This is a genomic window from Proteus sp. G2626, assembly GCF_009915985.1.
In the GTDB taxonomy this organism is placed as follows: domain Bacteria; phylum Pseudomonadota; class Gammaproteobacteria; order Enterobacterales; family Enterobacteriaceae; genus Proteus; species Proteus vulgaris.
In genome coordinates, this window is the sequence record NZ_JAABNH010000029.1 from 57,672 (window position 1) to 288,357 (window position 230,686).

193 protein-coding genes, 9 tRNA genes, 1 pseudogene, 1 riboswitch and 1 other annotated feature (1 of these 205 running past the window's edge) are annotated in these 230,686 nt (G+C 38.3%); of the genes and pseudogenes, 106 read left to right on the plus strand and 97 right to left on the minus strand.

All coding sequences use genetic code 11. From position 1 onward, the window contains the following. Both GWJ05_RS16545 and miaB read right to left on the minus strand, forming a co-directional pair. A protein-coding gene (locus tag GWJ05_RS16545; protein WP_036938520.1) for a PhoH family protein crosses the window boundary here: on the minus strand, positions 1 to 259 show its beginning. 803 nt of this gene lie to the left of the window's left edge; the window shows 259 of its 1,062 coding nt (coding positions 1-259); it begins with the start codon at positions 257 to 259; the stop codon falls past the left edge of the window. A gap of 28 nt (positions 260 to 287) precedes the next feature. Further along, positions 288 to 1,718 (minus strand): tRNA (N6-isopentenyl adenosine(37)-C2)-methylthiotransferase MiaB, encoded by a 1,431-nt coding sequence (gene miaB / locus GWJ05_RS16550; RefSeq protein WP_036938517.1) that lies wholly within the window; start codon positions 1,716 to 1,718, stop codon positions 288 to 290. A gap of 205 nt (positions 1,719 to 1,923) precedes the next feature. Between miaB and ubiF the strand changes: the two genes are divergently transcribed. Continuing rightward, positions 1,924 to 3,111, plus strand: a complete 1,188-nt coding sequence (gene ubiF / locus GWJ05_RS16555; RefSeq protein ID WP_087802707.1) for a 3-demethoxyubiquinol 3-hydroxylase — start codon at positions 1,924 to 1,926, stop codon at positions 3,109 to 3,111. A 43-nt stretch (positions 3,112 to 3,154) separates the two neighbouring features. On the opposite strand, the gene fghA is transcribed toward ubiF, so the two are convergent. The 13 genes from fghA to nagB form a co-directional block, all read right to left on the minus strand. Next, the gene (gene fghA, locus GWJ05_RS16560) at positions 3,155 to 3,985 is read right to left on the minus strand and encodes an S-formylglutathione hydrolase (protein WP_036938513.1); all 831 of its coding nucleotides are present in this window, start codon (positions 3,983 to 3,985) and stop codon (positions 3,155 to 3,157) included. Between the two features lie 53 nt (positions 3,986 to 4,038). Beyond that, positions 4,039 to 5,151 (minus strand): S-(hydroxymethyl)glutathione dehydrogenase/class III alcohol dehydrogenase, encoded by a 1,113-nt coding sequence (locus GWJ05_RS16565; protein WP_036938510.1) that lies wholly within the window; start codon positions 5,149 to 5,151, stop codon positions 4,039 to 4,041. A 19-nt stretch (positions 5,152 to 5,170) separates the two neighbouring features. Then, complete coding sequence (locus GWJ05_RS16570) at positions 5,171 to 5,446, minus strand: metal-sensing transcriptional repressor (RefSeq protein ID WP_036938507.1); 276 nt, start codon at positions 5,444 to 5,446, stop codon at positions 5,171 to 5,173. A gap of 261 nt (positions 5,447 to 5,707) precedes the next feature. Beyond that, positions 5,708 to 5,792 (minus strand) — tRNA-Leu (locus tag GWJ05_RS16575). A gap of 51 nt (positions 5,793 to 5,843) precedes the next feature. Then, a tRNA-Gln gene (locus tag GWJ05_RS16580) sits at positions 5,844 to 5,918 on the minus strand. A 5-nt stretch (positions 5,919 to 5,923) separates the two neighbouring features. Next, positions 5,924 to 6,000: transfer RNA gene (locus GWJ05_RS16585), tRNA-Met, on the minus strand. Between the two features lie 20 nt (positions 6,001 to 6,020). After that, positions 6,021 to 6,095 (minus strand) — tRNA-Gln (locus tag GWJ05_RS16590). A 41-nt stretch (positions 6,096 to 6,136) separates the two neighbouring features. Then, positions 6,137 to 6,211, minus strand: a tRNA-Gln gene (locus GWJ05_RS16595). Between the two features lie 27 nt (positions 6,212 to 6,238). After that, a tRNA-Leu gene (locus GWJ05_RS16600) sits at positions 6,239 to 6,323 on the minus strand. An 8-nt stretch (positions 6,324 to 6,331) separates the two neighbouring features. Continuing rightward, a tRNA-Met gene (locus tag GWJ05_RS16605) sits at positions 6,332 to 6,408 on the minus strand. A 413-nt stretch (positions 6,409 to 6,821) separates the two neighbouring features. Then, positions 6,822 to 8,054: a DNA-binding transcriptional regulator NagC gene (nagC, locus tag GWJ05_RS16610; RefSeq protein ID WP_082239481.1), complete on the minus strand. Its 1,233-nt coding sequence runs from the start codon at positions 8,052 to 8,054 to the stop codon at positions 6,822 to 6,824. A gap of 9 nt (positions 8,055 to 8,063) precedes the next feature. After that, entirely contained in the window at positions 8,064 to 9,227 is a 1,164-nt protein-coding gene (nagA, locus tag GWJ05_RS16615; RefSeq protein ID WP_036938505.1) for an N-acetylglucosamine-6-phosphate deacetylase, read from the minus strand. A 124-nt stretch (positions 9,228 to 9,351) separates the two neighbouring features. Then, positions 9,352 to 10,158 (minus strand): glucosamine-6-phosphate deaminase, encoded by an 807-nt coding sequence (nagB, locus tag GWJ05_RS16620; protein WP_087803674.1) that lies wholly within the window; start codon positions 10,156 to 10,158, stop codon positions 9,352 to 9,354. 354 nt (positions 10,159 to 10,512) lie between these two features. Here nagB and nagE point away from each other — a divergent pair, with 354 nt between their 5' ends. From nagE to GWJ05_RS16640, 4 genes are all read left to right on the plus strand, one after another. After that, positions 10,513 to 12,555: an N-acetylglucosamine-specific PTS transporter subunit IIBC gene (gene nagE / locus GWJ05_RS16625; protein WP_161681512.1), complete on the plus strand. Its 2,043-nt coding sequence runs from the start codon at positions 10,513 to 10,515 to the stop codon at positions 12,553 to 12,555. A gap of 197 nt (positions 12,556 to 12,752) precedes the next feature. Then, on the plus strand, positions 12,753 to 14,420 hold the full coding sequence (gene glnS / locus GWJ05_RS16630; protein ID WP_036938496.1) for a glutamine--tRNA ligase: 1,668 nt from the start codon (positions 12,753 to 12,755) through the stop codon (positions 14,418 to 14,420). A gap of 647 nt (positions 14,421 to 15,067) precedes the next feature. Next, positions 15,068 to 16,462, plus strand: a complete 1,395-nt coding sequence (gene chiP / locus GWJ05_RS16635; RefSeq protein ID WP_103004560.1) for a chitoporin ChiP — start codon at positions 15,068 to 15,070, stop codon at positions 16,460 to 16,462. 541 nt (positions 16,463 to 17,003) lie between these two features. Then, positions 17,004 to 17,843: a DUF817 domain-containing protein gene (locus GWJ05_RS16640; RefSeq protein ID WP_161681513.1), complete on the plus strand. Its 840-nt coding sequence runs from the start codon at positions 17,004 to 17,006 to the stop codon at positions 17,841 to 17,843. 84 nt (positions 17,844 to 17,927) lie between these two features. Here GWJ05_RS16640 and fur read toward each other — a convergent pair whose 3' ends face one another. From fur to ybfF, 4 genes are all read right to left on the minus strand, one after another. Beyond that, positions 17,928 to 18,374 carry a ferric iron uptake transcriptional regulator gene (gene fur / locus GWJ05_RS16645; RefSeq protein WP_006537692.1) on the minus strand — a complete coding sequence of 149 codons (447 nt, stop codon included), beginning with the start codon at positions 18,372 to 18,374 and terminating at the stop codon, positions 17,928 to 17,930. A gap of 190 nt (positions 18,375 to 18,564) precedes the next feature. After that, positions 18,565 to 19,092, minus strand: coding sequence for a flavodoxin FldA (gene fldA, locus GWJ05_RS16650; protein ID WP_036938486.1), 528 nt, complete (start codon positions 19,090 to 19,092; stop codon positions 18,565 to 18,567). A gap of 272 nt (positions 19,093 to 19,364) precedes the next feature. Then, positions 19,365 to 19,673: a LexA regulated protein gene (gene ybfE, locus GWJ05_RS16655; RefSeq protein ID WP_036939089.1), complete on the minus strand. Its 309-nt coding sequence runs from the start codon at positions 19,671 to 19,673 to the stop codon at positions 19,365 to 19,367. A gap of 203 nt (positions 19,674 to 19,876) precedes the next feature. Then, complete coding sequence (gene ybfF / locus GWJ05_RS16660) at positions 19,877 to 20,659, minus strand: esterase (protein ID WP_036938484.1); 783 nt, start codon at positions 20,657 to 20,659, stop codon at positions 19,877 to 19,879. A 458-nt stretch (positions 20,660 to 21,117) separates the two neighbouring features. Here ybfF and seqA point away from each other — a divergent pair, with 458 nt between their 5' ends. From seqA to GWJ05_RS16685, 5 genes are all read left to right on the plus strand, one after another. After that, positions 21,118 to 21,669: a replication initiation negative regulator SeqA gene (seqA, locus tag GWJ05_RS16665; protein ID WP_036938481.1), complete on the plus strand. Its 552-nt coding sequence runs from the start codon at positions 21,118 to 21,120 to the stop codon at positions 21,667 to 21,669. A gap of 74 nt (positions 21,670 to 21,743) precedes the next feature. Continuing rightward, positions 21,744 to 23,384 carry a phosphoglucomutase (alpha-D-glucose-1,6-bisphosphate-dependent) gene (pgm, locus tag GWJ05_RS16670; RefSeq protein ID WP_036938478.1) on the plus strand — a complete coding sequence of 547 codons (1,641 nt, stop codon included), beginning with the start codon at positions 21,744 to 21,746 and terminating at the stop codon, positions 23,382 to 23,384. Between the two features lie 141 nt (positions 23,385 to 23,525). After that, positions 23,526 to 24,008 (plus strand): DUF1456 family protein, encoded by a 483-nt coding sequence (locus GWJ05_RS16675; RefSeq protein ID WP_036938475.1) that lies wholly within the window; start codon positions 23,526 to 23,528, stop codon positions 24,006 to 24,008. 477 nt (positions 24,009 to 24,485) lie between these two features. Beyond that, positions 24,486 to 24,692, plus strand: coding sequence for a YbfA family protein (locus tag GWJ05_RS16680; RefSeq protein WP_036938471.1), 207 nt, complete (start codon positions 24,486 to 24,488; stop codon positions 24,690 to 24,692). Between the two features lie 223 nt (positions 24,693 to 24,915). After that, positions 24,916 to 25,659 carry a type 2 GTP cyclohydrolase I gene (locus GWJ05_RS16685; protein WP_036938467.1) on the plus strand — a complete coding sequence of 248 codons (744 nt, stop codon included), beginning with the start codon at positions 24,916 to 24,918 and terminating at the stop codon, positions 25,657 to 25,659. A gap of 68 nt (positions 25,660 to 25,727) precedes the next feature. Here the strand turns inward: GWJ05_RS16685 and GWJ05_RS16690 are convergent, their stop codons facing one another. The 6 genes from GWJ05_RS16690 to GWJ05_RS16715 all read right to left on the minus strand — a co-directional run bounded on the left by GWJ05_RS16690 (position 25,728) and on the right by GWJ05_RS16715 (position 38,057). Further along, positions 25,728 to 27,800, minus strand: coding sequence for an SWIM zinc finger family protein (locus GWJ05_RS16690; protein ID WP_161681514.1), 2,073 nt, complete (start codon positions 27,798 to 27,800; stop codon positions 25,728 to 25,730). Beyond that, positions 27,797 to 28,951, minus strand: coding sequence for a VWA domain-containing protein (locus GWJ05_RS16695; protein ID WP_036938461.1), 1,155 nt, complete (start codon positions 28,949 to 28,951; stop codon positions 27,797 to 27,799). The genes GWJ05_RS16690 and GWJ05_RS16695 overlap by 4 nt, the downstream gene beginning before the upstream one ends. Continuing rightward, complete coding sequence (locus GWJ05_RS16700) at positions 28,938 to 31,520, minus strand: DUF5682 family protein (RefSeq protein WP_161681515.1); 2,583 nt, start codon at positions 31,518 to 31,520, stop codon at positions 28,938 to 28,940. The genes GWJ05_RS16695 and GWJ05_RS16700 overlap by 14 nt, the downstream gene beginning before the upstream one ends. A 99-nt stretch (positions 31,521 to 31,619) precedes the next feature. Then, the gene (locus GWJ05_RS16705; protein ID WP_036938456.1) at positions 31,620 to 32,729 is read right to left on the minus strand and encodes an ATP-binding protein; all 1,110 of its coding nucleotides are present in this window, start codon (positions 32,727 to 32,729) and stop codon (positions 31,620 to 31,622) included. Positions 32,730 to 32,754: 25 nt separating this feature from the next. Continuing rightward, positions 32,755 to 36,483, minus strand: coding sequence for a DUF4132 domain-containing protein (locus GWJ05_RS16710; protein ID WP_036938453.1), 3,729 nt, complete (start codon positions 36,481 to 36,483; stop codon positions 32,755 to 32,757). A 443-nt stretch (positions 36,484 to 36,926) separates the two neighbouring features. After that, positions 36,927 to 38,057, minus strand: a complete 1,131-nt coding sequence (locus GWJ05_RS16715; RefSeq protein WP_036938450.1) for a multidrug effflux MFS transporter — start codon at positions 38,055 to 38,057, stop codon at positions 36,927 to 36,929. A 101-nt stretch (positions 38,058 to 38,158) separates the two neighbouring features. On the opposite strand from GWJ05_RS16715, the gene GWJ05_RS16720 reads away from it, so the two are divergent. Beyond that, entirely contained in the window at positions 38,159 to 38,920 is a 762-nt protein-coding gene (locus tag GWJ05_RS16720) for an AraC family transcriptional regulator (protein WP_036938447.1), read from the plus strand. Between the two features lie 80 nt (positions 38,921 to 39,000). Here the strand turns inward: GWJ05_RS16720 and GWJ05_RS16725 are convergent, their stop codons facing one another. After that, a complete protein-coding gene (locus GWJ05_RS16725; RefSeq protein ID WP_036938444.1) occupies positions 39,001 to 40,284 on the minus strand; it encodes a citrate synthase in 1,284 nt (427 codons plus the stop codon). A gap of 622 nt (positions 40,285 to 40,906) precedes the next feature. On the opposite strand from GWJ05_RS16725, the gene sdhC reads away from it, so the two are divergent. From sdhC to ybgE, 12 genes are all read left to right on the plus strand, one after another. Continuing rightward, a complete protein-coding gene (gene sdhC / locus GWJ05_RS16730; protein ID WP_123220776.1) occupies positions 40,907 to 41,287 on the plus strand; it encodes a succinate dehydrogenase cytochrome b556 subunit in 381 nt (126 codons plus the stop codon). Then, a complete protein-coding gene (gene sdhD / locus GWJ05_RS16735) occupies positions 41,281 to 41,625 on the plus strand; it encodes a succinate dehydrogenase membrane anchor subunit (protein WP_006537664.1) in 345 nt (114 codons plus the stop codon). The genes sdhC and sdhD overlap by 7 nt, the downstream gene beginning before the upstream one ends. Continuing rightward, positions 41,625 to 43,391: a succinate dehydrogenase flavoprotein subunit gene (gene sdhA, locus GWJ05_RS16740; protein WP_036938438.1), complete on the plus strand. Its 1,767-nt coding sequence runs from the start codon at positions 41,625 to 41,627 to the stop codon at positions 43,389 to 43,391. Before sdhD ends, sdhA begins: the two co-directional genes overlap by 1 nt. Before the next feature lie 34 nt (positions 43,392 to 43,425). Next, on the plus strand, positions 43,426 to 44,142 hold the full coding sequence (locus GWJ05_RS16745) for a succinate dehydrogenase iron-sulfur subunit (RefSeq protein ID WP_006537662.1): 717 nt from the start codon (positions 43,426 to 43,428) through the stop codon (positions 44,140 to 44,142). A 245-nt stretch (positions 44,143 to 44,387) separates the two neighbouring features. Continuing rightward, positions 44,388 to 47,192: a 2-oxoglutarate dehydrogenase E1 component gene (gene sucA, locus GWJ05_RS16750; RefSeq protein WP_036938435.1), complete on the plus strand. Its 2,805-nt coding sequence runs from the start codon at positions 44,388 to 44,390 to the stop codon at positions 47,190 to 47,192. 13 nt (positions 47,193 to 47,205) lie between these two features. Further along, complete coding sequence (gene odhB, locus GWJ05_RS16755; protein ID WP_036938431.1) at positions 47,206 to 48,411, plus strand: 2-oxoglutarate dehydrogenase complex dihydrolipoyllysine-residue succinyltransferase; 1,206 nt, start codon at positions 47,206 to 47,208, stop codon at positions 48,409 to 48,411. A 161-nt stretch (positions 48,412 to 48,572) separates the two neighbouring features. After that, positions 48,573 to 49,739: an ADP-forming succinate--CoA ligase subunit beta gene (gene sucC, locus GWJ05_RS16760; protein WP_036938428.1), complete on the plus strand. Its 1,167-nt coding sequence runs from the start codon at positions 48,573 to 48,575 to the stop codon at positions 49,737 to 49,739. Next, entirely contained in the window at positions 49,739 to 50,608 is an 870-nt protein-coding gene (sucD, locus tag GWJ05_RS16765; RefSeq protein WP_036938427.1) for a succinate--CoA ligase subunit alpha, read from the plus strand. Before sucC ends, sucD begins: the two co-directional genes overlap by 1 nt. A gap of 1,484 nt (positions 50,609 to 52,092) precedes the next feature. Then, the gene (gene cydA, locus GWJ05_RS16770) at positions 52,093 to 53,661 is read left to right on the plus strand and encodes a cytochrome ubiquinol oxidase subunit I (protein WP_087803660.1); all 1,569 of its coding nucleotides are present in this window, start codon (positions 52,093 to 52,095) and stop codon (positions 53,659 to 53,661) included. Positions 53,662 to 53,675: 14 nt separating this feature from the next. Continuing rightward, positions 53,676 to 54,833 (plus strand): cytochrome d ubiquinol oxidase subunit II, encoded by a 1,158-nt coding sequence (gene cydB / locus GWJ05_RS16775; RefSeq protein ID WP_036938422.1) that lies wholly within the window; start codon positions 53,676 to 53,678, stop codon positions 54,831 to 54,833. A gap of 12 nt (positions 54,834 to 54,845) precedes the next feature. Continuing rightward, on the plus strand, positions 54,846 to 54,959 hold the full coding sequence (gene cydX, locus GWJ05_RS16780; RefSeq protein WP_004244425.1) for a cytochrome bd-I oxidase subunit CydX: 114 nt from the start codon (positions 54,846 to 54,848) through the stop codon (positions 54,957 to 54,959). After that, positions 54,959 to 55,243: a cyd operon protein YbgE gene (ybgE, locus tag GWJ05_RS16785; protein WP_036938419.1), complete on the plus strand. Its 285-nt coding sequence runs from the start codon at positions 54,959 to 54,961 to the stop codon at positions 55,241 to 55,243. The genes cydX and ybgE overlap by 1 nt, the downstream gene beginning before the upstream one ends. A gap of 90 nt (positions 55,244 to 55,333) precedes the next feature. Here ybgE and GWJ05_RS16790 read toward each other — a convergent pair whose 3' ends face one another. Then, complete coding sequence (locus tag GWJ05_RS16790) at positions 55,334 to 56,221, minus strand: LysR family transcriptional regulator (protein ID WP_036938416.1); 888 nt, start codon at positions 56,219 to 56,221, stop codon at positions 55,334 to 55,336. A gap of 89 nt (positions 56,222 to 56,310) precedes the next feature. Here GWJ05_RS16790 and GWJ05_RS16795 point away from each other — a divergent pair, with 89 nt between their 5' ends. From GWJ05_RS16795 to GWJ05_RS16845, 11 genes are all read left to right on the plus strand, one after another. Next, on the plus strand, positions 56,311 to 57,681 hold the full coding sequence (locus GWJ05_RS16795; RefSeq protein ID WP_161681516.1) for an MFS transporter: 1,371 nt from the start codon (positions 56,311 to 56,313) through the stop codon (positions 57,679 to 57,681). Beyond that, positions 57,671 to 58,078: a hypothetical protein gene (locus GWJ05_RS16800; protein ID WP_036938411.1), complete on the plus strand. Its 408-nt coding sequence runs from the start codon at positions 57,671 to 57,673 to the stop codon at positions 58,076 to 58,078. Before GWJ05_RS16795 ends, GWJ05_RS16800 begins: the two co-directional genes overlap by 11 nt. Positions 58,079 to 58,387: 309 nt before the next feature. Next, entirely contained in the window at positions 58,388 to 58,783 is a 396-nt protein-coding gene (gene ybgC / locus GWJ05_RS16805) for a tol-pal system-associated acyl-CoA thioesterase (protein ID WP_036938408.1), read from the plus strand. Continuing rightward, positions 58,783 to 59,469, plus strand: a complete 687-nt coding sequence (gene tolQ / locus GWJ05_RS16810; RefSeq protein WP_036938406.1) for a Tol-Pal system protein TolQ — start codon at positions 58,783 to 58,785, stop codon at positions 59,467 to 59,469. The genes ybgC and tolQ overlap by 1 nt, the downstream gene beginning before the upstream one ends. A 22-nt stretch (positions 59,470 to 59,491) precedes the next feature. Beyond that, positions 59,492 to 59,917: a colicin uptake protein TolR gene (tolR, locus tag GWJ05_RS16815; RefSeq protein WP_036938404.1), complete on the plus strand. Its 426-nt coding sequence runs from the start codon at positions 59,492 to 59,494 to the stop codon at positions 59,915 to 59,917. A 27-nt stretch (positions 59,918 to 59,944) separates the two neighbouring features. After that, positions 59,945 to 61,012 carry a cell envelope integrity protein TolA gene (gene tolA / locus GWJ05_RS16820; protein ID WP_036938401.1) on the plus strand — a complete coding sequence of 356 codons (1,068 nt, stop codon included), beginning with the start codon at positions 59,945 to 59,947 and terminating at the stop codon, positions 61,010 to 61,012. 142 nt (positions 61,013 to 61,154) lie between these two features. Further along, positions 61,155 to 62,450 (plus strand): Tol-Pal system beta propeller repeat protein TolB, encoded by a 1,296-nt coding sequence (tolB, locus tag GWJ05_RS16825; RefSeq protein WP_036938398.1) that lies wholly within the window; start codon positions 61,155 to 61,157, stop codon positions 62,448 to 62,450. A gap of 46 nt (positions 62,451 to 62,496) precedes the next feature. Further along, positions 62,497 to 62,991 carry a peptidoglycan-associated lipoprotein Pal gene (pal, locus tag GWJ05_RS16830; RefSeq protein ID WP_036938395.1) on the plus strand — a complete coding sequence of 165 codons (495 nt, stop codon included), beginning with the start codon at positions 62,497 to 62,499 and terminating at the stop codon, positions 62,989 to 62,991. Between the two features lie 9 nt (positions 62,992 to 63,000). Continuing rightward, positions 63,001 to 63,768: a cell division protein CpoB gene (gene cpoB, locus GWJ05_RS16835; RefSeq protein ID WP_036938392.1), complete on the plus strand. Its 768-nt coding sequence runs from the start codon at positions 63,001 to 63,003 to the stop codon at positions 63,766 to 63,768. A gap of 154 nt (positions 63,769 to 63,922) precedes the next feature. Then, positions 63,923 to 63,998: transfer RNA gene (locus tag GWJ05_RS16840), tRNA-Lys, on the plus strand. A 31-nt stretch (positions 63,999 to 64,029) separates the two neighbouring features. Further along, positions 64,030 to 64,105, plus strand: a tRNA-Lys gene (locus tag GWJ05_RS16845). A 172-nt stretch (positions 64,106 to 64,277) separates the two neighbouring features. On the opposite strand, the gene GWJ05_RS16850 is transcribed toward GWJ05_RS16845, so the two are convergent. Beyond that, positions 64,278 to 65,165 carry an aminoglycoside 6-adenylyltransferase gene (locus GWJ05_RS16850; protein ID WP_087803657.1) on the minus strand — a complete coding sequence of 296 codons (888 nt, stop codon included), beginning with the start codon at positions 65,163 to 65,165 and terminating at the stop codon, positions 64,278 to 64,280. Positions 65,166 to 65,416: 251 nt separating this feature from the next. Here GWJ05_RS16850 and pnuC point away from each other — a divergent pair, with 251 nt between their 5' ends. Continuing rightward, positions 65,417 to 66,145, plus strand: a complete 729-nt coding sequence (pnuC, locus tag GWJ05_RS16855) for a nicotinamide riboside transporter PnuC (RefSeq protein WP_087803655.1) — start codon at positions 65,417 to 65,419, stop codon at positions 66,143 to 66,145. Between the two features lie 245 nt (positions 66,146 to 66,390). Next, positions 66,391 to 67,443: a 3-deoxy-7-phosphoheptulonate synthase AroG gene (gene aroG, locus GWJ05_RS16860; RefSeq protein ID WP_036938387.1), complete on the plus strand. Its 1,053-nt coding sequence runs from the start codon at positions 66,391 to 66,393 to the stop codon at positions 67,441 to 67,443. 74 nt (positions 67,444 to 67,517) lie between these two features. On the opposite strand, the gene GWJ05_RS16865 is transcribed toward aroG, so the two are convergent. Next, complete coding sequence (locus tag GWJ05_RS16865; RefSeq protein ID WP_115370397.1) at positions 67,518 to 68,264, minus strand: tetratricopeptide repeat protein; 747 nt, start codon at positions 68,262 to 68,264, stop codon at positions 67,518 to 67,520. Positions 68,265 to 68,408: 144 nt separating this feature from the next. On the opposite strand from GWJ05_RS16865, the pseudogene GWJ05_RS16870 reads away from it, so the two are divergent. Further along, a pseudogene (locus GWJ05_RS16870) lies at positions 68,409 to 68,876 on the plus strand (Hcp family type VI secretion system effector). 189 nt (positions 68,877 to 69,065) lie between these two features. Here the strand turns inward: GWJ05_RS16870 and GWJ05_RS16875 are convergent. From GWJ05_RS16875 to modF, 3 genes are all read right to left on the minus strand, one after another. Then, positions 69,066 to 69,629 carry a hypothetical protein gene (locus GWJ05_RS16875; RefSeq protein ID WP_115370396.1) on the minus strand — a complete coding sequence of 188 codons (564 nt, stop codon included), beginning with the start codon at positions 69,627 to 69,629 and terminating at the stop codon, positions 69,066 to 69,068. 430 nt (positions 69,630 to 70,059) lie between these two features. Then, positions 70,060 to 70,812 (minus strand): 2,3-diphosphoglycerate-dependent phosphoglycerate mutase, encoded by a 753-nt coding sequence (gpmA, locus tag GWJ05_RS16880; RefSeq protein WP_036938379.1) that lies wholly within the window; start codon positions 70,810 to 70,812, stop codon positions 70,060 to 70,062. A 388-nt stretch (positions 70,813 to 71,200) separates the two neighbouring features. Beyond that, complete coding sequence (gene modF / locus GWJ05_RS16885) at positions 71,201 to 72,667, minus strand: molybdate ABC transporter ATP-binding protein ModF (RefSeq protein ID WP_161681517.1); 1,467 nt, start codon at positions 72,665 to 72,667, stop codon at positions 71,201 to 71,203. A gap of 193 nt (positions 72,668 to 72,860) precedes the next feature. Between modF and GWJ05_RS16890 the strand changes: the two genes are divergently transcribed. The 5 genes from GWJ05_RS16890 (at position 72,861) to GWJ05_RS18700 (ending at position 81,356) form a co-directional block, all read left to right on the plus strand. After that, the gene (locus GWJ05_RS16890) at positions 72,861 to 74,402 is read left to right on the plus strand and encodes a ShlB/FhaC/HecB family hemolysin secretion/activation protein (RefSeq protein ID WP_161681518.1); all 1,542 of its coding nucleotides are present in this window, start codon (positions 72,861 to 72,863) and stop codon (positions 74,400 to 74,402) included. 15 nt (positions 74,403 to 74,417) lie between these two features. Then, positions 74,418 to 79,751: a DUF637 domain-containing protein gene (locus GWJ05_RS16895; RefSeq protein ID WP_087803645.1), complete on the plus strand. Its 5,334-nt coding sequence runs from the start codon at positions 74,418 to 74,420 to the stop codon at positions 79,749 to 79,751. After that, positions 79,751 to 80,257 (plus strand): contact-dependent growth inhibition system immunity protein, encoded by a 507-nt coding sequence (locus GWJ05_RS16900; protein ID WP_036938372.1) that lies wholly within the window; start codon positions 79,751 to 79,753, stop codon positions 80,255 to 80,257. The genes GWJ05_RS16895 and GWJ05_RS16900 overlap by 1 nt, the downstream gene beginning before the upstream one ends. 591 nt (positions 80,258 to 80,848) lie before the next feature. Continuing rightward, entirely contained in the window at positions 80,849 to 81,157 is a 309-nt protein-coding gene (locus GWJ05_RS18695) for a contact-dependent growth inhibition system immunity protein (protein ID WP_115370391.1), read from the plus strand. A gap of 4 nt (positions 81,158 to 81,161) precedes the next feature. Next, positions 81,162 to 81,356, plus strand: coding sequence for a contact-dependent growth inhibition system immunity protein (locus GWJ05_RS18700; protein ID WP_231039442.1), 195 nt, complete (start codon positions 81,162 to 81,164; stop codon positions 81,354 to 81,356). A 145-nt stretch (positions 81,357 to 81,501) separates the two neighbouring features. On the opposite strand, the gene modE is transcribed toward GWJ05_RS18700, so the two are convergent. Next, complete coding sequence (modE, locus tag GWJ05_RS16910) at positions 81,502 to 82,293, minus strand: molybdenum-dependent transcriptional regulator (protein WP_087803643.1); 792 nt, start codon at positions 82,291 to 82,293, stop codon at positions 81,502 to 81,504. Between the two features lie 159 nt (positions 82,294 to 82,452). Here modE and GWJ05_RS16915 point away from each other — a divergent pair, with 159 nt between their 5' ends. Then, positions 82,453 to 82,596: an AcrZ family multidrug efflux pump-associated protein gene (locus GWJ05_RS16915; protein WP_071788544.1), complete on the plus strand. Its 144-nt coding sequence runs from the start codon at positions 82,453 to 82,455 to the stop codon at positions 82,594 to 82,596. A gap of 98 nt (positions 82,597 to 82,694) precedes the next feature. Here GWJ05_RS16915 and GWJ05_RS16920 read toward each other — a convergent pair whose 3' ends face one another. Further along, the gene (locus GWJ05_RS16920; protein WP_161681519.1) at positions 82,695 to 82,835 is read right to left on the minus strand and encodes a hypothetical protein; all 141 of its coding nucleotides are present in this window, start codon (positions 82,833 to 82,835) and stop codon (positions 82,695 to 82,697) included. A 246-nt stretch (positions 82,836 to 83,081) separates the two neighbouring features. Here GWJ05_RS16920 and modA point away from each other — a divergent pair, with 246 nt between their 5' ends. Genes modA through modC form a run of 3 tightly spaced genes read left to right on the plus strand, consistent with a single transcriptional unit; the run spans position 83,082 to position 85,620 of the window. After that, positions 83,082 to 83,852 carry a molybdate ABC transporter substrate-binding protein gene (modA, locus tag GWJ05_RS16925; protein ID WP_087803638.1) on the plus strand — a complete coding sequence of 257 codons (771 nt, stop codon included), beginning with the start codon at positions 83,082 to 83,084 and terminating at the stop codon, positions 83,850 to 83,852. Positions 83,853 to 83,869: 17 nt separating this feature from the next. Continuing rightward, positions 83,870 to 84,562, plus strand: coding sequence for a molybdate ABC transporter permease subunit (modB, locus tag GWJ05_RS16930; protein ID WP_036938363.1), 693 nt, complete (start codon positions 83,870 to 83,872; stop codon positions 84,560 to 84,562). Continuing rightward, positions 84,556 to 85,620 carry a molybdenum ABC transporter ATP-binding protein ModC gene (modC, locus tag GWJ05_RS16935; protein ID WP_036938362.1) on the plus strand — a complete coding sequence of 355 codons (1,065 nt, stop codon included), beginning with the start codon at positions 84,556 to 84,558 and terminating at the stop codon, positions 85,618 to 85,620. The genes modB and modC overlap by 7 nt, the downstream gene beginning before the upstream one ends. Positions 85,621 to 85,697: 77 nt before the next feature. On the opposite strand, the gene GWJ05_RS16940 is transcribed toward modC, so the two are convergent. Beyond that, a complete protein-coding gene (locus tag GWJ05_RS16940; protein ID WP_115370389.1) occupies positions 85,698 to 86,519 on the minus strand; it encodes a pyridoxal phosphatase in 822 nt (273 codons plus the stop codon). Positions 86,520 to 86,668: 149 nt separating this feature from the next. Between GWJ05_RS16940 and pgl the strand changes: the two genes are divergently transcribed. After that, positions 86,669 to 87,658 carry a 6-phosphogluconolactonase gene (gene pgl, locus GWJ05_RS16945; protein WP_036938357.1) on the plus strand — a complete coding sequence of 330 codons (990 nt, stop codon included), beginning with the start codon at positions 86,669 to 86,671 and terminating at the stop codon, positions 87,656 to 87,658. Between the two features lie 60 nt (positions 87,659 to 87,718). On the opposite strand, the gene bioA is transcribed toward pgl, so the two are convergent. Continuing rightward, positions 87,719 to 88,993 (minus strand): adenosylmethionine--8-amino-7-oxononanoate transaminase, encoded by a 1,275-nt coding sequence (gene bioA, locus GWJ05_RS16950; RefSeq protein ID WP_036938354.1) that lies wholly within the window; start codon positions 88,991 to 88,993, stop codon positions 87,719 to 87,721. 103 nt (positions 88,994 to 89,096) lie between these two features. On the opposite strand from bioA, the gene bioB reads away from it, so the two are divergent. The 6 genes from bioB to GWJ05_RS16980 all read left to right on the plus strand — a co-directional run bounded on the left by bioB (position 89,097) and on the right by GWJ05_RS16980 (position 96,338). Next, positions 89,097 to 90,134 carry a biotin synthase BioB gene (gene bioB, locus GWJ05_RS16955; protein WP_036938351.1) on the plus strand — a complete coding sequence of 346 codons (1,038 nt, stop codon included), beginning with the start codon at positions 89,097 to 89,099 and terminating at the stop codon, positions 90,132 to 90,134. After that, positions 90,134 to 91,297, plus strand: a complete 1,164-nt coding sequence (gene bioF, locus GWJ05_RS16960) for an 8-amino-7-oxononanoate synthase (RefSeq protein WP_036938348.1) — start codon at positions 90,134 to 90,136, stop codon at positions 91,295 to 91,297. The genes bioB and bioF overlap by 1 nt, the downstream gene beginning before the upstream one ends. Continuing rightward, positions 91,272 to 92,036, plus strand: a complete 765-nt coding sequence (bioC, locus tag GWJ05_RS16965) for a malonyl-ACP O-methyltransferase BioC (protein WP_036938346.1) — start codon at positions 91,272 to 91,274, stop codon at positions 92,034 to 92,036. Before bioF ends, bioC begins: the two co-directional genes overlap by 26 nt. Beyond that, positions 92,029 to 92,712, plus strand: coding sequence for a dethiobiotin synthase (bioD, locus tag GWJ05_RS16970; protein ID WP_036938343.1), 684 nt, complete (start codon positions 92,029 to 92,031; stop codon positions 92,710 to 92,712). Before bioC ends, bioD begins: the two co-directional genes overlap by 8 nt. A 470-nt stretch (positions 92,713 to 93,182) precedes the next feature. After that, the gene (uvrB, locus tag GWJ05_RS16975) at positions 93,183 to 95,198 is read left to right on the plus strand and encodes an excinuclease ABC subunit UvrB (RefSeq protein ID WP_036938339.1); all 2,016 of its coding nucleotides are present in this window, start codon (positions 93,183 to 93,185) and stop codon (positions 95,196 to 95,198) included. Positions 95,199 to 95,384: 186 nt separating this feature from the next. Then, complete coding sequence (locus GWJ05_RS16980) at positions 95,385 to 96,338, plus strand: DUF1266 domain-containing protein (protein ID WP_036938338.1); 954 nt, start codon at positions 95,385 to 95,387, stop codon at positions 96,336 to 96,338. A gap of 103 nt (positions 96,339 to 96,441) precedes the next feature. Here the strand turns inward: GWJ05_RS16980 and yvcK are convergent, their stop codons facing one another. Continuing rightward, on the minus strand, positions 96,442 to 97,380 hold the full coding sequence (gene yvcK / locus GWJ05_RS16985; protein WP_036938336.1) for a uridine diphosphate-N-acetylglucosamine-binding protein YvcK: 939 nt from the start codon (positions 97,378 to 97,380) through the stop codon (positions 96,442 to 96,444). Positions 97,381 to 97,659: 279 nt separating this feature from the next. Then, positions 97,660 to 97,800: riboswitch (molybdenum cofactor riboswitch) on the plus strand. Here yvcK and moaA point away from each other — a divergent pair. The 5 genes from moaA (at position 97,790) to GWJ05_RS17010 (ending at position 100,899) form a co-directional block, all read left to right on the plus strand. Then, the gene (moaA, locus tag GWJ05_RS16990; RefSeq protein WP_036938334.1) at positions 97,790 to 98,770 is read left to right on the plus strand and encodes a GTP 3',8-cyclase MoaA; all 981 of its coding nucleotides are present in this window, start codon (positions 97,790 to 97,792) and stop codon (positions 98,768 to 98,770) included. It overlaps the preceding riboswitch by 11 nt. 39 nt (positions 98,771 to 98,809) lie before the next feature. Beyond that, positions 98,810 to 99,289 (plus strand): cyclic pyranopterin monophosphate synthase MoaC, encoded by a 480-nt coding sequence (moaC, locus tag GWJ05_RS16995; protein ID WP_036938332.1) that lies wholly within the window; start codon positions 98,810 to 98,812, stop codon positions 99,287 to 99,289. Then, positions 99,286 to 99,531, plus strand: coding sequence for a molybdopterin synthase sulfur carrier subunit (moaD, locus tag GWJ05_RS17000; RefSeq protein WP_036938329.1), 246 nt, complete (start codon positions 99,286 to 99,288; stop codon positions 99,529 to 99,531). The genes moaC and moaD overlap by 4 nt, the downstream gene beginning before the upstream one ends. Position 99,532: 1 nt before the next feature. After that, a complete protein-coding gene (gene moaE, locus GWJ05_RS17005) occupies positions 99,533 to 99,994 on the plus strand; it encodes a molybdopterin synthase catalytic subunit MoaE (protein ID WP_036938328.1) in 462 nt (153 codons plus the stop codon). Positions 99,995 to 100,188: 194 nt separating this feature from the next. Then, positions 100,189 to 100,899, plus strand: coding sequence for a Bax inhibitor-1/YccA family protein (locus GWJ05_RS17010; protein WP_036938325.1), 711 nt, complete (start codon positions 100,189 to 100,191; stop codon positions 100,897 to 100,899). A gap of 109 nt (positions 100,900 to 101,008) precedes the next feature. Here the strand turns inward: GWJ05_RS17010 and GWJ05_RS17015 are convergent, their stop codons facing one another. Genes GWJ05_RS17015 through cecR form a run of 5 tightly spaced genes read right to left on the minus strand, consistent with a single transcriptional unit; the run spans position 101,009 to position 106,754 of the window. Further along, positions 101,009 to 102,118, minus strand: a complete 1,110-nt coding sequence (locus GWJ05_RS17015; protein WP_036938324.1) for an ABC transporter permease — start codon at positions 102,116 to 102,118, stop codon at positions 101,009 to 101,011. Between the two features lie 13 nt (positions 102,119 to 102,131). Then, positions 102,132 to 103,283, minus strand: a complete 1,152-nt coding sequence (locus tag GWJ05_RS17020) for an ABC transporter permease (protein WP_036938322.1) — start codon at positions 103,281 to 103,283, stop codon at positions 102,132 to 102,134. Then, positions 103,276 to 105,045 carry an ATP-binding cassette domain-containing protein gene (locus GWJ05_RS17025; protein WP_036938320.1) on the minus strand — a complete coding sequence of 590 codons (1,770 nt, stop codon included), beginning with the start codon at positions 105,043 to 105,045 and terminating at the stop codon, positions 103,276 to 103,278. The genes GWJ05_RS17020 and GWJ05_RS17025 overlap by 8 nt, the downstream gene beginning before the upstream one ends. A 12-nt stretch (positions 105,046 to 105,057) precedes the next feature. After that, the gene (hlyD, locus tag GWJ05_RS17030; protein ID WP_036938318.1) at positions 105,058 to 106,044 is read right to left on the minus strand and encodes a secretion protein HlyD; all 987 of its coding nucleotides are present in this window, start codon (positions 106,042 to 106,044) and stop codon (positions 105,058 to 105,060) included. 11 nt (positions 106,045 to 106,055) lie between these two features. Next, positions 106,056 to 106,754, minus strand: coding sequence for a transcriptional regulator CecR (gene cecR / locus GWJ05_RS17035; protein ID WP_036938316.1), 699 nt, complete (start codon positions 106,752 to 106,754; stop codon positions 106,056 to 106,058). A 377-nt stretch (positions 106,755 to 107,131) separates the two neighbouring features. On the opposite strand from cecR, the gene rhlE reads away from it, so the two are divergent. From rhlE to GWJ05_RS17050, 3 genes are all read left to right on the plus strand, one after another. Then, complete coding sequence (rhlE, locus tag GWJ05_RS17040; RefSeq protein WP_087803634.1) at positions 107,132 to 108,559, plus strand: ATP-dependent RNA helicase RhlE; 1,428 nt, start codon at positions 107,132 to 107,134, stop codon at positions 108,557 to 108,559. Positions 108,560 to 108,568: 9 nt separating this feature from the next. Then, positions 108,569 to 109,501 carry a tRNA dihydrouridine(16) synthase DusC gene (dusC, locus tag GWJ05_RS17045; RefSeq protein WP_036938312.1) on the plus strand — a complete coding sequence of 311 codons (933 nt, stop codon included), beginning with the start codon at positions 108,569 to 108,571 and terminating at the stop codon, positions 109,499 to 109,501. Between the two features lie 202 nt (positions 109,502 to 109,703). Beyond that, on the plus strand, positions 109,704 to 109,952 hold the full coding sequence (locus GWJ05_RS17050; protein ID WP_036938310.1) for a GlsB/YeaQ/YmgE family stress response membrane protein: 249 nt from the start codon (positions 109,704 to 109,706) through the stop codon (positions 109,950 to 109,952). Between the two features lie 74 nt (positions 109,953 to 110,026). On the opposite strand, the gene sseA is transcribed toward GWJ05_RS17050, so the two are convergent. From sseA to metC, 4 genes are all read right to left on the minus strand, one after another. Further along, a complete protein-coding gene (gene sseA, locus GWJ05_RS17055) occupies positions 110,027 to 110,869 on the minus strand; it encodes a 3-mercaptopyruvate sulfurtransferase (protein ID WP_036938306.1) in 843 nt (280 codons plus the stop codon). Between the two features lie 13 nt (positions 110,870 to 110,882). Next, positions 110,883 to 111,068 carry a hypothetical protein gene (locus GWJ05_RS17060; protein WP_036938304.1) on the minus strand — a complete coding sequence of 62 codons (186 nt, stop codon included), beginning with the start codon at positions 111,066 to 111,068 and terminating at the stop codon, positions 110,883 to 110,885. A 284-nt stretch (positions 111,069 to 111,352) separates the two neighbouring features. After that, entirely contained in the window at positions 111,353 to 112,720 is a 1,368-nt protein-coding gene (gene dcuC / locus GWJ05_RS17065; protein ID WP_036938302.1) for a C4-dicarboxylate transporter DcuC, read from the minus strand. Between the two features lie 34 nt (positions 112,721 to 112,754). Further along, positions 112,755 to 113,930 (minus strand): cystathionine beta-lyase, encoded by a 1,176-nt coding sequence (gene metC, locus GWJ05_RS17070; protein ID WP_036938300.1) that lies wholly within the window; start codon positions 113,928 to 113,930, stop codon positions 112,755 to 112,757. A 404-nt stretch (positions 113,931 to 114,334) separates the two neighbouring features. Between metC and purB the strand changes: the two genes are divergently transcribed. Further along, the gene (gene purB / locus GWJ05_RS17075; protein WP_036938298.1) at positions 114,335 to 115,702 is read left to right on the plus strand and encodes an adenylosuccinate lyase; all 1,368 of its coding nucleotides are present in this window, start codon (positions 114,335 to 114,337) and stop codon (positions 115,700 to 115,702) included. Between the two features lie 81 nt (positions 115,703 to 115,783). Next, a complete protein-coding gene (locus tag GWJ05_RS17080) occupies positions 115,784 to 117,172 on the plus strand; it encodes an MmgE/PrpD family protein (protein ID WP_036938296.1) in 1,389 nt (462 codons plus the stop codon). A 63-nt stretch (positions 117,173 to 117,235) separates the two neighbouring features. Here the strand turns inward: GWJ05_RS17080 and GWJ05_RS17085 are convergent, their stop codons facing one another. The 3 genes from GWJ05_RS17085 to GWJ05_RS17095 form a co-directional block, all read right to left on the minus strand. After that, a complete protein-coding gene (locus GWJ05_RS17085; protein ID WP_036938294.1) occupies positions 117,236 to 117,661 on the minus strand; it encodes a hypothetical protein in 426 nt (141 codons plus the stop codon). A 176-nt stretch (positions 117,662 to 117,837) separates the two neighbouring features. After that, entirely contained in the window at positions 117,838 to 118,719 is an 882-nt protein-coding gene (locus GWJ05_RS17090; protein WP_036938292.1) for a dihydrodipicolinate synthase family protein, read from the minus strand. A gap of 73 nt (positions 118,720 to 118,792) precedes the next feature. Beyond that, positions 118,793 to 119,701: a LysR family transcriptional regulator gene (locus GWJ05_RS17095; protein ID WP_036938290.1), complete on the minus strand. Its 909-nt coding sequence runs from the start codon at positions 119,699 to 119,701 to the stop codon at positions 118,793 to 118,795. Between the two features lie 252 nt (positions 119,702 to 119,953). Here GWJ05_RS17095 and dinG point away from each other — a divergent pair, with 252 nt between their 5' ends. Then, on the plus strand, positions 119,954 to 122,086 hold the full coding sequence (gene dinG, locus GWJ05_RS17100) for an ATP-dependent DNA helicase DinG (RefSeq protein WP_087803626.1): 2,133 nt from the start codon (positions 119,954 to 119,956) through the stop codon (positions 122,084 to 122,086). A gap of 38 nt (positions 122,087 to 122,124) precedes the next feature. On the opposite strand, the gene dps is transcribed toward dinG, so the two are convergent. Both dps and rhtA read right to left on the minus strand, forming a co-directional pair. Further along, positions 122,125 to 122,631: a DNA starvation/stationary phase protection protein Dps gene (dps, locus tag GWJ05_RS17105; protein WP_036938285.1), complete on the minus strand. Its 507-nt coding sequence runs from the start codon at positions 122,629 to 122,631 to the stop codon at positions 122,125 to 122,127. Positions 122,632 to 122,906: 275 nt separating this feature from the next. Further along, on the minus strand, positions 122,907 to 123,797 hold the full coding sequence (gene rhtA / locus GWJ05_RS17110; protein WP_036938283.1) for a threonine/homoserine exporter RhtA: 891 nt from the start codon (positions 123,795 to 123,797) through the stop codon (positions 122,907 to 122,909). Between the two features lie 329 nt (positions 123,798 to 124,126). Between rhtA and GWJ05_RS17115 the strand changes: the two genes are divergently transcribed. Both GWJ05_RS17115 and GWJ05_RS17120 read left to right on the plus strand, forming a co-directional pair. After that, positions 124,127 to 124,705: a TIGR00730 family Rossman fold protein gene (locus tag GWJ05_RS17115; RefSeq protein ID WP_036938281.1), complete on the plus strand. Its 579-nt coding sequence runs from the start codon at positions 124,127 to 124,129 to the stop codon at positions 124,703 to 124,705. Positions 124,706 to 124,714: 9 nt separating this feature from the next. Further along, complete coding sequence (locus GWJ05_RS17120) at positions 124,715 to 125,179, plus strand: GNAT family N-acetyltransferase (protein WP_087803624.1); 465 nt, start codon at positions 124,715 to 124,717, stop codon at positions 125,177 to 125,179. A gap of 89 nt (positions 125,180 to 125,268) precedes the next feature. Here GWJ05_RS17120 and GWJ05_RS17125 read toward each other — a convergent pair whose 3' ends face one another. The 3 genes from GWJ05_RS17125 to moeA form a co-directional block, all read right to left on the minus strand. Beyond that, a complete protein-coding gene (locus GWJ05_RS17125; protein ID WP_036938276.1) occupies positions 125,269 to 126,969 on the minus strand; it encodes an amidohydrolase in 1,701 nt (566 codons plus the stop codon). A 270-nt stretch (positions 126,970 to 127,239) separates the two neighbouring features. After that, positions 127,240 to 128,007 (minus strand): molybdopterin-synthase adenylyltransferase MoeB, encoded by a 768-nt coding sequence (moeB, locus tag GWJ05_RS17130; protein WP_036938273.1) that lies wholly within the window; start codon positions 128,005 to 128,007, stop codon positions 127,240 to 127,242. A 5-nt stretch (positions 128,008 to 128,012) separates the two neighbouring features. Beyond that, positions 128,013 to 129,254, minus strand: a complete 1,242-nt coding sequence (gene moeA / locus GWJ05_RS17135; protein WP_123821977.1) for a molybdopterin molybdotransferase MoeA — start codon at positions 129,252 to 129,254, stop codon at positions 128,013 to 128,015. Positions 129,255 to 129,474: 220 nt separating this feature from the next. On the opposite strand from moeA, the gene GWJ05_RS17140 reads away from it, so the two are divergent. From GWJ05_RS17140 to yeiB, 3 genes are all read left to right on the plus strand, one after another. After that, entirely contained in the window at positions 129,475 to 130,638 is a 1,164-nt protein-coding gene (locus GWJ05_RS17140) for a YbfB/YjiJ family MFS transporter (RefSeq protein WP_036938267.1), read from the plus strand. Positions 130,639 to 130,792: 154 nt separating this feature from the next. Next, positions 130,793 to 131,452, plus strand: coding sequence for a GTP cyclohydrolase I FolE (folE, locus tag GWJ05_RS17145; protein WP_036938265.1), 660 nt, complete (start codon positions 130,793 to 130,795; stop codon positions 131,450 to 131,452). Positions 131,453 to 131,466: 14 nt separating this feature from the next. Continuing rightward, positions 131,467 to 132,618 (plus strand): DUF418 domain-containing protein YeiB, encoded by a 1,152-nt coding sequence (gene yeiB / locus GWJ05_RS17150; RefSeq protein WP_036938263.1) that lies wholly within the window; start codon positions 131,467 to 131,469, stop codon positions 132,616 to 132,618. Here yeiB and sanA read toward each other — a convergent pair. The 6 genes from sanA to metG form a co-directional block, all read right to left on the minus strand. Continuing rightward, positions 132,615 to 133,346, minus strand: coding sequence for an outer membrane permeability protein SanA (gene sanA / locus GWJ05_RS17155; protein ID WP_036938261.1), 732 nt, complete (start codon positions 133,344 to 133,346; stop codon positions 132,615 to 132,617). The two genes, yeiB and sanA, sit on opposite strands and share 4 nt — an antisense overlap. Positions 133,347 to 133,479: 133 nt before the next feature. Next, positions 133,480 to 135,177 carry an NAD-dependent malic enzyme gene (locus GWJ05_RS17160; RefSeq protein ID WP_036938258.1) on the minus strand — a complete coding sequence of 566 codons (1,698 nt, stop codon included), beginning with the start codon at positions 135,175 to 135,177 and terminating at the stop codon, positions 133,480 to 133,482. Positions 135,178 to 135,390: 213 nt separating this feature from the next. Continuing rightward, positions 135,391 to 136,275, minus strand: coding sequence for a cytidine deaminase (gene cdd, locus GWJ05_RS17165; RefSeq protein WP_036938255.1), 885 nt, complete (start codon positions 136,273 to 136,275; stop codon positions 135,391 to 135,393). A 200-nt stretch (positions 136,276 to 136,475) separates the two neighbouring features. After that, a complete protein-coding gene (locus tag GWJ05_RS17170; protein ID WP_179951907.1) occupies positions 136,476 to 137,177 on the minus strand; it encodes a CidB/LrgB family autolysis modulator in 702 nt (233 codons plus the stop codon). After that, positions 137,171 to 137,644 (minus strand): CidA/LrgA family protein, encoded by a 474-nt coding sequence (locus GWJ05_RS17175; RefSeq protein ID WP_036938252.1) that lies wholly within the window; start codon positions 137,642 to 137,644, stop codon positions 137,171 to 137,173. Before GWJ05_RS17175 ends, GWJ05_RS17170 begins: the two co-directional genes overlap by 7 nt. A 134-nt stretch (positions 137,645 to 137,778) precedes the next feature. Then, positions 137,779 to 139,806: a methionine--tRNA ligase gene (gene metG, locus GWJ05_RS17180; protein WP_036938249.1), complete on the minus strand. Its 2,028-nt coding sequence runs from the start codon at positions 139,804 to 139,806 to the stop codon at positions 137,779 to 137,781. Between the two features lie 203 nt (positions 139,807 to 140,009). Here metG and apbC point away from each other — a divergent pair, with 203 nt between their 5' ends. The 5 genes from apbC (at position 140,010) to dcuC (GWJ05_RS17205) (ending at position 146,250) form a co-directional block, all read left to right on the plus strand. Then, positions 140,010 to 141,122, plus strand: a complete 1,113-nt coding sequence (gene apbC / locus GWJ05_RS17185) for an iron-sulfur cluster carrier protein ApbC (RefSeq protein WP_036912151.1) — start codon at positions 140,010 to 140,012, stop codon at positions 141,120 to 141,122. A 220-nt stretch (positions 141,123 to 141,342) separates the two neighbouring features. Continuing rightward, complete coding sequence (gene udk, locus GWJ05_RS17190; protein WP_036938247.1) at positions 141,343 to 141,984, plus strand: uridine kinase; 642 nt, start codon at positions 141,343 to 141,345, stop codon at positions 141,982 to 141,984. 67 nt (positions 141,985 to 142,051) lie between these two features. Next, a complete protein-coding gene (gene dcd, locus GWJ05_RS17195; RefSeq protein ID WP_036938245.1) occupies positions 142,052 to 142,633 on the plus strand; it encodes a dCTP deaminase in 582 nt (193 codons plus the stop codon). 46 nt (positions 142,634 to 142,679) lie between these two features. Then, a complete protein-coding gene (asmA, locus tag GWJ05_RS17200; protein ID WP_115370384.1) occupies positions 142,680 to 144,614 on the plus strand; it encodes an outer membrane assembly protein AsmA in 1,935 nt (644 codons plus the stop codon). 274 nt (positions 144,615 to 144,888) lie between these two features. Next, the gene (gene dcuC, locus GWJ05_RS17205) at positions 144,889 to 146,250 is read left to right on the plus strand and encodes an anaerobic C4-dicarboxylate transporter DcuC (protein ID WP_161681520.1); all 1,362 of its coding nucleotides are present in this window, start codon (positions 144,889 to 144,891) and stop codon (positions 146,248 to 146,250) included. Positions 146,251 to 146,468: 218 nt separating this feature from the next. On the opposite strand, the gene GWJ05_RS17210 is transcribed toward dcuC (GWJ05_RS17205), so the two are convergent. After that, on the minus strand, positions 146,469 to 148,049 hold the full coding sequence (locus tag GWJ05_RS17210; RefSeq protein ID WP_036938236.1) for a TerC family protein: 1,581 nt from the start codon (positions 148,047 to 148,049) through the stop codon (positions 146,469 to 146,471). 244 nt (positions 148,050 to 148,293) lie between these two features. On the opposite strand from GWJ05_RS17210, the gene gndA reads away from it, so the two are divergent. After that, complete coding sequence (gndA, locus tag GWJ05_RS17215; RefSeq protein WP_036938234.1) at positions 148,294 to 149,700, plus strand: NADP-dependent phosphogluconate dehydrogenase; 1,407 nt, start codon at positions 148,294 to 148,296, stop codon at positions 149,698 to 149,700. 165 nt (positions 149,701 to 149,865) lie between these two features. On the opposite strand, the gene GWJ05_RS17220 is transcribed toward gndA, so the two are convergent. From GWJ05_RS17220 to GWJ05_RS17230, 3 genes are all read right to left on the minus strand, one after another. Continuing rightward, positions 149,866 to 150,099 (minus strand): alpha/beta fold hydrolase, encoded by a 234-nt coding sequence (locus GWJ05_RS17220; RefSeq protein ID WP_036938232.1) that lies wholly within the window; start codon positions 150,097 to 150,099, stop codon positions 149,866 to 149,868. Between the two features lie 213 nt (positions 150,100 to 150,312). Then, on the minus strand, positions 150,313 to 151,662 hold the full coding sequence (locus GWJ05_RS17225) for a dicarboxylate/amino acid:cation symporter (protein WP_087803614.1): 1,350 nt from the start codon (positions 151,660 to 151,662) through the stop codon (positions 150,313 to 150,315). 488 nt (positions 151,663 to 152,150) lie between these two features. Further along, entirely contained in the window at positions 152,151 to 152,651 is a 501-nt protein-coding gene (locus GWJ05_RS17230; protein WP_036938228.1) for a YbaK/prolyl-tRNA synthetase associated domain-containing protein, read from the minus strand. 314 nt (positions 152,652 to 152,965) lie between these two features. On the opposite strand from GWJ05_RS17230, the gene yiaY reads away from it, so the two are divergent. Then, positions 152,966 to 154,117, plus strand: a complete 1,152-nt coding sequence (yiaY, locus tag GWJ05_RS17235; RefSeq protein WP_036938226.1) for an L-threonine dehydrogenase — start codon at positions 152,966 to 152,968, stop codon at positions 154,115 to 154,117. Positions 154,118 to 154,222: 105 nt separating this feature from the next. On the opposite strand, the gene hisIE is transcribed toward yiaY, so the two are convergent. Genes hisIE through hisG form a run of 8 tightly spaced genes read right to left on the minus strand, consistent with a single transcriptional unit; the run spans position 154,223 to position 161,351 of the window. Next, a complete protein-coding gene (gene hisIE, locus GWJ05_RS17240; protein ID WP_052038526.1) occupies positions 154,223 to 154,840 on the minus strand; it encodes a bifunctional phosphoribosyl-AMP cyclohydrolase/phosphoribosyl-ATP diphosphatase HisIE in 618 nt (205 codons plus the stop codon). Beyond that, the gene (hisF, locus tag GWJ05_RS17245) at positions 154,840 to 155,613 is read right to left on the minus strand and encodes an imidazole glycerol phosphate synthase subunit HisF (RefSeq protein WP_036938220.1); all 774 of its coding nucleotides are present in this window, start codon (positions 155,611 to 155,613) and stop codon (positions 154,840 to 154,842) included. The genes hisIE and hisF overlap by 1 nt, the downstream gene beginning before the upstream one ends. Continuing rightward, a complete protein-coding gene (hisA, locus tag GWJ05_RS17250; protein WP_036938216.1) occupies positions 155,595 to 156,332 on the minus strand; it encodes a 1-(5-phosphoribosyl)-5-[(5-phosphoribosylamino)methylideneamino]imidazole-4-carboxamide isomerase in 738 nt (245 codons plus the stop codon). Before hisA ends, hisF begins: the two co-directional genes overlap by 19 nt. A gap of 6 nt (positions 156,333 to 156,338) precedes the next feature. Next, the gene (gene hisH, locus GWJ05_RS17255; RefSeq protein ID WP_036938214.1) at positions 156,339 to 156,929 is read right to left on the minus strand and encodes an imidazole glycerol phosphate synthase subunit HisH; all 591 of its coding nucleotides are present in this window, start codon (positions 156,927 to 156,929) and stop codon (positions 156,339 to 156,341) included. Continuing rightward, a complete protein-coding gene (gene hisB / locus GWJ05_RS17260; RefSeq protein ID WP_161681521.1) occupies positions 156,929 to 157,996 on the minus strand; it encodes a bifunctional histidinol-phosphatase/imidazoleglycerol-phosphate dehydratase HisB in 1,068 nt (355 codons plus the stop codon). Before hisB ends, hisH begins: the two co-directional genes overlap by 1 nt. A 47-nt stretch (positions 157,997 to 158,043) precedes the next feature. After that, on the minus strand, positions 158,044 to 159,126 hold the full coding sequence (gene hisC, locus GWJ05_RS17265) for a histidinol-phosphate transaminase (RefSeq protein WP_161681522.1): 1,083 nt from the start codon (positions 159,124 to 159,126) through the stop codon (positions 158,044 to 158,046). A 2-nt stretch (positions 159,127 to 159,128) separates the two neighbouring features. Beyond that, the gene (gene hisD / locus GWJ05_RS17270) at positions 159,129 to 160,445 is read right to left on the minus strand and encodes a histidinol dehydrogenase (protein ID WP_036938209.1); all 1,317 of its coding nucleotides are present in this window, start codon (positions 160,443 to 160,445) and stop codon (positions 159,129 to 159,131) included. A 6-nt stretch (positions 160,446 to 160,451) separates the two neighbouring features. Then, entirely contained in the window at positions 160,452 to 161,351 is a 900-nt protein-coding gene (gene hisG, locus GWJ05_RS17275; RefSeq protein WP_036938206.1) for an ATP phosphoribosyltransferase, read from the minus strand. Positions 161,352 to 161,394: 43 nt separating this feature from the next. After that, positions 161,395 to 161,525 (minus strand) — a sequence feature (His leader region). 357 nt (positions 161,526 to 161,882) lie between these two features. On the opposite strand from hisG, the gene GWJ05_RS17280 reads away from it, so the two are divergent. Beyond that, positions 161,883 to 162,704, plus strand: a complete 822-nt coding sequence (locus GWJ05_RS17280) for an SDR family oxidoreductase (protein WP_036938204.1) — start codon at positions 161,883 to 161,885, stop codon at positions 162,702 to 162,704. A 1-nt stretch (position 162,705) separates the two neighbouring features. On the opposite strand, the gene GWJ05_RS17285 is transcribed toward GWJ05_RS17280, so the two are convergent. Next, complete coding sequence (locus tag GWJ05_RS17285) at positions 162,706 to 163,326, minus strand: glutathione S-transferase family protein (RefSeq protein ID WP_087803608.1); 621 nt, start codon at positions 163,324 to 163,326, stop codon at positions 162,706 to 162,708. 157 nt (positions 163,327 to 163,483) lie between these two features. Between GWJ05_RS17285 and GWJ05_RS17290 the strand changes: the two genes are divergently transcribed. Next, entirely contained in the window at positions 163,484 to 164,686 is a 1,203-nt protein-coding gene (locus GWJ05_RS17290; RefSeq protein ID WP_161681523.1) for a serine hydrolase, read from the plus strand. A 151-nt stretch (positions 164,687 to 164,837) separates the two neighbouring features. On the opposite strand, the gene GWJ05_RS17295 is transcribed toward GWJ05_RS17290, so the two are convergent. From GWJ05_RS17295 to ybjG, 4 genes are all read right to left on the minus strand, one after another. Continuing rightward, complete coding sequence (locus tag GWJ05_RS17295; RefSeq protein WP_115370381.1) at positions 164,838 to 166,508, minus strand: formate--tetrahydrofolate ligase; 1,671 nt, start codon at positions 166,506 to 166,508, stop codon at positions 164,838 to 164,840. 380 nt (positions 166,509 to 166,888) lie between these two features. Next, positions 166,889 to 168,253, minus strand: a complete 1,365-nt coding sequence (locus GWJ05_RS17300; protein WP_036938196.1) for an L-serine ammonia-lyase — start codon at positions 168,251 to 168,253, stop codon at positions 166,889 to 166,891. A gap of 125 nt (positions 168,254 to 168,378) precedes the next feature. Continuing rightward, on the minus strand, positions 168,379 to 169,695 hold the full coding sequence (locus tag GWJ05_RS17305) for an HAAAP family serine/threonine permease (RefSeq protein WP_036938194.1): 1,317 nt from the start codon (positions 169,693 to 169,695) through the stop codon (positions 168,379 to 168,381). Positions 169,696 to 170,606: 911 nt separating this feature from the next. Beyond that, positions 170,607 to 171,218, minus strand: coding sequence for an undecaprenyl-diphosphate phosphatase (gene ybjG, locus GWJ05_RS17310; RefSeq protein ID WP_036938192.1), 612 nt, complete (start codon positions 171,216 to 171,218; stop codon positions 170,607 to 170,609). A 239-nt stretch (positions 171,219 to 171,457) separates the two neighbouring features. Here ybjG and GWJ05_RS17315 point away from each other — a divergent pair, with 239 nt between their 5' ends. Continuing rightward, positions 171,458 to 171,877 (plus strand): secondary thiamine-phosphate synthase enzyme YjbQ, encoded by a 420-nt coding sequence (locus GWJ05_RS17315; protein ID WP_036938190.1) that lies wholly within the window; start codon positions 171,458 to 171,460, stop codon positions 171,875 to 171,877. A 258-nt stretch (positions 171,878 to 172,135) separates the two neighbouring features. Here GWJ05_RS17315 and GWJ05_RS17320 read toward each other — a convergent pair whose 3' ends face one another. Further along, entirely contained in the window at positions 172,136 to 172,399 is a 264-nt protein-coding gene (locus GWJ05_RS17320; protein ID WP_036938187.1) for a GrxA family glutaredoxin, read from the minus strand. A gap of 171 nt (positions 172,400 to 172,570) precedes the next feature. Here GWJ05_RS17320 and GWJ05_RS17325 point away from each other — a divergent pair, with 171 nt between their 5' ends. From GWJ05_RS17325 to GWJ05_RS17340, 4 genes are all read left to right on the plus strand, one after another. Next, positions 172,571 to 172,873, plus strand: coding sequence for a YbjC family protein (locus GWJ05_RS17325; protein WP_036938185.1), 303 nt, complete (start codon positions 172,571 to 172,573; stop codon positions 172,871 to 172,873). A 168-nt stretch (positions 172,874 to 173,041) separates the two neighbouring features. Beyond that, positions 173,042 to 173,557: a YbjN domain-containing protein gene (locus GWJ05_RS17330; RefSeq protein ID WP_036938182.1), complete on the plus strand. Its 516-nt coding sequence runs from the start codon at positions 173,042 to 173,044 to the stop codon at positions 173,555 to 173,557. A 30-nt stretch (positions 173,558 to 173,587) separates the two neighbouring features. Further along, positions 173,588 to 174,721 (plus strand): 23S rRNA (uracil(747)-C(5))-methyltransferase RlmC, encoded by a 1,134-nt coding sequence (rlmC, locus tag GWJ05_RS17335; protein WP_036938179.1) that lies wholly within the window; start codon positions 173,588 to 173,590, stop codon positions 174,719 to 174,721. 102 nt (positions 174,722 to 174,823) lie between these two features. Continuing rightward, positions 174,824 to 176,023 (plus strand): multidrug effflux MFS transporter, encoded by a 1,200-nt coding sequence (locus GWJ05_RS17340; RefSeq protein WP_036938177.1) that lies wholly within the window; start codon positions 174,824 to 174,826, stop codon positions 176,021 to 176,023. A 97-nt stretch (positions 176,024 to 176,120) separates the two neighbouring features. Here the strand turns inward: GWJ05_RS17340 and artM are convergent, their stop codons facing one another. The 6 genes from artM to GWJ05_RS17370 form a co-directional block, all read right to left on the minus strand. After that, entirely contained in the window at positions 176,121 to 176,789 is a 669-nt protein-coding gene (gene artM / locus GWJ05_RS17345; RefSeq protein WP_036938175.1) for an arginine ABC transporter permease ArtM, read from the minus strand. Then, positions 176,789 to 177,493, minus strand: a complete 705-nt coding sequence (artQ, locus tag GWJ05_RS17350) for an arginine ABC transporter permease ArtQ (RefSeq protein WP_036938173.1) — start codon at positions 177,491 to 177,493, stop codon at positions 176,789 to 176,791. The genes artM and artQ overlap by 1 nt, the downstream gene beginning before the upstream one ends. Positions 177,494 to 177,510: 17 nt before the next feature. After that, complete coding sequence (gene artJ, locus GWJ05_RS17355) at positions 177,511 to 178,245, minus strand: arginine ABC transporter substrate-binding protein (protein ID WP_023581291.1); 735 nt, start codon at positions 178,243 to 178,245, stop codon at positions 177,511 to 177,513. A gap of 14 nt (positions 178,246 to 178,259) precedes the next feature. Next, positions 178,260 to 178,988, minus strand: coding sequence for an arginine ABC transporter ATP-binding protein ArtP (gene artP, locus GWJ05_RS17360; RefSeq protein WP_087803676.1), 729 nt, complete (start codon positions 178,986 to 178,988; stop codon positions 178,260 to 178,262). A 108-nt stretch (positions 178,989 to 179,096) separates the two neighbouring features. Continuing rightward, the gene (locus tag GWJ05_RS17365) at positions 179,097 to 180,557 is read right to left on the minus strand and encodes a DUF2867 domain-containing protein (RefSeq protein ID WP_161681524.1); all 1,461 of its coding nucleotides are present in this window, start codon (positions 180,555 to 180,557) and stop codon (positions 179,097 to 179,099) included. Between the two features lie 51 nt (positions 180,558 to 180,608). Then, positions 180,609 to 181,511 carry a lysine exporter LysO family protein gene (locus GWJ05_RS17370; RefSeq protein WP_103004872.1) on the minus strand — a complete coding sequence of 301 codons (903 nt, stop codon included), beginning with the start codon at positions 181,509 to 181,511 and terminating at the stop codon, positions 180,609 to 180,611. Between the two features lie 337 nt (positions 181,512 to 181,848). Here GWJ05_RS17370 and GWJ05_RS17375 point away from each other — a divergent pair, with 337 nt between their 5' ends. The 3 genes from GWJ05_RS17375 (at position 181,849) to macB (ending at position 186,704) form a co-directional block, all read left to right on the plus strand. Next, positions 181,849 to 183,525: an ATP-dependent nuclease gene (locus GWJ05_RS17375; protein ID WP_036938164.1), complete on the plus strand. Its 1,677-nt coding sequence runs from the start codon at positions 181,849 to 181,851 to the stop codon at positions 183,523 to 183,525. Between the two features lie 123 nt (positions 183,526 to 183,648). Continuing rightward, positions 183,649 to 184,758, plus strand: a complete 1,110-nt coding sequence (gene macA / locus GWJ05_RS17380; RefSeq protein WP_036938162.1) for a macrolide transporter subunit MacA — start codon at positions 183,649 to 183,651, stop codon at positions 184,756 to 184,758. Continuing rightward, positions 184,758 to 186,704, plus strand: coding sequence for a macrolide ABC transporter ATP-binding protein/permease MacB (macB, locus tag GWJ05_RS17385; RefSeq protein WP_036938159.1), 1,947 nt, complete (start codon positions 184,758 to 184,760; stop codon positions 186,702 to 186,704). The genes macA and macB overlap by 1 nt, the downstream gene beginning before the upstream one ends. Before the next feature lie 142 nt (positions 186,705 to 186,846). On the opposite strand, the gene cspD is transcribed toward macB, so the two are convergent. Beyond that, positions 186,847 to 187,056, minus strand: a complete 210-nt coding sequence (gene cspD, locus GWJ05_RS17390) for a cold shock domain-containing protein CspD (RefSeq protein ID WP_036938157.1) — start codon at positions 187,054 to 187,056, stop codon at positions 186,847 to 186,849. Positions 187,057 to 187,345: 289 nt separating this feature from the next. Here cspD and clpS point away from each other — a divergent pair, with 289 nt between their 5' ends. Together clpS and clpA are read left to right on the plus strand one after the other, a co-directional pair. Continuing rightward, complete coding sequence (clpS, locus tag GWJ05_RS17395) at positions 187,346 to 187,660, plus strand: ATP-dependent Clp protease adapter ClpS (RefSeq protein WP_036938154.1); 315 nt, start codon at positions 187,346 to 187,348, stop codon at positions 187,658 to 187,660. 30 nt (positions 187,661 to 187,690) lie between these two features. Next, positions 187,691 to 189,982 carry an ATP-dependent Clp protease ATP-binding subunit ClpA gene (clpA, locus tag GWJ05_RS17400; protein ID WP_103004870.1) on the plus strand — a complete coding sequence of 764 codons (2,292 nt, stop codon included), beginning with the start codon at positions 187,691 to 187,693 and terminating at the stop codon, positions 189,980 to 189,982. A gap of 121 nt (positions 189,983 to 190,103) precedes the next feature. Here the strand turns inward: clpA and infA are convergent, their stop codons facing one another. The 5 genes from infA to trxB form a co-directional block, all read right to left on the minus strand. Continuing rightward, on the minus strand, positions 190,104 to 190,322 hold the full coding sequence (gene infA, locus GWJ05_RS17405) for a translation initiation factor IF-1 (protein ID WP_004244560.1): 219 nt from the start codon (positions 190,320 to 190,322) through the stop codon (positions 190,104 to 190,106). A gap of 341 nt (positions 190,323 to 190,663) precedes the next feature. Further along, on the minus strand, positions 190,664 to 191,356 hold the full coding sequence (aat, locus tag GWJ05_RS17410; RefSeq protein WP_036938149.1) for a leucyl/phenylalanyl-tRNA--protein transferase: 693 nt from the start codon (positions 191,354 to 191,356) through the stop codon (positions 190,664 to 190,666). A gap of 1 nt (position 191,357) precedes the next feature. After that, positions 191,358 to 193,109: a heme ABC transporter ATP-binding protein/permease CydC gene (gene cydC, locus GWJ05_RS17415; protein ID WP_036938146.1), complete on the minus strand. Its 1,752-nt coding sequence runs from the start codon at positions 193,107 to 193,109 to the stop codon at positions 191,358 to 191,360. Positions 193,110 to 193,111: 2 nt separating this feature from the next. Continuing rightward, positions 193,112 to 194,881: a heme ABC transporter permease/ATP-binding protein CydD gene (gene cydD / locus GWJ05_RS17420; protein ID WP_036938144.1), complete on the minus strand. Its 1,770-nt coding sequence runs from the start codon at positions 194,879 to 194,881 to the stop codon at positions 193,112 to 193,114. A gap of 140 nt (positions 194,882 to 195,021) precedes the next feature. Next, a complete protein-coding gene (trxB, locus tag GWJ05_RS17425) occupies positions 195,022 to 195,981 on the minus strand; it encodes a thioredoxin-disulfide reductase (RefSeq protein ID WP_036938142.1) in 960 nt (319 codons plus the stop codon). A 544-nt stretch (positions 195,982 to 196,525) separates the two neighbouring features. On the opposite strand from trxB, the gene lrp reads away from it, so the two are divergent. The 5 genes from lrp (at position 196,526) to serS (ending at position 204,350) form a co-directional block, all read left to right on the plus strand. Continuing rightward, complete coding sequence (gene lrp / locus GWJ05_RS17430) at positions 196,526 to 197,020, plus strand: leucine-responsive transcriptional regulator Lrp (RefSeq protein WP_004244566.1); 495 nt, start codon at positions 196,526 to 196,528, stop codon at positions 197,018 to 197,020. A 133-nt stretch (positions 197,021 to 197,153) separates the two neighbouring features. Then, positions 197,154 to 200,864 (plus strand): DNA translocase FtsK 4TM domain-containing protein, encoded by a 3,711-nt coding sequence (locus GWJ05_RS17435; protein ID WP_161681525.1) that lies wholly within the window; start codon positions 197,154 to 197,156, stop codon positions 200,862 to 200,864. 112 nt (positions 200,865 to 200,976) lie between these two features. Next, a complete protein-coding gene (gene lolA / locus GWJ05_RS17440; RefSeq protein ID WP_036938135.1) occupies positions 200,977 to 201,585 on the plus strand; it encodes an outer membrane lipoprotein chaperone LolA in 609 nt (202 codons plus the stop codon). 7 nt (positions 201,586 to 201,592) lie between these two features. Further along, complete coding sequence (locus GWJ05_RS17445; protein WP_036939078.1) at positions 201,593 to 202,942, plus strand: replication-associated recombination protein A; 1,350 nt, start codon at positions 201,593 to 201,595, stop codon at positions 202,940 to 202,942. Positions 202,943 to 203,060: 118 nt separating this feature from the next. Then, positions 203,061 to 204,350 (plus strand): serine--tRNA ligase, encoded by a 1,290-nt coding sequence (gene serS / locus GWJ05_RS17450; RefSeq protein ID WP_161681526.1) that lies wholly within the window; start codon positions 203,061 to 203,063, stop codon positions 204,348 to 204,350. Positions 204,351 to 204,484: 134 nt separating this feature from the next. On the opposite strand, the gene GWJ05_RS17455 is transcribed toward serS, so the two are convergent. Continuing rightward, a complete protein-coding gene (locus tag GWJ05_RS17455; RefSeq protein ID WP_224215448.1) occupies positions 204,485 to 204,850 on the minus strand; it encodes a hypothetical protein in 366 nt (121 codons plus the stop codon). A 281-nt stretch (positions 204,851 to 205,131) separates the two neighbouring features. Between GWJ05_RS17455 and allD the strand changes: the two genes are divergently transcribed. Further along, positions 205,132 to 206,181 carry an ureidoglycolate dehydrogenase gene (allD, locus tag GWJ05_RS17460; protein WP_036938131.1) on the plus strand — a complete coding sequence of 350 codons (1,050 nt, stop codon included), beginning with the start codon at positions 205,132 to 205,134 and terminating at the stop codon, positions 206,179 to 206,181. A 406-nt stretch (positions 206,182 to 206,587) separates the two neighbouring features. Here the strand turns inward: allD and GWJ05_RS17465 are convergent, their stop codons facing one another. From GWJ05_RS17465 to ycaO, 5 genes are all read right to left on the minus strand, one after another. Continuing rightward, on the minus strand, positions 206,588 to 207,475 hold the full coding sequence (locus GWJ05_RS17465; RefSeq protein ID WP_036938129.1) for a BPSS1780 family membrane protein: 888 nt from the start codon (positions 207,473 to 207,475) through the stop codon (positions 206,588 to 206,590). A 372-nt stretch (positions 207,476 to 207,847) separates the two neighbouring features. Next, on the minus strand, positions 207,848 to 208,588 hold the full coding sequence (gene pflA / locus GWJ05_RS17470; RefSeq protein WP_036938126.1) for a pyruvate formate lyase 1-activating protein: 741 nt from the start codon (positions 208,586 to 208,588) through the stop codon (positions 207,848 to 207,850). Between the two features lie 109 nt (positions 208,589 to 208,697). Next, positions 208,698 to 210,980 carry a formate C-acetyltransferase gene (pflB, locus tag GWJ05_RS17475; RefSeq protein WP_036938125.1) on the minus strand — a complete coding sequence of 761 codons (2,283 nt, stop codon included), beginning with the start codon at positions 210,978 to 210,980 and terminating at the stop codon, positions 208,698 to 208,700. A 54-nt stretch (positions 210,981 to 211,034) separates the two neighbouring features. Then, entirely contained in the window at positions 211,035 to 211,889 is an 855-nt protein-coding gene (gene focA / locus GWJ05_RS17480; RefSeq protein ID WP_036938122.1) for a formate transporter FocA, read from the minus strand. Positions 211,890 to 212,561: 672 nt separating this feature from the next. After that, complete coding sequence (ycaO, locus tag GWJ05_RS17485) at positions 212,562 to 214,319, minus strand: 30S ribosomal protein S12 methylthiotransferase accessory factor YcaO (RefSeq protein ID WP_036938120.1); 1,758 nt, start codon at positions 214,317 to 214,319, stop codon at positions 212,562 to 212,564. Between the two features lie 228 nt (positions 214,320 to 214,547). On the opposite strand from ycaO, the gene ansB reads away from it, so the two are divergent. Continuing rightward, positions 214,548 to 215,585 carry an L-asparaginase 2 gene (gene ansB / locus GWJ05_RS17490; protein ID WP_082239477.1) on the plus strand — a complete coding sequence of 346 codons (1,038 nt, stop codon included), beginning with the start codon at positions 214,548 to 214,550 and terminating at the stop codon, positions 215,583 to 215,585. Between the two features lie 69 nt (positions 215,586 to 215,654). On the opposite strand, the gene GWJ05_RS17495 is transcribed toward ansB, so the two are convergent. Beyond that, positions 215,655 to 217,085: an MFS transporter gene (locus GWJ05_RS17495; RefSeq protein WP_036938118.1), complete on the minus strand. Its 1,431-nt coding sequence runs from the start codon at positions 217,083 to 217,085 to the stop codon at positions 215,655 to 215,657. Positions 217,086 to 217,221: 136 nt separating this feature from the next. On the opposite strand from GWJ05_RS17495, the gene serC reads away from it, so the two are divergent. The 11 genes from serC to kdsB all read left to right on the plus strand — a co-directional run bounded on the left by serC (position 217,222) and on the right by kdsB (position 230,615). After that, the gene (serC, locus tag GWJ05_RS17500) at positions 217,222 to 218,310 is read left to right on the plus strand and encodes a 3-phosphoserine/phosphohydroxythreonine transaminase (protein WP_036938115.1); all 1,089 of its coding nucleotides are present in this window, start codon (positions 217,222 to 217,224) and stop codon (positions 218,308 to 218,310) included. A 192-nt stretch (positions 218,311 to 218,502) separates the two neighbouring features. Next, a complete protein-coding gene (gene aroA, locus GWJ05_RS17505) occupies positions 218,503 to 219,789 on the plus strand; it encodes a 3-phosphoshikimate 1-carboxyvinyltransferase (RefSeq protein ID WP_036938112.1) in 1,287 nt (428 codons plus the stop codon). 313 nt (positions 219,790 to 220,102) lie between these two features. Further along, positions 220,103 to 220,789: a (d)CMP kinase gene (cmk, locus tag GWJ05_RS17510; RefSeq protein WP_036938110.1), complete on the plus strand. Its 687-nt coding sequence runs from the start codon at positions 220,103 to 220,105 to the stop codon at positions 220,787 to 220,789. A 173-nt stretch (positions 220,790 to 220,962) separates the two neighbouring features. Continuing rightward, positions 220,963 to 222,636: a 30S ribosomal protein S1 gene (gene rpsA / locus GWJ05_RS17515; protein ID WP_036938108.1), complete on the plus strand. Its 1,674-nt coding sequence runs from the start codon at positions 220,963 to 220,965 to the stop codon at positions 222,634 to 222,636. Positions 222,637 to 222,699: 63 nt separating this feature from the next. Then, positions 222,700 to 222,987 carry an integration host factor subunit beta gene (gene ihfB / locus GWJ05_RS17520; protein ID WP_006537420.1) on the plus strand — a complete coding sequence of 96 codons (288 nt, stop codon included), beginning with the start codon at positions 222,700 to 222,702 and terminating at the stop codon, positions 222,985 to 222,987. A 541-nt stretch (positions 222,988 to 223,528) separates the two neighbouring features. After that, complete coding sequence (locus GWJ05_RS17525) at positions 223,529 to 225,751, plus strand: DNA internalization-related competence protein ComEC/Rec2 (RefSeq protein ID WP_237585150.1); 2,223 nt, start codon at positions 223,529 to 223,531, stop codon at positions 225,749 to 225,751. Between the two features lie 36 nt (positions 225,752 to 225,787). After that, the gene (gene msbA, locus GWJ05_RS17530) at positions 225,788 to 227,533 is read left to right on the plus strand and encodes a lipid A ABC transporter ATP-binding protein/permease MsbA (protein WP_036938106.1); all 1,746 of its coding nucleotides are present in this window, start codon (positions 225,788 to 225,790) and stop codon (positions 227,531 to 227,533) included. Further along, the gene (lpxK, locus tag GWJ05_RS17535; RefSeq protein ID WP_123821985.1) at positions 227,530 to 228,519 is read left to right on the plus strand and encodes a tetraacyldisaccharide 4'-kinase; all 990 of its coding nucleotides are present in this window, start codon (positions 227,530 to 227,532) and stop codon (positions 228,517 to 228,519) included. The genes msbA and lpxK overlap by 4 nt, the downstream gene beginning before the upstream one ends. 519 nt (positions 228,520 to 229,038) lie before the next feature. After that, on the plus strand, positions 229,039 to 229,254 hold the full coding sequence (locus GWJ05_RS17540) for a cold-shock protein (RefSeq protein ID WP_036938100.1): 216 nt from the start codon (positions 229,039 to 229,041) through the stop codon (positions 229,252 to 229,254). A gap of 415 nt (positions 229,255 to 229,669) precedes the next feature. After that, the gene (locus GWJ05_RS17545; RefSeq protein ID WP_004244593.1) at positions 229,670 to 229,849 is read left to right on the plus strand and encodes a Trm112 family protein; all 180 of its coding nucleotides are present in this window, start codon (positions 229,670 to 229,672) and stop codon (positions 229,847 to 229,849) included. 4 nt (positions 229,850 to 229,853) lie between these two features. Then, positions 229,854 to 230,615, plus strand: a complete 762-nt coding sequence (kdsB, locus tag GWJ05_RS17550; protein WP_161681528.1) for a 3-deoxy-manno-octulosonate cytidylyltransferase — start codon at positions 229,854 to 229,856, stop codon at positions 230,613 to 230,615. The last annotated feature ends 71 nt before the right edge of the window (positions 230,616 to 230,686 follow it).

A 230,686-nucleotide genomic window follows, 5' to 3' on the forward strand; every position in this document is an offset into this window, starting at 1 on the left:
CGATATCGGGGATCACGCCTTTCATCGGCGAGGTTTCCACATACAGGCGACGTAGAATTCCTGCGGCCGCATTGACACATAATGATTTTCCCGTGAGTTTAAAACGGTTATCACGATGATTAATCTCAATACCTAAACGGCGCTCAAGTTGCTTAATATTATCGTCAAATGGGCCACATAGACTCATCAAACGGGCATTGTCAGCTGGCTCTAAGAAAATTTCTTGGGTCGCTACTTGTGCATGTGCTATTACTGTCACTGATTATCCTTTTGTTAAATCTGATCAATTAAGGTTGGTAAACACCGACCCCTAATTCATCTTCTTTACGAGTACGTGCAATGACGGATTCTGGTGATTCATGGGTACGTAAATCCATTTGATCTTCCGTTCTAACCACTTTACCACGTAGTGAGTTGGCATAAACGTCAACAATTTCAACATCAACGAATTTACCAATCATATCGGGTGTACCTTCAAAGTTAACCACACGGTTATTTTCAGTACGACCAGAAAGCTCCATTACATTTTTACGTGAAGGGCCTTCAACAAGAATACGTTGCACACTGTTTAGCATCGCTCGGCTAAAATTCATCGCTTGCTGATTGATGCGCTGTTGTAGCAGATATAAACGCTGTTTCTTTTCATCTTCGCTAACGTCATCAGGTAAGTCGGCTGCTGGAGTACCCGGACGTGCTGAATAGATGAAACTAAAGCTCATATCGAAATTAACATCAGCAATTAATTGCATGGTTTTTTCAAAATCGTCTTGTGTTTCACCGGGGAAACCGATGATAAAGTCTGAACTTATCAGAATATCAGGACGTGCTTTGCGTAATTTGCGAATGATGCTTTTATATTCAAGTGCCGTATGGTTACGCTTCATTAATGTTAGAATACGGTCAGAACCACTTTGCACAGGTAAGTGTAAATAGCTGACTAATTCTGGCGTATCTTCATATACAGCAACAATATCGTCAGTAAATTCGATAGGGTGGCTAGTGGTAAAGCGAATACGGTCAATACCATCAATTGCCGCGACTAAGCGAATTAACTCAGCAAAGCTACAAATTTGGCCATCAAAAGTGGCACCACGATAGGCGTTTACGTTCTGACCTAATAGGTTAACTTCGCGTACACCTTGAGCGGCTAGTTGTGCTATTTCAAATAATACATCATCACAAGGGCGGCTGACTTCTTCACCTCGAGTGTAAGGAACAACGCAGAAAGAACAGTATTTGTTACAGCCTTCCATGATAGAAACGAAAGCAGAAGGGCCTTCTGCACGAGGCTCAGGTAAACGGTCAAATTTTTCGATTTCAGGGAAACTGATATCGACAACCGGGCTTTTGGTGCCTTTAACCTGATTAATCATTTCAGGTAAACGGTGTAAGGTTTGTGGTCCGAAGATAATATCGACACACTGCGCACGTTGACGGATGTATTCACCTTCTTGAGAGGCAACACAGCCACCGACGCCAATGATAATATCGGGTTTATTATCTTTAAAATATTTCCAACGTCCTAACTGATGAAAGACTTTTTCTTGTGCTTTCTCACGGATAGAACAGGTATTTAACAGTAGAATGTCCGCATCTTCGGCGACATCGGTTAACTGATAACCGTGGGTGCTTTCGAGTAGGTCTGCCATTTTGGATGAATCGTACTCATTCATCTGACAGCCCCAAGTTTTAATGTACAGTTTTTTTATCGTCGACATTGTGTAAATCCGGTATTTTCAGTGAGACAATAGCTAATCACTGGAAAACGTTGCGTGTAATAAGCCAATAAGGCGGTTATTGTAGTCATTTGTGTGGTCAGTGACTAGAGTAAGTCGGTGCTAATTCTTTATGGCGTTTAGTTTAATCAAAATAAACTGAAACAGCGCTTACCTAATTATTAAAGTAATGAGTTATGGCATAACAATGATGAGTAATGTAAAAAACGATTTTGATGCAATCATCGCGGGTGGCGGAATGATTGGCGCTGCTGTTGCAATTGGACTGGCGCAAGAAGGATTGCGTGTCGCCATGATTGAGCGACAGTCTCCAGCACCTTTTGATGCGTCATCTCATCCTGATATCCGTATTTCTGCGATTAGTTGTGCGTCCGTTAGTCTATTAAAACAACTAGGTGCATGGCAACATGTTTTGGCTATGCGTTCTGCACCTTATCTGACTCTTGAAACATGGGAAGAAGAAAACGCCCATGTGATTTTTGATGCAAAAAGCTTAGGGCTACCCGAATTAGGATATATGGTTGAAAACCGTATTTTGCAATTAGCGCTTTGGCAAGAGGCTGAACGTTATAGCAATATCACTTTATTATGTCCAAATAGTCTAAGTAAAATGACTTATTTAGATGATAAATGGACAGTAACGCTTTCTGATGGTAAGGAGGTGACCACAAATTTAGTGATAGGTGCTGATGGTGCAAACTCTCAAGTGCGCAAATTTGCAGGTATTGGTAGCAATGGTTGGCAATATCGCCAATCGTGTATGTTGATTACAGTAAAAACAGAATTACCTCCAGAAAAGGGAACGTGGCAACGATTTTATCCTTCAGGGCCACGCGCCTATTTACCGCTTTTTGATAACTGGGCTTGTTTAGTTTGGTATGACTCGCCTGACAGAATTAGAAAACTACAAAACATGTCAATGGCGCAGTTAGAAAAAGAAATTCAACATGCTTTTCCTGAACGTTTAGGAAAAGCGACACCTATTGCTACGGGTTCATTTCCCTTAACGCGTCAACATGCAAGTCGTTATGTTGATAAAGGCATTATTTTGTTGGGAGATGCGGCTCACACCATTAATCCATTAGCAGGACAGGGCGTTAACTTAGGTTATCGTGATGTGGATTGTTTCTTGAACTTAGTGGCTGAGGCTAAAAAACATTTCGAGCCTTGGGATTCAATGGCGTTATTGAAAAAATATCAGCGTCGTCGTATGCCTGATAATTTAGTTATGCAAGCGGGTATGGATGTCTTTTATCACGCCTTTAGTCACCAACTACCGGGTTTAAAAGTCGTTAGAAATATCGGCCTTTTAGCAGCTCAACATGCAGGAAAAGCGAAAGAGGCAGCGTTGCGTTATGCGTTAGGTATTAAATAATTAGAAATGCGATGATCTCTTTGGAGAGATCATCGCATTATGGCTAAGCGTTTAAGTGCTTAGCATGAAAAGCAATATGCTCACCAATAAAACTCATGACAAAATAATAACTGTGATCATACCCTTGATGTAAATTCAATTGATAAGGGAACTGTTTTTTGTCACAAGCTTGCGCGAATAATTCAGGTTTAAGTTGCTCTTGATAGAACGGATCATCGAGCCCGACATCAACACGCATAGGTAATACACTTTCTGTTTGGCTAACTAATTCAACCGCATCATATTGTTGCCATTGTGTCGTATCATCGCCTAAATAAGCGCTAAACGCCTTTTGGCCCCAAGGAACAATAGAAGGTGCCACTATGGGAGAAAATGCGGACACACTGCTGTAGCGGTCCAAATTTCGTAAGGCAATTGTTAAGGCGCCATGTCCTCCCATTGAATGCCCGCTAATCGCGCGTTTTTCTGTGGCAGGAAAATGTGTTTCAATCAGTGCCGGAAGCTCATCAACAATATAGTCATACATCTTGTAATGATCATTCCAAGGGGATTGGGTGGCATTAAGATAAAAACCCGCACCTTGCCCTAGATCATAGGCACTATCATCAGTGATATTTTCACCACGAGGGCTGGTATCTGGTACAACCAAAATAATGCCATGCTGTGATGCAAATTGTTGAGCGCCTGCTTTAGTAATAAAGTTTTGCTCATTGCAGGTTAAGCCTGATAACCAATATAAAACAGGGGATTTTTGCCCTTTTTCCATAGGCGGAAGATAGATGGCAAATTTCATCTCACAATTTAACGCCTTTGATGTATGTTGATAAACTTCTTGCCAGCCACCAAAACAGGCGTGACGTTCAATCCTTTCCATTTTGACTCCTTTAAAAACAAAGATAAGCCTATGAGGTATAGGCTTGAGGATGATTAATCGAAATGAATAACAGTTCGGATTGATTTACCTTCGTGCATTAAATCAAAAGCTTCATTAATTTTTTCTAATGGAAGTTTATGAGTAACAAAAGGTTTAAGTTCAATATTACCTTTCATTGCATCTTCAACCATGCCAGGTAATTGACTACGGCCTTTTACACCACCAAAAGCAGTACCTTTCCATGAGCGACCCGTCACTAATTGGAAAGGACGGGTTGAGATTTCTTGTCCAGCGCCTGCCACACCAATGATGACAGACTGACCCCAACCACGATGTGCACTTTCTAATGCAGCTCTCATTACATTGACATTGCCGATACATTCAAAAGTATGATCAACACCCCATTGGGTTATTTCGACAAGAACTTGCTGGATAGGCTTATCGTAATCATTAGGATTTAAGCAATCTGTTGCACCAAACTGACGTGCTAATGCAAATTTCTCAGGATTCGTATCAATGGCAAAAATACGACCGGCTTTGGCTTGTCTTGCGCCTTGAAGAACAGCAAGACCAATGCCACCTAAACCGAAGACAGCAACTGAATCACCTTCTTGTACTTTTGCCGTGTTGTGAACAGCTCCAATTCCCGTTGTCACTCCACAGCCTAATAAGCAAACTTCTTCGTGGTTAGCTTCAGGATTGATTTTTGCAAGAGAAACTTCAGCGACGACGGTGTATTCGCTAAAAGTAGAACATCCCATATAGTGATAAATAGGCTGCCCGTTATAAGAAAAACGTGTTGTACCATCTGGCATCACACCTTTACCTTGTGTCGCTCTGACTGCTACACACAGGTTAGTTTTACCTGATTTACAAAATAGGCATTCACCGCATTCAGCAGTATAGAGTGGAATAACATGATCACCGGGTTTAACACTTGTGACACCCTCACCGACTTCGATCACAATACCTGCACCTTCATGGCCAAGAATAGCGGGGAATACGCCTTCAGGATCATCACCAGAGAGCGTAAAGGCATCGGTATGGCAAACGCCAGTGTGGCTAATTTTAATTAGCACTTCACCAGCTTTTGGTGGCATCACATCAACTTCAACAATTTTTAAAGGTTCTCCTGGCCCAAATGCGACCGCAGCACGAGATTTCATGGTGTATCCTTTTTTGTTATTAACGCAGGTAAGTGCGGATAAGTGAAATAGCGTCATCAACAGAATTTTTTTGATCTTCAGGAGACGCGACAGCATCCATAAGACCTTCACGTAAATGACTTTCGAGTACACCTGCCATTAGGCCATTGATAGCGCCTCGAATGGCGGCAATTTGTTGTAACACCTGGCCGCATTCATTTTCATTTTCAAGTGCAGTTTCTAATGCAAGAAGTTGCCCCTTGATTTTTCTTACACGAGTTAATGCGGCTTTTTTTTCTGCTGGTGAGTGTGGCATATATAATCCTTAAGTATACTATAGGGGAGTATAGTATTTACATGAATATATGTACAGAACGATCAATAAAATGAGAAATGATGAAAAATAAATAAAAAATGAAGATATGTAGCGTGATGGCCTTTGAGAACAGAGGCATAAGGAAAGAAGGGGAGAATAGTGCTTAGAAAACTGATAGGAAAAAGTCAGTGACAAAAACAAAAAAGACCCGCTATTGCGAGTCTTTTTTGTTGATTTCGTGATAAACACGTTAGTAATCAATGGTGCGGGAGGCGAGACTTGAACTCGCACACCTTGCGGCGCCAGAACCTAAATCTGGTGCGTCTACCAATTTCGCCACTCCCGCATACAACGTTCAGAAAAAAAGACTCGCTCAGCGAGTCTCTCTTTCGAAATATGGCTGGGATACCAGGATTCGAACCTGGGAATGCCAGGATCAAAACCTGGTGCCTTACCGCTTGGCGATATCCCAAAAAATGGTGGCTATGACGGGATTCGAACCTGTGACCCCAACATTATGAGTGTTGTGCTCTAACCAGCTGAGCTACATAGCCATATTGAATCTAGCGAAAGATGGCTGGGGTACCAGGATTCGAACCTGGGAATGCCAGGATCAAAACCTGGTGCCTTACCGCTTGGCGATACCCCATCCGCTAATTCAATTGTCAACACACTTATTTATCAGAAGTATGGCTGGGATACCAGGATTCGAACCTGGGAATGCCAGGATCAAAACCTGGTGCCTTACCGCTTGGCGATATCCCAACTGATAAATTCTTGACGAGGTTAAAATGGTGCGGGAGGCGAGACTTGAACTCGCACACCTTGCGGCGCCAGAACCTAAATCTGGTGCGTCTACCAATTTCGCCACTCCCGCAAAAAAGATGGTGGCTATGACGGGATTCGAACCTGTGACCCCAACATTATGAGTGTTGTGCTCTAACCAGCTGAGCTACATAGCCATCTTTTTTTTGCATAACCTTCGTCGGCGTTGCGGGGCGCATTATGCGTATTACAGACAAATCCGTCAACTGCTTTTTGCATTAATTTTCGAGAAACGTGTCCGTTTGCTCGATGGTTAATCATTTTGTCGAAAAAAGATCCAAAAAACAACCTTCTTGATCAAAAATATCCTCGAAAATAAGAGGGTGTAAAGTGTGAATAAAAAGAAAAAACAAAGCAGTAAGCGGAGAAGATAGGTGTAAATACGATTAAGACGTAGCGATAAAAAGAGATAAAAAAAAGAAATGCAGTAAAAAAATCACGTAACATTTCTTTTTTTAATCGTTTACTGTTTGAATTTTAGACTTATTTTTTCATTAAAATAAGAAAAAGTATTTGTTTAACTCAAAAAGTATAATTTATCATCAATAACTTACTTTTCTAATAGCTGTTGAAGCAATTCTCCATTGAGCATTGCACGTTTAGTTAATGCAAAAGCCCCTATTGCAGAACGATGATCAAGCTCTGATGTGACAACAGGAAGTGCTTCTCTAAATTCTTTTAATACTTGCGTATTAATACAACTTTGAATAGAAGGAAGCAAAATTTCAGCGGCTTCGGTTAACTCACCTGCTAAAACAACCTTTTGTGGGTTAAATAAGTTAATCGCAATTGCAATCGCTTTACCTAAATGTAGACCAACTTGTTTAATGGTTTCGACCGCTAATGGATCATTTTTAACCGCAGCATGACAGATATCTTGGATTTGACACTGTGTCGGTGATAAATATTGGCTTGGGTAGCCTTGCTCTAATTGATAACGTACTTTGGCTTCAATTGCCGTGTTTGATGCAATTGTTTCTAAACAGCCAAAATTACCACAATGACAACGTTCGCCCAGAGGATCTATTTGAATATGGCCAATTTCTCCCAGGTTACCGCGCTGATTGAGGAGAATTTTATTGTTAATAATAACACCAGCACCTGCCCCACGATGAATTCGCACTAACAGTGAATCTTCACAATCTCTTGTGGCGCCGAAATAGTTTTCAGCTAATGCAAGGCTTCGAATATCATGGCCAGCATAACACGGGAGGTTAAAGCGCTTTTCTAGACTATTGACTAAAGCCCAGTTATCCACTTTCATATGAGGCATATAGCGGACAATGCCTTTATTAGGATCAACAAGGCCGGGCAAAATCACTGAAATTGAAATAAGTTCACGAATACGACGTTGATTTTGTTTAATAAAGTCATTAATTGCGTTAATAAGTAGCGCTTCAACTTCATTTTGCGTGCTTTGCTCTATGGGATAGTGTTGCTCAATAATGACCTTACCACTCAGATCATAGAGTGCGACAGTCGCATCATTGCGTCCTAGTCGCACACTGACGGTATTAAAATTGCGATGTTCAACAATAATGGAAATTGCACGGCGCCCACCTGTTGAAGCTTGCTGGTCAACTTCTTTAATTAGTCCACGCTCAAGCAACTGACGAGTAATTTTAGTCACACTGGCTGGTGCTAATTGGCTTTGTTCGGCTATTTGGATACGGGAAATTGGTCCGTGTTGATCAATAAGTCGATATACAATCGCACTGTTAAGTTGTTTAACAAGATCGATATTGCCAATTTGCGTTTCAGTGTTGTTGTGACTCATCAGCATATACATCCATTAGTTATCAGTTATTTCTATACCATTGACAAACGTTGTGCAAAGGTTGAAGTCCTTGTCAAAAGAAGCAAGGTTAGCAATTTTACCTGATTCAATTGTACCGAGTTCTTTTTCTATTCCAATCGCACGAGCAGGATAAAGTGTAGCCATTCGTAATGTTTCATCTAATGGAATACCCACATGAATAACACTATTTTTAATAGCATCAATCATAGTCAGTGATGACCCACTTAATGTGCCATCGGCATCAACACAAAGGCCATTACGATAATATATGGTTTTTCCTGCAAAAACGAAGCTATCCATCTCATTTTTATTAGGGTCTAGTCCCGCTGGGGCAGTTGCATCTGTGACTAAAAGTAATTTTTCGCCTTTTAAACGTTTACTATTACGAATATTTGCCCATGAAACATGTAAACCATCTGCAATGATACCAGCATAAACCTCGGGTGTATCATAAATGGCGCCTACAAGGCCAGGGCCTCTGCCTGTGATATAGGGCATCGCGTTGTAAAGATGAGTTGATAATGAAATACCATTACGGAATCCTTTACGCGCTTCTTCATAAGTTGAATTTGAATGGCCTGCAGAAACAATGATACCTGCTTTGATTAATTGACGAACATACTTTTCATCAACCATTTCAGGTGCAAGAGTGATTTTTGCGATGACATCAGCATTATCGCACAGATAGTTAATCATCTGAGCACTAGGTTGACGAATAAATTGTGGATCATGTGTCCCTTTTTTAATCACGTTGATATAAGGACCTTCTAAATGTAATCCCAGCACTTTGTTTGCATGTTTTTTCATATAGGCACGAGTTGCTTCAATGCCTATTTTCATCAATTCATCAGAACAGGTAATTAGTGTCGGTAAATAACTGGTACAGCCTAAACGCTCATTTGCTTTTTGCATGATTTCTAGCGTTTCAACGGTAACATTTTCTGGAGTATCATTAAATTGTACGCCACCACAGCCATTAACTTGTAAATCGATAAAACCGGGAGAGACAATTGCACCTTTCATATCACGAACAGTGATATCTTTTGGCAGCTGATCCTGTGGGCAAACCTGCTCAATACGGGAGCCGTTAATGATAATGGCGTGGTTTTCTAAACGGTCGTAACCTGTATAAATAACAGCATTTGTTAAGGCAAACATACCTTTGTCTCCTGATAAGGGAAGTCAATCTAAAAAGCCGATATCAGCCAGCAAATTCTGGCTGATAAGTAAGAGAGCTTAGCCTTTTCCACTACTTAATCAGTAGGTACTTATTTTACTAAACTTAGTCTTGGTATTTCTGACACTCTTGCGCTTCAATCTGTTGGAAATAACGCAATGTTTTAACACGTAATTCCATTGTGGCAGGATCATCACACACTATAATTGCTTTCGGATGAAGCTGAACACACGAAATGGTCCATAAATGGTTAACTGCGCCTTCAGTGGCGGCATGTACAGCTTGTGCTTTATTAAAACCTGTTGCCAAAATCATTAATTCTTCAGAATCTAATAATGTGCCAACACCCACAGTCAGTGCGTATTTAGGAACATGATTAACATTATTATCGAAGAAACGTGAATTCGCTAAACGCGTGTCTTCGGTGAGTGTCTTCATGCGAGTGCGTGAAGATAGTGATGATGCCGGTTCATTAAAAGCGATGTGACCGTCATTACCAACACCACCCATAAACAGATTGATTTTGCCATAAGACTTTATTTTAGCCTCATAACGGGCACATTCTGCTTCTGGATCTTCTGCGTTGCCGTTTAATAAATTGATATTTTCATCTTTAATATCAATATGATTAAAAAAGTTTTCATACATAAAAGTACGATAACTTTGTGAATGATTTGATGGAATACCAACATATTCATCCATATTGAATGTCACCACGTGTTGAAAACTGACTTTTCCAGCACGGTGTAATTCAATCAGTTCTTTATATGTTGCCAATGGCGTGCCACCAGTCGGTAAACCAAGTACAAAAGGGCGATCTGCGGTTGGGTTAAATGCGTTGATCTTCTCAACGATATAATTTGCAGACCATTTACCAACTTGTTTTGCCGTAGATAGGGGGATTAACCTCATAGTAACCTCATAGAAAAAAGACAAATCTGATAATTCATGAAGGTGTTATTTCATTGTGTGATTATCAGTGGCTCATCTATAACACGAATTTCTTTTCATTTTTAGTCGATGATCTAATTTGTCCCGCCAAAAGATATTTTTAATCATAAAATAAGCTTTCTGACTTAGCCAGCATTTCAGCTAAAAAATATACTATATTGGTGACTTAAATCACAAATTATGACTAATTAATTTGCGATACGAAATAAATTTTTTAGACTGAAAATGGAATTAAATAATTAGCTCATCAATTTTTTATAAAATATGAATGAGTATGAATAAGATCCCGTATAGGGGCTATCCAAGGGGGAGTTTGTGAATATTTTAAGTTATCTGCAGAAGATAGGACGGGCACTGATGGTGCCAGTTGCTACATTACCTGCAGCAGCAATTCTGATGGGGATTGGCTACTGGATTGATCCAGTAGGCTGGGGTAGTGATAACGCGCTTGCTGCCTTACTCATCAAATCTGGTGCTGCTATTATCGACAATATGTCAGTTTTGTTCGCCATCGGTGTTGCTTATGGTATGTCAAAAGACAAAGATGGTGCTGCCGCTTTAACGGGGTTTGTGAGTTTCTTGGTTGTCACAACGCTCTGTTCACCGGCGGCGGTTTCCATGATCAAAGGTATTCCATTAGAAGAAGTACCTGCTGCATTTGGTAAAATAGAGAACCAATTCGTGGGGATTTTAGTGGGTGTGCTTTCAGCGGAACTTTATAACCGCTTTAGCCAAGTTGAATTGCCTCTCGCGCTCTCTTTCTTTAGTGGTCGACGTTTAGTTCCTATTTTAGCGTCATTCCTCATGATCATCGTCGCCTTTATCTTAATGTATGTCTGGCCTGTTATTTATGGCGGATTAGTCAGCTTTGGTGAAAGTATTAAAGATATGGGGGCATTGGGTGCCGGTATTTACGCATTCTTTAACCGCTTATTAATTCCTGTTGGTCTACATCACGCGTTGAACTCTGTATTCTGGTTTGACGTTGCGGGTATTAATGATATTCCTAATTTCCTTGCGGGTCAGAAATCTATCGATGCGGGCTTAGCGACTGTGGGGGTAACAGGTCGTTATCAAGCAGGTTTCTTCCCTGTAATGATGTTTGGTTTGCCAGGTGCTGCGCTTGCAATTTATCACTGTGCACGTAAAGAAAATAAAGCAAAAGTGGCTGGTATTATGATGGCGGGTGCATTTGCTGCATTCTTCACCGGTATCACTGAACCGCTCGAATTCTCATTTATGTTTGTTGCGCCAGTGCTTTATGTTATTCACGCATTCTTAATGGCAATCTCTGTTTATATTGCTGCAAGTATGGAGTGGATATCAGGATTTGGCTTTAGTGCGGGCTTAGTGGATATGTTCTTATCCTCTCGTAACCCACTTGCTGTGCACTGGTACATGCTGATTGTCCAAGGTATTGTGTTCTTCTTCATTTACTACGGTATTTTCCGTTTCACTATCACGAAATTCAACTTAAAAACACCGGGTCGTGAAGATGACGTGTCTGGTGATGAAACCGCAGATGGTTATAATGAAGATATCACAACAGCGCCTGCAAATAGCAAAGAAGGTATCCAGCAGGAAGCTCGTCAATATATCGCGGCTATCGGTGGTTCTGATAACTTAACTGGTATTGATGCTTGCATTACACGTTTACGCTTAAATGTAAAAGATGCCACGCTTGTTAATGATGCCTATGCAAAACGCTTAGGTGCATCAGGTGTTATTCGCTTAAACAAACAAAGTGTTCAAGTGATTGTGGGTACGCGCGCAGAGCTTGTGGCTAACGCAATGCGTGATGTATTAACGCAAGGTCCCGTTGCCGCTTATGAAGGTGCATCTGCTTCAACCGTGTCTACTGAAAAAACACCTGTAAAACAAGCTAATGCTAATGCAAAAGTATTACTTGAAATGATTGCACCTTTTGATGGTGAAATTGTGGCATTAAACGATGTGCCTGATGAAGCTTTCTCAAGTGGTGTTGTAGGGGATGGCCTTGCGATTAAACCAACCTCTAATATTGTGATGGCACCTGCAACGGGCTCAGTCGTTAAGATTTTTGAGACTAACCATGCATTTTGTATTGAAACTGATAATGGTGTTGAAATCATCGTTCATATGGGGATTGATACTGTTGCATTAGGTGGTAAAGGCTTTAAGCGTTTAGTTGAGGAAGGCGCAGACGTTAAAGTCGGCCAACCTATCTTAGAATTAGATCTAGAATATCTGAACGCTAATGCTAAATCGATGATAAGCCCTGTCATTGTCAGCAATATTGATGATTTTGATAAAATTGCTGAACAAGTTACTGGTGATGTGGTTGGAAATAAAACCATTATCTACAAAGTATTAAAATAAATTCTATACAGATATTTAATCCTCTATAAAGAGATGGTTAAATAAGACGATAAAACGGGGAGTCTTTCAAACTTCCCGTTTTTTTATCTCTATTTTGATAAATATCTCAGGGGTGTATTTCGCTAAGGTATTTATGAAACCTGCTTATTGGATTATAGTGGGTTAATTATGCGTTTTGCTTTGAGGAAAAAATGACCATGAATGAGGCAGATGCCCGCCCAACTAACTTTATTCGTCAAATAATCGACGAAGATCTGGCAACAGGGAAACATGATAGCGTGCATACGCGTTTCCCACCTGAACCTAATGGCTATCTTCATATCGGCCATGCGAAATCAATTTGTCTGAATTTTGGTATTGCTAAAGATTATCAGGGTAAATGTAATTTACGTTTTGATGATACCAATCCAGTAAAAGAAGATATTGAGTATATCAACTCAATTCAAAAAGATGTTCAGTGGTTAGGTTTCCAATGGGAAGGTAGCGTTCATTACTCCTCAGATTATTTTGATCAACTTTACCAATATGCGATTGAGTTGATTAATAAAGGCTTAGCTTATGTTGATGAGTTGAGCGCTGAAGAAATTCGTGAATACCGCGGTACATTAAAAGAGCCCGGCAAAAATAGCCCTTATCGCTCACGTAGCGTAGAAGAAAACTTGGCACTATTTGAAAAAATGCGTGCAGGGGGTTTTGAAGAAGGAAAAGCGTGTCTACGTGCGAAAATTGATATGGCATCACCCTTTATCGTTATGCGTGATCCAGTACTTTATCGTATTAAATTCGCTGAACACCATCAAACTGGGAATAAATGGTGCATTTACCCAATGTATGATTTTACCCACTGTATTTCTGATGCACTGGAAAATATCACACATTCTTTATGTACGTTAGAATTCCAAGATAACCGTCGTTTATATGATTGGGTGTTGGATAACATCACTATCCCTTGCCATCCTCGTCAATATGAATTCTCACGTCTTAACCTTGAATACACTGTGATGTCAAAGCGTAAGTTGAATCAACTTGTGACAGAAAACATTGTTGATGGTTGGGATGACCCTCGTATGCCAACGATTTCAGGCTTACGTCGTCGTGGATATACCGCTGATTCTATTCGTGAATTCTGTTTACGTATTGGTGTAACGAAACAAGAAAATAATGTTGAAATGGCGGCTTTAGAATCTTGTATTCGTGATGATTTAAATGAAAACGCACCACGTGCAATGGCTGTTATCGATCCCGTTCGTTTAGTTATTGAGAATATGCCAGAAGGTGAAGAGATTTTAACTGCACCGAATCATCCGAATAAACCTGAAATGGGGACTCGTAAAGTACCTTTTAGTCGTGAAATTTATATTGATCGTGCTGACTTTAAAGAAGAAGCAAATCGCCAATATAAACGTCTAGTTTTAGGAAAAGAAGTACGTTTACGTAATGCTTATGTGATTAAAGCAGAACGTGTTGAAAAAGACGAACAAGGTGAAATCACAACCATTTACTGTACTTACGACCCAGAGACCTTAAATAAAGATCCTGCGGATGGACGTAAAGTAAAAGGTGTTATTCATTGGGTTAGCATTCCACATGCCATTCCTGCTGAGATTCGTCTTTATGATCGACTGTTTAGCGTACCTAATCCTGCTGCAGAAGAAGATTTCTTATCAACAATTAACCCTGAATCTTTAGTTATTCGTGAAGGTTTTGTTGAGCGTAGCTTAAAAGATGCGGCTATCGAAAAAGCGTATCAGTTTGAGCGTGAAGGCTATTTCTGTGCTGATAAACTATCAACAGCAGATAAGTTAGTGTTTAACCGTACCGTGGGTTTACGTGACACTTGGGCGAAGATTTCTCAGCAAGGTTAATTTGAACTTTTTTAAGTTACATTGAGTATAATTAAAGCTTAAATTAATAGAATGCTCGGTAATTATTTATCGAGCATTTTTTTATCTGTTTTACCGCTTATCTTGACTGATTTTTCATCTATTGATATTAAATATTTACTATTCTTAATTTAATTAGTCTCTCGTTTTCTCTTTTTTAGGTGATAAATTTCTATTTGTTTCGTTTGAAATAGTTTATTCACTATCGCTTTATTCTTTTGTTTTTTCAGATCATCACGCTAAATAAAGCTGTAATAAGAAAAATGTGATTCATACCTCATATTTTATATTGTTAAAAAAGATTATTTATAAATACTACTTATTATTCCTTTCTATAAAAACGAAATCTAATATCAATTAAAGATTGATTTAAAAAATTATTTTAAATCAATGCATTATATTTTTTTTAAATAGAGTATTATAAACGTAAGAAAGTGAAACGATCATTTAGTTATGTGCCCTTGGTCATATTTTGATAAAAATTCTTTTTTTGGGGTTGATAATTCGCGTCGCGAAAAATATGCTGTTTCTAACCTAATTTAGGTTTTTTCCCCAATTGGGGTTTTATATTTGGAAATAGGCATCGTGCTTATTTCTTTTTTAGTCAAAGTCGAAGAGGAAACAATGCTATGGTTATGCAACATGCTAAACCAGGCAGGGTGGCACTTGCTGTTATAGGCGCATTGCTTGTAACTGCACTACCTGCAAAAATGTCTCATGCTGAAGGGTTTATTGATGACTCAACTTTAACGGGTGGCCTTTTTTATTGGCAACGTGATCGTGACAGAAAAGAGTTAACACCAAATAGTCCTGATTACGGCAAATACAAAGCTAACCTACATCATTCTACATTCAACGCTAATTTAGATTTTTCTTCCGGTTATCTAGGCGATTTTATTGGTTTTGATTTAGCGGCTTTTGGCGCAGCTGAGCTGAATAATAGTGGCCCAGCGGCACCTAATGAAATCGGCTTTAGCGATGCTAAAAGTCGTTGGGATGAAAAATGGACAGGCGATCGCAGTGGTATGAGCGTGTATAAAGCCGCTGCAAAATTCAAATTAGGTAACTTTTGGGCCCAAGGTGGCTATATTCAACCTAAAGGTCAAAGCTTATTGCGTCCGCACTGGAGTTTCTTACCGGGAACTTATCGCGGCGCGGAAGCAGGTGCCGTTTTTGATTTCGATAAAAGTGGTGAATTATCTTTCTCCTATATGTGGACTGATGAATATAAAGCACCGTGGTATCGGAATATGTATAACTTCCGTAAAGCTGATCTAGAAACGAATATCAGCTATCTTCACTCTTTTGGCGCTAAATATGATTTTAAAAATAGCTTAGTGTTAGAAGCGGCATTCGGTCAGGCTGATGGCTATATCGACCAGTATTTTGGTAAAGTCTCTTATGATTTCCCAATTGCTGATAATGCATTAAGAACATCTTATCAATTCTATGGTGCTAAAGATAAAGTGACGGGAGGAGGGGTTAATGACGTCTATGATGGGCTGGCATGGCTACAAGCGCTGACTTTCGGTTATACCTACAATGTCTTTGATTTCAAAGTAGAAGGTACATGGGTTAAAGCAGAAGGTAATCAAGGTTATTTTTTACAACGTATGACGCCAGGTTGGGCGACATCAAATGGTCGTCTTGATATTTGGTGGGATGGTCGTTCTGACTTTAACGCGAATGGTGAAAAAGCCCTTTATGCTGGCGTGATGTATGATCTGAAAAACTGGGATCTATCAGGCTGGGCAGTAGGAACTTCTTATATTTACGCATGGGATGCTAAGCCAAGTGGTAAAGCCATTTATGACCAAGGACAACGCATCAGAGAAAGTGCATGGAATGCGGATATTATGTATACGGTTCAAGAAGGTCGCGCTAAAGGAACACTCTTTAAGCTTCATTATACCCGTTATGATAATCATTCCGATATTCCAAGCTATGAAGGTGGTTTTGGTAATATTTTCCAAGACGAAAAAGACGTTAAATTTAACGTAATTATGCCATTTACTATTTTCTAATATTAGTGTGAGGGTAAGGTGTATTATTGCACTTTATCCTTTATAAAAATAAAAAGTTAAATACGATTACGATAAGTAAAAATAAGTAATAGAAAGAGTTGAGATGAGAGAATTAAAAAGCATAGATATTATTCTTAAAAATTAACTTCGTTAATAAAGTGAAGTTGTCAGTCGTAGTCATCTGTAAAAGTAAAAGAGTTGTATTAAAAAGCAGTAATGTGTTGTTTAAAAATCGCAGTATGTCGTAAAACGTAATGAAGTAAAGTCGTCATGTCATGTCGTCTGAGATAAATGTGAGTAGGTTATTTTTATCTCTTGTGCTTCAGTTATTTCGCAGAATTTGCGTAAGGTATTTACCCTAAAAGGCAGTCAGAGTGGGTATTGTAGTGGGAGGGTAAATACCTTTATTTTTAAATCCTTTCTTTTTCATCCTTGTGCGTTTTTTCATTCTATGGCAAATTTCTTCTCATTCATTTTATCACTCCTTATTTATTATTCTGCATTTAATGTTATTTAATAATGCACGTTTTCAGGAAGAAGCATGTTAAAACGATTGGATGATTTTTTATTAGAACCTCCATTAAGGCCTTTTAAAGGTATAAAACGATTTATTGTTGAGTTTCTTTTTTTTGGTGTAAAAGAAGCGCGTTCTTGCTTATTTGCCGGTTTTTTCTTTTTTATTTTATTTACGACACCCAGTAAAGGAATATTAGGTATACCTCGTTATGATGTTTTACTTATTCTTGCTATTGCTTTCCAACTGTGGATGGTATGGGGAAAACTCGAAACATGGGATGAATTAAAAGCGATCTGTTTTTTCCATATTGTGGGTTTTGTTATGGAGTTATTTAAAACTTCGGCTGCGATAGGATCGTGGAAATACCCTGATTTTGCTTACACAAAGTTGTGGGAAGTGCCTTTATTTACAGGGTTTATGTATTCAGCTGTGGGGAGTTATTTAATTCAAGCATGGCGCTTTTTAAAAGTACGAATTGAACATTATCCACCTTATTGGATGGCAACGTTGGTCGCACTTGCTATCTATATTAATTTCTTTTCTCATCACTTTATTGGTGACTATCGTTGGTATTTAACCGCCTTTATTTTAGGTCTTTATGCGCGTAGTGTCGTTTATTTTACGCCTTATGACACAGAGCGAAAAATGCCACTATTATTGGCTTTTGTTCTGATTGGTTTTTTTATTTGGCTTGCTGAGAATTTCGGTACATTTTTTGGTGTTTGGCAATATCCCAACCAAATTGGTGCTTGGTCTGCTGTACATGCAGGCAAATGGGGCTCTTGGTCATTATTGGTCATTGTTACATTTACTATTGTGGTTCATTTAAAACATATTAAACAGAGTATCAGTGTGGCTAAATAGAGTTATTTTATCTTCAAATTTAGGGCAATAAAAAAGGAACTGTGAACAGTTCCTTTTTTCTACTGAGAGATTATCCAGAATGAATTATTTCTCATCATGTGCGTGGCTATCTTCTTTACAATTGCCTTCAGCACAGTGGCCATATAAATAAAGGCTATGATTGGAAAGTTTGATACCATGACGTTCAGCGATGTTTCTTTGGCGCACTTCAATCGCATCATCTGTAAACTCGATAACTTTACCACAATCAAGACAAATTAAATGATCGTGATGGTGTTGTTGAGTTAATTCAAATACTGATTTACCCCCTTCAAAATTATGTCGGGTAACAATACCAGCATCGTCAAATTGGTTTAAGACGCGATACACGGTTGCCAGACCAATCTCTTCACCGATATCGATGAGTTTTTTATAGAGATCTTCAGCACTGACATGATGGCACTCAGGATCCTGGAGCACTTCCAAGATCTTTAAGCGAGGAAGTGTAACTTTTAACCCAGCATTTTTTAACGCTTTATTATTGTCGGTCATGCGGATTTAATCCTGTTGCTAATGGTGAATTTAATTTTTGTGCTCACTAATAGGGTTTATTCATTAACGCTCGGGTGAATAAATAACCTTATTGATTATAGGCATGATATTTAAAAATAAACACCCCTACCTATCACACTATCTTAGCACACCATTGAATAATTATCATTCTCAATATTGAGTATTTATTTTATCCCAGAATTTCGTCTAGGCTCATTTCTTCTTTAATTTGAGCAACCCAAGCGTCAACACGCTCTTCGGTTAGTTCTGGTTGGCGATCTTCATCAATTGCAAGGCCGATAAAGTGATTATCATCTGCAAGCCCCTTAGAGGCTTCAAAATGATAACCTTCAGTTGGCCAGTGACCCACAATGACTGCACCACGAGGCTCGATAATATCGCGGATTGTACCCATTGCATCACAGAAGTATTCAGCATAGTCTTCTTGGTCACCACAACCGAACAATGCAACTAACTTACCCTCAAAATTAATATCTTCTAATGTCGGGAAAAAGTCATCCCAATCGCATTGTGCTTCACCATAATACCAAGTAGGAATACCAAGTAACAGAATATCAAATGCTTCGATATCTTCCTGACTAGATTTTGCAATATCATGAACTTCGGCATTATCCGCGCCCAATCGTTCTTGAAGCATTTTGGCAATATTTTCCGTGTTGCCGGTATCACTGCCGAAGAATATACCTATGATTGCCATAAAGTGAGATAACCTCTTTTATTCTATATTCGTTATACATCAAGATGTTGCATTATTGGCTACATTTATTCTCACTAATCACATACTTTGTATACTACTAGTGATTCATTTAACGCTTGCCTAGCTATACCTCGAAATATTTAGATTATATTTGTCTGTGTTTGAACAATTACTAGTGAAAAATAAGCTTCATGTTTTCATGATAGAAAACTAAAAAATGTATTTTGACGAAAATAGCAGGGTAATTCTGTCGAATTTGTGTGGTTTAGTTGCTAGCTATTCTCATTTTGATGCATTTTTAAGGCGTAATTTTGTGCTAATTGCTCTAGTAATATTTCTTCAATAAGTTCGCTACGACTGACATTTCTTGCTGTCGCCAACTCATTAAGTGCATTCACAGCGTCTTCATTTAATTTCAACTCAACTCGACGTAAACCATTGACTCTGTCTCGTCTTAATTGATTGCGTTTATTAATTCTAAGCTGTTCATCCCGAGAAAGCGGGTTTGTTTTAGGTCGCCCAGGTCTGCGTTCATCTGCGAACAAATCCAGTGTGGTGCGATCAGTTTGTTCTTTTGCCATAAATTTTGCTGTGAAAGGGCGTATACCAATGACTAAATTGCGAAACGCCCAATAATACCCCACATAGTGGCGTCCTGCCACTGCTTCCTGAGTTTAACCTATTGTCATTTGGTCTTTTTATCGACACATGGTGTGATTAAGTACAATAATTATACATTCAGGTAAGTTATTACTTTCTTAATGAGGTCATTTTAGGTAATTAATTAAACTTTGGATAAAAAACGACGAATAGCGTTAATAACCGTGTCAGGTTTTTCTGAATGTACCCAGTGCCCAGTATTGGCTACGACAAAAGCGCTAGCAAGCGGAAATTGATGTGCAATATCATGACGATATTCATCTAAGATGTAAGGTGATAAGCCACCACGAATAAATAACACAGGATAATGCCAAGCAGGAACGTTTTGCCAACCAATAATATCTGAATAGGCTTTTTTGATTGCAGGTAAATTAAATAACCATTCACCGTTTTTGAAGGATTTAAGTAAAAATTGAATAACCCCTTCTTCCTTAATAAAAGGGCGCATAATTTCTGCGGCATCTTGGCGTCGTGTGACTTTAGCTTCAGTGACGGCTTCTAGCGCTGCAAAAATCTTATCGTGGCGACGAACATTGTAAGCTACTGGCGACATATCAATGACTACAATGCGAGCAATTCGCTCAGGTGCTAATGCGGTCATTGCCATTGCAATTTTTCCACCCATGGAGTGGCCGATAATAATAGCTTTTGAGATCTGTAAACTATCAAGCAATGTAAGTACATCTTGTGCCATATCTTGATAATTCATACTTTCACTATGAGGTGAATGCCCATGATTACGTACATCAATCTGTATCACGGTGTTGTCTTGACGCAGATTACGTCCTATTGCGCCTAAGTTATTTAAGTCGCCAAAAAGACCATGGATCAAAACAATAGGTAAATCAGATGCAGGAACTGTTTCTGGTTGATGTAATTGATAATTTAATAATGTGTTGAGTTTCATGTAAATGACCAAAATAAGTGCGATTTTTTCTATGATGACATGCACTAGGTGCTAAGCCAACTTATCGTCATAATATACATCAGTAATTAAGAGTGGAAATAATTAACACAAGTAATTTATAAAAAACTATATAAATGTATTTTTATGGCTTTTTATTCCAAAGTAATATAAAAAGTTGAAATATTGACATTACTCAAAAATAAATACTTAGAATTTTATATCATTTAATGGTTGGTGTATGTGAGAAGGCGGTATTTGACACAGGGTTTGTTTGAATAAGTTCAAAGAATAGAAGATGATACCGAGATAAACAATAGGATAAATACCAAGCTTAGCCATTGAAATGGCTGGATCTTGTATAGATCTTCTTTAAGTTATTGAAATTTTACCTATTTTGTTTTTAAAGATTATATCTTATAATCCTAACTACTTTTTTTTGAAAACAGTACTGGGTAGCAATGAAAAAGATAGAAATTGATGACGAACTTTACCGCTATATTGCTAGCGAAACTAGACATATCGGTGAAAGCGCTTCAGATATTTTAAGGCGTCTACTGAAGCTTGATGCCAAACAGCCCGTACAGCCAGTCGTTGTCACTGAGTCAGTACAAGCACCTGTTATTAAACAGGACGCTGAACCTAAATCGATTACACCAGCAAAAAATCCGGTCCGTGAAATGCGAGAACTATTGTTATCTGACAGTTATGCTGAAAAAACAAAATCAGTTGATCGCTTTTTACAGATCCTTTCTACGTTATATAGCTTAGATAGCGCTACTTTTACTCAATCAGCTGAAACAGTACATGGACGAACACGCATCTATTTTGCTGGTGATGAACAAACATTACTCGATAGCGGACGTCATACAAAACCGCGCCATATTCCAGGTACGCCATTTTGGGTTATTACTAACTCGAATACAGAGCGTAAAAGAACAATGGTACAAAGCATCATGCAGGATATGCAATTTCCTGCGAATGAGATTGATAAGGTGTGTGGAACTATCTAACCACTATTGTTAATTGATGCATTGCAAAGGCTTTTGTTTAAAGCGTGATTGTGATGTCAAATAGGAGAAGATTTGTGGCAATTCATCCAAGAGCAGGGCAGCATACTCGTCAAAGTGATCTGATTAATGTGGCACAATTAACGTCGCAATATTATTCACTTAAACCACAAGCTAGCATTAATGCTCATCGTGTGAAGTTCGGTACATCTGGCCATCGCGGAAGTGCAAATCGCCATAGTTTCAATGAAGCCCATATTTTGGCAATTGCACAGGCTATTGCTGAAGTCCGTGCAAAAAATGGAGTAACAGGGCCATGTTATGTGGGTAAAGATACCCATGGACTATCAGAGCCTGCATTTATTTCTGTTTTAGAAGTACTTGCTGCCAATAAAGTGAAAGTGATTATTCAAGAAAATAATGGCTATACACCAACACCGGCAGTCTCTTTTTCTATTTTGACATACAACGACGCACATCAAGATATTGCTGATGGTATCGTGATCACTCCATCCCATAATCCACCAGAAGATGGTGGTATTAAATATAATCCATCAAATGGCGGACCGGCTGACACCGATTTAACTTCTGTTATTGAAAAACGTGCGAATGAACTGCTCGAAAATAACTTAATAGGGATCAAACGTCTTTCTTATGATGAAGCGCTGGCAAGTGGTTATATTGAAGCTCAAGACTTAATTATGCCTTATGTCAAAGCGTTAGGTGACGTTGTTGATATGGAAGCAATTAAGAAAGCAGGCCTAAAATTAGGTGTTGATCCATTAGGTGGTTCCGGTATCGAATATTGGAAGCGCATTGGTGAGTATTACGATCTTGATCTTGAATTGGTCAACGATCAAGTCGATCAAACATTCCGTTTTATGACACTCGATCATGATGGTGTTATTCGTATGGACTGTTCATCACCATGGGCAATGGAAGGTTTATTACAACTGCGTGATAAATTTGATTTAGCCTTTGCTAATGATCCTGATTATGACCGCCATGGTATTGTGACACCGTCTGGTTTAATGAATCCTAACCACTATTTAGCAGCTGCAATTAACTATCTTTTCCGTCATCGCCCACAATGGGTTAATGATGTAAAAGTAGGTAAAACTCTGGTTTCAAGTGCGATGATTGACCGAGTTGTGGCTGACTTAGGACGCGAGCTGGTTGAAGTTCCTGTTGGTTTTAAATGGTTTGTACAAGGTTTATTTAGCGGTGAATTTGGCTTTGGTGGTGAAGAAAGCGCAGGTGCTTCTTTCTTGCGTTTTAACGGTAAACCATGGTCAACTGATAAAGACGGTATCATCTTATGTTTGTTAGCTGCTGAAATGAAAGCAGTGACAGGCAAAGATCCACAAGAGCATTACAATGAACTAGCACAGCGTTTTGGCTCCCCAAGCTATAACCGTATTCAAGCATCAGCAACCCATGAACAAAAAGCACTGTTGTCACGTTTATCGCCAGAAATGGTAACTGCAAGCACGTTAGCGGGCGACCCAATTACTGCTCGTTTAACACATGCTTCAGGTAATGGTGCTTCTATTGGTGGTTTAAAAGTGATGACAGATTACGGCTGGTTTGCAGCTCGTCCATCAGGCACAGAGGAAGCGTATAAAATTTACTGCGAAAGCTTCCGTGGCCCTGAGCATCGTGAGTTAATTGAAAAAGAAGCCATTGAAATAGTAAATAATGTCTTTGCTAACAAATAAGTTAGTGTAATAAGCTATTTATATAGAATACACTCTACCAAAAGGTAGAGTGTATTTTTTTAATCATTACATATTTTTAGATCACAGCATTGATATCCATCATTGAGGTTGATTTAGAATTAAAAATAGAGTGGATAATCAATGCAAAATAATTTTGTTTTACGCAGTGTACGTTACATGTTGGATCTAAGTGATGCACATGTTGTTGAAATCATGAAACTAGCTGATTACACCGTCACGAAAGAATTAGTCAATAGTTGGCTGAAAAAAGACGATGAACCTGAATTTGTCGAGTGTGACGATAATGCGATGGGACATTTTTTAAATGGCTTAATTTTTTATCGTCGTGGAAAAGATGAAAACTTCCCAGCACCTGAAGTTGAAAAGCGTATAACTAATAATATTATCTTAAAAAAATTACGTGTCGCTTTTGAGCTAAAAGATGTGGATATTCTAAAGATTTATGAGCTTGCGGATTTCCGTGTTTCTAAGCCAGAGTTAAGTGCTGTATTTCGTAAACCAGGACATAAAAACTACCGTAATTGTGGCGATCAACTTGTAAGATACTTCCTGAAAGGATTAACCGAAACCCTGCGTGGTAAAGGTAAAGCAGTGAAGAAATAAGTTCAGGGTACTTTAAGTTATAAAATTATCTATTTACTGATGACACCCCAAAAATTGGTTTTCAATATTGGGGTGTTTTTTTATGGTATTATCTTGATTTCCCTGCATAAATATTTCATTAATCACTGCTAAATATATTATTCAGTCGTAGATAATTTAGCAGTAGCTCTATGTTATTAATACTACAGTCCGCATTCTTGAATATCCAACCTCTCTTTCTTTATTTGATTTTTTTCTTTTTTGATAATTTATTCTCAAAATTATTTACTACAACTTTTATCAAGTAAAAATACCGATCTCATTTTGTTAATAGTTGTGTAATTTATGTTTCAACTTTGTTTCCATAATGAAATTTAATTACATATCAAGAAAAATAAAGGTGATTTTTCGCACGAATTGAGTGGTCTGATCAGTAGTAAAATTTCATCAAATGAGGTAAAATTTCAACATCAATTAATTGCTATGCAGGAGAACACTATGCCAGCTTATAACGAATATACAAAAACACATGTATTGGCCCGTCGTACTGGTGCTATTGCGCTAGGTGTTGTGGCATTTCCTGTTATGATTTTCCATCCTAAACGTGCACAATTTTATAGCTATATACACCGTGTATGGTCTAAAACAAGTGATAAACCTGTTTGGTTGGCAAAATCAGAAGTGGCGTTAAATAGCCACAAATAACAGAACATCAAGGTAACGCCTAGTAAGTAGGCGTTATTTTTATCACTTCTTTAAAGCATTTTTCCAATGCAATCTGCTTGTTTTTCCTCACTTTCAAATAACCTTCAAGTTTTACGTTACAATAAAGAATAATGATTTATTTAAACGGATACCTTTAACCTATTGCTATTTATTCGATTGTTATATAAATAGTGGCATTCGTGATAACAGGGAAAAGAATGAGATGAAAAATACCGCTCTAGAATTAATCATCAATGAAAAGCTCAGTATTGAGAATTTCCAGGACTACGCACCTAATGGCCTTCAAGTAGAAGGGCGTCCACATATTCAAAAAATAGTTACGGGTGTGACTGCCAGCCAAGCATTACTTGATGAAGCAGTCGCATTAAATGCGGATGCAATTTTAGTTCATCATGGTTATTTTTGGAAAAATGAGCCTGTTGTCATTCGCTCAATGAAACGCAATCGTTTGAAGACATTACTTTGTCATGACATTAATCTTTTTGGTTATCACTTACCGTTAGATGCGCACCCAATTTTAGGTAACAATGCTCAATTGGCATTAAAAATGGGCGTTAAAGTTGAAGGTGAAATATTACCTTTAGTGCCGAAAGGTGTGTTTGATTTGCCTTTAGCGCCTCTTGAATTAAAAGCACGTTTAGAAAAAGCATTGCAACGTAATGTATTGCATTGTGGTGATAATGCACCTGAAGCGATCCGCAGTATTGCTTGGTGTACTGGAGGGGGACAAGGCTTTATTCAAGATGCAGCAGATGCTGGAGTGGATGCTTTTGTGACGGGGGAGGTCTCAGAACAGACTATTCATATTGCAAGAGAAATGGGCGTTCATTTTTTTGCTGCAGGACACCATGCAACGGAGCGTTATGGTATTAAAGCATTAGGTGAATGGCTAGCTCAAACACATAACTTGGATGTAACGTTTATTGATATTGATAATCCAGCATAAGCCCACTTATTTCTATCTTAAAAGCTACCTCTCTTTAATTAGAGAGGTAGCTTTTTCGCTAATACCAATTACTCGTTAAGTTGAATAGGTAACGGACTTTGCAATTGTTGCAGATTATCGCATAGCCAAATTAACTGTAATAATGCCCGTGGATCACGGGAAGTTAATGCCAAATAATAAGCTAATTGCTCAGCAATTAATGTCATTCCTAAATCATCTGCGGTGTGTTTGCTTATTTCTAATTGCTCTTTTTGCATTTCAGAGAGTAATTCCCGTCCAGTACAGGCTTGAGCTTCTAATACGGACAAAATAGGACGACAGAATTTTTGTGTTAACGTCGGTTCACTGTGATGCATTACTGTTTGTTGCTTACGTTTAGCCATATATTCTTGGATACGGCTAATAAAGCCTGATTGTTTTTTCTTACGTGGAAATTGGTCAAAATCGAGATAAAACAGTTCGATGCCTCTCTCTGTTCTGATCCAAATAGTCGTTGGCAACAAGTCTATATTGAGATCACGTCGAACGGGTTGCACAGTGACTGCGACAATTTCTAACTCTTTTTTGGTAAGAAAGCGCAATTCTTCTAGATTATTTTGTGTTGTTCCTTCCCAATAAAGGCGCAAGAAAGCTGAATTTTTATGATTATCTGATACTTCCCAAATCACACATTGCTCTACTTCATACCAAATTAACGGTTTGTAGTGTTTGATATGCAGAACCAGAGGGGAAAGAAATCCTTCTGTTTGATGGGCAAAATAATCGGGTAAATCTTGCCAGTTATTGATGCCTAGCTCAGTTTGCAAATTGTTGTAGTCCGTAATATCAAGAAAATCCGCGTGATTTTGAGCAAAGCTCTCGCCAATAGTGGCTAGTTTTCCTTCATCAGAAATACGGGGTTCTTGTAATAAAAAAGGACGACGCATTAATTTATCCGCAGTTTGTTTCCATAATGACAAACTGTTCCAAACACCATAACGATTAAATAAGGTATCAAGCTGATTAGGACGTGCTTGTGTCGCTTGTAATAGCTGTTTTTCTTCGCTATCCCAAAAGGTAAAGGTTGCACCTAATGCGCCACTTTGTGCTGTCCACCAATTTGCCCCAACCGGAATAAGAGAAAGGCTAGTTTTTTTATTATCATATTGACGGCGAAGTTGCCCTCGTAACGTTTTTAACTGCTCTGGTGTCGCATGAGATAATTGGAATAGATAGGCAGAAACATGGGCTAATAAACGCAAGACATGGCTTTCATCCATGGTGAAATGTCTTTCTGCCAACAGTTTGACTTGAGTGCTTAATGTTCGTAAATAAGACGCTAAACGAGGTAAACCTTCCGCTCGAGCGGACATATTTAATAAGTGTAACTGTGTGGCACTGCTTAAGCTGATATGTGATAGCCCTTGGCGTAATAAATCATCAATAAATTGTTCAATGGTATTAATTAGAGCTATTTCTTCATCATTCAGGGGATGTTTAGAAGATTGCACCGTAATTAAATCTTCAGGCCACGTCCAAGGTTTCGTGTGTTGCTCAAATAATTTAGCCACGATAGCGAGATGAAAGGCTTTTTTCTGTGAGTCAGAAAAAGGCGATAACATGCCATCATATCCGCCACCTTGTAAGAAAATAACAGGCTCATCAACATCAGGAAGTTGGATTTTTAATTGAGTCCCTGTGTCTTCTAGGCTGAATGTTGAGTTTTCCCACTGTCCGATTAATTTAATCGCTGTTCGACAGGCAGGTTTACCCGCTTTTTTGATTAATGCTTCTGGATCAAGAGCAAATAATGTGGGTAACAGAGGAACGATTGCAACAGGCTCAGTAATGGCTTCTGATGATATTTCACTACTATTATCATTATTTGAATTATCAGTATTATTATTAGCTTGGAGCCATAAAATAGCAGCTAAAATATGTTTACAGCAACCTGATGCAGAACAATCGCAACTGGCTTGTTGAATACCCGCTTCGTGTAAAACAACATTTTGCCCATCACTACTGAACTGCCCTGTATTGCTATCAGTGAGAGATACTTTTTCGTTATCAAGGTCTTTTTTGGCGCGTCTTAATAATCCTGCATTTGCAAAAACTGTGAGCGCATCTTCATCGTAATGAAAGTAAACCGTTTGCCAACTCATTGCATTACCTCAGCTAGCCATTGCGCGAAATGTTCTGGTGTTAAGGCGGCAACTTGCATACCTCTGTCTGCGAGTTTTTGTGCAATCGCAGAGTCATAAACAGGTTGAGCTTCATCATCAAGTGCCGCGAGACCTAATAATTTAACTTGTTGGCTATTAAGACGTTGTGTGCAATCTAATAAGCGGTTTAATGAGCCACCTTCTTCAAAGTCACTGATAAGAGAAATAACGGTGCGTTTGGGATTTTTGACTAAACTTTCACAGTATTGAATTGCACCTGCGATATCAGTACCGCCTCCCAATTGTACCGTCATTAAAACTTCAACGGGATCGTCTGCCAAATGCGATAAATCGACAACTTGAGTATCAAAAACGACTAAAGAGACATTAACGGCAGGTAATGAGGCTAAAATACTGGCACAAACAGCTGCATACATAATGGAGCTAGACATTGACGCGCTTTGGTCAACGCAGAGAATAACATCCCATGGAAAATGCTGTTGCATCCGTGAGTTAAAGTAAGGTGTTTCAATCACTAAACGGCGGTTTTGAGTATCGTAATGTTTTAAGTTTGCAGCAATGGTCGCACGCCAATCAAAGTTGCGACTATTAGGCACTAAAGAGCGTCTAAAACGATTACGGCGACCTGTTAATGATTGGCGAAAGTTATTGCGAATTTGACGTAAAATATCTTCAACTACTTTGCGAATAATGGTTTTAACGGCATCTCGCGTTTCTTCACTCATGCGCCCACGTAAGCTTAATAATGTTTTGGCTAACGCTTTCGTGGGCTCCATTGCTTTTAACGTATTGGGATCTTTAAGAAAACTACTGATTTGATAACGTTCAATAGCTTGTGATTGCATACGTTCAAAGGTGCTATTAGGGAATAGCTTACGTGCTTGATTGAGCCAGTTTACCGCGGTAAGTTGTGATGCATCGAGTGAACCATGGCGTCCTCGCTCTTGGCGCAAGCCTCGCCGCTGGTATTCTCGGCGATAAAGAAAATCGAGCGTACGTTCAACTTTAAGATCTTCGGCATTAAATGTGGCTTGCCCAAGAGCGTCATCAGCATATTGGCCCAAAATCAGGCGCCAGCGTTTTGCTTGTCGTATTTTATCTTCAGGCATATCGTCATTATGCTGACTCATGGGCATTGTCTCCGTTCTCTGCTTTCTTAGTATCAAACCAAGAAATGATGCCTTGTTCCATTATACGTTGTTGTAGTTTTTGATTAAGCTTAGTCGCTTCAATCATTTGTTTAGCACTAAATTCTGACTGCCATAATGATAATGCTTGCGTATCTAAACCAATATCGCTGGCGATATATTGTGCAAGCTCTGTGTTTTGCTTGGGATTAAGTTGGCTAAATGCAAAACGCAGATCAGGCAAGATCTGAATAAAACGCTCTTCATCCCATTGCTGTAACAAGGTATTTAAGTGATCAACCAATAAAGGTAAGCGGATCACAAGCTCTGGTGCTGTTCGCATAATTCCCACAAAATAACCAATGGCTTGTTCAGGAGAACTTCCCGTACTAAAAGTGGCATTCAATGCGCTTGTCAGTGTGGTTTCGTCAATATATGAGCCTAAATAACGTAATGCATCAACAGCACCTTTTAATAAAGGAACAGTATCTAGTTGTCCATCAAGGCGATTGAGTTGCTGATAAAGGTCGCTTTTATAATCATGTTGATTATTGAGAGATGGCATAAATTCAATTAATTCACGTAAAGAGAGTAGGGCTTGTAAATTACTTTCTTGTTGTTGCTCATCACTTTGAGCGAGTTGTTCTAAACAAAAGAATGCTTGAGGGATAACTTGATGCAGGCGATTTTCAAGCGTCAGCTCATCGGTAATATCAAGGTATTGGCGACCTCGCCATAAATGAATTAATTTGTGGCCACATTGGGTTAATGACCCAAGGCGAAAATCTTGTTGGATATAGTTATCTAACAACTTAAATAATGATGGAATACGCTGGTGGAGCCCAATTAATGCTGCTTGTGTTAATAAAGTGACAGCACTTTGGCTTGAACGACTTTGGCCTTGTTCTTCAAGCTGTTTTTCCATAGATAACAACTTAGTTAAGGCGATGGCTTCAAGTTGAGAGCCTTTCTCTGATAATGAAATCAATTCACCTTCGACATTGGGTGTCCAAGCGTATTGCCACTCTTCAAACAACAAATCCAATTGATGGCCAGAAAGAAAGTCAGGGCCATTGATTCGATGTGCAAAGTGAATTTCTAAGAAAGCCAATAAATGTAAAAAACGACTTCTTAAGCGATGTTGAGGGTTGCGGTAAACATCACATTTCGTGGTTTTTACTAATGTATCATCAAGTTTAAAACGAAAACTTTTGGCACGTTCATAGGTTTCATTTACCAACGGTGGTGTTGCCGTACCTAATGGAATTTTGCCTAATAGATAGCCTGAAAAACAGGTTTTAATTTCTGTCCATAACTCGCTTTGGCTATCATCTAAACTGCCCTTAATAAAGGCACTTTGTAAACCATCAAGCAAATCATAGCGACCCATACCAGCGTGATCTCTAAGTAAAGCAAGGCGTAAACTTTGCTCGGCAGCCAGTTTTACGGCTAAATAGCTAGGTGGATTATCAAATTGTTTTTCTCTAATAGATTGAGCCACTGAGCTTAAAAATGCGATCCCCATTTTATTGCGATAAATTTGGGTTGGCTGTTTAGCAAGACCATTATTTTCTAATTTATCATGATGTTGTTGCATTAAACTTTGCCAAACTTGTTGATAAAAAGCTGGAGATGGCATACCAGAAGCATAGCCATTAAGTGCATCTAATCTGTCAAAACTGTAGCGAATAAGCCAAGCTTGTTCTTTTTCGGCCATTCTTTGCATTTTAGTGAATTGCTTTTGCTCTGTGCTAGAAATAGCGAAAGATTGAGATTGTGAATTGGTTAGACCTTCAATTAATGCAAGGGTATGAAATCCGCCTGTTACAATTAAAATCTTGGCATTGGGCTCTTGTTGTTTGATGGTTTGAATATGAGTGAGCATATGTGCTTCACGTTGCGAAGAACCTTCTGATCCAAGTACTTCTGGCTCATAATCAAGACGCGCAAGTGCACACCAAATAAAGGTATCATTAAAGAGGGATTGCCAATCAGCTAAAGCTTCAATGTTGCGTAGCTCAAAAAGATGCTCCCAAACATCATCATGGTCACGGCAATGACATTTTTTGGCTAATTGTGCAATAAACTGACTATGGGCTAAATAACGTTCTTTTTGTAAGCTACGACTTTGTGAATCACTATACTCTTCGTTATTAACTTGAGCCGCCCATGGCAAATCGATAAAGCGTGTTTTTGCATTGATGCGTAAACCACCTCGCAATGCTTGCCATTCAGGTGAATATTCACAAAATGGGAAATAAGCAGAATGCAGTGATTTTTCTCGCTCTTCTTGGTTACCATCATTATGCAAATATTCTGCTTGCCCCATAATAGCCACTGGAGGCAGGGTATCTTTATCAGTCAGACTTGGAATAAGAGAATTAAAGGTATCAGGGCCTTCAATTAATATATAGTCAGGCTTTACCGAATCAATTAGTGATAAAACAGCATAAGCACAAGCAGGGCTGTGATGGCGTACAGGGGCAAAATAGAGATGTTGTTGCTGTAACGACGTCCATTTCAGTCGTGCTTGGTCAATTCTTTCTGGCAAAGGTATTGAAGGTAGCGTCACCGTGTCGATCCCTTTTCTGGGTGAAAAGGCAGAGTCAGTGAACTCTGCCTTTAATTGATAAATAACGTATTTTATTGTGTAGCAATGAGTTTCAGCGTGTTATTGCCAAAACTCTTTTGATGCATCAAAGAACGCTTTCCACTCTTTGCTGTTTCTTGCGCGTTCTCTAGCGACATTGTCCATGTAATAACGAATACGTTTAATATCATCAGCATTGTCTTTTAATACAACACCGATTAATTGGCGCGCAATCGCACCTGCATTCATTACGCCATCACCTAAATAATGTGCTTCTAAGGCACAAGCATAAGCAATGTTCACCGCTTCTGCGGTTGACATAACCGCATCAGGGGTTTTGATATTACCGCCATCTTGTGTATTACCTGAACGTAGTTCTTGGAATGTGGTTACCAGTAATTCCACTACATCAACAGGTATCGTCACTTCATTAGCTAAAGAGCCTAATTCATTTTCTAGCTGTGATTGAATTAAGCTGATTTCAAATGCTGGATCACGAATGGGTTTTACCGTTTCGAAATTAAAACGACGTTTTAATGCGGCAGACATCTCGTGGACACCACGATCACGTAAGTTTGCTGTACCGATAAGGTTAAATCCAGGTTTTGCACTAATACGCGCACCATCCCCCATTTCGGGGATCATTAACTGTTTTTCTGACATCAAAGAAACCAGTACGTCCTGAATTTCAGGAGGACAACGGGTTATCTCTTCAAAGCGAACAATTTTACCTTGTAACATACCTTGATAAAGCGGCGATCCCACTAAAGCGCGCTCTGTTGGGCCTTCTGCTAATAACAACGCATAGTTCCATGAGTACTTGATGTGATCTTCTGTAGTGCCCGCAGTGCCTTGAATAGTTAGCCCTGAATCACCACTGATGGCAGCGGCAAAAAGCTCTGAGAGCATCGATTTTGCTGTACCTGGCTCACCAACTAGCATTAAACCTTGCTTGCCTAATAATGTGACAATTGCGCGATCAACCAAGGCATCGTCGCCGAAAAACTTAGGTGTGACGCCTAATGCATCATCACCTAAAATAAATTGTCGTACAGCACGAGGAGAGCGAAGCCATCCTTGTGGTTTAGGATTATTAACATCTGCTTTTGTTAAGCGCGCTAACTCTTGAGCAAATCGAACCTCAGCACTTTCCCTGATTGCTTGTTGATCTGCGGGTGCTTTTTTAGCCATATTCTTTCCTAGTTATCCCTAATTATTACCAAGGTGTTTTCTTTTCCCATTCAGGATCGAATCCTGCACAAGCTTCAGCGATTTTTAGATAATCAGCATAGCTTTCTGCTAATAAAATTGGCGGAACTTCTTTTAGCTCAATATTATTGCGATCCCAGTAATCTTGCTGATTTTTCTCAAAACTTAAATCAAATAAGACCGCAGGAATGTTTTCTTCTGGCACATAGCTACCACTGAAACCGATATTGACGTAGTAGTTTAAACTAGAGAAGAATTTGTAATAGTGGGAGAACGAGCCACCATCTTCAGCAGGGCCACGTTGATATCCCATTTTGGTTAAAATACCGCGTAAAGTGAAGGTGTCTGTGAGCCAGCCTTTTCGGTCTTCAACCTCTGTTTGCGTTAGATCTAATTCAGGGATCTTATGTTCCATTTGTGAGAACAAAAACTTCACTTTGTAATCTTTAAAGTGAGCAATCCATGCTTTGCGTTCATCTTCATTAACTAATGCCGCGTGGGCTAATTGAATAAATGAATCGTTTTGTAAACTGACTTCGTCATCTTCAAGGTTAAGTAATGCACCATCATCAGAAGGGCGGAACGTATTGATCACTTCGCCATCCTTAACTTCCTGCCAAACTAATTGTTCAATTAATTTATGCATAATTGGGTGAGCTAAAATGTATTCTTGCCAATCTGTACTTAACCATTGACGTTGAGCACACATCGCTTCATATAAACGCACACTTTGTAGCTCAATAACTTGTTTAAGTTCTTTTTTACTCGAAGTGAAGAGCTTTTTCGCTTCTTTAATCAGCTCAGCATCATCATTTTTACGCGCAGCAGGTAACGCCTTAACTTCTTTGCCTTCTGGATTAAACAGAACAAGTTTTTGTTTTGCATCCATTTTTGCAGTGAAAATACGTTCACCATATTCCAGCACTAATGTTCCAGTATCATCAAAACCTGCGGTTGGAATAGTTCTATCAGCTAACTCATCTGCACTCCAGCCATTACGTTCCGCAATTTGCGTAACTAAATTACGGGCTTTTTCCTGAACAGATGCAGTGCGATAACGACGAGATAACGAAAGAAGAAGCTGGATGATAATCGGATCATTGCTTGAAGCAACGGCATCAATCATCGCTTCAATTTGAGCACGACGCTGATAATGATCGCGCATATAGTTGCGTAATACAGATACCGCAACATGGCCTTCAATGCCACAGATAAGCGCAAGCATACCTTTATCACTGATTGCTGAGCCTAAATAACGACGTAATACCTCGTTTTTAATCTCTTCAACCACTTGTTCTAATGTGAAGTTTTCATATTTAGCATAATATTCAGGATAACGTTTAGCCCAGTTTTGATAATTACTTAAACGCCCCGGCGCTTCACGTTGGGCTTCAATCATCGCTTCTTCTAGTGATGGCCCTTTAATATCCTGAGCAACAAAAGTATGCAGAATAAAGCTTGAAAGTTTATGTTGACTATCCGTAGAAAGCAGGCTGATATAACGTTGTAATAGTGCGTTACCTCCAGGCATTTTTAACTTTACTGCCAGAATAATCCACCAGCGAATAATTGCGGGATCAACCGCTTTCTTGTTTTCCCATGTTAATGCGGGAATTGCATCGAAATTAAACCAAGCAAGGCTTGCTGGTGCTTTGGCTTTAAGGCCTTTTTCAGCTTCTGCTAATAATGTTTTTGGTGATAAATAGCTTGAAATATCTTCACCTAGTTGCTCTAACGCAGTAAGTAAAGAGGCTCGTACTACTTCGCGTTTTTCTTTTTTCAATAAGGCATTAAGCGCAGGTAAGGAATCCGGATTATTTAAGCGAGCTAGCCATTCAATGGCTGTAACACGAATTTCTTGTTTACTAGAGGTTAATCCTTCTTGTGCACTTAAATGAATATTAGGCAGTGTTTCTAATAACTTTTGTGCAGAAACGCGGTGTGTTTTATTTTCACCTAATGCCAATTCCATGATGCGTGGAACAAATTGCGCAGGAATTGTTGGGAAACGACTTAATACTTCAATACCTTGTGATGTTTCAAATTGGCGATAGCGGTGTTCACTTTGATTTGGCATTAAGTTTAACGCTTCTGCAATGTAATCAGTATGTTGAGAGAAGAAAGGCCAAACTTGTTCTGGTTTACGAAAACGGCGTAAGCTATCTTCATAAGATTCTAAACATAATGCAGCAGTAAGGCGGGTTGCATTTTTAAAGTTGCAACGTTGTAGCACATCTTCAATATGACGTAATTCAATATTACTAAATAAGCGCTCAGGAATTTCACCATTAAAATAGTAAGAGGAAAAGTGATCGGCATGTTGGCGGTTATTGGTGATCACGCGTACTGCATGGAAAAACGTGTATTCAGGTAAATTAGGAATACGGTTTTTGTATTTGATTATTTGGATCTCATTTGATTGAATTGTGCCCTGTCCGCTATTGAGTTTATCCACTAATGCGCGACACTGTTTTTCATCAATTTTAGATAAATCTTTATAATGGCGTTGTGCCCAATTATAAGAGTGTTTAGCCGTTTTATTTTCTTCAATTTCACGTTCTGCATTTTCCTTTGCTTTAACTAACATTTCATTGAAGTTATTGACCATAATATCACGGGCACTATCGGGTAACGGCGTATCTTCTAATGGTGTAAAGTCAGGCACTTCGATGGCTTCAACAGTATTTGCATTATCAGCAACACTAAAACGTTGTAGGGCACTTTCAATGCTCTTGATGACCGTTTTTGAGGTTTCATGTTTTAAGGCTTCTTCAAGTACACCGCGATTTTCACCTTGGCGAGCAAATAAGTCAGCAGCTTGTGCACGTTGTTTCGGTGTACCCTTCATTAAAACATGAGTTAAATTTTCTTTTACGATCTCTGCTGGTAAAGTATTTAAAATAGGTTCCGCGGTTTTTTTTACTGTTTTTAAACTGCTGGTGGCCAGTAAAACAATAATATCTGCAAAAGTGTCACGTAATACTGTATTTTTATTTAAGTAATTAATTAGCTCGACTAAACCATTTGCTGATAGTTTTTCAATGAGTGCTGTTCTAATAAATTCTTGATGTGAAAGCAGATAATCTTTTAAATCACGAAGTTCATAAATACGCTTAAGATTAGAAGCATAGTATTCAGAGATATCTTTTCTATCAAATACGGCGAATAATGCATTTTCACCCGCAATATTGGCCTCAGCTTCGACCATATTGGCGATAAATTCCATACTCCAATGTTTACGATGTTCTAAATTAAGATTACGTGCATTATCATAAGTGGTGTAAAACGCATCAACTAACAGGTAAATAACCCAAGTCGGTACTTCAGTTGTTGTCACTTTGATATTGATATCTTGGCATGCAGCGGCAATGACTTTTGCATAACGAGCGACTTGTTCTAAGGAAAAGCTTTCGCCAACTTTAGAGTAAAGTTTATGGCGGGCATTAAGACCTTGGGTGATAACTTTATTATATTTTCCTGTATCAACATTACTGGCGTACCACCATTCTAATGTTCCTGCACGATGAAAATAAACGGCTGCTTTTGCTGCATCCAGTTTATTTAATTCAAAAAGAATTTCTGGGTTTTTGCCTGTAAGTACATAATCTAATGCACGTTTAGGTAAACTTTCATCAAATATAGCAAGCAGTACAAGAGATTCTTGAAGATATTTTTCAGTAATATCGACGTCTTTTTTCCCAAAAAGAGGGAGGAGGTCTAAGATTTTTTTTATCACGCCAGTTCCTTAAGCTATGTATGGATAAACAGTTTTTTTTACCATGAAATAGCAAAACGAACAATTTGATTATCACTATTGAAAATAAAACCTAGGCATCCCATTTGTTAAATTTATAGATATAAACACTGAAAAAGCCGATCTAACTTTATTAATATTCAATTCTTCATTATATAAAACGCTATATCAGGAAAAAGTGCTGAAAATGAAGAGGTGATAATAAAGGTGTTTTTTTGTGGGATTTAAAAAGATTAAGAATTGTCTGTTTAATAAAATAAGCGTTAACACTTAGCTAAATTGATTAAAAAAATAACAGTCAGAAATAAAGGTAAATAAGTGTTAACAATCCCGTATTTTTAAGGGATTTTGTTCCTTTTGATTTTATATGAATATCATAAAATAAAAAGAGCCACTTATATTGATAAGAGGCTCTTTTAAATTAATTATTTTTCTATTTGGCGAGATAAAGAGAGTAGCAATGAACCTAGACTACAAATTAGTAAGGTGATTGATAAACTTTGTCCCCATCCTGCAAGTGCAAGTCCACCACCAATTAATAAATAGTAGAACAAGCCTAATAATGCCCCCGCAGTGCCTAAACGATCTTTATATTGTGCTAGGGCAGTGGCCAAGATATTTGGAATAGCAATGCCATAAGCAACGACACTTGTCATCATTGGAATAATAAAACTAATGTGATTACGTAATAAATAAACACCGACTGCACTAATCAACGCAATAAAACTAGCAAGTAACACTAATTTCTCACATTGCCAATGGTGGTTTAATAGTGCTTTATTAATATAAGAGCCTATGCCTACTCCCATTGCTAATATAATGCCACTATAGCCAAAGGTACTTGTACTATATCCTTGTTTATCAAACATAAAAGGAGCTAATTGATAATAAGCAAATAGACTGATATTAAAAAAGGCAATTAATAATATTGTTTTGGCAATTTGCTTATCTTTCAGCATTTTTATTGCAGTTTTACCAATAGGCGTAGTTTTTATCGTTTCAGGGCGACTTTCTGGTAAGGCAAAAGTACTCCATAACAATAAAATAATAGCAAGAAAGGCAAGACCACTAAAAACGCCTTGATAGCCTGCATAACTGACTAATAATGAACCACTTAACATACCTATTGCTGGACTTAATGCGATAGCAGCGCCCATTACTGAGAAAACTTTCGCTAATTCATCACCACTATAGACATCACGCATAATAGTTTGTGTGCCCACTGAGCCTACCGCAGCACCAAAAGCAGAAAGCATACGTAATCCCAATAAGACTGAAAAATCTTTTGTCACAAATACGCCAAGACAAGCAATAGCATAAATAACCAATCCAGCTAACATTGTCGGACGACGCCCAATGACATCACATAATCGACCCCATATAATGACCCCTAATGCAAACGCAAAGAAATAGAGCGAAAGTGTTTGCCCTGCTTCATTTGCACTGACATGAAAGCCATTTGAGATGTCAGTCAGTGCTGGGCTATAAATGGTTTCTGCAATTTGCGGAAACATCATTAACGCAATTGCTAACCATAAAGAGAGTTTTCTGTTCATTTTTTTTATCCTACATCTTTAAATCTGAATGACAGAATACAGAGATAATGAGTGTCTTGTTATAAACATAAAGACATATTATATTTCAAATAGGACAAATAATGGCCTGGCTTAATCAATACGACCACTTTGTGCCAGAAGAGCATCTTGCATCAGTCGTCGGTATTGCAGCAGAAATGGGAAAGCACGACTCTGGGTTTCATTCTCACGATAGAGGGCAATTATTATTTACGCAGTCAGGGTGTATGCGAATCACTTTGGCCTCTCGCGTTTCTGTATTACCCCCCATGAGAATTGCGTGGATCCCTGCAAAATTAGAACATCGAGTCGAAATGTATGCCTCTGTGGGATATCGCTCTGTTTATATTTCCGATAAATATCATGATAAATTTCCAAGTGAGAGTGAGATATTTACGCTTTCTCCTCTTTTGCGGGAAATACTTGAGCGTATTTCTGTTGCTGATTTTGATACGCAATGGGAAGAAGGGCGTTATGCAAATCTATTAGCGGTTTTCTTTGATGAAATAGCATATGCACAACGGCAACCTAATCATTTATCTATGCCGAAAGATAGGCGATTAAAGCGTTTATCATTTGATGATTTGCCACCACCGTTACAAGAAATGGCGAAATGTGTCGGGGCGAGTGAAAAAACTATTACACGCTTATTTTACAAAGAAACGGGGTTGAGTTATCAACAATGGCGCCAACAATGGCGATTAATGAAAGCAATTGAATTATTAGCTACCCATCATCGCTATATTGATATTAGCCAGATATTAGGATTTGCCAGTGACAGCGCCTTTATTACTTTTTTCAAAAAAATGACAGGGCAAACACCGCAAGAATATTTGAAAAGCTGATTGGATTTTATCGATAACTTTAAAACATAAAGCCCCGATTTAAACGGGGCTTAGCAAGATAAATAATTAATAAACCTCAATTATTTCTTTTTAATTTCACTTTTAAATTTGCGTTCATCATAACCGGTATAAAGCTGACGAGGACGCGCAATTTTCAAACCATCTTCGTGCATTTCATTCCAGTGAGCAATCCAACCAATTGTACGTGCAATAGCAAAAATAACAGTAAACATATTCGATGGAATACCTAACGCTTTAAGGATAATACCAGAGTAAAAGTCAACGTTAGGGTACAGTTTTTTCTCAATAAAATACGGGTCGTTTAGGGCAATACGTTCTAATTCCATTGCCACTTCAAGTAAGCTGTCATTGAGGTTTAATTCTTTTAACACTTCATGACAGGTTTCACGCATAACTGTTGCACGAGGATCATAGTTCTTGTAAACACGGTGACCAAAGCCCATTAAACGGAAGGAGTCATTTTTATCTTTTGCACGTTTAATGAATTCAGGAATGTGTTCAACGGTTTTGATCTCTTCTAGCATACGTAGACACGCTTCGTTTGCACCACCGTGAGCTGGTCCCCAAAGTGACGCGATACCTGCTGCAATACAGGCAAATGGATTTGCACCAGAAGAGCCTGCGGTACGTACTGTAGATGTTGATGCATTTTGTTCGTGATCAGCATGAAGAATAAAAATTCTATCCATTGCACGTTCAAGTACTGGATTGACCACATACTCTTCACACGGTGTTGCAAACATCATGTGTAAGAAGTTACCAGCATAAGAAAGGTCATTTTTTGGATAAACGAACGGTTGACCAATAGAGTATTTGTAACACATTGCCGCGACTGTCGGCATTTTGGATAATAGACGATAAGCTGTGATATCGCGGTGGACTGGGTTACTGACATCCAGTGCGTCATGATAGAACGCAGCTAAAGCCCCTGTCACACCACACAATACAGCCATTGGATGTGAGTCACGACGGAACCCATTGAACAGCCGAGTAATTTGTTCATGGATCATGGTATGGCGAGTAACCGTCGTTTTAAATTTATCGTATTGCTCCTGCGTTGGTGCTTCACCATATAGAAGGATATAGCAAACTTCCAAGTATGTTGATTCTGTCGCTAATTGCCCGATAGGGAAACCACGGTGAAGTAAGATACCGTTTTCACCATCAATATAGGTGATTTTTGACTCACAAGATGCGGTTGAGGTAAAGCCGGGATCATAGGTGTAATAACCTTTGGAGCCGAGAGTACGAATATCAATAACTTTGGAACCGAGTGTAGGGGATAGAACGTCCAAGTCTACAGATGTTTCATCAATCGTTAGCTTAGCTTTGTTATCAGCCATTTATAATCTCCTTAGCGCTTATATGTCTCCTAACAAAGTCGAGGGTATCTTCATAAAGATGCACTTCGATAGTGAAACTATAGTTGATGTAAGGTACCCAGATGAGTTTTATTTAATGCCCGTCATGCCTAGGTCTATAGTGTGTCACTTATGTTAAGGAGCTTTTGATGTTATGTTTTTTAGGTGCTTTTTTATGCAATGCTCTTAGAATTAGTACTGCTAACACTTTTACACAAGTTTGAGGTTTCTGGAAGCGAGTTTGCGCACAAAAAAAACATAAACATTAAAATAATGCAGTAAATGTAATAAAAATGTTGTACATGTGTCAAAAGTGATAATCATTTTTGCATCAGATGTATTAAATAGTGATCCTTCTCACTGTTCGAGGCAAATGTCGGGCACACAAGTTGTGTGGTAATTGTAATAAGTTTGTGAAGCACTTATACTGCGCGCAGGTCTCCGGAACCGTTGTTGTATGGAGAACCAGCGTAACGAATCCACACTTTCTGTAAAATAGACGGATTTAACATTTTACTTAAAATGTGCCTTTGTACCCCATTCGCTGTTTGATTTCCATCCAGGTCCGGAGGAAGGAAAAATTATAAAAGCTGTGTGGGCATAAATTGTGAAAAAACAAAGACCTGTCAATCTGGATTTACAGACGATACAGTTTCCACTCCCTGCTATCGCATCGATCTTGCATCGTGTCTCTGGGGTTATCATGTTAGTCGCAGTGGGTATCTTACTGTGGTTACTTGGCACCTCTCTCTCCTCTCCTGAAGGTTTTCAGCAAGCAGCTGAAATCATGACTGGTTTCTTCGCAAAGTTTATTTTGTGGGGCATCCTAACGGCATTGGCCTACCATATTTGTGGTGGTATTCGCCATATGCTAATGGACTTCGGCTTTATTGATGAAACCTTGGTTGTAGGTCGCAATTCGGCGGCTGCATCCATGATTATTACGGTTATTTTATCAATATTGGCGGGGGTTTTAGTATGGTAAGTAATTCTTCTACTTTAGGCCGTACTGGCATACAGGATTGGTTATTTCTGCGTGCCTCAGCCATCATCATCGTTTTATATGTTCTTTACCTTGTGGGTTTTATTGCAACCACAGAAATTACCTATGAAGTATGGCGTGGGTTCTTTAGCTCATCCTTAACCAAAGTGTTCACCATTTTGACCCTGCTTTCTATTCTTATTCATGCGTGGATCGGAATGTGGCAGGTGTTAACGGACTATATTAAACCTCTGGCATTACGCCTGACTTTACAACTGATTATTGTTGTTGCGCTGTTGGTTTATCTTATTTATGGAACAATTGTGGTGTGGGGTGTGTAATGAATCTGCCAGTAAGAGAGTTTGATGCAGTTGTTATTGGTGCAGGTGGTGCCGGTATGCGTGCCGCTTTACAGATTTCTCAAATGGGTCTGTCTTGTGCACTGATTTCTAAAGTTTTTCCTACTCGTTCTCATACTGTTTCCGCTCAAGGAGGTATCACTGTTGCACTTGGTAATACCCATGAGGATAACTGGGAATGGCACATGTACGATACCGTAAAAGGTTCCGACTATATCGGTGACCAAGATGCTATCGAATATATGTGTAAAACCGGTCCTGAAGCAATTTTAGAACTGGAACATATGGGGCTTCCATTTTCTCGCTTAGATGATGGCCGTATTTATCAACGTCCATTTGGTGGTCAATCTAAGAACTTTGGTGGCGAACAAGCGGCACGTACTGCGGCAGCGGCTGACCGTACTGGGCACGCATTATTGCATACCCTATATCAGCAAAATTTAAAAAATCACACAACTATCTTTTCTGAGTGGTACTCACTGGATCTCGTGAAAAACCAAGATGGTGATATTGTCGGGTGTACTGCAATTTGCATTGAAACCGGTGAAGTGGTTTATTTCAAAGCTAATGCCACTATTTTAGCTACGGGCGGTGCTGGTCGTATTTATCAATCCACCACGAATGCGCATATCAATACAGGTGATGGTGTCGGTATGGCCGTTCGTGCAGGTGTTCCACTACAAGATATGGAAATGTGGCAATTCCATCCAACAGGCATCGCAGGTGCAGGTGTATTAGTGACTGAAGGTTGCCGTGGTGAAGGCGGATATCTGTTGAATAAAGACGGTGAACGCTTTATGGAGCGTTATGCACCAAATGCCAAAGACCTTGCGGGTCGTGACGTAGTGGCTCGTTCAATCATGATTGAAATTCGTGAAGGTCGTGGTTGTGATGGCCCTTGGGGTCCTCATGCGAAATTGAAACTTGATCATCTGGGTAAAGAGGTCCTTGAATCACGTTTACCGGGTATTCTCGATCTTTCTCGTACATTCGCACATGTTGACCCAGTTAAAGAGCCAATTCCTGTTATTCCTACTTGTCACTATATGATGGGAGGGATCCCAACGAAGGTGACTGGTCAAGCCATTCGTGTGAATGAAAAGGGCGAAGATGTGGTTATTCCAGGATTGTTTGCTGTTGGTGAAATCGCTTGTGTTTCTGTTCATGGTGCAAACCGTTTAGGGGGGAACTCACTGTTAGACCTCGTTGTATTCGGTCGTTCAGCCGGTGTTCATTTAAAAGAATCACTGATGGAACAAGGCACAATGCGCGATGCCAGTGACTCCGATGTTGAAGCTGCATTAACTCGTTTACACCGCTGGGAAAACAACCGTTCTGGTGAAGATCCTGTTGAGATCCGTAAAGCACTGCAATCTTGTATGCAACATAACTTCTCGGTATTCCGTGAAGGTGATGCAATGGCAAAAGGCTTAGAAGAACTGAAAGTCATTCGTGAGCGCTTACAAAATGCACGACTCGATGATAATTCAAGTGAATTTAATACACAGCGTATTGAATGCTTAGAATTAGACAACTTGATGGAAACAGCTTATGCCACTGCGGTATCTGCGAATTTCCGTACTGAAAGTCGTGGTGCTCATAGCCGTTTCGATTTCCCAGAACGTGATGATGCGAACTGGTTATGCCATACATTATATCAACCGCAAACCGAAACAATGACACGCCGTGAAGTGAATATGCAGCCAAAACTGCGTGAAGCTTTCCCACCAAAAGTGCGTACATATTAATTAGCGGTGTTATTGAAGTTGCGGAGACTCAAATATGAAACTTGAATTTTCTATTTATCGTTACAATCCCGACGTTGACAATGCGCCGCATATGCAAGATTACACCCTCGAAGTTCCTGAAGGGCGTGACATGATGCTATTGGATGCATTAATTCAATTAAAGGAAAAAGATCCTACCTTATCGTTCCGTCGTTCTTGTCGTGAAGGTGTTTGTGGCTCAGATGGCGTAAACATGAATGGTAAAAATGGTTTGGCTTGTATCACACCTATTTCATCTTTACAGAAAGGAAGTAAGAAAATTGTGATCAGACCGTTACCTGGTTTACCAGTCATTCGTGATTTAATAGTGGATATGACTCAGTTCTATACACAGTATGAGAAAATTCGTCCGTATTTAATTAATAATGGCAAAAACCCTCCTGCTCGTGAGAACCTACAGTCACCAGAACAACGCGAAAAGCTTGATGGACTTTACGATTGTATCCTTTGTGCTTGTTGTTCAACCTCTTGCCCGTCATTTTGGTGGAATCCAGATAAGTTTATCGGGCCTGCTGGATTGTTAGCTGCTTATCGTTTCTTGATTGACAGTCGTGATACAGAAACAGAATCTCGTCTTGATGATCTTAACGATGCGTTCAGCGTATTCCGTTGTCATGGCATTATGAACTGTGTCAGCGTATGTCCAAAAGGACTCAATCCGACGAAAGCGATTGGTCATATTAAGTCGATGTTGTTAAAACGTAGTGCATAAAATAATAACCGCCCTAAAATAGTTAGGGCGGTTAATGGAAAAACTAAGTTGGGCGTTTGCGGTAAAAAGAATAAGGCGCCTTTAAACACTGTAAGACAGTGCTTAAAGGTTCCTTGAGAGCTAAAGCTCCATATTTAAAGAACCTGCGAGATAGCGGGTCATAAGAGAACCTTGCAATCGACACCGTTTAATCACGGTATTAGTTATCCACGGCGAACTAAAGCTGTATAGCTTAAGGGATCATAATGCAGAACGGCGCAATGAAGGACTGGCTAGAATCAACTTTTCTAGCAGGAGAGAATCAGTCTTACATAGAAGATATCTATGAAGATTACCTAACTGACCCAAACTCTGTTGACGAAAGTTGGAGAGAAATTTTTCAACAACTGCCCGCAAATCAAGGCGTAGAACAGTCGCATTCTCAAACCCGCGACTACTTCAGACGCCTCGCAAAAGAATCCACTCGATATCATACCTCGGTAAGCGATCCGGCAATGGACTCAAAACAAGTTAAAGTTTTGCAGCTCATTAATGCCTTTCGTTTTCGTGGTCACCAAAATGCTAATCTCGATCCGCTTGGTTTATGGAAACAAGAATCTGTTCCAGATTTAGATCCTGCTTTTCATAACCTCACTAAAGAAGACTTTGAAGAAACCTTCAACGTCGGTTCTTTTGCTATCGGCAAAGAAACGATGAAATTAGGTGATTTATATGAAGCACTGAAACGTATTTATTGCGGTTCAATCGGTGCAGAGTATATGCACATCACTAATACTGAAGAAAAACGCTGGATCCAACAACGTTTAGAATCAGTCAATGTTGCTGATCAGTTCACTAAAGAAGAAAAGTTACGCTTCCTAGCAGAGCTAACAGCCGCTGAAGGGTTAGAACGCTATTTAGGTGCAAAATTCCCTGGTGCAAAACGCTTCTCTTTAGAAGGTGGTGATGCATTAATTCCAATGTTAAAAGATTTAATTCGTCATGCAGGTAAACAAGACACTCGCGAAGTGGTTCTTGGTATGGCGCACCGCGGTCGCTTGAACGTTCTTGTTAATATCCTGGGTAAAAAACCCGCTGATTTATTTGATGAATTTGCGGGTATTCATAAAGAACATCTGGGAACAGGTGATGTTAAATACCACCAAGGTTTTTCATCTGATTTTGCGACAGAAGGGGCTCAAGTCCATCTTGCACTAGCCTTTAACCCATCTCACCTAGAGATTGTTAGCCCAGTTGTTATTGGTTCTGTGCGTGCTCGTCGCGATCGTTTAGATGAAGCACGGAGCAATATGGTGCTTCCTATCACTATTCATGGCGATGCGGCGGTGACAGGTCAAGGGGTTGTTCAAGAAACCTTGAATATGTCTCAAGCGCGTGGTTATGAAGTAGGTGGTACAGTTCGTATTGTTATCAATAACCAAGTTGGTTTCACAACATCAAATCCAAAAGATGCTCGTTCAACACAATATTGTACTGATATTGTGAAAATGGTTCAGGCACCAATTTTCCACGTTAATGCAGATGATCCTGAAGCCGTTGCTTTTGTGACTCGCCTTGCATTGGATTTCCGTAATACCTTTAAACGTGATGTGATGATTGATTTAGTTTGTTACCGTCGCCATGGTCACAACGAAGCGGATGAGCCAAATGCGACTCAGCCTCTGATGTATCAAAAAATCAAGAAACACCCAACACCACGTAAAATTTATGCAGATAAACTGGTTGAGCAATCATTGCTTGATGCTAATGATGTAACAGAGCTGGTTAATCTTTATCGTGATGCGTTAGATCGCGGTGATTGTGTTGTTGAAGAATATCGTCCAATGGGGTTACATTCTTACACATGGGAACCGTATTTGAATCACGAATGGAATGAAGAATACCCACATAAAGTAGAAAAAACGCGCTTACAAGATCTTGCTCGCAAAGTCAGTACTGTTCCGTCAGAAATTGTGATGCAATCCCGTGTTGAGAAAATTTACGCTGATCGTGCCGTTATGGCGGAAGGTGAGAAGCTTCTTGATTGGGGGGCCGCAGAAACATTAGCGTATGCCACTTTAGTTGATCAAGGTATTACTATTCGCCTTTCTGGTGAAGATGCGGGACGTGGTACGTTCTTCCATCGTCATGCCGTTATTCATAATCAAACTAATGGTTCTGTTTATGTGCCATTGGCGAATATTCACAATGCTCAAGGACAATTTAATGTCTGGGATTCTGTATTAACAGAAGAAGCAGTGCTTGCATTTGAATATGGCTATGCGACAACAGAACCTCGTGGGCTGACTATTTGGGAAGCACAGTTTGGTGATTTCGCTAACGTAGCTCAAGTTGTTATCGACCAATTTATTAGTTCTGGTGAGCAAAAATGGGGTCGTATGTGTGGTTTAGTGATGTTGTTACCACACGGTTATGAAGGTCAAGGACCAGAACACTCTTCTGCGCGTTTAGAACGTTATCTACAATTGTGTGCAGAACAAAATATGCAGGTTTGTGTGCCATCAACACCGGCACAGGTTTACCATATGTTGCGCCGTCAAGCGTTGCGTGGTATGCGTCGCCCACTTATCGTTATGTCACCAAAATCACTGTTACGCCATCCATTAGCTGTTTCTGAATTGGATGAATTAGCTAATGGTAAATTCTTACCAGTCATTGGTGAAATGGATGATTTAAAACCTGCTGAAGTGAAACGTGTTGTGATGTGTTCCGGTAAAGTTTACTACGATTTATTAGAACAACGTCGTGCTAATGAGCAAAATAACGTTGCCATTATTCGTATTGAACAGCTTTATCCATTCCCACACGAAGATATTGCGCAAATTCTTGCTCCTTACACTCATGTAAAAGATTTCGTTTGGTGTCAAGAAGAGCCTCTGAATCAAGGTGCTTGGTACTGTAGTCAGCATAATTTCCGTGATGCTATTCCTACAGGCGCAACATTACGTTATGCAGGACGTCCTGCATCAGCCTCTCCAGCAGTTGGTTATACCTCTGTTCATCAGGAGCAACAAAAAGCTCTGGTTGAAGACGCACTGAAAGTTGAATAAATAAGGATAGAAAATGAGTAGTGTAGATATTCTAGTACCGGATCTCCCTGAATCAGTTGCTGACGCATCGGTCGCAACTTGGCATAAAAAACCTGGTGATAGCATTCAACGCGATGAAGTGCTGGTTGAAATTGAAACAGATAAAGTCGTTTTAGAAGTACCTGCCAGTGAAGCAGGGGTTTTAGAAAGTATTCTTGAAGAAGAAGGCGCTACTGTTGGCTCTCGCCAACTATTGGGTCGAATTCGTTTAGGTGATAGCACTGGCATTCCAGCTGATGTAAAACCCGCTCAAGATAGCACACCAGCCCAGCGCCAAAGTGCTGATATCGCTGAAAAAGGCAATAATGATGCACTCAGCCCAACAGCGCGTCGTTTAGTCGCTGAACACGATATTAACCCTGCGGATGTAAAAGGCAGTGGTGTTGGTGGACGTTTAACTCGTCAAGATATCGAAGGTCATGTTGCTAATAAATCAACAGCACAACCTGTAGCAGAGGTTTCTCAAGCTCTGTTATCTCACCGTAGTGAAAAACGTGTACCAATGACACGTTTACGTAAACGTGTTGCAGAGCGTTTATTAGAAGCGAAAAACACTACTGCAATGTTGACAACGTTTAACGAAATCAACATGCAACCCATCAAAGATTTACGTGCTCAATACGGTGAGGCTTTCGAAAAACGTCATGGTGTTCGTTTAGGCTTTATGTCTTTCTATATTAAAGCGGTTGTTGAAGCACTGAAACGCTATCCAGAAGTGAATGCGTCTATTGATGGCACTGATGTGGTTTATCACAACTATTTCGATATCAGCATTGCGGTATCAACACCTCGTGGGCTAGTAACGCCAGTATTACGTGATGCAGATGCAATGAGCATGGCGGATATTGAGAAAAATATCAAAGCATTAGCAGTAAAAGGTCGTGACGGTAAGTTAACCGTTGAAGATTTAACGGGGGGTAACTTCACTATCACAAATGGGGGTGTTTTCGGTTCATTAATGTCAACACCTATTATCAACCCACCACAAAGTGCCATTTTAGGGATGCATGCTATTAAAGATCGCCCAATGGCTGTCGATGGTCAGGTTGTTATTCTTCCTATGATGTATCTAGCGTTGTCTTATGACCACCGTTTAATTGATGGTCGTGAGTCTGTCGGTTTCTTAGTCACCGTTAAAGAGATGCTAGAAGATCCAGCCCGTTTATTACTGGATGTATAGGTAATAAATATCGCTTTTAGGCAGGAGATGCTCCTCCTGCCTACTTAGCAACAGACACAAGCATCAAAGAAGTACAGTGTGTTCGTGAAGTCAGATTTCTCTGGCTTATAGTCAAAAAAATAAGAAAGCCCGACTTTCAACAAGATTATGGATAGAACATCATGAATTTACACGAGTATCAGGCAAAACAGCTTTTCACACGGTATGGATTACCAGCACCTGCTGGTTTCGCCTGCTCCACACCGCGCGAGGCAGAAGAAGCTGCATCAAAAATTGGTCAAGGCCCTTGGGTTGTGAAATGTCAGGTTCACGCGGGTGGACGTGGTAAAGCGGGCGGCGTAAAAGTCGTTAAATCTAAAGAAGAGATCCGCGCATTTGCTGAACAATGGTTAGGCAAACGTTTAGTGACTTATCAAACAGACGCTAACGGTCAGCCTGTCACACAGATTTTGGTTGAAGCTGCAACTGATATCGCTAAAGAGCTTTATCTTGGTGCGGTTATTGACCGTGGTACCCGTCGCGTTGTCTTTATGGCTTCAACTGAAGGTGGCGTAGAAATTGAAAAAGTGGCGGAAGAAACGCCAGAACTTATTCATCGCGCAATTATTGATCCACTGACAGGCCCTATGCCTTATCAGGGAAGAGAACTTGCCTTTAAACTGGGTTTAAAAGGTAAGCAAGTTAGTCAATTTGCTAAAATCTTTATGGGATTAGCCACTATTTTCTTAGAGCGTGATCTTGCGCTAATTGAAATTAATCCTCTGGTTATTACGAAAGAAGATGATCTGATTTGTCTTGATGGCAAATTAGGTGTAGATAGCAATGCATTATATCGCCAACCTGAAATGCGCGAACTGCATGATCCATCGCAAGAAGATCCGCGTGAAGCGCAAGCTGCACAGTGGGAATTGAACTACGTTTCATTAGACGGCAACATTGGTTGTATGGTCAATGGTGCAGGTTTAGCAATGGGGACGATGGATATTGTTAAACTTCACGGTGGCGAGCCCGCTAACTTCCTCGATGTAGGTGGTGGCGCAACAAAAGAGCGTGTAACAGAAGCATTTAAAATTATTTTGTCAGATGAAAATGTCAGTGCTGTATTAGTCAACATTTTTGGCGGTATTGTTCGTTGTGACTTAATCGCAGACGGTATTATTGGCGCAGTTGAAGAAGTTGGCGTTAATGTTCCTGTGGTTGTTCGTCTTGAAGGAAACAATGCAGAGTTAGGCACCCAGAAATTAGCGGATAGTGGATTAAATATTATCGCAGCGAAAAGTCTAACTGATGCCGCGAAACAAGTTGTTGCAGCAGCGGAGGCAAAATAATGTCTATTTTAATCGATAAAAATACTAAAGTAATTTGCCAAGGTTTTACTGGTAGCCAAGGAACATTCCACTCTGAGCAAGCAATTGCTTATGGTACACAAATGGTTGGTGGTGTTACACCGGGTAAAGGGGGGACAACTCACTTAGGTCTTCCTGTATTTAATACTGTACGCGAAGCGGTTGAGGCGACAGGTGCTACGGCGACAGTTATTTATGTACCTGCACCATTTTGTAAAGACTCAATCTTAGAAGCGATTGATGCTGGCATTAAACTCATCATTACTATTACAGAAGGTATTCCTACACTGGATATGCTAACGATAAAAGTAAAATTAGATGAAGCTGGCGTACGTATGATTGGCCCTAACTGCCCAGGTGTTATCACGCCAGGTGAATGTAAAATTGGTATCATGCCTGGTCATATTCATTTGCCTGGTAAAGTGGGAATTGTATCTCGCTCAGGGACATTAACTTATGAGGCTGTTAAGCAAACAACGGATGTTGGCTTAGGCCAATCAACGTGTGTTGGGATTGGTGGTGACCCAATTCCAGGCTCTAACTTTATTGATATTCTGAAGCTATTCCAAGACGATCCTCAAACAGAAGCCATTGTGATGATCGGTGAAATTGGTGGTACAGCGGAAGAAGAAGCGGCTGCTTATATCAAAGATCACGTAACTAAGCCAGTTGTCGGTTACATCGCTGGTGTGACAGCCCCTAAAGGTAAACGTATGGGACATGCGGGAGCTATTATTGCGGGCGGTAAAGGTACCGCTGATGAGAAATTTGCAGCACTTGAAGCTGCGGGTGTTAAAACAGTGCGTAGCTTAGCAGACATTGGTGAAGCAATTAAATCAATGATTAAGTAAGTAACAATACTGTTAATAATTTCAGGTTGATACTATCTTAAATGCCAGTTTCTTAAAAGGAGACTGGCATTTTTTATATCTAGTTTCATTTAAATACCTATACTTATTACGAGTCGGTAATTAATACATCAAGTATCTCTATCGTTTTATACTAACATATTGTTTTATATTGTCTTTTTTAATATGAATATCTATACAAAAGTTCTTTTTTTCTTTTCATAGTTTTTTTCATAAACTAAAAATAATGATAAATGTTATGAATATTCATTATGTATTATTAAAAATACTATTTTAAATGCATGTTTTTAGATGCAAAACATACTAACAAAAGAAAATAAATCGTTATTTTATGTTGATATTATCATGTGTTTTTCTATAAATATTGTAATAACAGTGTCTACATCTACGCTTAGATATCGCTGTAAGGCTCATTTTTACTAAGAAGATGTTTTTTTAAACATGTTAATGAGTTAGCGAAAAGGAGGAGTGGTAAGAGGGGTTATATGAGAAAAAATTCTTTTATTATGATTGGGCATCAAAAAGTGGATTAACGCCGAACAGGTGTCCATTTACACCTATAAAATGTAATGATGAAATGCTTATAATTGTTATGAAGAATATTCCACTTAAAGAATAAAATTCAATAAAGAAAAGTGAAAATTCTTTTTTATAGTATTGAATTGATTGTTTTTTGACTTCATCTATCTTGTTGATTTAAATGTTTATTTTTCTAGTCATTAAATTGTTATTTTGCGATTTAGATATATAATACAGATTTATTACAATTTACTAATCTAAAATATAAAACAAAGTAAATAGTAGTTAATATTAAAAATAGATAATCACTATTAGGTTTTATTTTTATTTTAATTTGATAAATTAATAAAAAATCATTTTCTGTATTTACATATTTGTAAATTTCAACTTATTAATTAATATATTATTTTTTTAAAATATTTATTTTTTACCTGAAAAAAAATGATTTTGATATTAAAATTAATAAAACACAACTAAATGTGTTTATTTTTAGGTCTTTTATGAAAATAAAAAGTTAATTTTATTATGGAAAATATAAGGAGATAAATTACACTTAAAAATAAAAACAACATGGCATTAACACAATGGTAACTATTGGGTAATTTATTCGCAACTAGTTAACATTAAAGTGTTTTTTTGATGTAGGTCAAGTTATTAATTGTGGCAAAAATTTCTGAATATGCTTAAATTGGCACACGATCAAATATGCTGTTACAAACCTAAAAGTCGTATTGTTGACCTAAGCTCAGAATTCAAATCTGGGTCACGCAAAATATATTTATTATATGTAAATATAAGCGTACTATTTGTAAGGTATTGTGTTTTTGGTCTTTAATATTCGTTGTTGTTTTTAGAGGCATTTATTGCTGGTAGTTATGAGGCTTTATAATTTAATAAAGTCGGGTTGCCGCAAGTCGGTGTCTTCCTGCTAGGAGCAAGGAGTCAAGATGTTTGATATTGTCGAACTGTCACGGTTACAGTTTGCCTTAACAGCGATGTATCACTTCCTGTTTGTCCCATTAACGCTCGGTATGGCGTTTATGCTGGCGATCATGGAAACGATATACGTCCTGTCTGGCAAACAAGTTTACAAAGATATGACAAAGTTCTGGGGTAAGTTATTCGGTATTAACTTTGCTCTGGGTGTCGCAACTGGTTTGACCATGGAGTTCCAATTCGGTACTAACTGGTCATATTTCTCTCATTACGTTGGTGATATCTTCGGTGCGCCTTTAGCAATCGAAGGTCTGATGGCATTCTTCTTAGAATCAACTTTCGTCGGATTATTCTTCTTCGGGTGGGATCGTTTAGGCAAGAAGCAGCACTTAATGGTAACTTGGTTAGTTGCTTTCGGTTCTAACTTCTCTGCACTGTGGATCCTCGTTGCGAATGGTTGGATGCAAAACCCTGTCGCTGCAGACTTCAACTTTGAAACCATGCGAATGGAAATGTTGAGTTTTGCTGATCTGGTTTTAAACCCTGTCGCTCAAGTTAAATTTGTTCACACCGTTGCTGCGGGTTACTGTACTGGTGCATTCTTTGTTTTGGGTATCAGCTCTTACTACCTACTCAAAGGTCGTGATATTGGTTTTGCAAAACGTTCTTTCGCAGTTGCTGCTACTTTTGGTATCGCTGCTGTATTATCTGTTATCGTACTGGGTGATGAATCTGGTTACGAAATGGGTGACGTACAGAAAACCAAACTGGCTGCGATTGAAGGTGAATGGCATACAGAAGCAGCGCCAGCTGCATTCAATTTGATTGCATTCCCTAATCAAGAAAAAATGGAAAACTCGTTCGCATTACAAATTCCTTATGTTATGGGGATTATTGCAACGCGTTCTTTTGATACGCCAGTGTTAGGTCTTAATGATCTGATGAGCCAGCATGAAGTTCGTATTCGTAATGGTATGAAAGCATACGAATTATTAAGCGAACTGCGCGCCGGTAATACCGATCCTGCTATTCGTGCCGCATTTAATGACGCGAAACAAGATTTAGGCTATGGCTTATTACTTAAGCGTTATACTGATAAAGTTGTTGATGCAACAGAAGAGCAAATCAAATCTGCTGCAAAAGACACCATCCCTAATGTCGCACCTCTGTTCTGGTCATTCCGTATCATGGTTGCCGCAGGCTTCCTGATGTTACTGGTTGTTGCGATTTCCTTCTGGACTGTTCTGTCTAACCGCATTGGTAACTACAAATGGTTACTGCGTGCTGCCCTGTTTAGTATTCCATTACCATGGATCGCAGTGGAAGCAGGTTGGTTTGTTGCAGAATATGGACGTCAACCATGGGCGATTGGTGAAATCTTGCCTACAGCAGTAGCAACTTCTTCATTGACACAGGCTGATATTCTAGTATCTATGGGACTTATCTGTGGTCTGTATACCTTGTTCCTAATTGCTGAAATGTTCCTGATGTTCAAATTTGGTCGCCTTGGCCCAAGTAGCCTGAAGACGGGTCGCTATCACTTTGAACAGAAGACAGCTTCTTCTGCACAAAGTAAGTAACACAGGAGTCCACTATGTTTGATTATGAAGTATTGCGGTTTGTTTGGTGGCTACTGATTGGTATCTTACTGATCGGCTTTGCAGTCACTGATGGTTTTGATATGGGTGTTGGTGTGTTATTACGCGTTATCGCGAAAGATGATACAGAACGCCGTATTTTGATTAACTCTGTTGCGCCTCACTGGGATGGTAACCAAGTTTGGTTAATCACAGCGGGTGGTGCGTTATTCGCTGCATGGCCAATGGTTTATGCTGCGGCATTCTCTGGTTTCTATTTCGGTATGATTTTCGTACTGGCAGCATTATTCTTCCGTCCAGTTGGCTTTGACTACCGTTCTAAACTAGAGTCTCCGAAATGGCGTGGTATGTGGGATTGGGGTATCTTTATTGGTAGCTTTGTTCCGCCGCTAGTTATCGGTGTCGCTTTTGGTAACCTGTTACAAGGTGTTCCATTAGAAGTCGATAGTATGCAACGTGTATCTTATAACGGTACGACTAATGCGCTGATTAACCTGTTAAGTCTATTAAACCCATACGGTTTACTCGCAGGTATTATTAGCTTAATGATGATCGTTGCACACGGTGCAAGCTATCTTCAAATGCGTACTACTGGTGAGTTACATGAGCGTACTCGTAAAGCAACTTACATTACCTCTTTAATTACTTTCATTGCTTTTGCGGTAGCGGGTGTGTGGTTAATCTATGGTATCGATGGCTTCATTGTGACTAGTGCTATTGATACAGCAGGCCCTTCATCTCCACTACTGAAAACTGTTTCTCACGAAGCAGGTGCTTGGATGACTAACTACAACAACTATCCAGTATTATGGGTATTGCCGGCCTTAGGTCTGTTATCTCCATTACTGGCAATTGTTGCCACTAAAGCAAATAAAGGTGGTTGGGCATTCCTGTTCACTTCACTGACAATTGCATGTGTTATCCTGACTTGTGGTGCAACTATGTTCCCATTTGTGATGCCGTCGAGCACATTCCCAGATGTGAGCTTAACAATGTGGGATGCAACTTCTAGCTTGTTTACTCTGCAAGTAATGACCGTTGTTGCGATTATCTTTGTACCTATCGTTCTCCTTTACACTATCTGGTGTTACTGGAAAATGCATGGTCGCCTCGATAAGAAATTTATCGAAGGTAATAATCATACTCTTTACTAAGGAGCATAGAGAATGTGGTATTTTGCATGGCTTCTAGGCACACTCTTCGCTTGTAGTATTGCGGTGATCGCAGGACTGGCTTACGAGCATGCTGAAGCAAAAAAAACTTCAGAAAGTGAAGAATAATGTTGGATAAAAGCTACCAACTATTAGACAAGGGCCCTATTAGGGCTCTTGTTTTAATCATGGCGTTGGTCATGGCATTTTGTGTTATGTGGGATCCTAGTCGATTTGCAGCGAACACAAGTTCATTGGCTATTTGGCAAGGTATATTACTAATTTGGTCTGTGTGTGCAGGTGCGACTTTTGGTTTAGCATTCCGGCCTAAACATAACATCGCAAAATGTTTATTACACCCAATCCCTGCAATTATTATTCTAGTTGTTGGGCTAATTTATTTCTTCTTATAAAAAAACACCTTATTTCTGATCATGTAATGAAAAAGAAATAAGGTGTTTTCTTTTCTAAATTCTCCTTTTAAGCACTTCTATATTCTCACGTTATAACTGGATATTCTCTTTCAGATAATCAATAAATAAACGCGTTTTTCTTGGAATATACTCACTATAAGGAAAAATAATATTAACGGATTGTTTTAAGAGTGGAATTTCAGGAAATAACACGACTAATTTTTTTTCTAATAATTCTTGATGAATATACCAATGTGGCAAAATAGCCATCCCAGAGTGGGCTAGCACCATTTTTTTTAATGCTGCAATAGTGTTTGTTTCAAAATAAGCATCTTGAGCTAACTGAGAGAGTAGGGTATTAAATTCTGAAGACGATGAAAGCTTACTTTGACGTAAATTACTATTTGCTAAATAAGGAACAGTGTTTAAATCGTTAATTGTTTTTATTGAAAAATTTTTCAACAAATCAGGTGTTATCACTAAATTTATCTCATAATTGGCCAATTTTGTAGAACGATAATTACTGTCTTTTAATAAACCAAGGCGAACAGCAAGATCAAGTTTATGATTGATTAAATCTTCGATAGAAGAATTAAATGCATATTGTACTTTTAGTTTTGGGTGTAATTGCATAAATCGATTAAGTAATGGCAAAATGTAATGTTCGCCAAATTCAGCCGTTGAGCTTAATCGCAACGATCCTTGCAAATCTTGCTGTCCTAATCGCGCTTTATCTAAGGTTTGTTCTAATTGACTTAATACAAGGCGAAAATCTTGATAAAGCATTTCACCTGTTTCAGTCAGTGAAAAGCGTCGAGTATTACGATTGAGGAGTGAGACGTCTAATTCTGTTTCTAATGTTTTGATATGAATACTTACCATCGATTTACTTAGGCGCAGATATTTTGCCGCCTGAGTAAATGATCCTGTATCAACAACAGCAATAAAAGAGCGAATGCGATCAATTTGGTTTTGCATGATTGTTTACTCTGATTAAACAATAAGTTCTATTTTGTCAGATAGACGAAATTCGTCAATCTTCCGTACTCTATGTACGGAGGATTTTTATGACTTATCGCTATCGAATTGCATCTATATTTCTACTAGGTTTCTTTATAGATTGTATTAATATTTTTATGTCAGCGATTGCATTACCTGCAATCGCTGACGATATGCAGATTTCAATCGTTTCTGTTACATGGGTTTCAAATAGTTATATTTTGGGATTAACATTAATTATTCCATTAAGTCACTGGCTATCTCAACGCTTTGGAATTAAAGCATTAATGGTAATATCAATGTTGATGTTTAGTTTGTCTGTAGCACTAGTGGGATATTCACACTCTTTTAGTGAGCTTATTTTTTGGCGCTTTATTCAAGGGGTAAGCGGGGGGCTATTAATTCCAATTGGGCAGGCATTAACTTTTCAATATTTTCAAGGGGATGAGAGAAGCAAGATCTCAACTTTTATTATGGGAATAGCCCTGATAGCCCCAGCAATATCACCCACTTTAGGTGGATTTATTGTTGATACAGTTTCATGGCGTTGGGTCTTTTATAGCAATATTCCGTTCTCATTATTAACTGCATTTCTAGCATTTATTTGGGTAAAAGAGCCATTATCTAAAGAAAATACGATACCTGATATCAAAGGTGTCATTCTTATTAGCTTGATCATTGTATCTGGGTTGTTCGCTTTATCTGCTTATGGTGAATATCACTCAACATTGCTTGCTTTACTTATAGCCATATTTTTAGTGAGCTTTGTCGTACTCTATTATTGCCATTATCGACATCATTTATCACCCGTTATTAATTTAGCATTATTGAAAAATAGAAATCTATCACTCTCTATTTTTATTTATTATTGTATTCCTGGTATTTTTACTGGAGTGAATATTCTCGCTATTTTTTATTTACAACAATATTTAAAATTCACAGGTCAAAGCACAGGAATTTTTATGTTGTTGTATGCAATTGGCGCTTTTATTTCAATAATCATAAGTGGTGCTATTTATAATAAATTAGGTATGAAGTGCTTATTTATTTTTGCTTTATTATTACACAGCATTGGTATTTTTTTATTAACGTTTGTGAATAGTAATACCGATATACCTTTATTGGTTATTGCTTATTTAATTATTGGTATAGGTGGGGGAATAGGTGCAAATACTGCACAAACAACGGCATTATACGACTTTAGTTCACAAAAATTAGTTCAAGCAAGTGTCATTTGGAATATTAATCGACAGGTGGTTTTTAGTGTTGGTGCAACGATGGTCGCTATGTTGTTTAATATTATCTCTCTTTTTTATTTACCACAAACTGCTTATAGCATGACGTTTTTAATATGCGCTTTAATTGGCCTATTACCTCTTACATTATTATTTACGTTAAAGAAAAAAAGCATTACACAGGAAATACAAGATGAAATTTAATACTAATTCAATTATAGAAAGCATTAAATCTTTACATGATGAGATTGAAGCTGTTTTTACGCAATCTCCACTTTCTGTTGATGCAATAGCTAAGATAGAAAATATTTTATCTAGTGAGTTTTCGATGGTGGGAATCAACGGAAAAACAGTGAATTATGATGATGTTATCGCGATGTTCAGACAAAATGTAGGGAAAAGACATGGTCTGAAAATAAAAACAGATAATTATAAAATAATTTATCAATCAGATTGTTTGGCTTTTGTCAGATATCAAGAAACACACAGTGAAAATGAGAAAATTCTTATGAGGGAGTCAGTGGCACTATTGAGACGCAATTCTCATGAGATGAGTTGGCAATGGCACTACCTACATGAAACACAAATCATGAATAATTAATTGATTTATATGAAAAACCAGTCTTGTTACTGGTTTTTTTTGTCATTAAAAATAATACTAATAAATAAGACAATCTATGAATTTCTAATTAGCAAGCATTTTTATGCTGTCTTAATAAAAATATTTTTTCTATTCGGAGCACAAAGCATATTGCGTGTTGCAAAGAAGAGTTTATGATTGGCGCCTGAAAACTGTGTTTTCTATTCTTTACGTTACTATGATTCCCTTAGAGCGACCTCTTAAGTATAGTTAAGTAACCTATAGCTTAATTATTTATGGACTTAACTCGGAAAATGTAAGGAAGATATTATGCAGTTTCTTTGGCCTGTTCGTGTTTATTATGAAGATACTGATGCTGGTGGTGTAGTCTATCACGCTAGCTATCTAAAATATTTTGAACGCGCCAGAACAGAACTACTCAGAGAAAAAGGTTTTCATCAGCATGATTTACGGGAGTATGATCATGTTGTATTTGTTGTACGTAAATTATCAATAGAATATATTGCGCCAGCTCGACTCGATGAGCTTTTACAAGTAGAAAGTGAAATTACCCTATTACGTGGTGCTTCAATGACATTTTCTCAAAAGCTTATTAATCAAGATGGTTGTGTTTTGTGTAGCGCAGATGTGCTCGTTGTCTGCGTAGATTCATTAAAAATGAAGCCTGTAGCGCTTCCTAAGTCCATTATCGCGGAGTTTAAGTAGTGGCTGACATGAATGTTATCGATCTCTTTCTGAAAGCAGGGCTTTTAGTTAAGTTGATCATGTTGATTTTAATCGGATTTTCTATTGCATCTTGGGCGATTATTATTCAGAGAACCAAAGTCCTGAATGCTGCCGATCGTGAAGTTGCTGATTTTGAAGATAAATTCTGGTCAGGTACTGATTTGGCTCGTTTATATAAAGATAGCCAAGCTCGTCGTGATGAGTTATCAGGCTCAGAGCAAATTTTTCATTCCGGTTTTAAAGAATTTGCACGTTTACATCAAGCAAACGTTCATGCCCCAGATGCAGTCGTAAATGGTGCATCAAGAGCAATGCGTGTTTCTTTCAATCGTGAATTAGAATCTCTAGAAACTCATATTCCTTTCCTTGGTACTGTTGGTTCTATCAGCCCATATATTGGTCTGTTCGGTACAGTATGGGGGATCATGCATGCATTTATTGCATTAGGTAGTGTTAAACAAGCAACATTACAAATGGTCGCACCCGGCATTGCTGAAGCGTTGATTGCAACAGCTATCGGTTTATTTGCGGCGATCCCCGCAGTTATGGCTTATAACCGGTTTACACAACGTGTAACTAAACTGGAACAAAGTTACGATAACTTTATGGAAGAGTTTTTGACGATTTTACATCGCCAAGCTTTTGCCTCAGCAGAAAAGAAATAGTTAACGCAGAAGGAGATAGCTGATGGCACGGGGTCGCAGTAGCCGCCGAGGCGTAAAATCAGAGATTAACATTGTTCCTTTGCTTGACGTATTGTTAGTGCTTTTGCTTATTTTTATGGCTACAGCACCCATTATTTCGCAAAGTGTTGAGGTTGATCTTCCTGAAGCAACAGAGACACAAACTGTTTCAAGTAGCGATAATCCCCCAGTGATAGTCGAAGTTGCAGGTGTTGGAAAATATAATATTCGTGTTGATCAGGAAATATTAGAATTATTGCCTGAAGAACAGATTATGGCTGAAGCGAAACGACAATTGGAAAAAAATCCGAAAGTTGTCTTTCTTATTGGCGGTGCTAAAGATGTTCCTTATGATGAGATAATTAAAGCGCTCAACATGTTACGTCAAGCAGGTGTCAAATCTGTAGGTTTAATGACTCAACCTATGTAATAGGTTGAAATAAGTTTGGATAATAGCGTGGGAAAGAAGACGAAGCCAATCCGAAGTAAATTGAGCGGTTCAGTTATCTTGTCTACCGCCTTGCATTTGCTTGTTATCGCATTGCTTATCTGGGGGTCATTAACTCAGAAATGGGATTTAGGTGGCGGCGGTGGTGAAGACGGGCAAGTTATTGATGCTATTATGGTTGATCCTAATGCTGTCGTGCAACAGTATAATCAGCAAAAAGCACAACAAGCTAACGTCCAAAAAGCAGAGCAAGAACGTAAAGCGCGTGCTGAGCAACAAGAAGAAGAGTTGCGTCAGCAGCAGATGAAAGAACAAGAACGATTGAAAACCTTAGAAGTTGAGCGTTTACAAGCAAAAGAGGCAGCAGAAGCTCAAAAACGTGAAGCAGCGTTAGCTGCCGCCAAAGCGAAAGAAGAGCAAAAAGTGGCAGAAGAAGCGGCTGCACAAGCGAAAGCAGAGCGTGATCGTATCTTAAAAGAACAAGCAGACGCAAAAGCACAAGCTGAAGCTGAAGCAAAAAAACAAGCAGAATTAGCCGCGAAGCAAAAAGCTGAAGAGGCCAAAGCAAAAGCTGAGGCTGATGCTAAAGCAAAAGCTGAAGCAGATGCAAAAGCGAAGGCTGAGGCGGATGCTAAAGCGAAAGCCGCTGCTGAAGCCAAAGCGAAAGCTGCCGCAGAGGCCAAAGCAAAAGCAGCAGCTCAACAACAGAGTAAAGCTGTTGATAGCTTGCTTGATGGCTTAATGGCTGATGGTAACAAACAAAGCGGTGCATCAGCAGCGGGACAAGGTGGTGGAAATCGTACTGGTGCCAATGGTGAAGGTGTTGATCGCTATAAAGGTCAACTGAAAATTGCAATAGAACAGAAGTTCATTGATCCAGAGTTATATAAAGGTAAAACGTGTGAACTAAGAATTAGTATTGCACCTGATGGGATGTTAATTAATGTGAAGATTGTAGGTGGTGATCCCGCATTATGCCAAGTGGCATTAAGAGCGGCAAATACCGCTAAATTACCGAAACCACCGAAAGATGTTTATGAAGAAGTAAAATCGTCAGTAATTGAGTTTAAACCATAAAACTATCTGATTGTAGGAAAACATACACTAATTTATAGCTATTTTAGAATGTTATTGATGCGTTGTATGGTGTTGTTGAAAAGCGTTTGTTACTATTCTGTGCGTTATTGCGTAATAATCGCAATAATAAAAGGGAGACATGATGAAGCAGGCATTAAATGTTATCTTCGGACTTTTAATTTTATGCGTAACCACTCTGGCTAACGCTGAAGTTCGAATTGAAATTACACAAGGGGTGAATACTGCACGCCCTATCGGTGTCGTTCCTTTTAAATGGGAAGGTACTGGTCAAATGCCAGAAGATATCGCTGGTGTGATTGCAGCTGATTTACGTAATAGCGGAAAGTTTAATCCTATTGATGTATCACGTATGCCTCAACAGCCTGTCACGGCTTCTGAAGTCCAACCTGCATTATGGACTGCATTAGGGATTGATTCTGTTGTTGTTGGACGCGTACAACCGTCAGCGGATGGCCAATATTTAGTAAGCTATCAGTTAGTTGACGTTGCTGGCTCTCCAGGCGCGGTTTTATCTCAAAGCGAGTTTAAAGTCCCATCTAAATGGCTACGTTATTCTGCTCACACGGCCAGTGATGAAGTGTTTGAAAAACTGACTGGTATTCGTGGCGCATTCCGTACACGTATTGCTTATGTTGTTGTGACTAATGGGGGCGCATATCCTTATGAATTGCGCGTTTCTGACTATGATGGCTTTAACCAAGATCGTGTTTATCGTTCATCACAGCCATTAATGTCACCAGCATGGTCACCAGATGGTGCTAAACTGGCTTATGTAACTTTTGAAAGCGGTCAATCTGCTTTAGTTGTACAAACATTAGCAACAGGTGAAATTCGCCAAATTGCATCATTCCCAAGACATAATGGTGCACCTTCGTTTTCACCAGATGGCTCTAAACTTGCTTTTGCTCTTTCTAAGAGTGGTAGCTTAAATCTGTATGTGATGGATTTAGCAAGTGGGAATATGACACAGGTAACCAATGGCAGAAGCAACAATACCGAGCCAAATTGGATGCCAGATGGACAAACCTTGGTCTATACTTCAGATCAAGGTGGACGTCCACAAATATACAAAGTTAATATTAACGGTGGAACGCCTGAACGTATTACGTGGGAAGGTAAACAAAACCAAAACCCAGCAGTAAGCCCAGATGGTAGTTTCTTAGTTATGGTGAGTTCTGAAAGCGGTAGGCAACATATCGCTAAGCAGGATCTAGAAACGAATTCCGTACAATATTTAACAGATACGTTTCTGGATGAAACGCCAAGCATCGCGCCTAACGGCACAATGGTTATTTATAGCTCTACACAAGGCTTAGGCACCATTTTGCAGCTAGTATCGACTGATGGACGTTTCAAAGCGCGTCTTCCGGCGACTGATGGTCAGGTTAAATCACCTGCCTGGTCACCGTTTATGTGATGCATAAGAATTATGTATGGCAAACAAAATAAAGGAACAAATAGAGATGCAATTAAACAAAGTGTTTAAAGGGTTGATGTTAGCATTACCACTCGTTGCTGTAGCAGCATGTAGCTCAAACAAAAACGAAGATCAAACTGACACAAACAATGTACCAGTTGTTGAACAAGGTCCTACTGCTGAAGAGTTAGCTCGTCAGCAATTAGAACAACTGAAACAACAAAACATCGTTTACTTCGGTTTTGACAAATATGACATTAGCTCAGATTACGCTAGCCTATTAGATGCACACGCTGACTTCCTGCGTGCTAATCCATCAGTACGTATCACTGTAGAAGGTCATGCTGACGAACGCGGTACTCCAGAATACAACATCGCTCTGGGCGAACGTCGTGCTAACGCTGTGAAAATGTACCTACAAGGTAAAGGCGTATCTGCTGATCAACTGTCAATCGTATCTTACGGTAAAGAAAAACCAGCTGTACTGGGTCATGACGAAGCCGCTTATGCGAAAAACCGTCGTGCAGTACTGGATTACTAAGAGAACGGCATGAACAACAGTAACTTCAGACCTTTCTTGATGAGTCTGTTGTTACTGGTTGGCGTAGCGGCTCCTGTAGCCGCTATTGCCCAAGCGCCAATCAGTAATATCGGTTCTGGTTCGACCGATGAACGACTCGCCCAACTTGAGCGTTTTTCAAATGCTCACAGCCAGCTTTTGACTCAATTACAGCAACAACTTGCTGATTCTCAGCGTGATATTGATATGTTACGTGGTCAAATTCAGGAAAACCAATACCAGCTAAATCAAGTTGTCGAACGCCAACGCAATATCTATCAACAATTGGATAGCCTAGGTGGCGGAGCTTCAACATCGACAGAAGCCACTCAACCTGATAATGCTACTTCTTCAACACCTTCTGCTACAACTAATTCTGGGCAAGGTGATGAGAAGGCCGATTATAATGCTGCAATTGATATCGTATTGAATTCAAAAGATTACGATAAGGCAATTGTTGAATTAAACAACTTTATCAAAAACTATCCGAAGTCTAGCTATCAATCAAATGCACATTTTTGGTTGGGTCAGATGTATTACTTAAAAGGTAATAAGGATCAGGCAGCAAGTACATTTGCTATCGTTGTTAAAAACTATCCGAAATCTCAAAAAGCAAGTGAAGCCTTTTATAAAATTGGTCTGATCATGCAAGAGAAAGGGCAAAAGGATAATGCTAAAGCTATTTATCAACAAGTGATTAAGCAATATCCAAATAGTGCGGGCGCTAAATTAGCGCAAAAGCAGTTAGCAGCACTCTAATTATTGACCCCGTAATGTAAAATCTTACATTTTCGGGGTTAAATGATTGTTTTTTAAACGCTCGATTGTTTTTTTGAAAAAAAACATTGCACAAAAACATTAAATCAGTATTATTACCCGCCGTTGCCACAGAGAATGTGGCAAATTCGAAAAAGGGTCGTTAGCTCAGTCGGTAGAGCAGTTGACTTTTAATCAATTGGTCGGGCGTTCGAATCGCCCACGACCCACCATTTTCGAATACCAATCCGTTTTTATTGAAATGGGTCGTTAGCTCAGTCGGTAGAGCAGTTGACTTTTAATCAATTGGTCGGGCGTTCGAATCGCCCACGACCCACCATTTCAAACCCTTCCTTGATTATTTACCATCGTTCTAATAATTAGCCACATTATCAATTAATGTCTCTCCAGTTTTTCTGATAATGCTATCTAATCTCTGGACTGAATAACTAAGATAGTTTTTTCAAAATTGAAAAAAAGACCTCACACTTTAATTAAAAATCACTTTGAAATCAGTAATGGCAAATAATTGATGACGTAATCTGGGTATATTCATTTTCAGTCAAAAGTTCATTGTCAATAAGCCAATTACTCACTTGCTCTTGGGTTTTTTTTGCGGTATCAAGGGAATAATCAAGCCGTTTTGATGCATCAATAAAAAAAGCCATCATAATCGAAAGGGCTGCGGCTGATTCATAAGGTGTACTCATTGCAAGTGTACTTTCTAATGATCGTAATGAATAAAATTTAGGTAGCCATTCTTTCAGATTTTTTCCTTGATACCACACATCTTGTGTTGGTGCGGTGTGTAACGCAACTTGTTCAAGTAACGCGATTAGCCATTCACGCATATCGTTCATGCGATAATTAGCAAACCAAAATTCATGGCGTAAAATGGCTATAGCGACCTGTGACGCTTCAAACCAGAATTCTTGAGCATTATTGTAAGCTTGCTCTTTAGTGAGCGTAGGTGGCGTTATGGTGCTAATTTCAGGAAGTCCGTCACATAAACCTGTTTTATCAAGTAAGATTTGGTATCCACGCTGGTAAACTGGGCTAAGTCCTTCTGTTTTCATGTTAAAAATACGCTCAGGCTCTGCCATCATAATATCCATTTTGCGACCTTGAGCTAAAACATGTAGGTAGATAGGCCAAAATTGACCTTTGGGATCTTCACAGTCCAATTGTAAGCTGACAAGGCTATTTCCAAATTGTGATAGCCAATGTTGGTTTTTTGCGAGCTCTGTCGCGCCATAACCGATAAGCTCTATATCAATATCAGAATAACTGTCTATCTTTTTATTACGCCCTAATGATCCTGTCAGTATTACAGCTTCAATTCTGGGATCAAGGAGAGCAAAAGATAGTGTGCGATCGATTAAGCGTGTTGTTGGCTCCATATTTCTCTCTAATAATTAAAATGTATAAAGTTATTTGTCGTTTTTATTGTTTAAAGCGTAAATTAGAATAATTTGTTTAGTATATAAAACACTTTTTTGTTATTTTTATAGCTCAATAATATAATGTTTAGTATTAAAAACTAAGTACCATTATAAATATGAATTTATAATATATCTTTACTACTTTGCAAAGATGTCGCAATAACCCATATTTTCTTTGTTTTTTTCTATGATTAAGTCGGGGTTGTAAAATGGATGTCATGAGTTGGTTTAGTATCAATAATATTTTAGTCAATATTCCACTTGGGCAAGGTGGATACCCACTTTCGTGGATTGAAGCTGTGGGCACTATAGCAGGTCTCTTATGTATATGGCTTGCAAGTCAGGAAAAAATAATTAATTACTTATTTGGACTGATTAACGTCACCTTATTTGCCATTATCTTTTTCCAAATTCAGTTATATGCGAGTTTATTGCTTCAAATTTTCTTCTTTGCAGCCAATATTTATGGATGGTACGCATGGAGCAGAGTAAATGATTTTGAGCAAGCTGAACTAAGAATTCGTTGGTTAAAACCAAGCCATCGTCTTTTTTTAATTATTGTTTCAATAGCTGCTATTGTCGCTTTGACCTTTAATATTGATACTGTATTTGGTTATTTAGCCATTATTGCTGTTGATATCTTAAATGTCTTTGGTGCAAATTTAGCTACGCCAGTGCTTGAACCTGATGCTTACCCATTCTGGGATTCTACAATGACGGTTCTTTCTATTGTGGCGATGATCTTAATGACGCGGAAATTAGTTGAAAACTGGTTAATTTGGTCCGTGATCAACGTGATTAGTATCGTTATATTTTACAAGCAAGGTGTTTATGCCATGTCTGTTGAATATATTATTTTATTGGCCATCGCGATTAATGGCTCTCGTTTGTGGATCAAAACAGCAAAACGTACTAGCAGAAATAATTATCTCTCCTAATAAAAAAGGCTGGTAGAGTTATCTTTCTCTCCAGCCTTACTATTCATTGTTTTTATTCTTATCTTTAACGCAATTTCAAATCATTATTTTGCTTAAGTGCGCTATTTCCATTTTTGGCGATTTTTTAGAAAGGTGACTATAGATACTTTAGGGTGAAAGGGTGTTTACAGATAGAAAACGAATGGTTAGATTGGGAAAGCAATAATAACATTGACTAGATAACATAAAAGAGTGGATACACGGGAATGAATTATCAAAATGATGACCTTAAAATAACACAAATTAATGAACTCTTACCGCCCGTCGCTTTATTGGAAAAGTTTCCAGCGACTGATAATGCGGCTTTTACAGTTCGTCATGCCCGTGAAGCTATTCATCAAATCCTAGCAGGAAAAGATGATCGTCTATTAGTAGTAATTGGACCTTGTTCTATTCATGATCCGAAAGCTGCGTTGGAGTATGCGCAACGGTTAAGCCTCATTAGAGAAGAGCTTAAAGATAAACTTGAAATTGTTATGCGTGTTTATTTTGAAAAACCACGTACAACCGTAGGCTGGAAAGGTTTAATTAATGATCCTCATATGGATCATACCTTTGATATTAATGAAGGTTTACGTATTGCTCGTAATCTTTTATTAACCATCAACGATAGTGGCTTGCCAACAGCTGGCGAGTTTTTAGATATGATAACGCCTCAATATGTTGCTGATTTAATGAGTTGGGGTGCCATTGGTGCTCGTACTACAGAATCTCAAGTACACCGTGAGCTTTCGTCTGGCTTGTCTTGTCCTGTTGGTTTTAAAAATGGTACAGATGGAACCATTAAAGTTGCTATTGATGCAATTAATGCCGCGGGATCGCCACACTGTTTTCTTTCTGTCACTAAATGGGGCCATTCAGCCATTGTGCGCACAGCAGGTAATGGTGATTGTCATATTATTTTACGTGGTGGTAAAGAGCCAAATTACAGCGCTGAACATGTTGCAGCAGTAAAAGAAGGGCTTAAAAAAGCAGGTTTACCACAAAATGTGATGGTTGACTTCAGCCACGCTAATAGTTGCAAGAAATTTGAGAAACAAATGGAAGTTGGTGCTGATATCTGTCAACAAATTAGTTCAGGTGAAAAAGCATTAATTGGTGTTATGGTTGAAAGCCATTTAGTGGAAGGTAGCCAGTCATTAGAGAGCGGTGAACCTTTGGTTTACGGTAAAAGTATCACTGATGCTTGTATTGGTTGGGATGATACTGAAACGCTGTTACGCCAATTAGCAGATGCAGTTGTCGCTCGTCGCGGTTAACTGATATTATTTCAGCACACAAACTGTAATACCGTTGATAATTAATCAACGGTATTTTTTTATGAAAAAATAAGTTAATCATGTATCTTCAGTAGATCAAGCCTAAATTTAGCGGGTTTAAATCCAAGCTCATATGACTTTTGATACCATTCACATGCTTTTTCTTTGTCAGCAATGACACCCAATCCTTTTTCATACAAATAACCGATATTATAAATAGCTGAGGGATCATTATCTTCAGCCGCCTTTAAATAGAAGGTCATTGCTTTCTGATAATCCTGCTCAACTCCTAAGCCATGTTGATATGAATAAGCAATATTATTGTTTGTTTTGATATGTCCATTACTAACTGCTTTTAAATACCACTCCATTGCTTTTTCGTAGTCTTGTTTAGTACCAAGACCATCTAAATATAAAAGACCTAGATTATTCTGTGCTCTACTAAAATTCTGCTCTGCAGACTTTAAATACCATTCAATTGCTGTATAGTAATTTTGTATAACACCTAAACCATCATCATACATATATCCTATATAAAACTGTGCAGTAGGATTATTTTTACTAGACGATTTTAATAGCCACTTCATGGCCAGTTCATAATCTTTAGGGAAATATAAATTTCCATTAATGTAGAAAGAACCTATTTTTGCTTGAGCTTCCGCATTCTCGTTATAAGCAGATAATAAATAAAACTTGCGGGCTTTGTTTTTATCATTCTTAGTAAAATAAATATCGCCTAAGTAAAGTTGATAATGTGAAAGACTTTGTTTAAATAGAGATGGAGAAGGATCATTTATTCTCCTTAAATGGAAATAAAACAAACATTATTATAATCATAATAATGATAAATAGAATGGTAGCTATTTTTAATTTCATATTAATGTCCCTATTCTTTATTTGATTTTTAATGTTTTATTATAGTAGTATATTTGAGATTATTATAATTAAAGGATTAAAAAAATAAAATGGGAAACTTAATTTATTTAACAATCGAAGGAAAACAACAAGGTTTGATTTCAAGAGGATGTGGAACAGTTGACTCTATTGGAAATAAATGCCAAGAAGGAAAGGAAGATGAAATTATTATTATTGAATATAGTAGCACGATAACAAGAAATCAAAATGTATCTCATCATCCAATAGAGTTTATTAAAAATATTGATAAATCATCACCTTTGTGATTAGTTGCTATTTCTAATAATGAAGTTCTTAAATTAACATTTGATTTTTATAGAACTTCACAGCACGGTAAAAATGAAAAATATTATACTATTGTATTAAATCAAGCTTCTATTGTCGATTATTCTACTCGTTATCCACATAGTATAAATAGTAATAGTTCCCAACCGGAAGAGTCTGTTCTTGTGCAATATAGAGACATAACTTGTAGCCACCATATTGCAGGAACATCAGGATATAGTATCGCAGATTAATTATTTTTTGAATTTAATAAAGCAACATAAGCTTGTAAAAGCTCGTATGTATCATGCGAGTTTTTATTCTCTATTATATTTAGAATAGGGCTAATATCTTCTTCAAAAAAAAGATAAGTTAAAGATAGTTGCTTATTATCTAATCTATAATATAACTCCGGACTAAGAGCTCGTAATCGTCTAGATGCTCTATCTAATTTTTCTATAAAACCATAAGAGCTCACTAAAACAATTGTAATATCTATCCATCCTTTTGATAATTTTTTTGTTTTTTAAACTTGCTTTTGATTTAAATATGTTTAATCTTAAAATTGCACTTCTGGTAATTAGGTAAATAATTATGGATAATAGTAATTTTCTTACTACGGTATTTTCTATAAAGGATGGTACTTCATTAAATCCATTATAGTATGCAAGTTCATTAACTTTATATTTGGTTGCATCTGTATCAATGGATAATTCTCTTGTATTTAGTATTTTATTCAATTCATTTTTTTGTTGTTCATCTAAATTTTCATAAATATACTCACCAATAATAGTTCCTGCAATATTTACAACTTCAGAAGGATTTTTAGCATAAACTAAAAGATGTATCGCTTCGACATCTCTATCAAAAACGGGATTTTTTGAGGGAGGTGCTCGTAATAAATGGTGATAAAGATAAACATCAGATAATCTATCTAGACCCAGTGCTGTTGTTTCAATGAGGCCGAGAGTACCTGATACGGCTTGATCTGAAATAGCCTCGGCCATTTCTTCTAATGATTTATTTTTTAGATTTTCATACCCTTTTCTGAGTGAGCGAGATAGTGCTTGTCTTTCTGTATAAAAAGGTTGTTCATGAAGTTCTAAAATTGACCCTTCTGGAGAACAATATCACCAAGATCCATAAGAGTTATAATTACACTCAGACATAAAATATCCCTATTTTAATATGCGTTTGTTATAAGCGTTTTATATTTATAAATAATTAAATTACTTAAAATCTAATATTAAATACTTAATAACTGCAAGTGATAATTTAATATTTTTTAATTAATACTATCGAGTTAAATATTATATTTTTAATGTAAAATAAACAACAATGTGAAAAAATTGAAATCTAGAAATTTAATATAAAAAAATACCGCTATTTCTAGCGGTATTTATAATATAAACCTAAATAAATAGATTTAAAGCAAAATTATTTCGCTTTACCTTGGTTAGCAACAGCGGCTGCTTTTGCTGCGATTTCGTCAGCATTACCTAAGTAGTAACGTTTGATTGGTTTCATGTTTTCATCAAATTCGTAAACTAAAGGTACAGCTGTTGGGATATTCAGCTCAAGAATTTCATCTTCGCTCATGTTGTCTAGGTATTTAACCAGAGCACGCAGTGAGTTACCGTGAGCTGCAATAATCACTTTCTCACCAGAAGCAACACGTGGTTTGATAACTTCTTCCCAGTATGGTGTTACACGGTCGATAGTTAATGCTAGGCTTTCTGTTAATGGCAGTTCTGCCGCAGTTAAAGATGCATAACGAGGATCTTTACCTGGGAAACGTTCATCGTCTTTAGTTAATTCTGGTGGAGTGATAGCAAAACCACGACGCCATTGTTTAACTTGCTCATCACCATATTTTTCAGCAGTTTCAGCTTTGTTTAAGCCTTGCAGAGCACCGTAATGACGTTCGTTTAATTTCCAGCATTTTTCAACTGGCAGCCATTGTTGATCAACTTGATCAAGAATGTTCCACAGGGTGTGAATTGCGCGTTTCAGAACAGAAGTATATGCATAGTCAAATACGAAACCTTCAGCTTTCAGCAGTTTACCTGCTTCTTGCGCTTCATTACGGCCTTTTTCGGACAGCTCAACGTCAGTCCAGCCTGTAAAACGGTTTTCTTTGTTCCATACACTTTCACCGTGTCGAACTAGCACAAGCTTAGTTACTGCCATAGTTTAGACTCCTATAATTACTTTCTTAATATAAGTTTAAAATTAGCACTTCAATCATTATATGGATCATCGACAAGAACGCCAAACATAAGTGACAAAACAAGGGGGATTAAGTCAAAAATGTCGTTTGTTCGATGAATTATTGCACAGTTGTCACACCTTTTGCTTAATCGTTCAAGCTATTAATCTAGCGGGATCGGCGTAAAAAAACAAAATATCCGTTTTGTATAAAAAATAGACGAAAATGACGTCCATAAAAACGACAGATCTTTTATTTATTATTGTTTAAATAACAAGCAAAAAATGTCGATTTAAATAAAAATTCAGACCTAAGTTTAGCGTTAATTTCTAAAATCATTGCCCTGATTATGACAGTAAAAATCATCATTTAACAAATTTCTTGCTGGTAGCGATAAATTTCGCCTTCTTTAATAAAAGTCAATCGATGAGTAATACACGATGGCGCATCTTCTTGATGGTGGCTTACAAACAAAAGTTGCGTATTACTGTGGCTTATCATGATATCGATAAAACGTTGTACTAAGAGTCGGTTCGTTGTGTCTAATCCTTGTAGTGGTTCATCAAGAATAAGCAAGGTAGGGTGTTTAACTAAGGCTCTAACAATTAACACTAAGCGTTGTTGACCCCACGATAAAGAATGGAATGGATGATTAGCATGTGAGGTTAAACCAATTAACGCTAACCATTCATCAGCAAGTTTAAGCTGCTTATCTGTAATGGCTTGATAAATGCCAATAGAGTCATGAAAGCCTGAAATAATGACATTTTTTACCGTTGAAGAAACACGATAACTTTGATGCAAGGCATTACTGACATAACCAATATGACGTTTAATTTCCCATACTGTTTCACCACTTCCTCTTTTACGACCAAATAGCGTCAAGTCATTGCTGTAGCCTTGAGGGTGATCGCCCGTAATTAAACTTAATAACGTCGATTTCCCTGCACCATTAGGGCCTAAAATCTGCCAATGTTGCTGAGGTTTTACTTCCCAGCTTAAATGGTGAAGAACAGGTTTATCGTTATAGCTCACTACGCCATCTTTTAACACGATAGGAGAAAGAGTCGGTGATAATTGAGGAATGGCATCAGGTAGATCTTGTTCAGGTAATGTGAGATTTTCCAGCGTTTCGCTGTGAGATAATTGCCCTATTACAGAGTCAGATAAAACCTGCTCTTTCTCACCGTTGGCGACTAATTCGCAATTAGTGAGTAGACCTGCATACTGAATAAAATCAGGAATATCATTAAAACGATTTAGAATGAGTACGATAGTCAGATTTTGTTGATGTAATAGTGTTAGCAATTCATTTAAAGCACGGCGAGAATCAACATCTAATCCATCAAAAGGCTCATCTAAAATAATTAAATCAGGTTTATTCATTAAAAGTTGAATAAGCAATATTTTTCGAGATTCACCAGTAGATAGATATTTAAAACGTCTTGATAAAAGGTATTCAACACCAAATTGCTTTGCTAGTAAAAAGCATCTGTCATCATCTTTAACCTGCATTTGAATAACTTGAGCAACGGTTAAGCCAGTATCTTCTTCACCTTCACTTAATAAATCTGTGTTATTACGACGCCACTCTTCTTCAATCATTTTTTGCTGTTTTTCAAAAGAGAGGCTAATTGGACGAGAAAATGTGCTGATAAATTCACCAGAGAGCAAAATACCTTCTTGGCATAATGCGTTTGCTAAGGCGGTTTTGCCACTTCCATTACTGCCTACAAATGCCCAACTTTCACCTTCATTTATGGCTAAATTGTCAATTTGTAAACAGAGTTTATCGCTTAAGCGAAATTGTGTTTTGTTGAGTTGTAAGTGTTTCATTATTATTAGCCTTATTTTTTTAATGTAAGCTAAGTGCAAGTTAAGTATCTAGCAATATAGGGTTAATAGAAACTTGTCAATATTTGCTGAAAGAACTTTTTCCAAAAGCCTTATACATCTACTATTTAATGATAACCTTTAAAATGCGTTTCCTATGTAAATATATAAACATCTCTTTAAGGATGACTTATATATGCATAAATTTAAAAAAATAAACTTATTCTTTTTTATATTTTTACTCATTAGCAAAAATAGTTTTTCTTCGAATAATAAAAATGTAAATAGTAATTGCTTTCTTATTGATAAAGTTGATCTTACAGAAAATACTCTATTAGATTATAGACAGAAATCTAAATTAATTTCACCGTATCTACAAAAATGTCTAACATTAAATGATATGCATGAGATCGCTAAATCAATTACTAATAATTATATTGAAAAAGGTTATGTAACCTCACAAGCTATTATTCCAGAGCAGGATCTTTCTAATCATAAGTTAGTAATAAAGATTATTGAAGGTAGAATAAAAGATATTTCTATCAATGGTGTTTCATCTAGATTAATTGATATTATTTTTCCTTCCTTCAAAGAGAAAATTTTAAACCTACGAGATTTAGAACATGGATTAGAACAGCTTAATCGATTAACAACAACGCAATATACATTGGATATTCAACCAAGCGATAGTGTGGGATATTCATCTGTAACCATTAATCGAAAAGCTAAAAAACTTCCTTTAAAGAATCGATTAACAATTGATAATTCGGGAACAGAAACAACAGGAAAGATCTTACTTACTAATACAACAACAATAGATTCTTTGTTTGGCTTGGGTGAGCAGTGGATTTTTTCACTAAAAACAAATACAGATTTCCTTCATACTCACTATTCTCGTGCTTATACTGCAAGTGTGAATATCCCTTATGGTTATTGGTTTTATCAATACCAGTTATCTCATAGTAGTTCATCTTATTCCTTCCATGATAATCAAAAATATATTTATAAAAACAAAAATAGAGATCAGCAATTTGATATTAATCGTCTAGTCTATCGAGATAATAAACAACGAATAACACTAAAGGGAATGTTAAAGCATAAGAAAGCAAAAACACAATTAGCACAACAAAAATTATTAATAAATAGCCCCACATTAACTTCTTTATCATTTAGCCCTGAATATACTTTAAGGTTACATAATGGATATTTAATTATTAATCCAACTGCTGAGTTTGGGATCTCTCTTTTTGGCGCGACACCTGATTATATTGCTGATAATTCACCTCGAAGTCATTATCGAAAATTGAGTTTAAATTTAAGCTATCAATATTTATTGACTGATCAGTTTTCCTATCTCACTTCATTTCATAGTCAATATACGCCTGATAACCTTTATGGTTCGGAAAAAATAGCAATAGATGGAATAAAGGCTGTTCGTGGATATAAAGAAACAAATTTTAATGCTAATAATGGGTTTTATTGGCGCAATGAAATAAATATATCACCAATAACTTCGTTTTTAAGTAAATGGAATTTTATTTTTGCACTTGATTATGGTGTCGCCCATTCAGATCAATATGAAACAGAAAAGAATAAAATAATTGGAAGTTCAATAGGTGCTTCTTTTTATCATTCCACTTTTTCTTCTCAAATTTTAATTAATAAACCTGTGTTTTATCCCAAATCATTAAAGCCAGATTGCTGGTCTTTTTATTGGTCCATTTCTCTTGCTATTTAAATGTTAGGAGTTTTTATGTGTGAAAAGGATATTTCTTGGAAACAACGTTTAATAAGTTATAGCATAGCTTATGTAATTGCTATTTATCCATTACATCCAGCTTGGAGTTTAGCAATTACGCCCTCCGATAAAACGATTAAAGTCAATCAGCACAATACTGTTCCTATTATTAATATTGTAGCACCTAATGATCTTGGTATTTCTCATAATAAGTTTCATTCGTTCAATGTTAGCAAGCAAGGTGTTGTAATTAATAATGCGACAACTTCTGTTAATACACAATTAGCCAAACAAGTAAATGCCAATACTAATTTAAAAGGAAGTGCTGCTCATTTAATTATTAATGAAGTGGTGGGAAATGGGCGCTCACAATTACAAGGAAAATTTGAAGTCGCGGGAGAACAAGCGAAAGTTGTTATTGCTAATCCAAATGGCATTACGTGTGATGGCTGTTCATTTATTAATACTCCTACAATTACGCTAACAACAGGAAAACCTCTTTTTAACCCTCAAGGTGCTTATTCGGCAATAGAAGTGAAAAAAGGTGGTGTTGTTATTGGCAAGCAAGGCATAGATCTCCGAACTCAGGATTATGCCGACATTATCAGCCGCAGTATTGAGTTAAATGGAAAAATTAACGCTAAAACCCTTTCTTTAATGCAAGGAAATAACCGTATCGATTTTGATAAAGGTACAGTAAATAGCATTAATGGTGAAGGCGTTAAACCTACGCTGTCTATTGATACGAAAGCGCTAGGTGGAATGTATGCCAATCAAATACGTCTAGTTAGTACAGAAAAAGGTGTCGGTGTTAATTTAAGTGATATTAAAACGAACCAAAACAGTGTGAATTTAACCGTTGATGGAAAAATTACCTTTAATGGCAATATTCAATCTGATCAAGATATTAATGTTAGTAGTAAAGAACTACAAATTAATAGTAATACAAAGTTAAAAGCAAAAAGAGATATTACTTTAGCAACTAATACGCTGATTAATCATAGTAAAGTTATCTCAGAGAAAGATATGCGTTTATTTGCAGATAAACTCACTAATAAAAATGAAAAGGCACTTATTCAAGCGAAAGATAATTTATGGATACAGAGAAATGCGCAGGGTGAACCAAGCACTTTAATTGAAAATCAATCAGCCACGATAAAAACAGAAAAGGGTGATTTGATTATTAGAACTAAGAAATTGGTTAATGAATCTATAACACCTTTATTTAAAGAGATAAAACAAGAGCCTAATTCTAAAGAATTTTACAGTGTTAGAAATCAATTTATTCCATCTTATCCAAGTAGTAGTTTTTCTCAGGGTAATTATGAAGCATATATTATTTCTTACATACCTGAATTAATCGATGAGAAAAATAAAAAATGGTTTGGTGTGGCAAATTTAAATGATGATTATGGTATAAATACTGAGAGAGAAAAAGTAGATTTAATTTCAAGTTATATCGGTTCTAAAATTATTTCTGGTAATAATTTATACATTCAATCCAATAGGATTTTAAATAGTCAATCATATATTTTAGCAAATAATAATTCTATTTTAACTGGAGAGAGTGCTTTTTTTTTAAATTACTCAATAGGTCAGTTAGATAAGTGGGTGATATATGAAAATAGAAGTCCTTTCCCAGAAATAAATTCACTATTTGAGATACCAAATAATTTAGTTGAAAAATCAAAGTATAAAAAAGTATATTTATATATACCATATATTTCCACTGATATTTATAGTTACCATTTTAAATTTGGAAAAAACAATGAACATATCAGAGCAGAAGAGAATTTAATTTTAGATTTTAAGAATAGCATTAATATAGAAACTAATCCCCCATCTAAGTATTCATCAATAAAAAAATCAATAAACAAGTTACACTCAGGTTATAATGTTTTAGCTAATAACATATTGATTAATTCTAATTCTATTAATATATCGTCAAATATAAATTCAAATAATGAATTATCTGTTATCTCTAGTGGAGATATTATTGTAAAAGATTCACACCTCTCATCTAAAAAATCATTAAGCTTAATTTCAAATAAAAATATAGAGCTTAACCAAGTAGATCTAACAGCAAAAGACGGTGTTGTTCTTGCTAAGAATGGAAACATTGATTATACATTAAATCCCATTTCTGCATTTAATGAAAATGATGTTTTAACTCCACCGGCTATTAATGTCTCTGATTCTATTTTATTTCAATCTGGAAAAGATATAACTTTTAATAATATTGAAATTAATAATGCTAACTTCTTAAGCTTAATTTCACAAGGTGATATAAAAATTCAGAGAAATGAATCGGAACTTTTTAAGATATTACCATATTTTCATTTGTATAATAAAGAGCCTGCATTATCAAAAACGGAAAGCTGGAAAACGCGAGGTGATATTATATTTACGGCTGGTAAAGATATTATTAGTCAAGGAATAAAATATCACAGCGATAAAGCTATAACCTTTAATGCAGGACAGGATATTTTCCTTGCCTCAAAATCAATAAAAGAAGCCGATCCTTTTTTTAGTGATATTCATTATCCTCAATTACAATCTAAGTTATTTTCAGACAATAACCTTATCTTAAATGCAGCGCGTGATATTGATTTAAGTTCAACAGTATTAAATTCAAAAGATAAAGTCATTGTATTAGCAGGTAGGAATATAAAGCTGGGTACAAATGCTTATTCTGCCATCAAAGATCCCCACGAAGATTCTCAAGATATCCAGTATAGCACAGCGGCCATTATAGGAAATAAAGGTATTTCGATTGCGTCATCAGGTGCGTTAATAACAGAAGGTAGTTCACTCAAATCAGACGATAACATTACGATATCCAGTGGTGGTAATATTCAATTAGGATCGGTAAAAACACATTTTCGTAAAGAGTCGGGTTCTAAGTTAGAAGAACTTCGCAAACAAGTCAGTACTGAAATTAATAGTGGTAATAATTTAACTCTATTATCTGAAGGCAGTATTTTATTTCAGGCATCAAAATTGATTGCCAATAAAGAGATAGATATTGCTGCTAAAGGTGGATTTCTTTACGCACAAGCGATGGAAGAATCGAGTTATTACGAAGAAGAGAAGAAAAAATGTAATCGATGGACTTTATGTACTACCAAAAAGAAATATACGAAAAAACGTCATAATACAAATAATAAAGTTACCGATTTCATCGCTAATGGCGATATTAATTTATTTGCTAAAGATGATATTACCTTAGAAGCGAGCAAACTAGAAACAGCGAAGAATGCAAAATTAACCAGTAAAACAGGAAAAGTTAATTTTAAAGCAGTTAAAAATACAGCATTTAAGCAAGTTATTACTAATTCAAAAGATATTTATATTACTCAGCGCGATCAGGGATATATAAAAGAGAGTTGGGCATTACCGACACTTTATATTGGTGGAAAACTGACTATTGATGCTCCTAAAGGAATATCTGCTGATATTAAAGCTCAAAAAGGACAATCACTAGAACAAGCATTAACAGTTTTAAGTAACACTCCAGAATATGCATGGCTTAAAGATCTTCAACATCATCAAAACGTCAATTGGAATTTAGTTAAGGATACCTATTCTGATTGGGATGATAAAACAAAACAATTAAATCCTGTTGTTGGTGCGGTTATCGCTATTGCAGTGGGAGTTGCCACTTACGGTACAGCAACCGCGGCAACTATTGGTGGAATGGCAAGTAAGGCAACCATTGCGGCGGGCGCTTCAGCAAGCGTGGCTTCAACGGCATCGGTTGCAGCACAAGCAGGTTTTGCCTCTTTAGTTTCGCAAGCGGCGGTCTCTTTAGCTGAAAACCAAGGCAACATCTCTAAAACACTTGAATCACTGGGGCGTAGCGACACGGTCAAGTCTGTGGTGACGAGTATGGTTGTTGCGGGGGCACTTCAGGGCCTTGACCAATTTATGGGGTGGGATCAAGCAATCCAAGGTGGAACATTACCTTCAACAGGTAAGTTACTTGCGACCGATAGCGCAACATGGAATCAAGTTGCACAACGCGTTGCCTCTCATTCAGTCGTCAGTTCAACATTGGGCACTACCATACAAGGTGGCAGTTTTATTGATAATTTTAAAACCGCGCTATTAAGCAATATCGGTAGTCAGCTTCATGCCGAAGGCGCCAATTTAATTGGTGATAATGGCGCGGTATTAGGGCATGCAGGAAAGGTTTTAAGTCATGCAACATTATCTGGTTTATCTGCCCAAATTAGTGGAGGAAATATTAATGGTGCAGTTATAGGTAGCTTAGCTGCTGAAATTGCTGCTATTTCATTGGGTGATAACACTATTAAGGCTGAGGAATGGCAGAGAAAATCAGAATCACAAGCGCAATTTGTTAGATTATTTGGTGGTATTGCCGGTGGTGTTTTTACTGGTGAGCCAGGTGGTGTATATAGTGGTGCTAGTTCAGCTGAGAATATATTCCGTTTCAACCATTTATTTCATGATATTTCGATGGATTTCGATCGAGAAATACATAAATGTGGGTCTAATGCTGAATGCCTATCAAAGATAATCGACAAATATACAGTTTTTAGCAATGAAAATAGTTTAAAACTAGATGTTGAATTAAATACTAATCCGTTAGCAGTTATAGAGATCAAGAAAAAAAGAATTGAAAATGCACTTGAATTAACTAAAAGACCATATTGGGCTAGCTATCTTGGTGCTGATACAATGCAAACTGAGATAGCTAAACAATATGTTCAATATTGGAATTCGCAAGATTTAGATAAAATAGATGTAAACACTCCTTCTTGGTTAAAGTTTTCATCGTGGATCTCAGAGCCAGATAACCAGTTTTTTCTTGTTAGTGCTGGTTTTTTAGTTAAAGAATTAAGCGATTTTGCTATTAGATATTTTGGTAGAAATTCAGCAAGTAAAACAATTTCTGCTTCTGAAATTGGTATGAAATGGTCTTCTGGGGGAGGAAATATAAATACACAAGGAATGTCATGGGAAAACTCTATTGCGAAAAGCTTACCTGTTCACACTAGATTGCCAAAAAATTTTAAAACATTTGATTTTTATATTGCTAAAGATAAAGTAGCAATAAGTGCAAAAAGCCTAGATACTCAAACGATGAGTAAACTTAATCGACCAAAACAAATTTATAATACAATTAAAGGTAATATAGATGATGCTGCAAAATTTGAAGGTTATAGATTGTCAGGAGTTAATTTACATTCAGAAATGATAGCAAAACGAGAAATTTGGCTTGCTGTACCACAATCGACAACAAAGGCCCAATGGATTGAAATTAATCGTGCGGTAGCTTATGGAGAAAGTATGAATATTGAAGTAAAAATAACGCAGGTAAAATGATGACGTTTATTAACGATAATGAGTATTGTGCTTTGATAGTAATGACAGATAAATTTTTTTGCTTAAATACGGAATCTGGCTATGGGCTAATGACACTCGATCCTAATTTTTCATCAATTATACTTTCTTTAACATGTTCAAATAAGGAGCTTGGCGAAAGTTTAATTAAAGTTTTAGAGAATAGTCGAACTCAGCTCAAAGATGAGGAATATGACAAACTCTTTAAAAAGGAAAATATAAAAAAAAACTGGGATTCATGGCTAGAATTATTACAGTATAAATATAACTATCGCTCAAAACGTCAACTTTTAGCTAATATGCTAAATTGTTCTGTTTATCTTTCTAATAACAAAATATTAATTTCACCTTCTCACCATTCAAGTCTTGAAGGATGGGAAGGAATAGGGGCATCCCATAAGGTTATTTTATCGCTAGATAGCTCATCTGATGAGATAGGTTTGGGTATTCGGCTTGCATTTAGTCGGTGTACTACGAAGAGATTTTAACTTAATGAAAGTGAGTATTTTTGTATAATTGAAATATAATATATATGTGAATTATTAGGCAATAAATAATTAAATGTTTTTAATTTGATTTTTAATTGAATTGATAGGGATTTTTCTTTTTTGAGTTTTTAATGAATTATATGAGTACCGCCCAGTAGGGTATGAAGGAGAAAATAAAATTGGTGATTATTTTCGTTTTATTGTCCCTAGTATTTATGCTTCGATTGAAGATATTCCTGAAGATTTAAGAAAATATGTTGTAGTCTCTGATAATATTGATTTTACTAAAGATAGATTACTCGATAATAATAAGATTAATGATTATTTTACTCGTATGTACTCAAAATAATTTTAGTTACTAAATTTTAATGAGAAAATTATTTAATCCAAAAACTATTGCTTAATATGACAATTAGGTGATGGTTTTTTATTTAACGATAATTATCTAAGTTGTTTATAAAAAGGGAAGTAAAGATGATTATAAACTACTGAATGACAGGAATTAATCAATGGAAAATAATTAGCTATTCAATTAAAAATGCATCTTCAAAGAATATTAGGTTTAATATTACTGTAATTGAGGAGTAGTTAATGATTATATCGAAGGGCTATAATTTATATGCGGATATTTACTTTAATTATGATTACTATATTATAGTAACTATCTCGGGATGCTATATCCACTTTATGGATTTAAAAAATGGATATAACGTTTTATCTAAGAATATCACTGATGATAAGTTAGGTCATTATTCAAAAATTTCTTTAAGTAATAGTAGAAAAATAGAAAGTAACTCACAAGAATTTAATGAGATGTATAATGATAAAAAATATTATTCAGAGTGGGTAAAAAAAATAATTAAAGAATATAGTTATAAAAATAAAATAGCTCATATTTGAAAATATGAACTTATGTGGTTTAAGCTTTATAGGTAATGAAATTATTATTAAGCCTCAAAACCATTTACGTATGGATCATTGGGTCGGCGAGGGAATACCTGATAGCGCAATTATTACGTTAAAAAGCAATTGTAGTGACGAGGTTTTAGGTGCCTCAATAAAAGAAGCATTTACGCGTTGTATTAGTCGAAAAGTTTAAATGGATATTAAAATTACCTTATATCAATCAAGTGTAAGGTAATTTTATATAATTTAATCAATTAAAAACCATCACTTAATATTATTGTTAAAATAATAACTAAGTGATGGTTTTATCTTTTATTTAAAAGTAATCATATTAATGATTAACACAGTGTTGCAACAATCACCTGATCAGCATTAAATAAAGCCGTTACGCTGTCATTAATATGTAGTTTTTGCTCTTTAACATGCTGATTAGAACATGTGGCACAAACTTCTTGTCCACCTTCTAATGTCACCACTAATTCGCTGTTTTCACTACCTGTCTCAATTTGAGTGAGTGTGCCTGAAAGCGCATTGTCATATTGCTGTGTTAAAGAAGTTCCTTTTTCAATATTGACCCAAGGTGCCTTAATTAAAATCAGTACTTCTTTACCTTTTTTAAGCCCTAGGCGATCAGCGCTTTTCTCTGTTAAAGCAGCACGAATGATCGTTTTTCTATCTGCAAGTTGCACATTAACATGTTGTTGAACTTGCAGGTTGTCACGCTCAATAATCGTACCAAAAAATTGGTTTCTAGCGCTGGTTTGTAATGAAAAACGAGAAATAGCCGCTAAAAGACTATCCAGAGGGAGTGAATCATCTTTCAATACATCAAAGGCTTTTTGCTGAATTTGACCGAGCAGATCGTAAAGTTGAAGTAAGCGCTCACAATAATGTGTGAGAGTTGCACCACCGCCACCTTTACCGCCTGTTGCTCTATCAACAAGAAGTTCGTCCGCGAGTTGATTCATTTCATTAATGGCATCCCAAGCACTTTTATAACTAATGCCCGCCATTTTTGCCCCTTGGCTAATTGAACCTGTCGCCTTGATCTGTTTTAACAATGCAACACGACGAGGATCGGCAAAGAGCTTATCTTGAAGTTTAAGAGTTAATAATATTTCTGCTTGCATAATGATAGGCTTCTTCTTTTTTTGTGTGTTTATCGCATTTTTTGTGCCGACACAAAGCGATAATTCTCTAGAATATATACATCTATAGCGTTATTATTCGTCATTCGTGAAGAAATGCCAACTCTGGCTTTCCGAATATACCATGATAAAGAGGTTATCATGCTTGAATTATTGAAAAGTTTAGGGTTTGCTCTCTTGATGGTACCTGTTGTAATGGTACTGATTATGGGCATCATTTATGGTTTAGGTGAAGTGTTTAACTTGATTTCACCAAGTCAGCCAAAAGCAGACAAAAAATCATAATTTCTCCCTTCCTGATTTAGAACAGCCCTTTATTTTGTAGAGGGCTGTTTTTTTATCTACGCGTACTTGTCATACTTCAAGCCACAGCGTCATTCGCACTAGCCACATAACTCATGATACTCGTCATACTTCAAGCCACAGCGTTGTTGGCTGTGTTCATTCGCATTAGCCACATACTCATGATACTCGTCATACTTCAAGCCACAGCGTTGTTGACTGCGTTCATTCGCACTAGTCACATACTTATGTATGCTCCTAGCGACTCATTCACTTGTCGCCTAGCTGTGACTTGAATTATTTAGAGTATCTATTCACACATTTTAAATTGTCGTGTTGTTGAGTACGCTTCTATTTCTATTTTTTACCTCTATTTTTATGGTTATATTTATTGATATATAACCAGTTTCTAACATCTAATTCTTTCATTTTACGCTGTATCTTGGTATATACAGCGTGTCATCCTTTAATTTAAGTGGAATTAGAACATGAAAAAATTATCAGGCAAGCTACTTGCTGGCGCAGTTATCTCTTTTGCTTTAGTAAGCCAAAGTTTTGCATCGGAAAAAGTAACGGTATTTGCTGCCGCTTCTCTGACCAATGCTCTTAATGAAATTTCGGCACAATATAAGCAAGAAAATAAAACTGAAGTTGTTGCATCTTATGCCTCTTCTTCAACACTGGCTCGTCAAATTGAGCAGGGTGCACCTGCAAATCTGTTTATTTCAGCAGATCAGCAGTGGATGGATTTCGTTATCGATAAAAATTTAATGGTTGCAGATTCACGTCATACACTATTAGGTAATGATTTAGTACTCATTGCCCCTAAAGATAGTAAATTAAATGACGTTGTTATTAATAAGGAAACTAAATGGAAATCCTTACTTAATGGCGGAAAACTAGCCGTTGGCGATCCTGACCATGTGCCTGTTGGTATCTATGCGAAAGAATCATTAGAATATTTAGGCGCATGGGATACAGTAAGCCCAGATATGGCTCGTACTAATAACGTGCGTAGCGGTATGGCGCTGGTTGAACGCGATGAAGCACCATTAGGTATCGTATACGGTTCTGACGCGGTTGCGAGTGATAAAGTGAAAGTGGTCGGCGTATTCCCAGCTGATAGCCACAAACCTGTTGAGTATCCAATGGCAGTTGTAAAAGGTCAGGACAATAAAGCAGCTCGTGATTTTTATGACTATCTGAAAACACCTCAAGCCGCAGAAATCTTTAAGAAATACGGCTTTAGCCCACTGTAGGAATTATACTTTTGGAGATGTTAAGTGAATACGAATGGCAAGCCATCATACTAAGCCTTAAGGTATCGACTGTTGCAGTTATTATTAGTCTACCTTTTGGTATTTTTATGGCTTGGCTTTTAGTTAGGGTACGTTTTCCCGGTAAATCATTGCTTGATAGCATTATCCATTTACCTTTAGTTCTACCTCCTGTTGTGGTTGGTTATCTTTTACTGATCAGTATGGGGAGACGTGGATTTATTGGTGAATGGCTGTATGACTGGTTTGGTTTTAGCTTTACCTTTAGTTGGCGAGGCGCAGCACTTGCATCCGCAGTCGTTGCATTTCCATTGATGGTAAGAGCGATCAGATTAGCATTAGAAGCTGTCGATCAACGTATGGAACAAGCAGCGAGAACCTTAGGGGCCTCACCGATACGCGTCTTTTTTACCATAACGTTACCTTTGTCTATGCCAGGGATCATCGCAGGAATTGTGTTGGCATTTGCGCGCTCATTGGGAGAATTTGGCGCAACAATCACTTTCGTCTCCAATATTCCGGGGGAAACAAGAACTATTCCTCTAGCAATGTATACCTTGATTGAAACACCGGGTGCGGAAATGGATGCGGCTCGTTTGTGTGTTATTGCAATTATTTTGGCGCTCGTCTCTTTAATGGCTTCAGAGTGGCTAACTCGTTGGGGTCGTAAAAGATTGGGGGGCGTATGCTAGAGATGAATTTTAAACAGACGCTAGGATCACTGCGTCTGGAAGTCAATACTGAACTACCAACAGAAAGTATTACCGCTGTTTTTGGTTTATCTGGAGCCGGTAAAACCTCATTGATTAATGTGATTGGCGGTTTAACCAAGCCAGATTCAGGACGGATTATATTAAATAATCACACACTGGTTGATACAGAAAAGAAAATTTATCTGCCACCTGAAAAACGTAAAGTGGGTTATGTATTCCAAGATGCCAGACTGTTTCCTCATTACACTGTAAAAGGAAATCTGCTTTACGGTATGTCGCCGACAATGAAAGTGCAGTTTGATCGCATTATTCATTTATTAGGGATTGGTCATTTACTCACTCGTTTTCCTATCACTTTATCAGGCGGTGAAAAACAGCGTGTTGCCATAGGACGAGCGTTATTAACAGCGCCTGATATTATGTTGATGGATGAGCCTTTGGCTTCACTTGATTTACCGCGTAAACGAGAGTTACTGCCATATTTAGAAAAGCTCTCACAAGATGTACAAATTCCTATTTTGTATGTGAGTCATAGCCTTGATGAAATTATTCGACTTGCAGATAACGTCATTGTGATGGATGCAGGAAAAATTAAGGCGACAGGTAAGCTGGAAGATGTATGGGCAAGCAGTGCATTACGTCCTTGGTTACAAAAAGAGACACTCAGCAGTATCGCGAATGTGATGGTAGTAGAACACCATAGCCATTACGATATGACAGCAACGGCTTTCGGTAATCAAGTGCTGTGGTTGCCTCAAATCGAGACTAAAATTGGTCGTGATGTTCGTGTTCGTATTGATGCTTCTGATGTGTCACTGACTACCACTCGCCCATCAAATAGTAGTATTCGTAATATTTTGCATATGAAAGTGGTTGAAACCATTAAAAATGATGGCCAAGTTGATGTGAAACTTGTCAATGATGGTAATTATTTATGGGCAAGGATCACGCCTTGGGCAAAAGATGAATTGAATATTCAAGAAGGGCAATGGCTTTATGCGCAAATTAAGAGTATTTCACTAAGCCGCCATCTTTGATTTATCCGTTATATGTGTCGATAAAAAGACCTCATTAAAAACGAGGTCTTTTTCTTTTAGCTGAGGTAAAAATAAGGCTAAGACAAAATATATTTATGAATAGTTTCAGCAATACCTGGTTGTGAATTCACTTTAGTGACCATTCTTGCGCGTGCTTTTACTTCATCTGAAGCATTACCCATTGCAACACCTAAGCCAACATGCTCTAGCATGCTAAGATCATTAAAATTATCACCAAAGGCAATAACGTCACTCATATTCATACCATTCGCTTCAACCCAGCGTTGTAAACGACGACCTTTACTGTTGCCTTTTTTGGCGATATCAACTTGATCAACCCAAGACCATTCACACTCTAAACCGACTTGTTGCTCAATTTTTTCAACTAAAGTGCGTAATTCATCGTGATCAGGCGTTGTTGTTGCAATTTTCCAAATGGCATTAACATCATGCATGGCTTGATAGAAATCATCGACTTTGATTAAATTTGGACGCTGTGCAGTAGGTAATGTTTCTGACCATTTTAAAGTGCGTTGCACTGGGGCTGATAGTTGGTCATACATCATTGCATCATCAGCATAAACTAAGTGATGTACATCTGTTTGTTTAACAAGATCTAATACTGCGCTGGTTTCTTGAGTCGTTAATGGATCGGATTCCAGTACCTTTTTACCAATATAATCATAAAGGTAAGTCCCATTACAGCAGATCGCAGGGGTATTAAGATCGAGTGCTTGATAGAATGGATGAATAGCAACATGATGACGACCTGTTACAATTAAAACTTTAACACCTGCTTTTCTTGCAAGATTGAGTGCTTCTAAAGATTCTGGCAGGATACGTTTTTGGTCATCAAGCAGTGTGCCATCAAGATCCAAAGCAATAACGCGATATGACATAAATAAGCCCCTTGATAGTATTAAGATGCAATGTTGCTGATGGTACACGTTAACCAATAAAAGATAAACTAGCTTAATCGTGACAAGTAAACGTTAGTTATTCTATTATTCTTTACAAATCAATGGGTAATCGGTTTTAAGGAGAAGGGATGAAACAGGTAGTCTACATAGCATGTCCAGAGAGTCAGCAAATCCATGTTTATGCATTAAATGCTGAAGGTGAAATGGATTTATTGCAGATTGTTGAGGTTGCAGGGCAAGTACAACCGATGATTGCAAGTGCGGATGGAAAATACCTTTATGTTGGGATCCGTCCTCATTTTAGTGTAGTGACATTTGCGATTACGGCCGATGGTCAGTTAGAACAAAAGGCGATGACTTCCATTCCAAGCACACCTGTCCACTTATGCCTAGATAAAACAGAGCGCTTCTTGTTTGTTCCTTCTTATCATCAAGGCAATTTGGCTGTTTTACCTATTAATGAGAAGGGGATCCCGCAATCACCTATTCAACTGATTGAAGGATTAGATAAACCTCACTCGTCGAATATTGATTGGAATAATAAACAACTGATTGTACCTTGCTTAGGTGAAGATCATATTCGTTTATTTAATTTATTAGAAGATGGGCATTTAACAGAAGTGGGTACTGAAGAGCTGACAACAGCACAAAATGCAGGGCCTCGCCATATGGCATTCCACCCTAATGGTAATGTATTTTATTGCCTTAATGAATTAGATGCGACAATCAATGTTTATTGTCGTATGGGGGATTTATATCGTTTAATGCAAACGGTTGATATTGTGCCTGAAACCTTTAACAGTACTCGTTGGGCATCAGATATTCATATCACACCTGATGGTCGTTTTCTTTATGCCAGCGAACGCTCTGAAAGCTTTATCTGTGCGATGGCAATCTCTGAGGCTGGTGATTATCTACAACCTGTAGGACATTACCCAACACAGGCACAGCCTCGTGGCTTTAATCTTGATAATACAGGCAATTACCTGATTTCTTGTGGTCAAAAATCAGATTTTGCTTCTGTTTCTCGTATTGATAAACACACGGGTGCATTAACTGAATTAGCGTGTTACCCAGTAGGTAAAGGTGCAATGTGGGTTACCGTTGTGACGAAATAAAAATCACTGAAAACCTCTAGCAAAACATTACCTTGCTAGAGGTTTATTTTGATGAAAGATTTATGAGATATTAACCACTTTCTCAATAGCTTGAGTGAGTTTAGTTAGGCTTGCTGGTGGTATAATAAATGGTGGCATAATATAAATAAGCTTGCCAAAAGGCCTGATCCAAACCCCTTCCTCTACAAAGATTTTTTGTAATTTTGCCATATTAACGGGCTCGTTCATTTCGACCACGCCAATCGCACCTAAAACCCGCACATCTTTGACACATTTAGCCTGTTTTAACGGTAATAGCTCGCGTTTTAGTTGTTTTTCAATTTCTGCAACTTGGTTTATCCAATCGCCATTTGCTAATAGAGATAAACTGACATCAGCAACAGCACAAGCCAAAGGATTTCCCATATAAGTAGGGCCATGCATAAAGCAACCCGCATCACCTTGACTGATGGTTTCGGCAATATGACGCGTGGTTAAAGTTGCTGATAAGGTCATGTAACCCCCCGTTAATGCTTTACCTACACACATAATATCAGGAGAAATTCCAGCGTGTTCACAGGCAAAAAGTTTACCTGTTCGGCCAAAACCCGTAGCTATTTCATCGGCAATGAGTAATACATCAAATTCGTCACACAGGGCTCTTGCGCATTTTAAATATTCAGGATGGTAAATCCGCATACCCCCCGCGCCTTGAACAATGGGTTCAAGCATAACGGCGGCAATTTCTTGATGATGTTGCTCTAGTGTTGAGCGTAATGAGTTGATATCAGCTGGATCCCACTCTTCATAAAAGCCTGTTTTGGGTGCATCTACAAAGAGATGATTAGGCAAGTAACCTTTGTAAAGACTGTGCATGGAGTTATCCGGATCACATACTGACATCGCGCCAAAGGTATCACCATGATATCCCTGTTTTAACGCCACAATACGTTGACGTTTTTCACCTTTAGCTTGCCAATATTGCAAGGCCATTTTCAGTGCGACTTCAACGGACACCGAACCTGAATCCGCTAAGAATATGCATTCAAGAGGCTCTGGTGTTATCGCCAATAATTTACGACAAAGTGATACTGCTGGGGGATGAGTAATGCCACCAAACATAACATGAGACATATTGTTTAGTTGCGTGGTAACCGCATGATTAAGCTCTGGATGATTATATCCATGAATTGTGGCCCACCATGAAGACATTCCATCTATCAATGTTCTGCCATTAGCTAAGACTAATTCAACGCCTTTAGCACTAACAATAGGATAAGCAGGTAACGGATGACTCATCGAGGTGTATGGGTGCCAAATGTGGCGTAAATCGAAAGCGATATCTTCAGGTGTCATTTTATTTTTCACTCAATCATGTAAACCAAGGGTGATCAATTTTAGTTGACATGATAACCCTATTATTTAAACTGGCAATCACTTTTAAACAGGAGATTGTATTGTGAGCACACTAAAACGCTGGACATTAAAAGAAGCCAGAGCATTGTTTGATATGCCATTTTTAGATTTGGTTTTTCAAGCACAACAAGTGCATCGTCAACATTTTGACCCTTCACAAATTCAAGTCAGTACGTTGCTTTCTATCAAAACAGGGGCTTGCCCTGAAGATTGTAAATACTGTGCTCAAAGTGCGCGCTATAAAACAGGATTAGAAAAAGAGCGCCTAATGGAAGTGCAACAAGTGATTGAATCGGCAAAAAAAGCAAAAGCGGCGGGTTCAACCCGTTTTTGTATGGGGGCCGCTTGGAAAAATCCGCATGAACGTGATATGCCTTACCTTGAGCAAATGGTAAAAGAAGTGAAAGCACTGGGTATGGAAACCTGCATGACTCTGGGTAAATTAGATGATTCACAAGCTAATCGATTAGCCGATGCGGGGCTGGATTTTTATAACCATAACCTTGATACCTCCCCTGAATTTTACGGCAGTATCGTGACAACGCGAACGTATCAAGATCGTTTAGATACACTTGATAAAGTTCGCAATGCAGGCATTAAGGTATGCTCTGGTGGAATTTTAGGGTTAGGTGAGGAAGTGAAAGATCGCGCGGCAATGTTGGTGCAATTAGCCAATTTGCCACAACCTCCAGAAAGTGTGCCGATTAATATGTTAGCCAAAATCAAAGGTACGCCATTAGCTGATAATGAAGATGTCGATCCTTTTGATTTTATTCGTACAATCGCCGTTGCTCGTATCATGATGCCACGCTCTTATGTACGCCTTTCTGCCGGTCGTGAGCAAATGAGTGAACAAACACAAGCATTCTGCTTTATGGCTGGGGCGAACTCTATTTTCTATGGTTGCAAATTATTAACAACAACCAATCCGACCGAAGATAAAGATCACCAATTATTCCGTAAATTAGGCTTAAATCCTGAACGATTAGCAGTATCTATGGGCGACAATCAGCAAGAAGATGCTTTGATGCAAGCTGTTGCCAATAAAGACACTGAACAATTTTATAACGCGGCACTGTAATGAGTTGGCAAACCTATTTAGATAAACAACTTAATGGGCGTAGAAATACGCCATTATGGCGAAAACGCAAAGTGATCAAACAGGCTACGGGGCGCTTTTTGATCACAATATCAGGTGAAAAGTACCTTAATTTTTCAGGCAATGATTATTTAGGTATCAGTCAACATACGGATGTCATTAAAGCATGGCAACAAGGTGCTGATAAGTACGGTGTAGGTAGCGGTGGATCAGGTCATATCACCGGATTTACACAAGCTCATGCGCAATTAGAGCAACATCTCGCAGGTTGGCTGGGTTACGATAATGCACTGCTATTTTCATCTGGTTATAGTGCTAACCAAGGCGTGATTTCGGCATTACTTGAAAAAGGCGATGCCATTATTGCAGATAAACTTTGCCATGCTTCGTTAATGGAAGCCGCCGTATTATCACCAGCCACATTATGGCGTTTTTTACACAATTCTCCTGACTCTTTATCTCAACGACTTAATAAAACGTTGGCTAGTAAAACCTTAGTGGTTACCGAAGGGGTATTTAGCATGGATGGAGATCAAGCGCCATTAACAGAAATGGCAACAATAAGCCGACAACATGATGCATGGCTAATGGTCGATGATGCGCACGGTATTGGTGTTTTAGGTAAAGAAGGTCGAGGTAGTTGTGATGAAGCGGGTATCAAACCTGAGCTATTAGTGGTGACTTTTGGTAAGGCTTTTGGTGTCAGTGGGGCGGCAGTGCTTTGTAACCAGTCGACAGCGGAATTTTTTGAACAATATGCTCGTCATCTTATTTACAGTACCTCAATGCCACCAGCACAAGCTATCGCTTTAAATACTACTCTAAATGTCATTAAGCGAGCGGATAATGAGCGAGAATATCTACAGCAATTAATTAATACCTTTCGCCAAGGTGTTGTTTCGCTTCCTATTAAATTATTACCTTCACAAACGGCTATTCAGCCAGTAATTATTGGTGATGAGCAATTATGCCAAACACTTTCAGATTATCTGCAATCTAAAGGGCTTTGGGTAAAAGCCATCTTTCCACCTACAGTTCCACCTCATAGTGCACGTTTACGAATAACGTTAACCACTCGCCATCACCTTTCAGATATTAAGCTGTTAATCGAGACGCTTCATGCATTCTTTAGTCAAAACAGATAAACAACGTATAGCTCAAACATTTGGTAAAGCGGCGATTCATTATGATAATCACGCTAATATTCAGCGCTACAGTGGCAATAAATTAATGGATTTAGCACGTTATGATAGTGGCAATATTGTCTTAGATGCAGGATGCGGAACCGGGTATTTTAGCCAAAAATGGAAACAACGCGGGCGCTTTGTTATTGCACTCGATTTATCACATACGATGCTACAAGTAGCAAAACAACAACGACGGGCAGATGGTTATCTACAAAGTGATATAGAACACTGTGCGATTGTGCCACAAAGTATGGATATCGTATTTAGTAATTTAGCGATGCAATGGTGTGATGATTTATCCGTTGCAATTAACTCACTCATGAAAGTGGTAAATAAAAAAGGCGCGCTTTATTTTTCAACACTCGCTACATTGACTTTGCAAGAAGTCAGAAATGCTTGGCAATCTCTTGATAACCATCCGCATGTTAATCCTTTTTTATCTCTTCAAGATATTGAGAAAGCGTGTTGTGGTTTTCATTGTCAATTTTCTACTGAAACAATCACCGAACACTATGATTCATTACATGCGTTGTTTGCTTCTTTAAAGGGCGTTGGTGCCAATTTTGTGCAAGGTGATAGACAAAAAGGGTTAATGACTCGACAAAAATTTCGTGCACTAGAAAAGGTGTGGAAAACAGATTCAGGTAAATATTTACTTACCTATCAAATTGTTATAGGAAAAATATCACATGGCTAAAATAGTGTTCTTAACAGGTACAGATACAGAAGTGGGTAAAACCGTTGTGAGTAGTGCACTATTGCAATGTGCTACAGAGCAAGGATATCAAACCGTAGGCTATAAACCTGTTGCTTCAGGAAGTGAGTGGCTAAAGGAAGGTTTGCGTAATTCGGATGCATTAACACTGCAAAAATTCAGTACAGTAAAATTGGATTATCACCGTGTTAATCCTTACTGTTTTGAAATACCTACATCGCCTCATATTGTCAGCGGCGAAATGAATCAGCCTATTGATTTTAATGTAATGTCAGAAGGTTTATCTTACTTAAAACAGCAAGCAGATTGGGTTTTAGTCGAAGGGGCTGGTGGATGGTTTACGCCATTGTCGGAAAACCAATTTTTCTCTGATTGGGTTATTAGTGAACAGCTTCCCGTTATTTTAACGGTAGGGATTAAATTGGGTTGTATTAATCATGCGTTATTAACGCAACAAGCAATTATTCAGTCTGGTTTAACATTTGCGGGTTGGATTGCTAATGAAGTTGAGCCAGCAGGGCGATATCAGAAGGAATATCTGGCAACATTAAAAAAACATATTAAAGCTCCGTTCTTAGGCAAGATACCCTATTTAAATGAAACAAAAGAGCATAATTTTAGGCCTTATCTTGATCTTTCTTGTTTAAAACTAGGTTGATAAGCTTCTCTCTGGTAAATAATAAAAGTCTATTTTTTAAGCCAATAAAAAAATAAAAAAAATAAATTTTGTCCTTTTTAAGGAATATTTTAAGGCAAAAAAAAAGACGTAACTTACCGAGAGATAACAATTTTGTGTAGTTATCCACTATTCCTGTGGATAACCTTGTGTATTACCATTATAAAAATACTCTGAATAGAGAGAATACAAGGCATTGCTAAAGATTGGTGTTATTCTCAACTTTTATTTTTAATTCTTACATATCAATTAATTAAATAAAATCAATAGAGCGAGTGATGTCTGCGCGTCTCTTTGAATAATTCACAAAATAGGGGGTTGCTTTTTAAATTTTTTCCAGTTTCAAAACTGGGGATAACTGATGCTAATTATTCATACAATTTTTAGTAGATAGAGATTGAAGCTGGATTTTTATCCAGTATCATAAGGAGTGTCAGCGAGGAGAAGAAAATATGAGCAAAGTTTTTAAACTGCATTCTGAATTTAAGCCTGGAGGCGATCAACCTACAGCTATTGCTTCACTTTGTGAAGGATTAGACGATGGGCTTGCGCATCAAACTCTTTTAGGGGTAACAGGTTCAGGTAAAACTTTTACTATTGCTAATGTAATTGCCAATTTAAATCGACCCACGATGGTGCTTGCTCCAAATAAAACCTTAGCAGCACAGCTTTACAGTGAAATGAAAGAATTTTTTCCTGAAAATGCAGTGGAATACTTTGTTTCTTATTACGATTATTATCAGCCTGAAGCGTATGTGCCAAGTTCTGATACTTTTATTGAGAAAGATGCTTCAGTTAACGAACATATCGAACAAATGCGTCTGTCTGCGACAAAAGCTTTATTAGAGCGTAAAGATGTCATTGTCGTGTCGTCTGTTTCTGCGATTTATGGTTTGGGTGATCCTGATAGCTATTTAAAAATGATGCTTCACCTAACAAATGGCATGATAATCGATCAACGTGCAATTTTGCGCCGTCTTGCTGATCTACAATATACCCGTAATGATCAAGCCTTTCAGCGCGGGACATTTCGTGTCCGTGGTGAGGTTATTGATATCTTCCCTGCTGAATCTGATGATTACGCTTTACGTGTTGAATTATTTGATGAAGAAGTCGAGCGCCTGTCTTTATTTGACCCTTTAACAGGGCAAATCCATTATAATGTGCCTCGTTTTACGGTTTATCCCAAAACACACTATGTCACACCACGTGAGCGCATTCTTGAAGCGATGGAAGAAATTAAAAAAGAACTTGCAGAGAGACGCAAAGTACTTTTAGCGAATGATAAACTCGTTGAAGAACAACGTGTGACACAGCGTACCCAGTTTGATCTCGAAATGATGAATGAGCTGGGATATTGCTCTGGTATCGAAAACTATTCGCGTTATCTATCAGGTAGAGGCCCGGGCGAGCCACCACCAACCCTGTTTGATTACCTCCCTGCTGACGGTTTGTTAGTAATTGATGAATCACACGTTACTATTCCACAAATTGGTGGAATGTACAAAGGTGACCGTTCTCGTAAAGAAACCTTGGTTGAATATGGTTTCCGTTTGCCTTCAGCGCTTGATAACCGTCCATTACGTTTTGAAGAATTTGAAGCATTAGCACCACAAACAATTTATGTTTCAGCAACACCGGGTAAATATGAGCTTGAAAAATCAGGTGATGAAATTGTTGAACAAGTTGTAAGACCAACAGGCTTACTTGATCCGATTGTTGAAGTGCGACCGGTTGCTACACAAGTTGATGATTTACTCTCTGAAATTCGTATTCGTGCTGCAAAAAATGAACGTGTATTGGTTACCACATTAACAAAACGGATGGCGGAAGATCTAACAGAATATCTAGAAGAGCATGGTGAGCGAGTTCGTTATTTACACTCTGATATTGATACTGTTGAACGTGTCGAAATTATTCGTGATTTACGCCTAGGTGAGTTTGATGTATTAGTGGGTATCAACTTACTTCGAGAAGGCTTGGATATGCCAGAGGTCTCTTTGGTGGCGATTTTAGATGCTGATAAAGAGGGCTTCTTACGTTCAGAACGTTCATTAATTCAGACTATCGGTCGTGCGGCTCGTAACCTTGAAGGTAAAGCGATTTTATATGGCGATAGAATTACGGACTCCATGGCGAAAGCAATTGGTGAAACCGAACGTCGTCGAGAGAAACAGCAACAATTTAACCTTGAACACGGTATTGTGCCTAAAGGATTAAATAAAAAAGTGGGCGATATTCTTAAGATTGGTCAGCCTACCCAAGGACGTAATAAAAATAAAAAAGGGCATAAAGCAACAGATATTCATGATAATTACCCGTTGTTATCGACTGCTGAACTAGAAAAAGAGATCCAACGTTTAGAAGCCGAAATGTATCAACATGCCAAAGATCTTGAATTTGAACAAGCAGCAAGCACTCGTGATAAGTTGCAAGCGTTGCGCGCTCAATTTATTGCGAACTCTTAATCACTAAATTTAAATCAGAACAATGAAGGGATAACTGCATATTTACCTCGGATTATCCCTTTTCCCTTTTTATCTTTCACTTTTTCCCTAGTTTTATATTCCCTTAATGGCGTTCAACTGTTTAAATATCACCACAAACAAAGCGTCAATTATTTACAAAGATAAAAAAGACATTAAGGACAGTGAATGAGTGGTTATGTTTATGCAGGGTTTCCTAGCTCTGCAGGGGTCATTATTGGTGTTATTCTTCTTATTTTGCTTTTTAAATGGTTACGCAAATTTGCTGTACAAGATAGTGAATTATCAAAACCATTAACAGCAGGGCAGGAGCCCATTTTATCTGAAGCAAAAAATACGCCATCAGATCAGTTATTGCCTCATGAATGGGGATTGTATGTAGCAGCGCCTTATGCCGTAATGAATGAGTGGGCATATAATGAATATAATCCAGGAAAAGATGATGGTGGGTTGTCAGCTGGTTGGGGAATTAATGACCGTTGGGATTTAGTGTATCAACTGTTTTGGTTGCTGACTCAGGGTCATACTAATGATTTTTATCAGTTACGCGACCAAATTTTAGAGAGCAAAGAAGAGGATATTCAGTCATTAAAAAATGATATTTTGCTTTCAGAGTTGACGGAACATGATAAAAACGAGCGTTTATGGCAAATCGATATGATGAGCACTAATCGTATGAATATCCAAAATGTGAAATACCTTATTTGGGATCTCTGTCGTTTTAACAAGCTTTGCTTAGAAGGTTGTCAGCAAGGTTATATAACCCAGCAAGAAGCACAAACATGGTCATTAATGAGTGCCTCAATGTTACGTCGAATTTACGATGGCTGGGAAGATATGTGGAAAAACTTTATTGCTGCGCGTTGGTTTTGGGCGAGTGGCGATCAAGATTGGGTATCTTCTCATCAAGCTTTTACGGATGTTATACAAACTATTCTTAATGCAGAAGATACGTTGGCAACAGAAGAAAATTGGATAATGGATTTACCGCCACTGGATTTAACATCGTTTTCTCGTACTGTGGCAGGTCTGGGTTTAATGAAAAATGATGTGCCAATGACATTATCTGAAATTGAAGAAACCATCAGTCAACGTATTACGTTAAAACACCTTAATAGTTAAAATGAGTTAAAAACCAATAGCGATATTGTGTTTTTATCGACAAAAACCGCACTTGCTGTTTATTGCAGATGCGGTTTTTTTAATGAAATTACGTGATTAAATTCTATTTAATGGCTTGAGATGAAGCGTTACGTTGTCCTAATTGTTGCAACGTTAACTCAATCGCTTTGCCTAATAGATGACGGTCGTGGCGATAAGGAATATCTTTGGCTTCCAATTGAGCCTGCACAATTAGCCGGCCTTTCATCGACTCATATTGTGTTTCAGGGCTAATAATGACAGCGTCTATCGTTTGTAGGCCAATATAGTTTTCCATCATGGCGATTTTATCAGACATCGTCATACTGGCAGCCGCAGGGCTTAGCTCTTTGCCTAAATTACCAATATAAATGGTTGTTGCACTACTACGGCGTAATGCTTGTGCAAGCTCTGGCAATAATAACAAAGGCATTAAACTGGTAAAAAAACTACCGGGGCCAATTAAGATAAGATCAGCTTGCTCAATGGCTTCAATGGCTTCTCTTGTCGTTGGTACTTTAGGATAAAGATCAAGTTTTTGTGGGATCTTAGGCAAATTATCAACATTGACCTCCCCATAAATCTCATTACCTTGGTCATCTATTGCCATCAGGTCAACGGCTTGTTCAGACATAGGAATAAGGTGCGCATTGACTCTTAATAATCCCCGAATAAGATTAATCGCTTCTAAGGGGCGAACACTTAGGTTATCCAATGCTTTTAGCATTAAATTCCCTAAATTATGACCAGCAAGTTCCCCTGTCCCTGAAAAACGGTATTCAAACATTGCAGAAGCCACTGAAGGCTCAGTAATTAACTGGTTAATACAATTGCGCATATCACCCCACGCAATGCCACCTTCTTCTTGACGAATACGGCCAGTAGAACCGCCATTGTCTGTTGTTGTAACAATACCAGTAAGGCGAGTGCCTAAGTAGGAGAGTGCTGAAAGCACACGTCCAAGGCCATGACCACCACCAAGGGCAACAACACGATCTAAATCACTTAGCGTGCGATTTCGCATATTTGTTCTACTCATCTTTAAAAATTTGTCGCTAATTTATCACAATTAAATTTTAAGCCTATGATCACGACGTGATTTCATCACATTCCTAGTTTAATTTTACTTTTGATAGCCAAATATTTAACCAATGAAAGTGTTTTTATTTATGTTATTAACGCAACTAAAGTGTTGTAAGTCGTTGTATTGTAAATTATATAGCGAAAACATTATTCGCTTTTTATATCATTAGCAGGTAGAATCCACAATAAATATATAGGTATTAGAAACCTGTGCAAAACAGGTAAAGATAAACTCCTAGCCTTAACGTCTAAGTCGAGTATTGACAAGATATGATGTTCTGGCCGTGACAATAAGTCACCAGGGTGCAAGGTAGAAATGTCTGCATCTCCCGATTTGGAAAGGTGTTATTATGCAACAACTCGTTGATGCGTTTTCCCGCAAGTTTTTCTATTTACGTCTTTCAATTACAGACGTGTGCAATTTCCGTTGTACTTATTGCCTACCCAATGGTTATAAGCCTAATGGCCACAAATCATTTCTTTCATTAGATGAAATCAGCAGACTTACACAATCTTTTGCCGCATTAGGGACAGAAAAAATCCGCTTAACAGGTGGTGAACCCACAATGCGTCGCGATTTTACTGATATTATCGCGACAATTAAAGATAATGCTGCGATTAAAAAAATCGCAGTGACAACAAATGGCTATCGTCTATCACGCGATGTTGCACAATGGCGTGATGCGGGATTAAGTGCGATTAATGTGAGTGTTGATAGTCTCGATCCCCGTCAATTCCACGCTATTACTGGACAAGATAAATTTAGCCAAGTGATGGAAGGTATTGATGCCGCATTTACCGCAGGGTTCGAAAAAGTCAAAGTTAACGTTGTGTTGATGCGCAATGTCAATGACAAAAATCTCCCTGATTTTCTTCATTGGATCAAAGACAGACCTATTCAATTGCGCTTTATTGAATTAATGGAAACCGGTGACGGTAGTGATATTTTCAACCGCTTTCATTTGTCTGGTGAAGTTATTCGCCAACGCTTATTTAATGAAGGTTGGTCGCAGATCCCTCGCGCCCGTAGTGACGGGCCAGCTCAAGTATTTACCCATCCTGATTATCAAGGCGAAATCGGTCTGATCATGCCTTATGAAAAAGATTTTTGCCTAACTTGTAACCGTTTACGTGTTTCAGCTATTGGTAATCTTCATCTTTGCCTATTTGGTGAACATGGCATTCCGTTACGTGATCTACTTGCTGACGATAGTCAACAAGAGGCATTACAACAACGTATTCAGGGTGGTCTTCTTCATAAACGAGAAACGCATTTTCTTCATCAAGGCGATAGCGGTATTACACCGAATTTATCTGTTATTGGTGGATAGTTTTTCGCTCTGTTATTTCGTTAATTTCAGGAGTTGTGCATGTCTCAACTAACTCATATTAATGCTGCCGGTGAAGCTCACATGGTGGATGTTAGCGCTAAAGCTGAAACAGTGCGAGAAGCGCGAGCTGAAGCCTTTGTTGAAATGTCAGCAGAAACATTAAATATGATCACGGAAGGTAAGCACCATAAAGGTGATGTATTTGCGACTGCAAGAATTGCAGGTATCCAAGCGGCAAAAAGAACATGGGAGTTAATCCCATTATGCCATCCGTTATTATTAACTAAAGTCGAAGTGCGTTTAGAAGCACTCACTGGATCTAATCGTGTACGCATTGAATCTGTTTGTCGTTTAACCGGTAAAACAGGCGTTGAGATGGAAGCATTAACTGCCGCATCGGTCGCAGCATTAACGATTTATGATATGTGTAAAGCGGTTCAAAAGGATATGGTGATAGGTCCTGTGCGTTTATTAGAAAAAACAGGCGGTAAATCAGGTCACTTTAAGGTGGAAGCATGATCAAAGTTCTCTTTTTCGCACAAGTGCGTGAGTTAGTTGGTGTAGACTCGCTTGAATTAGAATGTAAATATCACACGGTAGATGATTTACGTAATGCATTAATTACCAAAGGCGAACGTTGGTCATTGGCACTTGAAGATGGCAAATTACTTTCTGCGGTTAATCAATCTTTTGTTAAAGGCGCTCATATAATTAATGATGGAGATGAAATCGCCTTTTTCCCACCTGTTACAGGGGGTTAGAATGAACGCATCAACACGCATATCAGTACAAACCGACAATTTTAGCGTTGGTGATGAATACCAATGGCTTTCAGAGTGCGACAGTGATGGTGCTGTTGTGACCTTTACGGGGAAAGTTCGCAATCACAATTTAGGTGATGAAGTGAGTACGCTCACACTTGAACATTACCCTGGCATGACAGAAAAAGCGCTTAATGACATTGTCAATGAAGCTCGAGGACGTTGGCCTTTGCAACGTGTCAGTGTTATTCACAGAGTAGGAACATTGCATATCGGTGAAGAGATAGTGTTTGTCGGTGTGACCAGCTCTCATCGTAATAGTGCGTTTGAATCTGCGGAATTTATTATGGATTTCTTAAAAACACGTGCGCCATTTTGGAAGAAAGAAGGGCTCTCTGAAAATAAAAACAGATGGGTTGATGCGCGTCAAAGTGATTATGACTCAGCCGAGCGCTGGGAATAAATCACCACACTCAATTTAATGCTACAAAACTTTACCTCAATTTATTTTACGATGACATTTCATACAGTTTATTTCATGGAAATGTAAAATCAGTGTGATAAAATTAAATTCTAATGAGCCCATAATGGGCTCTTTACTGAAATAAACGTTATCGTTAAACCTAACGTTATCACTATGATTAAAGGGTAATCATCATGGATCGATTTTCACGTTCTAATGATTCAATCGTACAGCGCACAGGTTCTGGCCTACAAACCTTTATGGCTCAGGTTTATGGTTGGATGACTGTTGGTCTGTTATTAACTGCGTTTGTAGCACTCTACGTTGCATCAAGCGAAGCATTATTATCAATGATTTTTTCTAGCAAGGTCGTCTTCTTTGGTCTGATCATTGCTCAGTTAGGGTTAGTTTTCGTGTTATCAGGTATGGTTCATAAAATGAGTGGTGCAGTTGCAACCTCATTATTTATGCTATATTCCGCATTAACAGGGGTAACTATCTCTAGTGTATTAATTATTTACACTGCATCATCAGTTGCGAGTACATTCTTTATTTGTGCGGCAATGTTCGGTGCATTAAGTGTTTATGGTTACACCACTAAGCGTAGCTTAACGGGTATGGGTAGCTTCCTGTTTATGGGGCTTATCGGTATCATTATTGCTTCTATCGTTAATATCTTTATGCAAAGCTCAATGATGAGCATGGTTATCTCTTACGCGGGTGTGTTAATTTTCGCTGGCTTAACTGCTTACGACACACAAAAATTAAAAGACATGGGTAATGAGATTAATCAAGAAGATAAAGAAAATATGCGCCGTTACTCCATTATGGGTGCATTAACGCTTTATTTAGATTTCATCAACCTGTTCTTAATGTTATTGCGTATTTTAGGCGACCGTCGTTAATTTTAACGATATTTACGTGCAAACGTAGTTTAACAACAGCATAAACAATAAATCCCATAACTTAATAAGTTGTGGGATTTTTTTATTTAATAAATTAATGGCTATCGTTTTAAGCTATTTTTCTTTGGAAAAGATAATATGCAAAAGAGCCAGTACCTGCTGCAATCACCAATAAAGGCCATAAACTGTGCCATATTACGGTAATATCGGCATTTTTAAGGTAAATCTGTTTTGTGATATCGGTAAAATGACGAATAGGGTTTATCCATGTGGCATGTTGTAGCCAAACGGGCATGTTTTCTACGGGGGAAATATAACCTGATAGTAAAACGGCTGGCATCATAAATACAAACACACCAATAAAAGCCTGTTGTTGTGTTGAACTTAATGCTGATATTAATAAGCCAAAACCCACCAGCGATAAACCATAAATTAGCATGGTAAAGTAAAACAGCAATAGTGAACCTGAAAAAGGTATTTGGTAACCAAATATCCCTATAATCAATACAATAGTGCCTTGAATGGCCGCCACTACCATTGCTGGCACCGCTTTACCTACAAAGATTTGCCATGTTGATAATGGTGAAACTAATAATTGGTCTAATGTGCCTTGTTCACGCTCTCTCGCAACAGAAAGTGAAGTGACTATCATAACCCCAATAGTAATAATCAGTGCTACTAAAGAGGGGACAATAAACCATTTATAATTTAAATTCGGGTTATACCAATTGCGAACAACCAGTTCTGTTTTATTTAGTAAAGAAGGTGTATTACCTGCTAATTCAGTTTGATAATTTTGTACGATTTGTTGTACATAATTTGCAGCAATTTGTGCACTATTTGAATTTCGGCCATCTAAGATTAATTGCAATTTAACAGGAACATGGCTTTCTAGATCAGCACTAAAATTCTGCGGAAAACGAACTAATAAAAGCGCTTTACGATTATCAATAGTCTCTTTTATTTCATGTTCATTTTTAAGCAAAAGAGTTTGAGAGAATGCACTCGCTTTGGCGATACGTTGGGTTAACTCGATAGATTGTTTACCATTGTCCTCATCAAAAATGGCAATAGAGGCATTAGTAACATCTAACGTTGCTGCAAAAGGAAATAAAATCATCTGAAAGATAACTGGCATTATTAAAATAATACGCGTTTGAGGCTCTTGTAATAATGACTGTAACTCTTTCATTATCAGGGTGAGAAGGCGATAAAACATAAAAGCTCTCCCTTTAATCTAATCGACGACGTGTTGCTAACGCCGTTAATCCAATAAAAAATATCGCCGATACAATTAATAACCACATATCTAGCATTAATATCAACGGAATATCACCAGCCAAAAAGAGTGTTTGTAAACTACTGACAAAATAACGCGCGGGAATAAAATAAGTCACCACTTGAATAAATATGGGCATACTATCAATTTCAAAAACAAAGCCTGATAACATAATTGCGGGTAAAAATGCGGCATTTAGCGAAATCATCGCGGCATTAAATTGATTACGCGTTAGCGTGGAAATAAGCAATCCCATGCCTAAAGCGGTAGCTAAAAAGAGCGAGGTGATCCCGCCTAAAATCCACAACGATCCTCTATAAGGTACGCCAAGCACAAACACGGTGACTACCATACATAACACCATGACAAAACTGCCTAACACTTGGTAAGGAATAAGCTTTGAAAGTAAGAGTTCTGTGCGTGTTATTTGGGTAGAAAGTAGCGCTTCCATCGTACCTCGTTCCCATTCACGCGCAATCACTAGCGAGGTAAGGATAGCGCCTACGACGGTAATAATAATAGTAACGGCACCCGGAATAATATAGTGCTGACTTATTGCCGCAGGGTTAAACCAATAACGAGGTTCTATTTCGATTAAGGGGGGAGTATCAATACCTTTGCTGATAGCTTGTTGTTGTAACCAGATTTGCCAAACCCCTTTGGTATAAGCTTGTACAAAGTTTGCGGTATTGGGTTCGCTACCATCGGTGATCACTTGAATGGGCGCTTTCGTGCCCTGGCGAGCCAGTAATTCAGCAAAATTAACAGGGATAACCACAATACCTCTAATTTGCCCCGCCTGCATTTTATCGATTAATAATTGTCGATTATCGCTAATGGTTGCATTGATATAAGGTGAGTTTGTAAAGGTATAAACGAGCGCTTGCGAAGGTTGGCTTTGTTGATTGGTTAAAATACCGATATTTAATTTACTTGAGTCTAAATTAATGCCATAACCAAATATAAACAGCAAAGTAAGCGGAATAACAATGGCAATTAAGGCACTACTGGGATCGCGAGTAATTTGTTTTGTTTCTTTTAAACACAGTGCGTATAAACGTCGCCAAGAAAAGCGGGCATGAGAGGATTGAGCTGAATTAGGCATGTGTTTCGCTCCCTTTATCATTTTCACGTTCAAGTTTTTTATCGTAATCTAGCACCAAGCCAATAAAGGCATCTTCCATTGAAGGCGTTGGATTATCATCACTGGCAACCATTTTCTTGAGCGAATCAGGTTCGCCAGCAGCAATGATTTTTCCGCGATAAACCAAACCAATGCGATCACAATACTCGGCTTCATCCATAAAGTGGGTCGTCACCATCACAGTCACCCCTTTATCAACCATACCATTAATGTGTAGCCAAAACTCTCGCCGTGTTAAGGGATCAACACCCGATGTGGGTTCATCTAAAAAGAGAATATCGGGCTCGTGCATGAGTGAACATGCAAGAGCAAGGCGTTGTTTATAACCTAAAGGTAAAGTTTCCGTGATTTGATTCACCATTGGTTGTAAACCAAAAGCGGTTATCATATCGTTGATTTTATCGCGCTGTTGCTTACCATGTAAGCCATAAACACCAGAGAAGAATTTTAAGTTTTGTCCCACTTTAAGATTGCCATAAAGTGAGAATTTTTGTGCCATATAACCTAAATGTTGGCGTGCTTTACCTGAACTCTCTTTTAAGTCCATACCTAATACCAGTGCTTTACCGCTGGAGGGCACCAATAAGCCACACATCATTTTAAATGTTGTCGATTTACCCGCACCGTTAGGCCCCAATAAGCCAAAAATTTCACCACGTTTAACTTGAAAATCAACATGATCAGTTGCTGCAAATTGACCAAACATTTTGGTGAGTTGTTGTGCTTCAATGACGGTCTCATTGGGCGCAGGTGGGATTTGAGGCATGATTTCAGCTAATTCAGATTTATGAGAAGGGCCTCCCCCTAATAAATCAATAAAAGCATCTTCAAAGCGTGGAGTGGCTGGAATAAGTTTAGCGTCAGGTTTACCTAAGGCATTGAGTAATTCGGATTGATTGCTTTGTTTTTTCAAGATCAAACGGACAGATTGTCCTTGAATAACACCATCTGTTACTTGAGGTTGAATAATGGCTTGTTGTAATACTTTTCTTCGCTGATGCCCTTCAACATCAAGCAGAAAAGAGCGACCAGCCATTTTTGCTGTTAAATCTTGCGGAATACCACTATAAAGCAACTCCCCTTTGTTAAGTAAGAGAATATTTTTACATTGCTCTGCTTCATCAAGATAAGAAGTACTCCACAGTATCAACATACCATCACTGGCTAAGGCATGTACCATTTGCCAAAGCTCACGCCGTGCAATGGGATCAACGCCAACACCAGGCTCATCAAGTAACAAGACTTTAGGGCTACCTAATAAAGTACAAGCCAACCCCAATTTTTGTTTCATTCCTCCTGAAAGATTGCCCGCAAGGCGAGAGGTAAAGCGAGTGAGATCGGTAAAAGAGAGCAACTGCTGGTAAACTTTTTTGCGCTCTTCACCGATGACATTTTTTAAATCAGCATAAAGATTGAGATTTTCTAATACCGTTAAATCTTCATAGAGGCCAAATTTCTGAGGCATATAACCAAGAATGGCTCGGACATCCACGCTTTGGCGTTGTGGATCCATGCCCAAAATACGAATATCACCTGCATCAGGTTTTAATAGCCCTGCAAGCATACGAATGAGTGTCGTTTTACCCGCACCATCTGGGCCGACTAAACCCGTGACAGAGCCACCAGTAATGGTGGCGGTTAATGCAGAAACCGCTGGGCTTTCTAGTCCAGTAAAGCGTTTTTCAACACCTTGTAGTTCGATAGTGTAATCAGTGTGTTCCATTTTGCCTCCCACTTAATGAGTGGGTGCAAATTTTAAAGTCACGGGCATCCCTTGGCGTAATGCATCATCAGCATCCGTCACAACGACTCGAAGTCGATAAACTAAGTCAGTTCTTAATTCCGGTGTTTCGACACTTTTCGGCGTAAATTCTGCTGTCGGTGAAACAAAACCGATTGTGCCATGATAAGGTTTATCTTTACGTCCATCGGTGTAGAGATAAACGTCTCGATTAGGGATAGCTTCGCTTAAGTGGGTTTCACTAATATACGCTCTAACCCAAACCGGGTTGGTTAAAGACACTGTAAATACGGGATTACCTGCGGATAAAATAGTGCCAGGTTCAACGGCTCTTGTTAATATTGTACCTTGTGATGGTGAGATTAACTGCGTGTCTTGAAGGTTTAACTCAGCTTGAGCAACGGCGGCTTTTGCCTGCATAACTTGGCCTCTAGCTGCATCAATATCTTCTTTTCGGTAACCATTTTTATATTGATTTAATTTATCTTGGGCTGCCTTTAAGGCAGCTGCTGCTTGATTACGATTATTTCTTGCGCTGTCTAAGTCATTGGCCGAAATCACGTTACGATTAGCTAAATCTTGTTGGCGTTTATAAAAGTTGTCGGCATATTGCCAAGCGGCTTGTTTTAATGACACATCAGATTGAGCTTGTGCAATTTCCTCACTGCGATAACCCGCTTCCATTAAGGCTAACGCAGCAATAGCACTATCGCGCTCACCATAAGCTTTATCGAGTGCATTACGATAAGGGGCATCATCGAGATTTCCTAGCAGTTGCCCTTTTTCGACAGAAGCACCTTCATCAACAAGCAATGAATCTAATTTTCCTGCAACACGAAAACTTAGATTAACAGTACGTATATCGACATTGCCATAGAGTACTAATTCAGACTCTTTGTTTTCTTCGTAATAATAGATACCTGCAACAACACCGATAATAATCATTAAGATGATAAAGAAGCTGATTTTTTTAGTTTTCATAATAACTCTATTTATGCATGATGTGGGTGAGTGTAAATCTCTCTTAATCCATTGAGTAATAACGTAATATGTGTTTTTAAAGTATTGGAGATAATTTGATATTCATTCTTACCAATTCTATCCCATCCTGTTTGTCTTAGAATGGTTTCTCTCACTAAACGAAATGATAGCACTTCTCCTAAAATAGCGTGAGTGTGTAACATTGTCGTCGGAAGTGTGGGATCTAAACCAATATAGAGAGCTAATAATTTATTTACGCGTGTTAAAAGTGGCGATAACGCTTGTTGATGAATAAGCGAATATGCTTCTGTGGGGACAAGCTGTTCTCTCGCCATAATACGACTAAGATGAATATTGGCTTTATCAAGTACCAGTTGAGCATATTGTAAAAAGCTATCCGTGATCAGTGTTTGTAGCAATGGCAGATGTTCGGTTGGGTTTGGCCGCTCAAGAAATTCGTCGAGGATGGCAACAGTAGGTTCAAAATCAAGACGGATAAGATCAGCGATATGTTGTGCAACGGCGAGATACAACCCGTCTTTGGAGCCAAAATAATAAGCGATAGCGGCAATATTTTGTTGAGCGGCTTGTGCAATCTGGCGTGTTGTGGCTGCATCGGGGCCATTCTTACCAAAGATCTCACATGCTGCTTCCAATAGTTGTCGTTTTGCTAGTTCACCACGTGTCGTCTTCTGATGGGTTTCTGACATAATAGAAGATACCTTACTTAAGTAAAATGTAACAAAACCAATGATATTAAAAACAGAGATAACAAGGAGTATTATATTAGATGATATTGAACAATAGGGAAATTTTGTAATAAATAATCAAATAAAGGTGATTTGTAATAATAAAAACAACGCTATCTATTATTGAAAATTATTTTTGTATTCTGAACATAGCAAAAACTGTTAAAATAAGGGTTATTAGGTTAACCTAGCAAGGTTCATTCTCTTTTATCACTGTCTATACCTATAAATGGTAGTACCTATAGAGCAATAATATCTATAGATTGACAGTATGAAAGCCCGTCATTTTTAATTTTCAATCACCGTGTTATACGTTCTGGTTGTAGGAGACTACTGTTTTGACCGATTTTACATCGCTTGGCTTAAGTGAGGCGCTTCTCCGCGCTATTGATGAACAAGGGTATAAAACCCCAACCCCTATTCAACAGCAGGCGATTGAGCCGATTTTGGCAGGTAAAGACGTATTAGCCAGTGCGCAAACAGGAACGGGTAAAACAGCCGCTTTTACATTGCCTATCTTGGAAAAGTTAGCTCAATCGGCAGAAAAAACCAAAGGTCGCCAACCTGTTAAAGCACTCATTTTAACGCCAACACGTGAACTCGCAGCACAGATTGCTGAGAATGTGAAAGCGTATAGCCGTTATTTACCGATCCGTTCACTTGTTGTTTTTGGCGGTGTGAGTATTAACCCGCAAATGATGAAATTGCGTGGTGGCGTTGATGTATTGATAGCAACCCCTGGGCGTTTACTCGACCTTGAACATCAAAATGCGGTCGATCTTTCTCGTGTTGAAGTTTTAGTACTTGATGAAGCTGATCGTATGTTAGATATGGGCTTTATTCATGATATTCGCCGAGTGATCAATAAATTACCTAAAAAGCGTCAAAATTTATTATTCTCCGCGACATTCTCTAAAGAGATCACAGGACTGGCCAATTCTTTATTAAATCATCCTGTGAGTATTTCAGTTGCGCCAAAAAATTCGGCTGCTGAATCTGTTGATCAATATGTTCATTTAGTGGATAAAAAACGTAAAACAGAGTTGTTATCACACTTAATTGGCTTAGAAAATTGGTCACAAGTGCTTATTTTTACACGTACTAAGCACGGTGCTAATAAGCTTGCTGAACATTTAAATGCCGATGGTATTAAATCAGCTGCTATTCATGGTAATAAAAGCCAAGGTGCAAGAACCCGTGCTTTAGCTGACTTTAAAGACGGTAAATTAAAAGCGCTGGTGGCAACAGATATTGCAGCACGTGGCCTCGATATCGACCAACTGCCTTATGTTGTCAATTTTGAATTACCGCAAGTGGCTGAAGATTATGTTCACCGTATTGGTAGAACAGGACGAGCGGCGGCAACAGGTAAAGCTATTTCACTGGTTTGTGTTGATGAACATGGATTATTAGCCGATATTGAGCGTTTATTAAAACGTGAAATTCCACGTTTAGCGTTAGAAGGTTATGATCCTGATCCTTCAATTAAAGCCGCCCCATTACATAAAAAGCCAAAAAACAATGCACCACGTAGAAGTGGTGGTGGCCATGGCCGTGCAGATATTCGTGGCAAAGATAATCGCAATAATCCCCGTAAAGAGGCGGGGAGTGAAGGCGGTAAAGAAGGTGATCGTAAAAAAAACAAAGAAAACTACCGTAATAAAGATGGCTCTCGTACCGGTAAATTAGGGCCTCGTCGTTCACGTAAAAGTGATGAAGGTAGTGATAATCAAAGCCCTTGGTCAAAAGCTAAAAAAGAGTTTTGAGGTTAAACCGTGCGAGTTCTATTAGCGCCAATGGAGGGGGTTTTAGACCCCCTTGTGAGAGAGTTGCTCACTTCGATTAATGATTACGATCTCTGTATTACAGAGTTTGTGCGTGTTGTTGATTCATTACTGCCAACAAAAGCTTTTTATCGCTTATGTCCTGAATTGCAGACTGAAAGTCGCACAAAAAGTGGCACACTTGTGCGAGTGCAATTATTAGGGCAACACCCACAATGGTTGGCTGAAAATGCGTTTAGAGCGGTGTCATTAGGCTCTTGGGGAGTTGATTTAAATTGTGGTTGCCCTTCAAAAACAGTCAATGGTAGTGGGGGGGGAGCTTCACTTTTAAAACAGCCAGAAACGATTTATCAAGCCACTAAAGCGATGCGTCATGCAGTACCTTTAGAATTACCTGTATCGGTTAAAGTGAGACTCGGTTGGGATTCTTCCTCGTATAGTCATGAGATTGCAGATGCGGTGGCGCAAGGTGGTGCTACAGAAATCACGGTACATGGCAGAACAAAAGAAGATGGCTATAGTGCAGACAAAATTAATTGGCAGGCTATTGGTGATATTCGCCAAAGACTCTCAATACCTGTGATTGCCAATGGTGAAATCTGGAACCGTGAAGATGCATTAGCTTGTTTAGCTACAACAGGGTGTGATGCGATAATGATTGGGCGTGGTGCAATGAATACACCTAACTTAAGTCGTGTTGTAAAAGGCATAGAAGCTAAAATGTCATGGCAGGAGGTTATTCAATTATTAAAGCGTTATATTCGTTTAGAAAAACGTGGTGATACGACGATCTATCATGCATCACGCATTAAACAGTGGTTTAGCTATTTAAGAAAAGAATATCCAGAGGCGGATGCGTTGTTTAGGCAAATCCGAACATTAAAAACGTCGCCAGAAATTGCAGTCGCAATAGAGGCTCTGTAGTTTAAACAACCATTTTATTTGATAAAAATAGTGCTTATTAATCAGCACTATTTTTTTGTTCATTAAGCAATGATATTTCTATTTATCTTAAATATAGTGTTACTTATCTCTAATAATTGGAAAAAATAACTATTTCGACTTACACTCAATAAGTGGCATTTTTAGGTATGTTGTTTATATCATGACTATTTTAGGGGGAAATATGGGAATTCTTGCTTGGATTATCTTTGGTTTGATCGCGGGTATTTTGGCGAAATTCTTAATGCCAGGCTCTTATGATATTGGTCTGATATGGACTTGTATTCTGGGTATTGTGGGTGCGGTTGTTGGTGGCGCAATCAGTAGCTTCTTTGGTAAAGGTAAAGTGGATGGTTTTAACTTTGGTAGCTTTGTTGTTGCCGTTATTGGTGCCATTGTTGTACTCTATCTTGCCAAGATATTCGCCAGTTAATGCATTTATACTCAATCATGATAATAAACCCGCTTAATATGCGGGTTTACTTTTTAAGGCAAAGACTGATTAAGTTAGCATTCGCAAGGAAGAGCACTCTCTGCGCCCCATTGCGCCCAAGAACCGTCATAAAGTGCGATAGACTGACAACCTAATATTGTTAACGCTAAAAATAACACTGCGGCAGTCATACCTGAACCACAGGTAACAATGACGGGTTGTGATAAATCGACACCAGCCTGCTCAAATATTTGCTTTAATTCAGTTTTACCTTTTAATTGCCCATCAACAACTAACTCATTCCAAGGCACATTTTTACTACCAGGAATATGTCCACTACGCAAGCCTGGGCGGGGTTCTGGTGCTCTACCATAAAAGCGATCAGCAGAACGCGCATCAATCATCTGTTTTTGCTTTGTCGCTAGATTATCAATAAGTTGCTGTTTATTAGCATAATGTTGGGCGTGACGTTCAACTACAAATGGAGATGTTGCTGGTGTCTTGATAGTTTCACCTTGTTCTATAGCAAATCCAGCATCAATCCATGCTTGTAGACCGCCAGCAAGAATGCGCACATTACGACAACCTAGTGTTGTGAATGTCCACCAACCTCTAGGAACAGAAAATAAGTTGCCTTGATCGTAAAGAATAACCGTCGTGGTATTAGAGATACCTAATTGCGTCAGCGTTTCTGAAAATAGTGTGTCAGACGGCAACATATGTGGCAATGTTGTCGTTTTATCTGCGATTTCATCAAGATCAAAAAAATGAGCATGTGGAATATGGCGCTCAAGATAAAGCGCTTGATAGTCAATCTGTTGTGTTGGCATTGGTGCACTGACATCTAGGATCACAAGATCAGAGTTATTTTGATGTTCAAATAGCCATTGGGGAGTAACAAAGTAATCGTATTCCACGGTGCGACCTCATTTATTTAGCAGAAGATGAGCTGTCTGGGATAGCTGGAAATTGTTGTGCAGGTGACGTTTCATGTTGCGCTTTTTCTGTTTCTATTGGTGTAGTGGAGCGAGTATAGATATTTAAACCCGCAAGAAAAACACCACCGATAGAACCAAAAGCAAGGAGTGCGATAATGACAATAATTATTTTTTTCATAATGTTCATTTGCAGATGAATGTTGCGCAAAAGTATATCGAGATATGAAGTTGAAACAAGTATTAAGTGGGCTTAATCGACAAATGATGGTGGTTAGAAAGTTTATTTTTTGGGGAAAAGCAAGGGAGAGTAGATAAATAAACAGACTATTTATTTTTATAAATAGTCTGAGTAGGGTTAACGTTGGCGTTAATTATTTCAATCAAAGGTTACAGTCAATGATAAGAAAAAATCCCTTAAACTCAGGAGTAAATGAGTTTAAGGGGAAGGGTAACGCAACTTAATTAGGAATATAAAAACCAGAATGTCATCGCTAAGTTCACAATAGCCGCGACAGCCATAGGAATAGCAGTGCGTTTAACTATTTGGAACGGTGAGACATTCGCAATACCTGCAATGGCGACAATGGCGGCGGTAATGGGTGAAACAGTACGGCCGAAACTTGTCATTATTTGCATGGGTAAAATTAAGGTAATCACATCGACTTTTAAGAAGGCGGCAATTTTAGGTGTTAAGGCTGCAAATGAGAAAAATGCGGCATTGCCCGAACCCATTAAAAAGGCGGCTAATGCAAGAATGGCACTCATTACAATAATCATGGCTGCAATTCCGAAACCTGCATCTTGAGCAGAACTAATTAGTGTATCGACGGCACCACTTTTTAGTAAACCATTCGCAAAGAACTCACCGGAGACAATTAACGATACTACTAAGACAAATTGCTTACCCATTCCTTCAAAGAACAGCATAAAGCTATTCATTACCGCTTTTGCATCGCGTAAGCGAACATATTCAAAAAGAAGTGCAATCACAGTACTAATAATCATCGCTGTGGTGACTTCTAATTTAATATAAGGGTGTAGCAAAGGACTGAAGCCAATAATCAGAATTAAAGGGATCACGGGTAATAAGGCATAAGATAACGGAATTTTATTATCTTCTTCTTTTACAGAATCAATCGTTGTTGGGTCAAAAACAAATCCTTCACGTTTATCCCACCAGCGCTGAATAAAGAAGTGAGTGATGGCAACAGCAATAATAATAGGAATAGTGATCGGTAACTGATGTTGAACAAAATAGACGGCAGGTTCAATATCCGCTGTTTTCGCAGCCATAATCACGTTACCAGAACCGGGACCATGGTCGATAAACTGGCAACATCCAATAACACCTAAAGCGGAAAGTGGACTAATACCAGAACGAATTAATATCGGGTACATAGTGACCATCAACAGCATACCTAAACCCGCATGGCTAGGAATAAAGATAACCAAGATTTGGGTGACTAGAAATGAAATCACTAATAATAAGTAAGGCGATTTTATCGCTTTTAATGGTTTCTCAAAAATCGCGAATAAAGCACGGCTTGCGCCAACGTGTTCCATATAACGAGAGAAACCCGCAATGGCCATTAATGTTAAACCAAGACCCGCTAGGCGAGAACTCATAATATTCGTAAAGATTTGGAAAATATCAAAATATTTAAATTGAGTGGATTTATTTTCTGGCAATAACGGATTAAGGTCGAGAGATGCCGTTAAGAGTAATAGCAACAACCCGCCGAGTAATAATACTGGTTGAGGCTTATAACCTCGCGCCAGTAAATAAACCACCAACGCTGTTACCAGCGCGGCAATGATTAAACCTGTCATAGTGAATTCCCCGGTAATGACGCAATATTTTTTGTTATTGGTTTAATGCTGAAAAAGCTTGTGTAATATCTGCAATAAGATCGTCAGTTGCCTCAAGACCAATATGTAAACGGACAAAAGGACCATGACCTTCACGCCAATCAGATGCTGTTCTTGCACCAACAACATTGGCCGGTAATGCAAGGCTTTCGAATCCCCCCCAAGATGCACCAATCCCAAATAGCTCAAGCGCATCAATAAATTGCTCTGATTGTTTTGTGGTAAATTCTTGTTTGAACTCAATAGTTAATAGGCCGTTACTGCCTTTGCAGTCACGTTTCCATAAATCATGACGAGGGTGATTAGGTAATTCAGGGAACCATACTTTTTCAACTTCTGGACGAGTCTCTAACCACTGGGCGATAGTCAGAGCCGATTTACCATGAGCGGCAATACGTTGGCCTAATGTCCTCATTCCGCGAAGTACTAGTGCTGCATCATCAGGACTACTGGCTTGACCTAATGCTTCGGGTAATGCACCAATTTTTTCCCATGCTTTTTCATTGGCGACCATAATGCCCATCATGACATCAGAGTGACCGCATAAATATTTAGTTGCTGCAATAACTGAGACATCAGCGCCTAATTCCAGTGGGTTATAAAGCCATGCAGAGCCCCATGTATTATCAACACCGACAGGAATATTTCTTTCATGAGCAATACGGCAGATTTCAGGTAAGTCGAGCATTTCATAAAGGAGTGAGCCTGGAGATTCGACAAAAATAAGCTGTGTATTTTGCTGAATTTTCTGTTCAAAATCTGAACCGTCGGTTTTAAAGAAGCTATAAGCAATATTATTGGGTTCAAGGAAAGCAGAAGCGATTTTACGCACAGGTTCATAAACGGAATCGGCAAATAAAACATGCCCGCCACTGCGTGCATATCCCATAATGGTCACTGCGATAGCCGCCAAACCGGTAGGGAACAATTGAGCACGATGACCACCTTCTAGTTCTGTCACTAAAGCTTCTAAAGCAAAAGCGGTTTCGGTACCACGAGCGCCATAACTCAATACACGCTCTGTCGCACGACGATCACGTACATCACGCCAGCTTTTAATTGAGTCAAAAACAATAGTACTGGCTCTCATAACAGGTGGATTAATGGGACCAGAAGTCTTAATTTCTTGACGTCCACTGTGGATTAATTTTGTTTGTTTATTTTGTTTCATTATTAATATCTCCAAATATAGAAATAGAGTTCCCCGGTAATTAAATAAAATGATTAATTACTGTTTGTACTTATTTTGTTTCTATTATTTATAACAAACTTATTTATTTTTAAAATAGCTATTTTCTAAAAATGATGATCTCCCTCTAACTTTTTAGCATTAATTATTCTAATTGAATCTTAAATGTTATTTAAGATTCAAAAGTTATAATTCATAAATAAAAGATTATTTATAACATATTGAATTAATGTTACTTTTTAATTGATAAGAAATATTTGAAATTAGATTAAAATTATCAAAGTGTTTTTTTAGAGATTATATTGCATAAATAAAATAACAATCTAACAAGTCGTTTGATTAAAAAAACGATTTTTTTTATTATTCTTTTAACAGGGGAAATAATTATGGGAACCAGCGTTTTCGATTCGGTTTTATTAAAGAATTTATGGTCAACAGAAGAGATGAGAACTATTTTTTCTGATAAAACAAGAATGCAAAATTGGCTTGATTATGAAGCGGCATTAGCCATTGAACAAGCTGAATTAGGTTTGATCCCAAAAGAAGCAGCTAAAGTTATTGCAGATACCGCGAAACTTGAAAAGCTCGATATGGATTATGTATTAGAACAAGTGCGCCTTACTCGCCATCCATTAGTGCCAACAATTCGTGGTTTAGAACATGCTTGCCCAGAACACTATGGGGAATATGTTCATTTTGGGCCAACCACTCAAGATGTAATTGATACCGGCCTTGTGCTTCAACTCAAAGAAGCGCATCACACTTTTTTACGTGATATCAAAGTATTAGGTCGTGCATTACTTTCATTAAGTGAACGACATCGCAATACGCCAATGGTTGGACGTACATTAGCTTTACAAGCTCTACCTATTACTTTCGGTCATAAAACGGCGATTTGGTTAACTGAATTAGCACGTCATTACCAACGCCTTAAAGAAATTGAGCCTCGTTTATTTGTTGGCAGTGTTGTCGGTGCGGTGGGGACAAAAGCCTCTTTAAGTGATAAAGCTGATGAATTAGAAGCTCGCGTATTAAAACGCTTAGGCTTAGGCGTACCTGAAATTTCATGGCAACCTGCACGTGATAGATTCAGTGAATATGGTATGTTGATTGGCTTAATTAGCGGAACTTTAGGTAAAATTGCCAATGAAATCCTACTATTAGCACATAACGAAATTGATGAGTTATCTGAACCGTTTAGTAAAGGACAAGTGGGTTCTTCGACTATGCCACATAAACGTAATCCAGCGATTGTAGAAAATGCGGCCTGTGTTAGTAATACCTTAAAAGCAAATCTTTCTGTACTAACAGACATGATGAAACATCAACATGAGCGTGATGGTGCTATTTGGAAAATGGAATGGAAAATCATGCCAGAAATGTGCCTGATGTTATCTGTTATCTTCGATAATATGAAAACAGTATTAGGTGGATTAAATGTGCATGTAGAAAAAATGCGCGAAAATATGGACATATTGGGCGGTTTTATGTTGGCAGAGCGTGTGATGTTTGCATTATCTGATAAAGCAGGTAAACAAACCGCACATGAAATTGTGTATGAAGCATCCATGTCAGGACAAGAAGAAGGCATAACCTTCGTCGAAGCGATTAATCGCGATACGCGTATCCGTGATCACATCACTCAAGAAGAGCTTGATGCTCTTTTAGATCCAACAACGTATGTAGGAAATGCGCCGGCCCAAGTTGATCGTGTTGTCGCACAAACCAAAGCTTCTGGCTGGTTAAATGACTAAGTGACTTAATTACATCCAATCTTCTTATTATCTAAAAGCCGGTGATATTGCTGGCTTTTTCTTATCTATCCTGAGGTGTTTATGACATTGAGTCAGCAGTTAGCCCAATTTATTACTACAACCACTTTCTCTGATTTACCTGTTCAAGTTGTTAGTCAAGCCAAAATTCATTTATTAGATACATTAGGTGTCGCACTTGCTGGAAGTGTGCAACAAAGTGCTATTCAAAGTCGTCAAGGTGTGGCTTTTTTACCTGATAGCCAAGGTAACATTCCGATTTGGGGAAGTTCGCTAACAGCAAGCACTACAGTGGCGGCACTAACAAATGGTATTGCATCACATGCCTTAGATTTTGATGATACACACACTGATTCGATTGCACATGGTAGCGCGGTATTAACGCCGATTGCTTTTGCATTGGGTGAGTCTATTGGTGCTTCATCAAAAGATATTTTAACGGCATGGGTGATTGGCTGGGAAGTGGCAGCAAGAGTAGGCTTAGCAAGCCATAGTGGATTTCATCAGCGAGGTTTTCACGCCACAGCAATTGCGGGAATTTTTGGCGCAACAGCTTGTGCCGCTTCACTATTAAAGTTAACGCCAGAACAAACTGTGAATGCAATAGGCCTAACAGGAAGCCAAGCAGGAGGTGTGGCAGAATATCTTACTAATAGTTCATCTTCTAAATGCTTTCATGCGGGATGGGCTGCACAATCAGGTATTATTGCCGCATCACTAGCAAAAGGTGGAATGACAGGCCCTGAAACGATATTCGAAGGTCGCTATAGTCTCTACCAAACTCACGGTATTCGAGAACAAGCACAACCCGAACAAGTGGCATTGGGATTAGGTAAACGATGGGAATTTTTAAATGTTTCTATTAAGCCTTATCCGGTGTGCCACTTTGCTCATGCGACTGTTGACTGTGGACGTAATCTGCTGAAAAAAGGGGTCACGGCTGATGATATTGAGAGCGTGGAGTGCGTGGTTGATCCTGTCGCAGCCGCTTTAATTTGTGAACCACTTGAAACAAAATGGGCACCTCAAACAGCTTATGGAGCAAAATTTAGTTTGCCGTGGCTATTTGCTGTGGGCTTTTTAGATAATGCATTAACGTTATCTTCATTATTACCCGAAAACTTACAACGTGAAGATATTCAATCGTTAGCGAAGCGTGTAAGTTATCGTTATCCTGAAAAAGCTGAAATACCATTCCCAACATATTTTCCAGGATTAATTTTTGTGACATTAAAAAATGGTGAAAAGATCACCGAGAGATTAGATATTCAATATGGTAATCCACAAAATCCAATGACTGATAAGGATGTGATCAGTAAATTTTACGATAATGCTTCATTAGTGATGCAAGATAAACAATTGACTCAACTCGTTGAAAAAACGTTGGATTTTGAGAATGTCACTCTTTCTGAGATTACACAATTATTGCGTATTGAAGAAAACACTAATTAAGTTAAAAATAACGTCAATAAGATGATGAAGTGAAGGATTGGTTTGGTCTATCCAATCCTTTTTTTATTGCCTTGCACACATAAATTCAGATGTACATACAATTTTTTCACCAATACGAACAATACCAAAAAAGCTAACAATAGTGCGTCGTTGTCGGCGAAACTGAATATCCAGATGTAGCTGATCACCCGCTTTTACCGCATCATAAAACCGTGCATTTTTTATACTGGCAAAATAACATTGCTGGCCTTCTTCCATAGGAGAAAGGTAGTAATGTGCAAGGATCCCTGCCGCTTGAGCCAGACTTTCAAGGAGTAATAAAGGTGGGTAAAACTCACCAAAAACAACCGTATCATTGGTAGTGACATTTTTTATTGCGATTAATTTGCCACAGGCAAGTTCGGCTGGCTCAGAAATAACGCCATCAATTAATAAGAATGGATAACGATGAGGTAATATTTCCATTATTTCACTGACTGAAATGGGCATATATTTTCTCCTCGTTATGGTGATAGAACAAATCGGATCCTGCAACAATAGTGGCTATTATTTCATTCTTATTCAATATCGTACAGCATATTGAACTGAATGGTATGCGAAAGCGATAACAAAGACTAAAATTGTAAAAAATTTAGCCTTTGTTATTTCTAAATAAGAATAGTTTATTAATCAAGTTGAGCAATAATTTGGCGTAGATCCGCTATTGCAGCATCATTTAAAGGCGCTTGCGGTAAAATGGGATCACCTACGTTAAAACCTTGAATATTGAGAGAGGCTTTAATGCATGATGCCAGTGAATATTTAGTAAAGGCTTCATTGAGTTGCCACATTTCTTTTTGTTTTGCCAATGCGGTATCAAAATTGCCTTTTGTTGCGAGTTCATACAGTTCAACACATTGTTTTGGTAAGACGCAAGCAGGGCCTGCCATCCAACCAACACCACCCAGCTTTAATACAAGCAATGGAATATGAGCAGAGGCGCTGAAAATTTTGGCGCGTTCACCAAAGGTGTTGATCATGGTGAGTAAACGACCTGTATTGCTTGACGCATCTTTAATATATTCAATATTCGGGATATAGCTAAGTTCATTGAATAAAGAGATAGGGAGAACATCACCTAAAAGCCCAGGATTTGTGTAAATTGTCATGGATTTTTCAGGAAAGGCTTCAGCGATAGTTCTGAAATAACCCGCTTGCGCTGTTTCGCTTAATGGGTACATTTTTTGTGATATCAGCACCATGCCATCTACACCTAATTGGGCGTATTGTTCAGCCTGATGACAGGCATCTGCGGTTGAAAAACTTGCGACACCTGCAATAACAGGAACCCGCCCCGCAGTTTGATCAACCGTAATACGCACAATTTCATTACGTTGCGCTTGAGAGAGATAAGCATATTCACCAGTGCTACCTAATGGACTTAGTCCATGAACACCACACGAGATCAAATGCTCAATCAAGTGGCGTAATGAGACTTCGAGGATCGTGCCTTTTGTTTGATCAACAGGGGAAACAAGGTAAGGAAAAATACCATGAAATTGGGTCATAATCGGTGTCCTGTTCTATGGTGTTAATATTTTATTACTTTGGTTATTAACGATATTATTTCATTCAGATATTTTATTCTTGTTGAAGAGTTATATCGGCATGATTAATAACTTCATTTTGTTCATTTTTTAATGAATCAAACAGTATTTGTGCTGCTTTTCCTGGGCTATTGGCATTGAGATACAGGTTATAACGAATTGCGGGTAAAGCGGGTAATCCTTCTTTTTCGCCTAAAATACGCAAATCATCACCTGAAAGCTCAATTGACCGCGCCATAATACCTAAACCTGCACGTACCGCAGCTCTAGCTCCTGAAAGCGTTGTAGCCATATAAGCAATTCGCCAACGAATGCCTTGTTGATCAAGGTGATTTATCATCATATCGCGGTATGTGCTGGGTTCATCTAGTACAACTAATGGCAATGGTTCATCAAGATCAAATCTGAAATGTTTTCCGCAATACCATAAGGAAGGGGAGACACGCAGGACAATTTTGGGATACCCCACATGTTCTTCGGTGGAAATAGCTAAATCAAGCTCGTTATTTTCTAGCATCGACATTAAAAACGGACTACGTTTAACAATGATTTCCATAATAAGGCGTGGATATGCACCTGAAAAACGTGCGAGAAGGTCTGGTAAAATCGTGTTTGCCGTATCATCAGGGGAACCAATTTTTAAGATCCCATCGATTTCTTCATGCATTAATGAAAGACAAGCTTCATCGTTCAGACGTAAAATACGGCGAGCATAATTGAGGAGTTGCGTGCCTGCTTCTGTCAGTGTTTTATTTCTGCCTTGGCGAGCAAAAAGTTCTTTACCTATAAGGGATTCAAGTCGCTGCATTTGCTGGCTAACCGCAGATTGAGTACGACAAACAGATTCTGCGGCTGCGGCAAAGGTATTTCCATCGACAACGGCAACAAAGGTTCGGAGTAAATCAAGTTCTAAGTTAAAAATAGGGCGCTTTGCAGAGGTCATTATAGGTATCTCTTAACTGGTGTTGTGTTTTAATAAAACCAATAAATCATATTTTTATAAAGCTATTTTTAATGTGACGTAACGAATACTCATACTATGAAGAGTTGAATTAATAATCTATAACAAAGCTCAATAATTTCGAGATGTTATCCATTCTTTGATGAAAAAAGAGAGTAATTAAAGGTAACTACTGATTTTTATACAGTATTATGAGACAATAGCACCTTTCTTAAAATCAGCTACAGAGTGGTTATGTCCCTTTCTCAATCAGTTAAAACTCAAATAAGTCAGTGGTATAAAGCTCTCCCCGAATATATTGATGGGTTTATTCCCCGTGCGCCACAGCGTGAAATGATCGCTGAAGTAGCCAAGACTTTTTCTGATGAGATGGGACGTCATTTAGTAATTGAAGCGCCAACAGGTGTAGGAAAAACACTCTCTTATCTTATTCCTGGTATTGCAATTAGTCGTGATGAGAAAAAACCACTGATAATCAGTACGGCAAATGTGGCACTGCAAGATCAAATTTTTAGCAAAGATCTCCCCTTATTAAAAAAAATCATTCCTGACCTTACGTTTACAGGTGCTTTTGGCCGTGGGCGTTATTTATGTCCTCGTAATTTAGATGCTATCTGTGCGACTGAAGGCGAGCAAATCGACTTAATGTTTTTACTTGAAGACAAAGTGGATGTGGCAACCAGTGCAGAAAGAGAAATTTGCCAAGAATTAAAAAATGATTTTACGAGTTTTGGCTGGGATGGTTTGCGCGATCATCATAAACGGGCATTAACAGATAGTTTATGGCGCAAAATTAGCACAGATAAAATGAACTGCTTAGGACGCAATTGTCAATATTATCATCGTTGCCCTTTTTTTATTGCTCGCCGTGAAATTGATGAAGTTGATGTAGTGATCACCAATCATGCTTTAGTGATGGCGGCAATGGAAAGCGAATCTGTGTTACCGGATGCTAAAAATATGCTATTGGTGCTAGATGAAGGGCATCATATTCCTGATGTTGCGCGAGATGCACTTGAAGTGGAAGGGGAAATTACCTTAGTTGCCCTTAATAATCAGCTCGATAATATCACTCGCCATGTTAGTCAGTATTTAGCGCAATTTATTCCAGCAAGGCCACCTAAATTGGCTGATCCTATTCGTTTTGATGCCCATATCGCTAAGTTACGTGAAGCTTATCAAGAGGTTGATACATTTACGCGCGTGTTATTACCAGAGCGTAGTGAACAAGATGAATATCTCTTTCCATTAGGCCAATTACCTGAACAACTTTTGCTAAGTTGCCAAACCTTATTTAAGTTAACGGATGGATTAAAAATGTTAGGTGAGGCGATTTTAAACGATTTAACAGAGCGTACAGGCAAAGAAGATGTTGTGCGTTTACATCGTGCTATTTTAACTACCAGTAGAATGGTGGGCTATTTAGAAAATATGGCCAAACTGTGGCGCTTAGCAACATTAGAACAGACGTCAAAAGCTCCCGTATCAAAATGGCTGACTCGTCGTTACGATAAAAAGCAGTCTCATCTCTATTTTCATTGTGCTGGCATTCGTGTTAGCGAACAACTGACGCAATTGTTATGGAAAAATATCCCACATGTGGTTATTACTTCTGCGACATTACGCTCATTAAATAGCTATTCTCGTATTCAAGAATTAACAGGCCTAAGTGAGCATTTTGATGATCGCTTTATTACGTTATCTTCACCTTTTGAACATAAAGAGCAAGGTAGATTAGTTATTCCCAAAATGCACTATGAACCTACGATGAGCTATGAGCGTGAACATTTAAAAGAGATGGCTCAATATTTTCGACAAGGAATGGAAGAAAATAATCATCGAGGACAATTGGTTTTATTTAGTAGCCAACGGGCAATGGACGGCTTTTTGGAAGAAGTGAAAGATTTACGTTTATGCTTATTAGTACAAGGGGATCAGCCTCGTTATCGATTGGTAGAAACACATTGTAAGCGTATTGATGCGGGTGATAATAGTGTATTGATTGGTTTGCAATCATTTGCTGAAGGGCTTGACTTAAAAGGAGATTATTTAACACAGGTGCATATTCATAAAATTGCTTTCCCTCCTGTGACTGATCCTGTCATTGTGACAGAAGGTGAGTGGCTCAAATCACTGAAACGTTATCCATTTGAAGTGCAAAGCTTACCAAGTGCATCATTTAATTTAATTCAGCAAGTCGGTCGTCTTATTCGTAGTCATCATTGTCACGGTGAAATTGTCATTTATGATAGGCGTTTGCTAACTAAAAATTACGGGGGACGTTTATTAACGGCGTTACCTGTTTTTCCTATTTATCAACCTGATATGCCTAAAATAAATAAAAAAAGACTACCTAAAGAAAGGTAGCCTTTTTAAGTTATAATTATAACGTATTATATTATCAATTAATTCTCAATATTAGCTTCAATAAACCATAAGAATTTATCAAGATCACGTGATGCGGCTGTAAACATATCCGCGGTATCTTCGTCTTCAACTTCATCAATGGCTTTACGAATATCATTTGCAACGATAGCATAACGATCGGCCAGTGCTTTTAAGTGATCTTGCACATCGTGAATATCCAGAGGATAAGCTTTCAATGGGGTTTTCTTACTGACAACCTGTGCTGTGCCTAATACAGTGCCACCTAATTGAACAACACGCTCTGCAAATTCATCAGTGTGCTCATTAATGGTATCGCGGAAGCCGTCTACCATCTCATGAACAGAAATAAAGTTTCTGCCACGCATATTCCAGTGAGCTTGTTTTGTAATGAGAGATAGGTCGATAAACTGCGTCACCATCTGTTGTAGTAATTCGATAGCATGCAGTTTTACACTATCATCGAGATTATTACGGGTATAAAGCAGAGTTGAAGGTGTGGATTTGACTAATTTAGCAGTACTCATAATCGTTCTCCCTAAATAATTAATAAATCATTATCTTAATTTCTGTTAATTATGATAGTGAATTATTAATGGTTAGTCTTATCGATTGATACTATTAAATTGATAGGTCATCTATTAAAAAAATCTAATCTATCGAAATAGTCTATTTAGGGTAAGACAATGAGCGAAAAATAGCAATGATAGGTCAGTAAAGTTATTATTTAATAAGTAAAAAGGATCATAAGATCCTTTTAAAACTAATATTAATTTCTTACTGAGTAAAATGAGTTAAATATCTATTTTATTTCCTCAATTTTGGTTTTGCTTTTCATGGTCGTTGTTGAACCAATAGAGGCTAAAACAATAAAGGCTAAGGCAACCCATTGTATTAACGTCAAATGTTCATGTAAGAAAATAATACCAATAAAAGCTCCCATACAAGGCTCTAAGCTCATTAAAGTACCAAATGTTTTAGCTGGTAGACGCGTAAGTGCGATCATTTCTAAGGTATAAGGGAATGCGGTTGATAAAATCGCAATCGCCAAAGCAATAGGTAAAATAGACCAACTAAACATAATGTCAGGACTGCTTTGTAACATACCAATAGGAACAAAAATAAAAGCCGCAACTAATGAGCCAATAGAAACCGTTGCCGCGCCGTAACCTTTACCTGCACGTTGTCCGAATACAATATATAACGCCCAACCTACACCGGCACCCAGTGCATAAAGGATACCTAGAGGATCTAATCCATGAATATTATCGCCAATAGGCAGCAATAATCCTAAACCTGCAATGACTAAAATTATCCATAAAAAGTCGATGGCTCTGCGCGATGAAAACATAGCAACAGCTAAAGGGCCTGTAAATTCAAGGGCAACCGCAATACCTAAAGGAATGGTTTCAAGGGCGAGGTAGAAAAGGTAATTCATTGCCCCTAACGATAAACCATATAAAAACAGTGGCATAATTGACTCGCGGTTAAATTTGAGCCGCCATGGTTTAAAGATAAAAAAGAGGATCAATGTGCCTAATAATAGACGTAACGCCGTTACCGCAGGGGCACCGATAACAGGAAATAGGCTTTTAGCAAGGGATGCGCCACTTTGTATCGAAAGCATAGAAAGAAGCAAAAGAAGCACAGGATAAAATACCTGTAATTTAGCTGAGTGTCTGGCTGACAACATCCTATAAAACCTCGTCAATAATCAATCGTATGTGTGCTCTGTTAGCGAAATAACAAAGGATCGCATAATATAAAATAAAATTACGTGCTTTAATATAGTTATTTATTAATAAATATTTTTATTTAAATTTAGTTGAATAAATTTAGTTAAAATACAAGTCAATTAATATTGAATAAAATAAAGAATAGGATAATTTAAATATAAGATTTAATAATAATTAAAGATATATGCATGATAAAAGTGCAAAAACACTTTTTTTAACCTTTTTTATCAAAGTAGGCTTAAGTATAATTCGACATTCGTTTTAACTAGCAAAATGAGAATAAAAAATGAATAAAATAAAATCTATCGCTGTGTATTGTGGTTCTAGTTTAGGGGCCTCACCTATTTATAAAGAACAAGCCATTATTTTTGCCGAAGAGCTGGTTAAACGTAATATTACCTTAATTTATGGAGGAGCAAGTGTGGGAATTATGGGTACACTTGCAGATACAGTATTAGCTGAAGGCGGAAAAGTAATTGGGGTTATTCCTACGCTATTAGAAGGGCGTGAAATTTCTCATAAAAATCTGACTGAACTGCACGTTGTTGAGACCATGCATCAGCGTAAAAGCAAAATGATAGAACTAGCAGAAGGTTTTGTCGCTTTACCTGGTGGTTTTGGTACATTAGAGGAGTTTAGTGAAGTCTTTACATGGAGCCAAATTGGGTTGCATAAAAAACCCTTGGGCATACTTAATATTAATCAGTTTTATTCACCATTATTAATGATGATTGATAAAATGGCGGACGAACAATTCCTACATGAAAAATATCGCAATATGGCAATTGTAGAACAATGTCCTATTCAATTATTAGATAAGTTTGAAACATATATTGCACCTCCGGTAAAAACCTACAACAAATAAAGGTAAAAAATGATAATAATAAGAAAAGCAATTTTTTCTGATGTGGAAGAAATTAATGCACTTTACTCGGTTTTATTTAATGAAATGGCAAAATTACAACCCGATCGATTAAAACCAGGTAAGCAAGATGAAGCTTTTATTATTAATGGAATAAAAAATAATAAGTTTCATCTGTTAGTGGCCGATTTAGACGGTAAAATTGTTGGATTTAGTATGGCGCAAATACAAGAAACGCCAATGTTTAACTGCTTAGTGCAACGTAAATACGCCTATATTTATGATATCGTTGTTGATCCTACTATTCGTAGTCAAGGCACTGGGAGCTTATTGCTTAACGCCATGAAAGAGTGGGCGAAATCAGAGAAAATGACGCATCTTGAGTTATCGGTATTAGCTGAAAATAGTGCAGCTAAGCGTTTTTACGAGCGAGAAGGATTAAAAGAAGTAAGCACTGTAATGGGGATTACTTTGTAGCAGATTAAATTTATCTTAATTCTCATGGGATTAAGTGCATAGATAAAAATAAACCCGCTTTACACGGGTTTATTAATTATATTATTCAGCTAAATTGTGGGTTTCCCCGCTATGATCGTACACAATACCCTGACATTTTCAACATCTTCTGCCGATATTTCAAACAGGTTTCTATCTAATACAATAAAATCAGCAAATTTTCCGACTTCTAATGATCCAATTTGTCTCTCCATATCCAATGCCTGAGCGGCATTAATGGTAGCAGCTCGTAAGACTTCAATTAATGTAAGATTGCGATCGTTATCAAGGCGTGGGCTTGTGACATTTTTTTGGCGCGTCATTGCAACTTTAAAATTGTACCATTCATTAAGTGGATCTATCGGCCAGTCGCTACCAAAAGCCACGGTGACGCCTGCATCAATAAATTTTCCTGCCGTTTCCAAATAGTCACAGCGAGATTTACCTAGCATTTCAATATCTTTTTCGATATTGCTCTGCTCTACAGCAGCCCATTGGAAGGAGAGAAAAGGGGTGGTTTTTAGTTGTGTAAAACGAGCATAATCTTTTTCACACATCAATTCATTATGCGCAAGCCCCGGTCTAATGTCTTTTTTAGGTAAGACTTTACGCATTTCACTGATAGCATCCAGTGCTGTGCTGATTGCACCTTCAGCAACGGTATGAATATGAGGATGATAACCCTCACGAGCAATTTCTATGATTAATGGCGTTAAGATTTCAGGTGAAAAATAGAGGTCACCAACATGTTCAGATGGTTGCCAATGTGGTGTGTCATCTGTGCCCACATTGATGCGATATGGTGCGTGTAAACGAGCTGTCATAATCGGCGCTTGTAATACACCATCAAGAAAAAGTTTAATATGACGGATAGCAACGCTGGGTTGAGCATTTTCGCTGATTTGATGCCATTGTGAAAAACGAGTTGTAGCATGGCGTACCGCGTTTGGAATATCATCAATAGATGGCACATCATCGGGTGTGATTTCAACGGCATTTTCAACACGAAGGGTCAGTTCACCGGCTTTTCTTAATGTATTAAAGGCGCGTAATTGAGGTTCACCCGCACGCGCATCCATAATGGTGGTTACGCCTTGTTCATTTAATAATTTTTGAACATGACGGGCTATGTGTAGGTTTTGTGCTTCAGTGAGTGGAGGCAAGCTATCAATGGCTTGCATTGCGGGGGCATCTTCAAGAATGCCAATGGGAGTTCTATCGCCATCACGCTCGATATTTCCATCAGGAGGATCGGGTGTTTCAGCAGTGATATTTAACAGTTCTAAAGCTCGAGAATTAGCAAGAACGCTATGACAATCACTGGAAAAAAGTAAAATAGGGCGAGTCGTATTTAGGGTATCAAGGTGATAACGTGTCATTTGTACACCTTCTGGTTGCATTCCTTCACGATACCATGCAGAGACCTTTAACCATTCGTTATCACTATTAATAAAATTTTCATCAAGGTATTTTTGAATGCGCGATAAAATATCATCGATAGAGAGTGATTGATAATCAAGATGGCAACCCGCTAATGTTGCACCACCCCAAAATGGGTGCATATGTGCATCAATAATGCCAGGCATAGCCATTTTTCCCTGTAAATCAATCAGTTCAGTTTTGTCATTACAGTAAGAAAGTAAACACTCTTTTTTACCTGTAGCTATAATTACACCCTGGTTTATCGCGATAGCATCAACAATATTATCATGATGATCCGCGGTATAAATAAACCCGTTGTAATAAAGAGTGTCTGCAATTTGAAATGTCATTCTTCTACCTTGTATTGCTTTTTAGCACGTTAAACTTGTGCTTAGATGAGTATCTGTGCTTATCGGGCATCCTGTTGCGTTTTGACGCGGGCGGTTATAGTAGAATTAAATCAAGTTGAATACTACAAGTGTGTTACATTGATTTAACGAGGAATATGACTTAAAACGCGATTAAAATGATGATAAAACAGGTGAACACCCTTATATTTGAGGGTCGATAAGGTAAGGTTGAAGACGTTAGGCTTACCTTATCGAAAAGTATCAGAGTGGTTAGTTGTCAGGTAAATTGGCGGAGCACACTTCGCAATGTGGGTTTTTAGGGAGCTTAAACTCACGAAATTGCATTCGCATTGCGTCAAACATTAATACTTTGCCATGCAAATTTTCACCGTAGCCAGTGAGTAACTTTATTGCTTCAACGGCTTGTAATGTACCGATAGTACCCACAACAGGCGCCATTATGCCCGCTTCAACACAACTCAAGGCGTTATCGCCAAAAAGGTGGCTCAGACAACGATAGCAAGGTTCGCCATTTTGGTAGGTGAATACACTGATTTGACCTTCCATACGAATAGCAGCACCAGATACTAGCGGTTTCTTCTGATGAAAGCAGAGACGATTAAGTTGTTCGCGCACAGTCACATTATCCGTACAATCCATAACAATATCATGTTGGCTAATAAGCTGTGCTAAAGCCTCATCTTCAAGTAATGCATCAACGGTTTCTATTGTGACATGAGGATTAATAGCTTCTAATGTGGCTTTTGCAGAGAGTACTTTGGGTTGACCAATCGTGGCATCGCGATGAAGAATTTGGCGCTGAAGATTAGAAAGAGAAACGGTATCAAAATCTAATAATGTAAGTTTCCCTACGCCAGCGGCCGTTAGATATTGCGAAGCGCTACATCCTAAGCCACCTGCGCCAACAATTAGTACAGAAGCGCTTTTCAACGCTTCTTGACCATCAAAATCAAAGCCTCGCAATACAATCTGGCGATTATAGCGTAGTGTTTCTTCATCGGTTAATTCTATACTCATAAAGGCTATTCGCTTTTTAACAGGGAATTAAATAGCTCGATAGTAACGGTTTCGCCCGCTGCGATTTTGCCTCGTTCACGCTCTAAAACGATAAAGCAGTTAGCAACACTAAAAGAGCTATAAACGTGAGAGCCTTGGTGGCCTGAAGTATCCACTTGCCAAACACCCTCAGCATTAATACTTGCAATACCACGTTGAAAATCAAGACGGCCTACTGATTTTTTCAATGATGATTGAGCTATGGCTTGGAAACGTTGTGGTGCTTTCCAATGACTAAAGCCTGACAAGCGCGCGATTAAAGGCTGAACCAATTGGTAGAATGTGACCGTTGCTGAAACAGGATTACCCGGTAAGCCACAGAACCATGCATGATGTAATCGACCAAAGGCAAAAGGTTTTCCTGGTTTAATGGCTAATTTCCAAAAACCAATTTCGCCAATTTCATCAAGAATTTGTTTGGTATAATCAGCCTCACCGACAGAAACGCCACCACTGCTGATCACTAAATCGGCTTCTTGATCTGCTTTTTTAAAGGTTTCACGGAGTTTTTCCGGTGAGTCAGGAATAACGCCTAAATCTAAAACTTCACAACCCAATTTTTCAAGCATTAGGCGGACAGCAAAACGATTGGTATCATAAATTTGCCCCGCTTTTAATGGCTGACCGATAGTTTGTAACTCATCACCCGTTGAGAAAACGGCAACTTTTAAACGTCGATAAACGTGTACAGTGGCGATCCCTAAAGAGGCGATTAAGGGTAATTGTGCTGTTGAAAGCTTAGTGCCCGCCGGTAATACAACCTCATTTTCCTTAATATCTTCACCAATACGGCGAATATTTTGGCCTTTTTTCGCTGGATGAGGAAAACGAATACCACTTTCGCTTATCTCTGCTTCTTCTTGCATAATGACAGTATCAACACCAGTAGGAACCATTGCCCCTGTCATAATGCGTACACATTGACCAGCAGGAAGTTCTCCCTCAAAAGGAATACCAGCGAATGATTTTCCTGCCACAGGAAGAGGAGTTTGAGCGTCTAAGTCAGCGTAACGAAGTCCGTAACCATCCATTGCAGAATTATCAAAAGGCGGAACATTGAGTGGAGATGTAATATCTGCACTTAGAATATAATTGGCTGCATTATTTAATGGGATGTTAAGGGTATCGGTAATTGCCAGCGGTTTTTCAAGTAGTTTTTCTAGCGCTTCATCAAGAGATAATAAACCGCTAACGTGACATTGACTCATTATATACTCCAAGATCTATCGAAATGTTCTGTTTTATTTCATGATACTAATCTATCACGATGAACATCATCATGTCAGAGATCATCTTGTGACTAGAAAGAAATGAAACATCTTGTTGCAAAAAATGTTAACTGTCAGGGGTTAATATGTTGCTTGTTCTATTATTAATAAACAGCACATTTAAAATGTATAAAACAATAAAACAAAATAATGGATATCAATGAATACTTCAAATCACCAAAGTCATTCAGCGCAAGCTTTTCATATCGCGTTTAGTGGTTTTCTTGCTTTAGTCGTAGCGATGGGAATAGGGCGTTTTACCTTTACACCACAGGTGCCACTGATGATTGCGGGATCTCAATTGACACTCACGAGCGCAGGTATTGTCGCGGCATTTAATTACCTTGGTTATCTCGCAGGCTCTTATGATGCCATGAGAGCTATTAACGGTGTGGGATATCGCTTGTGGGCTGGACTTTGGGGATCCGTTGTTATTACCTTGTTGTCTGCCTTTTTAAATGATGCCTTTACACACAGTATTGCCCGTTTTTTTATTGGTTGGGCAAGTGGCTGGACACTTGTGTTGGTAGCCTCATGGGCCAATGAGTTACTGGCTCGGTTAAATCGTCCTGCTTTAAGTGTTGCTGTTTATGCTGGTACAGGAGCGGGTATATTCATTAGCGGTATGCTTGCTGTATTAATTATGAAATGGCAAATGACGGCGATGGCTGGCTGGATTATTTATGGTTCACTTGCTTTTATTTGTGCAATATATGTGAGCTATCACCTTCCTAAACCTTGGGCGATGAGCCGAGAAAACGTAAAAGTTGCACCTTTAACACTGACCCCAGCAATGAAAAAGTTGATTTGGGGTTATACCTTTGCAGGTTTTGGTTATATTTTACCGGCCACATTTCTTTCTCAAATGGCGGCAGAGCGCTTTCCGGGTAGTTTAATTGCACAATTTGTTTGGCCTGTTTTTGGTGCTTCTGCTGCATTGTGTATTGGAATTGCCATTTTAACGCGTAATGTATTAAACACACAGTTACGATTAGCTATTACACTTTGGCTCCAAGCATTAGGCATTTTAATTGCAGAGTGGATACCAACAATAACAGGGCTTGCGATAGGTGCTTTTTTAGTTGGTGGCGGTTTGATGTGTGCAGTACAACTTGCTTTTTTACGAGGTCGAGAATTAGCGCCTGATCATGGGCGCTATATGGCGGGTTTACTCACGACTTTTTATGCCATTGGGCAATTAGTTGGTCCTGTTATATCTTCACTTTCAACAGCATTAACAGGAAAATTAGAACCCGCGCTTTACGTTGCCTTTATCGTGTTGATCATCGGTGGTTTTCTGGTGTGTTTAAATGAAAAAAATTAGATTTAAGCTAAAAATAGTTCACACAAAAATGCAATAATTTCATAACGAAAAATGCGGTATTGCTGGATAATGTGATTCAGGTCATCTAAAGTGTAGGTTGTTGTCGCTGAGCGTGACAACAGCGACTTAATTAATGTGTTTATCGGAGAGTCCAATGTCATCATTAAGTAAAGAGGCGCAATGGGTGCACGCTGCGTTAGTTGAACGCGGTTTGGAAACGCCTCTTCGTGAATCAAAGCTATCTCCAAGTGAGAGTAAACAGCAAATTGAACATCATATGACAGAAGTGATGAAGCTGTTAAACCTGGATTTAAGCGACGATAGTTTGGCTGAAACGCCTCGTCGTATTGCTAAAATGTATGTTGATGAAATTTTCTCAGGACTGGATTATCACAATTTCCCAAAAATCACGCTCATTGAAAATAAAATGCAAGTGGATGAAATGGTGACGGTACGGGATATCACATTAACCAGTACTTGTGAGCATCATTTTGTCACCATTGATGGTAAAGCGATTGTGGCTTATATCCCAAAAGATAAAGTGATTGGTTTATCTAAAATTAACCGTATTGTGCAGTTTTTTGCTCAACGTCCTCAAGTTCAAGAACGCTTAACGCAACAAATACTGATTGCATTACAAACGTTATTAGGCACAAAAAATGTGGCAGTTTCGATAGATGCTGTTCACTACTGTGTTAAAGCTCGTGGTATTCGCGATGCAACGAGTGCAACGACAACAACCTCATTAGGTGGGTTATTTAAATCGAGTCAAAATACGCGTCAGGAATTTTTGCGCGCTGTTCGTCATCTTTGAGATTTTAAATAAAAATGAATGAATCGTCTCATCAACGTATCGAATCGCTTGATGCGTTGAGAGGAATGGCGATCCTTGGCATTTTATTGCTCAATATTTCAGGTTTTGCATTATTAAGAGTGGCTTCCTTTAACCCTTTACATTCGGGGGAAGCTTCTTTTGGTGATCGTATAACATGGATGGCATTAAATCTCTTTGCTCAAGGCAAGTTCCTCTTTATTTTTGCATTACTATTTGGTGGTACGCTTTATTTGCTTTTACGCAAAGGCACACGCTTTAATTTATCACGCTTAATTGTGTTAGCGTTGATTGGTGTTATTCATACATTATTTATTTGGGAAGGGGATATTTTATTCCCATACAGTGTGTGTGGTTTATTTGTTTTTGCTTTTATCAAATCAATGACAATAAAGCACCAATTTATATTGGGTGCAATACTCTATTTTTGTGGCGCTCTTATATTGGGTGCTCTATTTTATTATTATCGCGATTTTATTGATACTGTTTGGTATAGCACACCCTATTCTCAATTGGCTGAATCAGATTGGAAAACAGGATCTTATTTAAATAGTGTCTATTATCGCTTGAGTGAATTTAGCCTTTTTATCTTTAATTTAGTACGCCAATATAGCTGGTTTTTGTTTGGTGCTATGCTGATGGGCGCTGCATTAATGGCATCTGGCTGGTTACAGCAGAAATTTAGTCGTTCCCATTATGGGAATGTAGCGTTTTTTTTCCTCACAATCAGTTTAAGCTTACAAACGGTTATTGTACTGGTGGATTATTTTCTTGATTGGGATTATCTCTGGGCAGCGGTTTGGGCGCAACCTTTGACTATGTTGATCCAAGTAATACAAAGTTTGGGGTATGTGGCGCTTTTTTATTGGAGCTGGGATATCATTCAGCACTCCTATTTTGCTTATGCTTTACGCTGTGTAGGAAAAATGGCGCTAACGACCTATTTAATGCAAAGTCTTATTGGCATCATTTTGTTTCAGCGCATGGGATTATTTAACCAATTTACCCTACCTGAACTGATGCCTTTTGTTGTGGTTATTTGGGCAATCAATGTTGCTTTTGCCATAATTTGGCTACGTTATTTTCCACAAGGTCCAATAGAGTGGATTTGGCGCAAATCAGCTACAAAATTAGCGCAATTCTTTTAGTTTTTCTCCTGATTATTGTCACTCAGAGGAAGTGATTCTACTTCCTCTGGTGAAACTGCAGGATATCCTTTTATGCCATCAGGAATAGATTGTATCGCAGGAATGGTTTCTGGTGGCCCTAAAAAGCGTGGCTCACGGTTTAAAATATACACATCAATCATTGCACCCGCTCTGGCAAATACTTCACGTATACGTACTTTAAACATACTTTTTGGGGATGCAACAGCGAAACATTGTGCATCAATCCCTTTTTCAAGAGCAATAAAAACGGCGCGTTCGCAATGAAAACGTTGGGTAATAATAGTAAAGCCATCCGTGCCAAAGACTTCCTTTGTCCGCACAACAGAATCTAGTGTTCTGAATCCTGCAAAATCCATTACGATACGAGAAGCTGGAATACCTGCTTTAATGAGATCTTTACGCATCGTATTAGGCTCGTTATAGCTATGCTTTGCATTATCTCCACTTAACAATAAATATTGAATTTTACCACTATTATAGGCATTAACAGCACCCTGTATGCGATATTGATAAAATTGATTAATGTAACCACTGGTGTAGTATTTGGATGTACCCAAAACCATTCCCACTTTTTTAGCGGGTAATTTATCAATATCTTCAAAGATATAAGGGCTTGTTTTCCACCCGATCCAGCGATCGCAGGCAATTAGCGTGACAGCAAGTAGAATAAACAGTGTAAGAAAGAGATAAATGAGGCGTTTTAGCATGTCCTTGCCTTAATGACGCATGACTTTAATAATGCTTAAGGCTACTTGAGCGGAGATAGGGAAGCAAGAAAAAAGCGCCTCATATTAAGTAATGACGCGCTTTTCAGAATGGTACTTAGTGACAAAAACTGACTTAGAATGACGTTCTTTTATAAATGCGGTATTCAGGTTGCCAATAATTACGTTCAATCGCTTCTTCTAAAGCCGAATCTGAGGTGACAGTAGCAACACCTTGGACTTGTGCTTCCTTTGCAACTTGTTTTGCAATATAACGCGAAACTTGTTGAATATCTGCCAGTAAAGGTAATAGAGAGCCATTACCGTCTTTTGCCATTGGTGAGCAATCAGCTAATGCACGACTTGCAACCATTAACATGGCATCAGTCACACGTTTAGCACCACAGGCAATAACACCTAACCCAATGCCTGGGAAGATATAAGAGTTATTACATTGTGCAATTGGATACTCTTTATCTTTGTATTTTACAGGTGCAAATGGGCTACCCGTTGCAACTAAAGCTTGGCCATCCGTCCAATTGATAATATCTTCAGGGCGCGCTTCAACACGTGAAGTTGGGTTAGATAATGGCATCACGATAGGGCGTTCACAGTGTTTGTGCATTTCACGAATAATTTCTTCAGTGAATAACCCTGCTTGTCCTGATACACCAATTAGGATCGTTGGTTTTGCATTCTTAACCACTTCTAACAGTGAAATCGCATCGCTTTCAGTTTCCCAATTAGCAAGAGTTTCACTTTTTTGGATAAGTTTGCTTTGGAAATCAAGTAAATTTGGCAGTTTATCTGTTAATAAGCCAAAACGGTCAACCATGAAGATACGCTTACGCGCTTGTTCATCGCTTAAGCCTTCAGATTTCATTTGGGCAATGATTTGCTCAGCAATACCACAACCTGCGGAGCCTGCACCTAAGAAAGTGACGGTTTGGTCTTTTAATTGACGACCTGCAGCACGACTAGCTGCAATCAGACTCCCTAAGGTAACAGACGCAGTACCTTGAATATCATCGTTAAAACAACATAACTCATCACGATAACGGTTTAGTAAAGGCATTGCATTTTTTTGCGCGAAGTCTTCAAATTGCAGTAAAACATTTGGCCAGCGACGTTTAACCGCTTGAATAAATTCATCAACGAACTCGTTATATTCATCACCAGTAATACGAGGATGGCGCCATCCCATATACAGTGGATCGTTTAAACGCTGTGGGTTATTAGTACCAACATCAAGTACAACAGGCAGTGTGTACGCGGGGCTGATACCGCCACACGCGGTATATAAAGAGAGTTTACCGATAGGAATTCCCATACCGCCGATACCTTGGTCACCTAAACCAAGAATACGTTCGCCATCAGTAACAACAATTACTTTTACATTTTGTTTAGTGGCGTTTTGTAGCATATCGTCGATATTGGCACGGTTAGGATAAGAGATAAACAAGCCACGAGCACGACGATAAATATCAGAGAAATGTTCACAAGCTTCACCCACTGTTGGTGTGTAAATGATTGGCATCATTTCAGTCAGGTGAGATTCCAATAAACGATAAAACAGGGTTTCATTGGTATCTTGGATGTTTCTTAGGTAAATGTGTTTATCGTTATCGTTTTTGAAATCAAGATATTGGCGATAAGCGCGTTCAACCTGCTCTTCAATAGTTTCAACTGCTTCAGGCAGTAAACCATGTAAGTTAAAGGTGCTGCGTTCTTCTTCGCTGAAAGCACTACCTTTATTTAACAGGGGAAATTCAAGCAGGATTGGGCCTGCATACGGGATGTAGAGAGGGCGTTTACTTTCGTGTTCCAGTTCCATGAAAAATACTCTTGTAAGGCAGTTAGTCACATGACAATTGTAGATCCTACAAAATAATAAAAATATGTACAGCTTATGTTATTTTTTTATGATTTTTATGCTTAGAAATGAGAGATAGATACGGTTGTTACAACTTTTTCTGGTAAGCATCAGCAAAATTTACATGCTGATGCTTTTTTAAGAGAGATTTTTAGAGGAATAAGTTAAAACTTTTTACAAAGTGATGCGTTGCATTTGGCGACAACCTAAAGCAGTTAATGTTGCTTGTGTTGCATCCCATTGCGTTAAAATTGTCTCTGCTTTTTCGATTAAGACAGCCGATTCAATATCCATCACACTCTCACCTGCCATATTTAACAAAATTAAAGCTGCTTGTAATGGCGGTAAACTTGGATTGAATGCAGCATTTTCTGCGTAACTACCTTGGAAAATTTTGCCATTTTTCATTTGAACGGCAATACCACTATGCGACTCGCTATAAGGCGCATGGCTACGATTAGTGGCTTGTAGCGCTTGTTGCGCTAATTCACTAGGATTATCAATTTTGTAGTCGTGATTAACTTTATCCATCAATAGTGAAGTAATATTGAGATCTTTTGGACCAAAGCTATCGGGTAAATAATCTCCCAATGTTGCCAATTTTCTACCTGGTAATTGAATTTGAATGTGAGTGCCACTGTTGAGCTCATTCATAAACTGGCGACAATGACCACAAGGTGTATAGTTAACAGTGATTGAGATTAAGCGAGATTCGCCACGTAACCATGCGTGAGTTACCGCACTTTGTTCAGCATGGACGGTTTGTTGTAGTGGTGCACCAGCGAATTCCATATTGGCACCGAAGTAGAGATTACCACTTTCACCACGCGCAACTGCACCGACTTTAAAATTAGAGATGGGTGCAACAGCACAAGCAGCAGCAACCGGTAAAAGTGCTAGGGCTAAGGCATCATCATTACATTGTAACTGTGTTTTTATGGCGTTGACCTGCTCTGCCGTAAACATTGCAGGAAATTCATCCTGCTCAAGATAAGGAGCAAGTGCTTGTTGTAACTGAGGGGATAAATCTGACCAAACTGCCTGAAAACGAGTATGCATACATGAGTCTCCCATTAATCTTTCTGTATTATAAGATTCTAGGCATCTTTACCCATTCTTATATGTGATGAAAATCATATTTTCAATGAAACAATTGCAACAAATTCATTAATTGAGAGATGTATCTCAAATTTATAGTAAAAATCCCCGAAATAAATTTAATTAAATCGGGGATTTAAGAATGGAGAGTAAGAAAGATATCAACTATAAAGATGCAAAATAATAGGGAAGATAAATGGCGCAGTAAGGGATGTAATAATCCCACAGGTCATTAATGCCAATGAACTGTAAGCACCTTCGATATAATCCACTTCTGCGGCTCTTGCTGTTCCGACTGCGTGAGAAACGGTTCCCATTGCTAAACCACGAGAGGCGTGAGTGGGAATACGCAATATCTTGAATAGAGTGTGACCAAAAATGGCACCTAAAATACCTACTGCAATAACACATGCAGCACTGATTGCAGGAATACCACCTATAGAGTCTGCGACAGCCATTGCGATAGGGGTTGTGACCGATTTAGGTAAGACTGATGCGGCAATTTCAGGTGTTGCTCCTGCCCATAAGGCAATCGCAGTACCACTGACCATTGCAGCAACACTACCAATAAAGCAAATGCTTATCAGTGACTTCCACTGTGCGCGAATTTGGTGTAATTGCTGATAAAGCGGGATAGCTAAAGCCACAACGGCAGGTTGTAATAAATCATTTAAAATACGACTACCCGCGAAATAGTGTTCGTATGGCGTATGTGTAATTAACAAGATAGGAATAATAACCGCAATACCAATAAGTAAAGGGTTCAATATAGGTAATTTATAACGAGCAGCAAGCTTACGTGATAAATAAAAGATAATTATGGTTAAAGGAAGTGACCACCAAATATTCATTAACACTAACATTTTTTCTTCTCACTTAATGCTTTATCATCATCTTTTTCTTTTGTTTCAATAACATCTTCCACTAAGTCTGGTTTTGAACCCACGATAACACGCTCACGATGGACATAATGTGAACAGTAAGCAACCAGTGCCATAACCCCAAAAGTACTGACTACACAGGATAAAACGATAGGGAAAAGTTGCTGGCTTAATAAATCATAATAATTCATTACGGCTACCCCGATAGGGATAAAGAGCAATGACATATTTTTTAACAGTATATTGGCGCCAGGTTTGACCCAACGTAAAGGAATAAGTTGGAAAGCAAGTAAACCAAAAAGGATGAGTAAGCCAACAATACTACCAGGAACCGCAAAGGGTAGAAGGGCGGAAATAAGATTACCTGCAAAAAGACAAAGATAAAGAACCAAAAAAGATCGTAGATAATGCCAAAGTGTAATCTGCAATCGTGCCCGTTTAGATTTCATAAGTAAGTGTCCCAAATCAACTAACAGAATTATCATACACCGATTTTGAAAGTGTGCTATGGATCACAATAAAAAAAGAGCGGGGCTCTAATAGAACCCCGCCATTTATTTGTTTGGCAAATGAATCTTGGTTGTTATTTCACTTGTTGACCTGGTTTTGCACCAGAGTCTGGGCTAAGTAAGAAGATATCTTTATCGCCTGGACCTGCGGCCATGACCATGCCTTCTGAAATACCAAAACGCATTTTACGAGGTGCTAAGTTTGCCACCATCACCGTCAAGCGACCTTCTAACACTTTAGGATCTGGGTATGCAGTACGAATACCTGAAAATACTTGGCGAGTTTCGCCACCTAAGTCTAAAACTAATTTCAGCAGTTTGTCTGAGCCTTCAACAAAATCCGCTAGTTTAATTTCAGCGATACGCATATCGATTTTTGCAAAATCATCAAACTTAATCGTTTCTTGAATAGGTGAATCTGCTAATGGGCCAGTGACTTCTTTTACTGGCGCAATGGTGCTTTTAGATGCTTCAACCATCGCATTAGCTTTATCCATTTCAATACGATTAAACAGCGCTTTGAATTTTGTAATTTCTTGGCCTAATAGCGGTTGTGCAAGAGCATTCCATGTTAATTGGGTTTGTAAAAATGCTTCTGAACGTTCTGTCAGTGAAGGTAATACAGGTTTCAGATACGTCATCAGTACTCGGAATAAGTTAATCCCCATGGTACAGATTGCTTGTAACTGAGCATCTTGACCTTCTTGTTTTGCTACGACCCACGGCGCTTTTTCGTCGATATAACGGTTAGCTTCGTCAGCTAATGCCATAATTTCACGAATGGCTTTACCAAATTCACGGTTTTCAAATGATTGAGCAATGGTGTCTTGCATATCAACGAAGTGTTGATAAAGCTTAGCATCATCTAAAGTATCTGCTAATTTGCCATCAAAACGTTTGCTGATAAAACCCGCAGTACGCGATGCTAGATTAACGACTTTATTTACAATGTCGCTGTTTACGCGTTGAACAAAGTCTTCTAAGTTTAGATCAATATCGTCAATGCGTGATGAAAGTTTGGCTGCATAGTAGTAACGCAGGCAATCAGCATCAAAATGATCAAGGTAAGCACGCGCTGTAATAAAGGTGCCACGAGATTTAGACATCTTCGCGCCATTTACAGTGACATAACCATGAACAAACAGGTTCGTTGGTTTACGATATTCGCTACCTTCTAACATGGCAGGCCAGAATAAACTGTGGAAATAGACAATATCTTTACCAATAAAGTGATAAAGGTCAGTTTTGCTGTCTTTATTCCAAAACTCATCGAAACTTAAGTCACCCCGTTTTTCACATAAGTTTAAAAATGAGCTCATGTAGCCAATCGGTGCATCTAGCCATACATAGAAATATTTACCCGGAGCATCTGGAATTTCGAAACCGAAATAGGGTGCATCACGAGTGATATCCCATTGTTGTAAACCGCTGTCGAACCACTCTTGCATTTTATTTGCAACTTGCTCTTGCAGTGCGCCAGAGCGTATCCAATCTTGTAACATGTTGCTAAATGCAGGTAAGTCAAAGAAATAGTGTTCTGTTTCACGCATGACAGGAGTTGATCCTGAAACGACAGAACGTGGATTAATTAATTCTGTTGGGCTGTAAGTTGAGCCACACACTTCACAGTTATCACCGTATTGATCTTGTGCTTTACATTTAGGACAAGTGCCTTTCACAAAACGGTCAGGTAAGAACATGCCTTTTTCTTCATCATAAAGCTGAGAAATCGTTTTGCTTTTGATGTGGCCATTCTTTTTCAGTGCCAGATAAATTTTAGTCGATAATTGGCGACTTTCTTCACTGTGAGTAGAGTGATAATTATCATAACTGATATTGAAGCCAGCAAAATCCTGTTGATGCTCTTTGCTCATTTCTTCAATCATGGCTTCTGGGGTAATACCCAGTTGTTGTGCCTTTAGCATAATTGGTGTGCCGTGAGCATCGTCAGCGCAGATGAAATGAACTTCTTTGCCGCGCATTCGTTGATAACGGACCCAGATATCTGCCTGAATGTGCTCAAGGATATGACCGAGATGAATTGAACCGTTAGCATAAGGTAACGCGCAGGTTACCAATAATTTATTCGCGACGTGAGACATAGTAAGGATCTTACTTCCATAAAATTAATAAAGGGGCTTTGATGTTAACCGATCCGTCATGATGTCGCTAGGGCAATAATGGAGTTTTTGCAAGAGAAATTTCAGTTGGCAAATTGAGGTAAGGCATTATCGTAGTCATCTACTATCTGATATGATAGATACACTCATATATTTAATAAATAATGAAAACGAGAGGAGCCGGGATGAGTGATAAATCCCCCGAGCAGACCACCCCTGAGATTCTGAACGAAAAAGTTTCAGGTGTCTTGTCTACTTTTGAACACCCGACATTGAAACGTAATCTGCTTTCTCTAAAAGCATTACATCAATGTGCGATGATTGACGATGTTCTTCATATCGAGTTAGTGATGCCGTTTGTTTGGAAAAAACCATTCCAAGTGCTAATTGAAGAAAAAACAGCTGAACTTCGTAATATCACTGGCGCAAAAGCGATTGAATGGAAGCTCAAACATAATATTTCAACCTTACGTCGTGCAAATGATCTGCCCGGTGTTAATGGTGTGCGTAATATTCTTGCTGTGAGCTCTGGTAAAGGTGGTGTAGGTAAATCAAGTACAGCCGTTAACCTTGCACTAGCCCTTGCACAAGAAGGTGCTAAAGTGGGTATTCTTGATGCAGATATTTATGGTCCGTCTATTCCTAATATGTTAGGTACCACAATGGAGCGTCCTACGTCCCCTGATGGACAACATATGGCACCAATTATGGCTTATGGATTAGCGTCTAACTCTATCGGTTATTTAGTCACTGACGATAACGCGATGGTATGGCGTGGACCTATGGCGAGCAAAGCGTTAATGCAAATGCTCCAAGATACGCTATGGCCCGACTTAGATTATCTCGTTATCGATATGCCACCGGGAACTGGTGATATTCAATTAACCTTATCCCAAAACATCCCTGTAACTGCGGCCGTTGTGGTAACAACACCACAAGATATTGCATTGGTGGATGCGATGAAAGGGATTGTCATGTTTAAGAAAGTCAATGTGCCTGTATTAGGTATTATTGAAAACATGAGTGCACATATTTGTAGTAACTGTGGTCACCTTGAACCTATCTTTGGTACAGGTGGTGCGGCAAAATTGGCAGAGAAATATCATTGCCAATTATTAGGTCAAGTCCCTCTTCATATCTCTTTACGTGAAGACTTAGACCGTGGACAGCCAACTGTTATGCGTGATCCTGAAGGTGAATTTGCCGATATTTATCGCGAAATAGCATCAACCGTTTCTGCTCAAATGTATTGGGATGGTGATGCAATCCCAACGGAAATTTCTTTCCGCGCAGTGTAATCGCAGTAGAATAATGCATGACGTTATTTGTTAATTTAAATGGAAAGCCATTTGGCTTTCCATTTTTTACATATGATTTCCGACTGTTTTTGATAAAAAACAAAGAGATTTCTGGTTTTACTCTGGAACCAGAAGGATTTCAAAACTATAATCTGCGCTAGCGTAATATTTACATATTATTACGTTATCCCTCTTTTTATTTCAAACCAGGTTTTTGATTATGGCTGACACAGCACATCAGTGCACAATTGTAGGTATCGCTGGAGCTTCTGCTTCGGGTAAAAGTCTTATTGCAAGTACACTTTACCGTGAATTAAGAGCGCAAGTAGGTGATCATAATATCGGTGTGATACCAGAAGATTGTTATTATCGTGACCAAAGTGACTTGACGATGGAAGAACGATATAAGGTCAATTATGACCACCCTAATTCGATGGATCACGCACTTTTATACCAGCATTTGTGTGAACTAAAAGCAGGAAATGCCATCGAACTCCCTCAATATGACTACGTTGCTCACACACGCAAAACAGAATCCATACCTTTTAAACCTAAAAAAGTTATTATTATTGAAGGTATTTTGTTATTAACCGATAAGCGCCTGCGCGAAGAGATGGATTTCTCTATCTTTGTTGATACCCCATTAGATATTTGCTTAATGCGTAGAATTAAACGTGATGTAAATGAACGTGGACGTAGCTTAGACTCAGTCATTGAACAATATAATAAAACAGTTCGTCCAATGTTCTTCCAGTTTATTGAACCTTCTAAACAATATGCCGATATTATTGTACCTAGAGGGGGTAAAAACCGTGTTGCGATTGATATTCTGAAAGCAAAAATTGGGCAGTTTTGCGAATAATAGGTTCATTTTGGGGCAGCTTTCATGCATGATGAAACTGCCTATTTAACTTGAGGAAGGAAATAAAATGCGATTATGCGACCGTGATATTATTCAGTGGCTGGATGAAGGTAAATTAGTCATTGAACCCCGCCCGCCTGTCGAGCGAATTAACGGCGCAACAGCAGATGTTCGCTTAGGAAATCAATTCCGTGTTTTCCAAGGACATACTGCTGCTTATATTGATCTGAGTGGCCCAAAAGCTGAAGTGAATGCCGCATTAGAACGCGTGATGAGTGATGAAATTGTGTTACCTGATGGTGAAGCTTTTTATTTACATCCTGGTGAGTTAGCGTTGGCAGTGACACTTGAATCGGTCACTTTGCCTGACAATGTAGTGGGATGGTTAGATGGACGCTCCTCATTAGCACGTTTAGGTTTGATGGTACATGTTACCGCACATCGTATTGATCCTGGTTGGCATGGACAAATCGTATTAGAGTTTTTTAATTCAGGTAAACTTCCCCTTGCATTAAGACCGGGCATGGTGATTGGTGCATTAAGCTTTGAACCTATGTCGGGGTCTGCTGATAGGCCTTATAATCGACGTCAAGATGCAAAATATAAAAATCAACAAGGTGCAGTTGGTAGTCGGATTAGCGAAGATTAACTATCTTTATGATCATCATTATCATGTTCACTAAGCGGGTAATTATATGAAAAGGTTTTTGACAACACTGGCTATTTTGCTTGTGGTTATTTTGGCAGGCTTAACAGCATTAGTTTTACTCATTAACCCTAATGATTTCCGTGGATATCTTGTTGAACGAGTTGAAAAACAAAGTGGCTATAAACTCACATTGCAAGATGATATGCGTTGGCATGTTTGGCCAAAGCTGAGTATTATTAGTGGAAAAATGTCATTAACAGCACCAGGTGCTGAAATGCCTTTAATTACAGCAGATAATATGCGTCTGGATGTTGAATTATTACCGCTTCTCTCTCATCAACTTGAAGTAAAAGAAGTTATGCTTAAAGGGGCTGTCGTTCGTCAAACACCAGAAAGTAAGGCCATTCCTAAAATACCATCCCCCTCTACACCTAAAGATACTTCTCATCCAGTTATAGAGCCTAGGGCGAATAGCTGGCAGTTGAATATCGCAAAAGTAAACATTTCAGACAGCTTAATTATTTGGCAAATGAAAGACGGTGAGCAACTTAATTTGCGTGATATTAATTTATCGCTGAAAACAGACGATAAAAAACAAGTCAATCTTGAGATGAGCACGAAAGTGAATCGTGATCGTCGTGAGATCACGCTAAATGTTGCCGCTAATGCGGATATGAGCAGCTATCCTTACCAAATCAACGGTAATATCTCACAGCTGGATTATGTTTTATCCGGGGTAGAAATCCCTGAAAATGGCATCACAGGAAGTTTAACCTCAGATTTTACGATCCAAAATGAGGGGATGAGAAAAATTTCATTTGATAACTTAAATTTCACCGCTAATGACAGTCAGCTACAAGGCCATATTCGTGCTGAATTTGCGGATAAAACACGTTATCAGATCGATTTAAAAGGTGAGCAATTAAATTTAAATACGTTGCTACCAGAGTTAGCTACGGCTAAAACAGCTGAAACCGCATTATTGTCCCTTAAAGATAATAAGACACCGTCATCATTTTCATTATTCAATACAGCACATGCAGCTCCAGCTCCAAATGCAACGATTATAGCCAAGCCGGTTATTACTTCAGTGACGATTGAAAATAAAGAATATGATTTAACGCATTGGGGCAATATTGAATTTACGCTGAAATTAGCACTGAATAAGCTTCTTTATAAAGATTTGGAGATTAATTATTTTAAACTTGATGCGCTAAATAATCCCAAATCGCTGAATATTCAAACCTTAACAGGAAAAATTCTTCAGGGTGATTTTTCACTTCCTACCGTGATTTCTACCAGTATAGTGCCCGCTCATATCAGTATGGATATCACTATGAACAATATTCCCTTACAACCCTTATTGCGTGCATTTAATCAGCCTGAAAATTTCAGTGGGTTAATTTCAGCTAAAGGAAATGTTGAAGGTGCGGGATATAATCGAAAAGCCTTTTATCATTACTGGCAGGGCACACTGAATACCTCATTAACTCAATTTAAAATGCAGGGCTTAAATGTACCTCAGGTTATTCAGCAATCTATTGCTCAAGCAACGGATAAAGTGATTTACCCTGAAAATATCGAAAGTTACACTCAAGCAGATAATGTTATTGCCCAATTTAAATTAACGCCAAAAGGACAGTTGACGGTTAATTCACTTGATGCTCAAGCTAATACTTATCAAATTAAAGGGCAGGGTAACGTTAACCTTCAACGTCATGATCTTGATGTGACGCTATTGGTTAATATTAAAAAGGGGTGGGGTAAAGAAAACGAATTTATTCGCCAACTGACTAAAATAGATATTCCATTAAGGCTTTATGGGGATTGGAATGCGGTGCAATATGAGCTCAATGTTGAAAAATTATTGCGTGACCAATTACAGCAAAAAGCAAAACAAGCCATCGATAATTGGCTGAATAAACAAGACGCTGAAAGCCCTGAAGTCAAAGCACTCAATCAGTTATTGAAGAAAATTTAATTTCACGACTTTTAACGTCATCACCGCTTAATAAAAGCACACTATTTTGATAATTGTGTGCTTTTTGCTTTATATCTATCATTTAATTTATATTTTGAATGAAAAGTAAGCATTCGTGCTATATCTATGTAAAAAAATAGTCGTTTTTTTTGATATATGTCATACACTGCAACGTTGCCTTTGGGCAGAGTGTGTCAATCGCACTAAACGCAAAAATGATGATAAAAATAAAAAACTTCATTTTATAAATGACTATTTTAGACAGGATAAACCAATGATTGAAATTCTTATCGGCGCCCTCGTTGCAGTGGGTGTTGGACGTTATATTGTAAAAGGCTATTCACCAACGGGTGTGTTAATGACGGGTGGTCTGTTATTACTGATCATCAGCGTTATTATGGGTAGAGCTGTTTTACCTGCGAGTGCGACTGCGACAGGCTACGGATTAATTGACATTGTTGAGTATGTGAAAAATCTTCTAATGAGCCGTGGTGGCGATTTAGGTATGATGATCATGATACTGTGTGGCTTTGCTTCTTATATGACACACATCGGTGCAAATGATGTTGTAGTAAAATTAGCATCACGCCCACTGAAAATGATCAACTCACCTTATCTTCTGATGGTCGCGGCTTATATTGTTGCATGTTTAATGTCTCTGGCTGTTTCATCAGCAACGGGCTTAGGTGTGTTGTTAATGGCAACACTGTTCCCTGTTATGGTAAATATGGGAATTAGTCGCGGGGCTGCTGCTGCAATTTGTGCGTCTCCAGCCTCTATTATTTTAGCGCCAACATCAGGTGATGTTATTTTAGCCGCTGAAGCCTCTCAAATGCCACTGATAGATTTCGCCTTTAAAACCACATTACCTATCTCTATTGCTGCAATTATTGGTATGTGTATCGCTCACTTCTTTTGGCAGCGTTATCTTGACCGTAAAGAGCATATCGAAACAGAAATGTTAGACGTGAATGAGATCAAAACTCACGCACCAAGTTTCTATGCGATTTTACCTTTCACACCAATTATTGGTGTTTTAGTTTTCGATGGTAAATGGTTACCAGAACTTCATATCGTTGCCATTATTATCATCTGTATGATTTTAGCGGCTATTATCGAATTTATTCGTAGCTTTAGCGCCAAACAAGTTTTTGAAGGTTTAGAGGTTGCTTACCGTGGCATGGCAGATGCATTTGTTCAAGTTGTTATGTTATTAGTGGCAGCAGGGGTATTTGCTCAAGGCTTAACAACAGTTGGCTTTATTAACGCCTTAATTGAAGGGGCCCAGTCATTAGGCTCAGGTGCGATTGTGATGATGATCGCTCTGGTATTAATTACCATGTTAGCCGCGATGACAACCGGCTCGGGTAATGCACCATTCTATGCCTTTGTTGAATTAATTCCTCGTTTAGCAAGCAACATGGGTGTTAACCCTGCTTATTTAACTATTCCAATGTTACAAGCTTCAAACTTAGGGCGTACATTATCACCTGTTTCTGGTGTCGTAGTTGCGGTATCCGGTATGGCAAAAATTTCACCATTTGAAGTGATGAAACGTGTTTCTGTACCCGTATTAGTTGGGCTGGTTATTGTTATTGTTGCGACTGAAATTCTTGTACCAAGTACATTAGGTTAATTGTTAGTGTATTGAAATAAAATTAATTTTATCTTTATTGGCGGGTTTTGTTATGTCATAACAAAGCCCGTTAAAGGGGGGATTGCCTTTCTCTCTCAAGAGGTGTTAACCAAAGGATTTTGACACAGGCATGGGTTTTCATATCACTCACGATTAAACACAATTTTCAGATAAAAAATATCCGCCTTAAAGGCGGATATTTTGCTATTTGACAGGGATTACGCTTCGTCCACGTTTTCTTCGTCTTCCGGTGTAGGCTCCACAATTCGAACTTTATTAATTCGATGATTGTTGACTTCTAATGGCTCAAATTCAATACCATCAATTAGGATTTTTTCACCTACTTTTGGTACACGTTGTAAATGCTCCATTAATAAGCCTGCTAAGGTTTCATATTCACGTTTTTCATCCAATTTGATTGGAATATAAAGTACTAAGTCTTCAAGTGGTGTAAAACCGTTAACAGTCCATGAACCGTCTTCATTTTGAGCTAAATCGTGGCGTGAGTCGTTTTCTTCAGAGCTGACGGGTAAGTTACCTGCAATGGTTTCCATTACGTCAGTTAATGTAACAATACCTTCCACTGAACCGAATTCATCTACGACAAACGCGAAGTGAGTATGCGCACTTCGAAATTGTTCTAATGCTTGTAGCAGTGATAGACCTTCAGGGAAGATCAACGGTTGTGTGACCAATAAACGTAAGTCTAGTGGTTCATTACGTAGCTGTTGGTTCAACAGCTGGATCACATTAACGACACCAACAGGTTCATCACTAGATTGCTCATCGGTGATCACAAGGCGAGAGTGCGGATCTTTTTCCAATAATTGGCGAATATCATCTTGCGTTGCATTTAAATCGACGTACTCAACATCATGGCGAGAGGTCATGATACTGTTAACGTTGCGTTGACTTAAACCCAGCACACGCACAATCATTTGGCGCTCTTGAGGATCAAACACTTCTTCTGAACTAGAGACTAGGTCAGAGGTGTGAGGATCTAATTCTGAAGTTTCAGGTTTACCATTAATAATGCGTAACACCGCTTCTGCTGTACGTTCACGTAAAGAACGAGAGGCAGATAAGAAACGGCGACGATTAAATTGTGCAAGCTGATTAAAGACCTCTATCATGATAGAGAAGCCAATTGCTGCATATAAGTAGCCTTTTGGAATGGCGTAGCCAAAACCTTCGGCAACTAATGCGAAACCGATCATCAGCAAGAAACTTAAACACAAAATAACAATGGTTGGGTGATTATTGACGAAGTTTGTTAAAGGCTTACTTGCCAGGATCATCAATATCATTGCGATAGTAACAGCCGCAATCATAACGCCTAAATGATCAACCATCCCCACAGCGGTTATTACTGAGTCAAGCGAGAATACCGCATCCAGTACGATAATTTGGGCAACAACAGACCAAAAGCTGGTGGTTTTGCGTTGTTTTCCCTCACCGTGGTCTTTACCTTCTAGCCGTTCATTAAGCTCCATCGTGGCTTTGAACAGCAAGAATATCCCTCCGAGAAGCATAATTAAGTCTCTTGCACTGAAAGGATGCTCAAACAGTGTGATAAGAGGTTTTGTCAGAGTGATAAGCCAAGAGAGACTAAATAACAACACAATACGCATAAGTAAGGCACACAATAGGCCTGTTATACGTGCTTTATCTCTTAGTTTTGCTGGGAGTTTATCTGCCAGAATAGCAATAAAAACAAGGTTATCAATACCAAGTACGATTTCGAGAACAATTAGGGTGGAGAGTCCTACCCAAATCGTCGGATCCAAGATCCATTCCATACAGTTTGTTTTACCTTCTATAAAGACGGCATATGCCGACAAGGGAATAATGAGCAATTTGCAGGAATTTTTCAATAATTTATTATTAATATAAAGGTAATAATTTCATTTCATGTGAAAGAGTGCGATATCGATTGCATCAATAACTACCACCAATGATGAGAGTGCGTTACTATGTGATCAGGTTAACAGATTGTCAGTACATTGATACTGGCAGGTTTATTTTCAGACGGGAGTTATTTTCATGTCAAAACAGCAAATCGGCGTGGTTGGTATGGCAGTAATGGGACGTAATCTTGCGCTAAATATTGAAAGCCGTGGTTATACTGTCTCCATTTACAACCGCTCAAGCGATAAAACCAACGAAGTTATCGCTGAAAATCCAGGTAAAAAACTGGTTCCGAATTATTCTATTGAAGAGTTTGTTGATTCGTTAGAAAAACCGCGCCGTATTTTATTAATGGTAAAAGCGGGTGAAGCAACGGATAAAACAATTGCTGCATTGACACCGCATTTAGATAAAGGCGATATCCTTATCGATGGCGGAAATACATTCTTTAAAGATACTATTCGTCGTAACCGTGAATTATCAGCACAAGGTTTTAATTTCATTGGTACAGGTGTTTCTGGTGGTGAAGAAGGTGCATTAAAAGGCCCTTCAATCATGCCGGGTGGACAAAAAGAAGCTTACGAATTAGTCGCACCAATCCTTGAGAAAATTGCAGCTGTTGCTGAAGGCGAGCCTTGTGTAACTTATATTGGTGCTGATGGTGCGGGTCACTATGTGAAAATGGTTCATAATGGTATCGAATACGGTGATATGCAATTGATTGCAGAAGCCTATTCCGTATTAAAACACTCTTTAGGTCTAACTAACGAAGAATTGGCAGAAACCTTTACCGAGTGGAACCAAGGTGAGTTAAGTAGCTATCTGATTGAAATCACTGCAGATATTTTCCGTAAAAAAGATGATGAAGGCAAATATCTTGTTGACGTTATTCTTGATGAAGCGGCAAATAAAGGTACAGGTAAATGGACTAGTCAAAGTTCTTTAGATTTAGGTGTACCTGTCACGCTTATCACTGAATCTGTATTTGCTCGGTATATCTCTTCATTAAAAGACCAACGTGTTGCTGCATCAAAAGTATTATCAGGCCCAACACCTAAAGCATTTTCTGGTGACAAAAAAGCCTTTATTGAAAATGTTCGTCGCGCACTGTATTTAGGTAAAATTGTCTCTTATGCGCAAGGTTTCCAACAACTGAAAGCCGCATCAGATGAATATAGCTGGGATTTAAACTACGGTGAAATCGCGAAGATTTTCCGTGCGGGTTGTATTATTCGTGCTCAATTCCTGCAAAAAATTACTGATGCCTATAATGAAGATGCAAACATCGCAAATCTGCTGTTAGCACCATACTTCAAACAAATTGCTGATGATTACCAACAAGCTCTACGTGATGTTGTTTGTTATGGCGTGCAAGCGGGTATTCCTACACCAACCTTCTCTGCGGCTATTTCTTACTACGACAGCTATCGTGCAGAAGTGTTACCTGCAAACTTAATCCAAGCTCAACGCGATTATTTTGGTGCGCATACTTATAAGCGTACTGATAAAGAAGGTGTATTCCATACAGAGTGGATGGAATAAGTAAAATTAAATATTCGGTTATCTTAATCGAAATATAACAAATAAAAGGTGCTCAAATTGAGCACCTTTTTTATAAATTTTATATTGCGGTATTAAACGGAGATAGTACCATTTAAAACATCATTAAAGATGTTCTCTATCCATTGAGGTTTTTCTTCATGAACGCTATGTGAAATAAAAGGCACATTTAGTAATGAAGCTGATCCGATAGCACCAACATATTACAATAAGGTAATAATCTTTTAAGTAATCAACTAAAGGGTTAAATGAGGTTAAATTTCCCATTCCTCCATGCAGTAAAATAATAGGGTAATTTTTTGGGTTACCCAGTGTTTCAATATAAATATCTGCATTATTAATAAGCAAGGTTTTACCTTGTTGATGGTTGAAGTGTGTCATAGTAAAAGTCCTATTCTTTCTACCACACTTGTTTTAGCTCATTAAAGTAACAATAATTGTCAGTAGCATTTGAATACAATGGATTATTTATGGTGATTGAAACGTTACCACGGCGATAACGAATTAAATATAAAAGAAAAAATTAATAAAAAAGAGAGTATTTAAATAAATACTCTCTTTTATCATTATTTGTTTAAGAATGGATCCAATTTATTATTCTGATACTTTTACATAATGAGGTTCATTGCTTTCATTATTAGAGACTAAATTATCATGAGGTATGTCTTCTCTTGATATCCTTCCATTAAAAACAGCATTCATTCTCTCTGTATCCAACGCATTTTCCCAGCGAGAGACCACAATACAGGCGCAAGCATTACCCACAATATTGGTCAATGCACGGCATTCTGACATAAAGCGATCTATACCCAAGATAAGCGCCATACCTGCAACAGGAACACTAGGTACAACAGAGAGTGTTGCTGCAAGAGTAATAAAACCGGCTCCTGTCACCCCCGCCGCACCTTTTGAGCTGATCATGGCAACAAACAGTAACGTGATTTGTTCTGTTAATGACAGATCAACGCCGGTTGCTTGAGCGATAAATAACGCAGCCATGGTCATATAGATATTGGTGCCATCTAAATTAAAAGAATAGCCAGTCGGAATGACTAAGCCGACTACCGATTTTTTACAGCCTAACTGTTCCATTTTACTCATTAATGTCGGTAATGCGGCTTCTGATGAAGAGGTGCCTAATACAAGCCAGAGTTCATCTTTAATATATTTAATTAAAGCAAGAATAGAAAAACCATTATATTTAGCGACAGATCCTAATACCACTAAGACAAAAAGTAAGGCAGTAAGATAAAAAGTAATCACCAATAACATTAGATTACCAATGGAAGAAATACCATATTTACCTATTGTAAAAGCCATGGCGCCAAAGGCGCCAATAGGTGCTAACTTCATTAGCATTCCTACCATTTTAAAAACAGGTTCAGAAAGCTGTTGTAAAAATTCAAGTACAGGCCTACCTTTTGTTCCTATTGAGGCTAGAGCTAAGCCAAAAACGACAGACACAAACAGTACTTGTAAGATATTACCGTTAACTAATGGGCTAACGATAGTATCGGGAATGATATTCATCAGAAAGCTAACAAGAGAAGAACTATGTGCCTGTGTGACGTACATTTCAACTCTACTGCTATCTAATGAGCCAGGAGAGATATTTAAACCATCTCCAGGACGAATAATGTTAGCAGTGATTAATCCAATAACAAGTGCAATAGTAGAAAATGTGAGAAAGTAAATCATTGATTTACCTGCTACTTTTCCTACTGCATTCATATTGTTCATTCCCGCAATGCCTGTCACGACGGTTAAGAAGATCACAGGTGCGATGATCATTTTTACAATTTTGATAAAACCATCCCCTAAAGGTTTGAAGGATTCACCAATATCAGGATAAAAATGACCGAGTAAAATGCCTAGAAGAATGGCGATAATAACTTGAATATATAAAACTCGATAAAAGGGGAGCTTGCGAGATGAAGTCTGCATAAAAAATTCCCTGTAACTGAAAGATATTAAATAAATAAAAGAGGTATTACGATGTAAATTATTATTTACATTTGTTTTGTTGTGATGGGTAACTTAAAGGTATGAGTAAATTAGGTCAATAAAATAAAATTGATTTTATCAAATATTGTGCTCTTTATCTAAAAAAATAGATTTAATTTCTATTTAATCAGTTTTATTAAAATTTATTTTACTTAAATGTTAAGTTAATGAAATTATCTTTTGTATTTTTTATTCGAGTTTATTTAATGGTATGTGTATTTTAATGGCGTTAAAAGTGAATGAAAAAATTAAAATGTAAATAAATATAAACAGGAAAAATAAAGTCAGTTTAAATAGTTTGTAAAGCGATTCTCTTTACTCTTCAGTATTATTATGAAAAAAACACATCATAATGAAAAATAAATCTTATGATAACAATTACCCTTTATAGGTTTTATTTATAGGGTAATTGTTAAAATGGAATTGTTTTATTCTTCGGTATTTTCTTCTCGAATAAAGTGAATCAATTCAGGTTGTGCAATACGTTTATAATCTTGCGTATTGAGAATAATAGAGCGCTCTAATGTGCCCGCATTAAATGCTAATTCATCAAAACGTTCAAAAAGTAGAGGGTCTGCTACCAGTTTTAATGAAGGGTGAAAACTAAAAGGAGGGATAGCACCAAATACACATTGGGTAAGATCATCCACTTCTTTCGGGCTCGCTAGAGATGCTCTTGTCCCTCCAATTTGATGTGCAAGTTTTGAGAGATCAGCTTGTTTATCGGCGGGTAATATTGCCAGCACATGTTGCTTAATTCCATTTCCTTTTATATGACAAACCAGCCCTTTTGCGCCTTGTCCTAATTGTGTTCCTCTGATTTTTGCAACCTCTTCAGAACGACCTGCGGTAGAGTGTTCCATAACACGATAAGTAGCGTGGTTGTTATCTAATAAAGTAGTAAGTTGCTCAAAAATAGTCAAAGACATCAATGACTCCTGAATTTAATAAGTGATTTTTTTAAAGCCATTATACGACTTTAAAAAAAATATTCTGCTGTGATGTTTATGGCTGGTTTTGATTATTTTGATAAGCTTTTCAAATTATTTTGTTACAAATGATAATATGTTAATAGTATTATCCTATTGAATTAATAGGGTAATTGGGCTTCTAAATTTAATTACCTGTAATAACATGATAAACAAATTGATATTTATTCATTATTTTGATGATGATCAATTTAAGAACAAAAAGAATAGAACATATTAAAACGCAGATTTAATTACTAAAAAGGAAGTCAATAATGGCTGTTTCAACATTCTATATCCCTTCTGTAAATAAAATTGGTGCAGGTTGTCTTGCGGAAGCTGTAAGCTCAATGAAAGACTTCGGTTTTCATAAAGCGCTAATCGTTACTGATAGTGTTTTAAATCAACTGGGTGTTGTGGATAAAGTCAGTAAATTATTGACTGAATCAGGTATTGCAAGTGTGACTTATGATGGTACAGCACCAAACCCTACAGTTGAAAACGTAGAAGCGGGTTTAGCTCTGCTGAAAGAACATCAATGTGACTGTGTGATTTCTTTAGGTGGTGGTTCTCCACATGATTGTGCTAAAGGTATCGCATTAGTCGCTTCTAATGGTGGAAAAATTGCAGATTACGAAGGTGTCGATCGTTCAGCTAAACCTCAATTACCACTGATTTCAATTAATACCACAGCAGGTACTGCATCAGAAATGACTCGTTTTTGTATCATCACCGATACTGCGCGTCATATCAAAATGGCTATTGTTGATAAAAACGTTACCCCAATTTTATCTGTAAATGATTCAGAATTAATGCTTGGTATGCCAAAAGGTTTAACTGCTGCAACAGGTATGGATGCATTAACTCATGCGGTTGAAGCGTATGTTTCAATCGCAGCAAACCCAATCACTGATGCGTGTGCATTAAAAGCAGTCACTATGATCAGCGAGTCTTTACGTAAAGTTGTTGATAATGGTGGTGATGCGCAAGCACGTGAAAATATGGCTTATGCTCAATTCTTAGCTGGCATGGCATTCAATAATGCTTCTTTAGGTTATGTACACGCTATGGCTCACCAATTAGGTGGTTTCTATAATTTACCTCATGGTGTGTGTAATGCTGTTTTATTGCCACATGTTCAAGCTTATAACATCCAAGCTGCTGCGGGACGTTTAAAAGATATTGCACAAGCGATGGGTGTTGATGTTTCTGCAATGAGCGATGAACAAGGCGCTAAAGCATGTATCGAAGAAATTCGCAAAATGGCTAAGGATGTGGGTATTCCAGCAGGTCTGAAAGAATTAGGCGTGAAAGAAGAAGATTTTAAAACATTAGCTGAAAATGCGCTGAAAGACGCTTGTGCAATCACTAACCCTGTTCAAGGTTCTGAAAGTGATGTTATCGAGTTATTCCGCCAAGCAATGTAATGTTTAAAGAAGAGAAAAGTCATTAAGTAACGACTTTTATTTTTTCAAAAGCGAAAGCCGATACATTGAAGTTTGTATCGGCTTTGTCGTATTACATTATATCAATTATTCTGCTTTTTTATGGCGCGCTTGTAGGCAATCAATAACATCAGAGAGTGATAATGATTGGTCTTGTAACAATACCATTAAGTGATAGAGCAAATCAGAGGCTTCATTTTTTAGCTCTTCTCTGTCATTAACCGTGGCAGCTAACGCCGTTTCTACGCCTTCTTCTCCTACTTTTTGAGCTATACGTTTTGTTCCGCTGGCATAAAGGCGGGCAGTGTAAGAGCTATCAGGTGAGGCATTTTTACGCTCACGTAATATATTCTCGAGTTCATAGAGAAATCCCCATTGGCTTTGTGCAGGTGCAAAGCAACTTTCAGTGCCATTATGGCAGGTAGGTCCAATTGGGTTAGCTAAAATAAGTAAAGTATCATTATCACAGTCAGGATAAATATTGACTAACTTGAGAAAATTGCCTGATGTTTCGCCTTTTGTCCATAAACGCTGTTTGGTACGTGAATAGAAGGTAACATTTCCACTTTCTAGCGTTACATCTAGCGCTTTTTTATCCATGTAACCGAGCATTAATACATCGCCTGAAATGGCATTTTGGATAATCACAGGCATGAGATTATCGACTTTTTCCCAATCTAATTGTGCTAATGCTTCACTATTCATTATATTCTTACCTTAACGTCATTTTCTGCAAGATATTGTTTTAATTCGTTAATATTAATGATTTGTTTATGAAAAACAGATGCTGCAAGTGCGCCATCGACATTGGCTAATTTAAAGGCATCAAGAAAGTGTGACATTTCGCCAGCGCCTCCTGATGCGATAATAGGAACATTAGCGACTTGGCGTACTGAGGCGAGTTGTTTTAGGTCATAGCCTTGTCTTACACCATCTTGGTTCATCATATTTAAAACAATTTCACCCGCACCGAGTTTCTGAACTTCGCGTACCCAATCAAGTGTTTTCCAGTGTGTTTGTTGTGTCCGTTTTTCATCACCTGTGAATTGATAAACTAGGTATTCACCTGTTTTTTCATCAAACCAAGTGTCAATACCGACGACAACACATTGCACACCGTAGCGATCTGCCAAACGAGATATCAGTGAAGGATCGGATAGTGCTGGGGAGTTAATCGAAATTTTATCAGCCCCAAAAGAGAGAATTTTTCCTGCATCTTCAACAGAACGAATGCCACCAGCAACACAAAATGGAATATCAATCACTTCAGCAACACGCGATACCCAGCTCTTATCAACAACTCGGCCATCAGAAGAGGCGGTAATATCATAAAATACAAGCTCGTCAGCGCCTTCTTTGGCGTAGCGTTCTGCAAGAGGGACAATATCACCAATGATTTCATGATTTCGAAATTGAACACCTTTAACGACTTGTCCATCACGAACATCAAGACAAGGAATTATGCGTTTTGCCAACATGATATCGCCTCTTTTAATGTAAATTTGCCTTCTAATAATGCTCTACCAACAATAATACCAGCGACGCCAGATGCTGGAAGCGCTGCGATATCTTGTAAATTACCAATACCACCAGAAGCTTGAAATAAAATGTCAGGAAAACGTTGGCTAATTTCTGTATACAATTCAACGTTAGAGCCTGTCAATGTGCCGTCACGAGAAATATCGGTACACAACACATGCTTTAATCCGACACTTTGATAAAGTTCGATGATCTCTTCAAGGGTATAGGGGGAGTTCTCTTGCCAGCCACTCACGGCTACCCATTTTTGACCTTGTTTATCGATACGAACATCAAGGGCTAACACAATGGCATCTGCACCATAGCGTTGAAACCAAGTTTTCACCATTTCGGGCTGACTGACTGCGGTAGAGCCAATAACAACTCTACTTGCACCTGCATCGAGTAATGATTTCACATCATCTTCAGTGCGAATGCCACCCCCCACTTGTACTGGTACATTCACACAAGCAACAAGCTCTTTTAACAGTGAAATCTGGCGAGCAGAAGGATCTTTTGCACCGGTTAGATCCACCAAATGAAGGAGCTTTGCACCGTCTTTTTCATATTGTTGATAGCGTGTCAGCGGATCATCATCGTAATCACGTTGTTTCGTGTAATCACCTTGGTGAAGACGAACGACTTTCCCGTCAATTAAATCTAATGCTGGAATGATCATAACGCGTTACATCTCCAAAAAATTCTTGATAAGTTGAGCGCCGGCTTTTCCTGAGCGCTCTGGGTGAAATTGCACACCATAAAAATTATCTTTTTGAATTGCACTACTAAAGCGAGATCCATATTCGGTTTCGGCAATGGTTGATTCATTTAATGCTAAACCATAACTGTGAACAAAATAGAACCAAGCATCGTCATCAAGAGAACGAAAAAGAGGATGAGCAGGTTTGGCTAATACTTGATTCCAACCCATATGAGGTAGCGGTAAGCCCGCTGTATCTAGTTTATTAATTGTGCCATCAACTAGTCCTAATAACGGAATACTTTTACCTTCTTCACTTAATGAGGCTAATATTTGCATGCCTAAACAAATTCCTAAAACAGGCTGTGTTAACGCCTTAATTAAAGGAATTAATTCGCGTGCTTCCAGTTGTTCCATTGCTGCGCGAGCCGTTCCCACTCCGGGTAAAAAGAGTTTATCCGCAGATAGCACAACGTTTTTTTCATAGGAAATAATGGGGTCATAACCGAGTCGCTTAACGGCGTAAGCGACAGAGGCTAAATTGGCACAACCTGTATCGAGAATAACCACTTTCATCACAGAACACCTTTTGAGCTTGGTAAAGTATTACCTTCAACACGAATAGCTTGGCGTAATGTACGACCAAAGACTTTAAATAAGCTTTCAGCTTTGTGGTGATCGTTTTTGCCTTTTGATTTCAGGTGTAATGTGCAACCCATGGTGTAAGAGAGTGAACGGAAAAAGTGTTCTATCATCTCTGTACTTAGATCACCGACACGCTGATATTTAAATTCCGCTTTGTATTCAAGGTGTGGACGGCCAGAAATGTCTAATGCACAGCTTGCGAGGCATTCATCCATTGGTAATGTAAAACCAAAGCGGGCAATACCACGTTTATCACCCAATGCTTCGCGTAGGGCCTCACCTAAAGCCAGGCCGGTATCTTCAACGGTGTGGTGATCGTCAATCACTAAGTCGCCATGTACATCGATGTTCATACGAAAACCGCCATGAGTGGCAATTTGATCAAGCATATGATCAAAGAAACCGACACCGGTACTGATTTGGCTGTCACCTTCACGATCAAGCCAGATATCAATAGCAATTTGTGTTTCTTTTGTTTTACGTTCAACGTGCGCATAGCGATCTTTTTGGGTGAGTTGTTCTGTGATAACCGCCCAATCGAGATCATCGGTATTATAAAGTAAGCCTTTAATACCCATATTTTCAGCTAACTGAATATCTGTTTGTCTATCACCAATAACGTAGCTGTTATCTTTATCGAGTGCACCATCAACTAAATATTGTGTCACAAGCCCTGTTTCAGGTTTGCGACAAGGGCAGTTATCTTCAGGTTTATGAGGACAAATTAAAACATCATCAAAGGTTATTCCTTGTGATGACAAAATTTGCATCATCAAATTATGTGGAGGATCGAAATCTGCCTGAGGAAAACTTTCTGTACCTAATCCATCTTGATTCGTGATCATAATAAGTTTGTAACCCGCCTTTTGTAGCGTAATTAGCGCAGGGATCACACCATTTTCAAAGGCAAGTTTATCGAGTCTATCAACTTGATAATCTGTAGGTGGTTCGGTGATTAAAGTGCCATCACGGTCAATAAAAAGAATTTTTTGGCTCATGGTAAGCTCCTTCAGTTGCGATTTTTGTTGTTATCGTTTTAATGTTTTTATACGTTTGCAGTTTGAATGTTTTTTATGGCATTGATCACGCTATCACATTCTTCAGCTGTACCGATAGAAATACGCAAACAACCATTAAGCCCATATTGACGTTGTTGATCGCGTAAAATGATCCCTAGCTCCCATAAAGTACGGAAAACTAGATTAGCATCAGTGAATTTCACTAAAATATAGTTGGTTTCACTATTATAAACCTGCTCAACATTCGGTAATTTTTTTAACGCATCAGATAAAATCTTTCTGTTACGCGATATTTCAGCAACACGGTTTCTCATCACGTCAATACCTGCCTTAGTTAATGCTTGTGCTGCAATGTCGGCAACAGGTGTTGACAGGGGATACGGTGCAATCACTTTTAGTAATAATTCAATAACGGGTGGATTGGCAAGCGTAAACCCACAGCGCAACCCAGCTAATGCAAAGGCTTTCGATAAGGTACGTAAAATGACTAAATTCGGGTAATCTTCAAGCCATGAAACAATCGATGCTTGTGGACAGAATTCTATATAAGCTTCATCAACTGCAACGATAGCTTTGCCTTTAGTGAGTTCTAATACATCACGAATAAGGGATGGGTTAACAATGTTCCCTGTTGGGTTATTGGGGCTACACAGATAGAGTAGTTTTACATTCTCAAGTTGAGATGCAATGGCTTCTACATTTGGACTCCAATCTGCTAATGTCGGTACAACTCGTTGTTCGATGCCAAAAGTTTCTGCACTAACGCTATACATGCCGTAAGTGGGGGGGCAATAAAGTACTGCATCTTTACTGGGTTCACAAAAAGCGCGAATAAGCAGTTCAATAGCTTCATCCGCACCACGGCTGACTAAGACTTGATTTGGACTAACACCCGCGTATGTTGCATAACGATTAATAACATTAACGGGCTGGCATTCAGGGTAACGGTTTAAATTTTTTTCATTAAAAGTAAATTCGGGTGCAACAGGGTATTCATTTGCATTTAACCAAACTGAACCATTTCCCCCTAAACGTCTTGCAGACTGATAAGGGGTTAATTCACGTACATTTTTTCTGGCAAGTGTGGTGATATCAAATTCAATGTTCATCGTTATTTTTTTCCCTGAGCCAAAGCGTTAACACGAAGTGTGACCGCATTTTTATGAGCCGTTAATTGTTCTGCTTGCGCTAGTATTTCAATTGTCTGTGCTAAATCAGATAAACCTTGTGCTGTGAGTTTTTGCACGGTCATACGTTTCATAAAATCAGCTAAACCTAAACTTGAGTAGGTTGAAGTATAGCCATAAGTCGGTAGAACGTGATTGGTACCAGAAGCATAATCTCCCGCAGATTCTGGAGACCAAGCCCCAAGAAAGACAGAACCTGCACTGGTAATATTATCAACACGCATATCTGCGTCATTGGTTTGAATAATCAAGTGTTCAGGGCCGTAATTGTTACTGATTTCAATACACTGATCGAGATCACGAGTAATAATGACACGGCTTTCAGCTAAGGCTTGTTTAGCAATCTCAGCTCGGCTTAACTGAGCCAGTTGTGTTTCAGTTTCGGCAATAACCGATTTAGCTAATGCTTCATCTGGCGTTAATAACACGACTTGTGAATCTGGACCGTGCTCTGCTTGTGACAATAAATCAGCGGCAATAAATGCAGGGTTTGCATCGGCATCAGCAATGACTAATACTTCAGAAGGGCCTGCTGGCATATCAATAGCAGCACCTTGTAGTGATTGGCTGACTTGGCGTTTGGCTTCGGTAACATAAGCATTACCAGGGCCAAATATTTTATCTACTTTAGGAATAGACTCTGTACCGAATGCCATTGCTGCAATTGCCTGTGCGCCACCCACTTGGAATATTTCATTAATACCAATTTGTTGAGCAATATATAAAATTTCATCAGCAATAGGGGGCGGTGAGCAAAGAATAACTTTGCGACAACCGGCAATACGCGCTGGAATACCGAGCATCATTACGGTTGAAAGTAATGGAGCCGAACCACCGGGAATATAAAGTCCTACTGCATCAATAGGTCTGCTTACTTGTTGGCAAAATACGCCAGGCTGAGTTTCCACTTCAATTGTGTTAGGAATTTGAGCTTCATGAAAACGGCGAATATTATTCATCGCCTGTGCTACCGCCTGTTTTATTTCGTTATTAAGTCTTGCTGTAGCTTCATCAACTTGCGCTTTTGGCACCAATACACTTTCCGGCGCTGCCTTATCGAATTTTTGGCTAAGTGCTTTAAGCGCTTTGTCCCCATCATTGCGTACCTGTGAAATGATGTTAGCAACTTGTTCTGTAATTGAACCTGATGCAGAAATCGCAGGGCGAGTTAATAGCCCCTTTTGTTGCTCTTGTGTGTATTCATTCCAGTAAATTAATGTATTAAAACCCGTTTTCATCATTTCACCTTATTCCATCATTTTTTCTATTGGTAAAACAAGAATTGAACTTGCACCTAATGTTTTAAGTTTTTCCATTGTTTCCCAGAATAGGGTTTCGCTACTGACCATGTGCATTGCAACGCGATTTTGATCACCGGCAAGCGGTAGAATTGTTGGTCTTTCTGCACCAGGAAGTAATGCAATGACATCTTCGAGGCAATCGCTTGGTGCGTGTAACATAATGTATTTTGATTCTCGGGCTTGGATAACGCCTTGAATACGAGTGAGTAAACGGTCGATAAGTGCTTGTTTATCAGCTTCCATTTCACCGTCGCGTTGGATCAAGCACGCTTTTGAGCGGTAAATCACTTCAACCTCTTTTAAACCATTTGCTTCTAATGTTGCACCAGTTGAAACTAAGTCACAGATAGAATCAGCAAGGCCGGCACGAGGAGCGACTTCAACAGATCCATTTAATAGACACGATTTAAATTTGATGCCTTTTTGGTCTAAATAACGTTTTAATAGATTTGGGTAAGAGGTAGCAATACGTGTATTATCTAGGCATTCAGCACCTTGATAGTCGAAATCGACAGGGGTCGCAATAGATAAACGGCAACCACCAAAATCTAAGCGTCGTAGTGTGAGATAACTTGGATTTTCGCCTTGTGCGCGACGTTTTAATAATTCTTCTTCTAATACGTTTTCGCCAATAATGCCTAAGTCAACCACACCGTCCATCACTAGGCCGGGGATATCGTCATCTCTCACACGTAAAATATCGATTGGCATATTTTCCGCATAAGCAATCAGACGTTGTTGGTTTAAGTTAATTTTGATGCCACAACGCGCTAAAAGGGCGCGTGATTCATCACTTAAACGACCTGATTTTTGCATTGCAATTCTTAATCTTGTTTTGTCTAACATAATGTTACCCTGCCCTTGTTTCTATTTTTGTTTGAAAATTAGCTATAAAAAAACCCCGGAAGTTGCCTTCCGGGGTTTTTATTGTTTGCCTGCATTCAGACCACCGGAAGCGTTTCTTAAACGTCTTCCAGCACTCATCGCCTGAAAGACTAGTCAGGATGATGGTGATGATGGTGGTTTAGTTGAATGCTATACATAATTATTTTCCTAGCTAATTACACTATTTATTATTTGATAATGCTCGTTACTATTAATTTGTATTTAGTAACCAACATTCAGAAATTGTCTGCCTTTCAACCTACATGATTTGCAAAGTGAAAAGCAACCTATTTTTTAATAATAATTTAATTATTTTATAACCTTTTGTTTTTAATGCTATTTTAATATTTCTCTTATTTACTTAATCCAACAAGTGAGCGAGTATATAGGAGTATGCTAAAAATCAACAAAATATAAGTAGTATTTATATGTGATGGCGAAATAAAAATTTTATAGCATACTTTGACTAAGCCATTTAAGTAGGGGAGCAAAATGAAACGAATAACCATCGTTGGATTAGGTTGGTTAGGTTTACCACTTGCGGTTGCGTTGCGTGATGCAGGCTATCAAGTTAAAGGGACTAAAACCACCGAAGATGGCGTAGAAGCAGCAAGAATGAGTGGCGTTGATTGCTGTTTAGTGAATTTAACACCCGCAATTGAATGTGATAGAGATGATTTTGATTACTTAATGGAAACTGACGTTCTGATCATCACATTGCCACCCAGTGCCGCTGGTGGCGGTTATGATTATGTTGAAGCTATTCAAACGCTAGTGGATAGTGCAATGTCTCGCCATATCACAAGAGTCATTTACATTAGCTCTACTTCTGTATATGGCAATCAGACAGGTAATATCACAGAAGAAATGGATATTCGGCCTGAAACACAATCGGCAAAAATGTTAGCTGAAGTTGAAAACTGGTTACATCGTTTACCATTAACCACGGTTGATATTCTTCGATTGGCGGGATTAGTGGGGCCAGGCCGTCATGCTGGGCGTTTTTTATCGGGTAAAAAGCAGGTAAAAGGTGCGCATCAATGTGTCAATTTAGTTCATCTTGATGATGTGATTTTTGCAGTTGAACAACTGCTTGCACAAAATGAAGGGGGACATTTGTATAATTTATGTGCACCTATTCATCCTAAAAAGAAAGATTTTTACACGAGAGTATCCTCTCAACTTGATCTTATTCCCCCTGAATTTGCTGATGAAGAGAAACCGTTAATACGGGAGATTGATGGGCAGGAGATCTGTCGAGATCTTGGATTCCATTATCATTATCCAGATCCCGACAAAATGCCAATGAATTAACTTAATTTACAGGCAGTAACACGACATCACGGAAAATAGAACTTTCACTTAATTGAGCGAACCAGCGCTCAATATGTGGGAAGTGAGGTCTATCTTTGCAAACTTCGAGCCATGGGTAAACCAGTGGCGCGATAGCTATATCAGCAAGAGAGATTTCATCTCCAGCAAAATAAGCTGTTTTTGCTAGTTGGTTATCTGCAATTCTGATCAGTTTGTTAAGTTTTTCTTTTAATTCTTCAATCTGCTCAGGATGTTGTTGTTCTTTAGGTGTGCGAACAATCATTATCATCATTTGTTGAATGGGTGAAAATAAGCTGCCATTTGACCAGTCCATCCATTTTTCTACATTTGCTCGTTGTTTAGGATCAATTGGATAGAATGTGTTATTTTCATATTTTGAGCATAAATAACGAAGAATGGTATTAGACTCCCATAATGTAAAGTCATCATCTTGTAGTGTTGGAATAGAAGCGTTGGGATTCATCGCTAAATAATTTGTTTCATTGAGCCCACCAAACGGGCCTCCAACATCAATTTGCTCATAAGGAACGTTTAACGCCTTTAAGCACCAAAGAACTTTTTTAACGTTAGATGAGTTTTTTCTACCCCAGACTTTTAACATAAAGGTCTCCTAAACCACGATAAGTAATAAAATTTCCCTCTATAGGGCGTTAAGCATGAATATAAGATAAATCTCTATATATCAATGTTGGCGTCTTATTCCAGAAAGCCATATAGTAGGAAAGCTTTAACAAATTGATATAAAAGGGTGATCGGTAATGAAAAAAAATATTCCATCTGTTCTGGGTAAGGTTACCGCGGGAATGGGTTTACTGCTAATTATTTCTAGTCCTTCATTTGCGGTAAATAATCCTGTACCTCCTCAAATAGAGGCAAAATCTTATGTATTAATGGATTACAACAGCGGAAAAATTCTGGCATCAGAGAAACCTGATGAGCGTTTAGATCCCGCCAGCCTGACAAAAATCATGAGTAGCTATGTGGTTGGACAAGCCATCAAAGAAGGGCGTATGTCGCCGGACGATATGGTGATTGTAGGACGCAATGCATGGGCAACAGGTAATCCGGTATTAAAAGGCTCATCATTAATGTTCTTGAAACCGGGGGATCAGGTAAAAGTCATTGATTTAAACCGAGGCATGGTTATTCAATCGGGTAATGATGCCAGTATCGCATTAGCTGAACATGTTGCGGGAAGTCAGGAAACGTTTGTTGATTTAATGAACTCCTATGCCAACAATCTGGGTTTAAAAAATACGCACTTTAAAACGGTCCATGGATTAGATTCTGATGGACAATATACAACTGCACAAGATATGGCTTTGCTAACTGCTGCCATGATCCGTGATGTTCCATCAGAATACGAAATACATAAAGAAAAAGAATTTACATTCAACAATATTCGTCAGCCAAACCGCAACCGTTTATTGTGGAATAAAAATATGAATGTTGATGGTGTGAAAACAGGGCACACAAATGGTGCTGGATATAACCTTGTATCTTCGGCAACTGAAGGAAATATGCGCTTAATTGCGGTTGTTTTAGGTGCACCGTCAGACAAAATTCGCTTTGCTGAGAGTGAAAAATTATTGGGTTGGGGATTCCGCTTTTTTGAAACCGTCACACCAGTTAAAGAAAATGCACCACTGACAAAACAAAAAGTATGGTATGGCGATAAAGGGGAAGTGGCTTTAGGCGTTGCTAATGATGCTTCAATCACGATCCCTAAAGGTGAACTGAAAAATTTAAGAGCTTCATTTACTTTAACTAATCCAGTATTAGAAGCACCTTTAACACAAAACCAGGTGGTGGGTACAGTTAACTTTTTATTAAACGATGAAGTGATTGAACAACGTCCTTTAGTTGTAAAAGAAGCGGTTGAAGAAGGTGGTTTCTTTAGTCGTATCTGGGATTTTGTGGTTAAAACAGTATCAGGCTGGTTTAACGCCATTTTTGGTTAAAATTATCAATAATGGTTTTATCAACGCGTTACTGAGTTTTTCACCCATAAAGAAAGACTAACTATCGTTTTTGTATAAAAAATCCGTAATTAGAATGACGATTACGGATTTTTTTATATTTACTGAAATAAAGAGTTATATACTTTAGAACTTAAATAAGCCCATCAATCTTGCCTCGATTATTAATATCAACCGTAATGGCTGCTGGCGTTTTCGGTAATCCTGGCATAGTGGTAATAGTGCCTGTTAACGCAACAACAAAGCCAGCACCCGCAGATACGTATACTTCGCGTACATTTATCGTAAAATCAGTAGGGCGCCCTAATAAAGTTGGATTATCTGAGAGTGAATATTGTGTTTTTGCCATACATACAGGAAAATGGCCAAACCCCATATTTTCTAATTTTTCCAACATATTGCGTGCATGTTGGCTATAAGTCACACCATTTGCTCCATAAATTTCTTTAGCTACAGTGTCAATTTTTTCATAAAGTGAAGCGTTATCAGGGTAAATTAATTGAAATTGACTCTGTTCATTTTCAAGTGTATCAATCACTTGCTTAGCTAATTCAATACCGCCTTCGCCTCCTTTTTCCCACACTTTGGTAATAGCGAAGCGACAATCTCTATCTTGGCAAAATTGTTCGATAAACTGGTGTTCTACAATACTATCAGTGACATAGGCATTAAGAGAGACAATCACCGGCAAGCCATATTTTTTAAGGTTTTCAATATGTTTTTCGAGATTAGCAATGCCTTTTTCAAGTGCAACTAAGTCTTCATTATCCCACTCGTTTTTGCCTAAACCACCGTTATATTTTAGTGCTTTTGTGGTAACTACAATCACTGCACAATCTGGATGTAATCCACTCATTCGACATTTTATATCAAAGAATTTCTCAGCACCTAAATCGGCTCCAAAGCCTGCTTCTGTAATTGTGATATCGGCAAGTTGAAGTGCCAATTTTGTTGCCCTTACACTATTGCACCCATGGGCAATATTGGCGAAAGGGCCACCATGAATAATCGCGGGTGTATTTTCGAGTGTTTGTACTAAATTAGGATTAATGGCATCTTTTAACAAACTGGCCATTGCGCCAACAGCTTGTAAATCGTTTGCAGTGATAGGGTCGTCATTATAAGAATAAGCAACAATGATCTGAGAAAGTCTTTGCTTTAAATCTTGGATATCTTCGGCTAAACACAAGATTGACATAATTTCAGAAGCAACAGTAATAACAAAATTATCTTCTCTTGTAATACCGTCTTTTTCGCCACCCAATCCCACAACAATATTTCGTAAAGTGCGATCGTTCATATCCATACAGCGCTTAAAAACAATTTTTTTAGGGTCGATATTTAAAGGATTACCTTGATAAATAGAGTTATCAAGCATGGCTGCCAGTAAATTATTGGCTGAAGTAATCGCATGAAAATCGCCAGTAAAATGAAGGTTAAGATCTTCCATTGGCACGACTTGAGAATAACCGCCTCCCGCAGCTCCACCTTTAATACCAAAGCAAGGACCTAAAGAAGGCTCGCGTAACGCAATAATGGCATTTTTCCCAATATGGTTAAGGGCTTGGCCTAATCCAACAGTAACAGTTGTTTTACCTTCTCCGGCTGGAGTGGGATTAATTGCAGTGACTAAAACTAATTTTCCTGTTTTTTTTGTGGCGATTTTAGACCAAATACTGTGGCTAAATTTGGCTTTGTATTTGCCATAAAACTCGATATCGTCTTGATCAATATTTAAATTTTTAGCAATGTCTTGAATTGGTAAGAGGTGTGCTTCTTGGGAGATTTGAATATCTGATTTCATTTTAGTTCTCTTTTTATCCCGCTTATGATGTCTCTAGTGATCTTTACTTATCAACTGTAGCCAAGGATATAAATATGGCCAATAGATTGATTAAGTTGTAATTATTTTCTATTAGATAACGTGTTTATCGTCACATCATTTAAATAATTATTGCTACAGACTCCTATCTTTGATCTTTTGCTACTTATTATTGAGTAATATTTCTGTTTTCAATATCGTGTTCTTTTTTCGACACGTATTTTAACTAAGGATGATCATTTAATCTCATACAAAAAATAATATTCAAAGAGAAGAGCATCATTTTTGATTTTAGATAATAAAAAAGGCGCTGATATCAGCGCCTTATCGATAATGATTCTCTATATTTGAACCTCTTAAATTTAGTCACAAGAAATTTTAATGGCTAATCCACCTTGAGAGGTTTCACGATATTTAGCATTAATATCTTTACCTGTTTCGTACATGGTTTCGATGACTTTATCTAAACAAATACGAGGATCACTGACACGGCGTAAAGCCATACGAGATGAGTTTACAGCTTGTACAGCCGCAATGGCATTACGTTCAATGCAAGGGACTTGCACTTGTCCTGCAACAGGGTCACAGGTAAGTCCTAAGTTATGCTCCATTGCTATTTCAGCAGCCATACAAACTTGTTCTGGACTGCCACCTAGAAGTTCTGTTAATGCACCGGCAGCCATAGAACAAGCAACACCGACTTCACCTTGACAACCGACTTCAGCACCTGAAATTGAAGCATTCATTTTGTAAAGAGAACCGATAACACCGGCCACTAAGAAAAAGCGTGTGTAAGAGTTTTCATTTACAGGACGAATGAATTTATCATAGTAAGACAGTACCGCAGGAATAATGCCACATGCTCCATTTGTCGGTGCTGTTACAACACGTCCGCCAGCGGCATTTTCTTCATTGACAGCAAGTGCAAACATATTGATCCAGTCAACAACTGTCATAGGATCGGTTGTGGTTTTATCTTCTGTTACCAACATACGGCGTAACGCAGAAGCACGGCGAGGTACACGTAATGGTCCTGGCAATAAGCCTTCGGTATTTACACCGCGCTCAATACCTGACTTCATTACATCCCAAACCGCAGCAAAATGGGCTGAGATCTCTTCTTTACTCCGCAGAGCTAATTCATTTTGCATGACTAATGCAGATAGAGAAAGGCCGGTTTCTTTACAATGGCGACGTAAATCAGCCGCATATTGGTAAGGATAAGGGACTTGAACTACATTTTCTTCAGGTTGACCAAAATGCTCTTCATCAACAATAAAGCCACCACCAATAGAATAATAGGTTTTTTTCAATAGAACCTGTTCACCATTATAAGCGGTGATAGTCATACCATTCTCATGGAGAGGTAAATTGCTTTTATGGAAATTCATACCACCATCAACAGGAAAATCTACTTCTTTAATGCCGTTTGCCAGCATTAAGCGACCCGTTGTTTCTACTTGTTTTATAAATGGAGTAATAGAATCTATATCAACGGTATCAGGTAAATTACCAGCTAATCCCATAATAATAGCAATATCGGTTGCGTGACCTTTACCAGTTAAAGATAAAGAGCCGTACACATCAACGATAACACGGGAAACAGAAGAGAGAAGATTTTTGTCAGCAAGGATATCAACGAATTCTTTACCTGCTTTCATGGGGCCTACAGTGTGTGAACTTGAAGGACCGATACCAATTTTAAAAATATCAAAGACGCTAACCATAATATTCGCCTCCCTAATTAATTTAAAGGCGCAACTGTGTGATTATTAGAGTGATAAGTGTCAGTTTTGAAGTCTAAAGCTGTAATGGCTACTTTCATAAAAGAAAGTAGCCATTAGATGCCTTATTAGCCCATGAAAGAGTTAATTAAGCTATAGAAAACTGCTGAGATTGCGATAAGACCCATGATTACAACGAATACGTTGCTGATATGGCCTTCGTATTTCTTCATCGCAGGTACTTTACGGATTGCATACATAGGCATCAGGAACAGTAACATTGCGATAATTGGACCACCTAACGTTTCAATCATACCTAAGATGCTTGGGTTTAACGTTGCAACGATCCACGTTGTAACCAGCATAAACAGTGCAGTGATTTTGTTTAAACGATCTTTTTCGATTGTTTTACCTTTTTCACGCAATGATTTGATGATTAAACCATTGAAACCTTCACGAGCACCTAAGTAGTGACCTAAGAAAGATTTCGTAATCGCAACAAAAGCAATAAATGGAGCAATATAAGCGATAACAGGTGCTTCAAAATGGTTAGCCAGATAAGACAGGATACTGATATTCTGTGCTTTTGCTTCTGCTAAGTTTTCTGGTGTTAAGCTAAATACACAGCTAAACACGAAGAACATAACAGTGATAACCATCATGATGTGCGCATAAGCTAAAATGCGTGAACATTTCTTCTCAGCGTTTTCACCGTATTCTTCACGTTTTGCAACCGCAAAAGCAGAGATAATGGGGGAGTGGTTGAAAGAGAATACCATGACAGGGATAGCTAACCACAGTGTTACTAATAGGCCTTGGCCCATACCTGAAGTTGTTGCGTGATCAAAAGAGAGAGTCTCAAGTATTGCGCCATTCCATTCAGGAATAAGATACAGTGCTAAAACCATCAAGACGGCAACAAATGGGAACACTAGCACACTCATTGCTTTAACGATAGCTTGTTCACCAAAGCGAATAATTGACATGATACCGACAATCAGTATCAGCGATAAAATTGCGCGAGGTGGTGCAGTCATGTGCATTTGGTTCACTATAAAGCTTTCTACTGTATTGGTGATAGCAACACTATAAACCAATAAAATAGGGTAAATAGCAAAGAAATAGAGCAGAGTAATCAGTTTACCTGCTGTTTTACCAAAGTGTTCTTCAACAACTTCAGTGATATCTTCACCTGGGTTTTTACCTGATAACACAAAGCGACACATACCACGGTGTGCAAAGAAGGTCATTGGAAATGCAAGCACTAACATGATCAACAGAGGAATTAAGCCACCAATCCCTGCATTGATAGGTAAAAATAGAACGCCAGCACCGATAGCCGTACCATATAAACCTAACATCCATACCGTATCTGACTTACGCCATGTTTTGTAATCACCTTGGGTGTTACCCGATGCGATAGAACCAGCTTTGGTTGTATCCATAATACTCTCCGAAATAACGCGGTAAAAAAAATAATGAATAAAATAAAAGCGTGATTTTATTTCTTATCAGAAACAATCACGACATAAATTTAATTATGAATAAATGAGAGCATTGAGTACCTGGTGTTATCTCAATATCTTCAATTACCACATACTAAAATCTTTAAATTTCAAAAGAATTACGATCTTCTAAAATTTGAAAAAATATTCGATAAGTTTATATCCAGACTTAAGAGGTGCAGAATATAGTGTTTTTCAGGATAAACTACCGTGATCACCATCTCAAATGCTAAATATAACTGAAAAATCTAAAAATGTAACATTTTTTATATTTTGTGTTTTTATAAGGGTTTTTTAAACATTTTGAAATACTTTTCCATTTTTAATGGAGATTGATAATAAATCCATATACCTGAATGTTCATATATTAATGATTAAAATTAGACTTTTTTATTTCTTATAAAATAAATGATTTAAATCAATATGGTTATTTTTATTCACAATTAAAACATTATATTAACAATATAACACATTGATATTTATATACTAATTATTTTCTTTAATTTGTGTTTAAAAGTAGACAAAAGAATATAAAAATAGAGTATTACGATTATTTATTAATGATTTTCTTTTATTCTATGAAATGAAGATAACAATAATTCAGTCATAAGTAGAATATTGTTTATTATTACGACAATAAATTTGTTAATAAATGAGTTTGATATATTACAATATAGCGAATATAAAAACTTCATTTTGATTAAAATAACAACACATTTTTTTTTGGACAAATAATATAATAATAGAGGATAATTTTATTTAGATATTAATATATCGAAGTGGAGAGAATTGCTTAAGTTAAATATAAAAAAAGACCACAATAAATAGGGTCTTTTTCAAAGCAAGAAGGGTTAGGCTTTTGTCCAACCTTTACGAATCGGATAAGCAAAACAGAACTGATAAAGTTGTTGTACCCATTTTTGGAGTGCATTCCCGCCTTTAGACCAGAAGATCTGGCTTAAACCACAAGAAAGCAGAGCAACTATAAGGGCGCCTATCATATCGATTGGCCAATGCACACCAAGGTAAATACGCGCCCAAGCAATCGCAACTCCTAAACCTAGCATGATATAACCAATACGTTTACTGTTATGCCAAAACAGATAAGCTAATGCAATGGTGAAAACAAATGTACCGTGATTGCTTGGGAACGAAGGCGTTGCATCATGCTCAAGGAAATTATACCCAATATTGGCAGCAAAAGGGCGCTCATGAGGCGCAATTGCACCAATAAACCAAGAGATAGACAGCGCAATAACTAAAGAGACCGCAGCTTTACAGGCTAATGTTCTTTGCTGGCTAAGGTGTTTTTCATTACCCCACAACCAATAGAACACTAAAGATAAAGGAAAGAGATAGACAAGGTACTTAGCAATAATTATCGCCACACCGATTTCGAAAGGAGATGCTGCAGGTGTTGCATTCATCATTGAAAATACGGCTAAATTAAATTGTTCCAGCAAAGTAGGCTCCATACATGTCGTGCTGATAAGCGATGTTTATGATACATAATACGCAAGTTTTTAAGGGTAAATGAGCGAGTAATAAGGGTAAAGTGTTTTTTTCTTATTTAATTGTGCTTTTTTTAAAAGAATTGTCAGTTTTAGATTTAACTGAGCTAAAGCATGCTTAAAAAGAGAATTTCACTTATGGTATAGCTCTCACATTGCTCTTTTTTGTTATTTTCAACGAGGTATAAAAAATGTGGCTCCAAAAAAATATCGTACTCAACGCAAGGCCGAGAGGGTTCCACTTAATTACACAGACATTGATTCAAGAATTACCCGAACTAAGACAATATAAAATTGGAATTGCTCATTTTTTTATTCAACATACATCGGCTTCGTTAACGATTAATGAAAATGCAGATCCGACAGTACGAAGTGATTTTGAAAATTTCTTTAATCAAAGTGTTAAAGAGAATGAAAATTACTACCTTCACACTTATGAAGGAAGTGATGATATGCCAGCACATATAAAAAGCAGTTTACTTGGACAAAGTATCACTATTCCTATTAGTCAAGGCGAGCTTAATTTAGGAACTTGGCAGGGAATTTATCTTGGTGAACACCGTAATCATGGTGGTCGTCGCCGTATTATTGTGACATTGCAAGGTGAATAAGGCTCTATTTTAGGCAATAAAAAACCCGACAGTTATTTCACCAAAGGGGTTGAAACTATCGGGCTCCTCAATATTTGGGGACATCAAAGAAAAGCAGTGGCACTAATTCAGACTCTGAGTTAAGAAGAAAGTTCGCTGACTAATGAAAAAAAATAGAATTTTTTTTGGAAAGAGGAAGATATAAAGAGATAATGTGTGAAATAAAAAAAAGAAAGCGCTAAAACATATTGAAAAATAGCTTGTTTTAGCGCTTTTTGATTAGTTATAGATGCCTAAATTTTCTTTAGCATAAGCTTCAAAATCTGTGCAACCACCGATGTGTTTCTCATCAATAAAAATTTGTGGCACAGTTTCAACCTCTTTACCGACGGTTTTAGATAAATCTGCTTTTGTAATTCCTTCGGCTTGGATATCAACATAACGGAAATCAAAATCGTCACGTTTTTCAGCCAGAGTTTCAGCCAGTTGTTTAGCACGTACACAATATGGGCAACCAGGGCGACCAAAAATTACAACAAACATACGACACTCCTTATTGAGGAAATAAAATTCAGGCATAATAGTCTTTATTGGTTGATACTATGCCCTTTTATGAGGCTAAACAAAAACAGTTATTGCCTTTTAGTGTGATAAATTATACCAATTTGCCGAATAATGAGATAGGACTGCGATACAGCATTTAGCGGAGAAAATATGGAAAAGCCTTCTAATCGGGATATGAAATCACTGTCTGATATGCCAAAACCCATCATAATCATTGAGATCATAGGGATTATTTTATTAGTGATTGCTTATTTGTCTATCAATCAATATATCACATCTCCGCAGTGGCTAGGCACCTACACGGGGCAATTAACACTGGTTGTTCTGGGGGTTATCTGCATGATCCCGCCTGCTATTCATATTGTATGGCGTGCGATTTATCGCTTAACGTTTTTAGGTATTGATAACAAACCCGCGAATAATAAAAAGAAAAAAGAGAATAACGAACAATAGCGCACTGTTTTTTTTCAACAATGCATGAAAAACCAAGAAAATCCAATCTGTAAATTGGCTTAATTTTCTTAGTTTTTCTATTTATTAGTGCCTTCAAGATATAAAAAGTGGCAAAATAGCCTCAATGCCAAAAGGCACTCTTTTCTTTAGCGCGTAAAGGTTATTTGAATGAACGCTGTTGTGACCCCCGATCTGGATCAGCTAAAATCTTGGCTTGATGAACTACAGATTGCTTATTATGAATGTGACTCTTGTCAGGCGTTACATTTGCCACATCTTCAATATATCAGTGGCATATTTGATGCTAAAATTGATATTCTTGAAGATGTGCTTGTATTTACCGCTATCGCTGAATTAAAACCCTCAGCAATAGTGCCTTTAATGGCCAACCTTAGCCAAATTAATGCAAGTTCTTTGTTTATTAAAACATTTTTAGAAATTAGTGATGAAAACTTACCTAAATTAGTATTCTGCCAATCATTCCCTGTTGCCGCGGGGATCTCACTGAATCAGTTTGATCTGTTCTTACAAAAAGCAGAAGAACAATCAGCTGAAGTAGTCAGTGAGATTTTTAATAATGGTTTCTTGTATGGCGAAAAACAAGAAAGTGAAAATGAAGAAGATGATGAAGAAGATGTTGAAATAAGTAGTTCATCAACTGACTCCTCCTATACTGTACATTAATATTAATCTCCATAACGGTCACAAAATCTTATGCAATGCGCACGATTTAGTGCGGGTGATTGTCATTCTTGTGAATGGCTTTCTCTTGCTTATTCTGAACAAATCAAGAAAAAACAGCACAGCTTATTAGCATTGCTACCTGAAGATTATGCTTTTGATAAATTAGCGCCTGTTGAAAGCCAGCAAGCGCAATTTCGTAACAAAGCAAAAATGGTAGTCAGTGGCAGTGTTGAAAAACCAGTATTAGGTCTAAAAACACGAGAGGGTGTGGCTGTCGATTTATGCGAATGTCCTCTTTACCCTGACTCTTTTACACCGATATTCCCAATTTTAAAAACATTTATAGCGAGAGCAGGATTAGTACCTTACGATATTGAGCGTCGGCGTGGCGAACTTAAGTTTATTTTATTAACTGAAAGCAGAAGCAATGGCACGATGATGTTGCGTTTTGTTTTACGCTCAGAAAAAAAATTAGAGCAACTTCGTAAAGCACTTCCGTGGTTACAAGAAAAACTACCTCAATTGGCGGTTATCTCTGTGAATATTCAACCTGTTCATATGGCAATTCTTGAAGGTGAAAAAGAAATTATTCTGACTGAAAAAACGTTTTTAGATGAATCATTCAACAAAATTCCATTGCATATTCGTCCAAGAGGCTTTTTTCAAACTAATCCAGTTGTGGCCTCATCACTTTATGCTACGGCGGGTCGTTGGGTTAGAGAATTAAATATCTCACATTTGTGGGATATGTTTTGTGGATCAGGAGGCTTTGGGTTACATTGCGCAGATAAATTGACCCAATTGACAGGAATTGAGATTAGTCCTGAAGCAATAGAATGTGCGCGTTTATCAGCTTATGAATTAGGGTTAGAGCATGTTGAATTTCAAGCACTAGATTCAACGGGTTATGCATTAGCCAACGAGTTAGTGCCTGAATTAGTGCTTGTTAATCCGCCAAGACGAGGTATTGGTGAGGCACTGTGTGGCTATTTAAATAAAATGAAGCCTCGCTTTATTCTGTATTCGAGTTGTAACGCTCAAACTATGGTTAAAGATATTCAGCAACTTTCTCATTATCGTATTGATAGAGTGCAGTTGTTTGATATGTTTCCGCATACAGCTCACTATGAAGTGCTTACATTATTGGTATTACAAGACAGTTAAGATATTCATTACAAAATAGGCAATGGGTGTTAGTATAAATCAGTATTTAACGCTCGATGGATAACATCGGGCGTTTTCTTTTTTATTAGATGGGCATTTTTTATGCAGAATTTAAAAGCGTTGTTATTAGTGATGGTGTTATTGGGGCCTTTGGGGATCGATCTCTATTTACCGACGATCCCTGCGATTGCTCAAGATTTAGGAAGTAGTGTCTCCCTTATTCAATCGACTATCGCTTTATTTATTTTAGTTTTAGGTATAGGACAACTGATATCAGGGCCATTAGTGGATAAGTTTGGTCGTAAACCTATCGCTATCGTTGGGATCCTTATCTATATTGTGGGTTCTGTGATTGCAACGATCTCTACAGACTCAACGCTTTTTATTATTTCGCGATTATTACAGGCTTGTGCAGTGTGTTGTACTTCCGTTGTGGCTTTTACCTGTGTTCGTGACTGCTTTAATGGTAATGATGCGGCTCGTGTTTTTGGCTTTTTAAATGGTACCTTAAATATTATTCCTGCACTTGCACCCTTATTAGGTGGATTATTGGCTGAGTATTGGGGATGGCGTGCACCTTTTGGATTTTTAATTTTCTATTCAGTATTTGTGCTAGTGTTGATCACTCGCTTCTTACCAGAAACTAAGCCTGAAAATATAGCGCAATCGAAACAGAAATTAGGTAAAACATACCTTGAGATTTTGTGTAGTAAACGTTTTTTAACTTTTGCTTTCGTGAATGCAGGCACAATGGGAATGGCTTTAACTTATGTTTCATTTGCTCCTATTGTTTTGATGAATGATGCGAAGCTATCACCGCTGATTTTTTCCATTGTTTTTGGTGTAAATGGTTTTTGGATAATGTTTGTTAGCTTTTATGCAAACCGGGTGATCCACCGTGTTGGCAGACCTATTTGTTTGATATTAGGGGGTGGGTTAATGGGGGTAGGTTGTGTGAGTTTGTTATTAAGCTTAATGTTTATTCCTGCCGAAATACAAAGCCATTGGCTGATTTACATGCTCCCTGTAGCAAGTGCTTGCGCTGGATTAGCCTTTATTATGGGGCCTGCGACAAGTTATGCACTTGAGCCGTATTCACAGACGGCAGGTATTGCCTCTGCTTTGGTTGGTTTTATTCAAATGGCAGGCGGTGCTGCGTTAGGTTTAACTGCACTGACATCACCGGTACAACCTAAATTAGCATTAGCCGTTGTCATGTTAATTGGTAGCCTATTGGCGTGGAATGCGTATAGAGTAAGCCATAAGGAAGCGTTAATAGAAAAACAGACTACACAAAAATAGAACCATTATTTGTTACAATTTATTCAGCGATAAAAAAATACCCCAGAGATAAAAATATCCGGGGTATTTTTTTATCGACAGTTTGGCTTACGCATTTTTAATTACGATGTTCAAACTTTAAGGCTTTTTTCTCAATCAATCTCATGAGAAGTGTTAGTATTCCGTTGATGCCTAAATAAATAATGCCTGCGGCAACAAAGACCATCACATCATAACTTTGACCGAATACTTGTCGGCTATAACCTGTTAATTCAAGTAAAGTGATCGTACTGGCGAGTGAGGTACTTTTAAATATTAGTACAACTTCATTTGAATAGGATGAAAGCGCCCGCTTAAATGCATAAGGCAATATTACCCTTGCCGTTTGCACGGGGGACATCCCTAACGCTTGGCAAGATTGCCATTGTCCTGACGGAATCGCTCTTACTGCACCATAGAAAAGTAAGGTTGAATAAGCAGCACTATTTAATGCTAATGTAACCATGGCACAAAACCAAGGTGTTGATAATAACTCCCAAATCATAGGGAATTTTTGCAACACAGGAAATTGTCCAGGGCCATAATAGATTAAGAAAAACTGTACTAATAAAGGAGTACCGGTAAATAAGGTGATATATGCTTTTACAATTTGAGTAATAACTGGAGTTTTTAACGCCAAAATAAAGGTCATTAAAACCGAAAGTGTAAATGCCACCAGTAAAGCCACTAAAGTTAATGACAAGCTGGTTGGTAATCCCGGTAAAATATCAACAATATAATCCCACATTATGAGGCACTCCGTTCAAAGCGAGTTGTTCTCATTTCTAACCATTTCAGGATATATTGACTGATCAGCGTAATGGCTAAATAAATCAGTGCAACAATGCTATACCAAGTAAAAGGCTCTTGAGTTCTATTAGCAATACTTTGTGTTTGTAACATTAAATCATTAACACTGATTAATGAGACTAAAGCAGTATCTTTTAATAAAACTAACCACTGATTACCTAAACCGGGTAAAGCATGACGCCACATTTGAGGCATGATAAAGCGGAAGAAGATAGTAATACGGCCCATACCTAATGCTTGACCGGCTTCCCATTGTCCTGTTGGTACGGCTTTTAAGGCGCCACGTAACGTTTGTGAAGCATAAGAAGCATAAAGAAGTGAAAGGGCGATAACACCACAATAGAAAGGTAGAGAATCGGTGTCACCAAAGTCTATTTGCAAGGTGAATGAGCCTAATTCAATGCCATCCATTAAGATCATGACGCCTTGTAAGGTGCCATAATAGACAAAAAGAACCACCAGCATTTCTGGTAGTCCCCTAATGAGTGTTACCCAACATGTTCCTAAGAAAGCAAAGGCTTTCCATCTCGCAGATTCCCATGCTGTAAACAGCATGGCTAGAACTAATCCGATGATAAGCGCAGAAATAGCAAGTGAGACCGTTGTGACGGCCGCACCTGCTAGAGTTGTTATTTCATTCATTTATTAAGCTATTATTGTTATTCAAACCATTTTTTATAAATGACATCATAGGTGCCATCAGCTTTTACTTCAGCTAATGCTTTGTTCAATTTATCTTGTAAATCAGCATTGCCTTTTCTTACTGCGATCGCAAGGCCTGTACCAAAATAGTTAGGATCTGCAACTTTGTCGCCTACAATACCTAATTCAGGATTCTTTTTCAGCCATTCATTGACAACCGCAGTGTCACCAAAGATTGCTTCGATACGACCATTTTTAAGATCTAATACCGCATTTTGGTAACTGTCATAAGGAACAGTTTTCATCTCTTTATGTTGTTCATTGATGAATTTTTGATGAGTAGTCCCATTTTGAACACCAATTTGTTTACCTTTTAAACTCGCAACGTCAGAGATTTTACCCGTTACTGTAATAAATACAGCAGAGTTATCATAGTAAGAATCTGTAAAATCAACTTGTTTTTGACGTTCTGGTGTAATATCAATACCTGCCATTAGTGCTTCAAAACGACGGAATTTCAAACTAGGAATTAAACTATCAAATGATTGATTGGTAAAGGTACAATCCGCATTAATTTTTGCACACATAGCATTAGCGAGATCAACATCAAATCCTACAATTTGGTTATTCGCATCAATCATTTCGAATGGAGGATATGTTGCTTCAGTGGCAAAACGGATTGTCTCTTTTTCAGCCGCAGTTGCAGAAAGTGTAATACTGGTCAGAAGTGCTGCAAATAATATTTTTTTCATTGTCTGATCCCGATTTAGTGTGACAAGTAATTAGCAAAAGCTTCCGTTTGTGGAGCTGTAAAACGATAGTTATCGCCTTGCTCTATAATACGGCCGTTTTCCATATATACAACTTTGCTCGCGGCTTTGCGTGCAATTTCAACTTCGTGGGTCACAATCACTTGTGTAATACCCGTTTCAGAAAGTTCTTTTATAATATCAACAACTTGAGCTGTTATTTCAGGATCTAGTGCTGCTGTCGGTTCATCAAATAAGAGAACTTGAGGTTCCATCATTAATGCTCTTGCAATGGCAACACGTTGTTGCTGTCCACCTGATAAATGTAGTGGAAAGCGTCCTGCATAATCACTTAAACGTAAACGTTCAAGTAATTTCATCGCTTTTTCTTTAGCCTGTGGTTTTGATAAACCTAACACACGACAAGGCGCTTCAATTAAATTATCAATAACCGTCAAATGTGGCCATAAATTATATTGTTGAAATACCATGCCCACATTTTGGCGTAATAAACGAATTGCCTTTGCGTTAGGCTGTTGGCTAAAGTCAAAATGTAGACCTGCAATTTCTAACTCACCTGAACGTGGCATTTCTAATAAGTTAAGAACTCTCATTAGTGAGCTCTTGCCTGCACCACTTGGTCCTAATAGAACCATTGTTTCGCCAGCAGAGCATTCTAGATTAATATCATAGAGTGCTTGGTGCGAACCGTAGAAACAATTTATGTTTTTTAATTGAATACTCATGCGTTTTTTCTGAATAGTCATTAACTGGTTCAAATAATAAAACGATAAGAATAATTATGCAACAAAAACTGCATAATAAAGTGGTTTTTTTACGTAAAAATGGGTAATTCAGCTACTTTTTTCATTGTTAGATGAATTTTTATCCAGATTGTAAGCGTTGGTACTTATGGTTTTAGCCATCCCTTTGAAAATAAATAAGTGTGCAGGCATCATCGCAAACCAATAAAGTAATCCACTAAAGCCTGCTGGATGCCACCAAGCACGAACATCAATAGAACGAAGATTGCCACTATCATGGATGGTAAAAGAAAGTCGGCCTAAGCCAGGGGCTTTCATGCCAAACAACAATGTGAGTTGCTTTTCAGGCTCAAGTTTTATCACTCGCCAACCATCAATCATATCACCGAGTTTTAATGTGTCTCTAGAAGGTCGACCATAAGTCACTTTATTTCCGACCATATCATCCATAGCCGCGCGTATTTTCCATAGTGCGTTGCCATAAAAGTAGCCTTGCTCACCACCAATTTGTTGTACGGTATGCCAAAGCGATTTTGCTGTTGCAGGTGTTGAAACAGTACATCCTGCGTTTTTAGGGTAATAACCATAACCAGGCTTCCAACGACTGCGAACAGCAGGATCGTAACCCCAATCTTGATTATCTAAAGCGGCTTCTTCATCTGCTAATGTTTCTCTTACGGCATCATCAAAAGCGATTAATGTTTGAGGGATAAGTTTACGTAAACGAGCATCGTGAGCAGGAAGATCATGCTTGAGTCCTTGAATAAGCTCCTTAGCAATGGAGGTTGGTACAGAGGTTATCATGCTAATAAAGCCTGCTGAAATAAGGCTGCCTGGCATAGGTAATGGGATCAATACACGCTTTTTACCTGAAATTTTAATAAAGCGCTCAAAAAGAGTTTGATAACTAATATATTCGGGGCCACCAGCATCAAAAACACGATGTTGATGTGAGGGGTGATGGATAATTTCAGATAAATAGTGAATTAAATTTTTTAAGGCGATAGGGGAAGATTTTGAGCGAACCCAGCGTGGAGGCGTAAGAATAGGAAGGTTATAAACCATATCACGCATAATCTCAAAGGCGGCAGAGCCAGGGCCAACAATCATGGAGGTACGAATTTCAGTTACAGGAATAGTACTTGTTCTTAATACCTCACCAGTGAGTTTTCGTGCAATGAGATGAGGTGAGTATTGCTGATCTTTATGTTGCAAGGCGCTTAAAAAAATAATTTGTTTAACTTTTGTGCCTTCTAAAGCTTCAACAACATTAATTGCTGCTTTACGCTCTTGCTCAACTAAATTATGAGCATCACCCATGCTATGAACAAGGTAGTACACGATATCAGTATCATGCATGACTTTGTTTAAGGTTTCTGGATTGTGCAAATCCACGAAGATACAGCGTGTGTTTTCCCAACCTTGAGACATCATCCAATCAACTCTACGTGCACCCGCAGTGACTTGATGACCTTGTTTTATCAGAGCTGGAATAAGATTTTGACCAATATGACCACTTGCACCAAGTACTAATACACGCTGTTGATTCATTATTAACCCACTGTAAAAGAGAACACTATTGTTCTATTGTTACTGATTTTTCTATGAAGTAAAGAAAGCCATCAATATTGGGGTAATTAAACTCAACACGAATCCATGCACAATAGCTGCAGGCACAATGGCCACACCGCCACTTCTTTGTAAAACAGGTAAAGTAAAGTCCATGGAGGTTGAGCCACAAATTCCTAAGGCAGTATTTCTATAACGATTAACAATAATAGGAATAAGCATAATTGCGGCTAATTCACGCATTAAGTCATTAAAGAAAGCAGTACTACCAATAACAGGGCCAAATGCATCGGTGAGTACAATCCCAGATAAAGAGTACCAACCATATCCAGATGCAATAGCTAATCCCATTTTCATCGGTAATCCTAGTAAATAAGCCGCTAAAGCACCGCCAGCAAGCGCACTCACCCCCATGACGACGGCAACGGTTGTTCCTCGACGGTTAATTAAAATTTGCTTTGGGCTCATTCCGCTATTACGCAATTGTAACCCTACTAACCACAGCAAGAAGATCAGTGCACCTTGGCTGGCATGAGAAGCATAATGAAAAACTGACCAATCTGTTAAACCAACAAAAAAACCAACAACAACGACACCGCATAATTGCAACGATTCAAGTACCATTTTTATGCGTGATGGGGGTTTAGATTGTTTATGAGCAGGGACATGCCAAGGATCTTTTTTATCCAATAGCCATAAGAACAGTAAATTTGCACCAAAAGTACATAAAAAGAAAACACTGGCATAAGCAAGAATAGAGACTAAATTTTCACCAATATTATCTAACATGGCAAGACTGACGCCCATTAGAAATAGGATAACGTAAACCATCGCACTAAGTAGGCGGTTTGCCAGATGAAGTAATGGGCGATGGTTTAACTTAATCAAATATCCTACAAAAAGCGGAAGTAGGATAATTAATAACCCTGATAGCATTTCTATTCCTTACTGAGTGTGCTCAAATTATAAAATAAACTAATAACGTGATTTGTATTATAACATTTACTTATGTTGTTGTAGATATAGAAGCTGAGATAAATATAAAATTTTTATTGAAGGTAAAGAGCCTAACATGTTTAGGGTAAAGTGGCTTTAATTGTCTGAAAAATGAGCGAATTGGGTATGTATCGAATAGTTGAGTAAATTTTATTACGACACTCTTTAACTGTGATTTAATAAAAATATTCATTAAGTGAAATTATTGGCAGATTAAGCATAAAATTAAGATAGGAAGAATAAAAACATAGCTTAGTCGTAACTAACGAGGGAACTTATGTATTTAGAAAGAGTGGAAATAGTTGGATTCCGTGGACTTAATCGTCTTTCATTACCTCTTGATATGAATACAGTCTTAGTGGGGGAAAATGCGTGGGGTAAAAGCTCATTACTTGATGCGTTAACACTCAGCTTGGGTATTGAAACCTATCAATATGCATTTACACCTGATGATTTCCATCGCCTGCCGAATGAATCAGAAGAAAATAGTAAAAAAAGTCTACAAATTATTCTGACATTTACTGAATCTCGTCCCGGAAGACATCGTTCTTATCGTTTCCATAAACTTACGCCAGTATGGGTTGAAAATGGTGATGAATTAAAACATATCTATTATCGCATTAGTGCAGAACTCGATGAGCAAAAAAATGTGAAAACCTTTCGCTATTTTCTTGATAAAGAGGGAAAGCAGATCCGTTTACCTAATGGGCAAACACAAGAAATTATTGCAGAAATAGTGAGACTTTATCCCGTCTTACGCTTACAAGATGCGCGTTTTGTTCGTGATCTTACCTCTGACGTTATCGATCCTCATAATAACCCTCATCGAGAAGCATTTAATAATAAAATGAGCGAGTTAACTAAAGCATTAGTTAATAATCCGGATGAATTGTCGGATGAGGATTTACGTGAAGGGCTAGATGCCATGCAACAATTGTTAGGGCACTATTTTGCCGATCATGGTTCGTTATTGTTTAAATCGCATACCCGACATCGTAAAGTTAATGAACCTCATGTACGTGGCTGGCATGCGTTAGAAAATATTAATAAGGTGTTAGCAAAACCGAATCAACGAAGTATTCGCCTAATTATCTTAGGGATGTTCTCCTCTATATTACAGTCTCGAGGTAGTGTTGCATTAGATCCTTATGCAAGGCCTATCGTTATTGTTGAAAACCCTGAAACACGTTTACACCCCATTATGCTTTCAGTGGCTTGGGGATTACTTAATCTTTTTTCACTACAACGCATAACTACGACTAATTCAGGTGAGTTACTTTCATTAGCCCCATTAGAGAGTGTTTGTCGTTTAGTGCGAGATACCGACAAAGTCGCTGCTTACCGCGTTGGTCATCAACAGCTGCATTCAGATGAAGAACGGCGCATCTCATTTCATATTCGCTATAACAGACCTTCTGCACTTTTTGCTCGTTGCTGGTTATTGGTTGAAGGTGAAACAGAAATTTGGCTAATGAACGAGTTGGCAAGGCAATGTAATTATTTCTTTGAAGCTGAAGGAATAAAAGTCATCGAATTTGCACAATGTGGACTTAAGCCATTATTAAAGTATGCAACGTATATGGGAATAGAATGGCATACTTTAGTGGATGGTGATGAAGCCGGTAAAAAATATGCCGCAACCGTTAAAGATTTTGCATCAAAACGTAATGATTCTGAACGTGATAGATTAACGAAACTTCCTGCTTTAGATATGGAGCATTTCTTATACAAAGAAGGTTTTCGTAATGTGTATCATGATGTTGCAGGTGTGCCAGATAATGAAAAATGGCCAATTCGACGTGTGATTATTAAAGCTATCCAACGCTCATCAAAACCCGATCTCGCATTAACGGTAGCTAACAATGCTGCTCAACGAGGAGTTGACGCCATCCCTTCCATACTAAAAAGTATGTTTTCTCGTGTTGCATGGCTTGCTAGAGGCAAAGCGAATTAGGTTGTTATAGCAAGCAAGATAAATGCACGAGACCAAAGTAAATTTTATTTAGCGATGAAGGTTAATATCATCGCTAAAATTTCTTATGGCTTATTAAATCGTCATGTTTAGGAAGGATATTGTATGGCTTTTTTATCTTTAAAAAAGCGCGGAAAGGTGCTCGCTTTTATTTTAATTACGGTTGCTATTATCGCCTATTTTTTTTGGCCGAAAGAAAATGTACCGTCATACCAAACACAAATTATTACACGAGGTGAACTGTCAAAAGAAGTGACAGCAACTGGTAAACTGGATGCTGTGCGTAAAGTTGATGTGGGTGCTCAGGTCAGTGGCCAATTACAAACTTTGTTTGTGAAAGAGGGCGATACGGTTAAAAAGGGTGATTTGTTAGCGATTATTGATCCTAAGAAAGCACAAAATGAAGTCACTGAATCGCAGGAAACTAACAATGAGCTTAGAGCAAATCTTCAACAAGCACAGGCCGAATTACGCTTGGCACAACTGACTTATCAACGTCAGTTAAAGCTGATTGGTACACATGCAATTGCACAAGATGAGCTTGATCGTACTAAAACTGATGTTGATGTTAAAAAAGCGCGTATTATCACCTATGAAGCACAAATTAAAAAGAATCAAGCGACCTTAGATACAGCCAAAACTAACCTTCAATATACACGTATTACTGCGCCTATGGATGGTATAGTGACGTTTATTAAAACCCTAGAAGGCCAAACCGTCATTGCAGCACAAGAAGCACCAACGATTTTAACTTTAGCAGATTTAGATACGATGCTGGTAAAAGCAGAAGTATCAGAAGCCGATGTTATTTATTTAAAACCGGATCTTAGTGCTTCTTTTACGGTATTAGGTGCACCAGATAAAGCCTTTAGCGGTAAGTTAAAAGATATTCTGCCGACGCCTGAAAAAATTAATGACGCTATCTTCTACTATGCCCGTTTCGAAGTGCCTAATGAACAACATTTACTACGTTTACAAATGACGGCACAAGTTAAAATTCTTATCGAAAATAAGAAAGATGTACTCCTTGTACCGCTTTCTGTCCTAGGTGAGGATGCGGGTATTAATGAATATTATGTTGATGTATTGGTTAATGGTCAGCCAGAAAAACGCACGGTAAAAATAGGTATGCGTACTGATGTTTATGCTGAAGTCCTCAGCGGATTAAAAGAGAACGATGAGGTTATTCTGGGTGAAACTTCAGGAGATGCATAATGCCGGCATTATTAGAACTCAATGAGGTTAGTCGCGTATATAGCAATGGTGAAGAAGAAACTATTGTTCTTAATAAAGTCTCATTAACGATTAATGCGGGTGAAATGGTCGCGATTATGGGTGCCTCCGGCTCTGGTAAATCGACCTTAATGAATATATTGGGATGTTTGGATAAACCAAGTCGCGGTGAATATAAAGTTGCAGGTCAAAGTGTTGCACAAATGGAAGGTGATCAGCTTGCTGCATTACGCCGTGAGCACTTTGGGTTTATTTTTCAACGCTACCATTTAATGGCGCACTTAAGTGCAGAACAGAATGTTGAAATTCCAGCTATTTATGCCGATAAAAATGCCACTCAGCGTAAAGAAAGGGCACGTGAATTATTAACTCGTTTAGGATTAGGAGAGCGTGTTGATTATCGCCCTAATCAGCTTTCTGGTGGTCAGCAACAACGTGTAAGTATTGCGAGAGCGTTGATGAATGGTGGTGAGGTCATTCTTGCTGATGAGCCTACGGGTGCATTAGATAGTCATTCTGGTAAAGAAGTTATGGCTATTTTGAAGCAACTCAATGAACAAGGGCATACGGTTATTATCGTCACTCATGATCCTTTAATTGCAGAGCAAGCTGACCGAATTATCGAAATAAAAGACGGTAAGATTATTAGTGATCGCTGTCATCAAACAACGACACATAAAATTAAAAAAGAAACGACAACTGTTTTAACTTCCTCTTATTTGGGGCAAATTGTAGGGCGCTTTACTCAAGCATTAGAAATGGCTTGGCGTGCCATGGTTGTCAATAAAGTACGTACCTTATTGACAATGCTCGGCATTATTATAGGGATCGCTTCTGTTGTGACCATTATTGTGATTGGTGATGCCGCAAAAAGTATGGTGCTTTCTGATATAAAAGCGATTGGCTCTAATACTATTGATATCTATCCTGGGAAAGATTTTGGTAGTGACTCCCCCGAAGACAGGCAATCATTAACGCTACAAGATGTTTTTGCCTTAAAACAGCAGTCTTATGTGCAAGCGGTAACGCCACAAGTGCAATTTAGTACGCGATTACGCCGAGGGAATCAAGATTCGCCCGCTTCTGTTGCGGGGGTGAGTGATGACTATTTTACTGTGTATGCGATGAAATTTTCGCAAGGTCGCTCATTTACGCACGATATGATCCAACGGCAAGCTCAGGTTGTTGTGATTGATGAAAATACTCGCCATCGCTTTTTTCCTAATAAGAAAAACGTAATTGGTGAACAAATTATTATTCGGAATATTCCTTCTACGATTATTGGAGTTATAGCAGATAAAAAATCGGTTTTTGGTAATGGACAATCATTACGCGTTTGGGTGCCTTATAGCACGTTAAATAGTCGTATTTTAAATCGCTCATATCTTGATAGCATTACGGTAAGAGCAATAGAAGGCTATGATGCTAACGTAGCAGAACAACAAATTATTCGTTTACTCACGATCCGACATGGCAAAAAAGATATTTTTACTTATAACCTTGATAGTTTTATTAAAGCGGCTGAGAGCACCACACAAACAATGCAATTATTTCTTACATTTGTTGCCGTTATTTCATTAGTGGTTGGTGGCATTGGTGTTATGAATATTATGTTGGTTTCTGTGACTGAAAGAACGCGAGAGATTGGTATTAGAATGGCGGTTGGGGCGAGAGCGAGTGATGTGATGCAACAGTTTCTCATTGAGTCTGTACTGGTTTGTTTAGTCGGAGGGGTGTTAGGAATTGGTCTTTCGTTTAGTATTGCAATAATTGCAAGTGTGATGTTACCCGAATGGCATTTTGTATTCCAGCCTATCGCATTAGTCAGTGCTTTTATTTGTTCAACCGCTATTGGGGTTATTTTCGGATTTTTACCCGCAAGACGTGCAGCAAAAATGAATCCCATTGATGCGTTAGCCAGAGAATAATTCAAACAATAAAATAAAAGCCCTTAACCGTATAAAGGGCTTTTATTTGAATGAATGAGGTATCTTGTTTGACTGAAAATACCTGACTTCATTGGATGAGGATAAAAGGTATTATCAAGTTTACCTATACTGTGAATATCTTCTATTCAATGATAGGAATGATAAGGTCAGTATGGTCACCTTTAGGCCCTTTTATCGTGCTATAATTAACTTTCTGCCCCGCTTTAAGTGTGCGGTAGCCTTCCATTCTAATTGTTGAATAGTGGGCAAAAATATCTTCGCCACCGTTTGCTGGGGTAATAAAACCAAAGCCCTTAGCATTATTGAACCACTTTACTGTACCTGTCTCCATACTTAGCTTCTCTCATATACTTGTATTTATTTGTTTAACATCACCTTCAGTATATTTACTGAGCTGTTCATAAAACATACTCTATTTTATTGTTTCAGTCGTCAAGAGGTGGAAGGTATAGAAAGTGTTTCGATAAGGTAAAATTTTGATGTAGCTAACGCTTTGTTATTTTTTTGGATGTAAAAAGAGGGAATAAAAAAGCGTTGATAGGCAGACTTTCCTGTGAGATGGTAAACTAAATGTCATAATTGAAAGTGATGTTTAACAAGACAATGAGTAATGCAAAACAATGGGTCAGTTTGATTTTTTAACAGAAACCACGTTAAGGGATGATGTTCATCAGGTAAATGAGCCACCAGCAATGTATAAGGTGATCTTGAATAATGATGATTACACCCCCATGGATTTTGTTGTAGAAGTACTTACGATGTATTTTTTTCTTAGTGAAGAGAAAGCAACACAGATTATGTTGGATGTTCATCATAAAGGAAAAGGAGTTTGTGGGGTTTATAGTGCGGATATTGCTGAAACGAAAGTGGCACAAGTTAATCTGTATGCGAGAGAAAACGAATACCCACTTTTATGTACTCTTGAACAAGCATGATCCGGTTAGTCTTTTAAGGAGGAGGTGCTTATGCTTAATCACGAATTAGAGCTGAGTCTTAATGTTGCATTCGCGAAAGCCCGTGATAACAGACACGAATTTATGACTGTAGAGCACCTGTTATTGGCGCTATTAAGTAATAAATCGGCACGCGAAGCATTGGAAGCTTGTAAAGTCGATCTGGCCGTTTTACGAGAAGAGCTTGAAGTCTTTATTCGTAAAACAACCCCAATTTTACCTGAAAATGTTGATAGAGAAACACAGCCAACGCTGAGTTTTCAGCGAGTATTACAACGTGCTGTTTTCCATGTTCAATCGTCAGGCAAAAATGAAGTCTCTGGTGCTAATGTGCTGGTGGCTATTTTTAGTGAACAAGAATCTCACGCTGCTTACTTATTACGTAAACATGATGTTAGTCGTCTTGATGTTGTCAATTTTATTTCTCATGGTATTTCAAAGGAAGCTCAACAAAACGAAGATCTTTCTGACATGAATGAGATGAATGCACAATCTCAGCAAGAGATGCCTCAAGGTGACGATCATATGGATAATTTTACCACTAACCTTAATCAGTTAGCGCGCCAAGGTAAAATAGATCCTCTAATTGGGCGTCAAGCTGAATTAGAAAGAACCATTCAAGTATTATGCCGTCGCCGTAAAAACAATCCACTGTTAGTGGGTGAATCAGGCGTTGGTAAAACGGCAATTGCCGAAGGGCTTGCATGGCGTATTGAGCAAGATGATGTTCCTGACGTTATGAAAGGCTACACCATTTACTCACTGGATATTGGTTCGTTATTAGCGGGTACAAAATACCGTGGAGATTTTGAAAAACGGTTTAAAGCGTTACTGAAAACACTTGAAAAAGATGAAAAAAGCATCTTATTTATTGATGAGATCCACACGATTATTGGTGCGGGTGCGGCTTCAGGTGGACAGGTAGACGCGGCAAACTTAATCAAACCTTTGTTATCAGGTGGGCGAATTCGAGTTATAGGCTCTACGACTTATCAAGAATTTAGTAATATTTTTGAAAAAGATAGAGCACTTACACGTCGTTTCCAAAAAATTGATATAACAGAACCTTCTCCTGATGAAACCGTGCTCATCATCAAAGGATTGCGTCAAAAATATGAAGCGCATCACGAGGTACGTTATACCAATAAAGCGATTCAGGCTGCGGTGGATTTATCAGTTAAATACATTACGGATAGACATCTACCTGATAAAGCTATTGATGTTATTGATGAAGCTGGTGCAAAAACACGTTTAATAGCACCAAGTAAACGCAAAAAAACGATCAATGTCTCTGATATTGAATCAGTCGTTGCTAAAATTGCACGTATTCCTGAAAAAACGGTTTCTAGTAGTGATAAATCAATACTGAAAAATCTTGATAACCAATTAAAAATGTTGGTATTTGGTCAAGATCAGGCAATTCATGCATTGTCTGAAGCCATTAAAATGAGTCGAGCAGGGTTAGGCCAAGATAATAAACCGGTCGGTTCGTTCTTATTTGCTGGCCCTACTGGGGTAGGTAAAACAGAAGTTACTGTACAATTAGCGAAAGCATTGAATGTTAAATTACTTCGCTTTGATATGTCGGAATATATGGAGCGACATACTGTTAGTCGCTTAATTGGTGCGCCTCCAGGTTATGTTGGTTTTGATCAAGGCGGATTATTAACCGACGCAGTAATTAAAAATCCTTATTCTGTTGTATTACTTGATGAAATTGAAAAAGCACATCCCGATGTGTTCAATATTCTGTTACAGGTGATGGATAACGGTACATTAACAGATAACAATGGCCGCAAAGCGGATTTTCGTAATGTTATTTTAGTGATGACCACCAATGCGGGGGTGCGTGAAACGCAACGTAAATCGATCGGATTTACGGAGCAAGATAACAGCACTGATGCGATGGTCGAAATTAAAAAAGCGTTTTCTCCTGAATTTCGTAATCGTTTAGATAGCATTATTTGGTTTAATGCATTATCACCTGAAATTATCTCTATGGTTGTAGATAAGTTTATTGTCGAACTACAAGTACAGTTAGATGATAAAGGGGTTTCGCTAGAAGTTAGCCAAGAAGCACGCCAATGGTTGTGCGATAAAGGTTACGACAAAGCGATGGGCGCAAGACCAATGGCACGCGTTATTCAAGAAAACTTAAAAAAACCATTAGCTAACGAGATTTTATTTGGCTCTCTTGTTAATGGTGGTTCAGTTTCTGTCACATTCGATAATTTAGCAGGTAAGTTAAACTACGAGTTTATCAGCCAAGAAAAACGGGCTAAGAACGAAGATACCGTTATCTAAGGATAGCGGTTAATTTACTAAGTTATAAACGCATACACCACAGGTGAGCATCAATAATGCTTTGCCTGTGGTGTTTTTTTTCATCCGTTATATGACAATAACGGGAGAGAACAGATTGGGATCAACGGCTACGGAAGATGATACGGCCTTTGCTCAGGTCATATGGGGTCAGCTCAACGGTAACCTTGTCGCCTGTCAGGATACGAATATAGTTTTTACGCATTTTTCCTGAGATATGAGCGGTAACGACGTGTCCGTTTTCTAATTCTACGCGGAACATCGTGTTTGGCAGAGTATCCAGTACAGTGCCTTGCATTTCAATGTTGTCTTCTTTGGCCATCTAATCCTCTAAGTTTTAATAACCATATTTTTTAAACGGCAAGATAATGCCGAAAATATTGTCCTATGTAAAGGAATGTTATCCGATAGCAATGGTGTTCACCTTGCTATTGTGCTTAACATCCTTACCGTGACTTGCGTTTTACTAAGCTCAAGCAAAAGTAATAACAGAAGTCGTAATTCTTTATTTTGTGGTATTTATAGCAATAAAATAACAGCACCCTAACCACGTAATGGGTGTGTAAGATAAAATTTTTGTATAAACCTTTTATTGAATAAATAACAGAATGGTATTCTTGATTCTGTTTTAAATAAGAAGGGCTTTACAAAAACAAGCAGTGATTATAATTCCAACGATTGCTGATACCAACACTTTTTATCAATAATCACTTTTTTCCAACGAGATAATGCAACTAAATAATGGTCACGAGAGATCTCACTGGCACCTAACGAGGCAGTATGAGAGTTTAGCACCTGACAATCAAATAGTTGACCCCCATAACGAAGAAAATGGTTATAAAAAGCAATAAAGGCACATTTAGATGCGTTATCTCTGCGACTAAACATCGATTCGCCACAAAAAACTGCACCAACATTGACTCCATACAATCCGCCAACTAATTCATCGCCATCCCAAACTTCAACAGAGTGCGCTTCACCTTGTCGATAAAGTGCTTCATAACCTTCTTTAATATCAGGGCCTATCCATGTACCTTCATCACGTATAGAGCAGGCTTCTATCACAGAAGCAAAAGCATGATTTAACGTTATTTTATATGGCTGATGACGAATAAATTTACGCAAACTACGTCCAATATGTAAATCACCAGCAGGCAACACAGCTCTTGGATCAGGTGACCACCATAATGGCTCTTCGTAGGGGAAGTACCAAGGGAAGATCCCTGATTGATATGCAACACGTAATCGAGCAGGGGAGATTTCTCCCCCTATCGCTAATAATCCATTAGGCTCTTTTAATGCTAAATGAGGCTCTGGAAAATCCAAATCACTATCGTCTAATTGAAACAATGGCATATTATGCCTCGTGAGTCGGAGTTAATAGTGCTTGTCTTTGGTGAAATTTAGCATAATGCCCTTGTTGCTGTAATAACGAAGCATGAGTGCCTGTTTCAACGATTTTCCCGCCATCCATAACGCAGATTTTATCCATTTTATCTAAACCGTGAAGTCGGTGAGTGATCATTAATACCGCTTTACCCTGACAATGTTGATGTAAGAGAGTAAGGATCTGTTGTTCTGTATCGGCGTCAAGGCCTTCTGTTGGCTCATCCAGTAATACAAGAGGTGCATTATGGAGTAGAGCTCTTGCAAGACCTAAACGTCGTTGTTCACCACCTGAGAGCTGTCTACCACCATCGCCCATCCATGCATTTAAACCTTCATCATTGTCCAGCAGGTGTCCAAGGCCAACTTGCTGAAGCGCATGACTGAGTTCTTCATCCGTTGCCTCTTCTTTTGCCATAATTAAGTTTTCTCTTAATGTGTGGCTAAAGACATGAACACGTTGAGGAACAACAGACATCATTGAACGTAGAGTTGTTTCATCATAATCAGCAATAGGTGAATTATTTAAGCGGATAGTGCCATGAGTCGGATCAAACGCACGATTGATTAACTGTAATAGCGTTGATTTACCACAACCTGTTTTTCCTAATAATGCGATGTGTTGCCCTGCTTCAATAGTCAAATCAACATGATTAATTACTTGCATCGGCTGAGTTGGGTAAGTAAAGCAAATATTATGCAGGGTGAGTGAAGCACTATTTTTTCTTTCTCCTCCTTTTTCAGGGAAAGAGACATCGGGTTTTTGCTCAATTAAATGAGAAATACGAGTTGCTGATGCCATTACTTGCCCTAAATGCTGAAACGCAACAGTAACAGGTGCTAACGACTCGAAAGCAGCGAGTGCACAGAAAGTGAATAAAGCTATTAAGGCTTCAGGCATAAAATTATGGTCTATGCCACCCGCTGCCAGCCATAGAATTAAGGTTGCGGTCAGCCCTGATGCGAGGATCATGAGGGATTGCGATAAACCGGTTAAGTTTGCTTGTTGTGCTTGTCTGCGTAACCACTTAGCTTCAAGTTGCGCTAAGTTCTGTCTAAAGCGAGGCAATGCGCCAAAAACAGTTAGCTCAGCTTGTCCTTGTAACATACTGGTTAATACTGTGCGATATTGTCCACGTAAGTCGGTCAGATCACGGCCAATAGGTTTACCTGCATAATAGAACACAAAAGGTAAAATAATCAGCAAGGTGAGCATAATGCCACCTAATGTGTTGGCTAAGTGGGCATCAATTAAACCAAGACCAAACATAATCATCATAATGACGACAAAAGCGGCAATAATTGGTGAGATAACACGAATATAAAGGTGATCTAATGTTTCAACATCAGCCACTAAGCGGTTAAGTAACTCACCTTGACGAAAACGCGCAATCCCACCTGGTGAAAGAGGTAAGATCTTTTTGAAGGTAAACACACGTAAGTGCGATAACACCCGAAATGTTGCATCATGACTAACAAGTCTTTCAAAATAACGGCCTGCTGTACGAAATATTGCGGCACCACGAACACCTGCCGCAGGTAGCATATAGTTAAAACTATAGATCCCCGCAAAACCGGCTAAAGACGTGCCTGCTAAAAACCAGCCTGATAATGTTAAAAGGCCGATACTCGCAAGTAAGGTTAAGATAGCGAGAATAATCCCTAGCAATAACATAAACCAATGGCGACGATAGAGTGCGAGAAAAGGAAGCAATACTCTCATGATTAAAGTTCCTCTTTACGATGAGCAAGAAGACGGGCAAAAGCACCTTGCTGTTGGCTTAATGATGCATAAGTGCCCGTTTCAATAATTTGACCTTTTTCCATTACCCAAATTTGATCGTAACCTAATGTTTCTTCCAATAAATGGGTAACAAGTAACGTAGTTTGATTTAATGACGCATTATTAAGAGCGTGCATCACACGTTGTTCGCTATGAGAATCAAGGCTTGCTGCAGGTTCATCCAATAACAAAAATTGGCAAGGGGATAATAATGCACGTGCTACAGCAATGCGTTGTGCTTGACCAACAGAAAGACGTGCAGCACCATCGCCAATTACTGTATTTAACCCATCAGGTAAATCGTTAATAAAATCGCTGACATAGGCTTTTTCAATAGCCAGATTTATTTGTTCTGAACTGGCCTCGGGAGCACTCAAACGCACATTATCAAGTAAAGTTTGTTCAGGTAAATTGGGATTTTGTCCCACCCAACTTAAACATTGACGCCATGCTTCAGGTGAAAGCTGAGTTAATTCAATGCCATTAACTTTTAATGAACCCCGATAGGGTAAAAAGCCTAAAAGTACATTCAATAATGAGCTTTTTCCTGCACCACTTTGGCCTACAATCGCAATACGTTGCTGAGGACTAATCGTAAAACTTAATGGACCCGCTAATTTTACCCCTTGATGCGATAAAATCTCTAGTTCATGTGCTGTTATTTCAATACCTTCGTTTGTATTGACACGCGCATTACCTGCTAATTGTGGTTTTTCGCCATCAGTTTCTAAAAACTCAACGAGAGATTCTGCTGCGCCCACTGCTTGCGCTTTTGCGTGATAATAAGTGCCTAAATCTCGTAAAGGTTGAAAAAATTCAGGGGCAAGGATCAGCGCTAAGAACCCCGAAAAGAGGGTAACACCTAGACCATAGCTACCAAAGTTAAGTTCACCTAAGTAAGAAAAACCGAAATAAACAGCAACAACGGCAATAGAAACAGCGGTAAAGAATTCCAATACGCCAGAAGAAAGGAACGCCATTCTAAGCACTTCCATCGTGCGTTTACGGAAATCTTCTGTGGCTTCTGTAATTTGTTTGACTTCAGCATTACCGCGGTTAAATAACCGTAATGTATCAAGCCCTCTTAATCTATCGAGGAAGTTACCACTTAAACGACCTAAAGCGAGAAAGTTTCTGCGGTTTGCATCAGCAGCACCTAATCCGACTAATGCCATAAACAAGGGAATTAGAGGGGCAGTAAAGAATAAAATTAAACCCGCAACCCAGTTAACAGGAAATAGGGTGATAAGAATAAGAATAGGAACAATAGCGGAAAGATACATTTGTGGAAGATAACGTGCATAGTAATCTTGCATATCTTCAATTTGTTCTAGAATAATAGTTGCCCAGCTTCCAGCGGGTTTGCCTTTAACCCAAACAGGGCCTAATTCTTCAAGTCTATCAAGGACAATTTTACGAATTTGTTGCCTAACAGCCATACCACAGCGATAACCAACACGCTCTCGTATTGCCATGACTGCTGCACGTAAGATAAAAATGCCAATAAGAGTGAGGAAAGTAGGTATATGCGTATCACGGTTAATACTATCCATGATAAATGCTTGAAGTAAAACCGCTAATAACCATGCTTGAGCAATAATTAATAAACCGCTTACGACACCTAAAATCATTGATAGCCGTAGCCATCGACGGGCTGGAGCACTCTGCTGTTTCAGCCATCGAACCATTTCATTTTGTTTAGTTTTATCCATAAGAAAAGATTCAAATCTGCAGGTGAGATACAAAGTATCAGAAAGGCCAAGGTAAGTAATTATACGCTTTGGCAACCAGGCTAGTATGTTACATGGTAAAAGGCGCTACTGAAATAGCGCCTTGAAAGGAAGTGATGATTTTAGTTGGATTTTTGTGCGTCTAAGTAGCGTTCTGCATCTAACGCTGCCATACAACCTGTTCCGGCAGAGGTAATTGCTTGACGATAAATATGATCCATTACGTCACCTGCAGCAAAAACACCTTCAATTGAGGTTTGAGTTGCATTACCTTGTGTGCCTGATTGCACTTTGATATAACCATTATCTAATTCTAATTGTCCATCAAAAATAGCGGTATTTGGGCTATGTCCAATGGCAATAAAAACACCCATTACATCTAATTCTTCGGTTTTATCGCTTTTTGTATCTTTTAAACGAACTTTGGTCACACCCATATCGTCGCCAAGAACTTCGTCTAAGGTACGATCAGTATGCAAAATAATATTGCCACTGTTAACTTTGTCCATTAAACGATTAATTAAGATTTTTTCAGAACGGAATGAATCACGGCGGTGGATCAGGTGAACTTCAGAGGCAATATTGGCTAAATAGAGCGCTTCTTCTACTGCAGTATTACCTCCACCGACTACGGCGACTTTTTGGTTACGATAAAAGAAACCGTCACAGGTTGCACAAGCAGAGACACCACGGCCTTTAAAGGATTCTTCAGAAGGTAAGCCGATATAACGCGCAGAAGCGCCTGTAGCGATAATTAATGCATCGCAGGTATATTCTTGTTCATCACCAAATAGACGAAAAGGACGGTTTTTCAGATCGACTTTATTAATATGGTCAGAGATAATCTCTGTATTAAATTTTTCAGCGTGCTGAAACATGCGGTCCATTAAGCCTGGGCCTGTTAGCCCTTCTGGGTCACCGGGCCAGTTTTCGACTTCTGTTGTTGTTGTCAGCTGACCGCCTTTTTCAACACCCGTAATCAGTACTGGTTCTAAGTTTGCTCTTGCCGCATAAACGGCAGCGGTGTAACCCGCAGGGCCTGAACCTAAAATAATAAGTTTGCTATGTTTGATGGTGCTCATGTATACCTCATCTCTGATTAGGCGTGATGCGAATTGAAGGATTGTAGGAGAAATAAGACGTTAAAAAAAGCCAATGACGAGAAATAGACATAATATTTTAGCTATTTTAGCAATAGTTAATACTAATATAGTTTAATAATTATAGAGTTATATTGGGCTAACATCATCGAATTAACCTGAAACATTTTGCTTTACAATTGATGACTATCTTGCGTATATAGAGAATAACATAGCGCCTTGTTCTGATTTTTACTCATTTGCTTTGACAATCCGCTGTACATTTGCGAAAACATGATTGTTAAAGATAATTATCCTTGGATGTTATAGGTACAATTTTTTCGGCAGACAGGGTAAAGGATAGTTACTTGGCGATATTTGCTAATGAGTATTTAGATAAAATAGATGTTTTATCTGGCATTAAAAGAAAATAAATTGATAGTTTGCTCTGACCATTTGATACCGAAGTTTCGACATTGATGCTGAAGGTGTACAGGTATGGGTCTAGGAAAATAAAGTAAGAGAAAAAGAGAAAGAGAGTATAGAGATGATTGATAATAAAAAACGTCCGGGTAAAGATCTTGATAGAATAGACCGGAATATTCTAAATGAGCTTCAAAAAGATGGTCGTATTTCAAACGTTGAGTTATCTAAACGTGTTGGTTTATCACCAACGCCTTGTTTAGAGCGCGTACGTCGTTTAGAGCGCCAAGGATTTATTTCTGGTTATACTGCGCTGTTAAACCCTCATTACCTCGATGCATCATTACTGGTATTTGTGGAAATCACACTAAATCGTGGCGCACCAGATGTTTTTGAACAATTTAATATGGCTGTTCAAAAGCTTGAAGAAATCCAAGAATGTCATTTAGTTTCTGGTGATTTTGACTATCTGTTGAAAACTCGTGTACCTGATATGTCCGCTTACCGTAAATTACTGGGTGAAACCCTGTTACGTCTTCCTGGTGTTAATGACACACGTACTTACGTGGTTATGGAAGAAGTTAAACAAAGTAACCGCCTTGTAATCAAAACTCGCTAAGCCAACTTAATAGGTTGGTGCAAAACAGGAAAAAATTAGGTACACTCCTGTTTATGCATACAGTTTCAACGCTGGGATAACTCAGCGTTGTTCCGTTTTAATTTAACCCTAAATTAAACCTGGAGAGCCCTCTTTGAGCCAGGAATATACAGAAGACAAAAATGTTCGTTTAACAAAGATAAGTAACCGTCGTCGTGTTTGGGAAGCTATTCTCATTTTAATCGGGATTGGTGCTGTCTTTTTGATGGTTTCTTTACTTAGCTTTCATCCTTCTGATCCTAGCTGGTCACAAACCACATGGAATGATCCTATTCAAAATTTAGGTGGCAGCATCGGAGCATGGTTAGCTGATATCCTATTTTCAGCATTTGGCTTGCTTGCCTATGCAATTCCTGTTGTGGTTGTTTTTGGTTGCTGGAATTCGCTACGCTACCAAAAAAATCGTGAATATACTGACTTTTTTTCCCTCGCACTTCGCACGATTGGCGCCTTGGCTCTGGTTTTTACCTCTTGTGCATTAGCTGATCTTAATTTTGATGATATCTATAATTTCAGCTCGGGCGGTGTTATTGGTAGTTTATTCAGTAAGGCCTTATTACCTTGGTTTAATGTATTAGGCGCAACGCTTGCACTACTATCTGTCTGGGCGATTGGTTTTACACTATTTACTGGTTGGTCGTGGTTAACTATCACTGAAAAGATTGGTGCCGTAATCCTTGGTACAGTGGGTTTTATTACTAATCGAGGCCAACACGAAGCTGAATACGAAGAAGATGATGATAGTACTCAGGATTTTGTTGATGATGTAACTGAACGTGTAAATCAAACAGAAAAACAACCATCAGAACTGAAAACAGAAGAGAGTGATGACGTCTTATTTTCCGCACCTTCAGCGCTTGAACTTGCTCGTCAGCAAGATATTGAGTCATCACAACCTAAAACGGAACACGAAGACGAGCTACCTTCTTTCAGTGCAACAAATGATACAGACAATCATGCACAATCATTAACACAAGTTGCGCCTGCTGTATCAGGGGCTATTGCAGAACAAACACCTGAAATAACAGTAACAGAAGAAGTACCTGAACATTACCGTTTTGATATACCGGAAGCCTTCCTTAAAAAAGATATTCAGCCAGATGTCAGTGCGCCTCAACATTCTGTTTACTCAATACCAGAAGAGAACACTCCTTCTGTAACACCATTAGTTGAAAATGATCAACCTGCAGAGGCAGATAGCTTTATGCCAGTTGGGCGTGCTGAACCAACATTTTCGTTAGCACCAAATAGCGAAGATACCTTAACACCTGAAATGGCCGTGACTGCAGGAGTAGCAACCAGTGCTTTGGTGAGTCATGGCGCGCAAGTTAAACAAGGATTAGGGCCTGAACTACCTCGACCAAACCCAGTACGTTTACCTACTCGTCGTGAGCTTTATGGCATTCATATTCCTTCGCAACGCGAAGCCGAGCTACGTCGTCGCGAAGAAGCGGTTCAAACAGAGCCTGAAGATGAGTTAGCTGATATCCAAGAACAAGCGAATTTTGAACAACAATTGCGCCAACAATTTCTTGAACAGCAGCGTGAACGCTATGGCGATGAAGCAGATGAAGTTATTGAGCAATCTGCATCTTATTATGAGCCGAATATTGAAACATCGTTTTCTTCCTTGAATCCTCAAAAAGATAATTATCAGGATGAACCTACTGTTACTGCAAATACATTCTCTTCAACAGAAGATAATCACAATGATGTAGATGAGAATGCACTTCATGAACAACAACAGCTAGCTGCGCAATTTAAACAACAATTGCAGGCGCGTTATGGTGATGATATTTCATTAGATGACGATGAAGAAGAGGTGTTACCTCAACTATCCTCACAAGCACCTTCATTGCAAACAACAACAGGTTATCAACCTCATATTCAACATTCGTTTGCTTCACAATCAGCACAACCGACGCAAACAATAGAGAAAAAAGTAGAATATTCAACCAGTAATGCGTTTTTACAAATCTCACCTCGCGATGATGAAGAGGAAGAGTACACTCCAAAAATTGAGTTAGAAAGAGAACTCACCGCATTAGAGGCTTTCTCGCCTATTGATGATTTATTGGATGAAGAACCGATAGAGCCGGTATTTACGCCGATTGTTTCTGAACCTGTTACGCCACCTGCTACATCTCAAACTGCATCGGAATCACGTATTGAACCACAGCCAAATATGGCTCAGCATTTTGCACAGCAACAGCAACAGCAACAGCAACAGCAACAGCAACAGCAACAGCAACAGCAACAGCAAGAATCTTTAATTCATCCATTTTTGATGCGTAATGATAGGCCGTTGCAAAAACCAACTACGCCAATGCCTTCTCTGGATCTGTTAACAACACCGCCAGTAGAAGAAGAACCCGTTGATATGTTTGAGCTTGAGCGTATCGGTAAATTAATTGAAGCACGTCTTAATGATTATCGTGTTAAAGCGAAGGTCGTGGGCATATCACCAGGACCTGTTATCACGCGATTTGAGCTTGAACTTGCGCCGGGCGTAAAAGCCGCACGTATTTCAAATTTATCACGCGACTTGGCACGTTCATTATCTGCCATTGCGGTACGTATTGTCGAAGTTATTCCAGGAAAACCTTATGTAGGGCTGGAATTACCGAATAAGAAACGTCAAACCGTGTATATGCGTGAGCTATTAGATAATGATGCTTTCCGCGAAAGTCGTTCACCTTTAACCGTTGTTCTGGGTAAAGATATTGGTGGGCAACCTGTTGTTGCAAATCTTGCAAAAATGCCACATCTATTGGTGGCGGGTACAACAGGTTCAGGTAAATCTGTCGGTGTGAATGCAATGATCATCAGCATTCTTTATAAAGCTAAACCAGAAGATGTTCGCTTTATTATGATAGATCCAAAAATGCTTGAACTTTCTGTCTATGAAGGTATTCCTCATCTTCTTACGGAAGTCGTTACCGATATGAAAGATGCTGCCAATGCATTACGTTGGAGTGTGGCAGAAATGGAGCGCCGTTATAAACTGATGTCGCGATTAGGTGTACGTAATCTTGCGGGCTATAACGAAAAAATTAAAGAAGCTGAAGCGATGGGTCGCCCAATTCCAGATCCATTCTGGAAACCAACAGACAGCATGGCAACAGAAATGCCTATGTTAGAAAAAGAGCCCTATATCGTGGTTGTGGTTGATGAGTTTGCTGATTTAATGATGACCGCAGGTAAAAAAGTGGAAGAATTGATTGCACGCTTAGCGCAAAAAGCGCGTGCGGCGGGTATTCATCTTGTGCTTGCAACACAACGACCTTCTGTTGATATTATTACAGGCCTGATTAAAGCTAATATCCCTAGCCGTATTGCATTTACTGTTTCGAGTAAAATTGATTCACGAACCATCTTAGATCAAGGTGGTGCAGAATCCTTACTGGGTATGGGTGATATGTTATATGCACCTAATGGTTATCCGCCAGAGCGTGTACATGGTGCTTTTGTCAGTGATGATGAGGTACATGCTGTCGCAAGTGACTGGAAGGCACGAGGTCGTCCGCAATATATTGAAGCTATTACTAAGTGTGGTGAAGAAGGCGAAAGTGGTAATGGTGGTGGATACGATGATGGTGAAGAACTTGATCCATTATTTGACCAAGCCGTAGAATTTGTGGTTGAAAAACAACGTGTTTCTATTTCTGGTGTACAACGTCAATTTAGAATTGGCTATAACCGTGCCGCAAGAATTGTAGAGCAAATGGAGATGCAAGGTATTGTCAGTACGCCAAATCACAACAATACACGTGATGTACTTTCACCACCGCCTTCTGATATGTAATATCTTGAAAACTCAGTTATCAGCTAATGAGATAGCATGATAACCTGCACAATATCATTAAAATTTATACGCCGACACTATGTCGGCGTAATCTCATGCCGAGGCTTGTAGAATGAAAAAAGTATTATTTGCAGTGTGTGCGATGACCTTAATAAGTAGCCAAGTCGCTTGGGCTGATGCGCGTCAAGATCTGCAACAACGATTAAATAAAGTAAATAGTTTTCAAGCTAACTTTAGCCAAACTGTCACTAGCAATGAAGGGGCCCTTATTCAAAAAGGGGAAGGTAATTTAAAGGTACAACGTCCTGATTTGTTTAATTGGCAAATGACAGCGCCTGATGAGAGCACTTTGATTTCTGATGGTAAAACATTATGGTTTTATAACCCTTTTGTGGAACAAGTCACGGCAACTTGGCTTGAAAGTGCGACAACCAATACGCCTTTTATGTTGATTGCGCGTAATGACAGTAAAGAGTGGCAAAATTATGAAGTAAAACAAACGGGTGATCGTTTTGAGCTAACACCAAAAACAGAAAATAATTTAAAACATTTTACGATCACCGTGTTACCTAATGGGCAAATCCAACAATTTGCTGCGACAGAACAAGATGGTCAGGTGAGTAATTATCAACTTACAGCTCAAACTGTTGCCCCTATTGATGCTTCTGCTTTTCGCTTTACACCACCAGCGGGTGTGACTTTGGATGACCAACGTCAGTGAGGATACTTTGAGTAATTTATCACTCGATTTTTCACGCAATGAATTCCAACCTCTTGCCGCAAGAATGCGACCTGAAACATTGGAACAATATATCGGACAAACGCATTTACTTGCGGAAGGTAAACCATTACCTCGAGCTATTAAGGCGGGACAATTGCATTCCATGATTTTATGGGGGCCACCAGGCACGGGGAAAACAACCCTTGCTGAGATAATTGGTCGCTATGCACAAGCTGATATAGAGCGATTATCTGCGGTAACATCGGGTATTAAAGAAATCAGAGAGTCTATTGAAATTGCGCGCCAAAACCGCAATGCAGGGCGTAGAACAATTTTGTTTGTTGATGAAGTTCACCGTTTTAATAAAAGCCAACAAGATGCCTTTTTGCCTCACATTGAAGATGGCACGATCACTTTTATTGGTGCAACAACAGAAAATCCTTCTTTTGAATTAAATTCGGCGTTGCTCTCTAGAGCAAGAGTTTATCTATTACGTTCGTTAACCGAAACGGATATAGAGCAAGTGCTACAACAAGCGCTGGATGATCCAGAACGAGGTTTAGGTGGGCGTAATATTATCTTACCAGATGATACACGCAAAATGATTGCACAGCTTGTGAATGGTGATGCGCGTCGTTCGTTAAATTTGCTTGAAATGATGGCGGATATTGCCGAAGTGGATAGCCAAGGAAAACGCACATTGACACCCGCATTATTGGCAGAAATTAGTGGTGAACGTAGTGCACGTTTTGATAATAAAGGTGATCGCTTTTACGATCTTATCTCTGCGTTACATAAATCAGTAAGAGGTTCAGCACCTGATGCTGCGCTTTATTGGTATGCAAGGATCATTACTGCGGGGGGGGATCCCCTGTATGTTGCTCGTCGCTTATTGGCAATAGCATCTGAAGATGTGGGGAATGCTGATCCTCGCGCGATGCAAGTCGCTATTGCAGCATGGGATTGTTTTACACGTGTTGGGCCCGCGGAAGGCGAACGTGCGATTGCTCAAGCTATCGTATATTTATCTTGCGCCCCAAAAAGTAATGCGGTTTACACGGCATTTAAAGCAGCTATTGCCGATGCCAAAAGTAAACCTGATTATGATGTGCCTGAACATTTGCGTAATGCGCCGACAAAACTCATGAAAGAAATGGGGCTTGGCGCTGAGTATCGTTATGCTCACGATGAGCCTAATGCTTATGCAGCAGGAGAGGTTTATTTCCCTAAAGAAATGGCCAATACGCAGTATTATTACCCAGTAAAAAGAGGGTTAGAGATCAAGGTTGCAGAGAAATTAGACTGGCTTTCTCAACAAGATCAAAATAGTGTTACAAAACGCTATCGCAAAATGTAAAGATGCGGTAAGGTTATTAAATTATCATTAATTTCTTAACTATGCCTTGTCTCAGATATCTTTTTTATAAGATAGGAGAGAAGGTTTTTATTAATCTATCAATAAGCACAGGATAAGCATGCTCGATCCAAATCTACTGCGTAATGAGCTAGACGCGGTCGCCGAAAAACTGGCTCGCAGGGGGTTCACCCTCAATGTGGAAAAAATCCGTCAACAAGAAGAACGCCGTAAGGTGTTACAAGTTGAAACTGAATCCCTGCAAGCAGAACGTAATTCTCGATCGAAGTCCATCGGTGCGGCAAAAGCGCGTGGTGAAGATATTGAGCCACTTCGTCAGGAAGTTAACCTGTTAGGTGAAAAACTTGAAGCTGCAAAAGCAGAACTTGAAGTACTTCAAGCTGAAATTCGTGATTACGTTTTAACTATTCCTAATATGCCAGATGATGCTGTGCCAAATGGTAAAGATGATAGCGAAAACGTAGAAGTTTCTCGTTGGGGTACACCAAAGACTTATGATTTCGAATTAAAAGATCATGTGACTTTAGGTGAGCTGACTGATGGTTTAGATTTTGCTTCTGCGGTGAAAATTACTGGCTCGCGTTTTGTTGTGATGAAAGGTCAAATTGCACGTTTACATCGTGCTATCACACAATTTATGCTGAATCTGCATACCGAAGAGCACGGCTACCAAGAAATGTATGTTCCTTACTTGGTTAACCACGCAACTCTGTACGGTACAGGTCAGTTACCTAAATTCAGTGAAGACTTATTCCACACTAAACCGTTAGAAGAAGAAGCAGAAAGCCAATACGCGCTTATTCCAACAGCAGAAGTACCTGTTACCAATATGGTAAGAGACGTTATTCTTGATGAAGACGACTTACCACTGAAAATGACAGCTCATACGCCATGTTTCCGCTCAGAAGCTGGTTCTTATGGCCGTGATACTCGTGGCTTAATCCGTATGCACCAATTTGATAAAGTTGAGCTCGTTCAAATTGCTCACCCTGAAAAATCAATGGAAGCATTAGAAGAGCTAACAGGCCATGCTGAAAAAGTGTTGCAATTACTGAATCTGCCATATCGTAAAGTTGTGCTTTGCACTGGTGATATCGGTTTTGGTTCACGTAAAACTTACGACTTAGAAGTTTGGGTTCCGGCTCAAAATACTTACCGTGAAATCTCTTCATGCTCAAACATGTGGGATTTCCAAGCTCGTCGTATGCAAGCACGTTTCCGCTCTAAAGGTGATAAGAAAACTCAACTGGTTCATACATTAAATGGTTCTGGTTTAGCAGTAGGTCGTACTTTAGTCGCAATCATGGAAAACTATCAAATGGCTGATGGCCGTATTGAAATTCCAGAAGTATTACGTCCTTATATGAACGGTTTAGAATATATTGGTTAATTATTATCTAATTAATTGAATATTTATAATTTAACCCTCTGCTTAGGCAGGGGGTTTTTGTTTTCATAGTATTATAGAAAGGGATCAAAAGATCAGAAGTTATATCGTTAATGACTTATTTAATACGCAATACTTCAATGAGGTTCAGATAAATAGGGCAATAGAGAGAAAAAGATCTCTATTTTTCTTTCATTTTCCATATTAACAAAATCGTCCATTGCAATTTCTATATAATCAATAGTTTTATTATGAATAGTAAATTTATACATCAAATGTCCACTCCAACTGCGGTGAATATAGACACAGTTTTCTATACTATAAGAAAGCCATTTCTCTTCCATGCATGCAGGTAACCAACCATTTAATATGTTTTTTTCAGCATCTTCAGTTAGAGAATAATTAATATGATGAATTAATGGTTTTTTTTCAAAATACTTTAAGTTCTTTAATATTTCTTTATTTATCATTTTATTTATTACACAAATTTTAATTGTTACCACAGACTACCGAAATAGATTTAAATGATCAAAAGGAATGTATGAAAATTTATAATTTTTAATATTATCTAAATACAGTTATGAAGTGGAGAAAAAATAGATGATTATTAAAAAATTCTTACTAAATAGAGTAAGATTAAATAAAAATATAATGCAATCCGCTATTGGTTAAATTGATCACGGCAGATCCTATTTATGCTGTTAGATTAGACCTATCGCTCGAATTAACCTCGATTATTTATGACGTTTCTATTTAAATAGAACCCTACAAAAGAGCATATTCTATGATAGTTTCTAAACAACAGTTACATCAATTAATTAAAAACAAATTACATCATGCAGGGCTAAATGAAGTACATGCAGATACGGTGGCTGATGTCTTAGTTCATGCTGATGCCAAAGGTATTCACTCTCATGGTGCTGTGCGAGTAGAGTATTATGCAGAGCGCATTAGCAAAGGTGGCACAAATACTGCACCTAACTTTACTTATACTGAAACAGGGCCTTGTAGCGCTGTATTTGACGGTGATAATGGTGCTGGGCATGTTGCAGCTAAAGATGCAATGGAGCGTGCTATCAAAATGGCACAAGATAAGGGTGTTGCTGTTGTGGGAGTCAGGCGAATAGGCCATAGTGGTGCACTTTCTTATTTTGTTGAGCAAGCATCTCAAGCAGGGATGATTGGGATCTCACTTTGCCAATCTGATCCCATGGTTGTTCCTTTTGGTGGTTCTGAAGTGTATTACGGCACTAATCCTATCGCGTTTTCAGCCCCAGGCGTAGGGGATAAACATATAACATTCGATATGGCGACAACGGTACAGGCGTGGGGAAAAGTACTTGATGCACGTTCACGCGGTGTTGATATTCCTGATACTTGGGCGGTAGATGAAAGCGGTAAACCTACGACAGATCCTTTTGCGGTAAAAGGCTTATTACCTATTGCTGGCCCGAAAGGTTATGGCTTGATGATGATGGTCGATGTGTTGTCAGGTATTTTGCTTGGGCTTCCTTTTGGTAAACATGTCAGCTCGATGTATCACGATTTAACGCAAGGACGAGAGTTAGGCCAATTACATATTGTCATTAATCCCGCTTTTTTCACTGATACCATTTTATTTAGAGAGCATATCTCACAAGTGATGAAGGAGTTAAATGCGATTAAGCCAGCGCCTAATGTCGAAAAAGTCCTTTATCCTGGTGAAAATAGCCAAATAGAAGAACAGAGAAGTGAAAGTGAAGGCATTGAGATTGTTGATGATATTTATGACTATTTAATGTCTGACGCAATTTATAATAAATCTTATGATAATAAAAATCCCTTTGCTAGCTGAAGAAAAAGTGTAAAGCTAGCAGTAAGTTATTTTATTAACTATTTGATGTGATCGTATTACATTACGATCACTATTTTATTATTGCTGTTTTTTCTATAGCATAATAGCAGATACATAAATAAACATGATTTAGCGCCACCTCATATTCAAGATAAATCAGAGAGTTTTTTTGTGGAAAAATGAATATGAGATTAACTTTGAAGAAGTTGATAATAAATTAATTTATTATCAAATAAAAATACGCCCATAATAGGAAGTCAATAAGCATATCTTGAGAGCATCAGATTGCCTACTATTGAAATTTTTTTAGTTTCAATATTAAGATATTATTGATATAAAAAACCCCTAATGTTGATTGATCAAATATTAGGGGGTTGATGATTATTTATTTTGTATTAATTAAAGATTAACTTACTAATTTCCCAATATTGGATTCAGCGGTTTTATTTAGGGATATTGTACCATTTCCATTGATACCACCGTTATTTCCTTGATTTCCTATATTATGGTGATAAAACACATCACGATAAGAACCATACATTGCCGTATAAGAAAGAGGGATGGTAATCAGTAACCCTAAACCAAATGGAATAACACTAATAGCGATAATAAAGAACAGTAAAAGAAAGAAGAAAAAACCGCCAGATAAATTTATTTTTACCGCGGAAAGACTCGCTTTAACCGCAGGGAATGCTTTATAACCATTGACTAATACAAGCGCAGGAACAAACCAATAAGCTGCTGTACTCAACGCACCAAAAATAGCGATAATAATAAAAAACAATATAAATCCGGATGAGTTATCCATCATCATTTCAGCAATAATCTCTTCGGGGTAATCGCTATTGATAGCATAAAAAATATCCATCATAGCAGCACTGCTGACGAGAATGGCAAGAATGATGCCCGCTAATAAAATGAGAAAACTGATGCCATACGCTCCCATTAAACTAAGGTAACGTTTGTTATAGAAACCTACAAATAAGGTATCAACATCAATTCGCTGGGTTTCATACTGCTGATGAGCAATTGCTACGACACCTGCGGCTAATACAGTAGTAACAAAAGGTGAGATGATCGGGCCAATTAGCGGAATAAATCCAAGAATGGTTGATATAATAAGACTTACAATAAAGTAGATAATAATAACGCCTATCCACATCCAAAAACGTTCTTTTATTAAATCCCATCCTAGCCCTAACCAACGCACCCCGCCAGAGGCACCTCGTGCTTGAGGAATAGGTGTAAAGACCTCTTGTGGCTGAGTTTGCGATGAATTGTTATCTTGTTCCATTTCCTGTACCTTAATCCCAATATTTTTGTTTATAAATATAAGCCCTCTATAATATCTTTTTGTTTTGTTATTAATCAACTGTATTAAACCTAATATAGGTTAGGGATAATCTTATAAAGCCTACTTTTATTTGCTAGTCATTTAATTGTTTATTTAATCTTTGCATAAGAAGTATGAAATAAAGATGATAGATTTAATAGAAGGGATATTACGTTTAAGACCGTTATTCTAAAAATAACCTAAAGAAAAATAGAAAAGGTGAAAAAGAAGACAACAAAGCAACTCTTTTAATATCAATGATATTTAGGTTTGATTAACAAAAAAGCAGCGTTTTAATGCGCTGCTTCCTAAATTAACACTAAGTAGAAAAACTTAATACATGACTTTATGGCCGTAAGACTCAAGAATAGATTTTACATTTTCCATCGTCTCTTTTGACGGTGGATGAATACCATCTAATTTGTATTCTTCGCCTAAAGCTACCCATTTATGTTTGCCGAGTTCGTGGTAAGGCAGTAGTTCTACTTTTTCAATATTTTTCATATCTTTAATAAATTCGCCTAAACGATGAGCAGAATCATCATCATCAGACCAACCCGGTACAACCACATAACGAACCCATGTTTTTTGGCCTCGTTTTGCTAAATAACGCGCAAACTCAAGTGTACGCTGGTTTGATACACCTACTAATTTTTGGTGAATTTCATCATTGACTTGTTTTAGATCGAGCATCACCAAGTCAGTGGCATCCATTAATTCATCAATAACCGGATCATAACGACGAACAAAGCCATTAGTATCTAAGCAAGTATGGATATTTTCTTTTTGACATGCGCGGAACCAATCGCGCACAAACTCTGCTTGCAAAATCGCTTCGCCGCCAGAAGCAGTAACACCGCCACCAGAAGCATTCATAAAATGACGATAGGTAACCGCCTCTTTCATTAATTCATCAACTGTGACGATTTGCCCACCATGAGTATCCCATGTGTCACGGTTGTGACAATAGAGGCATCTCATTAAGCATCCTTGAAAGAAAACAATGAAACGTATTCCGGGACCATCAACAGTACCGCAGGATTCAAATGAGTGGATACGACCAAGTACGGACATAACAGGGTTACTCCAAAACTGTCTAGATAAAAAGGCCCCAAAGTAGGGGCCTTTATTCTAAGCGATTTTATCTACTTTCTCAGTAAATAAATGCATATAGTTATCTTTATTACATTGTTTGTGTAAATGTACGGGTGATAACGTCTTGCTGTTGCTCTTTAGTCAGTGAGTTAAAGCGAACTGCATAACCAGAAACACGGATAGTTAACTGAGGATATTTCTCAGGATCTTCCATTGCTTCTAACAGCATTTCACGATTCATCACGTTAACGTTCAGATGTTGGCCACCTTCAATACCGGCTTCGTGGTGGAAATAACCATCCATTAGACCTGCAAGGTTCGCTTTACGAACATCATCATCTTTACCTAATGCATTAGGTACAATTGAGAAGGTGTAAGAAATACCGTCTTTTGCATAAGCAAATGGCAGTTTAGCAACTGAAGTCAGTGATGCAACTGCACCTTTTTGGTCACGGCCGTGCATTGGGTTAGCACCTGGTCCGAATGGTGCGCCTGCACGACGACCGTCTGGAGTGTTACCTGTTTTCTTACCGTAAACAACGTTTGACGTGATAGTCAGGATAGACTGTGTAGGTACCGCATTACGGTATGTACGCAGTTTCTGAATTTTCTTCATGAAACGTTCGACTAAGTCACAAGCGATGTCATCTACACGAGAATCGTTGTTACCAAATTGTGGGTATTCGCCATCAATTTTGAAGTCAACTGCTAAGCCGTTTTCATCACGGATTGGAGAAACTTTTGCGTATTTGATAGCAGACAGTGAGTCAGCAGCAACAGACAGACCTGCGATACCACATGCCATTGTACGATATACATCACGGTCATGAAGTGCCATCAGTGCTGCTTCATAGCTGTATTTGTCGTGCATGTAATGGATAACGTTCAGTGCAGTTACGTACTGAGTTGCTAACCAATCCATAAAGTGATCCATTTGGTTCATCACAGTATCGAAGTCTAAGACTTCATCCATGATTGGCGCATGTTTTGGACCGACTTGGATTTTCAGTTTTTCGTCAACACCACCATTGATGGTATACAGTAAGGTTTTCGCTAAGTTTGCACGAGCACCAAAGAACTGCATTTGTTTACCAACAACCATTGGGCTAACACAACATGCGATTGCATAGTCATCGCTGTCGAAGTCAGGACGCATTAAGTCATCATTTTCGTACTGGATTGAAGAAGTATCGATTGAGACTTTTGCTGCATATTTTTTGAAGTTGATAGGCAGTTGTTCTGACCACAGGATGGTCATGTTTGGTTCAGGAGATGGACCCATTGTGTATAGGGTATTTAAGAAACGGAAAGTATTCTTAGTTACCAAAGTACGGCCATCTAAACCCATACCTGCTAAAGATTCTGTTGCCCAGATTGGGTCACCAGAGAACAGTTCATCATATTCAGGCGTACGTAAGAAACGAACCATACGTAACTTCATGACTAAGTGGTCAATTAATTCCTGAGCTTGTTCTTCTGTCAGTAAACCTGCTTCAATATCACGTTGGATGTAGATATCTAAGAACGTAGATACACGACCAAATGACATTGCTGCACCGTTTTGAGATTTAACAGCAGCTAAGTAACCGAAGTAAGTCCATTGTACTGCTTCTTTTGCGTTTTGAGCAGGACGAGAAATATCGTAACCGTATTTCGCAGCCATTTCTTGGATTTGACCTAAAGCAGCATGCTGCTCTGCGATTTCTTCACGCAGTTGGATAGTCATTTCCAGATCTTCGCCTTTTTCCATTCTTTCTTGTAAAGAAGTGAATTGAGCGAATTTGTCTTTACGCAGGAAGTCGATACCGTACAGAGCAACACGACGGTAGTCACCGATGATACGGCCACGACCATAAGCATCTGGTAAGCCAGTTAAGATACCAGATTTACGGCATTTTAAGATGTCTGGAGTATAAACATCGAAAACGCCTTGGTTATGAGTTTTACGATAATCAGTAAAGATTTTTTTCAGTTCTGGATCCAGCTCACGGTTGTAAGCGTGGCAAGAACTTTCAACCATACGGATACCACCGAATGGGATGATCGCACGTTTCAGAGGTGCATCAGTCTGTAAACCTACGATTTGTTCTAAATCTTTAGCGATGTAACCTGCATCGTGAGATGTGATAGTTGAAGCAACAGAAGTATCAAAATCAACCGGCGCATGCGTACGGTTTTCGATTTTGATGCCTTCCATAACTTGTTCCCAAAGTGTATCAGTTGCTTTAGTGGAACCTGCTAGGAAAGATTCGTCGCCTTCATATGGAGTATAGTTTTTTTGGATAAAATCACGAACGTTAACACCGTTCTGCCATTCACCTTCAGAAAAACCTTTCCATGCTTCAGCAAATTTTTCATTTAAATCAGACATGATACTTCTACCTTTTTACAATGGAACTTAAGAAATCAGTCATACCTGCACGGATTAATGTTTGTCACCGCGCAGATGCATTAACCAGTATACCAGACCGACTAGGACTGCTCCGCCAATAATGTTACCGATAGTGACTGGTAATAAATTGTCAGAGAGGAAATTTGATACCGTTAAATTTGAAAATTGTTCGGGTGATGCACCTACTTTAGTCCAGAATTCTGTGGGTGCAAAATTCTTAATAACAATACCTAATGGAATAAGAAACATGTTAGCGATACTGTGCTCAAAACCGCTAGCAACGAACATACCGATAGGTAATATCAGTGCAAAAAGCTTATCAATAAGTGTACGACCTGCATAGCTCATCCATACTGCAAGACAAACCATTAAGTTAGCTAAAATACCTAAACAGACGGCTTCAATAAAAGTGTGTTCAACTTTATGTTGTGCTGTTTGTAAAACATTTAGCCCCCAAAGCCCATTTGCAGCCATATGTTGGCCCGCAAACCACATTAATGCGACAAAAAAGAGTGCGCCAACGAAGTTACCAAGATAGACATTTATCCAGTTAGCAAACATTTTGCCCCAAGATATACGTCCAGTTGCTTTAGGAATAATAGTCAGAACAGTTGAGGTGAATAAGTCCGCGCCACAAACGACAACGAGCATTAACCCCAGAGAGAAGCAGATCCCGCCAACTAATTTAGCCAGCCCAAATGGAACAGATGCGGTGCCTGTAGTAGCAGTAATATAAAAAACAAAAGCAATTGATATAAACATTCCCGCAGTAAATGCAGATAAGTAAGTCGTTGGAATATGTTTATTTGCTTTATAACAACATGCATCATCGGCAAATTTTGCCATATCAGCAGGTGATAATAAATTAAAAGGGCTGTCAGCTTTCATACTAACACTCTCTTATATGTTGGAATAATTATAGCACGCAATAATAGTAGCAAAGGGGCTTACTTCTAAAATTGATATGGATCATGGTCGCTCATTAGAAACCCGTTTTTAGTGCGTAAAAACCCGTTGTTTATGCTATAACTATTTGATTAATAAAATAAAAAAATTTTTTAAAAATTATCAAAAAATTTTAGACTAGCTGGATAAATAAAGTAAAAAGTAAAGATAAAGTATTATTTAGACCTCGTATGTTAAGAATTAAAAATCAAATTTAACGCCTTATTTACTTTTGCCATAAATATAAACATTACTTTATTTGTGGTTAATCATTATTGATTACTCCAGACATATAACCATTATAAAAATAAGGTTTTTATTTTTTTGAGATCTGGTTAAACAAATAGCAATTTAAACCATATTTAAGTAATATTCTTGGTTGAAAAATTCAATATTTATTTGTAGCGTCATATTAAATGTCATAATTCGTCACTTTTGCCATATTTTGACAATTTTGTCAGGTGACATATTTGTCATGTTGACATATTTGTCAAAAATTTATTTTTAGCAAAATAAAACACTCTACTTTTCAATAGAGTGTTTTAATTCAAATACGCGCTTATTATTCAGTTAAATTGAGTGTTTATTTAATAAATCATCTTAAATAAAATAGGCTTATTTGTTCGATTGACGTTTTGCTTTTTGCAATTTTTCATAAGCAGCAAGTAGTGACTGATGAATAGGTAAATTTGTTAAATCGGCATCAATAGGCTGTAAACCATAAAATGCTTGTTTACCTTGCATTGCGTTTAAGGCTGCTTGTAATGTTTCTTCTCCATACATACGAGAGAATGCATACATGTATTGTGCGGGTTCACGTTCAGTCTCTTGTTGTAATAATAAGAGATTGTGCAAGCAACGATAATAATTTTGGCGTTCTGACGTAAATAAAGAAGCGTTGAAATCTTGAGTCCATTCAACCCAAACAAGCGCTTGGTCAAGATCGCCCCCCGCAAGTGCAAGCATGGATTTTAATTCACCGACACGTAGATGGCTCCAACCATTATCTTTACCCGGTGCAATACCAATCATTTCTCTGATACGAGTAAAGTCGTCTAAACCATCTTCATCAAATTGACTGATAAGTGATAAATATTCTTCTTTTGTGCCTTCGCTTGTTGGTAATGAAAGAATAGTATCGCGCCAATGTACACCCATAATGTTATTGGCTAATTGTAGATCTTCTGCAGGGTAAATATCCGATAAACCAGGTACTAAAATACGACACGCATAAACGCCTAAGTGTGAGTAATCCATAATATAGACTTCAGCATCACATTGTTGGCACAGCGCCATTAAGGTATGAAATTCTTCTTCGGTTGTCCCACTGAAATCCCAATCTGTGAAAGCATAATCGGCCTCTTTTTTAAATAGATCCCAACTAATTAAACCACTTGAATCAATAAAGTGTGTTTCAAGGTTGGTGTGATCACCCACTTCTTCATCATCAAAGCTTGGTGGGTTGAAAACATCAAGATCTTTAAGGCTACGGCCTTGTAATAACTCAGTGACGGTACGCTCTAAAGCCACACCGAAATCAGGATGAGCGCCAAAAGAAGCGAAGCAAGTTCCATTTTGTGGGTTAAATAACACGACACAAATAACAGGGAATTGCCCCCCTAAAGAGGCATCAAAACTAAAGATTGGGAAACCTTCTTGTTCTAATGTTTCAATCGCCTCAATAACTGCAGGGTAGCGAGCTAAAACTTCGTTAGGAATTTCAGGTAAGCTGATTCTTTCGGTGATAATGCGGTTTTTTACATAGCGCTCAAAAACTTCTGAAAGTCCTTGGACTCGAGCTTCATTTTTTGTATTACCCGCTGACATACCGTTAGAGGCATACAAGTTAGCGATAATATTTACAGGAATAAAAACAGGTTTTTCATCAGATTGACGTATAAATGGTAGGGCACAAATTCCACGATCATGGTTACTCGATTGTAGATCGACTAATTCGCTACCACATAATTCACCTTCAGGATCGTAAAACTCACGTAAACGACTATCTAGTAAGCCTTCTGGTACTGAATCATCATCTGTAAGTGGGAACCATTTTTCATTTGGATAGTGAACAAACTCACCTTCTGCAATATCAGCACCTAGCCAGAAATCAGAAAAGAAATAGTTTGTTGAAAGACGTTCAAAATATTCGCCCAGTGCAGAGGCTAAAGCCGCTTTTTTACTAGCACCTTTACCATTAGTAAAACATAAAGGGCAATCTTTATCGCGAATATGAACAGACCAGACATTAGGAACGGGGTTTAACCATGAAGCTTCTTCAATGTTAAAGCCTAAGTCGGTTAATTTTTTCTGAAAGTTAGCGATAGAATCTTCCAGTGCGGCATCTTTGCCAGGAATGAATGTTTGTGACATGGCAGGTTTCATTAATATTTTGCGGGTGATAGTTAGGGGAACATGATACTGAAATCCCCTGTTAAGCACTAATAATTTCTCTCATTTAGAACAGACTAACCATATTCATTACTAATTAATTATTTAATATATGAGTTTTTTTAATAAATACGTTTGATTAATCACGGAATTAATGAGAACAAATCATCATAATTGGATTTATTTATAAACTCATAAGGGATCAGTTCGATGATGAAAAAAACATTGCTTGCCAGTTTATTAGCTGTAGTCAGTGGTTCTGTTTTCGCCTTACCTAATGTGACCATTTTAGCAACCGGGGGCACTATTGCCGGTGGTGGCGATTCAGCAACAACATCAAGTTATACAGCGGGTAAATTAGGTATTGATACGCTGATTAATGCCGTACCTGAGGCTAAGAAAGTGGCCAATTTAAAAGGTGAGCAAGTCGTTAACATTGGTTCTCAAGATATGAATGACCAAGTATGGCTAAAGCTGGCTAATAAAATTAATGCAGATTGTGATAAAACAGACGGGTTTGTGATTACTCATGGTACGGATACCATGGAAGAGACGGCTTACTTTCTGGATTTAACAACAGCCTGTAAAAAACCGGTTGTTATGGTTGGTGCAATGCGTCCTGCAACGGCATTAGGCGCTGAAGGTCCTTTGAATCTTTTTAATGCGGTTGTGATTGCCAGTGATAAAGCGTCTGAAAATCGTGGTGTGTTGGTCACTATGAATAATTCGGTTATCAGTGGTAAAGATGTTGTGAAAATGAATACAACGGAAGTACAAGCATTCCAACCTATTAATGCAGGGGCTCAAGGCTATGTACACAACGGAAAAGTTCATTTTTATACAGCCGCATTACCTCGTGCCGATAAGCCAATCTTTGATGTAAGTAAACTGACTGAATTACCTAAGGTTGGTATCGTATATAACTACTCAAATGCATCAGATTTACCGGCTAAAGCCTTTATTGATAATGACTACAAAGGCATTGTGAGCGCAGGTGTGGGTAACGGTAATTTATATACTGATATTTTTGATACTTTAGCCGATGGCGCTAAAAAAGGTGTTGTCGTAGTTCGTGCAAGTCGTGTTCCAGTAGGTTTTACGACACAAAATGGCGAAGTTGATGATGCGAAATACGGTTTTGTGGCATCAGAACGCCTGAACCCACAAAAAGCGAGAGTATTATTACAATTATCACTCACACAAACTCAAGATCCTGCGAAGATCCAAGAAAACTTTGAAAAGTATTAATGTAAAATAGTTTGGACAATAACAAGGCCTCATTAAAGAGGCTTTGTTATTTTTTAGAAATGAAATAGGTTAATTTTTTGAGGTTCGAGACACGACTATTTGTGCTGTAAAGAAAGCAATTAGCGGAGTTACTGCAAAAATAATAAATAACCAATGTGCGGCATTTTTTGCACCAATAATGCCTCCAGGATCGGTTAATCCTGCCATATTAACGACAGTACCTGATATTGAAGCGCCAACTGCGGCTGAAAATAATTGGATCGTTGTAATTGATGTTGCTGCTTTTTGGGCTTCTTGCCCCTGAGAAACATGTAATACACGGGTTAAATAATGAGGCCAAGCCATACCAATTCCTGCGCCAGTAAAAAAGAGTGCTACACAAATAACGATAATCTGCCCATAAGGTAATGTGACACTATTGGATATAAATAAACCGAGAATAACTATTGCAGAAAAGTTAATTATAGGGCCAAAGCGCATTAAACGTTGAGCGGTATATTGTTGACTTGATGAAGAAATAATCGCAGAAAAAGACCAACCTGCGCCCACTAATGCCGCTAAATAACCGGAAAGTAATGGGGTAATATTATGAATGGTTTGTAAAAAATAGGGCACAAAAACTTCGGTTTGTACACTGATACCCAATAATGCCATGGTGAGATAAATTGGGGCTAAAGGTGCAGAAAAAGAGAATGTCCCTTTAGGAAATAAGCCATCATTTGATTTTTTATCTATGTGTATTAAAAGCAATATAAAGATAATAGCAAGTAAAAATGATAATACGTGATACAACGTGATGTTATAAAGACCGCCGATTGAAATAGATAATACAGCAAACATTAATAGAAAAAGTTGCTGATAGGGTAAAGGGGATTTTGCGACGATATTATCGGTCACATTTTCTGTCGGCAGAATAGTAAATAATAAAATGGCGTAAGGAATGCCAACGACTAAAATAGACCAAAATGCGCCACGCCAAATATCATATTCTGCAAATATTCCACCTAATGCAGGGCCTAATAGTGTTGATATTCCCCACATACTTGACATTAATGCCATCGCTCTAGACCAAAGTGGTTGTGGAAACATCACTCTGACTAACGAATAAGCCAGTGCAAGCAACATACCGCCACCCGCTCCTTGAACAAATCGGCCGAATAATAATATTTGCATAGAAGGTGCTGTGGCACAGATAACGGAACCGACTAAAAAGCAGAGCGTTGCAAGCAAGTAACTATTACGAGGCGCAAATTTGCTCAATAAACGAGACGTCACCGCGGAAAAGAGAATAGAAGCTAAAATAAAAACCGTCGTATTCCAAGCATACAAATTGAGTCCACCGATATCACGTACTACAGAAGGCAATGTTGTTATCGTGATATAGACATTAATTGCATGTAATGCGACCCCTCCTGCTAAAGCGAGCGATTTTAGACTATTTTTTCCATGAAGAAGCATTCCCCAGCTTGCTTCTTCTTTTTTATTTACACTCCCCGACATAAAACACTCCTAACCGTTATTTTTACGCACTGCGTATTATGCGTTAGCTCACAATAATCATTGCGCCAATTTAACGAGAATGATACAACCGATAAAGGTCATTTTGTAAAAACATATTCAGATAGGGTGAATTTGAATGAGTCAGGTATATAACTTTAGTGCAGGTCCGGCTATGTTACCGGCAGAAGTCCTTCGTCGTGCAGAATTAGAATTATGCAATTGGCATGAACTTGGGCGCTCGGTCATGGAAATCAGCCACCGCAGTAAAGAGTTTCTTGAAGTTGCTCATCAGGCAGAGCAAGATCTTCGTGATCTTCTTAATGTGCCAGAAAACTACAAAATTCTTTTTTGCCATGGTGGGGCTCGAGGTCACTTTGCGGCTTTACCTCTCAATTTATTAGGTGAGAAGGCAACTGCTGACTATATAGATGGTGGATATTGGGCGAAAAGCGCGGCTGATGAAGCTGAAAAATATTGTTCACCAAATGTCATTAAAATTAAAACAGAAATTGATGGCAAAATTGGTGTTAAGCCAATGAAAGAATGGCAATTAAGTGATGATGCTGCTTATGTACATTATTGCCCAAATGAAACCATTGATGGCATCGCAATTCATGAAGAACCGAATTTTAATGATAATAAAATTGTTATTGCAGACTACTCATCTGCGATTTTATCCCAACCATTAGATGTTAGTCGTTTTGGTGTAATTTATGCAGGCGCACAAAAGAATATTGGTCCTGCGGGATTAACCATCGTTATTATTCGTGAAGACCTATTAGGTAAAGCACGTAAAGAAACACCATCAGTGTTTGATTATACCGTGCTCGCTGAAAATGACTCAATGTTTAATACACCTCCTACTTTTGCTTGGTATTTATCAGGAATGGTCTTTAAATGGCTAAAAGAGCAAGGTGGGTTGCAAGAAATGGCAAAACGTAACTATGAAAAAGCAATGCTTCTTTATAGTGCCATTGATAACAGTGATTTTTATATCAATCGTATTGCAACAGAAAATCGTTCATTAATGAATGTGCCTTTCCAAATGTCTTCTCCTGAATTAGATTCAGTCTTCTTAAAAGAAGCCGAGGCTCAAGGATTAGTGGCATTAAAAGGTCACCGTGTATCGGGTGGTATGCGTGCATCAATTTATAACGCAATGCCATTGGCAGGTGTTCAAGCCTTAGTTGATTTTATGGCTGATTTTGAGCGTCGTCACGCATAATTCATACATTATATGTTTAGGAAACCTATGTGAAAATGGGTTTCCTTTTATCCAAAGATGTTGATAATGATAATCAATTATTACTGTACTAAAAAATAAATAAAAACAATAAGCACCTAAGTTGTTTTCTCATTTTTTGATTAAACCACATCCCATCTTATTTTATTTGTTTATCGGAGTTCTTACCTATTTATGGAATCGTTGACGTTACAGCCTATTGCTCATATCGAAGGTACTATTAATTTACCCGGTTCAAAAAGTGTCTCTAATCGTGCGTTATTATTAGCCGCTTTAGCTAACGGTAAAACGCGTTTAACTAACTTATTAGATAGTGATGATATTCGTTATATGCTGAATGCATTAAAAGCATTAGGCGTGCAGTATCAATTATCAAATAACAATACGGTATGTGATATTGAAGGGCTAGGGGGAGAATTTAAAACAGAGTCGTCATTAGAACTCTTTTTAGGTAATGCTGGAACAGCAATGCGTCCATTAGCAGCAGCCTTAAGTTTAGGCTTGCATGATATTGTATTAACTGGCGAACCACGTATGAAAGAGCGTCCAATTGGGCACTTAGTTGACGCTTTGCGTCAAGGTGGCGCGAGTATTGATTATCTCGAACAAACAGATTATCCACCTATTCGTCTACGGGGCGGGTTTAAGGGAGGACATGTAGAGGTAGATGGTAGTGTTTCAAGTCAATTTTTGACTGCCTTATTAATGTCGGCTCCATTAGCTAAACAAGATACAACTATTACAATTAAAGGCGAATTAGTATCAAAACCTTATATTGATATTACCTTAGCTTTAATTAATACCTTTGGTGGAAAGATTGAAAATCAAAATTATCAACAATTTATTATAAAAGGTGGTCAACAATATCAATCACCCGAAACATATCTTGTAGAAGGAGATGCATCATCGGCATCTTATTTCTTAGCAGCGGCTGCAATTAAAGGTGGGACCGTCCGAGTTACAGGTATTGGTAAAAAGAGTTTGCAAGGCGATATTCACTTTGCTTCTGTACTTGAAAAAATGGGCGCAAAAATACGTTGGGGTGATGATTATATCGAATGTGAACGTGGCTCATTAAACGGCATTGATATGGATATGAATACGATCCCTGATGCGGCAATGACCATTGCTACGACAGCATTGTTTGCAGAAGGTGATACTGTTATTCGTAATATCTATAACTGGCGAGTAAAAGAGACAGACCGATTGGCTGCAATGGCTGCAGAGTTGCAAAAAGTGGGTGCAATTGTTGAAGAAGGGCATGATTACTTAAAAGTCACGCCACCAAAGCAGTTAACGACTGCTGACATTAAAACCTATAACGATCATCGTATTGCAATGTGTTTTTCGCTGGTGGCATTGTCTGATATACCGATTACTATTCTTGATCCAGGGTGTACAGCCAAAACATTCCCAGATTATTTTGAAAAGTTAGAAACGCTTTCTCAGCGTCATGGCTAATATCCATTATACTAAATAAAAATAAGTCAAAATTAAATCAATCAAATCGGCAGTGTTGGACTTTTAAAAGAACAATATTGTCGATTTGTTATTATTTTAAGATAAAGTTTTCTAAAAAATAACTTATCTATGAAAAATAACATTGAATAAATCTCTTTGTCCCTTATCTGCTTGTTTCTTCCTATACATTGTATGCGTATAATGACGCGCATACATTAATACTGTTTTTCTCTGTTTGAATTCAATGTCTATTATATCAATGTAATAAGAGCATCAAACACAGAAATGCAGTGCCCATGAAAAGGAGAAACTCATGGCGGTTATCGTCCCTGTTATAACTGTTGATGGGCCTAGCGGAGCAGGTAAAGGAACATTATGCCAAGCATTAGCAAAAGCGTTTGGCTGGCACTTACTTGATTCTGGCGCTATTTACCGTGTGTTGGCATTAGCTGCTTTACACCACCATGTTGATATTACTTCTGAAGATGCATTAGTACCATTAGCGGCAAATTTAGATGTACGTTTTGTCCCTAATGAGAATGGTTTAAGTGTTATTCTTGAAGGGGAAGACGTATCGAATGAAATTCGTACCGAAACAGTTGGAAACACAGCATCACAAGCAGCAACTTTTCCTCGTGTAAGAGAAGCGTTATTGCGTCGCCAGCGTGCATTTCGTACAGAACCAGGCCTTATTGCTGATGGGCGAGATATGGGAACAATCGTTTTCCCTGATGCACAAGTGAAAATTTTTCTTGAAGCCAGCGCAGAAGAACGAGCACGTCGTCGCATGTTACAGTTGCAGGAAAAGGGCTTTAATGTTAACTTTGAACGCCTTTTATCCGAGATAAAAGAACGCGATTACCGTGACCGGAATCGTGCTGTTGCGCCACTTATTGCGGCGAAAGATGCATTAATTCTCGATTCTACAAGTTTGTCTATCGACGAAGTCATTGAAAAATCGTTAACTTATGCTAAAAAAAATCTGCAATTATCAGCGTAATTAATTTTTATTTCGTTTATACTAGGTAATTATCAAAATCGGGTTGACGTGTTAATGAAAACACAACAATGCCCGATGACCTTGTCACAAAGGATGTAACGAGGTATGTGAAACAACCCCATTCGGCCGGATGCTAAATGGACGTTAATTAAATTTACTTGAAGATCATTAACATGACAGAATCTTTTGCTCAACTCTTTGAAGAATCCCTAAAAACAATCGAAACTCGTCCTGGCGCTATCGTTCGTGGCGTTGTAGTTGCTATCGATAAAGACGTTGTTCTGGTTGATGCAGGTCTGAAATCAGAATCTGCTATTCCTGTAGAACAATTCAAAAACGCTCAAGGCGAATTAGAAATCCAAGTGGGCGACGAAATTGATGTTGCTCTGGACGCGGTTGAAGATGGCTTCGGTGAAACCGTTCTGTCTCGTGAGAAAGCTAAACGTCACGAAGCGTGGCTGATGCTGGAAAAAGCTTACGAAGAAAACGAAACTGTTGTTGGTATCATCAACGGTAAAGTTAAAGGTGGTTTTACTGTTGAACTGAATGGCATTCGTGCATTCTTACCTGGTTCACTGGTAGACGTTCGCCCAGTTCGCGATACAACTCATCTGGAAAACAAAGAGCTTGAGTTCAAAGTCATCAAATTAGACCAAAAACGTAACAACGTTGTTGTGTCTCGTCGTGCGGTTATCGAATCTGAAAATAGCGCAGAACGCGATCAGTTATTAGAAAACCTGCAAGAAGGCATGGAAGTTAAAGGTATTGTTAAGAACCTTACTGACTACGGTGCATTCGTTGATCTGGGCGGTGTTGACGGCTTACTGCACATCACTGACATGGCTTGGAAACGTGTTAAACACCCAAGCGAAATTGTCAATGTTGGCGACGAAATCACTGTTAAAGTCCTGAAATTCGACCGTGAACGTACTCGCGTATCATTAGGTCTGAAACAACTGGGCGAAGATCCATGGGTAGCTATCGCTAAACGTTATCCAGAAGGTACTAGACTGACTGGTCGTGTAACTAATCTGACTGATTACGGTTGCTTCGTAGAAATCGAAGAAGGCGTTGAAGGTCTGGTACACGTTTCTGAAATGGATTGGACTAACAAAAACATTCACCCATCTAAAGTTGTTAACGTTGGTGATGTTGTTGAGGTTATGGTTCTTGACATCGATGAAGAACGTCGCCGTATTTCACTGGGTCTGAAACAGTGCAAATCTAACCCATGGCAGCAGTTCGCAGAAACTCACAACAAGAACGACCGTGTTGAAGGTAAAATCAAGTCTATCACTGACTTCGGTATCTTCATCGGTTTAGACGGCGGTATCGACGGTCTGGTTCACTTATCTGACATTTCTTGGAATGTTGCAGGTGAAGAAGCTGTTCGTGAATACAAAAAAGGCGACGAAATCGCTGCTGTAGTTCTGCAAGTTGATGCTGAACGTGAACGTATCTCACTGGGCGTTAAACAATTATCAGAAGATCCATTCAATAATTACCTGTCTGCTCACAAAAAAGGTGCTATTGTTTCTGGTAAAGTAACTGCTGTTGACGCTAAAGGCGCAACTGTAGAATTAGCTGACGGTGTTGAAGGTTACCTGCGTGCTTCTGAAGCTTCACGTGACCGCGTTGAAGATGCAACTCTGGTTCTGAATGTTGGCGAAGCTGTTGAAGCTAAATACACTGGTGTTGACCGTAAAAACCGCGTTATCAACTTATCTGTTCGTGCTAAAGACGAAGCAGACGAGAAAGACGCTATCGCTTCTGTAAACAACAAAGAAGAAGTTGGTTTTTCAAACAACGCTATGGCTGAAGCTTTCAAAGCAGCTAAAGGCGAATAATTTAAGTTATTAACGGAGGCAACGTTAATCGTTGCCTATTTATCGGTAGTTTAGGGAGGTAATATGACCAAGTCTGAGTTAATCGAGAGACTTGCAGGCCTACAATCTCATCTTTCGGCTAAGACGGTTGAAGAAGCTGTAAAAGAAATGCTTGATCATATGGCTGATACTTTAGCTGATGGTGAGCGTATCGAAGTCCGCGGATTCGGCAGTTTTTCTCTACACTACCGTGCGCCGCGTACGGGTCGTAACCCGAAAACTGGTGATAAAGTAGATCTGGAAGGTAAATACGTTCCACACTTTAAGCCAGGTAAAGAGTTACGTGACCGTGTAAATATTTATACGGAATAATAACACCTGTCGAAATGGTACGATGTTAGTTAACTTTCTCAAAAACGGTGCTTCGGTGCCGTTTTTTATTATCTTTTACTTGTGCTGATTATTTTTATGACTTTCATAATTTTTGTTTTTTATTGTTAGTCCTTATTTTATTTACGATATTTACTTTATTCTCTTTCTTACTTTTCTTAGTATTACTTTATTGTATTTTGATTTTTATTTCTTGATTTAATTATCATGATTGCTGAGTTATTCTATTTTTTTCGAGGTTCTTCTCAAAAAATAGTGTATACGACAATAAAAATTATTCTTTTTATAAAGAAGTACAAAAAAGCCCTCTAAAAAGCTACCTTTAATAAAAATATAACCTCATGATATTTAAAGATGCTTATAAAGGGATGCGAAAATGATTCTATTCAAAGGGATAATAAGTATTTTGAGGGTGAAAATATTATCAATAAAACAACACTTTTTTTATTCAAAATATTTTCAACGATTTTATTTTACCAAGCTGAGTTTAGATAACATTGCTTTGGCAATATTTTTAGGGGGAATGCCTTTATTATTTCAGCATACGCTTTTTAGTTTAATGACTTATTATATTGTTATTATTATTGCAATATTCTTATTATTTATTCCTTTTTCATTAATTCGTTTTTTAGCATTATTTTTATTCTTCTGGGTTTATTCTAATCTTATTGCATACGCTTTGATGGCAAGAACAGTAGAACTTGTTGATAATATAGTGATCTTTGAAGCAAATATTGTTGAGTATCGTCAATTATCGGATGGTCACCTTATTATCAAAATTCCCATTCCGAAAAAAACATTTTTTTCATCATCTATTTACGCTAGCGTATATTGGCGAAATCCACCTAAAAATATCGAAATAGGACAAGGTTGGCAATTTAAAGTTCAATTTAGAGCCGCACATAGCTATTTAAACGAAGGCGGATTTGATAGTCAAAAATATGCAGTTTCTAAGAAAGAAACTTTAGCAGGCAAAGTATTACAAGCAACCTTACTTAATGCCGATATTTCTCTACACACTCAATTCATCCAATATATTTCAAGCTTTTGGAAAACAACAACAAACAGTGGTGAGATTGCGGCTTTGGTTTTGGGAGATAAAAGACAAATAGAGCCTGAAAAGAAAGATCTTTATATGAAAACCGGTGTTGCGCACCTAATTGTTATTTCTGGTTTGCATATTGGTTTAGCCGCATTATTAGGTTGGTTAATTGCAAGAGGGATCCAGTTTTTCTTTCCAGCAAAATGGATAAATATTTATTTTCCTTTGGTTCTTGCTTGGGGATTTGGTGTTTTTTATACAGCACTATCAGGTTGGGGAATACCAGCAACCAGAGCTGTAATAGGCTTAAGTGTTTGGGTTTTATTGCATTTAGGACATCGATTATTTCTTCCGTGGCAGTGGGCTCTTTGGAGTGCAGCCCTTATTTTGATTGTTGAACCACTATCGATACTTTCAGCCAGTTTTTGGCTTTCATTTTCAGCTGTATTTGCCATTATTTTTTGGTATTGGATGTACCCACTCAACGCTAAATATAATTATCAAAAAAAGTGGTTTATTTTAAGGTTAATTCATTTGCAATTTGGATTGTTAATTATTTTATTACCTTTTCAATTCTATTTATTTGGTGGTGCTAATTTTTTTAGTTTTATTGTTAATTTATGGGCAGTTCCTATTATTTCATTTATTACCGTACCATTAATAATGATTGGGTTATTGACATTCTTTCTCTCATTTCTACAACCAATAATTTGGCACTGGATTGATCTTTCGATTAGTCTTGCTTTTTGGTGTGCTCCTTTTTTTTTGAAGTTTTGGCAACATAGTGGCACTCTTCCTTTTTTATTGGGGTTTTCAGGTGTTGGTATTATTGTAATCATCAAAATGTCATGGTGGCGTCATCATTTTATTTTGCTTGTTGTTATTGGTATTCTTTTATATTGCGAATTCACTACTTTCCCACGTTATCAATGGCGTATATCTATGTTAGATGTTGGCCATGGTTTAGCTATTATTATTGAAAAAGACAGAGAAGCGATTATTTATGACACAGGAATACGTTGGAAAAGTGGGGGGTCAATTGCAAAAAGTGTCATTATCCCTTATTTAAAGTACCATCGCCTTAAGCCAGTTGCATTGATAATTAGTCATGATCATTTAGATCACACCGGAGGGATTGAGGATTTATTGAGAGCTTATCCAACATTAACGATCCGCAGTAGTTTCAATAATCCTTCACATTTACCTTGTTTGCAAGATGAGTCATGGCAATGGAAGGGACTTTATTTTGATGCCTTATGGCCGGCAAATACAGTTCACTCTCCCAAAAATAACCAATCGTGTGTGATCAATGTAAGTGATGGTAAACATAATATATTGTTGACTGGCGACATTGAAAAAGAAGCAGAAACTCAATTGATCAGGTTGAAAAACCACCAATTAAAAGCTGATATTTTACAAGTTCCTCACCATGGTAGCCAAACATCGTCCACATTGGCGTTTATTCAAACAGTATCCCCCAAATTTGCACTCGTTTCTGCTGCTCGTTATAGCCTTTGGCGTTTACCTTCTGATAAAGTACACCTCCGTTATAAAAAAGAAGCAATTAATTGGCTAACAACCTCTATTAGTGGGCAGATTTCGATCGAGTTTAATCAAGATAATATTGATGTATTTACCTATAGGGGAGATATTTTGCCTCGCTGGTATCATCAGTGGTTTGGTGTTTTGACGTTTCCCGAGTAGAATGACCGGCTAATTATTAAAAGTTTGGTAATATATATGAATGATATAGACCTATCAACGTGGCAAACATTCCGACGTTTATGGCCGATGATTCGGATTTTCAAAGTGGGATTGATCGCTGCAGCAATTGCATTAATCATCAATGCAGGTGTGGATGCATTTATGATTTCTTTATTAAAACCACTTCTTGATGAAGGTTTTGGTAAAGCAAGTAACGACGTATTAAAATGGATGCCAATTGCTGTTATTGGGCTGATAGTTCTGCGTGGTATATCTAACTTTATTTCAAGCTACTGCCTTTCTTGGGTATCAGGGAAAGTTGTAATGAATATGCGTCGCCGACTGTTTTCTCATATTATGGGAATGCCGGTGAGCTTTTTTGATCAGCAATCAACAGGAACTTTGCTTTCTCGTATTACATATGATTCAGAGCAAGTTGCTTCATCATCATCAGGTGCATTAATTACAGTTGTCCGTGAAGGTGCCTATATTATCGGGCTATTTGGCTTGATGTTTTACTATAGTTGGCAATTATCTCTGATCCTTATTATTATTGCTCCTATCGTCGCCATTGTTATTCGTTTGGTATCAACGCGCTTTAGAACGATCAGTAAACGTATCCAAAATAGTATGGGACAAGTAACAACTAGTGCTGAACAGATGCTGAAAGGGCATAAAGAAGTACTCATTTTTAATGGTCAAGAAGTTGAGAATAAACGCTTTAATCATGTGAGTAACCATATTCGTCGCCAAGGTATGCGTATGGTTGTTGCATCGTCAATTTCAGATCCAATCATTCAATTAATTGCTTCTTTCGCATTAGCATTTGTTCTGTACGCTGCCAGCTTTCCTGAAATTATGGAAACATTAACCGCAGGTACAATCACTGTTGTTTTCTCATCAATGGTTGCATTAATGCGTCCATTGAAATCACTGACTAATGTAAATGCTCAGTTCCAGCGCGGTATGGCGGCTTGTCAGACCTTATTTTCTATCCTTGATATGGAACAAGAAAAAGATACAGGTAAACTGGAGCTGAAAAAACCGACGGGTGATATTGAATTCCGTAATGTAACTTTCCAATATGTGACAAAAGATACGCCTGCTTTGAGAAATATGTCATTTACTATTCCAGCGGGGAAAACTGTTGCATTAGTCGGTCGCTCAGGCTCAGGTAAGTCTACAATTGCTAATCTGATCACGCGTTTTTATGACATTAATGAAGGGCAAATATTGATTAATGGACATGATATTCGTGACTACACTCTGAAATCTTTACGTAATCAAGTCGCTCTTGTTTCTCAAAATGTCCACTTATTTAATGAAACAGTAGCGAACAATATTGTTTATGCTTGTGAAGACCAATACAGCCGTGAAGATATCGAAAAAGCGGCTAAAATGGCGCATGCAATGGACTTTATCAATAAAATGGATAAAGGCCTCGATACTGAAATTGGTGAAAATGGTGTTTTGCTTTCTGGTGGGCAGCGTCAACGTATCGCGATAGCGAGGGCTTTACTACGTGATTCACCAATTCTTATCCTTGATGAAGCTACATCGGCACTTGATACAGAATCTGAACGTGCTATTCAATCAGCTCTTGATGAACTGCAAAAAAATAGAACTTCTTTAGTGATTGCTCACCGATTATCAACCATTGAAAAAGCGGATGAAATCTTAGTTATTGAAGATGGTGAAATTGTTGAACGTGGCTCACACATTGATTTAATCGATCAAAAAGGTGTTTATGCTCAACTTCACAGGATGCAATTTGGTAAATGATTGAACGGATTTGGTCTGGTAAATCTTGGTTTTATCTCCTCTTACTTCCATTTTCATGGTTGTACGGCGCGATTACTCTATTAAGGCGCTTTGCATATCAAAAAGGATGGTTGTCATCATGGAAAGCCTCTGTTCCTGTCGTGGTTGTTGGTAACTTAACGGCAGGTGGCAATGGCAAAACCCCCGTTGTTATATGGCTTGTTGAGCAATTAATACAGCAAGGGTTTAAAACAGGTATTGTTTCCCGCGGCTATGGCGGGAAATCAGATCATTATCCATTACTGTTAACATCCGAGACAACACCTGCAATGGCAGGTGATGAACCTGTGTTAATTTATCATCGAACTGGTGCACCCGTTGCGGTTGCACCTAATCGACGAGATGCAGTAAAAGCCTTATTAGCACAACATGAACTTGATGTGATCATCACGGATGATGGCTTACAGCATTATGCACTACAGCGTGATTATGAAATTGTAGTTATCGATGGGCAACGTCGATTTGGTAATGGCTGGTGGCTTCCTGCTGGCCCTATGCGGGAACGCGCTACTCGTTTGCATTCAGTTGATGCAATTATCGTTAATGGTGGTTTAAGCCAAGGTAATGAAATAGGTATGGTTTTAGCGGGTGATATTGCGGTGAACCTGAAAACGGGTGAGAAAAGACCCGTTCAGGAGATCACTAAAGTAGTTGCCATGGCGGGTATTGGTCATCCTCCTCGTTTCTTTAATTCTTTGCGCGAAAAAGGGATTGAATTAATATCAACTCGAGCATTTAGTGATCATAGTGATTACAGCGCCAAAGAATTACAAGATTTAACGCCTTTCAATGAGCCCCTTATTATGACAGAAAAAGATGCTGTTAAATGTCAGCATTTTGCTCAGGATAATTGGTGGTATTTACCAGTTAGTGCTAAGTTAAATAGCCAATCTGTGCTAAAACAGGTCAGCAATTTAATTTACGGCTCGAAAAAAACTTGTATCTGATCTGAAACAATGATATTTATAGTGGAAATCAGGATAGCGTTACATAAAAGATTACCTACCCACAGTCGCATATCGCTTTTGTCGTAGTTCAATTTAACTCGCCAATACCCTATCTACTCAAAAGCCTTGTGTGGATATTTTGTGGATCTTTAATGTAGACGTAATATTTTTATGCTGTGAATGCAATAGGCTTTGCACCTAATGGATTGTAGAAACTATTTTGAATAGTGATTGTTAATCCTTATATGCGGTTATTTTATTTATAGGTGCTCAATAAACTATCTTCCTCATGTCATCTTTTTGTCATGTTGGTACTGTAAATATTGATTAAGCCTTAGAATATTCATTAAGCTTAGCTATCACGGTTTTGAACATTTATATTAAATAATAAAATGCACTACTTAAATTAATGTGTTCAGAATTTAATTGGGGTTTTATATAAGAAGACATAATAAAAAGTAGGATGCATTAGTATAGAAAAATAAAAACTATACGAAGAACAAAAGGAGTTTATCTATCATGACATTACAATTAAGAATGGGTCGCGTAAAATGGTTCGACAATAACAAAGGTTATGGTCTTATTGTTGCCAGCGGTATTGAACAAGAAGTTTATGTCAATAAAAAAGCGATTGCCAACACAAAAAATAAAGCATTAACAGAAGGTCAAGACGTTGAATTTTCTGTTATCAGAACAGCTGCAGGCCTAGAAGCCGCTGATGTTATCGGATTTTAAATAAGGTTTAACCTTGTTGAAGATGTAGATAAAACGATAGTTTAATACTGAGATTAAATGATCGTTTATACCTAATTGGGGGCCGATAAGCACAAATAGCTGACCACCAAGCCGAATAAGTAATATAAAAGAGTTGTGACGTTAATTAGAATGCAATAAAGATAATAAAAAGGTTAAATTATTATCAATAAAAGCGGAATGTAATTCTTTATTAATGATGTTGCAGACTCAACGATAAAAAGCCACATTAATGTGGCTTTTTTGTTGCTTATAGTAAAAAAGAAAATAATAAATTTATTAATAAATAAAATAATTTTCGAATTATCACTAAACGGGAGGCTTTGAGTATTAACGCTGATCCTTCCTTATGATATCCTTTTGCCATATAAAATGATTAACCCTTGAGAGGGACAAAATGGATCACCGCTTACTTGAAATTATTGCTTGTCCAGTTTGCCATGGCAAACTTATCTTTGATAAAGAAAATTCTGAGCTTATCTGCAAAATTGATCATTTAGCTTATCCTGTTCGTGACAATATCCCCGTTCTTCTGGAGAATGAAGCAAGAGAATTATCACTAGAAGAGGAAAAGTAACTTCATGTTCACGGTCATAATCCCTGGTCGATACGCATCGACCCGTTTACCGGGTAAGCCCCTTGCGGATATTCACGGTAAGCCTATGATTGTTCGTGTTATGGAACAGGCTATGCGTTCTGGTGCAAACCGTGTCATTGTCGCAACCGACAACTTAGATGTTGTTGCCGCTGTGGAAAAAGCGGGTGGAGAAGCATGTATGACTCGAGAAGATCACCATTCGGGTACAGAACGTTTAGCTGAAGTCATTGAAAAATACCAATTTGCAGACGACGAAATAATCGTTAACGTACAAGGTGATGAGCCTCTTATTCCGCCCACTATTATTACTCAGGTTGCTGAAAACTTAGCAAGTTGTGGTGCCGGAATGGCAACATTAGCCGTGCCTATTGTTGACTCAAAAGAAGCTTTTAATCCTAACGCTGTGAAAGTAGTGATGGATGCAAAAGGTTTCGCACTTTATTTTTCTCGAGCAACCATTCCTTGGGAAAGAGACCGTTTTAACTTATCACACGATGAAATTGGTGAGCATTACCTCCGCCATATTGGGATTTATGCTTATCGTGCTGGCTTTATACGTCGATATATTACTTGGGAATCAAGCCCATTAGAATCTATTGAAATGTTAGAGCAACTGCGAGTGTTATGGTATGGCGAAAAAATCCATGTTGCAAAAGCATTAGAAGTTCCTGGCGTGGGTGTTGATACTCAAGATGATCTTGTCGCAGCTAGAGCTGCATATCGAGCACTTAACCAAGAGTTCTGATCTTTTAACGGTAACAAATAAATTTCAACGGCGCTTAAATTAAGTGCCGTTTTTGTATCAGTCTGTAATGA

Bases quoted from the DNA above. Each gene is read 5' to 3' on its own strand.
- GWJ05_RS17140 (WP_036938267.1), top strand. From the start codon at position 129,475: ATGAATACTTCAAATCACCAAAGTCATTCAGCGCAAGCTTTTCATATC.
- rlmC (WP_036938179.1), top strand. From the start codon at position 173,588: ATGCAATGCGCACGATTTAGTGCGGGTGATTGTCATTCTTGTGAATGG.
- moeA (WP_123821977.1), bottom strand. From the start codon at position 129,254: ATGAGTCAATGTCACGTTAGCGGTTTATTATCTCTTGATGAAGCGCTA.
- moeB (WP_036938273.1), bottom strand. From the start codon at position 128,007: ATGAGTATAGAATTAACCGATGAAGAAACACTACGCTATAATCGCCAG.
- tolR (WP_036938404.1), top strand. From the start codon at position 59,492: ATGGCACGGGGTCGCAGTAGCCGCCGAGGCGTAAAATCAGAGATTAAC.
- GWJ05_RS17280 (WP_036938204.1), top strand. From the start codon at position 161,883: ATGAAACGAATAACCATCGTTGGATTAGGTTGGTTAGGTTTACCACTT.
- GWJ05_RS16570 (WP_036938507.1), bottom strand. From the start codon at position 5,446: ATGCCACACTCACCAGCAGAAAAAAAAGCCGCATTAACTCGTGTAAGA.
- GWJ05_RS16875 (WP_115370396.1), bottom strand. From the start codon at position 69,629: ATGGCCGAGGCTATTTCAGATCAAGCCGTATCAGGTACTCTCGGCCTC.
- cpoB (WP_036938392.1), top strand. From the start codon at position 63,001: ATGAACAACAGTAACTTCAGACCTTTCTTGATGAGTCTGTTGTTACTG.
- macB (WP_036938159.1), top strand. From the start codon at position 184,758: ATGCCGGCATTATTAGAACTCAATGAGGTTAGTCGCGTATATAGCAAT.
- GWJ05_RS16915 (WP_071788544.1), top strand. From the start codon at position 82,453: ATGCTTGAATTATTGAAAAGTTTAGGGTTTGCTCTCTTGATGGTACCT.
- GWJ05_RS17060 (WP_036938304.1), bottom strand. From the start codon at position 111,068: ATGAAAAAAATAATTATTGTCATTATCGCACTCCTTGCTTTTGGTTCT.
- chiP (WP_103004560.1), top strand. From the start codon at position 15,068: ATGGTTATGCAACATGCTAAACCAGGCAGGGTGGCACTTGCTGTTATA.
- GWJ05_RS17365 (WP_161681524.1), bottom strand. From the start codon at position 180,557: ATGAATCAACAGCGTGTATTAGTACTTGGTGCAAGTGGTCATATTGGT.
- yiaY (WP_036938226.1), top strand. From the start codon at position 152,966: ATGGCTGTTTCAACATTCTATATCCCTTCTGTAAATAAAATTGGTGCA.
- trxB (WP_036938142.1), bottom strand. From the start codon at position 195,981: ATGAGCACCATCAAACATAGCAAACTTATTATTTTAGGTTCAGGCCCT.
- dinG (WP_087803626.1), top strand. From the start codon at position 119,954: ATGTCCCTTTCTCAATCAGTTAAAACTCAAATAAGTCAGTGGTATAAA.
- pnuC (WP_087803655.1), top strand. From the start codon at position 65,417: ATGGATGTCATGAGTTGGTTTAGTATCAATAATATTTTAGTCAATATT.
- artJ (WP_023581291.1), bottom strand. From the start codon at position 178,245: ATGAAAAAAATATTATTTGCAGCACTTCTGACCAGTATTACACTTTCT.
- GWJ05_RS17020 (WP_036938322.1), bottom strand. From the start codon at position 103,283: ATGCCTAATTCAGCTCAATCCTCTCATGCCCGCTTTTCTTGGCGACGT.
- cdd (WP_036938255.1), bottom strand. From the start codon at position 136,275: ATGCATACTCGTTTTCAGGCAGTTTGGTCAGATTTATCCCCTCAGTTA.
- udk (WP_036938247.1), top strand. From the start codon at position 141,343: ATGGCTGACACAGCACATCAGTGCACAATTGTAGGTATCGCTGGAGCT.
- ubiF (WP_087802707.1), top strand. From the start codon at position 1,924: ATGATGAGTAATGTAAAAAACGATTTTGATGCAATCATCGCGGGTGGC.
- hlyD (WP_036938318.1), bottom strand. From the start codon at position 106,044: ATGAAAACTAAAAAAATCAGCTTCTTTATCATCTTAATGATTATTATC.
- dps (WP_036938285.1), bottom strand. From the start codon at position 122,631: ATGAGTACTGCTAAATTAGTCAAATCCACACCTTCAACTCTGCTTTAT.
- hisA (WP_036938216.1), bottom strand. From the start codon at position 156,332: ATGATCATTCCAGCATTAGATTTAATTGACGGGAAAGTCGTTCGTCTT.
- sucD (WP_036938427.1), top strand. From the start codon at position 49,739: ATGTCTATTTTAATCGATAAAAATACTAAAGTAATTTGCCAAGGTTTT.
- GWJ05_RS17210 (WP_036938236.1), bottom strand. From the start codon at position 148,049: ATGGAATGGATCTTGGATCCGACGATTTGGGTAGGACTCTCCACCCTA.
- GWJ05_RS16675 (WP_036938475.1), top strand. From the start codon at position 23,526: ATGCAAAATAATTTTGTTTTACGCAGTGTACGTTACATGTTGGATCTA.
- asmA (WP_115370384.1), top strand. From the start codon at position 142,680: ATGAAAAGGTTTTTGACAACACTGGCTATTTTGCTTGTGGTTATTTTG.
- GWJ05_RS17160 (WP_036938258.1), bottom strand. From the start codon at position 135,177: ATGGAACTGGAACACGAAAGTAAACGCCCTCTCTACATCCCGTATGCA.
- ybgC (WP_036938408.1), top strand. From the start codon at position 58,388: ATGCAGTTTCTTTGGCCTGTTCGTGTTTATTATGAAGATACTGATGCT.
- folE (WP_036938265.1), top strand. From the start codon at position 130,793: ATGTCATCATTAAGTAAAGAGGCGCAATGGGTGCACGCTGCGTTAGTT.
- gpmA (WP_036938379.1), bottom strand. From the start codon at position 70,812: ATGGCAGTAACTAAGCTTGTGCTAGTTCGACACGGTGAAAGTGTATGG.
- yvcK (WP_036938336.1), bottom strand. From the start codon at position 97,380: ATGCGAAATCGCACGCTAAGTGATTTAGATCGTGTTGTTGCCCTTGGT.
- metG (WP_036938249.1), bottom strand. From the start codon at position 139,806: ATGTCTCACGTCGCGAATAAATTATTGGTAACCTGCGCGTTACCTTAT.
- ybfF (WP_036938484.1), bottom strand. From the start codon at position 20,659: ATGAAACTCAACACATTATTAAATTATCAATTACATCAACCAGAAACA.
- ansB (WP_082239477.1), top strand. From the start codon at position 214,548: ATGATGAAAAAAACATTGCTTGCCAGTTTATTAGCTGTAGTCAGTGGT.
- infA (WP_004244560.1), bottom strand. From the start codon at position 190,322: ATGGCCAAAGAAGACAACATTGAAATGCAAGGCACTGTACTGGATACT.
- hisIE (WP_052038526.1), bottom strand. From the start codon at position 154,840: ATGAATAGTGAAGCATTAGCACAATTAGATTGGGAAAAAGTCGATAAT.
- GWJ05_RS18695 (WP_115370391.1), top strand. From the start codon at position 80,849: ATGATTATATCGAAGGGCTATAATTTATATGCGGATATTTACTTTAAT.
- dcd (WP_036938245.1), top strand. From the start codon at position 142,052: ATGCGATTATGCGACCGTGATATTATTCAGTGGCTGGATGAAGGTAAA.
- GWJ05_RS16640 (WP_161681513.1), top strand. From the start codon at position 17,004: ATGTTAAAACGATTGGATGATTTTTTATTAGAACCTCCATTAAGGCCT.
- hisF (WP_036938220.1), bottom strand. From the start codon at position 155,613: ATGTTGGCAAAACGCATAATTCCTTGTCTTGATGTTCGTGATGGACAA.
- GWJ05_RS17305 (WP_036938194.1), bottom strand. From the start codon at position 169,695: ATGGATACAACCAAAGCTGGTTCTATCGCATCGGGTAACACCCAAGGT.
- artQ (WP_036938173.1), bottom strand. From the start codon at position 177,493: ATGAATGAAATAACAACTCTAGCAGGTGCGGCCGTCACAACGGTCTCA.
- hisD (WP_036938209.1), bottom strand. From the start codon at position 160,445: ATGATGAAAACGGGTTTTAATACATTAATTTACTGGAATGAATACACA.
- GWJ05_RS17050 (WP_036938310.1), top strand. From the start codon at position 109,704: ATGGGAATTCTTGCTTGGATTATCTTTGGTTTGATCGCGGGTATTTTG.
- GWJ05_RS17315 (WP_036938190.1), top strand. From the start codon at position 171,458: ATGTGGCTCCAAAAAAATATCGTACTCAACGCAAGGCCGAGAGGGTTC.
- GWJ05_RS17295 (WP_115370381.1), bottom strand. From the start codon at position 166,508: ATGAAATCAGATATTCAAATCTCCCAAGAAGCACACCTCTTACCAATT.
- GWJ05_RS17125 (WP_036938276.1), bottom strand. From the start codon at position 126,969: ATGACATTTCAAATTGCAGACACTCTTTATTACAACGGGTTTATTTAT.
- ybgE (WP_036938419.1), top strand. From the start codon at position 54,959: ATGTTGGATAAAAGCTACCAACTATTAGACAAGGGCCCTATTAGGGCT.
- serS (WP_161681526.1), top strand. From the start codon at position 203,061: ATGCTCGATCCAAATCTACTGCGTAATGAGCTAGACGCGGTCGCCGAA.
- allD (WP_036938131.1), top strand. From the start codon at position 205,132: ATGATAGTTTCTAAACAACAGTTACATCAATTAATTAAAAACAAATTA.
- sanA (WP_036938261.1), bottom strand. From the start codon at position 133,346: ATGCTAAAACGCCTCATTTATCTCTTTCTTACACTGTTTATTCTACTT.
- GWJ05_RS17465 (WP_036938129.1), bottom strand. From the start codon at position 207,475: ATGGAACAAGATAACAATTCATCGCAAACTCAGCCACAAGAGGTCTTT.
- GWJ05_RS17285 (WP_087803608.1), bottom strand. From the start codon at position 163,326: ATGTTAAAAGTCTGGGGTAGAAAAAACTCATCTAACGTTAAAAAAGTT.
- GWJ05_RS16890 (WP_161681518.1), top strand. From the start codon at position 72,861: ATGCATAAATTTAAAAAAATAAACTTATTCTTTTTTATATTTTTACTC.
- nagB (WP_087803674.1), bottom strand. From the start codon at position 10,158: ATGAGGTTAATCCCCCTATCTACGGCAAAACAAGTTGGTAAATGGTCT.
- apbC (WP_036912151.1), top strand. From the start codon at position 140,010: ATGAGTGATAAATCCCCCGAGCAGACCACCCCTGAGATTCTGAACGAA.
- GWJ05_RS17080 (WP_036938296.1), top strand. From the start codon at position 115,784: ATGACATTGAGTCAGCAGTTAGCCCAATTTATTACTACAACCACTTTC.
- modC (WP_036938362.1), top strand. From the start codon at position 84,556: ATGCTAGAGATGAATTTTAAACAGACGCTAGGATCACTGCGTCTGGAA.
- GWJ05_RS17010 (WP_036938325.1), top strand. From the start codon at position 100,189: ATGGATCGATTTTCACGTTCTAATGATTCAATCGTACAGCGCACAGGT.
- sucA (WP_036938435.1), top strand. From the start codon at position 44,388: ATGCAGAACGGCGCAATGAAGGACTGGCTAGAATCAACTTTTCTAGCA.
- serC (WP_036938115.1), top strand. From the start codon at position 217,222: ATGAGTCAGGTATATAACTTTAGTGCAGGTCCGGCTATGTTACCGGCA.
- GWJ05_RS17025 (WP_036938320.1), bottom strand. From the start codon at position 105,045: ATGGAACACACTGATTACACTATCGAACTACAAGGTGTTGAAAAACGC.
- sdhA (WP_036938438.1), top strand. From the start codon at position 41,625: ATGAATCTGCCAGTAAGAGAGTTTGATGCAGTTGTTATTGGTGCAGGT.
- modE (WP_087803643.1), bottom strand. From the start codon at position 82,293: ATGCAAGCAGAAATATTATTAACTCTTAAACTTCAAGATAAGCTCTTT.
- GWJ05_RS16900 (WP_036938372.1), top strand. From the start codon at position 79,751: ATGACGTTTATTAACGATAATGAGTATTGTGCTTTGATAGTAATGACA.
- GWJ05_RS17230 (WP_036938228.1), bottom strand. From the start codon at position 152,651: ATGTCTTTGACTATTTTTGAGCAACTTACTACTTTATTAGATAACAAC.
- GWJ05_RS16685 (WP_036938467.1), top strand. From the start codon at position 24,916: ATGAAAAATACCGCTCTAGAATTAATCATCAATGAAAAGCTCAGTATT.
- cmk (WP_036938110.1), top strand. From the start codon at position 220,103: ATGGCGGTTATCGTCCCTGTTATAACTGTTGATGGGCCTAGCGGAGCA.
- odhB (WP_036938431.1), top strand. From the start codon at position 47,206: ATGAGTAGTGTAGATATTCTAGTACCGGATCTCCCTGAATCAGTTGCT.
- hisB (WP_161681521.1), bottom strand. From the start codon at position 157,996: ATGAGCCAAAAAATTCTTTTTATTGACCGTGATGGCACTTTAATCACC.
- GWJ05_RS17175 (WP_036938252.1), bottom strand. From the start codon at position 137,644: ATGAAATCTAAACGGGCACGATTGCAGATTACACTTTGGCATTATCTA.
- tolB (WP_036938398.1), top strand. From the start codon at position 61,155: ATGAAGCAGGCATTAAATGTTATCTTCGGACTTTTAATTTTATGCGTA.
- aroA (WP_036938112.1), top strand. From the start codon at position 218,503: ATGGAATCGTTGACGTTACAGCCTATTGCTCATATCGAAGGTACTATT.
- nagC (WP_082239481.1), bottom strand. From the start codon at position 8,054: ATGCTGATGAGTCACAACAACACTGAAACGCAAATTGGCAATATCGAT.
- rhtA (WP_036938283.1), bottom strand. From the start codon at position 123,797: ATGTTGTCAGCCAGACACTCAGCTAAATTACAGGTATTTTATCCTGTG.
- macA (WP_036938162.1), top strand. From the start codon at position 183,649: ATGGCTTTTTTATCTTTAAAAAAGCGCGGAAAGGTGCTCGCTTTTATT.
- kdsB (WP_161681528.1), top strand. From the start codon at position 229,854: ATGTTCACGGTCATAATCCCTGGTCGATACGCATCGACCCGTTTACCG.
- lrp (WP_004244566.1), top strand. From the start codon at position 196,526: ATGATTGATAATAAAAAACGTCCGGGTAAAGATCTTGATAGAATAGAC.
- GWJ05_RS16940 (WP_115370389.1), bottom strand. From the start codon at position 86,519: ATGTCATATCGCGTTATTGCTTTGGATCTTGATGGCACACTGCTTGAT.
- cspD (WP_036938157.1), bottom strand. From the start codon at position 187,056: ATGGAGACAGGTACAGTAAAGTGGTTCAATAATGCTAAGGGCTTTGGT.
- metC (WP_036938300.1), bottom strand. From the start codon at position 113,930: ATGAAACAAAATAAACAAACAAAATTAATCCACAGTGGACGTCAAGAA.
- GWJ05_RS17115 (WP_036938281.1), top strand. From the start codon at position 124,127: ATGAATAAAATAAAATCTATCGCTGTGTATTGTGGTTCTAGTTTAGGG.
- cydX (WP_004244425.1), top strand. From the start codon at position 54,846: ATGTGGTATTTTGCATGGCTTCTAGGCACACTCTTCGCTTGTAGTATT.
- artM (WP_036938175.1), bottom strand. From the start codon at position 176,789: ATGTGGGATTATATTGTTGATATTTTACCGGGATTACCAACCAGCTTG.
- GWJ05_RS18700 (WP_231039442.1), top strand. From the start codon at position 81,162: ATGAACTTATGTGGTTTAAGCTTTATAGGTAATGAAATTATTATTAAG.
- GWJ05_RS17300 (WP_036938196.1), bottom strand. From the start codon at position 168,253: ATGGTTAGCGTCTTTGATATTTTTAAAATTGGTATCGGTCCTTCAAGT.
- uvrB (WP_036938339.1), top strand. From the start codon at position 93,183: ATGAGCAAAGTTTTTAAACTGCATTCTGAATTTAAGCCTGGAGGCGAT.
- lpxK (WP_123821985.1), top strand. From the start codon at position 227,530: ATGATTGAACGGATTTGGTCTGGTAAATCTTGGTTTTATCTCCTCTTA.
- GWJ05_RS17090 (WP_036938292.1), bottom strand. From the start codon at position 118,719: ATGACCCAATTTCATGGTATTTTTCCTTACCTTGTTTCCCCTGTTGAT.
- lolA (WP_036938135.1), top strand. From the start codon at position 200,977: ATGAAAAAAGTATTATTTGCAGTGTGTGCGATGACCTTAATAAGTAGC.
- modB (WP_036938363.1), top strand. From the start codon at position 83,870: ATGTTAAGTGAATACGAATGGCAAGCCATCATACTAAGCCTTAAGGTA.
- GWJ05_RS16800 (WP_036938411.1), top strand. From the start codon at position 57,671: ATGAAATTTAATACTAATTCAATTATAGAAAGCATTAAATCTTTACAT.
- GWJ05_RS17540 (WP_036938100.1), top strand. From the start codon at position 229,039: ATGACATTACAATTAAGAATGGGTCGCGTAAAATGGTTCGACAATAAC.
- cecR (WP_036938316.1), bottom strand. From the start codon at position 106,754: ATGTCAGAAACCCATCAGAAGACGACACGTGGTGAACTAGCAAAACGA.
- bioA (WP_036938354.1), bottom strand. From the start codon at position 88,993: ATGACACCTGAAGATATCGCTTTCGATTTACGCCACATTTGGCACCCA.
- GWJ05_RS17340 (WP_036938177.1), top strand. From the start codon at position 174,824: ATGCAGAATTTAAAAGCGTTGTTATTAGTGATGGTGTTATTGGGGCCT.
- pgl (WP_036938357.1), top strand. From the start codon at position 86,669: ATGAAACAGGTAGTCTACATAGCATGTCCAGAGAGTCAGCAAATCCAT.
- aroG (WP_036938387.1), top strand. From the start codon at position 66,391: ATGAATTATCAAAATGATGACCTTAAAATAACACAAATTAATGAACTC.
- artP (WP_087803676.1), bottom strand. From the start codon at position 178,988: ATGAGTATTCAATTAAAAAACATAAATTGTTTCTACGGTTCGCACCAA.
- glnS (WP_036938496.1), top strand. From the start codon at position 12,753: ATGAATGAGGCAGATGCCCGCCCAACTAACTTTATTCGTCAAATAATC.
- pflA (WP_036938126.1), bottom strand. From the start codon at position 208,588: ATGTCCGTACTTGGTCGTATCCACTCATTTGAATCCTGCGGTACTGTT.
- GWJ05_RS16725 (WP_036938444.1), bottom strand. From the start codon at position 40,284: ATGGCTGATAACAAAGCTAAGCTAACGATTGATGAAACATCTGTAGAC.
- clpA (WP_103004870.1), top strand. From the start codon at position 187,691: ATGCTTAATCACGAATTAGAGCTGAGTCTTAATGTTGCATTCGCGAAA.
- GWJ05_RS17495 (WP_036938118.1), bottom strand. From the start codon at position 217,085: ATGTCGGGGAGTGTAAATAAAAAAGAAGAAGCAAGCTGGGGAATGCTT.
- ycaO (WP_036938120.1), bottom strand. From the start codon at position 214,319: ATGTCACAAACATTCATTCCTGGCAAAGATGCCGCACTGGAAGATTCT.
- miaB (WP_036938517.1), bottom strand. From the start codon at position 1,718: ATGTCGACGATAAAAAAACTGTACATTAAAACTTGGGGCTGTCAGATG.
- GWJ05_RS16720 (WP_036938447.1), top strand. From the start codon at position 38,159: ATGGCCTGGCTTAATCAATACGACCACTTTGTGCCAGAAGAGCATCTT.
- msbA (WP_036938106.1), top strand. From the start codon at position 225,788: ATGAATGATATAGACCTATCAACGTGGCAAACATTCCGACGTTTATGG.
- GWJ05_RS16895 (WP_087803645.1), top strand. From the start codon at position 74,418: ATGTGTGAAAAGGATATTTCTTGGAAACAACGTTTAATAAGTTATAGC.
- rpsA (WP_036938108.1), top strand. From the start codon at position 220,963: ATGACAGAATCTTTTGCTCAACTCTTTGAAGAATCCCTAAAAACAATC.
- hisG (WP_036938206.1), bottom strand. From the start codon at position 161,351: ATGTTAGACAAAACAAGATTAAGAATTGCAATGCAAAAATCAGGTCGT.
- bioD (WP_036938343.1), top strand. From the start codon at position 92,029: ATGGCTAAAATAGTGTTCTTAACAGGTACAGATACAGAAGTGGGTAAA.
- purB (WP_036938298.1), top strand. From the start codon at position 114,335: ATGGGAACCAGCGTTTTCGATTCGGTTTTATTAAAGAATTTATGGTCA.
- GWJ05_RS17375 (WP_036938164.1), top strand. From the start codon at position 181,849: ATGTATTTAGAAAGAGTGGAAATAGTTGGATTCCGTGGACTTAATCGT.
- pal (WP_036938395.1), top strand. From the start codon at position 62,497: ATGCAATTAAACAAAGTGTTTAAAGGGTTGATGTTAGCATTACCACTC.
- GWJ05_RS16715 (WP_036938450.1), bottom strand. From the start codon at position 38,057: ATGAACAGAAAACTCTCTTTATGGTTAGCAATTGCGTTAATGATGTTT.
- GWJ05_RS17320 (WP_036938187.1), bottom strand. From the start codon at position 172,399: ATGTTTGTTGTAATTTTTGGTCGCCCTGGTTGCCCATATTGTGTACGT.
- sucC (WP_036938428.1), top strand. From the start codon at position 48,573: ATGAATTTACACGAGTATCAGGCAAAACAGCTTTTCACACGGTATGGA.
- moaC (WP_036938332.1), top strand. From the start codon at position 98,810: ATGTCTCAACTAACTCATATTAATGCTGCCGGTGAAGCTCACATGGTG.
- GWJ05_RS16695 (WP_036938461.1), bottom strand. From the start codon at position 28,951: ATGAGTCAGCATAATGACGATATGCCTGAAGATAAAATACGACAAGCA.
- bioC (WP_036938346.1), top strand. From the start codon at position 91,272: ATGCATTCTTTAGTCAAAACAGATAAACAACGTATAGCTCAAACATTT.
- fldA (WP_036938486.1), bottom strand. From the start codon at position 19,092: ATGGCAATCATAGGTATATTCTTCGGCAGTGATACCGGCAACACGGAA.
- cydC (WP_036938146.1), bottom strand. From the start codon at position 193,109: ATGAGAGTATTGCTTCCTTTTCTCGCACTCTATCGTCGCCATTGGTTT.
- nagA (WP_036938505.1), bottom strand. From the start codon at position 9,227: ATGTTTGCCTTAACAAATGCTGTTATTTATACAGGTTACGACCGTTTA.
- modA (WP_087803638.1), top strand. From the start codon at position 83,082: ATGAAAAAATTATCAGGCAAGCTACTTGCTGGCGCAGTTATCTCTTTT.
- dcuC (WP_036938302.1), bottom strand. From the start codon at position 112,720: ATGACAGGTTTAATCATTGCCGCGCTGGTAACAGCGTTGGTGGTTTAT.
- cydD (WP_036938144.1), bottom strand. From the start codon at position 194,881: ATGGATAAAACTAAACAAAATGAAATGGTTCGATGGCTGAAACAGCAG.
- cydA (WP_087803660.1), top strand. From the start codon at position 52,093: ATGTTTGATATTGTCGAACTGTCACGGTTACAGTTTGCCTTAACAGCG.
- seqA (WP_036938481.1), top strand. From the start codon at position 21,118: ATGAAAAAGATAGAAATTGATGACGAACTTTACCGCTATATTGCTAGC.
- hisH (WP_036938214.1), bottom strand. From the start codon at position 156,929: ATGAAAGTGGTTATTCTCGATACAGGTTGTGCCAATTTAGCCTCTGTC.
- aat (WP_036938149.1), bottom strand. From the start codon at position 191,356: ATGCCATTGTTTCAATTAGACGATAGTGATTTGGATTTTCCAGAGCCT.
- moaE (WP_036938328.1), top strand. From the start codon at position 99,533: ATGAACGCATCAACACGCATATCAGTACAAACCGACAATTTTAGCGTT.
- gndA (WP_036938234.1), top strand. From the start codon at position 148,294: ATGTCAAAACAGCAAATCGGCGTGGTTGGTATGGCAGTAATGGGACGT.
- focA (WP_036938122.1), bottom strand. From the start codon at position 211,889: ATGAAAGCTGACAGCCCTTTTAATTTATTATCACCTGCTGATATGGCA.
- GWJ05_RS17095 (WP_036938290.1), bottom strand. From the start codon at position 119,701: ATGACCTCTGCAAAGCGCCCTATTTTTAACTTAGAACTTGATTTACTC.
- dcuC (WP_161681520.1), top strand. From the start codon at position 144,889: ATGATTGAAATTCTTATCGGCGCCCTCGTTGCAGTGGGTGTTGGACGT.
- GWJ05_RS17330 (WP_036938182.1), top strand. From the start codon at position 173,042: ATGAACGCTGTTGTGACCCCCGATCTGGATCAGCTAAAATCTTGGCTT.
- GWJ05_RS16795 (WP_161681516.1), top strand. From the start codon at position 56,311: ATGACTTATCGCTATCGAATTGCATCTATATTTCTACTAGGTTTCTTT.
- clpS (WP_036938154.1), top strand. From the start codon at position 187,346: ATGGGTCAGTTTGATTTTTTAACAGAAACCACGTTAAGGGATGATGTT.
- cydB (WP_036938422.1), top strand. From the start codon at position 53,676: ATGTTTGATTATGAAGTATTGCGGTTTGTTTGGTGGCTACTGATTGGT.
- ybfE (WP_036939089.1), bottom strand. From the start codon at position 19,673: ATGGCAAAAGAACAAACTGATCGCACCACACTGGATTTGTTCGCAGAT.
- GWJ05_RS17545 (WP_004244593.1), top strand. From the start codon at position 229,670: ATGGATCACCGCTTACTTGAAATTATTGCTTGTCCAGTTTGCCATGGC.
- hisC (WP_161681522.1), bottom strand. From the start codon at position 159,126: ATGAACATTGAATTTGATATCACCACACTTGCCAGAAAAAATGTACGT.
- ihfB (WP_006537420.1), top strand. From the start codon at position 222,700: ATGACCAAGTCTGAGTTAATCGAGAGACTTGCAGGCCTACAATCTCAT.
- moaD (WP_036938329.1), top strand. From the start codon at position 99,286: ATGATCAAAGTTCTCTTTTTCGCACAAGTGCGTGAGTTAGTTGGTGTA.
- GWJ05_RS17170 (WP_179951907.1), bottom strand. From the start codon at position 137,177: ATGTTAGTGTTAATGAATATTTGGTGGTCACTTCCTTTAACCATAATT.
- GWJ05_RS17290 (WP_161681523.1), top strand. From the start codon at position 163,484: ATGAAAAAAAATATTCCATCTGTTCTGGGTAAGGTTACCGCGGGAATG.
- GWJ05_RS16705 (WP_036938456.1), bottom strand. From the start codon at position 32,729: ATGGCTAAAAAAGCACCCGCAGATCAACAAGCAATCAGGGAAAGTGCT.
- GWJ05_RS17225 (WP_087803614.1), bottom strand. From the start codon at position 151,662: ATGCAGACTTCATCTCGCAAGCTCCCCTTTTATCGAGTTTTATATATT.
- sdhD (WP_006537664.1), top strand. From the start codon at position 41,281: ATGGTAAGTAATTCTTCTACTTTAGGCCGTACTGGCATACAGGATTGG.
- GWJ05_RS16980 (WP_036938338.1), top strand. From the start codon at position 95,385: ATGAGTGGTTATGTTTATGCAGGGTTTCCTAGCTCTGCAGGGGTCATT.
- GWJ05_RS17085 (WP_036938294.1), bottom strand. From the start codon at position 117,661: ATGCCCATTTCAGTCAGTGAAATAATGGAAATATTACCTCATCGTTAT.
- modF (WP_161681517.1), bottom strand. From the start codon at position 72,667: ATGAAACACTTACAACTCAACAAAACACAATTTCGCTTAAGCGATAAA.
- GWJ05_RS17325 (WP_036938185.1), top strand. From the start codon at position 172,571: ATGGAAAAGCCTTCTAATCGGGATATGAAATCACTGTCTGATATGCCA.
- GWJ05_RS17525 (WP_237585150.1), top strand. From the start codon at position 223,529: ATGCCTTTATTATTTCAGCATACGCTTTTTAGTTTAATGACTTATTAT.
- GWJ05_RS17015 (WP_036938324.1), bottom strand. From the start codon at position 102,118: ATGTTTTATCGCCTTCTCACCCTGATAATGAAAGAGTTACAGTCATTA.
- GWJ05_RS16790 (WP_036938416.1), bottom strand. From the start codon at position 56,221: ATGCAAAACCAAATTGATCGCATTCGCTCTTTTATTGCTGTTGTTGAT.
- GWJ05_RS17220 (WP_036938232.1), bottom strand. From the start codon at position 150,099: ATGACACACTTCAACCATCAACAAGGTAAAACCTTGCTTATTAATAAT.
- GWJ05_RS16745 (WP_006537662.1), top strand. From the start codon at position 43,426: ATGAAACTTGAATTTTCTATTTATCGTTACAATCCCGACGTTGACAAT.
- GWJ05_RS16565 (WP_036938510.1), bottom strand. From the start codon at position 5,151: ATGAAATCTCGTGCTGCGGTCGCATTTGGGCCAGGAGAACCTTTAAAA.
- GWJ05_RS16690 (WP_161681514.1), bottom strand. From the start codon at position 27,800: ATGAGTTGGCAAACGGTTTACTTTCATTACGATGAAGATGCGCTCACA.
- GWJ05_RS16850 (WP_087803657.1), bottom strand. From the start codon at position 65,165: ATGGAGCCAACAACACGCTTAATCGATCGCACACTATCTTTTGCTCTC.
- pflB (WP_036938125.1), bottom strand. From the start codon at position 210,980: ATGTCTGATTTAAATGAAAAATTTGCTGAAGCATGGAAAGGTTTTTCT.
- fur (WP_006537692.1), bottom strand. From the start codon at position 18,374: ATGACCGACAATAATAAAGCGTTAAAAAATGCTGGGTTAAAAGTTACA.
- yeiB (WP_036938263.1), top strand. From the start codon at position 131,467: ATGAATGAATCGTCTCATCAACGTATCGAATCGCTTGATGCGTTGAGA.
- GWJ05_RS17120 (WP_087803624.1), top strand. From the start codon at position 124,715: ATGATAATAATAAGAAAAGCAATTTTTTCTGATGTGGAAGAAATTAAT.
- fghA (WP_036938513.1), bottom strand. From the start codon at position 3,985: ATGGAAAGGATTGAACGTCACGCCTGTTTTGGTGGCTGGCAAGAAGTT.
- bioF (WP_036938348.1), top strand. From the start codon at position 90,134: ATGAGTTGGCAAACCTATTTAGATAAACAACTTAATGGGCGTAGAAAT.
- GWJ05_RS17370 (WP_103004872.1), bottom strand. From the start codon at position 181,511: ATGCTATCAGGGTTATTAATTATCCTACTTCCGCTTTTTGTAGGATAT.
- GWJ05_RS16680 (WP_036938471.1), top strand. From the start codon at position 24,486: ATGCCAGCTTATAACGAATATACAAAAACACATGTATTGGCCCGTCGT.
- moaA (WP_036938334.1), top strand. From the start codon at position 97,790: ATGCAACAACTCGTTGATGCGTTTTCCCGCAAGTTTTTCTATTTACGT.